Here is a 229,386-nt window from a genome sequence, read left to right as displayed (position 1 = left end):
AGCCCCGGCATCTCGATCCGCCCGTTGCGGCAGATATCGGGTGAGTGCGAATTCAACGAGACCTTCTTCGACGATGTCGAGGTGCCGGTGGACAATATCGTCGGCGACATCAATGACGGCTGGCGGATCGCGATGACGACGCTGGCCTATGAGCGGGGGCCGGAAGATGCGCTCGGTCGCCAGATCCGCTTTAGCCAGGAACTGGACAAGCTGATCGACACGGTCGCTTCGACGTCGCGGGGCGCCGCCATGCTGATCGACGATCCGATCGTGCGGCAAAAGCTCGCGCGCTCCGTCACGGAAGTCGAGATCATGCGGCTGAATGCGGTGCGCACCTTCAGCAAATATCTAAACGGCGACGATCGGGGGCCGGATGCTTCCGTCATCAAGCTGTACTGGAGCCATGCGGCACAAAATATGTACGAGGCGGCGATGGACATATTGGGGCCGACGGCGCCGATCGCCGCGCCCGATCCGCTGAGCGCGGGTGGCGGGCGGTTCCAGTTGAGCTACCTCCAGTCCAAGGCCTTCACCATCTATTCCGGCTCTTCGGAAATCCAGCGTAACATCATCGGCGAGCGTATGCTCGGCCTGCCGCGTTAGGGGGACGGTGCCATGAATTTCGGCTTTAACGAAGAACAGAAGAGCCTGGGGGAAACGGTCGCCGCCTTGTTGGCCGACTTCCCCGCGCTGACCGGCCCTGACCCCGCCGAGGCGCGCGATTCGGCGGTCTGGCAGGCGCTGGCGGACCTTGGCCTGTTCGCCCTGCTGGTGCCGGAGGGGCATGGTGGCGTGGGGCTGGCGCTGGTCGATGTGGCACTGGCAATCGAGGCGCTAGGTGCAGGGCTTGCGCCGCCGATCGCCGCATCCACGCTGATCGCGACCGACATCATCGTTCGCGAAGGCACGGCAGTGCAGCAGGCATCTTTGCTGCCACGTATCGCGACGGGGGAATTGCGCATCGCACTCGCGGTGTTGGAGAATGGGCAAAGCTATGACCCCGACGCGGTACAAACCGTGATGGGTGGCAATGGCGTTACCGGATCGAAGATATTGGTGCCCGATGCGGATATCGCTGACCTGTTGATGGTGCTGGCGCGCGTCGATGGCGGTGTTGGGCTCGTTTTGGTCGCACGCGATGCGCGGGGCGTGTCTATCCGGCACCACGCCGATATTGATCCGTCGAGCGGCCTATGCGAAGTGACACTGGATGGCGCGGCGCTGATGGAAGGGGCGTTGGTCGGCCATGCGGGATCGGGCGACGTCGTGCCCCGCCTTATGGATGCGGCGGCGATTGTCTATGCCGGGATGGCGATGGGCATGGCCGCCAGGATGCTCGATGCGTCGGTCAACTATGCCAAGACGCGGGTCCAGTTCGGCCAGCCGATCGGCGCGTTCCAGTCGATCAAGCATCGCTGCGCCGACATGGCTGTGGCTGTAGAGGCGGGGCGCTCGGCCGCCTATTACGCCTTTTGGACCGCGGCGGAAAATGACCCCGATCGCAGCCGCGCCGCATCCATGGCCAAGGCTTATTGCGGTGAAGTCGCGCGCGATGTCTGCAACGAAACGGTGCAGATCCATGGCGGGATGGGATTCACCTGGGAACTGGGACTGCACCGCTTTTTACGCCGGGCCAAGGTACTGGAGCATGGCTTTGGTAATCATGTCTGGCATTATGAACGGATCATGGCGGAAACGCTGGCGGCGCAGGCGGCCGGCGGCAAAGCCCAGGTGGCTTGAAGAACAGGCCCTTCATCATATGGTATGGACAGGATGAGCGAACAATTGCTGCGTGACATCGAGATATTGGCTGACCTGTTCATGTCCGGCGGCTGGACCGAGTTGCGGGTCGAAAGCGATGCGATCAGCCTGCTGCTGTCGAAGGACAAGGCGACGCTGTCGCTGGACGGGGTGCAGCAGCCAGCCGCGCCGATTGCAGCGGTGCCACCGGCTGTCGCTGCGTCAAAGGTCGCCCCGGAGCCCGTCGCTACGGGCGCAAGCGCTGGCCCGATTGATGCGGCGTGGACTGCGGTGAACGCACCCAATCTGGGCACCTTTTACCGTTCGCCCAAGCCCGGCTCCCCGCCCTTTGTGGAGGTCGGGCAGCGGGTTGAGGCGCACACCGAACTTTGTCTGATCGAGGTGATGAAGCTCTTTACATCGGTCAAGGCGGGAATTGCCGGAACCCTCCGACACGTCGCCGTGGCCGACGCCGATCTGGTCGAGGGCGGACAACCGCTCTTCTACATCGCGTGCGACTAGGTCTGCACCCAAACATCCTGAAAGACGCGCCGGACGGCTGCGGGAGAGTATAAGCAAATGGCTCATATCGAATTTCTCGACGAAACGATGCGCGATGGGCAGCAGAGCCTGTGGGGTCTACGGATGCGTGCGGGCATGGCGCTGCCGGTATCACCGCTGATCGACAAGACCGGGTTCAAGACGATCGACCTGACCGGCGGCGGCATGCTTGACGTGCTAACGCGCTATTGTCAGGAAAATTACTGGGAAGGTCTGGACCTGCTGGTCGCCTCCATGCCCAATACGCCGCTGCGGGCAGGACTGCGTGCCAATGCCAACGTCACCTTCAGCGTTAGCCCGCGCGCGCTGATGGACCTGTGGGTCCGTCGCCTGTGCGCGCATGGCGTACGGTCCTTCTGGATCTACGACGTCTTATTCGGCTTCGACAATATGCTGCGCCTGGCCAAGGTTGCCAAGGAAAGCGATGCCTGGGTGGCGGCCGCCGTCATGTTCGCGCTTTCGCCTGTCCACACCGACGCATATTATGCGGAAAAGGTGCGCGTGCTGGCCGCCAGCCCGGACGTCGACAGCATTCTGCTCTATGATACGGCCGGGGTGCTGGAAAAGGAGCGGCTGCAAACGCTGATGCCCGGCATCGTCGCGGCGGCCAATGGCAAACCGATCGAATTCCACGCCAACAATCTGCTGGGCCAAACCGCCAAGGCCTATCTTGACGCGGTGGACCTGGGCGTGTCCGTCCTCCACACGGCGAGCAAGCCGATGGCGAACGGCCCATCCGTGCCCGCGACCGAGACGATGGTGCGCAATATCGAGTTGAAGGGGCATACCCATAATCTGAATACCAGCCTGTTACAGCCGGTTGCCGATCATTTCCGCGCGGTCGGCAAGGCGGCGGGCTTCCTGGTCGATCAATATGCTGAATATGACATTTTCTCGATCGAGCATCAGATTCCCGGCGGGATGATGGGCACGTTCAAGGCGCAACTGGCCATGCACAATATGACCGACCGGATCAGCGACGTGCTGGCGGAGGTAGCGACGGTGCGCCGGGAATTGGGCTATCCCGGCATGGCGACACCGTTCAGCCAACTGGTCGGCATCCAGGCGGTCCTCAACATCGTCACCGGCCAGCGCTATGGCACGGTGCCGGACGAGGTCGTGCAATATGCTGCGGGCTTCTATGGCGATACCGTCGCGCCGATCGACGCCAATGTGCTGGACCGCATCATGGGCAGCGCACGGGCAAAGGAAGTGTTGGACAATCCCCCGCCTGACCCGGACCTGGCCGAACTGATGAAGCAATATGGCACGCAGGATGAGGATGAACTGATCCTGCGCGCCACAGTGCCGCAGGCGGACATTGACAAGATGCGCGCGGCGGGACCAGTGCGCCGCGACTATCCATTACTGTCGTCGCCCGAACTGGAACAGATGCGTAAGCTGATGCAAGTCGCCACCATGCCGGTGGTGGAACTCAAGTCCGCCGGCCTCAACCTGAGCCTGCGCCGCGACGGCTGATGCGGCGCTATGTCGTGACGCCCGGCGGCGGGGCAGATGGATTGCGGATCGAGACCGTCGCACCATTGCAGCCGGGGCGAGGCCAGGTGCTGGTGGCGATGCAGGCGGCATCGCTCAACCACGCCCAAATAGGGAGCGGAGGTCGGGCGGCTGACTGGTGGGCGCGGCATCGACACCGTGGTCGAGGTCAGCGGCCCCGGCACGCTCGCCTGATCGACCGCGTCTTTGGCTTCGACGAGGCGGCCGCCGCCTTTGCCTATCTCCAGTCGGCCGCGCATTTCGGCAAGGTTGTCATCCGCATCGCAAACTGACGCTTTTCACCGCGCCAGATACCCGCCATCGACGGGATAATAGGTGCCGGTCATGAAACTGGCCAGCGGCGAAACCAGGAAGCAGACGGCGGCGGCTATCTCCTCTGGCTGCGCGATGCGACCGAGCGCATGTAGGGCCGCAATCTCCCCCATCTTCCCGCGCGTCGCCTGCTGGAGCAGCGGCGTTTCGACATAACCTGGTCCTACCGCATTCACACGGATGCCCATCGGCGCACCCTCTAGCGCGGCCGCCTTGGTCAAGCCGACGATGGCATGCTTACAGCTGGTATAAGCAGCCGCGCCAGCGGCCGCGACGGCGGACATGACCGATCCGATATTGACGATCGCGCCGCCGCCGGCATCGCACATTGCTGGAATCTGCGCTTTGAGGCTCAGAAACACGCCGTCCATATTGACCGACGCGACCCGCCGCCATTCCGCGAAGTCGAGTTCGCTGATCGGGGTGTGGGTGCTGGTTACGCCGGCATTGTTGACCGCAATGTGGAGCGCGCCGAACTGCTGTTTCGCAAAGTCCACCATGGCGAAACAGGACATTTCGTCCGCCGTGTCTGCCTTCGTGCCAACTGCGTTCGGGCCGAGCGTGGCGGCCAGCGCCAGCGCAGCGTCGCCGTTAAGATCGGCGATCACGACCTTGGCTCCGGCAGCGAGCAGGGCCTCCACGCAGGCCTTGCCGATACCCGATGCGCCGCCGGTCACCAAGGCGACCTTGTCGGTCAGATCAATGCCGATCATGCTCTCTGCCTTATCGTTGGATCTTCGTTTACCAGTTCGAGGATGAAGTCCTCTATCGCCCGGTTCACCCGTCGCGGGTTGCTGAGGTTCACCGCATGTGGCCCGCCCGGCACCAGCGTCACCACCCGCGGATCGGGCACGCCCTGCGCCGTCAGCAATCCTAGTTCGTGCGAGGTGGCCAGGTCGGCAAGGCCGTGGATCACCGCGACAGGCACGGTGACGTCTGCCAGACGGTGGAAGAGAGGATCTATCGTCGCGAGCGCACCTGTGGCGTCGCGCACCTGCTCTTTAGTCATGCGTGACCAGGCTTCATGCCAATAGCTGTGATCGACGCCCGGCCCCAGGATAAAGCTGCCGAGGAAGGCCAGCTTTTCCGGGTCGGGTCCGTTGGCGATCCAGTCGGCGATCTGGCGGGGAAATGTGTCGTCATCGCTCTTGGGTGCTTCGCCCGCCTGGGTCGAAAGCTGTACCAGGCCATGGAACCGCTCAGGCGCGAGCAGGGCGGCACGCATGCCGACAAGGCCCCCTTGGCTCATACCGACGTGGATCACTTTGGTCAGGCCCAGCGCGTCCATCATCGCTAGCATGTCGCGCGCCGAATCCCAATAATCGAACGGGCCTTCCCATATGGTGTCGCCATGCGCCCGCGCGTCCCAGGCTATACAGCGCCAGCGGCTGGCGAAATGATCGAACTGCGGCGCGAACATCGACCTGTTCATCATATAGCCGTGGCTGAACAGGATCGCGGTTCCGCCGCCGCCGGTATCGTCCAACGCGATGATCGCGCCTGTGGGCAGGGATAGTTTCTGCATGTCGCTTTCTCCCGATCGCATCATATCGCCGATATGCCGCCATCCACCATATGGCAGGCACCGTTGACATAGGTGGAAGCGTCCGACAGCAGATAGGCGGCGGCCCTTGCGACCTCCGCCATCTGGCCAAAGCGGCGGCTGGGGATTGCCGCCATGCGTGCTTTGGCGCGGTCGGACGGCGCACCGGGTTTGCTGCCCATGATCGCGTCGATCATCCGTCCGTCAAGCGGACCGGGGCAGAGTGCATTGACGCGCAGGCCCGCCGGTCCATAGTCGATTGCGGCGCAGCGGGTGAGGCCGATCACGGCATGTTTGCTCGCGACATAGGCGCCCATACCGGCCGCGCCCTTGACGCCCGCCGTGCTGGCGATGTTGACGATCGCTCCGCCGGGCGTGCGCATGTGAGGCACGCCATGTTTCATGCCAAGGAACAGGCCGGTCACGTTGACGTCCATCACCTTGCGGAACAGCGCGGTGTCGAGCGCGGCGATCGGCGTCGCCGCATTCTCAATCGCCGCGCCATTGACCAGGCCGTCGAGCGGCGCCTCCAGCGTATCGAAGGCACGGATCATCGCGGCCTCGTCCACGACGTCGGCGACGATGGTGCGCAGGCGCGACGGGCCGGCCATGGCATCGAGCGCGGCGGCATCCCGGTCGATCGCCAGCACATGCGCGCCAAGATCGAGCAGCAGGCTTGTCATGGCCGCACCCAGTTCGCCAGCCGCCCCGACAAGAGCGATATGGCGACCGTCGAGGTCGATAAGGGGGCGGCCCGTCATGATGCGAAGGTCGCAAGATAGCGTTGGGTCAGCGCCGCATCATAAGCGCTATGCTGATCCAGTTGCGCTTGCCAGTCGATGTCCGTCTCGATTGGATCGCCGGTCGCCAGATGGCGAATTTGGTTGAAATAATAAGCGATGGTCGCCTGCGCCTCCGTCCCCGGCTGATCGTCCGGGGAGGGCAGGCGATCAATACGACCGTCCAGCAGCGCTTCGATAAGGCCAGCGTCGAGGCAGAGCGGGCGGGCAATGCCGACAGCATCGAGCGCGCCCGTTTCCAGCGCCTGCGCCATGGCGGAGCGGCTGCGAAAACCGCCGGTGACCGCGAGCGGGACGGAGACATGCGGCCGAAGCCGTGCGGCGAAATCGAGGAAATAGGCTTCGCGCACGATGGTCGATTCTTTTTTGAGCAGCGTGCCGTCCTGTTCGCGCCCCACCATGACTTGCGATTCATAGCTGCCGCCCGAAATCTCCAGCAGGTCGATGCCTGCCGCGCAAAGCCAGTGGACGATCTGGATCGATTCCTCTTCGGTCAGACCGCCTTTCTGGAAATCGGCGCTGTTGAGCTTGACCGAGACGGGGAAGTCGGGGCCGGTTGCCGCGCGAATGGCGCTGACGATGTCGAGCAGCAGCCGCGCCCGGTTATCTAGACTGCCGCCCCAATCGTCGTCGCGCTTGTTGGTCAGGGGGCTGAGGAACTGGGACAGGAGATAGCCATGCGCGGCATGAACCTGCACGCCCGTGAAGCCCGTGTCGCGGGCCGTGACGGCGACATGGACGAAGCGACGCTGGATGTCTCCGATTTCCGCGACGCTCAGTGCGCGGCACATGCCTGCGCCGCCCACCAAGGGTATGGCGGATGGCGCGACGAAAGTGTCAGGTGACGCACCCGCCTGGCGTCCGGGATGGTTGATCTGCATCCAGATATGGGTGCCATTCTCACGCCCTGCGGCGGCATAGGCGGCAAGTTGTTCCCGCCCGCCATTGCCGTCGATCGCAACATTGCCGGGTCGCTCGACGAAGCGCCGGTCGATCTGGACGTTGCCGGTCAACAGCAGGCCTGCGCCGCCCCGCGCCCAGCGGCCGTAGAGCGCGGCATGATCGTCGGTCGCGCGATTGTCCGGCGTGCCGATGCCTTCCGTCATAGCGCCTTTGACGATACGGTTTTTGAGCACGGTGCCGCAGGGCAGGGTCAACGGATATGTAAGGGCGGGGGGCATGATCTTTTCTTCCCTAGCGGATGTAACGGCGGACATAATCGCGGCCCAGGCCGACTTTCTCGAAATGGGCGGCGCTCTGTTCGATGCGGGTGAAGACATTGGACTGGCCGACGGGCCGGTCGTCATCGTCCAGTTCGATCAACGACCCAGCGATCCAGAACAGCGTTTCCGATCCACCGGGCAGCCCGATCAGCGTATGGGTGTCGCCGGCCGGCTCCAGCAGATAGTGGCCGGCGGTGGCGATCCAGTCGCGCTCCCGATAACGCCATTGGCCCGACAGGACATAAGCCTGGACCGGGCAGGCATGGGCGTGGCGGCTGATCTTGCCCTCCGCCCGGATGCGAGTGACATTGGCCCATGCGCCCGACACAGTGTCAAACATCAACGGGCGCATCCATACGCCATCCATGGCGGCGGGCACCCATTCGCGCTCGTCTTGGCTGCTGGTTTTCAGCAGCAATTCGCTGTGCCGAAAAGCTCCGGCGGGATGGTCAGGTGTCATTTCGCCTCCTGTGGCAGCGCATAGGCGTGGAAGGTGCGGCCGAGCGGAAAGGATTGCGACGTGACATGGCCGGTGGCGGCGATGACCACGAACTGCCGTCCGGTGCGGGGTCCGACATAGGTCATGGGATTGGCGTTGCCGCTGGCGGGCATTCGCACCGACCACAGTTCCTTGCCCGTATCCGTCGCGAACGCGCGGAAAGCACGTTCCTTCACGCCCCCAAAGAAGATTAGGCCGCTGCGCGTGACCAGCGTGCCGCCGAAACCGGGCATCCCCATGCGGACCGGCAGGCCGACTTCCAGCCCTAGCGGGCCGCTGTCGCGCACCGTGCCGACGGGTCGCTGCCAAGCGATCTTGCGCGTCGTCATGTCGATCGCGGTCATGCGGCCGTAGGGCGGCGCGAGACAGAGCGTGCCGAGCGGGCTGGTGAAGCCGCGCAGCCGCGCGGCATAGGGGGTGCCCGCCATGGGCAGCGGCGCGGCGAAATCGGTGGCGTTATGGCTCGCCCTCGGTCCCTTACCGCCGCGCGCTGCAGCGCGCGGGACCAATTGCATCAGGGTGGGATAATAGATGCTGTTGACCATCAGCAGCCGTCGTTCGGGATCATAGGATACCCCGCCCCAATTCATGCCCCCGCCCAGGCTGGGGTAGAGCAGGGATTCGGTCAGCCCTGGCGGCGTGTTGGGGCCGTCATAGCGCAGCTTGCGGAAATGAATGCGGCACCACAATTGGTCGATAGGGGTGATGCCCCACATGTCGCGCTCGCTGATTCGACGACCCGCGAGAGAGGGCATGCCGACCGAGAAAGGCTGGGTGGGGGAGAGGCGTTCTTCCGGTACCTTGCCTGCCTGCGGCGCCGGCAGTTCGCGGACCTCGGCCAGGGGCTTACCGCTGCGGCGGTCGAGCAGGAATAGTTCGCCGCGCTTGGTTGGCTGGACCAGCGCAGGGATCGTGCCGCCGGATGCAGGCAGGTCGATCAGGGTCGGTTGCGAGGCGACGTCATAGTCCCACAGGTCGTGATGCGCGGTCTGGAAGGACCAGCGCACCGCACCGGTAGCGACATCCAGCGCGACGACGGAGCTGCTGTATTTCTCGCTCTGCGCGGAGCGATAGGTGCCGAAATGATCCGGCGTCGCATTGCCGGTGGGGACGAATACCAGGCCCAGCTTTGCGTCGGCGCTCATCGGCGCCCAACTGTTGGGCGTGGAGCGGGTATAGGTGTCGCCTGGCGGCGGTCCATGCATATTGTTAGGGTTACCCATGTCCCAGGCCCAACGCAGCGCGCCGGTGATTACGTCATAGCCGCGCACCACGCCCGACGGCTCGTCCGTGCTGACATTGTCCGCGACCCAGCCGCCCAGCACGATCACGTCGCCGATGATCACCGGCGCCGAGCTGACGTAATAGAGGCCGGGCGCGGTGCGTCCCATGCCCTGATTGAGATCGACAAAGCCGCGTTGGCCAAAGCCGGGGCAGGGTCTCCCGGTGGCACTGTCGAGTGCGATCAACTGCGCGCAGTAGGTTGCGGTGATAACGCGGCGCGGGCATGGGGCGGGCGCTGCTGCGCCGCCATCATGATAGGCGACGCCGCGACAGGTCCGCACCGCCGACCCGCCCTTCGGATCGACCCTTGGGTCGAAGCGCCAGAGCTGCTTGCCAGTTTCCGGGTCGAGCGCGAAGACGATGTTAGTCTGGGTGCAAAGCAGCAGTTTGCCGTCCACCATCAGCGGCGTGGATTGCAGCGGGCTGGGGACGGGCGCGCTCATCGGGTCGTGGCCGGTGTCGAAGGTCCAGGCGAGTTGCAGCTTTCTGACATTGGCTGGCGTGATCTGCGTAAGTGGCGAAAAGCGCGTGCCTGCGGTATCGCGCCCCCAGGCTGGCCATTGGCCGGGATCGCCGGGAATGGCGATCGGGGTGTTGGTCCGGCCGGAGAGGGCCGCTATCTCCATGGGCGATTGGAGTGCGCAGCCGAGGATCAGCAGGAAGCTGGCAAAGCCGACCAGCCCCGCCGCAATCGCACCTTTGCCCACCCGGCGGCGGATGAAGGACAGCAGAAAAGCAAGGGCGAACAGCGCCGGGCCGACGATCCGGGCGGTCAACTGCCAGCCATCCAACCCGACTTCGCACAGTGCCCAGACGATCGTGACGGCCAGGAACAGCGCATAGAGCCATCCGGACCGGCGGTCGCCGCGCCACAGCCAGTAACCGCTCAGCGCCACTGCGCTCCCGCCCGGCAGGTAATAAGGCGATCCGCCCAGCCAGATCAGATGTGCCCCGCCCGCAGCCACGATCAGTCCGATGATCAGCAGCAGCGCGGCGACAAGGCGGACCGGCCAGATCATGACCGGGGCGATCGCCCTGAAACGGCCATCACCGCCGTCATGCGTTGAAGCCCTTCTGCAATATCTCCATGAAAGGCGCGAGATCGGGGAAGCCGGATGTGGCGGTGATCCCGCCGTCGACCGGGATTACCGTGCCGGTCATATAGGATGCCTTGTCCGACGCCAGGAAGGCGACAACTTCGGCGATTTCCTCAGCCTGGCCGATCCGGGCCATGGGCACCGCACGGATGAAATTGTCGAACACGCTTTCGGCGGCCTTTAGCCCCGCAAACAGGGGGGTGTCGACGCAGCCAGGGCAGACGGCGTTCACGCGGATGCCCGACTTGGCCATATCCATCGCCAGCGCGCGGGTATAGTTGACCACGCCCCCCTTGGCCGTGTTGTAGGCGGTCATGCCGAAATCGCCCAGCATCCCGGCAATGGAGGCATTGTTGACGATCGCCCCCGATCCGTTGCGCAACATGTGTGGCAACGCCGCCTTGCAGCCATAGAAAACCGAAAAGAGATCGACCTCTATCACCCGCCGGAAAGCTGCAGCGTCCAGGTCCAGCGTGGTGCCCATGCCGCCGATGCCAGCATTGTTGAACAATATGTCGATCCGTCCGAAATGCGCCGCGGCACCATCGACAAAGGCGATGACATCGTCTTGCTGTGAGACGTCGGTGCGGGTGAAGCTGGCCTTGTCCGTACCCAATTCGGCGACCAGCGCCCGCCCCATATCCTCATTGAGATCGGCGATCGCGATCCGGCCGCCATCGCGCACGACGGTACGGGCGAAGGCCGCGCCGATGCCCGAAGCGCCGCCTGTCACGAGCGCGACTTTACCCTCAAATTGCTGGGTCAATATCCTCTCCATTCCGAAATATGTGCGGCTTTCGCCATTATCCGAATCATTGTCGGAAAATAGCTATAAAAAGACAAGTGCTTTCTGACGTGGCGTGCGGGGAGTGATGGCGGCGATTGTCGCAGGAAACTCAGGTACGGCGGCTAGAAGCAATTCCGATCATGTGATCGGGCAACTCTTGGCCGGTTGTTTCATGAAAGGTAAGGCCTGTTGTCTAATCGTTCATAATCCGAATCAAGGTCGATTTTATCTCGCATGAAATCTACGATCCGGCTATGCCCGCCGCGTAGTTGGGGAGGATTTTGCCATGACCAGCGCGAAGCGCATATCCGTTCGATCGGGCGATGCCACGCTGTCCATGACCGTCGCGGGGAGCGGGCCGCTCGTCATCCTGATCCACGGCTGGCCCGACCTGGGGCTGGGCTATCGTCACCAGATCGGTCCGCTAGCGGGCGCGGGATATCGTGTCGCGGTTCCCGACATGCGGGGTTATGGCGCATCATCCGCCCCGGAAGACCCGCACGTTTATAGCATTGATCATGCCGCCGACGACATCGCCGCCATCGCCGATGCGCTAGGGGAACGGACGTGGGTCTCCGTGGGCCATGACTGGGGATCGCCGGTGGCGTGGCGCACGGCGCAGCGCTTTCCCGATCGGGTTCGCGCCGTCTTCTCCCTGGGCGTGCCGCATCGCCTGCCCAGCCCGGTGAGCGCGCATGAATGGTTCGACTCCGCCTATCCCGACCGCTTTTATTATATGCGCTATTTCGAGCAGGTCGGACCAGCCGAGCAGGAATTGGGGCGCGATGCCAGGGATAGCCTTAAGCGGATATTCCATGCCCTGTCTGGCGACGCACCCTTCGGTGAATGGTTGAAGCCCCGTCCTCTGGACGCGCCCCTATTGCCCGGTCTGATGTCGCCACCGGAGGGGCCTTTGTCCTTCATGAGCGACGCGGAACTGGACGCCCATGCCGAACCCTTTGCGCGCAACGGCTTTTATGGATCGCTTTGCTGGTACAGGAACTGGGACGCGAACGAAGCGCAGGCCCGTGCCTATGGCGACCAGACCATTCGGCAACCGGCCGGCTTCCTATGCGGTGACCGGGAGATCGTGCTACTGATGTTCGACCGTGGGCTGGAAACGCAGCGCACGCTTTGTCCCGACCTGCGGATGGAGCGTATGCTGCCGGGTTGCGGGCACTGGACGCCGGCCGAACGCCCGTCCGAAGTAACGGCAGCGTTGCTGGAATTCCTGTCCGACGTCGCGGACCGCCCGGGCGATGGCCCTAATATCTGAAAGAAACGCCCATGCAAAAGATCGCGCCGCCCAACCAGGCGAGCTTGGTGAGGGAGGGGCTGTCGCCATAGACGCTGATACCGACAATCACCGATCCGACGATGATGGCCAAGGTAATGATTGGGATCAGCAGGCTGAGGTTTACCCCTGACACGACCAGCCGCGCCATGCAGATCAGGCCGACGGCATAACAGACAAAGACGGCGGCGCTGGGCCAGATCATGGTCATGCCGCGCGTTATCGGCAACAATGACGCGCCTAACAGCTGGAACAGCGTGGCGGCCAGGAACAGCCCCAGGGTCGCGCCGGTCAATTCCCCCATGAAATACCCTCCCGCTTGTGATGAAATGCTGCCCTCAGGCGTTTTCAACTGGTCTTATGGTGATGCCTAGACCGTCTTCTGCCGTCCGCAGGTCCAGATGGTCGCGCCAGGCGACGATCTTGCCCTCGCGCACCTCCATCACGCCGGTCACAGGTAGCGGCACGACCACGGACGGGTCGGAATTGGACTGCAGATAATCCACGCGCTCGGTGAAAATGATGGTGTCACGCGAGGCGATGTTGAGCGTTTCGATCCGCACCGCAAAGGCGGAAAAGATCTTTTCCAGATAAAGGCGGATCTGGTCCAGCCCGTGGCGCGGTGGAAGGGGCATGTCGATATAGCTGGCGCCTTCGGCGAAATAGTCGAGCAGGACATCGACATTGCCGCTGTCCCAATGATCCAGAAACTCCAGGACCATGGCTTCGTCGTCATTATAGGCTATCGGCATGTCACTCATCCTCTCCTGCGTGCCGTGCCGCTCATGCGGCCGACATCCTGTTATCGGCCGCATCGGTCGCGGGAACGCACGTCTTCAAACCGATCCGCGCTGATATTTTTCGAGCATCGACGCCTGCGCCGCCGCGGTCAGTTGCGCGCCGGCATAGCCCGTCGCCATCACCTCCTCGAAGCTCTTGCGCAGGGGATCGCCCAAGCCGTTGAAATAGGGCATGACTTCCTCCGCGAAGAGCTGGTGACTGCGCACCGTCGCGGGATAGCGCGCCCAATCCACGCCCATCAGCAGATAGGTGCCGAAGCCACCGGACTTTTCGATCAGGCGATTGATCTGCGCGCGCGCCATCTCCGGCGTGCCGATCACGGCCGCGCCGCTCTCGTTCAGCATGTCCACGATTTTGTCGATGTCCCACCAGTCGATGTCGGGTGCCGGATTGATATGCGCGCGATAATCCTCCAGCATCGACAGGCCGTAGCGGACATCCTCCTTGGCCTGCTCCATGGTTTCAGCCAGGTGCATCGGCCCCATCAGGCGCCAATCCTTGCGCAACGGCTTGGGCTGGCCGTGACTGGCGGCTTCCTGTTCCATAATCTCCCAATGGCCCAGCAGCTTTTCGATCCCGTCCGGGTCGGTCGCTGCGACCGACAGCATCCCCATGCCATGCCGCCCAGCGAGCAGCGGGCCGGACGGGGACAGGACGCTGACCGTGGCCATGTCGAAATTGGAATAAGGCAGCATCTGGAGCCGCGCGTCCTGCAAGTCGAACCAGTCGGTTTTGCGCGTCACCCGCTCGCCCTTGAACAGCGGGATGATGACCTCCAGTGCTTCCTGCAACCGCTGGCGGTTTTGCGAGGGGTGAAGGCCCATCATCTGCGCGTCCTGCACGAGCTGACCCGGTGCGACCCCGAACATCATGCGGCCGCGCGTCTGATAGTCGAGCTGCACGATGCGGTCCGCGACCCATAGAGGGTTGTGATAGGGCAGGGTGATTGCCCCGGTGCCCAGCTTGATGCGCTTGGTCCGCTCGGCCGCGGCGGCGATGAACAGTTCGGGGCTGCCGATCGTCTCGATACCGCCGGAATGATGTTCGCCGATCCACGCCTCGTCAAAGCCCAGTTCGTCGAGGTTGATGACCGTCTGCATGTCCTGCTGGAACGACACGAGCGGGTTCAGGTTGGGTTTGTGATAAGGCCCCATGAAAATCCCGAACCGCATTCTGTCTTCGAAAAATCGCATGTTTCTCTCCAGCTCTTTTGGGGGCGGGCACGCGCTTAAGGCGGCGGCGCCTCTTCTGGGTGCGATCTTGTGCCGGGTCATCACGACGCTGTCAATCCGACATATATTCGGAAAATATTGACGTGATCCGTGAAATAGCGATAAATATCCCCGACAACTATATATGCGCCCCGGCAGATTCCGACAAGATTCGATAATTTACCCGCAATTCCGCAGTCAGGACGGTGGCGGAAGGTAAGGAGAGGACCGACATGCTGAAAGACAAGGTTATCATTATAACCGGCGGCGCTTCCGGGATTGGCCGTTCCGCGGCGGATCTGTTCGCGCGCGACGGTGCCCGCGTGATGATTGCGGATCGGAGCGCGGACGCAGGCGCAGCAGCGGCCGAAGCCATCTGTGCTGCGGGCGGCGAAGCCGCCTTCGTCGCCTGCGACGTCGCCGACGATGATTCGGTCGCCGCCATGGTCGCGGCGACGGTGGCGCGCTTCGGTCGGCTGGACGGCGCGTTCAATAATGCCGGGATCGAATTCGCCAGCAAGATCGTGCCGGACCTCAGCTTCGCGGAATGGCGCCGGGTGATCGACATCAACCTGAACGGCGTGTTTCTTTGCATGAAGCATGAGATCGCGCAGATGCGCCAGTCGGGCGGCGGTGCCATCGTCAACACCGCGTCCGGCGCGGCGGTGGCGGCATCGCCCAACATGGCGGAATATGCCACGTCCAAGGCGGGCGTGACCGGCCTGACCCGCGCGGCATCATGCGAATATGGCGAAACGCAGGTGCGGGTCAACGCAGTGCTGCCGGGCCTGATCCTGACGCCGATGACGGAGGAGCGGCTGTTCAACGATGCGGGGTTCGCCGCGGCGCTGGAACCGCTGCTGGTGCGCCATTCCGTCGGCCGGTTCGGTCAGCCCGACGATGTGGCGGAGGCGGCACGCTGGCTGCTCTCGGACCTCTGCCCGTTCGTGAACGGGATCAGCCTGCCCGTGGATGGCGGCCTGCTCGCCCGTTAAATGCCCTGCCGCAGGTCAGCGTGGGCTGACCTGCGGCAGGGCATAGGCGACAAGAACATTGCGTTCGTTGCTCGCCAATGCGGCGCTGCCGCCTGCCGCGATCACCAGATATTGCCGTCCGTCATTCCCGACATAGGTCATCGGCGTCGCATTGGCGCTGGCGGGCAGCCTGGTCTGCCACAATAGCCGTCCCGTCGCCGTCTCGATCGCGCGGAAACGTCGGTCCGGTGTCGAGGCGATGAAGGTCAGGCCGCTGGCGGTCGTGATAGACCCGCCGAGCGTCGGCAGCCCGATGGTGAAGGGCAAGTGGGACGGGATGCCCAGCGATCCCATGCTGTCGGCCATGCCGATCGGCTGGCTCCACAACAGCGTGCGACGATCCAGATCGACAGCACTCAGCGTGCCAAAGGGCGGCTGGATGCATGGCACGCCCAGCGGGGATAGAAACATATGGTTCTGCGCACCATAGGGCGCGCCGGTCTGCGGCACGCCCAGACGGAAGCGTTCCAGCGACGGCGTCTGCCCCGGCGTGCCCATCGGAGCAAGGCCGAGCGCCCTCACTTCCTCCGCGCTAATCAGATGGTTGAGCGTGGGCATATTGGTGCTGTTGACGATCATGATTCGCCGTTGCCGGTCGATCGATACGCTGCCCCAGTTCACGCCGCCGGCCGACCCCGGATATTGGATCGACCAGTCCTGCCGCGGCGGGGTGAAAGCGCCGTCATAGCGGAGTTTGCGGAAGGCAATGCGGCACCAGAGTTGGTCGAGCGGGGTCAGCCCCCACATCGTCGCCTCTGTGAGCGGCGGCGCGCCAAAAGCGGGCATGTCTACTGAAAAGGGCTGGGTTGGTGCGGTCCAGTCTCCCGGCACAGCGCCCTGTGGCACCGGCTTCTCCACGACTGGCGACAATGGGCGGCCGGTCGCTCGGTCCAGTAAGAAGCTCTGGCCGGTCTTGCTGATGCTGACGAGCGCGGGAACCATCCTGTTGCCGACGCGAACGTCGGTCAGCACCGGCTGCGACGCGACGTCATAGTCCCACAGGTCATGATGCACCGTCTGAAATGTCCAGCGCGGCCGCCCGGTGCGGTTGTCGACGGCGACGATCGCGTTGGAAAAACGCTCTGCACCGGATGAACGGTGCCCGCCGAAGAAATCCGGCGTGGCAACGCCGAAGGGCAAGTAGATGAGGCCCAATTTCTCATCGCTGCTCGCCACACTCCACATATTGGGGGTGCCCGGCGCATAGCGCGCCTGCGGCGTCCCGCGTTCGGGGGCGGCGGGGTCGAATGCCCACACCGGCTTGCCGCTGGCCAGATCATAGGCACGCACGACGCCGGACGGCTGGTCCATCTTCTGCCCGTCCAGCCCATAGGAGCCGGTGACCACGACATTGCCGGACACGACCGGGGTCGATGTCACATAATAGAGTACAGAAGAGTAGTTGCTGATCCCGTCGATCAGCGACACTTCGCCATCGCGCCCGAAATCGCGGCATCGCGCGCCGGTGCGCGCGTCGATCGCGATGAGGCGCGCGTCGATCGTCGCACTGTATATCCGCTCGCCGCAGGGCGCGGTGGGGTCGGCAAAGGCATGATAGGCGACGCCGCGGCAGTTGGCGAAGGCATGGCCCATATCCTTGGTCTGCGGGTCGAACCGCCAGAGTTGGCGGCCGGTAGTCGCGTCGAGCGCGAAAATGACATTGTGCGGCGAGCACAGGAACAGCCGGTTGCCGATCTTGATCGGCGTCGCCTCGAACGCCAGCGCGCCGGCGCCGCCGGGGCGCGGCTTCGCGCCCGTCTCGAAAGACCAGGCGGGTTGCAGCCGGGCGACATTGGCGGGCGTGATCTGCGCTGCGGTGGCGAAGCGATCGCCACCCGCGCCATTGCCCCATTGTCGCCATTCGCTGGGCGGAGCTGCGGCGGGCCAGGCGGCGGCATTGTCGGTCGCGACCGGTTGTGACAGCCACGCGCCGCTGGCGAACAGCAGGAGCATCAGCACGCCGCCACCGGCGAACCAGCCGCCGTGGATTGGCGGCGCGCCATAACCTCGACGGACGGGCGGCAATAGCAGCAACAGCCCGACGACCGCCGGGCCGATGAGACGCGGTGCCAGCGCCCAGAGGTCACCACCGGTTTCCCAAAGCGCCCAGACCAGCGTCGCCGTCAGCATCGTGCCATAGATCCAGGCACCCCGCCGGTCGCCGCGCCATAACAGGATGGCGGTGGCACCGATCGAGAGGCCGGCAAGGAGATAATAAGGCGAGCCGCCCAGCAAAACGAGCTGGCCTCCGCCGATGATCAGGACAAAAGCGATCGACACCAGCAAGCATGCGACGATGCGGACGGCGAGGCGGGACCGGCGAACGCCATCGTTTCGATCGCTGTTCGCCACAGCCAGGCTGGGCAAATCCTGGGGCATGTTCGTCCTCTCCCTATCGTGCCACTTCTTCGTACACATCCTCTACGACTCGATAGTAACCGAAATTAATTCGGATTAAAGCCGATTCTTGAATTGCGATCGCGGTGGGTTCCGGCGACGTGGGAGTCCCACATATCGACCCGCCCTACGTCACGCGCGTTGGAAGAAAAACCGTTCAGGTTGAATGGTTTGGGAGCGTCAGATCGGAGGCCTCTTATCATGGCTGTTGGCGTAAAACGGGCGGCTCTCGCCGAATGGCAACGGCCGATACCCTTATCCTCCGTCGCTGGCACAGGCGAAATAGCCAACCAATGCTCCCTTTGCGTGGTGCGTAGACCGCCGCAACGACATTGCATTCTTGAGCAACGGTGCAAGCGGCGGCGGTTCTGGTTGAAGCTCAATGTATAATATATTGAATAAAAAAGAGAAATTATATTGGTAGGACCATACATCATTTCGGTTGACAGGATGTTGCCAAAAATCCGATACTAATTCGGCTTCGTAAAAAAGCGAAGAAAATGGGAGGATGCCGAAATGAACGCTGCAAAGGCGCTTTTATTGTCGGGCGTTGCGGGGCTGGTCATGGGAACCGCCGCGCAGGCTCAGGAAGCACAGGATTCAACCGCACAACCCTCGCAATATGCGGATATCATCGTGACCGCAAACAAGCGGCAGGAGAATATCAATAAGGTCGGCCTGACCATAACTGCCCTGAGCGCGGAACAATTGCAGGATCGCAAGATCGTTTCCCTTTCCGACGTTGCGTCCGCTGTTCCAGGCCTGACCTTCACGCCGTCGGTCACCAACACGCCCATCTTCACGCTGCGGGGGGTCGGTTTCAACGAAAGCTCGCTGGGCGTCTATCCGGCCGTATCCGTCTATATCGACCAGGCGCCGCTACCTTTCCCGGTAATGGCTTCGCATGCAGCCTTCGATCTGGAGCGGATCGAAGTGCTTAAGGGGCCGCAAGGCACCTTGTTCGGTCAGAACGCGACCGGCGGTGCGATCAACTATATTGCCGCGAAACCGACCGATACATTCGAAGCCGGCGGCGACATTACCTATGGTCGGTTCAACCAGATCGACGGCAATGCCTATATCAGCGGGCCGCTGACAGGAAATCTGAACGGGCGCATCGCCATGACGGCGCATCACCTCAACGATTGGCAATATAGCCTGACGCGCCCGACCGACACCAACGGATCGCAGGACTATATCGCGGGCCGTATCCTGCTGGACTGGCAGGCTTCGGAGCGGCTGAAGCTGGCGTTCAACCTGAACGGGTCGCGCGACACGTCCGACCCGCAGGCCATCCAATATGTGGCGATGAGCCCGACCGACTTCACCAATGTCAAACCGATCTATGCCAACCAGCCCTTTGCTTTCGGCAATGCCCGCGTCGCGGACTGGACACATTTTTCGGTCGATCCCTTTGGTGGCCCGGCTGGCACGCCGACGGATGAACTCGCCGATTTCTCGCCCAAGTCGAAGCGAACCTTCATTCAGGCTTCCGTCCGGGCAGACTATGACCTGACCGATGACATGACCTTGACGTCGATCACCACCTATGACCATTTCAAGCAAAACCAGCGTACCGATGGTGAGGGTGTGGTCGCCGTCGGTTTCGATCTTCAAAAGTCGGACGGCAAGTTGACGTCCTTCAGCCAGGAATTGCGGATCGCCAACGCCAGCACGTCAGCGCTGCGCTATATCATTGGTGGCAATTTTGAGCGCAGCACGACGAGCGAGCTTCAGCATCTGCGCTATTATGACAATGACACCAACAATGCCGGCCTGATGTTCATCAACTTCAGCGGCGACTTGATGGAGCAGAAGATCACCAACTATGCCGCGTTCGGCAATCTTGAATTTGATATCAGCTCGCAACTGACCCTCAAGGGCGGCGTGCGCTATACTCAGTCGAAGAACAAGGCCTATAATTGCGGCTTCACCGATGCGAACGGCTATGTGAACGACCTGTTTAATTTTCTCGGCGGTTTGCTCGGCACCGTGCCTTTCACGCCGATCGGCCCGGAGGGTTGCTACACCCTCAATGACAATAATGTGCCGGGCGAACCCTTCCGCAAGACGTTGAAGGAAGACAATGTCTCCTGGCGGGTGGGTGTCGACTATAAAGTGACCGATACGACGCTGCTCTATGCGAACGTCTCGCGCGGCTACAAGGCTGGCAGCTTCCCGGCGCTCGCGGCGTCAGGCTATGTCGGCCTGCAACCTGTCGTGCAGGAATCCGTGACGGCCTATGAAGCGGGCGTGAAGGCCCAGTTGTTCGACCGTGCGGTGCAGTTCAACGCGGCGGGCTTCTATTATGACTACCGGAATAAGCAAATCCGCGGCAAGCTGCTTGATCCGCTCTTTGGCGTACTCGATATCCTGATCAATATCCCCAAGTCGCGCATCTACGGCGGCGAAGCGGATGTCACGATCCGTCCGGCTGCAGGGCTGACTTTATCGGGCGGCGTCACCTATCTGAACTCAAAGCTGCAGAAGGGGCCGGTGTCGCCGCGTGATTACAACATCATTGGCGAAGTCAATGATTTCGGCGCTTTCGGCGACGCGCTGCCATACACGCCCGAATGGTCGGGTACGGCATCGATCGATTATCGCACGCCGGGCGATGGCGGTCCCTTCGTTGGCGTATCGACTAATTTCCGCAGCTCTCAGGACGCCGCGCTGGGCGGCAGCCGGATTGTGTGGCCGGACAATCCTGCTGAATTCCGCAAGCAGGCGCCGATCGGACTTGTCTACAAGATTCCCGGTTATGCAACAGTGGATGCACGGCTTGGCTATGAGGCACCCGGCGGCGCGTGGAAGGCCATGTTGTGGGGCAAGAATGTCTTCAACAAATATTATATCGCTGCGGTGGTTCCGGCGAGCGCCTCGGCAGGCCGCCTGGCCGGTATGCCGGCGACCTATGGCGTCACCATGTCGTTCAAGATCAAATAAAAGGGGCGACTGGCGCCGTTTCCATGTTGGGAGCGGCGCCGTTTTTGGGCCCAGTCGCACCAGGCGTGCGCGTAAACAGCATCAACGAAGACTATAAATCCGATAATATATCGGATATTAGAATGGATGACATTGGCGGCTCATGCAGCGGCCCGGCGAAAGCAAGGAGAGGTTAATGGACATTATCTACACGCCGGTTTGGCAGAACCCCGGCAACATCCGCAGCCCGCTCCAGTTCGTTCAGGACGAATTGTCGCTGATGGAAAAGGTGGAGGGGCTGGGTTTCGATATTTGTTGCTCTCCCGAACATCATTTCGATATCGACTATTCGGCCTGTCCCGACAATTTCCTGCCGCTCAGCTATCTCGCGGCGAAGACGACGACGCTCAAGCTCTGCCTGGGCGCGGTTATCCTGCCATGGAACGATCCGCTGCGCGTGGTCGAAAAGCTGGCGTTCCTCGACCATCTGAGCGACGGCCGCTGCATCGCCGGGTTCGGTCGCGGCCTCGCCAAGATGGAATATAGTCATATGGGCATCCCCATGGATGAGTCGCGCGAGCGGTTCGACGAGGCGCTCGAAATGGTGCTGAGCGCGCTGCGCAGCGGCGTGATCGAGGGCACGGGAAAATATTATCCGCAAACCCCGACCCCGGTGCACCCTGCCCCGCGCGCGTCGATGGCGGACAGTTTCTGCGCCGTCGGCATGTCCCCCGAATCCTCCCGCACCGCCGGCGAGATCGGCGGGCGTCTGCTGACCTTCGTGACCAAGCCACTGGACGGGATGCTGCCGCTGCTAAACGAATATCGCGATGCCTTCCGCGCCCATCATCCCGATCGCCGCCCGCATATCATCATGGATGACTTCTATCTGATCCGTGAAGACGCAGACGAAGCACGCGAACTGGCTTATATCTATGCCGGCAATTATTATCAGACTGTGGTCCGCCATTATGAGATGACTGGCGACCATTTCGCCAAATCATCTGCCTATCAATCCTACGCCGAAGGGGCCGCCGCGCTGCGCGAAATGGGTGTCGAGGCGGCGGCCAAGGCCTATGTCGACGCACAGGTGGGCGTTGGTACGCCAGCGCAGGTGTTGGCCCGCGTCGAGGAGCGCCTCCGAGTCCTGGGGCCTGAAATCAGCCTGGCGGGCTGCTTCTTCTATGGCGGCATGAGCCGTGACGAAGCGATGATGTCGTTGCAACTCTTCGGCGATAAGGTCATCCCGGACGCCAAGGCGATGGCGCGGGATTACGCGACGGCCGCGGCTTGACGCGCGCGATGGTCGGGGTGTCCACCAGCGCGGACCACCAGCGCGCGATCGATCTGTTTCGCGCGGCGACGCCCGAACCGACCGCGCCGATCAGTGCGTGGCGCGACGGGTTCGAAGCGCTTTGCGCGACCTTCCCCGTTCCCAACGACGCCCGGATCGAGGCAATCGACCTGAACAGCGTTGCCGCGCTCAAGGTGACGGCGGCCGGCGTTGGCGATGCCGATGGCCGCGCCGTACTGCATTTCCACAGCGGCGGCTATGTGATGGGCAGCGCCCAGGCCTATCGCAACTTCGCGGAGCGGCTATCGCGCGTTTGCGGCGCGCCGGTGGTCGTGCCCGATTACCGGCTCGCACCCGACCATGTTTATCCGGCGGCCGTGGACGATGCGATGACAGCGTATAGCGCGATGCTTGACCTTCATGGCGCTGATCGGCTGATCGTGAGCGGCGACTCTGCTGGCGGAGGATTGGCGATCGCGGTCCTCATGGCAGCGCGGGACGCGGGCCTGCCACTGCCGCAGGCAGGAGTCGCGATATCGCCGCTGCTCGACCTGGCGGGGGAAGGGGAGTCTGCCATCACGCTGGATGGCATTGATCCTTTGATCAACCGCACCATGATCGTGGAAATGGGCAAGGTCTACATCGAGGATCGCGATCCGCGCGCTCATCCTCTGGCTTCCCCGGTATGGGGCCAGCATCATGGATTGCCGCCGCTCTTCCTGACCGCCAGCGATGCAGAGGCGCTACGTGATGACGCGGTACGGCTGGCTGCGGGCGTACGGGAAGAGGGCGGCGAAGTCGAACTCGTGCTGGCTGAAGGCATGGTGCATATCTGGACACTCTTCCCTTTCCTGGCGGAAGCGGATCGATCGCTGGACCAGATCGGCCAGTTCGTGCGTGGACATTTCGCCAAGGACTAACGGACAGAGCCAGGCTTTGCCGGGGCGACGCCGCCGCGGTCGGACTGCCTCATTGCTTCGCGTGCGCCTCTATCTCCAGCACGGCGATCAGCCGTTCGGCCATCTCGTTGCCCGCCTTGGTCAAATTCCTGGGCTTGCGATAGAGTAGCCAGGTAATGATGATCTGGTTGATCCCGCCAGTCAGCATCGCGACGGTTTCATAAATGTTGCGATCCCGGGCAATCCATCCTTCCGCAATCGCTTCATTGACCAGAAACAGCAGGACGCGGGTAAAGTCGTTGATGCTGTGGCGCAGGTCCGTGTCGGTCACGAACACGCTGGGCCAGATTTCCAGATAGAAGAGGCGCGCCCATTCGGCATGTTCGCGCGCATAGTCAGCCGACATGACGAGATAGAGCAGCAGCCGTTCGCGCGTCGTCTTGTTCGCGGCCGCCACATGATAGCCTTCGAAAAATTCGGCGAGGTGGGACAGCGGCAGATCATAGGCCAGATCCTCCTTGCTCTTGTAATATTCGTAGAGAGTGGAGGCGGAAATGCCGGCCTCCGCCGCGATGTCGGCGATGCGGGATCGCGAGATGCCGTCGCGCGCAAAGACGCGCAGCGCGCCGGTCAATATCTGCTGTTCTGTCCGTTTGCTGCGGTCCTGCTTCCGCTCGGTCGCGCGCTTGGGCCGATGCGATATTTCCTGCAACAAACTGTCCCAGCCATTATCGGATTCCGGTACCATCGGCGGCTGGGCCGTCATCACGTCTTTTGCTGGCACTATGATCTCCTAGGTGATGCCGTATGGGGCGGGAAGGCAAAAGAGGCCGCGTCTCCCTTAAGTTCCATGGAGCATATGGGTGCTCATGGGAATGTTCACGAAGAAATTTCGGTTGGGACCACGTGGGGCACCGCGGTCAGGCCGCGTTCGCCTTGATAGGATCGACCGGATAGCGGCCGAGCGCGAGCAGCCCTGCCGCGCCACCCGCCAGCAGCAGTGCCGACAGGGTGAAGGCGATGTCGTAGCTGCGCAAATGGTCGTACAGCGCGCCATAGGCCAAGGGCGCCGTACCCGCCGCTGCCGCGACGAACATGTAAAGCCTGCCATAGATGCGCACGAAATCGGCGAGGCCAAAATAGCGCGCCACCAGAAAGCCCAGCATGTCGAACTCCATGCCGGTCGCTGCGCCCAGCAGCGCGGCGGCGACTGCATAGGCGGCAAAGCCCGCATCACTCGCCATCAGCAGGCAGGCGCCGGCAGCCGGCAGCAGGATGCTCGTCGCTATCAGCGGTGCCCAGACATGGTCGATCAACAGGCCGACGATGATCCTGCCCGCAATGATGGCGCCGCCCAATATGCCCATGATCGTCACCGCCTCGGCAAGCGGCAGGCCCCGGTCGCCGAGCGCGGGTACGAGATTGGGAATGAGGCCGCCAACCGCCAGATAGATGGCCGCTGTGCTGGTTCCGATCAGCCAAAAACGACGGTCCCGCAATACGGCAGTGAGCGGTAGGCCGGATCGGGCCGGGACGGGGACAGTGGTGCCACCCGACGCACGCTGGCCCTCTCGCGGCAACATCAACGCGCAAAGCGGCAGGATGATCAGCAGCGCAAAGGCTGCCAGCAACAGATAGCCGATCCGCCATCCGCCCCATTCCATGCCCAACATCACCAGGCGCGGCATCAGCACCGCTGACAGGCCGCTGCCCGACAACGCGATGCCGAGAGCCAGCCCGCGGCTCGCCGCGAATCGCTCTGCGATCAGGCAACTCCATGTCACCGCGCTTGTCCCGGCACCGATCAGGGCGATCAGCGCATAGGCGAGGTAGAGATGCCACAGCGACCCGCTGATCGTCGCCGCCAGTGCGAGCGCGCACGCCATGCCGATCAGGCCGGACAGGATCGCCCGCCTGAGGCCGATCCGTTGCACCAGCCAGCCCGCGATCGGGCCGCCGGCCAGGCCGAGGCCGGTGCTGCACAATATCGCGCCCTGGATTGTGCCCCGGCTCCACCCGAAATCGGCCTGCAGCGGTGCCACGAACAGGCCGATCATATAGACCGGCAGGGTCGTCGGCACGCAGGTAATGCCAATGACGGTCAGCAGCACCAGATGCCAGTTGTGCCGCCATTCGGTTAGGGACGCGCCACCCGTCAAAGGGCGGTCAGCCCGCCATCAATGATATATTCGGTGCCTGTGATGAAGTTGGCCTCGTCCGACGCCAGGAAGACGACCAGGTTCGACACATCCTCCACTTCGCCTACGCGCTTGATCGGTACAGATTCGCTAGCGATCCTGATTTGATCGTCATCCAAGGCCTGCGTCATCATCGGCGTGCGAATATAACCGGGGTGGACGGAATTCACGCGGATCGCATGTTCGCCATATTCGATCGCCGCCTGTTTTGTGAGGCCGCGCACCGCGAATTTGCTGGCGGCATAGGCGACATTGGGCGTGCCGTAGATCGCAACGATGCCTGAAATGGAGGAAATGTTGACGATGGCGCCGCCGCCCGCGCGGATCATCGACGGGACCGCATGTTTGATGCCCAGGAAGACAGACGTCTGGTTGATCGCGCAGACCTTCAGGAAATCGGCTTCGGACAGGTCGGCTGCCTTGGCGACGGGGCCGATGATGCCAGCATTGTTGACGAGGGCGCTAATTGGGCCAAAATGCCGCTCGGCCGTTTCTACGACCACCTGCCAGTCCGCTTCGCTCGTCACGTCCTGCTGTACGAAGAGGGCATTGTCGCCCAGTTCTTCGGCCAGCGCCGCGCCTGCGGTTTCATTGATGTCGGTGAATAGCGTCCTAGCACCTTCGGCCACGAAGCGGCGGGCATGCGCCGCGCCCATGCCTTGTGCGGCACCGGTGATAATCGCCACCTTACCTTTCAATCGCTTCATTACGCTCTCCAAAACCGACGAATTATCGCAAAATATATAAATTACATTCATGATACCAGTTATTTCGGCAATATAATATATAAAAACCGACGAAAAATCTTTTAATTTTCCGATGCGGTGGATAAGGTGTCAGCCGATGCTGGGTGCCACAGCGCCAGCCCAAGGGAGAGAGATATGGTTTCGGATATGACCGCCACGGCGACGATGCTGGCGCAACGGCCCGACAATGTACCCGACGATCGCGTCTTCGACTTCGACATATATCGCGACGTTCCAGAAGGCAGCGATTTTCACGCCAGTTGGCACGCGCTGATGGGCGAAGTGCCCTATCCGCTGATGTGGACCCCGCATAATGGAGGACATTGGGTCGCGCTGCGAGCGGATATTTCCGATGTGGTGATGTCAGATTCCGATCGCTTCTCCAACCGCACGGTGCTGGTGCCCAAGGATACGGCGGGGGAGGCCTATCGCCTCATCCCGCTGTCGCTTGATCCGCCCGAACATCGACCCTTCCGCAATCTGCTCAACGAAAATCTGGGGCCAAAGCCGCTCAAGCCAATCGAGGACAGCATCGTCGACCTGACGGTCAGTCTGATCGAGGGCTTCCGGGCCAAGGGTCAATGCCATTTCGTGGAGGAATTTGCCGAGCAACTGCCCGTCCGCATCTTCATGCAGATCGTGGACCTGCCACTGGCGGACCTGCCCAAGCTCAAGCATCTGGCCGACCAGTTCACGCGGCCTGACGGGTCGCTGACCTATCCTGAAGTCTCGCAACTGTTTCGCGATTATCTGACCCCGGTCATCGCGGCGCGGCGCGGCGCAGACGGGCAGGACATGATCAGCCGTATGGTGAACGGCCAGGTCGGCGGGCGGCCGCTGACTGATCTTGAGGCACAGAATATCTGCATCCAGGTGCTGGTCGGTGGTCTTGACACCGTCGTCAATATGCTGGGTTTCACCTTCTCCTATCTCGCCCGCGACCATGATCTGCGCCGGGCGATCGCCGCCTATCCGTCACGGATCGACGACGCGCTACTCGAATTTTTCCGCCGTTTCCCGGTCGTCTCATCCTCGCGGGAAGTGAAGCAGGATGTCATTTTCGAGGGCGTGGAACTGAAGGCGGGCGAGATGGTGATGGCCCCGACCGTGGTCGTGGCGCTAGATGACGCCATGAACGATGATCCACTGGAATTTCGCCTCGGTCGGACCGCGCGCAAACATTCCACCTTCGGGAAGGGGTCGCATACCTGCCCCGGCGCGCATCTGGCGCGAATGGAGATGAAGACGGTCCTGCGTGAATGGTTCGCGCGCATCCCCGAATTTCGGTTGGCACGGGACGAGCCGCTGCGCTTTTCCAACGGCATCGTGGGCAGCGTGAAGCCGTTCACCCTGGTATGGGATGTCTGATACCGCCCTCCGGCCTTTCGCTACGGGAAATGCGATATGATGACCGCCCATGTCCTGCGCCGCAAGACGTTCGGCGCCTTCACCATGGACGTGATGGACGATGGCGTCGCGCTCATCCTGTTCGATCGGCCGCCGGTCAATGCGGTGTCGATCGACGTCTATGAAGCCATCGGCACCATCACCGACCATGTCGCGGCCAGCGAGGATATCCGGGCGATGGTGCTTGCCGCGCCACCGGGCGCGCGCGCCTGGTGCGGCGGCGCCGACCTGGATGATTTCGATGGCATCGACGTCGCGGGGCGAAAGGCGCGCTATGCCTTCATCAATGCCCAGTTGCCGCGTTTCTATCGGCTCGACCGGCCGGTGATCGCCGCGATATCGGGCGCGGCGATCGGCATCGGCATGATCTTGGCGGCTCTGTGCGACATGCGCATCGCGGCCGAAGACGCTGCCTTCGCCTGCCCGGAGATTGATTATGGCCTGGTTGCGGGCGGGGCGGGCCTGTTCGCCCATGTCAACATGCCGGAGGCGAAGATTCGCGAAATGCTGTTCAGCGGCGCACGCTTTACGGCGCGCGAACTCGAACCGACGGGCTTTTTCAACTATGTCTTGCCCACCGCTGAAGTTCTGCCTCGCGCCATGGCGCTCGCGCGCACTATTGCAGGGAAGAGCCTGCCTGCGATCCGCGCTCGCAAGATCGCGTCCGCCCGTATGGAAGGCATGAGCTGGACCGAAGCCTATCTGGATGCGCAAGCCTTCACTGCGCAACTGACCGTCGGCAGCGACGGCGCGGAGGGCGTGCGCGCCTTTCTGGACCATCGCACGCCGCACTATGACGATCGCTAGGCTGTTCTTCCGCCCAGCATTACCGGCGGACTTCATTCTCCAGCATCGCGATCAGCCGCTCGGCCATTTCGGTGCCCGCGCGCGTTAGATTCTTGGGCTTGCGATAGAGTAGCCAGGTGATGATGAGTTGGTTGACGCCGCCGATCAGCACCGCCACCGTTTCATAAGGATTGCGGTCCGGGGCGACCCAGCCTTCGGCCACGCCTTCCTTCACCAGGAACAGGATCACGCGGGTAAAGTCGTCGATGCTATGGCGCAGTTCGGTATCGCTGACGAAGACGCTGGGCCAGATTTCCAGATAGAGCAACCGCGCCCATTCGGCATGTTCGCGCGCGTAATCGGCGGACATCACCAGATAGAGTAGCAGCCGCTCGCGCGCAGACGTGCGGCTGGCGGCGTTCGCATGATAGCTTTCAAAAAATTCGGCGAGGTGGGACAATGGCACGTCATAGGCCAGATCCTCCTTGCTCTTATAATATTCATAGAGAGTGGAGGTGGAAATGCCGGCCTCCGCCGCGATGTCGGCAATCCGCGATCGGGAAATGCCGTCGCGCGCGAACACCCGAAGCGCCGCGTTCAATATCTGTTGCTCGGTGCGTTTGGCGCGGTCCTGCTTGCGCTCCGTCGCCCGTTTGGGCCGGTGGGCGATTTCCTCCAGCAGGCTGTCCCATGCGCTCGCGGTGTCCGATGCGACCTGCTCCGACTCTCCAACGGCCTCTTTTGTCGCCACGAAGGCCTCCAAGTCCACACCGCGCGCGGACCGCGAACGCCGCCCAATACACGCTTCTGTCTCACTCTTACTGCCTTGGGTTGGCATCCTCCGCAACCCTAAAGCCTGACAGATGCAGGAAAATCAACACAAGGGTTAATGGCTGCGTGTGGCAGAAATGGCGGAAAGCCGACACTTGTGAAGGCTAGGGCTCAAACTGGCGAAATTTTTCCGATAAAACGTCGATTTTATAATTGACGTCGAGCAAGCCTGGATGTAGCTAGATCGGTATAAGAGAACAGATTGCTGGGCCGAACGGCGCGAAATGAAGGAGAGGAAGATGGGCCGTTGTCCCACTATTTCCCTATGCCTTTCCAGAATTACAGGCCGGTTGCCATGTGTTTCCACATGCCGGGAGAATCGAAATGGTTGACGTGGCCGCAGCGGCAGAGGCGTTGATTCACGCATATAATGCCAAGGATTTCGATGTGATGGAGCGCTTGATGGCGCCCGATCTCGATTTCGCGCATTTCAACCGGGCGTTTGAGATGACCAGTCGCGATGCGTTGCTGGGTGTATTGCGCGATTTTGCCGACAGCTATGTGCCGGACCGCCATTTCGAAGCGCCCGAACGGGTGACGGTGGCGGGCGACATTGTGGTGCGTGAAGCTTGGTATGTGGGGACGGCCAGCGTGGACCTTCCCGGCTTCGGCGCGGAAGGGGAAGCTTTCCGCCTGAAATTTTGCAGCGTGATGCGGTTTGATGCGGCCGGCATATTGGTCGAATGGAAGGATCATGGCTGAGGCGCTGCCTCATCCATAGGATAATATTTCGCAGAAGAGGTGAGTGATGCAGGTTGGGATGTTCCAGACGCCGTTCGTGCGCCCAGAGCGCACGCCGCGGCAGGTGTTCGAATGGGCGCTGCGTCAGGCGGTGCACGCGGACAAGATCGGCTTCAGCGAATATTGGGTCGGTGAGCATGGTACGCTCAATTGGGAAGGCATTCCCAGCCCCGAACTGGTGATTGCGGCCGCCGCGCTCCAGACCAGCCAGATCAAGTTCGGGCCGCTGGCCCATCTTCTACCCTACCATCATCCGGCCACGCTCGCGATCCAGACCGCCTGGCTCAGCCAGATACTGGAAGGGCGCTATATGCTGGGCGTCGCCACCGGCGCCTATCCGACCGACGCCGCCGTGCGCGGGATCAAGGACATGTCGGGCAATCACGCCATGATGCTCGAAGCGATCGACATCATGGAGCGTGTCTGGAAGGGCGAACCCTTCGAGTTTGAAGGGCAGTTTTGGAACGCGGGTTTCCCGCAAGCCAGTCCCAACAAGCCGCTGCGCGACGTGCGCCCCTGGGGCGGGACGATGCAGATGGCGATGACGGGCCTCAGCGCGCCGTCGCCGTCGATTGGCTTTGCCGGGACGCATGGCTTCCTGCCAGCGTCGGTCTATGCCGGCAATCCGTTCCTGCGCAGTCATTTCGAAACCTATCGCGACACGATGAAGGCCGCAGGGCGCGAGTCCGACCGGTCGGCCCACCGCGTCGTGCGCGACGTGATCGTCGCCGACACCGACGAGGAAGCGCGCAAGCTGGCCACCGAGGGCGGGATCGGCCTTGCCTGGAAAGAATATATCAAGCCGACCTATGAGCGTTTCGGTGTCCTCAAGGGTCTGCTGCATGATCCGTCCGTCGATCCGGCGGACGTGGATGCGGACTATTTGGCCGAACATGTCTGGATCGTGGGATCAGTCGAAACCGTGCGGCAGAAGATGGAAGCCTGGTTCAGCGACCTGGGTGGACCGTTCGGCACGCTGTTGGTCTACAGCCACGACTATATCGACAATCCCGAACCCTGGGAGCGGTCGATGGAACTGCTTGTGAAGGAGGTCGCGCCTAAATTGTCGGACGCCAAGCAGACGGTCACGGCCTGAACCATGGGCAGGCTCGCTGGCAAGGTCGCCATTATCACGGGCGCGGCGCAGGGCATGGGCGAAGCCCATGCCCGGCTGTTCGTGCGGGAAGGCGCACAGGTCGTGCTGACCGACGTGAACGAGGCGGGCGGAACGGCGCTGGCCGCGGAACTGGGCGATGCGGCGCTCTTCCTGCGCCACGACGTAGCCCTTGCGCAGGACTGGACCGACGTTGTCGCTACGGCCGAAAACCGTTTCGGCCCGGTGACGGTGTTGATCAATAATGCGGGCGTCATCGGCCCAGTGAAGGGCCTGCTGGATTTTGAGGAGGCCGAGTTCCTTCAGGTCTGCGCGATCAACCAGTTGGGCGTCTTCCTGGGCATGAAGGCGGTGGTCCCCGGCATGATCGGGGCAGGTGGCGGTTCAATCGTCAACATCTCCTCGATCGCGGGGATGCTGGGCACCAAAGAATCCTCAAACGCAGCCTATTGCGCCAGCAAATTCGCCGTGCGCGGCATGAGCAAGCTAATCGCAACGCAGTTTGGCTATGCCGGCATCCGGGTCAATTCGGTGCATCCGGGCTATATTTTGACGCCGATGATGATCGCCGCGACCGACGAGCATGGCGGGGGCGCGGCTGCCGCCATTCCCCTCGGTCGGCTGGCCCAGCCTTCGGAAGTGTCCAACGTCGTCTTATTCCTGGCGTCGGACGAAGCCAGTTTCGTGTCGGGGGCCGAACATGTGGTCGACGGCGCAATGATCGCCGGTTGACGGCGCAACAAGAGGAAGGCCCGGCAAGCGGCCTGCATAACGGATCTCGCATAAGCGTAGACGGGAGGTGAGGATAACATGAACAGGACGATTTTTGCGACACGGGTTTCCGTGTTGGCCCTAGTGGCGACCCCAGTGTCAGCTCTGGCCCAAACGGCCCCGGCCGCATCACAGGCACCTGCGGCCCCGGCCGCCAGCAGCGTCGATATCATCGTCACCGCCAACAAGCGCGAGCAGTCGGTGAACAGCGTGGGCCTCACCATCACTGCGGCGTCCTCGGAGGAATTGTCGAACCGCGGCATTTCCGGGCCGGCGGACTTGGCGAAGCTGGTACCGGGCTTCACCTTTACCCAGTCGATCTACTCGACCCCGGTCTTCACCTTGCGGGGCATCGGCCTCTATGATGCGACCTTTGGCGCGGCACCTTCGGTGTCGGTCTATACTGACCAGATTCCACGCAATGTGCCGGTCATGTCGGATGCCCTCGACCTCGATATTGAGCGTGTCGAAGTGCTCAAAGGACCGCAGGGCACCTTGTTCGGGCAAAGCTCCACTGGCGGCGCCATCAACTATATCGTGGGCAAACCGACCGACGCTTTCGCTGCCGGGTTCGACGCCTCCTATGAACGGTTCAACCGCGCCGAACTGTCCGGTTTCGTCAGCGGACCACTGGCTGACGGCTTGCGCGCTCGCCTGGCGGTAAAGGGCGTATCAGGCGGTGCCTGGCAGCGTAGCCTATCGCGGCCGAACGACGAAAATGGCGACCAGCGCAAATTCATGGGGCGGTTCACCCTGGATATCCAGCCGACCGAGAAGTTGAAGATCGAACTGATGGCGACCGGATCACGCGACCGCTCCGACCCTCTCGCCCCGCAATATGCCGGCACCACGCTGAACCTCTATCCCGACCAGGCGGCCGCCGCCGCATCGGGCAATCCCTTTGCGCAGGTCGATGCCCAGCGATATGCGGATCTCACTACCCCGACATCGGCAGGTTACGATGCCTCTTTTCTCGGACGCCAGTCTGTCGTCGTCGGTCGGATGAATGGCGCAGATGCCGCCAAAGCCGCCGGCGCGCGCGCCCTTCTGGGCACACCGGTCAGCAGCCGAGCGCGGGACGCGGAGTGGACGCAAGGCCTTCTTGGACAGTCGGACAACAGCTATTATCAGTTCGCGGGTCGCGCCGATCTCGACCTCAGTGACACGCTCAAACTGACCTATATTGCGGCGCTGGCAAAGCAGAAGCTGGACTATAACCAGGATCTGGACGGCACCGCCGCCCAAGTGGTCGATGTGCCTTTGTTCGGCGACGTGCGATCCTTCAACCAGGAACTGCGCCTGTCGCTGGACACGGACAGCTTCAACGGCATCGTCGGAGCCAGCTATGACAATCTACGCACGTCGCAGAACAACTTTTTCTATCTGGGCGATTATTCCGCGAACGCCGACCTCATATCGGTCACGTTCAACGAGTTCGACTCCCGGATGCGCAGCTACGGTCTGTTCGCGAACGGCGAATATCAGGTGACGCCGCAACTGACCGTACAGGGTGGCATCCGCTATACGAAGAACAAGCAGGAGGCGAGCTACTGCTATAGCGACCCAACGGGCACCGGCGCGGCCGTCCTGTTCGGTGCCGCCCTTAACAGTGTGCCAATCACGATTGCGGCGGGCCAGTGTTTCCCGACGACGGGCGACCTGCTGCTTGGTACCGCGGCATCGACGTTGACGCCGGTCAACCAGTCGCTGTCGGAGGATAATATCTCCTTCCGTGTCGGCGCCAACTACAAGTTCGACGGCGGCGCTCTGATCTATGCGACCGTCAGCCAAGGGTATAAGGCGGGCATCTTCTCGGCGATCGGTGCGTCGCGTGCGAACCAATATAGCCCCGCGACGCAGGAAAAGGTGATCGCCTATGAAGGTGGCTTCAAAGCGCCGTTCGCCAATGGTGCGCTGCAATTCAATGGGGCGGCCTTCTACTACGACTATTCCAACAAGCAGGTGCGCGGCCGCGTGCAGGATGTCATCTTCGGCTTGCTGGAGAAGATGTTGAACGTCCCCAAATCCTATGTCTTCGGTCTGGAAGGCGAACTGGTCGCTCGGCCGACCCAGGGCCTGCGCCTCAGCGCGGGCGCCACATATCTCAAGAGCAAGGTGACTTCGGATTATTCCGCCACGGCCGACGGGTTCGCCGTTTACAATGCGGCCGGCTATACCGGTAATTTCAAGGGATCGGAACTGCCCTATACCCCCAAGTTCAGTGCCAATGTCGACGCGCAATATAGCGTGCCGGTGTCGGACAGCCTGGAGGCATTCCTGGGCGGCGGACTCACCTATCAGAGCAGGCAGAACACCACTTTCCACAATGACGGACTGCCAGCCGACGACTTTACGATCGACGGCTATGCCCTGCTCGATGTGCGGGCGGGCGTGAACAGCAGCGACGGACGGTGGCGCGCGAGCATCTATGGGCGCAACATCACGAACAAATCCTATGTGACCGCCGTTTCGACCTATCTCGACACGCTTATTCGCTATCGGGGCAAACCGACCGTCTATGGCCTGTCGCTTTCCTACAAATATTGAACTCTCCCGCGGGGCGCGGCGGCCGATCCGGTCGGCGCGCCCCTCTTTTTCGGAAGGTGCCGATGACCGGACATGATTTTCCTGATGCGCTGAAACAATTGCTCGACGAGTTTTCGCGGTCGGGAATTAGAGAATTGCATATCCGCAAGTCGGATTTCGAACTCTATCTATCGTCCGATGCGTCGGCCGCGCGTCCGCGGGCCGCCATGACTGTCGTCGCGCCGGTGTCCGCGTCGCCCACCCAACCCGCCGCGACACCGAAGCCGATCGCAGCGCCCATCGCACCTATATCGTCGCTGCCGGATGACGCCGTCATCATCAATGCGCCGAACCTGGGCACTTTTTATCGTGCACCCAAGCCGGGTGCCGCCAACTATGTCGAGGTAGGATCGAAAGTGCAGGCCGGTGACGAACTCTGCCTGATCGAGGTGATGAAGCTCTTCACCGCCGTTCGCGCTGGCACGTCGGGCACGGTCCATGCCGTCCTCGTCGAGGATGGCGCCATGGTCGAAGGCGGCCAACCCCTGTTTGCGCTGGTGAGGGACTGATGCCGATCAAACGACTTTTCGTGGCGAACCGGGGCGAAATCGCGCTCCGCATCGTCGGCGCCGCGCAGGCGCTCAACATTGAAACGGTGGTGGCCGTGTCGGACGCCGACCGCGATAGTGCGGCGGCCCGGCTGGCCGATCGGTCGATCGTGCTGGGTCCGGCGGCGGCCGCCAAATCCTATCTAGACCCGCGCCTGATCGTCCATGCTGCCAAGGAAAGCGGCTGCGACGGCCTGCATCCGGGCTATGGTTTCCTGTCCGAACGCGCGATCCTGCCGCGCCTGTGCGCGCAGCATGGTATCGCCTTTGTCGGGCCGGAACCCGATGTCATCGACGCACTGGGCGACAAGCTGCGTGCGCGCGCGATGGCCGGCGCGGCGGGCGTGCCGCTGGTGCCGGGCAGCGAGTGCGTCGCCTCGGCCGCTGATGCGCGGCGGGAAGGTGACCGGATCGGTTATCCGGTATTGCTCAAAGCGTCTGCCGGCGGTGGCGGGCGTGGCATGGTGATCGCGAACAATGGCGACGAGGCGGAAGCCGGCTTTCACAAGGCCAGCGCGGAGGCGGTCGCCGCATTTGGCGACGGCACCCTGTTCATGGAACGCTTCGTGCCGGAAGCGCGCCATGTCGAGGTGCAGTTGATGGGCGATGGCAAGGGCCAGGTGCTGCATTTCGGCGAGCGCGACTGTTCGGTCCAGCGCCGCTACCAGAAGCTGATCGAGGAAGCGCCCTGCGCCGCGATGCCCGATCATCTGCGCCGCCAACTGCACGAGTCCGCCGTCGCGCTGGCCGCCAGCGTCAATTATCGTAACGCCGGAACCGCAGAATTCCTGTTCGATGTCCAGCGGCAGGAATTCTATTTTATCGAGGTCAATGCCCGTATTCAGGTGGAGCATCCGGTGTCCGAAGCGATCACTGGCTTTGATCTGGTGCAGGAACAGATCCGCATTGCCGGCGGCGCGGACCTGTCCGTCAGCCAGCAGGACGTCAAGATTAGCGGCCATGCCATCGAATGCCGCATCAATGCGGAGGATGCCGCGCGCGACTTCCTGCCCAGTCCTGGCCGCATCACTCGCTGGGAACCGCCGCAGGGACCGGGCATCAGATTGGATAGCCATATGTCTGCCGGAGCCATGATCCCGCCTTTCTACGACAGCATGGTGGGCAAGCTGATCGTCCATGGCAGCGACCGGGCTGATGCTATCGCCCGGCTGGCCGACGCGATCGACAATTTCGTGGTGGAAGGCGTACCGACCACGCTGCCGCTGCACCGCGCGATCATCGCCCATCCTGATTTTATCGAGAACCGCATCCACACCCGCTGGCTGGAACAGGTTCTTCTCCCCGACTATGGAAAGAAGGCGGCATGATAGCCGAAAAAGACCCGGTGATCGCGGCGATCGATGATGCCCGCGCTCTGCTCGACACGCTGCTGACCAGCGGCTGGCTGCAATTGCATGTCGCGTCCGGCGAAACGGAGATTTTTCTGGCGCGCGATGGCGGCGGGACCAATCCGATGCGGATGATTGCGGCCGCACCCCTCATTGCGGCTCCCGCGGCGCAGGCTGGCCCCGAAACCGCAGTGCCGGTGCCTCATGTCGCTACGCTGGAGCAGGCCTTGGCGGCGGGTACGCAGGTGGTTGCTGGCCAGACGGTCGCAACCGTTCGAGTGCTGGACGAGCAGGAGGATATAGCTGCGCCGGTTTCCGGCACGATCGTCCGGGTGGACGCGGTGCCCGGCGTGCTGCTGGAATATGGCGCGACCCTGCTGTCGATCGCGGCGGTGGCGTGATGAGTGCTACCATCGCAAAAGTCGCCATTTGCGGCGCGGGCGCCATGGGATCGGGCATCGCCCAGGTCGCGGCGCAGGCGGGGGCTTCCGTTCTGATCTTCGACGTTAATGTACAGGCGCTGGAGACAAGCCGGACGCGAACGCTGGCCGATCTCGACAAGCTTGCCGCGCGCGGCAAGCTGTCGGTGGACGACGCGCGTGCGATCGTCGAGCGAATGCAGTGGGTATCGACGCTGGATGCGCTGACCGACCGTGAGCTGGTGATTGAAGCGATCGTTGAGGATGCGGACATCAAGGGCCAATTGTTCGAACGGATAGAGGCGATCATTGCATCGGACGCGATTATCGCTACCAACACCTCATCCCTGCCTATTTCCCGGCTTGCGCGTAGCCTCAAGCAGCCCGACCGGTTCATCGGCATGCATTTCTTCAACCCGGCGACCGCGATGAAGCTGGTCGAGGTGATTTCCGGCGCGGCGACCGACTTGGTGGTGGCGGCGCGGGTCAAGGCAACGGCGGAAAGCTGGGGCAAGGTCGCGATCCCCGTTACCGACGTGCCCGGCTTCATCGTCAATCGCGTGGCGCGACCCTTCTATGGCGAGGCCTTCACTGCGCTGAACGAGGGCGCGGCAAACGCCGCGGCCATCGACGCCCTGTTCCGCGCGGCGGGCTTCCGCATGGGGCCGCTGGAATTGACCGACCTAATCGGCCAGGATGTCAACTTTGCCGTCGCCCGTTCGGTCTTCGATTCTTATTTCGGTCGCACCCGCTTCGTGCCGCAACTGCGCCAGGCGGCGCTGGTCGATGCCGGCTGGCTTGGGCGCAAGACGGGCAGGGGGGTCTATGACTATCGCGATGGCGCGCCTAAGGCGGTTGACCCTCAGGTGCCGGATGCGACTGTCACCGATGCGCATCGGCTAGCGGCTGCCGCAATCAAGGATGCCACGCCCGGCACTTTCCTGCGCTGCGGCGCGCTGTTCGTCGGCACGACCCAAGGACTGACCGCGCGGCAAGAAAGCAAGGCCTTGGGCGCGCCGGTCATCCTGTTCGACTGGTCCCCGGACGATGCCGCCGGGCCGATCGGCTTCACATTGTCCGACGAGAGGGCACGGCCTGAGGCGCACGGCCTGCTCGCGGCGCAATCGCGTGCCGGCGTGGAAGTCGCCGACCGGCCGGGCATGATTGTCGCACGGACGCTGGCGCAACTCGCCAACGCCGCCGCCGACGCGGTGCTGGAGCAGGTGGCCGACGAGGCGGGTATCGACGCGGCGCTGCGTTACGGTGCTAACTATCCCTATGGCCCCTTCGCCTGGGCCGACCGCTACGGCCGCGCGGCGCTCGTCCGCTTGCTCGACGGCATTGCAGACGGCACTGGCGAGGCCATGTATCGGCCATCCCAGTATCTGAGGAACGGCGCATGAACATATTGCTGATTGAACCGATCGGCGCCCATGGGCTGCTGCTGCGCCTGAACCGGCCCGAAAAGCGCAACGCGCTGGCGACCGACCTGCTCGGCGGAGTCGCCGATGCGCTGGACGCCGCCGCTGCCGATCCCGCTATTCGCGCAGTCGTCATTACCGGCGCGGACCGTTTCTTCGCGGCCGGCGCGGACATCAACGAACTGGCGGCGCGCGATACCGGCGGCGCGCTCGCCGATCCCCGCCCGGCGATCTGGACGCGCATTCGCGGCTTTTCCAAGCCGCTGATCGCGGCAGTCGAGGGATGGTCGCTGGGTGCCGGGAACGAACTGGTCATGTGCTGCGACTTGGTCGTGGCCGGCAAAGGGGCGAAATTCGGCCAGCCCGAAACCAATCTCGGCATCATTCCCGGCGCCGGAGGCACCGCGGTTCTGCCACGGCTGGTCGGGCGCAGCCGCGCGATGCGGATGGTGTTGCTGGGCGATCCGCTGTCCGCCGCCGAAGCGTTGCAAGCGGGCCTCATTGCACAAGTAGTCGAGGATGGACAGGCGCTGGCGGTCGCGACGGACCTTGCCACCCGCATCGCCGCCCGCGCGCCACTGGCGATGCAGCAGGGCAAGGCCATGGTCCGCGCGACTTTCGAAATGCACCAGTCCGCGCATCTGCTGATGGAACGCCAGGCCTTTTCCGCGCTGTTCGGCACCGCCGACAAGCGTGAAGGCACCACTGCCTTCTTCGAGAAGCGCGACCCGCAATGGAGCGGCACATGAACCATCCATCCCGGCTGGCCGCAGCATCCGCCCAATCTGTAACGGAGACATCGCTGCCCGACATATCGCGCGAGACCGTCGCCGCCCTGTTCGATTTGCCCTTCCTGGATCTGGTGGCGCAGGCCCATGCCGTGCATCTGCGCCACCATCCGCGCAACGCCGTGCAACTGTCCACCTTGTTGTCCATCAAGACCGGTGGCTGCGCCGAAGATTGCGGCTATTGCAGCCAGTCCGCCTTTGCCAAGAGCGGAGTGAAGGCGCAAAAGCTGATCGACGCCGACACGGTGATCGCCGCCGCACAAGAGGCGAAGGCCGGCGGTTCCACCCGCTTCTGCATGGGCGCGGCGTGGCGCGAACCCAAGGCGCGCGACATGCCCGCGCTGCTCGACATGGTGCGGCGGGTGAAGGCGCTGGGCCTGGAAACCTGCATGACGCTCGGCATGTTGAGCGGCGATCAGGCCGATGCACTGGCAGAAGCCGGGCTCGACTATTATAACCATAATATCGACACCAGCCCGGACTATTATGACCGGGTTATCACCACCCGCAGCTTTCAGGACCGGCTCGACACCCTGGACCATGTGCGCCAGGCGGGCATGGCGGTATGCTGCGGCGGCATCTTGGGGATGGGCGAAACGCGCGAAGACCGAATCAGCTTCATCCATGCGCTTGCGTGTCTTCCTGAACCGCCCGACAGCGTTCCACTCAACGCGCTGGTCCCAATCCCTGGCACTGTGTTGGGCGACATGCTGGCCGACACGCCGCTGGCGCGCATTGATGAGATCGAATTTGTGCGCACGGTTGCGGTGGCGCGGATCACCATGGCACATAGTGTCGTGCGCCTATCGGCCGGACGGGAAAGCATGAGCGAGGCGGGACAGGCGCTCTGCTTCATGGCCGGTGCCAACTCCATTTTCACCGGCGATCGCCTGCTGACGACCAGCAACAATGGCGGCGATGCCGATGCTGCGCTGTTCGCGAAGCTCGGTCTTGCGCCTTCGAGCTGATGGAGGATGCGTTTGCGCACGCGCGTCACCGATCTTCTGGGCATCCGTTATCCCATCGTGCAGGGCGGAATGCAAAATGTCGGCTATGCGCCACTGGCAGCGGCGGTCTCCAACGCCGGCGGCCTGGGCATGATAACCGCGCTGACCTTTGCCGATACAGGCGCGCTGGCGCAGGAGATCGCGGCCTGCCGGGCACTGACGGCGGAGCCCTTCGGCGTCAACATCTCCGTCTTCCCGACCATGCGGCCGCCAGATTATGGCAGGATCGTAGACGCGATCGCCGATGGCGGTGTGACGGTGGTCGAGACTGCCGGCACACCAGCAGTCCGGGACGTTTGGGATATGCTCTTGGCGCGCGGCATCCGCGTTATCCATAAATGCACCTCGGTTCGCCACGCCTTGTCGTCGGAACGCCATGGCGTGCACGCCGTGTCGATCGACGGTTTCGAATGTGCAGGACATCCGGGCGAGGATGATGTGCCGGGCCTGGTGCTTATCCCTGCCGCCGCCAATCGCCTGTCCGTGCCCGTGCTGGCGAGCGGTGGTATCGCCGACGGCCGCGGGCTGGCCGCGGCGCTGGCGCTCGGCGCGGACGGTGTGACGATGGGTACCCGATTTTGCGCGACGCGCGAAGCGCCGATCCACGATAATGTCAAGCAGGCCTATGTCGATAAGGATGAGCGGGACACCGACCTCCTCTTCCGCCCGTTCCGCAATTCCGCCCGCGTCGGCCGCAATGCCGTTTCCACAGAAGTCCTCCGAAGGACGGCGGTGCCCGATGCCGTCTTCGCTGATGTCGCGGAACTGGTCAGCGGACTGCGCGGTAAGGCGCTGCTGCAATCGGGTGAGATCGACAGTGGCATCTATTGGGCCAGCATGGCGCAGGGGTTGATCCACGACATACCCAGTTGCGCCGATCTGATAGACCGCATGATCGCTGATGCGCGTGCGATCATCACGGACCGGCTGGTGGGGATGGTTCGCGGCTAGCCCGACTTATGTTTTTCACCCTTTTGCGTCTTTCGGTCAATCACGAACGCGATTGCTTCTTCTGCCGTTCCAGCGCGGCCAACACGCCAGCTTCGCTTTCGGGATGCTCCACCAAGGCAGACGACAGCTCCTGCGCCTCCAGATAGGCATCCATCCATTCCGACCCTTCCCAGGTCAGCGACGCCAGCTTGCGGGCGCGCAGCGTCGGCATGCTCTTGCGCGCCATCTGGTTGGCAAGGTCCAGCGCGATCGGCAGCACGGCCGGGGAAGGAACGACATAGTTGAAAAAGCCTGTGGATTCGAGTTCCCGCGCCGTAAAGGTGCGGCCGGTGTAGATCATCTCGCGGACCTTGGCTTCGGGCATACGCAGGCTCGCGAACAGGCCTGCGCTGCCGCCGACCAGCCCATAATCGACTTCGGGGCAGGCGAAGCGCGCATCCTCAGCCGCGATGCGCAGGTCGCACATGCCAGCCAGCATCACGCCAACGCCCACCGTCGCGCCGCGGATTGCAGCGATCATGGGTCGGTCGATATGATGGAAACGGGGCAATTGTGCGTTGATGAACTGATAGCGTTCCTTGCGCTTTTCCGCTGTCATTCCTTTAAATTCGTGCAAGTCCGCGCCGCCGCACCAGGCGCGCGCATCGTCCGGCGCGGTGATGACGATGACCCGGACCGTCTCGTCCGCCGCGACATGGTCGGCAAAGCGGCCAATCTCCTCATAGACGGAGAGAGACACGGCGTTGACCGGCGGGCGCGAGAAGGTGAGCAGTCCCACCCCATTGTCCCGCACATCGAGCGTGAAAGCGCCGAAGCTGTGGCTGACGGTCATGCCGCGTTCCTTCTCACGCGATTTCCAACGCCAGTTGCAATTCCACGCCTGTCATGTCGCGCAGTTGGTCGATCGTCAGTCCTGGCACCATTTCGATGACGTGCGCGCCCGCCGGCCCCACGTCGAAGATTGCGACATCACTATAGATACGCGACACGCAGGACAGGCCTGTCAGCGGATAGCTGCATTGGGCGACCAGCTTGCTCTCGCCGGCTTTGGTTAGCAGGTCCATCATCACGAACACCTGCTTGGCGCCCACGGCCAGGTCCATCGCGCCTCCCACGGCCGGAATGGCTTCCGGCGCACCTGTATGCCAATTGGCCAAGTCGCCGTTGACCGACACCTGGAACGCTCCAAGGACGCAGATATCAATATGCCCGCCGCGCATCATCGAAAAGGAATCGCCATGGTGGAAGAAGCAGCCACCCGCCAGCAGCGTCACCGGCTGCTTGCCAGCGTTGATGAGTTCCCAGTCGGTATCCTCTTCGGCCGGTGCCGGTCCCATGCCCAGCAGGCCGTTTTCGCTCTGCAAAAAGATGTCGCGTTCCTTCGGCAGGAAATTCGCCACCCTGGTCGGCAGGCCGATGCCCAGATTGACATAGGCGCCCTCTGGAATATCTCGCGCCACGCGTGCGGCCATTTCTTCACGGTTCATCCGCTGCATGATGCTTGTCTCCTTCAGGCCGCAGCCGCGACGGTTAGCGGTGCGACCTGCACGACCCGATTGACGAAGATGCCCGGCGTCACGACCGCTTCGGGATCGAGCGCACCCAATTCCACGATTTCTGCCACCTGTGCGATCGTCGTCTTGGCAGCCATCGCCATGATTGGACCGAAATTGCGCGCTACCTTGCAATATATGAGATTGCCCCAACGATCGCCAGCGCGCGCCTTAATTAGCGCGAAGTCGGCATGGATGGGATATTCCAGCACATAGTTGCGCCCGTCTATTTCGCGGGTTTCCTTGCCCTCCGCCAGCAGTGTGCCATAGCCGGTCGGTGTGAAGATGGCGCCCAGACCCGATCCCGCGGCCTGGATACGCGCGGCCAGATTGCCCTGCGGCACCAGTTCCAACTCGATCTGTCCGGCACGATAGCGGGCATCGAAATGATGCGAAGCCGCCTGCCGCGGGAAGGAACAGATGACCTTGCGTACCCGATTAGCCTTAATGAGCGCCGCGATGCCTGTTTCGCCCGCGCCCGCATTATTGCTGATGATCGTCAGGTCGCTTGCGCCATGTTCGATGACCGCCTCCATCAGTTCGTGAGGCGCGCCGGCATCGCCGAAGCCGCTGATCATGATGGATGCGCCATCACGCAGACCGGCGATCGCGTGCTGCAGCGAAGGACTGATCTTGTCAATCATGCGAAACTCCTCTCACTCTCATCTTTCTGTTCTGCACATACCCGATAATATTTCAGTTTATGGCAAGGGTGCGGTCTTTATTTTCGGGGCAGCATCTGCGTCGCCCCATATCCAACATCGACATATAACAGAGCATCGGGCTGCTCGCCCTGCAGGACAGTATCGATCCGGCAGATGAAGAGGCGGCGCTTGCCGTATACATTCTTGGCTTGCAGTACGCATTCGAACGCTGCGCCGCCGCTTTTTTTTTAATTGGTTGCCCCAATCTGCCGACGTCCAGTCGCCTGCGATAAAATGGTCCTTGCCCGGCAAGCCATGTTGAGCGGAAAATATCGCAACGACCGCTGAATCCCTGGCAGGTACGACATCCACACTGAAGGCGGTGGCCTGAACAAAGTTCGCGCAGTGGGTGGAAGGCTGCATAAAAATCTTAATCCGATTAAACGTCGGATATTAATAGAAGTGATATACGATGGAGGCAAGCTTCAATTGAAGGGACTGGGCAAGGCGGCGGGCTCAGGCGTCGGCATTTATGCAAATTATGCAAATATCGTGGCAGGGGCGAAATATAGAGACAGAGCCTGGCCCCGCTTTGCGGGGACCGGTCGCGCCTTTGCGGTCACCGCATCGCTGAACTGCGCAGCGGTGAAATAGCTGGTGTAGCGTGGCACTGGACAGCCAGCAGGTTGGAATGACAGCGGAACATGTCAAGAGGCCTGCCACGCCGGTCTAATTGTGCATGTGCGCCGGGCGAACAGGACCGCCAATGATCGCAATTTTCAGGGACGGACGCAGGCAGTGCGTTCCGCGATCGTCTCGGTCTGTTCAAAGATGCCTCCCCCTGTTCCAGCGTGACAAGAAGCCATCTGTGAGGAACTGTCTGCCCTTTAGGGGCAACAACACGGCGTCGCATGAACGATTTAATGCAGGAGGGTGACCCCTACGGCCACCAGCCAAGTTACGTCGGATCAGATCGCAATTTCCAGCGAGTTACAACATTGTTGGTGCCGCGAAAGCTGGCGTCTCAGGCAGCGGCACATAACATCTGCGCCATGCGCGGCGGCTGGACCTACATAATGACCAACAAGCCGCGTGGCGTGCTGTATGTCGGTGTGACCAGTTCACTCCATGCGCGCGTTGACCAGCATCGGCGCGGGGGTGGATCGGATTTTTGCCGTCTATTTAATCTACATCGTCTCGTTCTGGCCGAGCGCCATGATCATATCACGGACGCCATAGCGCGCGAAAAGGCGACCAAGCATGGAAGCGTGAATGGAAAATCCGGTTGATCGAAGAACACAACCCAGAATGGGGCGATCTATTCGGCCTCCTCGTCTAGCGGCCTCAGATGCCAGCCTTCGCTGGCACGACGGGCGTTTTGCATGGTAGAGTTGCGCGATCAGTACTGGCCATCGCTCGTCATCTCCCCTAATCACACGCACCGCTTGACGCCCGCCGTCATCGCCTTCCAGACTCGCGCGTACGTGTGAGGCATCAAAGTTCGGGGCCGTAAATGCAGCTTGTCATCGTTGAATCGCCGGCCAAGGCGAAGACTATCGAAAAATATCTGGGCGGGGATTTCCATGTGCTCGCCAGCTATGGCCATATTCGCGACCTGCCTGCCAAGGACGGATCGGTGGACCCGGACGACGGCTTTGCGATGTCGTGGGAAAATTATGGCGACAAGGGCAAGCAGCTCAAGGCCATCAGCGATGCCGCCAAGAAGGCGACGCGCCTCATCCTCGCGACTGACCCTGATCGCGAAGGGGAAGCGATCAGCTGGCATGTGCAGGAGGTGCTGCGCGCCAAGAAGGCGCTGCCCGCGGTCGTGGACCGGGTGACGTTCAACGCGATCACCAAGGCGGCAGTCCTGGACGCGATGGCCAAGCCGCGCGCGTTGGACGAAGATCTGATCGACGCATACCGCGCGCGCCGGGCGCTGGACTATCTGGTCGGCTTTACGCTGTCGCCTGTGCTGTGGCGCAAGCTGCCCGGTGCGAAGTCGGCGGGCCGCGTGCAATCCGTTGCGCTGCGGCTGGTGGTCGAGCGCGAGCGCGAGATCGAATCCTTTAACCCGCAAGAATATTGGTCGGTCGCCGCCGAAATGGAGCAGGACGGCACCGCCTTCACCGCGCGTCTCGTCCGCTGGAAGGGCGAGAAGATCGAGCGGCTGACGATCGGCAAGGAAGGCGACGCGATGGCCGCCAAGGCCGATGTCGAGGCCGGGCGCTTCACCGTCGAACGGGTCGAGACCAAGCCGCTCACGCGCAACCCCCCGCCGCCTTTCACGACGTCTACGATCCAGCAGGAAGCCGCGCGCAAGCTTGGCTTCTCGGCCAGCCATACGATGCGGATCGCGCAGCAGCTCTACGAAGATGGCGCGATCACCTATATGCGAACCGATGGCGTGCAGATGGACGGCAGCGCCATTTCCGCCGCGCGCGCCGCGATCGCGCAGCGCTATGATGGCGGTTATGTGCCGGACAAGCCGCGCATCTACCAGACCAAGGCGAAGAATGCGCAGGAAGCGCATGAAGCCATCCGTCCGACCGATTTTTCGCGCGACAAGGTGGGCAGCGGTGACCATGCGCGGCTCTATGACCTGGTGTTCAAGCGGGCGCTCGCCAGTCAGATGGCGTCGGCGCGGCTGGAACGCACTACCATCGACATGAACGACGCCACCGGCACGCATACGCTGCGCGCCACGGGGCAGGTGGTGATCTTCCCCGGCTTCCTCGCTTTATATGAGGAAGGGCGCGACGATAGCGATGATGAGGACGGCAAGCTGTTGCCCCGCATGGCGGAAGGCGATGCGCCAGCAAAGAAGAAGGTCATGGCGGACCAGCATTTCACGCAGCCGCCGCCACGCTATTCCGAAGCCAGTCTCGTCAAGCGGCTGGAGGAGCTGGGGATCGGGCGTCCGTCCACCTATGCCTCGACGTTGCAGGTGCTCAAGGACCGCGACTATGTGCGGATCGAAAAGAACCGCTTTTTCGCCGAGGAGAGTGGGCGGCTGGTAACGGCCTTTCTGGAGCGTTTCTTCGAACGCTATGTGTCCTACGACTTCACCGCAGGCCTTGAGGACGAGCTGGACGATATTTCCGGCGGCCGGGCCCAGTGGCAGGAAGTACTCGAAGCTTTCTGGCGCGATTTCAAGCCCAAGACGGCGGAAATCATGGAGCAGAAGCCGTCGGACATTACTGCCGAGCTGGACAAGTTCCTGGAGCCGATGCTGTTCCCGCCCAAGGCCGATGGCAGCAATCCGCGCGCCTGCCCGCTGTGCGCGGACGGGCAATTGTCGCTGCGGGGCGGGCGGTTCGGCGCGTTCATTGCCTGCTCCAACTATCCCGAATGTAAATTCACGCGGAAGTTCGGCCAGCCGGGCGGCAAGGATGGCGAAGATAGCGGGCCAGAGGTGCTAGGCCAGCATCCCGAAACCGGGCAGGACATCGTCAAGAAGGTCGGCCGCTTCGGCCCCTATATCGAGATGGGTGAGGGCAAGGAAGCCAAGCGCGGGTCGATCCCCAAGGATCTGCCCGATGGCGAACTGACGCTGGACTGGGGCATCAAACTGCTCAGCCTGCCGCGCGAAGTCGGTTTGCACCCTGAAACCGGCCTGCCCATCGTGGCCAATATCGGCCGCTTTGGTCCCTATCTGCTGCATGACGGCAAATATGGTCGCCTGGCCAATACTGCCGAGATATTCGAAGTCGGCATGAACAGTGCGGTCGTGAAGCTGGCCGAGGCGGCGACGCGCGGGCCGCGCAGCGCCGGGCGCGAGCCGTTGAAGGTGCTGGGTGCCCATCCGCGCACCGAGCTGGAAATCAAGCTGATGGAAGGGCGCTACGGCGTCTATGTCACCGACGGCACGACCAATGCGACCCTGCCCAAGACGATGGACAAGGATGCACTGACGCTGGAGGAAGCCGCGCAACTGATCGACGCCCGCGCGGCGGCGGCCCCGGCCAAGAAGGGCGCGAAGAAGAAAGCCGCGCCCAAAAAAGCTGCACCGAAAAAGGACGCTGCCAAGAAGGATAGCGTGGCAAAGAAGCCTGCCGCCAAAAAAGCACCGGCAAAGAAAAAAGTAGCAGCGGCGGAATAGGCACGCGGTCAGGCCGCGAGGCGCACCTGATTGCGACCGCCGGTCTTGGCCGCATACATGGCCAGATCGGCGCGATGGAGGCTGACTTCGATCGGTACGGCGGGATCGCCTGCGCTGAGCCCAATGCTGGCAGTGGCGCGCACGATCCGCCCTGATGGCGCGCGGACGCGAAGAGCCTGGATCGCGGCACGCACATGCTCCGCGCGGCGTTTGGCCTGCGCACCATCGCAGCCGGACAGGCATATGGCGAATTCCTCGCCGCCCATCCGGCCGCAGATGGCATCTGGACCAAGCGCCTCGCGAATTGCCTGGCCGACGGCCTGCAACACCGCGTCACCCGCCTGATGACCATGATCGTCATTGAATTTCTTGAAATGATCAATGTCGATCAGCAAGAACCAGATATCCGATTTGTCATGCAGCGTGGCGGCGCGATCAAAAAAAGCGTTGCGGGTCAGCAGGCCGGTCAATCCGTCAATCTGGGCCAAAAGCGCCAATTCGGCGACACGCTGCTCCAGTTGCTCGCGCAGGCGCTGATTTTCTGCGGCCTGCCGGGTCAGCAGCAGGCAGACGGGTGTTGACAAACTGGCCGCGCAGAAAATGCCCACGACGAAAAAACGCGGCGGAATGAACATGCCGGGGATGGCCGACACGATGGCCATGATGACCATTGTTCCGATGACGGAAATGCCGATGCACGCGACGATCTTCTGTTTCGGGCCCATGAACCGGGAGCGTAACGACAGAAGGTAAACAAGCCATTTCCGTTAAGGGAAGGAATATTACTCCACCCAATCCAACCCGATGTCGCGATAGATGCCGCGATCATTCTCCCAGTCTTCCTTAACCTTTACATGAAGATAGAGATGAACCTTCACGCCAAGCAGCGCTGACAGTTCTTCGCGCGCCTTCGATCCGATTTCCTTGAGGCGCTGGCCGCCCTTGCCCAGCACGATCGCGCGCTGGGTCGGACGACCGACCAGGATCTGCTGGTGGATTTCGACCGATCCGTCCGGCCGTTCCTTATATTGCTCCGTATCGACGGCGGTGGCGTAGGGCAGTTCGGCGTGCAACTGGTGATAGAGTTGTTCGCGCGTGATTTCAGCCGCGAGCATCCGGTCTGTGGCATCGGACACCTGATCCTCCGGGAAATGCCATGGACCTTCGGGCATGGCAGCGGCGAAGGCGGCCTTGAGTTCGGGCAGGCCATCGCCGGTTGCGGCCGATACGAAGAAGATTTCATCGAAGCCCAGCGTCTCGTTCAGCTTCTCGGTATGGACGAGCAGCTTTTCCTTGATGGCGATATCCACCTTGTTGAGGATCAGCCACTTGCGTTCGCTGCGATGCTTGAGCGATTCAATGATCGGCTCCAGCTTGGGGCCGCGCCCGGCCTTGCCATCCACCACCATCGCGATCAGGTCAGCGCCCTGCGCGCCGCCCCAGGCCGCTTGCACCATCGCGCGGTCCAGCCGCCGCTTGGGCGCAAAGATGCCGGGCGTATCGACCAGCACGATCTGCGCATTGCCCTCGATCGCGACACCCATGACGCGGGTGCGCGTGGTCTGCGCCTTGGGACTCGTGATCGCCACCTTCTGCCCCACCAGCGCATTGACCAGCGTGGACTTGCCCGCATTGGGCGCACCGACAACGGCGATGACGCCACAGCGCTGATTTTCAGTAATGCTTGTCAAAACTACTCCGTTCGCCCTGAGCCTGTCGAAGGGCCTTACTCGTCTATCTTTGATCGCGCCAATATGGAGATCAAAGACCAATCTTCACGGATCAGCGCCAGCTTCTTTGCCCGGCTCCAACCCTTGATCTGCCGCTCGGCTTCCAGCGCCTCTATACGTGTGCCGAACGATTGCGACCAGACCAGTTTCACCGGCAGGCGCGTTTGCGTGTATCCGGTGATTTGGCCCGCTTCATGCCGGCCGATGCGTGATGCCAGATTATCCGTATGACCCACATAAAAGCTGCGGTCGGCGCAATGGAGCATGTAGGTCCAGAAGGGCTTCGGAACATCAAGCCTTCAAAAGAAACCGTTCGGGCTGAGCTTGTCGAAGCCCTGCTCTGTTATTCAGAAGATAAGGACGGCCCTTCGACAGGCTCAGGGCGAACGGATTTTTCAGCTTCCTCTACCCCGCCAGCTTCTCCAGCAGCGCCGCCGCTGCCGCTGTTTCCGCTTCCTGCTTGGACCCGCCGGTCGCGCTGGCTTCGCCCGCGCCCTTGATGCTGACCGTCACGGTGAAGCGCAGCGCATGGTGTGGGCCGGAGCGGTTCATCATCACATATTCGGGCGGCTTGCGCTTGTTGGCGGCGGCCCATTCCTGCAGCGCGGACTTGGGATGGCGCGGCGCCGCGGTCTGGGTGTCGACCCGGTCGGCCCACAGGCGGCGGACCAGCGTGCGCGCTTCCTCCAGCCCGCCCTCCAGATAGAGCGCACCGATCAGCGCTTCCATTACGTCGCCCAGAACATTGTCGCTATTGGCGGCGCCATCGTCGCGCGCCTGTTTGCCCAGCACCAGATGCGTCGGCACGCCCGCCGCCCGTGCGACCTCGGCGCAGGTTTCGCCCGACACCAGTGCGTTGAACCGGCGCGACAGCTTGCCTTCGGGTTCGCCGACAAAGCGTTCGAAGACCCATTCGGACACCAGCAGGCCCAGCACCCGGTCGCCCAGAAATTCCAGCCGCTCATAATTATCCGGCTTGGCGCTGCCATGGGTCAGTGCCTGGTGGAAGGGCGCAGGGTCGCGCGGTGCGCGGCCGATCAGCGCCTTCAACCAGCCTGTCGTATCAGGCCCATGGACGCTCAATTTCAAAAGCCTTCCCCGATTCGGCTCCAGCGCGCGGCAGTGAACCAGGTCCAGGGCATCAGCCAGTTGGCGCTGCCGTCGGTGGAGAAGACCGAGATCATCGCCTTGCCGACCAGATTTTCCTCCGGCACCAGCCCAATGCCGCCGCCTTCGACCGCCGGGAAGCGGCTGTCAGCGCTGCGATCCCGATTGTCGCCCATCATGAAGAGATGGCCTTCGGGCACCAGCACCGTGTCGCGATCGTCCGCTGCGCCGTCGGGCACAAGGTCGAGGACATTATAGCTGCGCGCCGGATAATCCTTGCCCGCTGGCAAGGTCTCGCGGAACTGCGGATAACGGCATTGCTTGCCCCCGCCCGCTGCCGGTTCCTCGAAATCGGGCCGATAGCAGGGCGAGACGGCCCCTTCCTTGGCTGCGGCGTCGATCATGTTCGGCGTCACCGGAATGACGAGGTCGGCGACCTTCTGCTTGGGCACCGCGGCGCCGTTCAGATAGACCGTGCCGCCGCGCACTGCGATCATGTCACCGGGCAGGCCGATGACGCGCTTGATATAGTCGTTCTTCTGGGTCGGCGGTGCCTTGAACACCACCACATCGCCGCGTTCGGGCGTGGAGGCGAAGATGCGGCCGGGGATCAGCGGGACGCTGAACGGCAGCGAATAGCGCGAATAGCCATAGGGCCATTTCGCCACCAGCAGATAGTCGCCGATCAGCAGCCGTGGCTGCATCGATTCCGATGGAATGTTGAACGGCGAAATGATGAAGCTGCGCAGGATGAAGACGAACAGGCCCAGCCTGGCGAGGAACCATAGGAAGTCCCGCGTTTCCGATTTTGCAGTCATGGGTGGTCGTCTTGTCCCTTGGATGCGCCGACAACGCGGCCGTGGCGGCTTGTGAAGCCTGGCGTCGGGCACGTCAAGCATGTCCTTGACCATGCAAAGCGCGCAAAAATTGGGTAAGGACAGGAAGAATCGACCGGTGCAGCGTCGATCTCGACCAACGTCATAGGGGACCATCGCATGCCCAGCACTGCACTGGCGGCCATCGCCGCACTGCCTATCGCTGATCTGAAGTCCATTTTCACGACCGATCCCGACCGTTTATCCAAGCTGGTATTGTCGCAGGGGCCGATCCGGTTCGACTGGTCCAAGACCCATCTGACCGACGAACTGATGGTGCACTATCTCGATCTGGCCCAGGATCAGGGCTTCGCCACGCGCCGCGATGCGCTGTTTGCCGGTGAGGCGGTCAACAACACCGAAGGCCGCGCCGCCGAACATACCGCCGAACGGGGCGAGGGTAATGCCGACAGCGTGGCGCAGGCCAAGGCGCTGCACAACCGCATGCGCGCGCTGATCGACGCGATCGAGGCGGGCGCGCTGGGCGAGATTCGCCACATATTGCATATCGGCATCGGCGGGTCCGCGCTCGGCCCCAAGCTGATCGTCGATGCGCTTGACGGCGATGGCGTGCGTTATGATGTGGGGATCGTCTCCAACGTCGATGGCACCGCGCTGGAGCGGGCGATCGAGGGCTTCGATCCGCACACCACACTGATCGCGATCGCCTCCAAGACCTTCACCACCAGCGAAACACTGCTGAACGCCGCCAGTGCGATCAACTGGATGGTCGAGGGCGGCGTGGAAGACCCCTATGGCCGGGTGATCGCACTGACCGCCGCGCCCGACAAGGCGATCGAATGGGGCGTCGATGAAACCCGTATCCTGCCCTTCGCGGAAAGCGTGGGCGGGCGTTATTCGCTCTGGTCCTCGATCGGCTTTCCCGCCGCGCTGGCGCTGGGCTGGGATGCCTTTGAAAGCCTGCTGGAAGGCGCGGCTGAAATGGACCGGCATTTCCGCCTGTCCGCTCCAAATGAGAATATCCCGCTGATCGCCGCCTTCGTCGATCAATATTATAGTCGCGTCATGCACTGTCAGACCCGCGCCTTATTCGCCTATGACGAGCGGCTGGCGCTCTTGCCCTCCTACCTCCAGCAGTTGGAGATGGAGAGCAATGGCAAGGCGGTGCAGCTTGATGGATCGCCGGTGGATGGCCCCACCGCCGCCATCACCTGGGGCGGGGTCGGCACCGATGCGCAGCATGCGGTGTTCCAGCTGCTGCACCAGGGGACGATCCTCTCGCCGGTCGAATTCATCGCCTCGATCGAGCCGGGCCATGCGCTCGACCCGGCGCATCATCGCGCGCTGCTGGTCAACTGTTTCGCGCAAGGCGCGGCGTTGATGCGCGGCAAGGACAATGACGCGGACCCGGCCCGTGCCTATCCCGGCAACCGGCCATCGACCACGATCCTGCTCGAAGACGTCACGCCCCATGCACTGGGCGCGCTGATCGCTTTCTACGAGCATCGCACCTTCGCCAATGCGGTGCTGATGGGCATCAACCCCTTCGACCAGTTCGGCGTCGAACTGGGCAAGGAGATCGCCAAGTCGATCGAGGCGGACGGGGCCAAGGGGTTTGATCCTTCGACCATGGCGCTGATCGAACTGGCGCTGGGGGAATAGTTCCTCCCCGGAACGGGGAGGGGGACCAGCCGCAGGCTGGTGGAGGGGGCGGGCGGCTAATGCTGTGCTTGGGGCAATCCCCCTCCACCACCGCCTGCGGCGGCGGTCCCCCTCCCCGCAAGCGGGGAGGAAGTGATTGTAACCCGCCACCGCACCCGCCATATCCCCCGCAACCAAGCGGAGGCCAGGCATGAGCGACTATGATTTCGACCTTTTCGTCATCGGTGCAGGATCGGGCGGCGTGCGCGCCTCGCGCGTCGCAGCGGGGCATGGCGCGAAGGTTGCGGTGGCGGAGGAGTTTCGCGTCGGCGGCACCTGCGTCATTCGCGGCTGCGTGCCCAAGAAACTGCTCATCTATGGTGCCCATTTCGCCGAAGATCTGAAGGACGCCCGCCGCTTCGGCTGGAACGTGCCCGATTGCGGGTTCGAATGGGCAACGCTGCGCGACAATGTGCTGGGCGAGGTCGATCGGCTCGAAGGTCTCTATAAAAATACGCTCGATAGCCATAAGGTGGAGATGATCCCTGAACGCGCGACCGTGACCGGCCCGCATAGCGTCAAGCTCGCCAGCGGGCGGGAAGTTACGGCGAAATATATCCTGGTCGCGACTGGCGCCTGGCCGATCCTGCCGGATATCGAAGGCGCGGAACATGGCATCACCTCCAACGAGGTGTTCCATTTGGACGAATGCCCCAAGCGCATCGTCATCGTCGGCGGCGGCTATATCGCCAATGAATTTGCCGGCATCTTCCATCAGTTCGGCAGCCATGTGACCATCGTCAATCGCTCCGGCACGCTGCTGCGCGGCTATGATGAACAGATTCGCGACCGATTGCTCCAGATTTCCATGACCAAGGGGATTAATTTCCGCTTCAATGCGAAGATGGAGAAGATCGAGAAGAATGACGACGGCACGCTCTGCGTCCGCTTCAAGGACGGTGATCCGGTCGCCGCCGATGTCGTGCTATTCGCCACCGGGCGCAAGCCGCATACCGACGGTCTTGGGCTGCACAGTGCGGGCGTCGATCTGGCCGACAATGGCGCGATCAAGGTCGATGAGTATAGCCGGTCGAGTTGCGAGAGCATCTATGCAGTCGGCGATGTCACCGATCGGCTGCAATTAACGCCTGTGGCGATCCGCGAGGGCCATGCCTTTGCCGACACGGTGTTCGGCGACAATCCGCGCACGGTCGATTATGACTGCGTGCCGTCCGCCGTGTTCAGCCATCCGCCGCTGGCAGGCGTCGGCCTCACCGAAGCGCAGGCCAAGAACAAGCTGGGCACGGTGCGGGTCTACACCTCCGACTTCCGGCCGATGAAATATGTGCTGGCAGGCCGCGAGGAGCGGGCGCTCTACAAGATGATCGTGGACGCGACGACCAACAAGGTGGTCGGCCTGCACATGATCGGCCCCGACGCGCCGGAAATATTGCAGGCGGCAGCCGTCGCGGTGAAAGCGGGGCTTACCAAGCAGGATTTCGACGACACCGTCGCTCTGCACCCCAGCATGGCCGAAGAATTGGTGCTGCTGAAATAATGCGTTCGTGTTGAGCGTAGCGAAGCCGCTGCACCTCAATCAACGGAGGGCTTCGACAAGCTCAGCCCGAACGAATTTTTCAGGTCGCGGCAAACGTCACCACCAGCGCGTCGCGCCAGGCGGGGCGGGCGGGGTCGTGCGGGTGGATTTCGGTTACGCCGTGCAGGATGCGGCGATCGTCGATCAGCATGGCGTCACCCGGTTGCGCCAGCATGAATTCGCCGAGCGACGTGCCGTCGGGTGCGCCGATGCGGGTGATGCCTTCGCGCACATTATTGCGCTCGACGAGCATGACGAAGACGTGATCGACGCCATCTCTATGCAGCCCTTCGGGTGTCGGGCGGCCGACTTCATCGGGCTTCGCTTCGATGCGGAACTGGTGCACTTCGACATGCCAGCGACCCTGGGCCGCCGGGTCGAACTGGGCGGCGCACAGGGCGAAGATCGCTTGGCAGACCGGATTGTCGACGACCGCCTGTTCGACCGGATCGAACCAGCGCTGCACGTCGCCGTTGAGCGGGTTGTAGTCGCGGCTTTGATAATGGGGCTGGTGCGGCATCCGCGCGAACGCGCCATGGTCGCACAGGAAGACGGCATGGCGGCGGCGGCGATAGCGGCCGCCGTCGGCCATGTAGAGATCGGGGCCGAGATCGTTCCAGCTGGCGGCGAAGGCGCGCCAATCGGTCGCATCGGCATGCAGTCGCGCGATCGTGTCGTGCCCCTCCAGCCGGGCATAGCCGATGGCGGTCATGCTGTCGCTAAGGGTGCTATCGGGCAGGGGCGGGTGGTTGGTCATGCAAGGGGCCATAGTGCCCCCCGTCAACGAACGACAGGGCCATTTGCCCCCAGCCGGATCGTGCGCTTCAATGTCGGAAGAAGAGCGTTAGCGAGGCGACATGATTGACGGCGGTGCGTCCGCCGCGCTGATCGACCACTTGCGCGAGATAGCCGACCTCCGCCGTGGAGGCGCCCGGCAGGCCCAGTTCCACCCCGACGAAGCCGCGCGCCTGATCAAAGCTGCCTTTCACGCCCCAGTCGGTGTCGTTGAGCGCCACGAACCCTTCGGCATAGACCAGCGCGTTGACCGCATCACTGCCCGGCCGCAGCGGCTTTTCGTAGCGGAGCATTTCGCGCACGCGCCAGCCCATATCGTCGCCGTCCGATCGCCAGCGCTGTTCCAGCCGGGTGCGCGACATGAGTTCGCCGCCCCAGGGTTTGCCCAGTGTCCAGTTAAGTTGCTGGAAACTGCGATCCTCGTTCAGATCGGTGCCGTTTTCGACTGGCGACACGATATGGGCATAGCCCTGATAGACGGTGATAGTCGGGGACAATTTCCAGCCCAGCGCGCCGCGAAAGATCGCCTGATTGACCCGCGACACGCCATCGCCGACGCGCGGCTGGATTTCGGCAAGATAGACGAGGTCACCCTTTACCGAACCCATCGCGGTCAGGTTGAGCCAGACCTGTTCGTCCTGGCTGGTCTGCGCCTGGGCAGGCATGGCAAGACCTACGAGACAGGCGGATAATGATAGGCAGAGGCGGCGCATGGGCGCTCCTTCAAACGGACGGGAGAAGGATGGCCCGTAGGTTCGCTTCGTTTCCCTATTGTTGCAAATGGCGATTTCGTGAGGGGCGTCAGGTGATGACGCTGGGCTCATCCATGCCGGTATAGCCCGCAATGTCCGCCACATCCTGCGCAGCGGCGATCAGCGGGGCGAGGGCGTCGCCCGTTGCCATGCCAAGGTCGCCGTCGGTATCGACATAGCGTTCGAGATAGACGCGCAGGGTCGCGCCTTCTGTGCCGGTGCCCGACAGGCGGAATACGACGCGCGATCCGTCGGTGAACAGGATGCGGACGCCCTGGTTGCGGCTGACCGATTGATCGGTGGGATCGGTATAGGCGAAATCATCGGCGCTCTTGATCGTGCCGCCGCTGTTGGTCGTGCCGGGCAGGCTGTCGAGCGACGCACGCAGCGCCGCCATTAGGGCGTCGGCCTTGTCCTTGGCGATGGCTTCATAATCGTGGCGGGCATAGTAATTGCGGCCATAGGTTGCCCAATGATCGGCCATGATCGCAGCGACGCTTTCGCCGCGCACGGCCAGGATGTTGAGCCACAGGAGAACCGCCCAGATGCCGTCCTTTTCGCGCACATGGTCAGAGCCAGTGCCCGCGCTTTCCTCGCCACAGATGGTCGCCATGCCCGCGTCGAGCAGGTTGCCGAAGAATTTCCAGCCGGTGGGCGTCTCATAGAGCGGCACGCCCAGCTTTTCGGCCACGCGGTCGGCCGCGCCGCTGGTGGGCATGGAGCGGGCGATGCCCTTGAGACCCGCCGCATAGCCGGGCGCGAGATGAGCGTTGGCCGCCAGCACCGCGAGCGAATCCGATGGCGTCACATAGCAATGCCGCCCGATGATGAGGTTGCGGTCGCCATCGCCATCCGACGCTGCGCCGAAATCGGGCGCGTCCGGGGCCATCATCCGGTCGTACAATTGCTTGGCATGGACCAGGTTCGGGTCGGGATGATGATGGCCGAAGTCGGGCAGGGGCGTGCCGTTCATCACCGTGCCCTGCGGCGCGCCGAGCCGCTTTTCGAAAATCTCGACAGCGTAAGGCCCGGTCACGGCGCTCATCGAATCGAAGGCGAGGGTGAAGCCGCCTGCAATCTTCGCGCGGATCGCGGCGAAATCGAACAGACTTTCCATCAGGTCGGCATAGGCGGCGACGGGATCGACCACGTCTACGGTCATGCCGCCCAGCGTCGCGGTGCCGATCGTGTCGAGATCCATGTCGGGGGCGTCGAGGATCTTGTAGCTTTCTATCGACAGGGTGCGCTCGATGATCGCGTCGGTCACCTTTTCAGGCGCCGGGCCGCCATTGCCGATATTATATTTGATGCCGAAATCTTCGTCCGGGCCGCCCGGATTATGGCTGGCCGACAGGACGAGACCACCAAAGGCGCCCGATGCGCGGATGAGGTGCGAGGCGGCGGGGGTGGACAATATGCCGCCCTGGCCCACCAGCACCCGGCCAAAGCCATTGGCCGCCGCCATTTTCAGCACGATCTGGATGACTTCGCGGTTGAGATAGCGTCCGTCGCCACCGACGACCAAGGTTTGCCCCGCAAATCCGTCGAGGCTGTCGAACACCGACTGGACGAAATTTTCGGCATAATGGGGCTGCGCGAAGATACGCACTTTCTTGCGCAGGCCCGATGTGCCGGGCTTCTGGTCGGTGAAAGGCTGGGTCGAAACGGTCTGGATCACGCAGGCATCCCTTTAGTGTCGGCATTGTCTTTATGGCCCGGCTGGACGGACCTTTTCAATCCAGCATGTTCAACGCTTTTGTGCAAACCAGATGACATGGCGTGGCCCCTTGCCATTGTCGCGCGCGCGCACGGCGACTTCATCGACGGCAAAGCCGGCGCTGGCCAGGCGGCGGGAGAAGGCATCGTCGGACCCCGCCGACCAGACCGCCAGGATGCCGCCCGGCGTCAACGCCGCCCGCGCCGCCGCCAGCCCCGTCGCGCTGTAGAGCCGGTCGTTGGCGGCAGCGGTCAGACCGTCCGGGCCATTATCGACATCGAGCAGGATGGCGTCATAACAGGCGCGGCCCGCCGCGATGACGGGGACGACATCGCCCATCCGCAGATCGACGCGCGGGTCGTCGAGGCAGCCATCGGCCAATTCCGCCATCGGCCCGCGTGCCCAGTCGATGATTTCGGGCACCAGTTCGGCGAGCGTGATGCGCGCATCCTGCCCCAGCACGCCGAGCGCCGCGCGCAGGGTGAAGCCCATGCCATAGCCGCCGATCAGCAGATGGGGTGCCTTGCGCCCCGCCAGCCGCTCGATCGTCATCAGCGCCAGCGCCTTTTCCGATCCGCTCATCCGGCTGCTCATCAACTCATTGCGGTCGAGCACGATCATGAAATCGCCGCCACGCCGGTAGAGCATCAGTTCCTGCCCCCCTGGCACGGCGGCGGACCCCAGAAATTCGCGCGGCGTCATGATCAATCCTTTGGTGATGGCGTTGTGGCGCGCATGGCAGCTTGGCGTGCGTCGCGCAAATGCTACGGCGCGTCGCACGGCATGGCATGTGGGCGGCGGCGATGCTATCGGCCCTGTCCTATCCGACACCGACAAGGCAGTTCTTCTTTTCATGCGCTATTTTCTCGACACCGAATTTAACGGCTTTGGCGGCGTGCTGATCAGCGTGGCGCTGGTGCCCGAACATGCGGATGATGAGGAATTTTATGTCTCGTTGCCGCTGCCCGACGATGTCGAACCCTGGGTGGCGCAGCATGTCGTCCCCTATCTGCGCCATGTGCCGCCCGGCATCGACCTGGAACTGAACCGGGTGGAGGCGGCGGACCATGTCGCGGCCTATCTGGAGGGGGACAGTGATCCCGTCATCATCGCCGACTGGCCGGAGGATCTGGCGCATTTCTGCGCATTGCTGGTGACCGGGCCGGGGCAGATGGCGGGGGTCGATTTCGGGTTGCGGCTCGAACTGATCAACGCGGCCGGGTTCAGCGCGGCGGCCAACAGCCGGGTGCCGCACAATGCCCTGCATGATGCGCGGGCGTTGCGCGATTTCTATATGGCCGACTGACGGCCGCGGCGCGCGCGTTCCAGCAGCCAGAGCAAAGCGCTTGCGATCAGCCAGGCGAGGGCGAAGGGCCAGGACGGGCCGGGTGCGCTGTCGCCAGCCCGGTCGGTCGCGGTTGGCGGGCGCAGCGCCAGCATCGCGGCCCGATCCCGCGCCGCGCGCATCGCGGGCAGGGCTTGGGCGGGATAGATATAGAAGGATTGGCCGGTGCCGGTCCGGTGCCAGCCTGCGCTATCGGGCCAGAAGGCCGCACATCCTTGTACCGGTAATAGGGTGGACTGCCGCCCGTCGGGACGCTCGACCGGCGTCGGGGCGGACAGGCCGCAGAGGGTCAGGCGCTCGTTCGCCCAACCGATCAGGCCAGACTGTTGCCCGCCGGAGGCCGGGCGGATGACGGTCCGCAGCAGGGCGTTCCACCAATCATTATGCAGGGCGCGATGGCCTGTCAGGGTCAGCGCATAGCTGTCCACGCTCGCGAACAGGGCGATACGCCCGGTGCCGATCGCGCGCCACTGGGCGAGGGGGGCACCGCTGGCGTCCTGCAACAATGTGGGTGCCTGCGTAGCGGGGGCGAGGGGCAGGCGGCTGATATCGGGCAGCAGATCGTCAGGCGTGGCAATATCGACCGGCGCATCCGTGCTGCCGATGCCAAGACGGGTGCTGCTCAGCGCGGGTGCGGCGACTTTGGGCAGGGCAATGGGGGCGAGATCGCCGCCGCCGATGCCGAAGCCCAAGGCGCGCCATTGCGCGCGTGTCGCGCCGTCGATCGGCCCGCTGGGGCGCAGCACCAGGCCCAGTCCTTCGCGCGCGGCGCCGGTCAGGACGCCGCGCTGCGCCGCCCAGATGCGATCATCGACGATGGCGAGGTCGAACCGCCGCAGCGTAGCGCTATTGATGGCGATGGTGGGATCGCCGAGCGCGATGCCGCCGCCCGCGCTCATCTGCGTCTTGACGGCAAAGCCTGCGTCGGTGGCCCAGCGGCGCAGATATTTGACCTCCGGCCCCGGTGCGGCGGCCAGGATCAACAGGCGCGGAGATGCGCTGTCGGTTACCAGCAGCGGGACGGCGGCTTGCTCGACCACGCGCTGCCCATCCCGCACGCGCAGGGTGAAGGCGGTGGTTCCGGCGGCGCGGGCGGTGCCGGTCAGGGTGAAATGACCGTTCGCGTCGGGCGTCGCGCTATCGGTCACGCGCCCGGCGGGGTCGAGCAGGTCGATGGTCGCGCGGGGCAGGGCTGTTAGCTGGCCACCGACGCTGAAAGCCTCGCCCGGCGCGATGCTGCGGGGTGGGGCGATATGGCTGATGCCGGGACGGGGCGGGGGCGGGGTGAAGCGAACCGCGACGGTACGCGCTGCCTCCAGATCGCGGGCGGGCAAGCCTTCGCCCAGTACGGTGATGGTGCCGACAGCGGGATGACGGCGCAGTGCGGTGGCGAGGTCGGGGGCGCTTTCGTCGCCGCTGATGTCGCCGGCTTCGGGGAGGATGACGAGCGGCGCGCCGGGTGTCGCAGCGGCCAATCGCGGCGTTCCGGCGGTCGCGATGCGCAGCGTGTCGCCCGTTGTCGGCGTCGGCGGTGGGAAGAGTGTCAGGAATAGGAGGCCTGCGCAGAGCGGCTGGAGCGCTACCAGTGCCGCCAATCGCCAAGGTGCGGACGGGCTGGACCGCTGCCACAGGACCAGGCGCAGCGAGGCGATCAGCACGGCGATGATCAGCAGGGCGGCGACGATCCGTTCGATGGTCATGGCGCGGCTCCCTCGATCGCGCGGAGATAGCGCGTGCCATTGGCGTCGGGTGCGGCGCGGCGGGCCGGGCGAGCGGGCGGCCGTTCCATCGCCGTCCATAGCAATCCGCGCAGCTTCGCTCGGCAGGGGCCACAGTCCGGGTCGCGCCGCACCGCGTCGAGCGCGCCCGACAGGGCCAGCGGGTCGGGTAGGCGGGCGGCTTCGCTGCGTACCCAGCGGTCGAGCGCATCAAGCGCGATCGGTCCTCGGATCGCGCCCGGTCCATCGCCCAGCGCGCGCCACGCGGCGGCAGCCGGGCCATCGCCGCGCTCGATCGGTGCGACCGCTAGCGTGCGGCTGGCCGCGCCCTCGCGCTTGCCGGTCATCCGGCGGCTGGGGTCGATCGGCGGCAGTTCCGGCCCGACGCGCGACAGGAAGATGCGGGTCGCCTGCTGCACCTCCTTGATGAAGCGGAGCGCGCGATAGGCGAAGGGGAGGGCGAGATCGGGATGCCCCTGCCGCAAATGCACTTCGGATTGCCACATTTCATCGACGGCGTTTTTGAGGATGGCGCGGGTTTCGGGGTCGAGGCTGGACGATGCGCTATCGTCATGGGGATGGCCGTAGTCGGCCAGCACGTCTTCGGCGACGCCGAAGCCCGGCGCGGGCTGGCGCGGCGGGCCATGGTCATGGCCGTCGCCGTCATGATGGGTTTCCGCGTCGGCGGTGGGGAGTTGGGGCTGGGCCGATTCTTCGCCGCCCAGAAACTGGCTGTAGCGGCCGCGCAAAATCTGTTGATCGGTGCCGATGCTGGCGGAACGGGCGAGATAGCGATCGGCGCTGAGGCGGGACTTTTGTTTGAGCAGCGCTTCGGCGTCGATGATGATCTGCCGCTGGCTGCGGAAATAGGCGGGCAGGACGGTGTTGACCATGCCCTCCAGCCCGCTGCCTTCGGGCTGCTGGGCCGATGGCCAGCGCAGGATCAGGCTGGGGCTGCGCGCTTCCTGCGGGGCGGGGCTGCGATTGTCGCGCACGATGAGTTGCACGACCATGTCGCTGCCGGGGCCAAAGCCCAGCGCGCCGAAATCGAGGCGGGGGGCGAAACGGCGGTCGCGCGCCGGGCCGCTGCCGCTCACCGCAATCTCGCGCTCGGTGAAGGTCACATTTTCGCCTTCGCCGATCGCCAGCGTGATGCGCAGCCGGGCGCTGGCGGCCACGCCATAATCGTCGGTCGCGGCAAAGGCGGGGGACCAACTGCGCTGTCCGCGCGTCACCATGCTCAGGCTGGCCTTCGGGCTGAGGGCTTTGACCTGGGGCACGGCGTCGGCGATGGCGTCGATACGGTGCAGCGGCGGGGTCGGGCCGCGCCCGGTGGCGGGGTCGACGCGGTAGAGGAAGGCGGCGTCGGCCGTGCGGCTGGCGATCCAGTCCGGGCCGTCGCGGCGTAGCGCGCGCGGCTGGCCGCCCAGCATCAGCAGGCGCGGGAGGCTGGCTTGCGGATCGAAGCGTAAGGTCCATTCGAGCCGCGATCCGTGCGGCACGCGGGCGTCGAGCGATTGGGAATCGCGGACGGGCAGGCCGGTGTAAGCGGGCGGAAGGATGCGGAGATTTTGCGCGACGAGGCGCGGGATGCCGGGCGTTGCCGCGACGCCTTCGCTGGCGGGGGCGAGCGTGGGCGGGCCTTGGCCGGGACGCGGCCAGAGCAAGGCGAGCGCGACGATGATCAGCGCGGCGATGGCGGTCAGGGCGATGCTGCGTCGATGCCAGTCGGGGGCCAGCTGGTCGGGCGTTTCGGCGTCGATGCGGGCAGTCAGGCGCGCGCGCTGGAGTCGCTGGAGCGGGCCGAGACTGGCCTCGTCGGCGAACAGCAGCGCAGCGCTGTCCTCCATGTCGGGGCGACGGGCGTCGAGCGTGCGGATCAGCCAGTTCAGGTCGAACCGCGCCGCCAGCCGCAGCGCGACGAGCAGCGATAGGGTCAGGCCGATCGCGATGGCGGCGATCGCCGCGCCGATCCCTGCCAGCCGCCACGCCACGACACCCGCGCTGATCGCCAGCGGCACGCCGATCGCGGCGGCGTTGAGGAACGCGCGCTGCCGGGCGGGGGCCGTCCATGGACGGATGAGGGCGGTGGCGCTCATGGCGATACGCCCCGGCTGCGGCGGGTAGCGAGCCAGCGTTCGGCGATCAGCAGTAGCGCGATGAGCAGCGCCAGCCAGGGGCGGAGCGGTTCGGGTTGCTGGTCATAGGCGCGTCCGCCCGTCAGCGGCGCATAGTCGGCTGCGGCGACGCGCGTGGGCGGCGAGAGGGACGGGGCGAGCAGGTGACGGAGTTGCGCGGGGAAATCGCCGTCCAGAAGGACCGGCATGTCGGCGGGGCGTAGCGGCCGGGTGAAGCGGAGCCACTGGCCCGCGCCCAGCGGTGCGCCCTCGACCAGCGGTATGCCCAGGGCATCGCGCCAGTGCGGCGTCGGGGTGCCGTTCGGCGCGGTGGTGTCGCTGGCGATCAGGGCAGTGCCACCTTGGGTGATCCAGTCCGTGACGCTGTCGGGCAGGGTGCCGCCTGCGAACCAGATCAACACATGCTGCCGGTCGGGCAAGGGGCTGTCGAGTGGGGCGCTGTCGATGGGGCGTTCGGTGGGCTGCCAGCTCATCGCGGCGGCGCGCAGATAGCGCAAGGCGGGGCGATGCGCGGCATCGAAGCGGATCGCGACGGTTGGGGCGGGGGCGGCGACCGTCTTGGGCGAGGGCATGGTGCCGGGTCCGATGCGCCAGTCGACCTTGCGCGACAGGTGCAGGCGGGCGGCATCCACGCGGTCGATGACTTGCGGCGTGAGGATGGTGAGCGGCGTTGCGGCAGGCAGATCGGCGTCGAGCTGGCGGATCAGGCTGGCGACCGGCAGGGGGCCGGTGGGTGCGGCCTCATCGATCGACGGAAAGCCGGGGGCGAGCCAATGGACCCGCGCATCCGTAAACTGCGCGCGATCCATCTGCGCGCCGGGCACGACCGCGACATAGGGCGTGTCGTCGCCTGCACCCGACAGGACCGGCTGCGCCAACCATAGCGCGACCAGCGCCAGCAGCAGGAGGCGGAGCAGCAGCAGCGGCCATTCGTCGAAGCGCAGGCGCGACCGGGGCCGGGGTTTCGACCGCAGCCAGCGCAATGCGGCGAAGTCGGTCGGCAACTGTTCGCTCTTGCGCGCGATATGGATGGCAAGCGGCACCAGCAGAGCCAGCAACGCCGCCAGCGCGGCGGGAAAGAGCAGGCTCAACCCCATGGTCAGACCGCCGCGAACAGGCGGCGCAGCGGCAGGTCGACTGGCTCGTCCAGCATATGCGCGACATGGACCACGCCCGCCGCGTCCAGCCGGGCATGGAGCGCGGCGCGCGCTTCGCCGAAGCGGGCCAGAAACTCAGCGCGCAGGGCGACGCCATCGGCGAGCAGTTCCTCGCCGGTTTCGGGATCGCGAAAGCGATAGCCGCCGTTGAAGGGGAAATCGCGCTCGGCGAGCGTCAGCATCTCCACCACCAGCGTTTCGCGCCCGGCGGCGGCCAACTTCTCGACCAGCGCGACCGCGCCTTCATCGAAACAGTCGCTCAACAGGATGACCAGATCATGCGCGCCGATCCGCTCCCACACGGGAGCAAGCTGCTCGTCGGGCGGGAAGCCGGTGGCGGTGCGCAGCGCCAGTAGGTCGAGCAATAGCCGGTCACGCTGGCGCAGGCCGGTGGCGGGTGGCAGCAAAGTGAGGCCCTTGTCGCCCAGCGCCATCAGGCCGAACCGGTCGCCCTGCTGCATCGCCAGTTCGCCGATTGATGCGGCCATCGCCTTGGCCGCGTCGAAGCGGCTATAGTCGGGGCGGCCCGCATCGGCCTGGCCCATCGAGGCGCTGGCGTCGATCACTATCCAGACCGCGACCGGGCTTTCGCGCTCGGCTTCGCGCACGAAGAATTTGTCCGACCGGGCGTAGAGTTTCCAGTCGATCTGGCGCAGTTCGTCGCCCGGTTCATAGGCACGATATTGGGCGAATTCCAAACCCGCGCCGCGGCTATGGCTCTGGTGCAGGCCGATGCCATGCTGCCCGACCGCGCGCCGCGTGACGAGGCGCAGGCCTTTCAGCCTGCGGCGGACATCGGCGGGGATCAGGTCGGCCATGGTGCGCGATCAGGCGAGCGGCACGGCGCGCAGCAGCGAGGCGATGACATCGTCGGCGCTGCGCCCCTCGGCCTCGGCCGCGAAGGACAGCAGCAGGCGGTGGCGCATTACCGGCGCGGCCAGCGCGACGATATCGTCGCGCGTGGCGGCGAGGCGGCCTTGCAGCAGCGCGCGCGCCTTGGCGGCGAGGATCAGCGATTGTCCCGCGCGGGGACCAGCCCCCCATTTGACATAGCGGGCGATGTCGTCGGGCGCGCCTTCGCCGGGGCGGCTGGCGCGGATGATCCGCGTCACCCAGTCGAGCAGCTCGTCGCCGAAATGCACGTCGCGCACCAGCTTTTGCAGCGCCAGCACTTCCTCGCCCGCCATGACGGCGGGGACGGTGCCGGGCTTGGACCCGGTGGTCTGCGCCAGGATTGCGCGCTCCTCCGCTTCGCTGGGATAATCGACGCGGATGTGCAGCAGGAAGCGGTCGAGCTGGGCTTCGGGCAGCGGATAGGTGCCCGCCTGTTCCAGCGGATTCTGCGTCGCCAGCACGAAGAAGGGCGCGGGCAGGCGGTGGGTGACGCCGGCATAGCTGACCGTCTTTTCCTGCATCGCCTCCAGCAGCGCCGCCTGCGTCTTGGGCGGGGTGCGGTTGAGTTCGTCGGCCAGCAGCAGGTTGGTGAAGACCGGGCCGGGCTGGAAACGGAAGCTGCGATGGCCGGTGCCATGGTCTTCCTCCAGCAATTCGGTGCCCAATATGTCGCTGGGCATCAGATCGGGGGTGAACTGGACGCGGCGGAAGTCGAGCTTCAATGCTTCGCCGAGCGAGCGGACGAGCAGGGTCTTGCCGAGGCCCGGCACGCCTTCGAGCAGGCAATGGCCACCGGCGAGCAGGCCGATCAGCAATTGTTCGACCACATCGGCCTGGCCAACGATCGCCTGTCCGATCGCGGCGCGCAACTGGGTAAGCGCGGCCAGGCGCGTCTGGATTTCGGCTTCGGTGAGGTCGGTCATATGGCTTCCTTGTCGAAGGCTGATGCTCTGCAAAATTCTTCCCTGGAAGGGGAGGGGGACCGGCGCAGCCGGTGGAGGGGTGTCGCCCTATCGAGAGGGTAACACCCCTCCGTCTGGCCTGCGGCCAGCCACCTCCCCTACCAGGGGAGGATGTTCGGTCGCGCCTTCAAACCGACAGCGCATACATCACGATATTGACCGCGAATTTGGTGTTGTCTTCGGCCAGGAAGCGTTTGTTGCGCCAGTCATAGTCCCATTCGCAGCCATAATCCTTGTTGCTGTAGAGAACGCCCAGTCGGCCATTTACCTCTATCCCCTTGAGATAATCATGGACCAGATCGTCGCCCCAGCCATTGAGTTCGAGGCCGGTATTGGGTGGCCCGTCGAAGGTGAAGAAGCTGCGATAGAGGCCATGGTTCTTGGGCAGGGTCTGCATCGCCTTGGCCCCGAATATCTTGGCCATCTGCGCTTCGAACGAGCGGGCGAACAGGCCGTCAATGTCGTGGTTGCAATCGTCCACCAGAACGAAGCCGCCATTGCGGACATAGCGTTCGAAATTGCGCCGCTCGGCGGGTGAGAACTCCACCAGCTTGTGCCCGGCGAGGTAACAGAAGGGCGCGGTCAGCATCTTGGGGTCCGACAGAGCGAGGACATGCTCCTTCGGATCGACCCGTAAGGTGGTATAATCGATCAGCGAGGTGATGACGTTGGACGGCATCCGCTGATCGACATCCCAGTCGCCCGAATCATAGCGCAGCCGCGTGAACCAGAAATCATAGCCCCCGGCGGCAGCGAGTGGCCGGGCCAGCAAGGCGCTGGCCAGACCGCCTGCCATCAGCCGGAGGAAATCATTGCGGGTCATGAAATTCAATCAAGCGCCTGTTCTTGCATGATCCTCCCCTGCAAGGGGAGGGGGACCGCCAGCGAAGCTGGTGGTGGAGGGGTGTCACGCTATCGTGAGGGTGACACCCCTCCGTCAGGGCTACGCCCTGCCACCTCCCCTTTCAGGGGAGGATCATGAGGATATTACACCGCGTCCGAGAGCGAGGTGAAGGTGAAGTCGCGCAGCTTCATCGGCGGGACCATGATGTTCATCGACACTTCGTCGGGCGGCACGCGGACGGGTTTGCCCAGTTCCTCAACATTGTTGAGCATGATCACCGGGCTTTCGTTGAACCGGAAATTCTTGATCGGATATTTGATCTGCCCGTTTTCGATATAGAAGGTGCCGTCGCGGGTCAGGCCGGTCAGCAACACCGTCTGCGGATCGACCATGCGGATATACCAGGTGCGGGTGACCAGCACGCCGCGCTGGGTCGAGCGTACCAGTTCGGCGGTCGACTTGGTGCCGCCCGTCATCAGGATATTACCCATCTGGCCGACAGGTGCCTTGCCCTGTTTCTGCGCCCAATAGCGGCTATAATCCAGCGCGACGACCTTGCCGTCCTTGACCAGGTCCATGCGCTTGCGCGGTACGCCGTCTTCGTCCCAGGGCAGGCTTGGTGCGATCGGATCCCAGGGGTCGGTGTAGAAATTGACTTGCGGCCCGAACACCTGCTGGCCGATCTTGTTGCCGCCGCCTGCCTTCGACAGGAAGCTGCGCCCTTCGTCCGCTTCGCGGGCGCCAAAGAAGTTGAACATGAAGCCGATCAGCCCGGCGGCGGCCATCGGTTCCAGAATGACGGTATATTTGCCCGGTTCCAGCGCCCTGGCTTCGGACGAGGCCGATGCCTTGCGCATCGCGATCTGGATATCATCCTCGACCTTGAAGCGGGTGGCATCCTGCGTATCGGTGCCGACCCAGCCCGATCCCCGGCCATCCTGCGTGCGGACGGTGCAGGTATAGTCCAGCACGGTCGAGCGCTGATAGCCGAAATTACCCTTGCTGTTGGCGAAGGCGACGAAGCTCTGGCCATCCTCCAGAAAACCGGCCGCGATCAGATTCTGCGCCTTGCAGGCCGTGATCGAGGCGGCCGCAACCTTGGCCCGATAGACGGGGGTGATCGCGGCGGTCGCTTCGCTGAAGGTCGGGCTGGTCTTATAGACCTGCTTGTCCACGGCCGGCATGAATTCCGGGTTTTCCGGGGCGAGCTTGGCCAGTTCTTCGGCGCGGCGCACGACTCGTTCGAGCGAGGCGTCGTCAAACTGGTTGATCGTGGCGATGCCGACCCGCTTGCCATAGGCGACCTGGACCTGCAGGTCGGTGTCATCGGTCAGGCCGGCGGTCGAGACATTGTTGAGCGCAAAGCGCACATTGCCCTGGATCTGGCCGGTCAGTTGCGCGGTGCATTCGTCGGCTTTCGACATGGTGACCACTTTGGTCAGAATGTCTTTCGCCTGTGCTTCGGTAAAGATGCCCATTATACTAACTCCCCTGAGCGATCAGCCGAGCGAACGCGCGGTGTTGATGACGTTGATGCCGTCGAAGCGGGTGGTCGACGACCCGTGCGACACGGCGGAAACCTGCGAAGGCTGTCCCTTGCCGTCGAAGAAGGAGCCGAACATGCGATAGTCGCTGGAATCGCAGATCGCCGAGCAGGCGGCCCAGAATTCGGGCGTCCTGATCTGATAGGCGACATCCTCCAGCGGCTGCGTGATCTTGCCGTTCTTGATCTCGTAGAAGAGCGTGCCGCCGAACTGTGCGTTGTAGCGCTGCTGATCAATCGAGAAGGAGCCGCGGCCGAGGATGTAGATGCCATCTTCGACATTGCTGATCATGTCGGCGACGCTCATCTTGTCCTTGCCGGGTTCCAGCGAGATGTTGGCCATGCGCTGGAACTGCACATTGGACCAGCTATCGGCGTAGGAGCAGCCGTCGCTTTCGCTCTTGCCCTCGATATGCGCCTGATCGCGGGTGGCCTGATAGCCGACCAGCTTGCCGTTGCGGATCAGATCCCACTTCTTGGTCTTTACGCCTTCATCGTCATAGGCGACCGCACCCAGGCTGCCCGGCTGGGTCTTGTCGGCGACGATGTTGACCTTGTCGCTCCCATATTGGAAATTGGCCTTGAGCTTGTCCATCGTCGCGAAGCTGGTGCCGGCATAATTGGCTTCATAGCCGAGCACACGATCCAGTTCGAGCGGATGGCCGACCGTTTCATGGATGGTGAGGCCGAGATGATTGGGGTCGAGAACCAGATCATATTTGCCAGGCTTAACCGATTTGGCGGTCAGCTTTTCGCGCGCCTGCCTGGTCGCGGCGATGGCGTCTTCCTTCATGTCGTAGGACATGCCGTAGCTGATGATGCCATTGGGACCGACGGTCTTGTCCGCTGCGCGCCCGTCGAGATATTCAAAGCCCAGGCCCATGGGCGCGGACAGGCCGTCGCGGACGCGGAACTTGCCGGTCTTCTTATCGACGGCGGTGACTTCCATCGGTGCCCAGATGCGATGGACATCCTGGTCGATATAGCTGCCATCGGTGCTGGCGAAATATTTCTGCTCGTTCACCAGGAACAGGATCGAGCGGATGAAGTCTGCGCCCGCATCCATGGCGGCGGCGTTGACGCCCATCAACAGGTCGACCTTGTCCTTGATCGGCACGGTCATGCTGTTCTTGGCGATCGGCGTGCGCCAGGATACTTCGCCAACGCCCTTGACCGGGGCCAACTGGACCGGCGCGGTCTGGGTCGGTGCGTTCGCCTTGGCAATGGCGACGGCCTGCTGCGCGGCTTTCGCCACTGCGTCGGTGGTCATCGCATTGGTGGCGGCAAAGCCCCAGGCACCGTCGGCCAGCACGCGGATGCCGACGCCGCTCGATTCGGTGTTGACGACATTTTCGACATTGCGTTCGCGGGTGATGACGAACTGGCGCAGGTAGCGGCCGACGCGCACGTCGCAATAGGATGCGCCCGCGCTCTTGGCTGCGTTCATCGCGGCGTCGGCCAGCGCCTTCTTGACCGCGACGTCGATCGCGCTGTTCAATTCCTCGGCGGCAATGACCTTGCCGAACATTGATGGGAGGACAAGCCCCCCGACACCCATGGCCCCAAAAGCCAGAAAATCACGTCTATGCAAGGTTCGTCTCCCACCTGCGGAACGCCCGCATGATGCGGGTCGGATAGTGATTGGGAAGCGGCCGGTCGGCCGTCCGATGCGGGGGATCATCGCCGGGTGAACGCGGCGGGTCAAATATCTTTTACATTCGAACAACATGGGGGTCGCCGCTTTCGACATATGACATCTGTCGAAAGCGGCTGGCCAGAGGGATGCAAGCGCCCCACTCGCGCGGGTGCGCGACGTGAACGAAGCACGCGGAAAAGCGTCCCCCGCAAGGGGATGATCTGTTCAAAGCTGTGAAGAAATGTGGTCGGGGAAAGAGGATTCGAACCTCCGGCCCCTGCCTCCCGAAGACAGTGCTCTACCAGGCTGAGCTATTCCCCGACCGATGCCGACGCCGCCGTGAAGCGACCCCGTAAGGCAGGCCGCAGCCTATAGAGACGGGTTTTCGGGCTGGCAAGCGGCGAGCGACGCTTTTTTTACGGGGCGGAGCGATGCCCCGATGCGCTAAAGCCTGCGGATCATAGATTCGATTCCGACAGGACCAGCGCCTTGCCCGACACGCCCCATTATGAGCAGCAATATCTCGACCTGATGCGGCATATCTGGCGGCATGGCGATGAGCGGATCGACCGTACCGGGGTCGGCACCCGGTCGATCCTGGGCGCGACGATGCGCTTCTCTCTGGCCGACGATGCGGTGCCGCTGCTCACCACCAAGCGGGTCTACTGGAAGGCCGCGGCGCGCGAGATGCTGTGGTTCCTGACCGGCGACACCAATATCCGCGAACTGGTGCGGCAGGGGGTGCATATCTGGACCGATTGGCCGCTCGACGCCTATCGCAAGGCGACGGGAGAGACGATCGACCGGGATGCGTTCGAGGCGCGGATCATCGCGGATGAAGGGTTCGCGCTGGAGTGGGGTGATTTGGGGCCGGTCTATGGCGCGCAATGGGTGAACTGGCCGCGCTACGAACCGGCAGGCGAGGGGCTGTATCGCCGGGCCGAGAAGGGGCACAACCAGATCGCCGCGCTGGTGGAGGCTATCCGGGTGACGCCGGGCTCGCGCCGCTTGTTGTTCACCGGCTGGAACGTCGCCGAAGTGGCGCAGATGGCGCTGCCGCCCTGCCACATGACCTATCAGTTCCAGGTGTCGAACGGGAAGCTCAATGGCCTGTTGTTCCAGCGTAGTTGCGACCTGGGCCTGGGCTTTGCCTTCAACATTTTCGGCCTGTCGATGATCACCCGGATGCTGGCGCAGCAATGCGATCTGGAGCCGGGCGAGGTGGTCTGGCAGGGGGGCGATGTGCATCTCTATCTGAACCATGCTGCGCTGGTGGAGGAGCAGATGAGTCGCGTGCCTTCGGGCGCGCCGAAATTGCGGATCAAAAACCGGCCCTCATCCATTTTCGACTATGCCATCGAGGATTTCGAGGTGGTCGATTATGCGCCGCAATCCCACATTTCCGCGCCCGTCGCCGTGTGAAGCGGACAGCGAGGCGGACATAGGTTTGAGAAAAATTGGGTAAGGGAGGCTTGCCTTTCTTGGTGTTGTAATTTAATATCCAAGCCAAGCAATATTATTGCAACGCAGCATAGGAGGCAGGATGACCGATCCTCATGATATAGGCGAACCGGGGCGCAACCTGCCCCCGCTGCGCCTGCATGTGCCAGAGCCGCCAGCCCGGCCGGGCGAGAGCGCCGACTTCACCCATTTCGACATTCCCGCCGCCGACGCCGCGCCCCGCCCGGACGAAGCGGCGCAGCCCGCGACCATGCGCGACATGGCCTATGGGCTGGTGCGCGTGCTGGACGAAGAGGGTGCGGCCGTGGGGGCGTGGAACCCCAAGCTGCCGCCCGAAACGCTGCTGCGGATGCTGCGCGCGATGGCGCTGACCCGCGCGTTCGATGCGCGGATGTTCCGCGCCCAGCGGCAGGGCAAGACCAGCTTCTATATGAAGTCGACCGGCGAGGAGGCGGTGTCGATCGGCGCGGCGCTGGCGCTGTCACGCGACGACATGTGTTTTCCAAGCTATCGCCAGCAGGGCATATTGATCGCGCGCGACTGGCCCATCATCGACATGATGAACCAGATTTATTCCAACAAGGGCGACAGGCTGAAGGGCCGCCAGTTGCCGATCATGTATTCGGCGCGCGAGGCGGGCTTCTTTTCCATTTCCGGCAATTTGACCACCCAATATCCGCAGGCGGTCGGCTGGGCGATGGCGAGCGCGGCGCGGGGCGACACGCGCATTGCGGCGACCTGGTGCGGGGAGGGATCGACGGCGGAGGGCGATTTCCATTCGGCCTGCACCTTCGCCAGCGTCTATCGCGCGCCGGTGATCCTGAATGTCGTTAATAATCAATGGGCTATAAGCAGTTTTTCAGGTTTTGCGGGAGCGGAGTCGACGACCTTCGCGGCGCGCGCGATCGGCTATGGCATTGCCGGCCTGCGGGTGGATGGCAATGATGTGCTGGCGGTCTATGCCGCGACGCGCTGGGCCGCCGACCGGGCGCGCGCCAATGCCGGGCCGACGCTGATCGAACATTTCACCTATCGCGTCGAAGGGCATAGCACGTCGGACGATCCGACCGCTTATCGTTCGGCCGAGGAAAGCAGCCTGTGGCCGCTGGGCGACCCAATCGCGCGGTTGAAGCAGCATTGCATTGGCTTGGGCATCTGGGACGAGGAACGGCACGCCGCGATGGACAAGGAACTGGCCGAATATGTCCGCGACGCCGCGCGCGAAGCGGAGAAGAACGGCATTCTTGGCCACGGTCTGCACCATCATCCGATGGAGTCGATGTTCGAGGATGTGTTCGAGGAAATGCCCCGGCATTTGAAGGAACAGCAGCAACAGATGCTGGACGAATGGAAGGCGGCGGGGTTGTGATGGCGCACCATCTTCCCCTCTCCCCGGCGGGGAGAGGATATCGTAGCTTGGCGGCTTGCCGCCTAGCGAAGGTTGGAGAGGGGGCTATGCTTTCGCCTTTCATCGCCGCCGTTCACCCTCTCCCAGCTTCGACTAGGCGGCAGAGCCGCCAAGTCTGCGCAACCCTCTCCCTCAAGGGAGAGGGAAGGAAGTCCCATGACTGACACATCAGATATACAACAAATGACCATGATCCAGGCGATCAACAGCGCCATGGACGTGATGATGGAGCGCGACCCGACCGTTGTGGTGATGGGCGAGGATGTCGGCTTTTTCGGTGGGGTGTTTCGCGCCACGGCGGGTTTGCAGGATAAATATGGCAAGAACCGCGTGTTCGACACGCCGATCACCGAATGCGGGATCATCGGCGTGGCGGTGGGGATGGGCGCCTATGGCCTGCGTCCGGTGCCGGAAATCCAGTTTGCCGACTATATCTATCCCGCGCTCGACCAGCTGGTGTCGGAAGCGGCGCGGTTGCGTTATCGGTCGGCGGGGGAGTTCATTGCGCCGATGACGGTGCGGTCGCCGTTCGGCGGCGGCATTTTCGGCGGCCAGACGCATAGCCAAAGCCCCGAAGGCATCTTCACCCATTGTTCGGGAATCAAGACGGTGATCCCGTCCACCCCCTATGATGCCAAGGGGCTGTTGATCGCGGCGATCGAGGATAATGATCCGACGCTCTTTTTCGAGCCCAAGCGCATCTATAACGGCCCGTTCGATGGCCATTATGATACGCCGGCGAAAAGCTGGGCCGGGCATCCCGATGCACAGGTGCCGACCGGCTATTATCGCATTCCGCTCGGCACCGCGCGCATCGTGCGGCCGGGCGAGGCGCTGACCATCCTCTGCTATGGCACGATGGTCCATGTCGTCGAAGATACGGTCAAGGCGATGGGTATCGACGCGGATATCGTCGACCTGCGCAGCCTGATCCCGCTCGACATCGACACGATCGAGGCGTCGGTGAAGAAGACGGGTCGCTGCCTGATCGTTCATGAGGCGACGCGCACCAGCGGCTTTGGCGCGGAATTGCTGGCCCAGGTGCAGGAGCGTTGCTTCTATCATCTCGAAGCGCCGATCGAGCGCGTCACCGGCTTCGACACGCCCTATCCGCACAGTCTGGAATGGGCCTATTTCCCCGGCCCGGTGCGTATCCGCGAAGCCATTACCAAGATCATGAAGGACTAAGCCTTCACCCAGCTTCCGTTCGTTTCGAGCGAAGTCGAGGAACGGAAGCGCAGTTTCAAGTCAAGTGTCTCGACTTTGCTCGACACGAACGGAGCTTTTTATGGCCCTTTTTACATTCAAGCTGCCGGATATCGGCGAAGGCATTTCGGAAGCCGAGATTGTCGGCTGGCATGTCGCGGTCGGTGATCGGGTCGAGGAAGACCAGCCGATCGCCGACATGATGACCGACAAGGCGACGGTCGAGATGGAAAGCCCGGTGGCGGGCATCGTCGTCCGCCTGGCGGGCGAGCCGGGCGACCAGATCCCGATCGGCGCGATGCTGGTGGAGATCGAGGTCGAGGGCGACGAGGTGGCTGCGCCGCCGCCGCCTTCGGTGGAAGTGATCGAGGCGGAGACGGTGGGGGCCGACGATATCCTCCCCGATACGGGGAGGGGGACCGCCGACGCAGTCGGTGGTGGAGGGGGTGCGCCCCTTGCGGTGCCCGCCGAAACGACCTCCCAGCCATCGAAGGCAGAGCAAGAGGCCAGCCCCCTCCACCAGCCTGCGGCTGGTCCCCCTCCCCGTGCCGGGGAGGAAATGGTGCTCGCCTCCCCCGCCGTGCGCGCCCGCGCGAAGGATCTGGGGATCGACCTGGCGCAGGTGAAGGCGAGTGGCGAGCATGTTCGTCATGCCGATCTCGATGCGTTCCTGCTGTACGGCGAAGGGCAAGGCTATCGCCCGGCGGGGCGGTCCGCCACGCGGCCGGACGAGCAGATCAAGGTCATTGGCATGCGCCGCCGCATCGCCGAGAATATGGCGGCGTCCAAGCGCCATATTCCCCACTTCACCTATGTCGAGGAAATTGACGTCACCGCGCTGGAAGAGTTGCGCGCGCAGTTGAATGACGGGCGGGGGGATCGGCCCAAGCTCACCATGTTGCCGCTGTTGATCGTCGCTTTGTGCAAGGCGCTGCCTGATTTTCCGATGCTCAATGCTCGTTATGATGACGAAGCGGGCGTGGTGACGCGCCATGGGGCGGTGCATCTGGGCCTCGCGACGCAGACCGATGCCGGGCTGATGGTGCCGGTGATCCGCGATGCGCAGAATCGCAATGTGTGGCAGCTTGCGACGGAAATCCGCCGCCTTGCGGACGCTGCGCGCACCGGCAAGGCGAAGTCGGAGGAATTGTCCGGCTCCACGCTGACGCTGACATCGTTGGGGCCGTTGGGCGGCATCGCCACGACGCCGGTCATCAACCGGCCCGAAGTCGCGATCATCGGTCCCAACCGGGTGATCGAACGGCCCATGTTTAGGGGCAAGGAGATCGTCGCGGCGAAGCTGATGAACCTGTCGATCAGTTGCGATCATCGCGTGGTCGATGGCTTCGACGCGGCAAGCTTCGTCCAGGCGGTGCGCAAGCTGCTGGAAGCGCCCGCTTTCCTGTTCGTGGATTGATAAAAAGGCAGGGTGCCTATTTCGTCATGACGACGATGGCACCCTGTTTCAGGTCAGGCTCGAACAGAAGCTTCAGCACCCGCTTGGTCATGCGCCAGCGCCGTGCGCTCAGTCGCCGGTTCGGGTAACTTCGCGGCGTGTAGAAAATATCCTGCAGGACATGGGGCATCGGCAGTACGCGAAAGCCGGTGAAGCCTGCTTCCCGGCCGCGCGCCATGATGAGATGCGGCGGCATGTCGCGCTCATTGACCCCATATCGTTCCATGGCCTCGATCGACCCTGGCGCTATGCTATGCCCTTCGCCCGGTTCATGGGTGATGAGCATCCCGCCTGGCTTCAAGGCGCGATAGGCGCTGCGGATCGCCAGCGCTTCGTCGTCGGCATGATGGAGTGCATCGAAAAAGATCGCCGCATCAAACTGACCATCCAGATCGAGATTTTCAAAGTCGCTGCAAATAAAGGTCGTGCGGTCCGTGACGCCGTTGACCCGCGCATTCTCCTGCGCCAGCGTAATCATGTCAGGGGCGATATCCTGCCCGGTGACGGTGTATCCGGCGCGCGCGAAGAACTGGCTTGTCCATCCTCCACCGCAGCCCATGTCCAAGATATGGGCGGGCGGCGAAGGCAGCAGGCCCATGATGAAACCGATGGATGCCAGTTCCAGTCCGCAATAGGGATCGGAAAAGGGCTTATGCAGCGAGTGATGAGCGCCATCCTCCCCGATATTGGCAAGATAGGCGCGCTCTGCATCTTTGGGCATCAGAGGGGTCTCCGGTTAGGCCGTCGGCCCTAACCCGTCGCCTTGCCTGGCTCAAGCGCTGTTATTGCGTTGCACAATCCGCTCAGCGTATCGTCGCGCGGTAGCTGAGCCGTCCTGTCTGGCCCGGCGGAACGCTGTCGGGGAGGGACCAGCGGACATGGGTGATGTCGGCGGGGACGGCGCGGCGCACACCGCCGAGCGGCGTCGGTAGCCAGAGTTGCGCCATGCGCCCCCATCGCACGCCGCCATCGACGGACACTTGCAGCGTGGGATCGGAGGGATCGAGTTCCACCCCCTTGGGCAGCGGGCGGACGAGCGCATAGTCGCGCAGCGGTTCGCCGCCCTGGTTGCGCCAATGGACCATGACGATCAATTGGTCACCCGGTGCGACGCGATCGGCGCTGGCGAGGATACGCCGGGTGCGGCCGTTGACGTCGGTGCTGACGCGCTCGACGAACATCTGCGTGTCGACCCGCACGGCGGGTTGCGCCTGCGCCGCCTGCGCGCCGATGATGATCGCCAGCGCGCCCAGCGCTGATCCTGTGGCCGTCTTCATGCCAAAGCCCCGTTGTCGCCGTCCCCGATGGCGGACATAGACAGGGCGGCCGAATATTTGGTTAAGGGCCTGATTTTCCTGCACGCACTTTCGCATCGCTTTGCAAATTGACGGCCCGCGACGGGCAGCGCACATCTTGGCGAAACTATTGGCGAATCGGACAAAAGTGACAGTCGGCGAACAACAGGAAATCAACCGCAGGCGCGACCGACTGCTGGCGTCGATCGCGCTGACGGCGGGCATCGGCCTCATCATCGCGCTGCCCTTTGCGTTGCGGGCGGGGGCGGAGTTCTTTCTGCCGCTGACCGCCGCGCTGGTGATCGCGATCGCGCTGGTGCCGTTGCTGGAGTGGATGGAGCGACGCCGATTGCCGTCGGGGCTGGCGGCGTTGCTGGCGCTGATCGGCTTCCTGCTGGTCGCCAATACGGCGCTGGTGCTGATCGTGGTGCCGGCGACCGACTGGTTCCGCATCCTGCCCGAACGATTGCCGCAGATTCAGGCCAATCTCGCGCCGCTGATCGACTTCTATGCGAACCTCCAGCGGTTCGTGGATGAAACCGTGCGGATGCTGGCCACCGGGCCGGTGGCGGCGGCGCAGACGGCGGCGGTCGACACGCCGCGCTCGCTGCTGCAGTTCGCCGCCGCCTCTGCGCCGTCCGCCATCGTCCAGATGGTGTTCGCGCTGCTCATCATCTATTTCTTCCTCGCCGGATGGACGCGCCTGCGTCGCCGCACGATCAACAGCCGCGACAGTTTCGACGGCGCGCTGGCGGTCGCGCGGGTGATCCAGAATGTGGTCGATGCGACGTCGGCCTATGTCATCACCATCGCGACGATCAATCTGGGGCTGGGGCTGGCGATCGCCGTCTCGCTGTGGCTGATCGGGATGCCGTCGCCCTGGATGTGGGGTGGCATCGTCGCGTTGCTGAACTTCATTCCCTATTTCGGGCCGATGCTGGCCGCGGTGCTGCTGGGGCTGGGTGGCCTGATGGTGTTTGACGATATCTGGGTGGCGCTGTTGCCTGCCGCCTTGCAGGTGGGCTTTCACATGGTCGAGGCCAATGTGGTGACGCCGACCGTGCTGGGGCGGCGGTTGACGATGAATCCGTTGCTGATCCTGGTGTCGCTGGCCTTTTGGGGCTGGGTCTGGGGGACGCCCGGCGCGTTGCTCGGCGTGCCGTTGCTCATCATCATCCAGACCGTGGTGCAGGCAGCGGGAACGCCCGATATCGCCGGTTTCCTGTTCGAGCAGGGGACGTTGACGGTCGCGCCGCGCAAAGAAAATGACGAGAATGCGAAAACAGCCGAAACGGACGGTTGACAGTTTTGGCGCGCGCCCATAGACGGCGCTTCCACACCGAACGCGGGTGTAGCTCAGTTGGTTAGAGTGCCGGCCTGTCACGCCGGAGGTCGCGGGTTCGAGCCCCGTCACTCGCGCCACTTTCCTTGACCGGAAGGTGGAAAGGTTCCCGGATCAGCATCGTCTGGCGAACTTGGTGTGGAAATAGATGTCACCCTGCGCGGGTGTAGCTCAGTTGGTTAGAGTGCCGGCCTGTCACGCCGGAGGTCGCGGGTTCGAGCCCCGTCACTCGCGCCACTTGCCTGTCGATACAGGAAGTGACGCAGACCGCGCAGAGGAACGGGCCGACGCCATTGACACCGGCCCCGATTCCTTAGCTTTACAGATTGTCGCCGACGATGGCGGGGGCCAGCGGTTCCTTGGCCAGCCAGCGATAGGTGCCGCCTGCGACCAGAGCGCCGATCATCGGTGCCAGCCAGAACAGCCATAATTGCTGCATCGCCAGCCCGCCGACCAGCAGGGCCGGACCCGTGCTGCGCGCCGGATTGACCGATGTGTTGGTTACCGGAATGCTGATCAGGTGGATGAGGGTCAATGACAGCCCGATCGCGATTGGCGCAAATCCTGCGGGCGCACGGCTGTCGGTCGATCCCAGGATCACCATCAGGAAGCCGAAGGTCAGCACGACTTCGATCAGCAGCCCGGCCGACGGCGCATAGCCACCAGGCGATTGGCTGCCATAGCCATTCACCGCCAGCCCGGTGTCGGTCAGTGCATAGCCCGGCTGACCGCTGGCGATATAGAGCAGCACTGCCGCCGCGATCACTGCACCCACCAGTTGCGCGACGATATAGGGCGCGATGTCGCGCACTGGAAAGCGCCCGCCCGCCCACAGCCCCACCGTGACGGCCGGATTGAGATGGCACCCCGAAATATGGCCGACCGAATAGGCCATGGTCAGCACGGTGAGGCCAAAGGCCAGGCTGACGCCCAGCAGGCCGATCCCGACGTCGGGAAAGCCCGCCGCCAGCACGGCGCTGCCGCATCCGCCGAAGACCAGCCAAAATGTACCAAATGTTTCGGCGAAGAGCCGTTTGCTCAAGGGAACCATCGCTTCCTCCTGTCAGCCTGTGCAATCGCCACCGGATTGCAGACTTGCCGTGGCGGGGTGGCACCACCCGGCAAAGTCGAGAACGGAGTCCGTAGGTGAGGGCGCGAGTCGCATCGGGCGAGCATCTGCAATGCTGATGGCCGGTTCATGGACATGGCTTGCCTCCCGTCATCGGTAAGCGCTCACGGCCCCATAGTCGGGGTTTTCCGTTACGGTTACTCAACGGTTAGCGATAAGGATAAACAAAGGCTATGTCACGGGCTATCCGCGACGCCAGCGCCCCGTTTCCATCCAGGCCAGCAGGCGCTTGAGGGGCAAAATCCAGATCCATATCAGGCCAAGGAAGATATAGACCGGCACCTGTGCCCACATGGGCAAAGTGCCTATCTGGCCCGACAGGCTGCCCACCAGCACCGCCCACAGCGCGATCAGCCCGACGATCGCCAGCATCCCCACAGGCTTGCGCCAGCTGGGCTGATGATAATGGCGCGGGTCGATGCTCATGCGTCCGGTCCTTCGATCAGTTCGGCTTCGGTCAGGATGATGTCGAGCGGCAAGTCCCACGGGTCGGCGGGGACATCGTCCAGTTCCTGCGCCGACCAGGCCAGGCCGATGCGCAGCGCGTCGGGAAAACGGGCGAAGGCGCGATCATAATAGCCGCCGCCCTGGCCCAGCCGGTTGAGCGCGCGGTCGAACCCCACCAGCGGCGCGATGATTGCGTCGGGCGTCACGGGACCATCGCCGGGTTCGGGATGGCTGGTGCGGAACGGGCCGGGGATGAGCGGGGCGTCGGGCGTCCACGCTAGGAAATCCATCGACCCCAGCCGGTCCAGCACGCGCGGCAGCGCCACCCGCTTGCCCATCGCGATCAAGGGCGCGGCCAGCCGCTGCGCCGGGGCTTCGTCGTCCAGCCCCATATAGAGGGCGACGGTGCGGGCATCGGCGAGACGCCGGGCGAGCGGGGAGGGCAGCACCTTGAACGCCAGCCGGTGGGCCAACGGATCGAGCGTAGCGACGAAGGCGCGCCGCTGATCGCGCGCGAGGACGCGCAGGTCGGCTTTGTCGGCGCTGTCGCTATTCACTCAATTGTCTGCCTGGTCATTGCGGTGTTCCCGTGCGTCAAACGATCCTCCCCCTGTGGGGGAGGTGGATGGCCGTAGGGGTGTCACCCTCTCGATAGGGTGACACCCCTCCGTCAGGGCTTCGCCCTGCCACCTCCCCTGCGAGGGGAGGATGGGCATGTATCGGATAGGTTAGGGGCATCATCACCCAATCATTGAGCGCGTTTGGCAGGGGTGACGGGACCACCTTGGCCGTGTGCTGGAAGATCCTCTGACGCCTCAACGTCAGGTGGGGACCATGTAGATCGGGCCGGAACCCGCCCAGGGACAGCCCCCTAGGATGTGCTTATCGCCTCAGGGATGTTCGCTAAAGCTCGTACCAGGCAGTACCCGTCATCCCCAATCTAGGCGTCCGCGTGCGGCGCGGCAAGTCTCTCGCGCAGCTTTTCTATCCGGGCCGCCAGTGCCTCGACCGCTTGCGCCGCATCGTCATCCTGCGTTTCCAGCGCCAGTTTCTCCTGCCGTCCCGTGACCTCGCGGCGCAGGTCGGTCACCTCGTCGGCCAGGAAGAGGGCGGCGAAGAGCAGGTTGCGCACTTCGGTCATGCCCGACATGCCCTGCTGTGCGGCGCGGGCCTTGCCATCGATCATCGCGGCAAGCTGCGCCAGATGCGCTTCCTCGCCATCGCGGCAGCGTATGTCATACTGACGCCCGGCAATGTGCAGCGTGGTTTCAGCCATGGGCCTTGGCCTTCAGATCATCAATCAACTGATCGAGCGAGCGCAAGGCTTCGCGGGCGGCGGGCAGGTCGATTTGCGGGGTGTCCGGCGGCGCAGGGGGCGGGATGGCCGCGACGAAATGGGTCACATCCTGTTCCAGCCGACCGATCGCCCGCTCCAGCGTGCCGATCGCCAGCATCATGCGCTCGCTTGCCATGGCCCAAGCATAGCTCGATTCGCGCGCCTACAAAAGCGGTCTTTGGGCCTAAGCGACGGGCATTGCGCCCCGCTATGGTTGACGCATGGGGCTTGACGCGACAAAGGAAGCGCGATCTCGACTCGTTCGCCCGCCCGCAAACGATCCGCCCTATTCGTTCAGGAAAGACGCCCGCCCATAATGACCGTCACCGAAAAGTCGCTCGCCAACGCCATTCGCGCGCTTTCCATGGACGCGGTGCAGGCCGCCAATAGCGGCCATCCAGGGATGCCGATGGGGATGGCCGATGTCGCGACGGTGTTGTTCAGCGACTATCTGAAGTTCGATCCGACCCAGCCGAAATGGGCCGACCGCGACAGGTTCGTCCTGTCGGCCGGCCATGGCTCGATGCTGATCTACAGCCTGCTGCACCTGACCGGCTATGCGCGGCCGACGATCGAGGACATCGCCAATTTTCGCCAGTTGCACAGCCCCTGCGCTGGCCATCCTGAGAATTTCGAGCTGGCGGGCGTGGAAGCGACCACTGGCCCGCTGGGTTCCGGCCTTGCCACCGCCGTTGGCATGGCAATCGCCGAGCGGCATTTGAACGCGCAGTTCGGTGACGATCTGGTCGATCACCGGACCTGGGTGATTGCGGGCGACGGTTGCCTGATGGAAGGCATCAACCATGAGGCGATCGGCCTGGCCGGGCACCTGAACCTTGGCCGCCTGATCGTGTTGTGGGACGACAATAAGATCACCATCGACGGCGCGGTCGATCTGTCGAGCAGCGAAGATGTGCGCGCGCGCTATGTCGCCACTGGCTGGCATGTCGTGTCGTGCGATGGCCATGATGTCGCCGATGTGCGCCGGGCGCTGGCCGAAGCGATCGCCGATCCGCGGCCTTCGCTCGTCGCCTGCGCGACCAAGATCGGCTATGGTTCGCCCAACAAGGCGGGCACGTCGGGCGTCCATGGTTCGGCGCTGGGCACGGACGAAGTCGCGGCCGCCCGCGAATTTCTGGGCTGGACTGCCGAACCTTTCGTCATCCCCGAAGACATTGCCGCTGCCTGGGAGGCGATCGGCGCCAAGGGCGGCGACGCGCGCACCGCATGGGAAGCCCGCCTCGCAAGTGACGAGAAGGGCGGCGAATTTGTGCGTCGCATGGGCGGCGAGCTGCCCGCCGACTTCTCGCTCGACGCCTATATCGATAGCCTGATCGCCGCGCCGCAGAAGGTCGCGACGCGCAAGGCGAGCGAATTGGCGCTGGGCGCGATCAACGACCTGCTGCCCGAAACGCTGGGTGGTTCGGCGGACCTGACCGGCTCCAACAATACCAAGACCAAGTCGACCGGCCCGCTGACCAAGGATGATTATTCGGGCCGCTATGTCTATTATGGCATCCGCGAATTCGGCATGGCCTGCGCGATGAACGGCATGGCGCTGCATGGCGGCGTGATCCCCTATGGCGGCACCTTCCTCGTCTTTTCCGACTATATGCGTGGCGGCATTCGCCTCGCCGCGCTGCAGCAGCAGCGGGTGATCCATGTGCTGACCCATGACAGCATCGGCCTGGGTGAAGATGGCCCGACCCATCAGCCGATCGAGCATGTCATGTCGCTGCGCATGATCCCGAACCTGGACGTTTATCGCCCGGCCGACATCGTCGAGACGGCGGAATGCTGGGAACTGGCGCTCAAGGACGCGACCGGCCCGTCGGTGCTGGCGCTGACCCGCCAGAATCTGCCGCAGTTGCGCACCGAAAAGAGCGAGAATCTCTGCGCCAAGGGTGCCTATCGCCTGCGCGCCGCGACCGGCGATCGCCGCGTGGTGATCATGGCCACGGGGTCGGAAGTCGAGATCGCGGTCGATACCGCCAAGCTGCTGGAAGAGCAGGGCATCGGCGCCGACGTCGTGTCGATGCCGAGCTGGGCGCATTTCGAGGCGCAGCCGCAATCCTATAAGGATGAGGTGCTGCCCTATGACGTGCTGCGCGTGTCGATCGAGGCGGGGACGACCTTTGGCTGGGAACGGCATACCGGCATTGGCGGCCTGCGCTTTGGCATCGACAGTTTCGGGGCGTCCGCGCCGGCCGAGGCACTCTATGACCATTTCGGCCTGACCGCCGTGAAGATCGCGCCGCAGATCGTGGCCGCGCTCGACAACTGATCGACAATCAACACCTTAAGGGAGGCTAGTGCAGTGGCAACGAAGGTAGCAATTAACGGTTTTGGACGTATCGGCCGCCTGGTGGCGCGCGCCATCCTCTCGCGCACCGACCATGACCTGGAACTGGTCAGCATCAACGATCTGGGCGATGCCAAGGCGAACGCCCTGCTGTTCAAGCGCGATTCGGTGCATGGCAATTGGCAGGGTGATGTTAGCGTTGATGGCGACTTCCTGGTCATCGACGGCAAGCGCATCGCCGTCACCGCCGAACGCGACCCCGCCAACCTGCCCCACGCCGCGCAGGGTGTGGAAATCGCGCTGGAATGCACTGGCATTTTCGCCGACAAGGGCAAGGCCAGCGCCCACCTGACCGCCGGTGCCAAGCGCGTCATCATTTCGGCGCCCGCGACCGGCGTGGACAAGACGATCGTATTTGGCGTCAACCATGACGCGCTGACCGCCGACGATATCGTGATTTCGAACGCCAGCTGCACCACCAACTGCCTGGCCCCGCTCGCCAAGGTGCTGCACGATGCGATCGGCATCGAGCGTGGTTTCATGACGACGATCCACAGCTATACCAACGACCAGAACACGCTGGACCAGATCCACAAGGATATGCGCCGCGCCCGCGCCGCTGCCCTGTCGATGATCCCGACGACCACTGGCGCCGCGCGCGCCGTGGGTGAGGTTATGCCTGAGCTGAAAGGCAAGCTGGATGGCTCGTCGGTTCGCGTGCCGACCCCGAACGTGTCGGTGGTGGATTTGAAGTTCGACGCCAAGCGCGCGACCAGCGTCGAGGAAGTCAATGCTCTGCTCAAGGCCGCTTCGGAAGCCGGACCGCTCAAGGGCGTGCTGGGCTATTCCGACGAACCATTGGTCTCGATCGACTATAATGGCGACCCGCGCAGCTCGACCGTCGATAGCCTGGAAACCGCCGTCATCGACGGCACGCTGGTCCGTGTGCTGAGCTGGTACGACAATGAATGGGGCTTCTCCAACCGCATGATCGACACCAGCGGCGTGGTGGCGAAGTTCCTGTAAGATACAGAACGGACTAACCTCCGTTCGCCCTGAGCCTGTCGAAGGGGCCTTCCTTCTCAGAAGAAAGAGGCTTCGACAGGCTCAGCCCGAACGGATTGGGAATATAGGAAAACCTGAATGACCAAGCCGTTCAAGACACTCGACGATATGGGCGACATCAGCGGCAAGGCCGTGCTGGTGCGCGAAGACCTCAACGTGCCGATGCACGAAGGGTCGGTCAGCGACGATACCCGCCTGCGCTCGGCGATGCCGACCGTGCTGGAACTGGCCGATCGCGGCGCGAAGGTGCTGATCCTCGCCCATTTCGGCCGTCCCAAGGGCCAGAAGAACCCCGAATTTTCGCTGTCGAAGATCACCCGCCCCTTGAGCCAGGTGCTGGGCCGCGAAGTGCAGTTCATCCCTGATTGCGCCGGTCAGGCGGCGATCGATGGCATTGCGGTGATGCGCCCCGGCGACATTGCGATCCTGGAAAATACCCGCTTCCATGCGGGCGAGGAAAAGAACGACCCGGCGTTGGTCGATGCGATGGCGGCAATTGCTGACCTGTATGTCAACGACGCCTTCTCCGCCGCGCATCGCGCCCATGCCTCGACCGAGGGCATCGCCCACAAACTGCCCGCCTTTGCCGGCCGCGCGATGGAGCGTGAACTCGATGCGTTGCAGGCGGCGCTCGGCGCCCCGGCCAAGCCGGTCGCAGCGGTCGTGGGCGGGGCCAAGGTCTCGACCAAGCTCGATGTGCTGAACCATCTCGTCACCAAGGTCGATCATCTGATCATCGGCGGCGGCATGGCCAATACTTTCCTGCACGCGCGCGGGGTCGATGTCGGCAAGTCGCTGTGCGAGAAGGATCTGGCCGACACGGCGGAGGCCATTTTCGACAAGGCGGAAGCGGCCGGTTGCACCATCCATCTGCCCTATGATGTGGTGGTGGCGAAGGAATTTGCCGCCAATCCGCCATCGGTGCGGACGTGCAACGTGCATGAAGTCGCTGAGGACGAGATGATCCTCGACGTCGGCCCGGCCGCTGTAGAGGCGCTGGCCGATGTGCTGAAGAATTGCCGGACCTTGGTGTGGAACGGCCCGCTCGGCGCGTTCGAGATCGCGCCGTTCGACACCGCCACGGTCGCGCTGGCGCGGACGGCGGCGGCACTGACCAAGGAAGGTCAGTTGACCTCGGTCGCGGGCGGCGGCGATACCGTTGCCGCGCTCAACCATGCGGGCGTCGCGGCCGACTTCACCTTCGTGTCGACGGCGGGCGGCGCTTTCCTGGAATGGATGGAAGGTAAGGACTTGCCCGGCGTCAAGGCGCTGATGGCCTGAAGGTTCGCCAATGGTTCGCGCCGCCAGGGAGAGGGCGGGCGCTGACCGAAAAATGACCAGGTGTCGCCGAGGGGGCGGGGCCTCTATCATGAAGAAGGTATGTGCAGATGCTGGATCAGACCATGAAACAGAAAATCGCTGATGGCGAAGGCTTCATCGCCGCGCTCGACCAGAGCGGCGGATCGACGCCCAAGGCGCTCAAGGGCTATGGCATCGAAGAAGGGGCGTGGGGCTCCGAAGAAGAGATGTTCGGCCTGATCCACGCGATGCGCAGCCGCATCATCACCTCGCCCGTTTTTACCGGCGACAAGGTGCTGGGCGCGATCCTGTTCGAGCGCACGATGGACGGCACCGTCGATGGCAAGCCGACCCCGCAGGCGTTGATCGACAAGGGCGTCGTGCCCTTCATCAAGATCGACAAGGGCCTTGAGGACGAGGCCAATGGCGTCCAGTTGATGAAGCCGAACCCCGATCTCGACGTCCTGCTGCACCGCGCCAAAGCGCTGGGCGTGTTCGGCACCAAGGAGCGTTCGGTCGTCAACCTCGCCAACCGCGAAGGCATTGCCGCCGTGGTCAAGCAGCAGTTCGAAACCGGCCAGCAGGTCTTGGCCGCCGGGCTGATGCCGATCATCGAGCCGGAAGTGAACATCAAATCGCCCGAACGCGCGGAAGCCGACGCGATCTTGCTCGACGAACTGGTCAAGGCGCTCGACGCGCTGCCGGACGACCAGCAGGTGATGCTCAAGCTCTCGCTGCCGACCAAGGCCGGTCTGTTCGATCCGCTGGTCGATCATCCCCGCGTGCTGCGCGTCGTCGCCCTGTCGGGTGGCTTTGCCCGTCCCGAAGCCTGTATCGAGCTGGCCAAAAATCGCGGCATCATCGCCAGCTTCAGCCGTGCGCTGCTCAACGACCTGCGCCACCAGATGAGCGATGACGAATTCAACGCGGCGCTGGGCGAAGCGATCGACGAGATCCACGGCGCATCGGTCGCCAAGACGCCCGTTACGGCCTGAACCCGATTGGCCGGGCGGGCCTTGCGCCTGCCCGGCACCCCTTTCCCGGATCGGCGGGATCGGTTAGGGCGCATGCCATGACCGATTTTACCGATGAAGAACTGGCGCTCGATCCGCATTTTGCCGATCAGTTCCAGACGGGCTTTCGCCCAGCCTGCCAGCTTTACCTGATCTCGCCGCCCGCGATCGACGCGGATTTTGCGCCGCGCCTCACACAAGCGTTGGAAGGCGGCAAGGTTGCGGCGTTTCAGTTGCGGCTCAAGGGGGTGGACGATCATGCGATCGCCGCGCTCGCGCCGCCGCTGCAGGCGATCTGCGCCGAGCATGAGGTCGCCTTCATCGTCAACGACAGCATTGGCCTGGCCAAGCGGTTGGGCGCGGACGGCGTGCATCTGGGGCAGGAGGATGGCGACCCGCGCGATGCGCGCAAGCAGCTTGGTCCCAATGTCCAGATCGGCGTGACGTGCCATGACAGCCGTCATCTGGCGATGGAAGCGGGCGAGGCGGGGGCCGACTATGTAGCCTTCGGCGCGTTCTTCCCGACCACGACCAAGGAAACGTTGCATCGCGCTGAACCGTCGATCCTGGGCTGGTGGACGACTTTGTTCGAACTGCCCTGCGTCGCGATCGGCGGTGTTACGGCTGAAAATGCTGGGCCGCTGGTGATGGCGGGCGCGGATTTCCTGGCGGTAAGCAGCGCGGTCTGGGACCATCCCGAAGGCCCTAAGGCGGGCGTCGCCGCCTTTGCCGACGTCCTCGCCAGCAAGCCGCCGCCGCCACGCTAAGCCACGTCGGCCCAAATTCCCGCCCGACGCAGCTTTCCGCGCCATCAAGCGTTGCTCGCCCATAGTCCGGGAGAGAATCGCCTTGAACCACCACCGCTTGCTGCCCCGCCATATGTTGTTGCTGACCGCGCTGTTGTGCAGCGCCTGCAACGTGTCCGTCACTGACGCCAATGACAGCGCGCCGACGGCCAACGCTGCTGCGCCTGGCAATGCCGCGACCGCCGCGAACGAGGCCTATGATTTTCAGGTCGTGCCGGAGCAGAATGCCTGGCAAGCCGACCGCATATTCCAGGCGCAGGTTCAACTCGATCGCTGGGGCCTTTCGCCCGGTGTGCTTGATGGCAAGGACGGCATGTCGTTCAAGGCGGCCGTTCGCGGCTTTCAGGAGGCGAACAAGTTGCCGGTGACGGGCGACTATGACCAGAAGACGGCGCTCGCGCTGCTGGAAGGCGAGGCACGGCCGACCACCTGGCTGGTGCGTATCCCGGCCGACTTCGCGCGCGGTCCATTTTTCGACATGCCCAAGGGGATGAAGGAAAAGGCGGAGCTTCCGGCGCTAACCTACCGCAATCTGCTCGAAAAGCTCGCCGAGCGTTTCCACACCACGCCCGAATTCCTCGTGTCGATCAATGCGCCGGGCACCAAGGTCGGGGCGGGGACGACCATCCGCGTGCCTGCGATCGAGAATCAGCCGGTGGCGCAGATCGAGGGCGACGAACGCGGCTGGGGCGCGACGCTCGCCAGCCTGGGCGTCGCGAAGGATCAGCCGCAGGCCGACCATGTCGTGGTCGACAAGTCCGAAGGCCTGCTCAAGGTCTATGCTGCCGACAACCGCCTGATCGCGCAGTTCCCCGCCACCATGGGGTCGCAATATGATCCACTGCCGCTCGGCGAATGGACGATCAAGGGCGTCAGTCGCAATCCTGATTATCATTATAATCCTGCGCTCTTCTGGGACGCTGGTGCGAAAGATGAGAAGGCGGTGCTGAAACCTGGCCCCAACGGCCCTGTCGGTGTCGTGTGGATCGACCTGTCCAAGGATCATTACGGCATCCATGGCACGCCCGAACCCCAGACGATCGGCCGCAGCGAAAGCCATGGCTGCGTCCGCTTGACCAATTGGGATGCGGCGCGGCTGGCGCAGATGGTTAAGCCGGGGACCAAGGCGAAGTTCCAGGCGTAGGGCCATGCCGACGACCTTTAAATGGCGTCGGTGGCTGTGGGGCGCGGGGGCGGTCGCGCTGTGCGTGGCTTTCGCGCATTTTTGCGTGCAGATCGTCCCAGCCGATGCGCCCCTATTTCCTGCCAAGGCACCTGTCGCCAAGTCGTCATCGGGCGCGTTGCTGATGCCGGTCGAAGGCGTGCCCGCCTCGGCATTGACCGATACCTTTACCCAAGCCCGCGCCTTGGGCGAAAGATCGCATGACGCCATCGACATCTTGGCGGCGCGCGGCAGGGCCGTGCTGGCCGTCGCCGATGGCCGGATCGACAAAATCCATTGGAGCAAGGAGGGCGGGCGCACCGTCTATCAGCGCGCGCCCGATGGCCGCACGCTCTATTATTATGCGCATCTTGATCGTTATGCGCCGGGCCTGCGCGAAGGGCAGATGGTGCGAAGGGGGCAGCGCATTGCGACCGTGGGCAGCACCGGCAATGCCGATCCCGGCGCGCCGCACCTCCATTTCGCCATCCACCGCGCGATGCCCGCCACGCCCTGGCATGGCGGCGACCCGATCAATCCCTATCCATTGCTAGCGACGCCCTGACCTGTCCCGCGCCCCCTTGCCCTTCGCACCATCCCGCTGTAAACGGCCGCCCAGCCTCCCGCGAGGCCGGCTCTTTCACTCTTGGACATATAGGCAGGCTCTTCCCATGAAGATCAGCGGCGTGGACATTCGTCCCGGCAACAATATCGAATATGAGGGCGGCCTGTGGCGCGCTGTCAAGATTCAACACACCCAGCCCGGCAAGGGCGGTGCCTATATGCAGGTGGAGTTGAAGAACCTCATCGACGGCCGCAAGAATAACGTCCGCTTCCGCTCCGCCGAAAGCGTCGAGCGTATCCGCCTCGATACCAAGGATTTCCAATATCTCTATGCCGAAGGCGACATGCTCGTCTTCATGGACAATGAGACCTATGAGCAGATCAATCTGCCCAAGGAACTGCTCGGCGACGCTGCCGATTTCCTGCAGGATGGCATGGAAGTGACGCTGGAAATGTATGAGGAACGCCCGATTTCGGTGCAGTTGCCCGACACCATCGAAGCGACGGTCGTGGAGGCCGACGCCGTGGTCAAGGGGCAGACCGCCTCGGCCAGCTACAAGCCCGCGATCCTCGACAATGGCGTCCGCGTCATGGTCCCCCCGCATATCGTCAGCGGCACCCGCATCGTCGTGGATGTCTACGCCCGCGAATATGTGAAGCGCGCGGACTAAGCCGACCAAAAAAACGCCCCTCCCTTTCAAGGGAGGGGGAAGGGGTGGGTCGCGACCGGAGGGAGCGTCTGACCTGGCCCCTGATGTTGCAGGCGATTGCCGTGCAATCGCACCCACCCCCGGCCCCTCCCTGAACAGGGAGGGGGGAGAATTAAAATGGCATCTCATTCAGGCCTTCTCACCGTCATGGAACGCGCCGCGCGCAAGGCGGGCGGCAAGCTGCGTCGCGACTTCGGCGAGGTCGAGCATTTGCAGGTGTCCCGCAAGGGGCCGGCCGACTTCGTGTCGAAGGCGGACGAGCAGGCCGAAAAGACGCTGGTCGAGGAATTGCAGCGCGCCCGGCCGGACTGGGGCTTCCTGCTCGAAGAAGGCGGCGTGATCGAGGGCGACCCGACCAAGCCGCGCTGGATCATTGATCCGCTCGATGGCACCACCAATTTCCTGCACGGCATCCCGCATTTCGCCATTTCGATCGCGGTCGAAGAACCGCTTTATGGCGGCAAGCGTGAGATCACGACCGGCCTCATCTATCAGCCCTTCACCGACGAAAGCTATTGGGCGGAAAAGAATCGCGGTGCTTGGCGCCATGATCAGCGGCTGCGCGTCTCCGCGCGCCGCGATCTGGCCGATTGCGTCATCTCCACCGGCATCCCCTTCATGGGCCATGGCGACATGGGGCAGTGGGTGCGTATTTTCGGCGCGGTCGCGCCGTCGATCGCGGGTATCCGCCGTTTTGGCGCGGCCTCGCTCGATCTCGCGCATGTGGCGTCGGGGCGCTATGATGGTTTCTGGGAAAGCGGCCTGCAACCCTGGGACGTCGCGGCCGGCATGCTGCTGGTGCGCGAAGCGGGCGGTTTCGTCAGCGATTTTCGCGGTGGCGAGCAGATGATCGAGCGCCGCGAAGTGATTGCGGGCAATGACGCCATCCACAGCAAATTGCACAAGTTGGTGGCAAACGCCCTGCGCTAAGGTGCAGCTAGGCCAAGCGCTTCAAGCACTTGGCCTTTTTGCGATTCATTCTCACGGCCTTGGCCCCTTGCTTCGCATATGCAGCAGGCCTAAAGCGCCCCCACAACCTTTTCGCCCAGGGGATACCATTGGTCGATCTTGCCCAATATCTGCCGATCCTGCTCTTTTTGGGGATCGCTTTGCTGCTGTCCGGCACGTTCGTTTTCCTGCCGATGCTGGTCGGTCGTCTGACTGGCGCGCATAAGCCCGATCCGGCCAAGCTCAGCGAATATGAATGCGGCTTTCCCGCTTTCGAAGAGCCGCGCAGTCAATATGACGTGCGCTTCTATCTGGTGGCGATCCTCTTCATCATCTTCGATCTTGAAGCGGCATTCCTGTTTCCCTGGGCGGTGAGCCTCGACCAGATTGGCTGGGCCGGCTGGGCGACGATGATGATTTTCATAGCGGAACTGGTGCTCGGTCTCGTCTATGCGTGGAAGAAGGGAGCGCTCGATTGGGAGTAGAACTCTATAACCCGGCGCCCGGCACCTTGCCGCCCGTCGGGACTCAGCCCGATCAGGATTTCTTCAATTCGCTCAACAGCGAAGTGAATGACAAGGGTTTCCTCGTGACCTCGACGGAGGATCTGTTCACCTGGGCGCGCACCGGCTCGCTGTGGTGGATGACCTTCGGCCTTGCCTGCTGCGCGGTCGAGATGATCCACGTCAACATGCCGCGCTATGACATGGAGCGTTTCGGCGCCGCCCCGCGCGCCTCTCCGCGCCAGAGTGACGTGATGATCGTCGCGGGAACGCTGTGCAACAAGATGGCTCCTGCGTTGCGCAAAGTTTACGATCAGATGTCTGAACCGAAATATGTCATTTCCATGGGGTCCTGCGCCAATGGCGGGGGCTATTATCATTACAGCTATTCTGTAGTGCGCGGGTGCGACCGGATCGTGCCGGTCGACATATATGTACCGGGTTGCCCGCCGACTGCCGAAGCGTTGCTTTATGGCGTGATGCAGTTGCAGCGGAAGATCCGCCGGATCGGGACGATTGAACGGTAATGACAGGCATGACGTCTCTTTTTCACCGTTCGTTTCGAGCGAAGTCGAGAAACCTGTTCCTGGCACAGTGCGAGCGTATCTCGACTGCGCTCGATACGAACGGAGGTCTGTAATGGGCCATTCCGCACCCCGGATCGCGACCATTGATGGGATCGCGCAGGAAATCGAGACCCTGTTGGGTTCGATGCTGATCGAAACCGTCGATCATGCCGATGAACTGACCTTCACCGTGCAGCGCGACGCGCTGGCGCAGGCGATGACGCTGCTGCGCGATCAGGCGCAGTATCAGCAGCTTATGGAAGTCGCCGGGATAGACTATCCCGAACGGGCCGAACGGTTTGAGGTGGCCTATCATCTTCTGTCGGTCACCCGGAATCATCGCATCCGGATCAAGGTGTCGACCGACGAAGATATGCCGGTGCCGACCGTCACGCATCTCTGGCCGGTCGCCGGCTGGCTGGAGCGCGAAGTGTTCGACATGTATGGCGTCGTATTCGACGGCAACACCGACCTGCGCCGCATCTTGACCGATTACGGGTTCAAGGGCTATCCGCAGCGCAAGGATTTCCCGCTGACTGGCTATGTCGAACTGCGCTATTCCGAGGAGGACAAGCGCGTCGTCTATGAGCCGGTGAAGCTGGCGCAGGATTTCCGCAGCTTCGACTTCATGTCGCCGTGGGAAGGCGCGGAATATATCCTGCCCGGCGACGAAAAGGCACCGCAGGCACCCGGTGCACCGACCCCGGCTGCTGCGCCGCCGCCGCCACCTGCTGCGCCCAAGGGCGATGCCGTGGCCTCGACGCCCAAGACCACCGAGAAAAAGTCCGACACCGGCGCTGGTGAAGCGGCGAACAAGGCGGCGGAAAGAAAATCCGCCGACGCGCCGACCAAGGCGGCTTCGGCGACCGATGAAGGCGAAGGCGTGGCCAAGCCGGAGGACAAGGCGTAATGGCTGATTATCTCGAAAAGCTGGACCACCACACGGACGCTGCCGATCCGACCTATGGCGACACGGAAATCCAGAATTACACGATCAACTTCGGCCCACAGCATCCTGCGGCGCACGGCGTGTTGCGTCTCGTCATGGAGCTGGAGGGTGAGATCGTCGAACGCTGCGATCCGCATGTCGGGCTGCTGCATCGCGGCACCGAAAAGCTGATCGAATATAAGACCTATCTCCAGGCGCTGCCCTATTTCGATCGGCTCGATTATTGCTCGCCGCTCGGCATGGAGCATAGCTATGTGCTGGCGATCGAGAAGCTGCTGAACCTGGAAGTGCCGCTGCGCGCGCAATATCTGCGCGTGTTCTTCGCGGAACTGACCCGCATCTGCAATCATATGCTCAACCTGGGTTCGCACGTCATGGACGTCGGCGCGATGACGCCGAACCTGTGGATGTTCGAAATCCGCGAGGATTGCCTCAACTTCTTCGAGCGCGCTTCGGGCGCCCGCATGCACAGCGCCTATTTCCGGCCCGGCGGCGTGCATCAGGATGTGCCGCTCAAGCTGCTGACCGACATTGGCGATTGGCTCGACAACCGTATGCCGCGCCTGTTCGAAGATGCGGTCAGCCTAGTCGCGGACAACCGCATCTTCAAGCAGCGCAATGTCGATATCGCCGTCGTGTCCAAGGAAGATGCGTTGAAATGGGGCTTTTCCGGCCCGATGCTGCGCGGCTCCGGCATTGCGTGGGATATCCGCAAGGCGCAGCCCTATGATGTCTATGATCGCGTCGATTTCGACGTGCCGGTCGGCACCAATTATGACTGTTATGACCGTTTCATGGTCCGGGTCGAGGAAGTACGCCAGTCCGCGCGCATCATGAAGCAATGCCTGCAGGACATGCCCGAAGGCCCGATCGCCAGCTTCGACCGCAAGGTGTCGCCGCCCAAGCGCGGCGAGATGAAGCGGTCGATGGAAGCGCTGATCCATCACTTCAAACTCTATACCGAAGGCTTCCATGTTCCTGCGGGCGAAGTCTATGTCGCGACCGAAAGCCCCAAGGGCGAATTCGGCGTGTATCTGATCGCGGACGGCTCCAACAAACCCTATCGCTGCAAGATCCGCCCGACCGCGTTCAGCCATTTGCAGGCGATGGACTTCATGGCAAAGGGTCATATGCTCGCCGACATCACCGCTATCCTTGGCTCGATGGACATCGTGTTCGGGGAGTGTGATCGGTGAAGAAGGCGTTCTGGAAATACGCCTATTGGCGATACCAAAATCGTCCCATTAACCCGTTGGTTGAGTGGGCGCTAATCGTCTGGGGCGTTTTCTGGATTCTGCCCAATGCCTTGGCATTCATGCTGAGGTTTGATGCTGTTGTTACGGATGTCCGGGCGTATGCTTGTTTGGCAGTAGGTGTTGTATTGTTGGCGGCGGGTTTGGCTCGTCGCACTATTCGTAAGGCTCAGGTGATCGGTGGCCAGTCGGCGCTGTATCGCAAGCGGTTGGAAGTTCTGAATGGCTGACGCACCCCATATCCCCGACGAAACCGAAACCCGCGCGCGCTGGGGCAATTTCGCGTGGACGGCGGAAAATGCCGAACAGGTGAAGACCATCATCGCGCGCTACCCCGCCGGTCGCCAGCAGTCTGCGGTCATGCCGCTGCTCGATCTCGCCCAGCGGCAGGTCGGTGTGGAGACGCAGACGCAAGGGTGGCTGCCCGTCCCGGTGATGGAGTTTATCGGCGACCAGCTCGATATGCCCTATATGCGCGTCTATGAGGTCGCGACCTTCTACACCATGTATAATCTCGCGCCGGTCGGTCGCTATCATGTGCAGGTGTGCGGGACGACGCCCTGCATGTTGCGCGGTTCCGACGATGTGTTCGCGGCGTGCAAGAATAAGGGTCTGGTGAAGGGCGCGACCACGCCCGACGGCTTGTTCACGCTAACCGAAGTCGAATGCCTGGGTGCCTGCGCCAATGCGCCGATGGTCCAGATCAACGACGATAATTTCGAAGATCTGACCTATGACAGCATGAGCGCGGTGCTGGAAACGCTCGCCGCTGGCGGGCAACCGAAGATCGGTCCGCAGATCGAGCGCCAGACGAGCTGCCCGGAAGGTGGCCCGACCGCGTTGAAGGACATGGTCGCTGAAAATCATGATTATCGGGGGGAGTGGGCGTGAAAACAATCCACCCAACCCCGTTCGGGCTGAGCTTGTCGAAGCCCTCCACTGAGCTTGTCGAAGTGGCTTCGCTTCGCTCAGCCGAACCCTTCGACTTCGCTCAGGGCGAACGGAACTGCGGGGTATTCGCATGAGCGCTCTCGTCGCCATCATCCTGGGCCTCATTGTCTTCGTGATCGCGCTCAAGATCATCGGCGCGGTGTTGGGGCTGGTCATCGGGCTGGGCCTCGCCGTTGTCGCATATTTCGTGGCTGAAAAACTGATCGGAAAGGGCCGCTGATGGCCGACGACACCGCCCCTGTTGCGCCGCCTCCTCCGCCGCCGTTCGTCGGCCCGCTGGAGGACAGGGACCGCATCTTCACCAACGTCCATGGTTTCCAGGATTGGGCCATCGACGCGGCGATGAAACGCGGCGATTGGGACAATACCAAGGATCTGCTGAGCCTGGGCCAGGACGCGATCATTGACATCATCAAGGCGTCGAACCTGCGCGGCCGTGGCGGCGCGGGCTTCCCGACCGGCATGAAGTGGAGCTTCATGCCCAAGGAAAGCAAGGATGGTCGTCCCAGTTTCCTGGTCATCAACGCCGACGAGTCCGAGCCGGGCAGCTGCAAGGACCGCGAAATCGTCCGCCACGATCCGCACAAGCTGATCGAAGGTGCGCTGATCGCCGGGTTCGCGATGCGCGCGCGCGCCGCCTATATCTACATCCGTGGCGAGTTCATCTACGAAGCCAAGGTGTTGTTCGCGGCGGTCGAGCAGGCCTATGCCAAGGGTTTCCTGGGCAAGAACGCCTGCGGTTCCGGCTATGATTTCGATGTGTTCGTCCATCGCGGCGCGGGCGCTTATATCTGCGGTGAGGAAACCGCGCAGATCGAAAGCCTGGAAGGCAAGAAGGGCCAGCCCCGTCTCAAGCCGCCTTTCCCGGCGGGCGCGGGCCTCTATGGCTGCCCCACCACGGTCAACAATGTCGAAAGCATCGCGGTCACGCCGACGATCCTGCGGCGCGGCGCGGCCTGGTTCAACCGCTTCGGGCGCGAGGGCAATCGCGGCACCAAGCTCTTCCAGATCAGCGGCCATGTGAACAAGCCCTGCGTGGTCGAGGAATCGATGTCGATCCCGTTCCGCGAACTGATCGACCGCCATTGCGGCGGCATTCGCGGTGGATGGGACAATCTGCTGGCGGTCATCCCCGGCGGCTCTTCGGTCCCGCTGGTCCCGGCGCGCGAAATCATGGACGCGCCGATGGACTTCGACGGGTTGAAGGCGCTCGGCTCCGGCCTGGGCACCGCCGCCGTCATCGTCATGGACAAGTCCACCGACATCGTCCGCGCCATTTCGCGGCTGTCCTATTTCTACAAGCATGAGTCTTGCGGCCAATGCACCCCCTGCCGCGAAGGCACGGGCTGGATGTGGCGCGTGATGGAACGGCTGCGCACCGGCGAGGCCGAACTGTCCGAAATCGACATGCTGCATCAGGTCACCAAGCAGGTCGAAGGCCACACCATCTGCGCACTCGGCGACGCGGCGGCCTGGCCGATTCAGGGGCTGATCAAGCATTTCCGGCCGGAAATCGAGCGGCGGATTAACGACAATAAGGGTAGCGCCCCGATCATGGAGGCGGCGGAGTGAGAGCGACGCTGTTCGTTACGTTGGTTATGTTTGCAGCCTCTTCTCCAGCATTTGCAGGAAATGCCAAAGAAGACGTGCGCGCGCGCAAGATCATGTATGATTATGCCCGGTGCGTGGTAAAGCTTAAGCCACAACGAGCGGCGAATGCCATTCTCGCTAACTCTGATAATTCTGAAATTCTGAAGGAATATCCTGATCTCATTAGCAGCAATTGCATGGCTCAGGTTGCTGGCAATGTTAAAATGACGTTCGGCGGCGATCTTTATCGCTATGCGCTTGCTGACGCTTTGGTGAACGCCAAATTCTCCGAGAAATTCGAAACGAATTTTTCAAACCGTCTGCCATTGGCGCACCTTCGTCCTTCGACGCCGGAGGAATTGGAGGCAAAGCTAGGCAAAGAAAAAAGCAAGCGCGCTCGTACTAAAATCCAAGAGGATGAGGACAAAAGAGCTGGGATTACCTGGCTGTCCCACTATGGGGAGTGTATAGTTCGTAAAGACCCCGTCCGAGCGCGGCTTTGGTTGCTTACTCCGCCCGACGGACCGGAGGAGGTTAGTAGAATAGGCGATCTGCGCCCTACCTTCTCCGATTGCCTCGATGGAGGAACTGTGAAGTTTACGCGAGTAACGCTGCGAGGCGCTGTTGCCATTAACTACTTCCGGCTCGCTAGTGCGACGCCGCAGTTGATTGCTGAGAAGGCTCAATAATGCCTAAAGTCAAAGTAGACGGCGTAGAACTGGAAGTCCCGGCGGGCGCGACTGTCCTCCAGGCGTGCGAGCTGGCGGGGAAGGAAATTCCGCGCTTCTGCTATCATGAGCGGCTGTCCATCGCGGGCAATTGCCGCATGTGCTTGGTTGAAGTGAAGCCCGGACCGCCCAAGCCGCAGGCGTCGTGCGCGTTGCCCGCTGCCGAAGGGCAGGACATCCGCACCGACAGCGAAATGGTCAAGAAGGCGCGCGAAGGGGTGATGGAGTTCCTCCTCATCAACCATCCGCTCGATTGCCCGATCTGCGATCAGGGTGGCGAATGCGACCTGCAGGACCAGTCGGTCGCTTATGGGCGCGGCGCGTCGCGCTATGACGAAAATAAGCGGGCGGTGACCGAGAAGAATATGGGGCCGATCGTGAAAACGGTCATGACCCGCTGCATCCAGTGCACGCGCTGCGTGCGCTTTGCCGAGGAAGTTGCGGGTGTGCCGGAAATCGGTGCCATCTATCGCGGTGAAAACATGCAGATCACCACCTATCTGGAACATGCCGCCAAGAGCGAGCTGTCCGGCAATGTGGTCGATCTCTGCCCGGTCGGCGCGCTAACGAGCAAGCCCTATGCGTTCGAAGCGCGGCCCTGGGAATTGAAGAAGACCCACGCCATCGACGTGATGGATGCGGTCGGCACCAACATCCGGCTCGACAGTCGGGGCCGTCAGGTGCTGCGCGCGGTGCCGCGCATCAATGACGACGTGAACGAGGAATGGGCGTCGGACAAGACGCGCCACAATGTCGACGGCCTGGTGCGCAAGCGGCTCGACAAGCCCTATGTCCGCAAGGACGGCAAGCTGGTGCCCGCGACCTGGGCCGAAGCATTCGCGGCGATCGCGGCCGTGCCGCATGGCGGCAGCGTGGCGGCGATTGCGGGCGATCTGCTCGATTGCGAGACGATGTTCGCGGGCAAGCTGCTGGTCGAAAAGCTGGGCGGCACGATGCTCGAAGGGCGTCAGACGGGCCTCGCCTATGACGTCTCTTCGCTGAGCGCGGTGAATTTCAATACGACGTTGAACGGCATCGAGACGGCGGACATGATCCTGCTGGTCGGCACCAATCTGCGCTGGGAAGCGCCGCTGGTGAACACCCGCATCCGCAAGGCGATTAGAAAGGGCGCGAAGGTTTTTGCCATCGGCCCCGAAGTCGACCTGACCTACAAGGTCGAATGGCTGGGCAATGATGCGTCGTTGCTCGCCAAGCTGCCGGAAGCGGTGGTCGAGGCATTTGGCAAGGCGGCGCGGCCCGCGATGATCGTGGGCGGTGGCGTGCTGGCCAAGGACGGCGCGCATGGCGACACGCTGGCGCTGGTTGAGACGCTGGGCCTCGTGAAGGAGGGCTGGAACGGTTATAACGTCCTGCATTTCGCGGCATCGCGCATGGGCGGACTGATGCTCGGCTTCGCCACCGCTGGCGGGATCAAGGCGATGGCGGCGGCCAAGCCGAAGCTGCTCTTCGCGCTCGGCGCGGACGAGGTCGATTATGCCGCTTTCCCTGATTGCTTCAAAGTCTATGTCGGCCATCATGGCGACAAGGGCGCGCATGCGGCGGACGTGATCCTGCCGGGGGCGAGCTATGCCGAAAAGGCAGGCACCTATGTCAATCTGGAAGGCCGGGTGCAGCGTGGCGAAAAGGCCGTGTTCGCGCCGGGCGACGCCCGCGAGGACTGGTCCATCCTGCGCGCCCTGTCCGACGTGATGGGCGTCAAGCTGCCGTTCGACAGCTTCGATGCGCTGCGGGCGGAAATGGCCAAGGCCGTGCCGGCTCTGGGTGTCGAAGGTCTGGCTGATTATGGCTGGTCCATGCCATCGCTGCCCACCGGCGCGACCGGCGAATTCGGATCGCCGATCAAGGACTTCTACCTCACCAACGCCATCTGCCGCGCCAGCCCGACGATGCAGCAATGCTCGGCCGAACTGGTCCACGGCGTCGAATTTGCGGAGGCGGCGGAATGATGAGGAACGCTATCAAAGCTCCCTCTCCCCATGGGGGAGAGGGCTGGGGAGAGGGGGCTCGACGCCAGTGTCGCCACATGCCTTCAACCTCAGCACACCCTCACCCAACCCTCTCCCTCCAGGGAGAGGGCTTTAAGGGGCCGCATCAGTGACCGCTTTCTTCCAAAATCTGGGCATGCCGTTCGAGGGTGCCTGGCTGCTGTCGACCATCATCGGCATCCTGCTGATCGCCCTGCCGTTGATGCTCGCCGTGGCGATGATCATCTATGCCGATCGCAAGATCTGGGCGGCGATGGCGTTGCGCCGTGGTCCCAACGTCGTGGGGCCGTTCGGCCTGCTGCAATCCTTCGCGGACGGCCTCAAGGTCTTCCTGCAGGAAACCATCATCCCGTCGGCGTCGAACAAGGCCTTGTTCCTGATCGCGCCGATCATCACCTTCACCGTCGCGCTGATGGCCTGGGCCGTGGTGCCGTTCGATGTCGGCGTCGTGCTGGCGGACATCAATGTCGGCCTGCTCTACATTTTGGCGATCAGTTCGCTTGGCGTGTACGGGATCATCCTGGCTGGTTGGGCCTCCAACTCCAAATATCCCTTCTATTCCGCGATCCGCGCCAGCGCGCAGATGATCAGCTATGAAGTCTCGATCGGCTTTACCATCGTCACGGTGGTATTGTGGGCGGGCAGCTTCAACCTGAGCGCCATCGTCGAAAGCCAGAAGGGCTATTATGGCTTCCTGAACGGCAACGGCTTCAATCCGCTGCTTTTCCCGATGGCGGTCATGTTCCTGATCTCGGCGCTGGCTGAAACCGCGCGCGCGCCCTTCGATCTGACCGAAGCGGAAAGCGAGCTGGTCGCGGGTTATCAGACCGAATATTCGTCCATGTCGTTCGCGCTCTACTGGCTTGGCGAATATGCCAACGTCATCCTCATGTGCGCGCTCAACGCCATTCTCTTCTGGGGTGGCTATCTGCCGCCGTTCGATTGGGCACCGCTTTATTATGTGCCCGGCATCCTTTGGCTGTTCGCCAAGATCCTCTTCTTCTTCTTCGTCTTCTCCTGGGTGAAGGCGACGGTGCCCCGCTTCCGGTATGACCAGTTGATGCGATTGGGTTGGAAAATCTTCCTGCCCGTGTCGCTCTTCTTCATCTTCCTGGTGTCGGGCTTCCTCATGCTGACGAGGTATGGGGGATGATGGCGCTAGTAGTTACCGCACTTCAGGCCAGCGTGCCCACGTCTGCTCCGCCGCCAACACTGGCGCAACTGACAATGCCTATAGTGGACGCGACCTGTAGAATTTCCGATTCGCAGGGCCGCCAGCATGATCTGATTGTCCGCCAAACCGGCGGGCGTGCTTACAAAAAGGTCAATGGCGACGGATCCACATGGACACCGCGGACCATGGTGAGACACCAAGTAGCCCGCGACACCGCTGGCATTTTTGACGGGTTCGAGTTTCAGACCGGGCCGCGCGAAACTTGGCCAGGCAGGGTCGAGGCGTCGAGGAGATCCGGTCCGATCATGGGCCGGATTGTTCAGGTTGAGACCATTAGAACTGACCGCGATAACGGATATGCCATCTTGATCCGCCGAAATTGGCCTCGGCCGGATGTGCAGATGCTCGGTTTCTGCGATGTGAAGAAAGCGCCCCAAGCCCCGCTGAACGCGGCGGAGACGGAAGAGGCTATCAGGCAATGAGTATCGGTTACTACGTCAAGAGCTTCACCCTCTGGGAGTTTGTGAAGGCGCACGCCCTGACCTTGAAATATTTTTTCAAGCCCAAGGCGACCATCAACTACCCTTACGAGAAGAACCCGATTTCGCCGCGCTTCCGGGGCGAACATGCGCTGCGTCGCTATCCCAATGGGGAAGAGCGCTGCATCGCGTGCAAGCTGTGCGAGGCAGTATGCCCGGCGCAGGCGATCACCATCGAAGCGCAGCCGCGCGAGGATGGCAGCCGCCGCACGACGCGCTACGACATCGACATGACCAAGTGCATCTATTGCGGTTTCTGTCAGGAAGCCTGTCCGGTGGACGCGGTCGTCGAAGGCCCGAATTTCGAGTTTGCGACCGAAACCCGCGAGGAGCTGATCTACGACAAGGCGAAGCTTCTCGAAAATGGCGACAAGTGGGAACGGGCGATTGCCGCGAACCTTGCCGCCGACGCGCCTTATCGCTAATGGGCGCCGTGTCTAACTCAAACCCGTTCGCCCTGAGCCTGTCGAAGGGTTCGACTGAGCGTCGCGAAGTCACTTCACTTCGTTCAGTGGAAGACTGCGACTTCGCTCAGCCCGAACGGTTTCCGGGGGCCATCCATTGATCCACGTCCTAGCCTTTTACCTGTTCGCCCTCATGGTGGTCGGCAGCGCCGCGATGACCATCCTGTCGCGCAACCCGGTCCATTCAGTGCTGTGGCTGATCCTGGCCTTTTTCAATGCGGCAGGGCTGCTGATCCTGATCGGTGCCGAATTCATCGCGATGCTGCTCGTCATCGTCTATGTCGGTGCGGTCGCGGTTCTGTTCCTGTTCGTGGTCATGATGCTCGACATCGACTTTGCCGAATTGCGCGCCGGGTTCGTCAGCTATCTGCCCTTCGGCCTGCTGGTCGCGCTCGTGTTACTGGCCGAAATCATCCTGGGCATCGGCCTGTGGAGCGCCGGTCCGGTTGAGCTGGCCCAGCGCGCGGCGCCGACTGACCCCGATATTTCGAATATCAAGGCGGTCGGGATCTTGCTGTATACGCGCTACATCTTCCTGTTCGAAGCGGCCGGCGTCGTGCTGCTGGTCGCCATGATCGGCGCGATCGTCCTGACCCACCGTGCCCGTGGCGGCGTGAAGGGCCAGAATATCAGCAAGCAGAACCGTCGTCGTCCGCAGGATGCGGTCCGCAATATCAATCAGCCCATTGGGCAGGGGGTGGAGCTGTGATCGGCCTTCAACATTATCTGGTGGTCAGTGCCATTGTGTTCGTGATCGGGGTGCTGGGCATCTTCATCAACCGCAAGAACATCATCATCATCCTGATGGCGATCGAGTTGATCCTCCTGAGCGTGAACATCAACCTCGTCGCCTTCAGCGTCTTCCTGAACGACATGGTGGGGCAGGTGTTCAGCATGTTCGTGCTGACCGTCGCGGCGGGTGAGGGGGCCATCGGCCTTGCCATCCTCGTCATTTACTTCCGTGGTCGCGGCTCCATCGCCGTCGACGATGTCAACCGGATGAAGGGCTGAGCCTTACAACATGATCCAGCTTATCGTCCTTCTTCCGCTGCTCGCAGCCATCATTGCCGGTCTTGGTAACAAGGCTCTTGGCAAGCTGCCTGCCAAGATCATCACCACCGGCGCGCTGTTCGTCTCTTGCGCGTTGAGCTGGCCCATCTTCCTGTCCTTCGTGGCGGGCGACGGTCAGGCTTATGTCGCGCCGCTCTTCACCTGGATTCAGTCGGGCAGCTTCGATGCCCAATGGGCGCTGCGGGTCGACACGATGACGGCGGTCATGTTGGTGGTCATCACCAGCGTGTCGAGCCTCGTCCACCTCTATAGCTGGGGCTATATGGATGAGGAGCCGGATCAGCCGCGCTTCTTCGCCTATCTCTCGCTCTTCACCTTCGCGATGCTGATGCTCGTGACCGCGAACAATCTGCTGCAGATGTTCTTCGGTTGGGAAGGGGTGGGCCTTGCTTCCTACCTCCTCATCGGTTTCTGGTTCCGCAAGCCCAGCGCCAATGCCGCCGCGATCAAGGCATTCGTCGTCAACCGCGTCGGCGATCTTGGCTTCATGATGGGCATCTTCGGCACCTATCTGGTGTTCAATACCATCTCGATCCCCGAAATCCTGGAAATGGCCCCGTCGATGGCCGGTTCCACCATCGGCTTCCTGGGCGCGCGGTTCGACACGATGACAGTGCTGTGCCTGCTGCTGTTCATCGGTGCGATGGGCAAGTCGGCGCAGCTGGGCCTTCACACCTGGTTGCCGGACGCGATGGAAGGCCCGACGCCTGTGTCGGCGCTGATCCATGCCGCAACCATGGTGACCGCAGGCGTGTTCATGGTGTGCCGCCTGTCGCCGATGTTCGAAACCTCGGAAACCGCGCTGACTGTCGTTACCTATGTCGGCGCGGCGACCTGCCTGTTCGCGGCGACCGTCGGCACGGTGCAGAACGACATAAAGCGCGTCATCGCCTATTCGACCTGTTCGCAATTGGGCTATATGTTCTTTGCGGCGGGCGTCGGCGCCTATGGCGCGGCGATGTTCCACCTCTTCACCCACGCCTTCTTCAAGGCGCTGCTGTTCCTGGGCGCTGGCTCGGTCATCCATGCGATGCACCATGAGCAGGACATGCGCTATTATGGCGGCCTGCGCAAAAGCATCCCCATCACCTTCTGGACGATGACGCTGGGCACGCTCGCCATCACCGGCGTCGGCCTGCCGCTCGTCGGCATCGGTTTTGCGGGCTTCTATTCGAAGGACGGCATTCTCGAAGCGGCCTATGCCGCTGGCGGGGCTGGCACGGGCGCGTTCCTGGTTGGCGTGTTCGCCGCCTTGCTCACCAGCTTCTACAGCTGGCGTCTGGTATTCCTGACTTTCTTCGGCAAGCCGCGCTGGGCCGCATCGGAGCATATCCAGCATGCGCTGCATGATGCGCATGGCCACGGCCATGACGATCATGCCACGCACGGTCATGGCTCCGAAGAGGCCAATGCGCCTGCGCAGGAACATGCCGGTCACGACCCGCATGGCCATGAAACCGCGCCCGCTCATATGGCGACAGGTACGGGCGGCTATCATCCGCATGAAAGCCCTTGGGTCATGCTGGTGCCGTTGATCGTGCTCAGCATTGGCGCGGTGTTCGCGGGCCTCGTCTTCCATGATCAGTTCATCGGATCGGAAGGCGGCATTGCTTTCTGGCAGGGGTCGCTGGCGTTCGACAGCCATCTGATGCACGCCGCGCATGAAGTGCCGACCTGGGTCAAATTCTCGCCCTTCACGGTGATGCTGACGGGTCTTGCGATCGCATGGCTCGCCTATATGAAATATACCGACTGGCCGCAGCGCTTCGTGGCTCAGTTCGGCGTCCTCTACACCTTCCTGCTCAACAAATGGTATTTCGACGAGCTTTACAATCTGCTCTTCGTCAAGCCTGCCTTCGCCATCGGCCGCTTCTTCTGGAAGTTCGGTGACGTTGGTTTCATCGACCGCTTCGGACCCAATGGTCTGGCTGCCTTGGTCGTGCAGGGCAATAAAGTGACCCGTCGGCTCCAGTCCGGCTATCTTTACACCTACGCGCTGGTGATGCTGATTGGCCTCGCCGCTGCCGCAACCTGGGCGATGACACGATAATGGACGGCTTCCCCATCCTTTCCCTGATGATGGCAGTGCCGATGGCGGGGGCCATCGCCTGTCTGTTCGTGGGCGCGAACAACGCGCGCTGGATCGCGCTGATCGCGACCCTCATTGATTTCGTACTGGGCATGGCCCTGTGGGCGAATTTCGACCAGTCAGGCAGCGGCGCGCAGTGGCAGTTCCAGGAATATGCGCCGATCTTCGGCAAATTCGCCTGGGCGCTGGGTATTGACGGCATCGCGCTTATGCTTATTGCGCTGACCGTATTCCTTATGCCGATCTGCATCGGCGCAAGCTGGCGCGCGATCGAAAAGCGCGTCGGCGAATATATGGCGGCCTTCCTGTTCATGGAGGTGCTGATGATCGGCGTCTTCGCGGCGCAGGATCTTTACCTCTTCTACATCATGTTCGAAGCCGGCCTCATCCCGATGTATCTGATCATCGGCATTTGGGGCGGTGCGGATCGCATCTACGCCAGCTATAAATTCTTCCTCTACACGCTGCTCGGCTCGGTCTTGATGCTGATCGCGATGATGTGGATGGTGCATGAGGCAGGGACGACCGAAATCCCGGCGCTGATGGCCTATAATTTCGATCCTGCGGTCCAGACCTGGCTGTTCCTTGCCTTCTTCGCCAGCTTTGCGGTCAAGATGCCGATGTGGCCGGTCCACACCTGGCTGCCCGACGCGCACGTTCAGGCACCGACCGCAGGCTCCGTCATCCTTGCGGGCGTTCTGCTGAAGATGGGCGGCTATGGCTTCATCCGCTTCTCGCTGCCGATGTTCCCCGAAGCCTCGGCGCAGCTTGCGCCGCTGGTCTGGGGCCTGTCGATGGTGGCGGTGGTTTACACCAGCCTCGTCGCGCTGGTGCAGTCGGACATGAAGAAGCTGATCGCCTATTCTTCGGTCGCGCATATGGCGATCGTGACCGTCGGCCTGTTCGCCTTCAACCAGGCGGGCATCGAAGGCGCGATGATGGTGATGCTGGGCCATGGTCTGGTCGCAGGCGCGCTGTTCCTGTGTGTCGGCGTCATCTATGATCGCCTGCATACCCGCGAGATTGCACGCTATGGTGGCTTGTCGATCAACATGCCGCGCTATGCGCTGTTGTTCCTCTTCTTCACCATGGCGTCGGTCGGCCTGCCCGGCACATCCAACTTCGTCGGCGAATTTCTGGCGCTGATGGGCATTTATCAGGCATCGACCTGGGTCGCGCTAGTTTGCACGACCGGCATCATCCTCGGCGCGGCGTACATGCTCTATCTCTACCGCCGCATCTGCTACGGCGAGCAAGTCAATGCCGATGCTGCCGCCATGCCCGACCTGTCGGCGCGGGAATTGTGGCTGCTAGCCCCCATTGCCGCCGTCGTCTTGTGGATGGGCATTTATCCCGAAAGCTTCCTCGCCCCGATGCGTCCTGACATCGTTGCGCTGGAAGCCCGCCTCGCGCCCGCCGCACCGGCAGGCGATGCCCAGATCAAGCTGGGCGCGCCCAAGCCCGCGAGCGAGGCCCATCATGGAGACGCCTCTGCGCCCTCACATTCAGCGTCGGGGGAGGCGCACTAATGTTTGAATATACTTCCCTTCTGGCGGTCATGCCGGAACTCGTGCTCACCATTGGCGGCCTCATCCTGTTGATGGTGGCGGCCTTTGGTGGCGACGGCACGGCCCGCCTTGTCGGCAGCCTGTCGGTCGTGACCCTGATCGGCGGTGGCATTGCGCTCTTCTGCTCGCTGGCGCACGGGCCTGACGCCTTTGACGGGCTATATCGGGCGGATGCTTTCTCGGTCTATGCCAAGGCGTTGATCTATGGCGCGGCCGCCGCCGCGATCCTGCTTGCACCCCGCTTCTTTTCGACCGATGGCGCGCTGCGCCCGGAATATCCGATCCTCATCGTTTTTGCGTCGATCGGCATGGGCATGATGGTGTCGGCGGGTGATATGCTGACGCTCTATATCGGCCTCGAAATGAACAGCCTTGCTTCCTATGTCCTCGCCAGCTTCATGCGGCAGGATGGGCGGTCGTCCGAAGCGGGCCTCAAATATTTCGTGCTGGGTTCGCTCGCCAGCGGCATCCTCCTCTACGGCATCTCGCTGCTCTACGGTTTTACCGGCAGCACCACCTTCGACGGCATCGCCGTCGCGCTGGGTGGCGGCGTCAGCAAGGGCGCGCTGTTCGGCCTGGTGTTCGTGCTGGCGGGCCTCGCTTTCAAGATCAGCGCCGTGCCGTTCCACATGTGGACGCCCGACGTGTATGAAGGCGCGCCCACCCCGGTCACCACCTTCTTTGCCAGCGCGCCCAAGGTTGCGGCCATCGCCCTGACCGTGCGCGTCGCGATTGAAGCCCTGGGCCCGGCGGGCATGGACTGGCAGCAGATCGTGATCTTTGTGGCACTGGCGTCGATCATCTTCGGTGCGGTGGCCGCCATCGGTCAGAGTAATATCAAGCGGCTGATGGCCTATTCTTCGATCAACAATGTCGGCTTTGCGCTCATTGGCCTTGCCGCCGGAACGCCGGCCGGTGTCGCTGCGACGATGAGCTATATGGCGATCTATGTCGTCATGACCATCGGTGCCTTCGCTTGCATCCTCCAGATGCGCGATGCCGACGGCAAGCCGGTCGAGACGATCGCCAGCCTCGCGGGCCTGTCGCAATCGCGCAAAGGCCTCGCGGCCGCCTTCGCCATCTTCATGTTCTCGATGGCCGGTATTCCGCCGCTCTTCGGTTTCTGGGCGAAGTTCCTGGTGTTCGATGCCGCCGTCGCGGCTGGCCTGACGGCGCTGGCCGCTGTGGGCATCGCGGCATCGGTGATCGGCGCTTTCTATTATCTCAAGATCATCAAGACGATCTATTTCGACGAGCCTGCTGCTGCCTATGAGGCAAAGGGTGGCGCGGTCGAAAATATCATCCTGACCGCCTGCGCCGCTGTCATTGTGCTGGGCTATCTGCTCAACCCCATGCTGGATCAGGCGAGCGCTGCCGCGGCGGCGTCCTTGTTCTGACCGACATACGCCTCGTTGAAGATACCATATCGACCAATGCCGACATGCTGGCATTGGTCGATACCGGTTTAAGCGAAGGCAGTTGGCTGCGCGCCCGGCGTCAGAGCGGGGGCAGGGGACGGATGGGCCGAACATGGGACAGCCCGGCCGGCAATCTCTATTGCTCCACCCTGGTCCGCTTGCAGCCCAGCGACCCGCTACCCCATACGCTGGCATTGGTCGCGGCGAACGCCGTCCATGCCCTCGTCGCGCCATTATGCGCCGGGCAGGCGCGGATCAAATGGCCCAATGACATATTGGTCGACGGCGCAAAGATTGCAGGCATCTTGTTGGAGCGCACCGGCGACACCATCGTCATCGGCATCGGCCTCAACGTCACTGATCATCCCCGCGATCTTGATCGCCCCGTAACTAGCCTCGCAGCGCAAGGGGCTACTGATGCGGAAGCCGGTGCGTTGCTCGACCGACTGGCCCAGATTTTCGCCCATTGGCTCGCCATCTGGCGCGCGCAAGGCCTCGACCCTGTGCGCACCCATTGGCTGCTCAACGCCCCCCCCACCGGCACACCGATGCGGGTCCAGCAACCGGACGGCAGCACGGTGGAAGGCGCTTTCGATACGCTCGATCGCCAGGGCATGCTCATCCTGCGCTTGGCGAACGGGCAGAGCCGTGCCATTCACGCCGGTGACATCTTTCTCATCTGACCCAAGGAACGGCCATGCTCCTCGCGATCGACGCGGGCAATACCAATGTGGTTTTCGCGCTGCTCGACGGGCGGGACATCCGCGCGCGCTGGCGCATCGCGACCGACGCGCGCCGCACGGCGGACGAATATGCCGTCTGGCTCAACCAGTTGCTGATGCTCGAAGGCTATAAGATCGCCGACGTCAACACCGTCATCATCGCGACGGTCGTGCCCCGTGCGCTGCATAATCTGCAGGTATTGGCCGAAAAATATTTCCGGACCACCGCCCTGATCGCGGGGCAAGCGCCGCTCGACTGGGGTATCGAACTCGACGTGGCGGAGCCGGGATCGGTCGGGGCCGACCGGGTTGTAAACGCCATCGCCGCGCACCATCTCTACAGCGGCGACCTGATCGTCATTGATTTCGGCACCGCGACAACGTTCGACGTGATCGACTATAGCGGTGCCTATAAGGGCGGTATCATCGCGCCGGGTATCAATCTCTCGCTTGATGCGCTAGTAGCGGCGGCCGCGAAGCTGCCCCGCATCGCGATCGCCCCACCGGAAAATCGTTCGGTGATCGGGCGGACGACCGAGGCGCAGATGCATATTGGCGTATTTTGGGGCTATGTAGCCATGATGGAGGGGTTGGTCGCCCGCATGAGGGCCGAAATCGGCCGCCCGACCAGGGTTATTTCAACGGGGGGCCTTGCGGTCCTCTTCAACGACAACAGCGATATTTTCGATGCGATCGCGCCGGATCTGACGATTCAGGGCCTCGCGCTGATGCACGAACGGAGTTTACAAGCATAATGACACCCAAGGATGAGCTGCTCTTCCTGGCCCTCGGTGGGTCGGGCGAGATCGGCATGAACGTCAATCTTTACGGCTGCCAGGGCAAATGGGTCATGGTCGACCTCGGCATGACCTTCGGCGACCCCACCTATCCCGGCATCGAACTGATCCTGCCCGACCTCACTTTCATCGAGGAACGGCGCAAGGATCTGCTCGGCATCGTGCTGACGCACGGGCATGAAGATCATATCGGCGCGATCCCCTATCTCGCCGCTGACTTGGGCGTGCCGCTCTACGCGACGCCTTTCACCGCAGGCCTCATCCGCCTGAAGCTGGAGGAAGAAGGGCTTACAAAGGAGGTCAAACTCCATGTGATCGAGAATGAGGGCAGCTTCAATCTCGGCCCATTCGGCTTCCGCTATGTGCCGCTCGCCCACTCGATCCCGGAGGGCAATGCCCTGCTGATCGACACGCCGCACGGCAAGATTTTCCACACGGGCGACTGGAAGCTCGACGAGCGACCGTTGCTCGGCGAACCGGCGACCCCCAAGGAACTGACTGTCATCGGCGACGAGGGCATCCTCGCCATGGTCTGCGACAGTACCAACGTCTTCAATGACAAGGCCAGCGGTTCCGAAGGCGATGTGCGCGAAGGGCTGATGGAAACGATCGCCGGGGCCAAGGGCCGCGTTCTGGTCACCACCTTCGCCTCCAACGCCGCCCGCGTGCAGACGTTGGGCGAAGTCGCCACGGCGACGGGCCGCAAGGTGTGCGTCGCCGGGCGCTCGCTCGACCGCATCATCGGCATGGCCAAGGCCAGCGGCTATCTCAAGGATTTCCCGCCGACCGTCGATTGGGACGATGCGATGGCGCTGCCCCGCAACGAAGTGATGATCATCGCGACCGGCGGCCAGGGCGAAGCCCGCGCTGCGCTCGCCCGCGTGGCGTTCGACAGCCATCCCATCAAGCTGGCCGAAGGCGACCTGGTCGTCTTCTCCTCCAAGCAGATTCCCGGCAACGAAATCGCCATCGGCCGCATCCAGAATGCGCTGGCCATGTCCGGCGTGCTGATGGTCACCGACCGTCAGGCCGAAGTCCATGTGTCGGGCCATCCCGGTCGCCCCGAACTCGAAGCCATGTATCGCTGGATACGGCCCGAAATCCTGCTTCCGGTCCATGGCGAACGCCGCCATATGGCCGAACAAGCCCGTTTGGCGCTGGCCAGCGGCATCCGCCACGCGCCGGTCCAGTCCAATGGCGACTTGCTGCGCCTCGCCCCCGGTGCGCCGGAGATTATCGGCAAGCAGGACACTGGACGTTTGGTGCTGGATGGCGATGTCATCCTGCCGGCCGATGGCGCGACCATCAACGAACGGCGCAAACTCGGCCTGCATGGCCAGATCAGCGTCGCCGTGGCGATCGACCGCAAAGGCAAGATGATCGGCAAGCCGACGCTGCGCACGCAGGGCGTACCGGTCGAGGAAGACAAGGCCGCCTTCCTTGCCGAAGCGTCGAATGATGCCGCGGCGGTGATCCCCAAGGGGTCGCTGGAGGATGACGCCGTGCGCGAGCGGGTTCGCCTCGCGGTGCGCCGGACGGCGACACGCTGGACTGGTAAGAAGCCGATAGTGGACGTGCTGCTCATTCGCGCCTAATCAGGCGCGCATGAATCTCTACGCCATCTTCGCCATCTATTTTCTGATGTGGGTCGTCTGCGCCTTCGTCATGCTTCCCTTCGGCATCCGCACGCCCGATGAAACGGGTGAGGTGATGCTGAAGGGGCAGGCTGACAGTGCCCCCAGCAACTTCCGCCCCGGCCGCGTCGCCCTGCGCGCGACGATCCTGGCGTCGATCCTGTTCGGCCTTTATTATGCCAATTATGTGCAGGGCTGGGTGACGGCGGACATGCTGCCCAAATATAGCGGCACGCGCTGAGCCGGAGCCATTCCCCGGCGCAGACCGGGGAATGGCATCCCGCTCTATTGCCGCAGCCGCTCGATCGCCTGCGCCAGCGCGACATAGAGCTTGCCCATGTCCGACGACAGCACGGCAACGCCCAGCGCATTGCCGTCGCGCGCCGACAGGATGATCCGCAGCATCGCTTCGAAATCATGGATGTAGCGGTTCACATGATCCCGGAACTCGGCATCCTCATCATAATGAAGCGCGATCTCCCGCGATTCGCCCGCATCCAGCAGCTTCACGGCGCGGCGCGTAAACACCCCCCGGTCGCCCTTCAGATAGGCGGACCAGGCCGTGTCCGTCACGTCGTTGGACAATATCTTGGCAACGTCGATCGCCGTGCTGTTGAGCGATTCGATCAAGGCGGCCGAGCGGCGCGCGAAATGGTCGCGATCGCGATCTTCCGACGCCTGTTCGGCCTGCACAATGCGCTGCTCCACATTGGCGCTGGTATCCGCGATCGTCAGCAACTGCCGGGTCAGCCGCTCCGACGCCTGATGCGCGGCCTTGATCGCTTCCTCGGCCACCTTGGCGACCTGTTCGATCTGCGCCGTGACCTTGTCGCCCAGCGCTCGCTGCATTGCCGCTTCGCTGGCGTCGCCCAGTTGCTGCGCCGCGTCGGGAATGGCGCGGGCCAACGCCTGCCGCGCCCGCTCGGCGGCCTGATCGGCCGTGTCCTTGACCCGCAGCAGGGCGGTGACGAGGAGGGGGCCTGCCCCCTCGGTGATCCGCGTCGCGTCCTGATGTGCGCCATCCAGCGCAGCGCGCAGGCGATCGACCAATTGCCGATTGGCCTCCAGCCCGCTCTGCGTACTTTCCAGCCATTCGGTCAGGCGGCTGCCCTGTCCCCGCAACAGCGATTCGGCCTCTTCGGCGCGGCCGACGAGCGCCTGCGAGATAGCCTCCAGCCGCTCCATTTCCGGCGTGGCGCTGCCCAGCAGCGCGCGGCTCTGTTCCATCCGGGCGTCGAACCGTTCGAGCGCGGCTGGATAGGTTTCATCCAGTTCGCGCACGCTCGAATCCAGCGCTACCAGCAAGGTTTCGGCGCTGCCGATCAGTTTGTCGGCGGTCAGGCCACCAGCCGCCAGCGCGCCGTCGATCCGCTGAGTCTCGACGGTCAGGCGGGCCAAGGCCTCGGCCATCCGCTCGCTGCGCTTAAGGGTGGTTTCCTCCAGCGTCGCAAAGCGGCCCTCGGTCCCGGCAATCGTGTCATTCAGCCCATCATGCAGGCTGGTCATCAGCGCCTTCTGCCCCTCCACCAGATCGTTGATCTGATGCAGGCGGCTTTCGACATCGCCGATCGAGTCGGTCAGGCCAGCAACCGTATCATTGCCGATCGCATCCAGGCTCTCACGCGACCGCGCGATCAGCGCGTCCAGCGCCGACGCCTGCGCCGATAGCCGCGAATCGGTAAAGGTCAGGGCTTCTTCGGCCCGATCGAGCGCGCCACCCATGCGTTGTCGCATTTCCTGCTCGATCAGATCCAGGTCGCGGGCGAGAACGCCCATGACATTTTCGCTGGCGCTGCCGATCCCGGCCTGGGCTGCGGCGACCAGCGCGGTCAGCGTGTCCGCACGGCGCGTCAAACCATCATCGGTCGCGGCCATCGTCTCGCGCACCTGCGCCATCGCCTCGTCGAGCCGTTTGCGCAAATCGGCCTGCGCGCGATCAAGATCCGTGACCAGCGCCACCCGGACGCTTTCGCTCGTGGTGGTGACGCCTGCCTGAGCCGCCTCGACCAGGGCGGTGAGCGCGGCGGATTGCGCCTCCACATCCTGCCGGGTGCGATCCATCGCCTGCCGCGCGGTTTGCGCCGTGGCATCAATGCGCCCAGCGGCAATCTCCGCCATGCCGGTGACTTCCTCGGTCGCTGACCGGGTCGCTTCCTGCAACTGAGTCAACTGGCTCGACAGGCTCTTGGTCGCCGACAGGGTGCGCGCCCGCGCATCGTCGGACAATTCGCCCAACGCATGCAGCCGCGCTTCCAACGTATCAATCCGGTCGCCCAGCGCATGGCCGTTGTCCATGATCTGCGCCGCCATCCGGCCGGTGCGATCCTCCAGTTCGGGGATCGTGCCGATCAGCGCGTCCATTTGCGCCATCAACGCGGCACCGGCGCGTTCGGCGGCTTCGGCTCGCTCCGCGCTGGCCTGGGTGCGGCTTGCGATCAGTTCAGCCGATGCCTCCATATTGCTGCTGGCGGCTGCGCCATAGCTGTCGAGCAATTCGGCCTGATCCTGCATCGTCTGGCGCGCCGCTTCCAACTGGGTGGCGATCCGCCCCAGCCGCAATTCCAGCAGGTCCGCTTCGGTGCGCAGTGCGCGCGCCGTGTCGAGATAGCGTCGCGATTCGGTGCGGCTGTTGCGGACCAACAGCAGATAGAGGAGCGCCAACAAGGTGAGCGGGATCAGCAGCGTCGCGATGGCATTGGCCCAGGCCGATGGACCGGCCCGCAGGTCACCCGACGCGATCATCGCCCAACCGGCAAAGCCGATCCACGCCATTGCCACGAGCGTCAGGGCGATGCGCACCCGCTTGACCCAGGCCTGGCCGGAACCGGCCGCCGGATCATCTTCTTCGATGTCCAGAACCGCTTGTTTCAAAAGCAGGATGTCGTCCGCTTGCGCGGGCGTCTCCGATGGTTCGTCGCGCCAGAACTCGACGATTGTGCTGCCCCCTGTCATGCGCGCATCCTAGCATCTTTTCCGCGCGCGGGAATGCCCCGTTACCAAAACTTAACCCGTCTTCGATAGCGTTGGTCGCCATGTCCTATGATCCAGGTGCCCTTGACGCGGCTTTGGCCGCCGCTGTCGGCGATGATCGCGCGTTGATCGCGGATCTGCGCGTCGCTTTCCTGGAAAGCGCCGCGCGCCAAGTCGATTTGCTGGGCCGCGCCCGCTGCGACGCCAACTGGACGCTGGCGGCGTGGCGGTTGAAGGGCTTGGCCGCCAGTTTCGGGCTGACGACATTGATGGCATTGGCTGACGAAGCGGCACAGGCGGCACCGGGTGATCCGCGCGCGCTGCGGCGATTGCGCACGGCGCTGGCGGGCCTGGAGCAAGCTATTCCGCACGATTGATACGGCTTTGCTTGCGTCTGCCCTCCGGCCTTGCAAAAAGGTCGGCCTAACCACCAATGGGTCGACAAGCACAAAAATATGAGTTTTTCCGCGATTCTCAGCGCCAGCCGCACGACGGCCGATACGCCCGCGGGCTTGCGCGCGAGCCTGCATTTCGCGGGTCAGACGCTGGTGGAATATCAAGCGCGGCAGGCGGCGCGCGCGGGTGCCAACCGAATCATGATCTTGGTCAGTGTCATTACGCCCGCCGTGTCGCAGGCGGTCGATCGGCTGAGCGCCGACGGCATTGCCGTGGCGCTGGTGCGCGACATGATATCCATGGTGCGCGATGTGCCCCGCGACGCCGACGTCCTGCTGATCGCCGACGGCGCGATTGTGGCGCAGGCGCATATCGACGCGCTGGGAGCGAATGAGGGCAACGCATTGCTCGTGGCAGACGACACCCGCGCCAGTGCCCCGTTCGAACGAATCGATGCGGGTCAGCGCTGGGCGGGCGTCGCGCGGATCAGTCCCGCTTTGATGTTCGACACGCTCGACATGATCGGCGACTGGGACTTGTCGCTGACGCTGGTGCGTGCCGCGGTGCAAAAGGGTGCGCGCCGCATCACCGCGCCGCAGGACGATCTGCTCGAAGGCCGCGTCGCCATCGTCGACAGCCAGCAACAGGCCGATCTGGTGGCGCAGGCGGTCACGGCCGCCGGGGTGTCGCGCACGCCGACGCGCGGCGGCATCGAACATTATGTCCTCGCGCCGCTCGCCCGCATGGCCAGCGCCCCGCTGATGCGGATGCAGGTGCCGGCCTTTCAGGTACGGGTCAGCGCTATCGCGCTCGCCGCCGTCGCGCTCGTGCCGATCGAACTGCTCTGGCCATTGACCGGCTTTTGCCTGTTGCTGATCGCTTTGCTGCTTGCCGAACTGGCCGACCGGCTCGACGCCATGGCGTTGCGGCCGCCGCCTTCCGGGGCGCTCGCCTTTGCCACGCCAGTCATGGCGCTGGTCGGCATCGTCCTTGCGGGCCGCAGTCCGCTCGCGGTCGATCTCGCTTTGCTGCTAGCGATCATTTCCGTTGCCGACCGTCAGGGGCGCATTGGCGAGGCTCGACCCTGGATGATCTTCACGCCCGGCAGCGCGCTGCTGCTGATGTTCGCAACCGGCCTGTTCGGCGTGCTGGCGCAGGGATTGCGCGTTGCCATGCTGCTCGCTGTGGCCTCGATCGGCGCGATCATATTGCGGCGTCGATCGTAAAGATTTCCTGCGGACGGTTTAGTGCATTTTAAGGACGTGCGGTTATGTTGCACCGCATGAGCGTCTTTTCGTCCCTTGCCGGTTCGACAATGACGGATAGCTGGCCGATGACGCGAGTCTTGGCGGGCATGTCCGCCGTGCCGGTCGGTCATGCCATCGACCTGGCCTTTTTCTTTCCGAAGGACGATCGCCAGCGCCATGACGCGCTGATCGCGGAGACGCGGCGGCATCTGGGTGGCTGCCTGACGGCGATCGAAATGGCGCTGCGCGTCTCGCTCGATCATGCCCCGGCCATCGCCACCGCGCTCGCGCCCTGGCCCGATCCCGTCTGCTGGCGCATGCTCTGCGATCAGCCCGCCATGCTCAGCCCGGCCTTGCTTGCGCATATGCAGATGCGCGCGGGCGTCACGCTGATGCTGCGCCAGTTCGGCCAGCCCGGTGCCGACCACATTACCGAGGAAGAGGGCGAACCGCTGCTGCGCGCCGACGATCCCCTGATCGGCAACGCCGTCGCCGCGCTCACTCTGGCCGAGGGTCGCTGGATCGCGCGCGGGGGAGAAGATCAGCCGATGCGGCCCGATCTGCCCGCCGAACATCATGCCGAACTGGTCTGGACCGCAGCAGCCTGCCTCGCGTCGATCGCGCGGCGCGGCGCTGGGGAGGGGGGCGACGCCATGCTGGTCGCGTTCGAGCGGTCGGGCTGGGCCTTGCTCGCCGACCATGACGAAAGCGTCAGCCCGATCGCCGAAGCCGAACGGCTCGTGCGCGGCATGGGCGCGGCGGCCGATGCACCCGACCTGCTCGGCGCAGCGCTCGACCAGCGACGCTTCCTGCTGTTCGCTGCGCTCGCCGCCCGGCGGCTGCGGATGCGCGCGATGCAGGTCATCGACATTTTGGTGATGGGGCCGGTGGCGCAGATTGCGACTTTGTGCCGGGCGCTGGGCGGAGCGGATGCCGATTATCGCCATCTGCTCCTGTCGCTGCGCCCGATTCGTCCCGCTCTGTCCGACCTCGCCATCGTCGAGGCGTCGGCCCATTATCGCGACCTGCCCGAAATGGCAGCCGATGCGGCGGTCAGCGCCCTGCGCACGCCCGCGCCCTTCCGCGCCAAGCTCGACCATCTGCTGCAAGTCACTGCCCGTTGAACATGCCCCTCCATCCGGCCATCGTGCGCGCAACCGTCGCTAGTGACGGGCGGCTGCTCAGCGCCGACGCGCCGCTGCTCGCGCTGCAGGAAGAGGCCGGAGGCAGCCTCGGTACCCTGCTCGTTATCCCCCAGCTTGCCGCCATTGCGCGCCTCACCCAGCGCCTCGGCGTCCCCGTCTCGCGGCCGGTCGCTGCCGCCGCCGAACGTGGCGACATTGATATGTGGGTGCGCGCCAAGCCCGATAGCGCGGGCGTATCGCTCTCGATCATCGACTGGCAGGAGCGGCCGATTCCGCTCGCGCCGGTCGAACCGATCGACCGCGAAGCCGACATCGCCACCCTGGCCGAAGGTTGGACCTGGCAGGTCGACACGCAGTTGCGTTTTCAAATGGCGATGGACAATGGCGGGCCGCAAGGCGCGCTGCCGCGTGATCCACCGCAGCCGGGCAGTCGCTTTTCCGCCTATTTCGACCTGCGCCCCGATGCCGATGGCGATATGGCGATGCTGCGCGGCTTTGCTCAGCGGCGCGCCTTCCGCGATCAGGACGCCGCGCTGGTCAGCGATCCTGCGCGCCTGTTTCGGCTATCTGCCGTTCCGCTGTTCGATCTTGCGGGGCATCTTATGGGCTATCGTGGCACCGCCATGCCGCTGGAACGCGCCGTCATCGCACCGCTTCCGCAGGAAAGCGCGACCCTCGCCCTCTATCCGGGCGAATTTGGCAAGCGGCTCGACCGCTCGTTGCGCCAGCCATTGGGGCGGATCATCGCCAATGCCGATACCATCAGCGCGCAACGCGATGGACCGCTTCGCCCCGATTATGCGGGCTATGCCAAGGATATCGCTTCAGCCGGGCGGCACCTGATGGCGCTGGTCGATGATCTCGCTGATCTTCAGGCGATCGACCGGCCCGATTTTGCGGTCATTGCCGAAGAGGTCGATCTCGCCGATCTCGGACGACGCGCGGCCGGATTGCTGACCGTCAAGGCGCTCGATCGCCGCATCACCCTCCTGCCGCCGCAGGAGGAACAGAGCCTGCTCGCCACCGGCGAATTTCGCCGCGTGCTGCAAATCCTTGTCAACCTCATCGGCAACGCCGTGCGCTATGCGCCCGAAGACACGCAGGTCCGCATCGTCACCGAATCTGCGCCCGGCGAAGCGCGGATCATGGTCATCGATCAGGGGCAGGGCGTGGCGCTCGCCGACCGCGAACGCATTTTCGAGAAGTTCGAACGGCTCGGCCGCGACGATGCGGGCGGATCAGGGCTTGGCCTCTATATCTCGCGCCGCCTTGCCCGCGCTATGCGGGGCGACATCCGCATCGGCGGCGCACCGGGCGAAGGCGCCCGCTTCATCCTGTCGCTCCCCCGCGCCGACTGACCGTTACGCGCCGCAGCATATCTGTTCCCCGACGAAGGTCGGGGTCCAGTTCCACGCTCTGATCTGGACCCCGACCTTCGTCGGGGAACAGAACCAACGGCACGCGACAGCTTTCGGTATCACGCTCAGGGCCGCGAGACGAAACTGTCCATCACTCGCTTGCGGCCCGCCGTCTCGAAATCAATCTCCAGCTTGTTGCCCTCAATCTCCGCGACGATTCCGTATCCGAATTTCTGGTGAAAGACGCGCAGCCCAACCGCCATGTCGCTGCGCCCCTTATTGCCGATCGACACCGCCGACGCGCGTGCCTCGACTATTCGCACGGGTTCGCGGCTGAACTGGCCCGATGATTGCGCCCGCTGCCAGCCCGGCCCGCGCCCTTCGCCGCGCCCGACATGGGCAAAGGGATCGTCGCGTTCGGACCAGTTTGCCCGCCAAAGCGACGCGCCGCCGGTCATGCTGCTTTCTTCCTCGACATGCTCCGGCGGCAATTCGCCCACGAAGCGCGACGGGATCGAACTGGTCCACTGCCCATAGATGCGCCGGTTGGCGGCATGCAGGATAGTGCAACGCTTGCGCGCCCGCGTGATGGCGACATAGGCCAACCGCCGTTCTTCCTCTAGGCTGTTGAGCCCGCCTTCGTCGAGCGCCCGCTGCGAGGGGAAAATGCCTTCCTCCCACCCGACCAGGAAGGTCGAATCAAATTCCAGCCCCTTGGCGGCATGGATGGTCATGATGGTGATCTTGGCGGACTCGGCCTGCGCCTCATTATCCATAACCAGCGAGACATGTTCCAGAAACGCGCCCAGCGTCTCATATTCTTCCATCGCGCGCGCCAACTCGGACAGATTCTCCAGCCGCCCCGCGCTCTCGGTGCTGCGTTCGGCCTGCAACATCGCGGTATAGCCGCTCTCGTCCAATATCTGCCGCGCGAGTTCGGCATGCGGCAATTGCGCCGCCCGGTCGCGCCAGCGCGCCAGATCGCCGACGAAACTGCCCAGCGACCGCCGCGCCTGCGGCGTCAGTTCGTCCGTATCCAATATCCGCGCGGCAGCATGGAGTAGCGGAATCCCCTCGGCCCGCGCCAGCCGGTGCAACTTCTCCACCGCCTTGTCGCCCAACCCGCGCTTGGGCACATTGACGATCCGCTCGAACGCCAAATCATCGGCGGGTTGGTTCACCAGCCGCAAATAGGCGAGCGCATCGCGGATTTCGGCGCGCTCATAGAAGCGGAAGCCGCCGACAATGCGATAGGGCAGGCCAATCTGGATGAAGCGATCCTCGAACTCGCGGGTCTGGTGCTGCGCGCGCACCAAAATAGCGACCTCGTCCAGCGAACCGCCATCGCGCTGGATCGTCTCGATCTCCTCGCCGACCCGCCGCGCTTCCTCCGGCCCGTCCCATATGCCGACGACGCGCACCTTCTCGCCCACGTCGATGTCGGTCCACAATGTCTTGCCAAGCCGTGTGCCATTTTCGGCAATCACCCCGGACGCGGCCCCTAATATATGCGGGGTCGATCGATAATTCTGTTCCAGCTTGATGATCGTCGCGCCGGGAAAATCCTTTTCAAACCGTAGGATATTGGCGACTTCTGCGCCGCGCCATGAATAGATGGACTGGTCGTCATCGCCGACGCAGCAGATATTCTTGCGCGTCTGGGCGAGCAGCCGCAGCCACAGATATTGGCTGGAGTTGGTGTCCTGATATTCGTCCACCAATATATAGCGAAACCGCTCCTGATAGCTTTGCAGCACATCCCGATGCTTCTTCAAAATCGTCAGAACATGCAGTAGCAAGTCCCCGAAATCACAGGCATTTACTGCGCGTAATCGCGCCTGATAGGCGGCATAGAGTTTCTGCCCCTGGCCATTGGCATAGCCTTCGCTCTCGCCCGCGCCGACATCGTCCGGGGTCCAGCCCTTATTCTTCCACTGGTCGATCAGCCCGCCCAATTGCCGGGCTGGCCAGCGCTTCTCGTCAATCCCTTCCGCCTGGATCAACTGCTTCATCAGCCGCAACTGATCATCGGTATCCAATATCGTGAAATTGGATTGCAGCCCCACCAGTTCGGCATGACGGCGCAGCATCTTGGCCGCGATGGAATGGAAGGTGCCGAGCCACGGCATCCCCTCCACCGCCGGGCCGATCATCTTGCCGACCCGCTCCCGCATTTCGCGCGCGGCCTTGTTGGTGAAGGTGACCGACAGGATTTGCGAAGGGTAGGCGCGGCCCGTGGCCACCAGATGCGCCAAGCGCGCGGTCAGCGCCGCCGTCTTACCCGTGCCCGCGCCCGCCAGCACCAGCACTGGCCCTTCGGTCGTCAGCACGGCTTCGCGCTGCGGCGGGTTCAAACCCCGCAAATAGGGCGGATCATTGGGCGAGGGCAATGGAAGAGTCATGGAGGACAACTAGGGACAGGGGGCGGCAGGGGCAAGGCATGACCCTTGCGGCGAAGCGCCTTCTATGAGAACAAAAGGCGAATCATGCAAGGGAGCAGAGTGATGTTGTCAGGGGGATGCCATTGCGGCGCAATCCGCTACGAAGCCCAGGGCGAACCGGCGCATAGCGCGCTGTGCCATTGCAAGGATTGCCGCACCAGTGCGGGCGCACCCATGGTCGGATGGGCGCTATACCCTCAGGATGCAGTAACGATCAGCGGGACGCCGGTCGAATATCGCTCCTCCGAACATGCCATCCGCCATTTCTGCGGGACGTGCGGGTCGGGGTTGTTCTATACCAATGCGACAATCTTTCCCGGCAAGATCGACATCCAGACCGGCACGCTGGACGATATCAGCGCTCTGCCGCCGCAAGCCCATATCCAGATAGCCGAAGCCGCCGACTGGATGGCCAACGCCCATCTGCTGCCCAAATTCGATCGCTTCCCCGGCGAATAGGGCCGATTCGCCTTTCCTTTCATGGCACCAGCGCCTCGGTTCGTCGCCAGCGGCGGAACGGGGATGGGCTGGTGCCGGTTCTTTCGACGCCCACGCAGCAGAACGGGGCAGCGACAAGAATAAGGAAAGGATCACCCCCGATGAAATCCCTCATGTTCGCAGGCGCAGCTTTGATAGGTATCGCCTCACTTGGCACTGCGGCGATTGCGCAGGATATGCCCGCCAACCAGATGCCCGGTGACGCCATGACGCCGCAAGGCGATCCGTCCATGGGGCCACCGCCGCCCGCCGAAGATCCCAATGCGGGCATGCCGACCGGCGCAGTCCCCGCTGATCCCGGCATGGTGCCAGCTCCGCCCGGCGCGCCGCGCGACCCGGCCGCACCCATGGGCTCGTCGAACAATCCCGTCACGGTCGGCGGCAATATGACGCCCCCGCCCGCCGAGGCGAAGGACTATCCGGTCTGCTCGAAAACGGTAACCGACGGGTGCGTGAACCCAAGCGAAGCGCGGAAGATGCGTAAGCGCTGAGCCGATCCATATAGTGTGGAGGACGCGAATGACAGGTCTGTCGCTCGCGTCCTTAATGTGTTTAAGATATATCCAAGATAGATCGTAATGGCTCGTGAAAAAGCGATTCCATTGTCCGCATCGTTGTCCGCTTTTCGATCGTGGGAACGAAGAAAGCCGCCTTGCTTGCGCTAGGCGTCGCTTTGCCCCTCTGCCCTAAGCAGGGTGATCCGCGCCTTGCCAGCGTCCCGCACCGTGTCGATGGCAAAGCCCTTCACCGCCACATCCTCGCGCTTGTCGGTCTCGATGCTGATCCAGGTGGCCGGACTGGTCCAGCCCAGCCGCGACAGTTTGTCGAGTGCGACTTGGCCCGCGCCGGTGCCATAGGGCGGGTCCATGAAGATCAGGTCGAGCGGCTTGGCGGTCTGGCCCAGCGTCAGCACGCTGGCCGCGCGAATGTCGGGACGAATGCCAAGCCGCTCGGCATTGGCGCGGATCGCGTCGAGCGCTGGTTTGTCCTGTTCCACGAACAGGCAGGTGGCCGCGCCGCGTGACAGCGCCTCGAACCCCAGCGCGCCCGAACCTGCAAAGAAGTCCGCCACGGCCAGCCCCTCGAACGATCCGATCCGGCTGGTCAGCATCGAAAACAGCGCCTCGCGGGTCCGGTCGCCGGTGGGGCGGGTGGCATCGCCCTTGGGCGCGGTCAGCGGGCGGCCGCGCCATTGGCCGGAAATGATCCTCATTTCGCGTCCTTCAATGTCTTGCGGAATATCGCCAGATCTTGTTCGCTCACCTCGGCCACCATGCCGATCGGCAGATCAGCGAGGACGAACGGACCATAGCTGGTGCGGATCAGGCGGTTGACCTGCAACCCCAGATGTTCGAGCACCCGCCGCACTTCGCGGTTCTTGCCTTCGGTCAGGGTCATTTCAATCCACTGGTTGCGCCCGGTGCGCCGTTCCAGATTCGCCTCGATCGGGCCATAGCGGACGCCATCGACCTCCAGCCCGTCGAACAAATCTTCCAACTGCGCCTGGCTGATCTCGCCAAAGGCCCGCGCGCGATAGGTGCGCGGCACGCCGGTCGAGGGCAGTTCCATCTGCCGCTTGAATCCGCCATCGGTGGTGAGCAGCAACAGACCCTCGGTATTCATGTCGAGCCGCCCGATCGGGATGACGCGGGGCAGGTCGTCGGGCAGCCGGTCATAGATGGTCGGTCGCCCGACCGGATCGCGCTCGGCCGTCAGGCAGCCGCTCGGCTTGTGGAACAGGAACAGCCGGGTCGGGGCAGGGGCCGCGACCGCCACGCCATCCACCGCGACCCCCGCAAGCGATGCAAGCAAAGTGGCGGGCGTCTCGACGGTCGCGCCGTCCAGCGTGACGCGGCCTTCCTCGATCATCCGTTCCACTTCCCGGCGCGAAGCGATGCCCGCGCGCGCCAGCAACTTGGCGATACGCTGCGGCTCGCCTTTGCCATCGCTGGCGGCAGCATGGGCAGGGTGCGGGTTGGCGGTGGTCTTGGGGCCAGTGCCCGACCTGCGTGGCGGCTTATTGGCCCAAGGCTTTGCAGCAGCGCCAAAAGCCGCGCCGCGCGGCTTGTCGCCGTCGTTGCGCCGGGGCGGGCGCGCAGGCGCGTCGGCCCGGCTACGGTCGGGGCGAGGCGCGTCTGCCTTGGCAGTCACAGGCCGGGTGCGGTCGCGTCCGGTACGGTCCCCACTGGGAGCGGCATCGGGCCGTGGGCCACGACCCGGCAGGGCACGTTCGCCCGGCTTGGCAAAGCGCGGCTTGCCGCCCGCTCCCTCGTCGCGACCCGGCGCAAAGCCCGGCCGCTTGCCGGGGCCACCGGGGCGTTTAGGGCCGCCGGGGCCGGACCGGCGCGGCGGTCCTGATTTTTTCGGCGGTTCCACGGATAAGTTCCTTTGCGTAGGCTCTGGCTCCCCCCATATGGGTGGGTAGCCAGCAACAGGCTGAAATGTGCCGTCCCGGCGCTTGAGCGAGGGGGTAAAACCCATCGCTTCGGCAACCCGGCGCGGGGGCGCGGCGTTTGTTCGGTTGCATGGCGGAAACAGGGCGGACTTGGCAAATGTTTTTCGGGCTTTTGAATAGCGGGAGCGTGCGCCTCCCGCGCCGCAAGGCGATCCGCACCGTGCTGGTGGTGGAGGATGAGCCACTGGTCGCCTTCGACAATGAACATGCGCTGGAACAGGCCGGATACAGCATTGCCGCGACGGTCGATGATTATGACCATGCCGTCGCGGTGATCGACGGCGGGGCGCTGGATCTCGTCATCGCCGACGTCGCGCTTCATGGTCCCAAGAGCGGCATCGACGTCGCCCGCCACGCCCATGCCAAGGGACTGCCGGTGCTGTTCGTCACCGGCCATTGCCCGATCGACGCCCGCGAACTGGCGGTCGGATGCCTCGCCAAACCCTATGCCCCCCGTGACCTGGTCGCCGCGATCCGGGTGATCGACGCCCGGCTGCGCGGCGCTCGCCAGCCACGCCTGCCGGTGGGCCTCAGCCTGTTCGAGCCGAACTGACCCCACGCAGCGCTTGCCAGCCCGGCGCGAGGCCATATGGTGGCGCGCAACAGAAAGAGACCGGGGGAATGAAGTGACTGACGCCATTGCGGGCCGAAAAAGCTGGCTCGACGCCGTGAAACCCTATGTGGAAAAAGCGCCGCTGGCTGCCTTCTTCCTGGGGGTGTCGTCGGGCTTCCCCTTTGCCATGATCGGCGCGACGTTGACGACCCGGCTGGCGCAGGACGGCATCGACAAGAAGGCAGTCACCGCCTTCACGCTCGCTTTCCTCGTCTATAATCTCAAATGGCTCTGGGCCTGGCTGGTTGATGGCGTCCGCTTGCCGCTGCTCGGCCGATTGGGCCAGCGCGTCTCCTGGCTGGTCTTTGCCGGACTGCTGGTGATGGCGGCGGTCGTCAATCTGGCGCTGGTCGATCCCTCCGCCAGCCTGATCCAAACAGCTTATGCCGCCATTCTGGTCGGGATCGCAGGGGCCACGTTCGATATCGTGATCGATGCCTATCGGATCGAAACGTTGAAGCCCGAACAATTGGGCGTCGGGTCGGGCATGTCGCAATATGGCTGGCGCATCGGCTCGGTCGCTGCGGGCGCGTTGGCGCTGGTGCTGGCGGCACGGATCGGCTGGCAAGGTGCCTATATGGCCTGCGCCATGTTCGCGCTACCCGCCATGTTGACCGGCCTGCTGCTGGGCGAACCGGAACGGCACCGCGATCCGCTGGCCCGACGCGGGGCAGGCGAACTGTGGCAATCCATTTCAGGACCGCTGCTCGAATTTTTCCGCCGACGCGGGGCGATGCTCGTGCTGCTGTTCATTCTGCTCCACAAGATCGGCGACACGCTGGCGAACCTGACGTTCCGCCTGCTGTTCGACGACATGGGCTATAGCAATGACGAAATCGCCATCTATGACATTGGTATTGGTTTCTGGGCCTATCTGATCGGCATCTTCATCGGCGGCATCCTTTATGCCCGGATCGGCATGAAGCGGTCGGTGTTGCTGAGCCTGATCCTGATGGGCGTGTCCAATGTCAGCTTCGCCGCGCTGGCGGCGCTGGGCAAAAGCAATTGGGGCATGGCCGGCGCGATCGGGTTCGAGAATTTCGCGAGCGGGATCGGCGGTGTCACTGTGGTCGCCTATTTCTCGGCTCTGTGCGACCTGCGCTTTACGGCGGCGCAATATGCGCTGATCTCGGCGGCGGCGAGCATCGTCGGGCGGTTTTTGACGGGCACGACGGCGGGCGGTCTGATCGAACAGTTCGGCTATGTCGATTTCTACCTGTTCACCACCCTGGCGGCCATGCCGGGGATCGCTTTGTTCTGGCTGATGATGCGCGCCGGTCTGATCGACGCCAGCGTCGGCACGGCCGCGACCGATCGCACAGCTCAGCCGCCCGAATAGAGTTCGAGCGGCCGCCCCAGATCGGCATGCGCCTGCGCGACCGCCTGCATGCAGGTGAGCGCCCCCAATGCATGGTCATTGCCGAGCAGGTCGCTTAATTGCTCATAAGCGGCGTTGGGATCGCGCAGCGCTTCGCCCGTCGCTTGCATCAACATCCCCTCATCCGCGGTCATGCGCGCGCAGCAGCAGGGCGCGACCAATATCTTGCGGCTGGAGGCGCGGGCGAGTTCCAGCATCATGGCCCGCATCAGCACGAGTGGGCGACGATAGCTGCGCCCGAACGCGCCGAGCATGGCGTTGGCGGCATGGGCATCATTGACGCCCGCGCTGGCCATGCGGCGCATGACGAAGAGGAATAGCCGGTTGCCATAGCCCGTCGGCATGGGCCGGGGCAGATCGATGGGGGAGGTCTCTCCATGAGCCATGATGATACGCCTTCTGCGGTGATTGCTCTCCCCAGACTACGCTATTGCGAGTTAGTCGCAAGTATAATCAGTCAGGCAATTGCGCGTTTAGTCGCAAAATTTCGCCCGCCAGATAGAGCGAGCCGCCGATCAGCAGCTTAGGCGCAGGATCGCCCAGCGCGGCTATGGCCCCGATAGCGCCTTGCGCATCATCATGCGCCGTGCAGCCAATGCCCCATTGTGCCGCGATCGCGGCGAAACGTTCCGCCGGATGATGATCATGACCGGGGACAGGCAGTGCATGAATATGGGCGATCCGTCCGGCAAAGGGCGCAAGGAAGGCATCGACATCCTTGTTGGCCAGCATGCCGATGACGAGCTGCAACTTGTGGCCTTCCAGCCGCTCCGGCGTGAAGAAGGCACTGATCGCCTCGCCCGCGCCCGCATTATGCCCGCCATCGAGCCAGGCGGTGGCACCGGCGGGCAATAGCGCCAGCAGCGGGCCATAGTCGAGCCGCTGGAGTCGCGCGGGCCAATGCGCCCAGAGCGGCGCTGCCTTGAGTGCGGCATCGGAGAGTGGGACAGCGCTTTGATGGCGCAGCATGGCAAAGGCCAGTGCGGCATTCTGCACCTGATGCGCGCCCGCCAAGCGGGGGAGTGGCGCGTCGATCCGGCCCTGATCATCGCGATAATGGAGCCGGTCGCGATAGACGGCGGCGTCCCAGCCATCGCCTTGGGCGATCCAGGTGGTGCGCGCCTTGGCCACGGCGTCGATCATCACGGGGAAGAGCGATTCGGCGTAGCGCTGCGTCACCAAAGGCGCGCCGGGCTTGGCGATTCCCGTCTTTTCCGCCGCGATCTCAGCCAGCGTGTCACCCAGAAAAGCCTGATGATCGATACCAAGCTGGGCAATGCCGCAGACGACCGGATCAACGATGATGTTGGTTGCGTCGAGACGTCCCCCCAAGCCCACTTCGATGATGCAGGCGTCGGCGGGATGTTCGGCGAAGGCCAGGAACGCGGCCGCCGTGGTGACTTCGAAGAAGCTGGCCCCGATGCCCTCGGCAATGTCCAATACGCGGGCGAGATAGCGGGCGAGCGCTTCGTCGCTGATCAACTGCCCCGACACGCGGATGCGTTCGTTGAAGCGCACCAGATGCGGCGAGGTGAAGACATGGACGGTCTTGCCATCCGCTTCCATCGCCGCGCGCAGGAAGGCGCAGGTCGACCCCTTGCCATTGGTGCCCGCCACATGGAAAACTGGGGGCAGGGCGCGGTGCGGATTGCCGAGCCGCGTCATCAACTGGGTGATGCGCTCCAGCCCCAATATGTCGGCCCCCGGCGACAGCGACCACAGCCGGTCAAGCTGCGCCTGCACCTGCGGGTCGTCCGAAACGGCATGATCGGCCATAGTCGCGTCCCCCCGGCGCGTTGGTTCAGGCGGCGATGCGCGGCGTAAGATAGCCGATCACGCGCGCCAGCGTATCGCGCAATGCGTGGCGATGGACCACCATGTCGATCATGCCATGGTCGAGCAGATATTCAGCGCGCTGGAACCCTTCGGGCAGTTTCTCGCGGATTGTGCTTTCAATGACGCGCTGGCCCGCAAAGCCGATCAGAGCGTTGGGTTCGGCGATCTGCACGTCGCCTAGCATCGCATAGCTGGCCGTCACGCCGCCGGTGGTCGGATCAGTCAGCACGACGATATAGGGCAGGCCCGCTGCGTGTAGCTTCTGGATCGCCACGGTGGAGCGGGGCATCTGCATCAGCGACAAAATGCCCTCCTGCATCCGCGCGCCGCCCGCGGCGGTGAAGATGACATAGGGACAATGATGGGCGATCGCGTCATTGACGCCCTGGATGAAGGCCGCGCCCACGCCCATGCCCATGGAGCCGCCCATGAAGGCGAAATTCTGCACGCCAAGAACCAACGGCACATCGTCGATCGCGCCGCGCGCGTTGATCAGCGCGTCTTGATCGCCGGTCGCGGCGCGCGCCGCGCGGATGCGATCGGGATAGCGTTTGGTGTCGCGGAATTTGAGCGGATCTTCCTGCACCTGCGGCGTTGGCAGGAGGATGAAACCCGCGTCGAGAATCTGCTCGAACCGTTCCGCAGGACCGATGCGGCCATGATGGTCGCAGCGCGGGCATACGGAGAGATTATCTTCCCATTCCTTGATGAACAGCATTTCCGAACAGGATGGGCATTTATGCCATAATGTCTCGGCACTCTGTTCCTTCCGGGCGATGAAGGGGATGGCCTTGCGGACGCGGTTGATCCAGCTCATGCAGCGGTCTCTTGGATTTTGGGGGTGAGCGCGCCGGACAGGGCCGCGACGAATTGCTGAACGAAGGGTGCAGCGGCATCGCCATGGCTGCCGACGATATCGACGATGGCCGAGCCGACAACGACGCCATCGGCGATCCGGCCGATGGCGGCGGCCTGTTCAGGCGTGCGGACGCCGAAACCGACCGCAACCGGCAGGTCAGTGGCGGCCTTCAGGCGGCTGACGGCCATGTCGATATTGGCCTGGGCCGCCTGCTGTTTGCCGGTGATCCCGGCGACCGAAACATAATAAAGGAAGCCGCTCGCGCCTTGAAGCACCGCAGGCAGGCGTGCGGTGTCGGTCGTTGGGGTGGCGAGGCGGATGAGGTGAACACCCGCGCCGCGCAGCGCCGGGCCGATCTCGGCATCTTCCTCCGGCGGCGCATCGACGCAGATGACGCCATCGACACCAGCGGCCTTGCACTGGTCGGCGAACCAGTCGGATCCGCGCACCAGCATCGGATTGGCATAGCCCATCAGCACCAGCGGCGTGTCGGGGTGCCGCGCACGAAACTCGGCGGCGAGCGCGAAGATATGCTTCGTCTTGGTGCCCGACCCCAGGCTGCGCAGATTGGCCAGTTCGATCGCGGGACCATCGGCCATCGGATCGGTAAAGGGCATGCCCAATTCGATGATGTCCGCGCCACCCGCGACCAGCGCGTCGAGGATGGCAGGGGTCGCCGTGACATCGGGATCACCGGCCGTTACGAAAGTGATCAGCGCGGCGCGGCCTTGCGCCTTGCAGGTGGCGAAGCGGGTAGAGAGGCGGTCAGTCATGCTCACATTTCCACTCCCAACGCTTCGGCGACGGTGAAGATATCCTTGTCGCCCCGGCCGGAGAGGTTGATGACGATGATCTTGTCCGCATCCATGGTCGGCGCGACCTGCTCGGCGGCGGCGATGGCATGGGCGGATTCGAGCGCGGGGATGATGCCTTCCAGCGCCGAGAGCTTCTGGAAGCTGGCGAGGGCTTCATCGTCGGTCACGGGCATATATTTTACCCGGCCAATCTCATGCAACCAGCTATGTTCCGGCCCAATGCCGGGATAGTCGAGCCCCGCCGAAATGCTGTGCGCTTCGGTGATCTGGCCGTCCTCGTCCTGCAGCAAATAGGTGCGGTTGCCGTGCAGGATGCCAGACGCGCCGCCCGCAAGCGAGGCCGCATGCTTTTTGTCAAGACCTTCGCCCGCCGCTTCCACGCCGATCATCGCGACGTCCGGGTCGTCCAGGAACGGGTGGAACATGCCGATGGCGTTGGAGCCACCGCCGACCGGCGCGATCAGCATGTCGGGCAAGCGGCCTTCGGCTTCCATGATCTGGGTACGGGTTTCCTTGCCGATGATCGACTGAAAATCGCGCACCATTTCAGGATAGGGATGCGGACCCGCCGCCGTGCCGATGATGTAGAATGTGTCATGCACATTCGACACCCAATGGCGCAGCGCGTCGTTCATCGAATCCTTGAGCGTCGCCGACCCGGAGGTGACCGGAATGACCTCGGCCCCCAGCAGCTTCATGCGGAAGACGTTGGGGCGCTGGCGCTCCACATCCTTGGCCCCCATGAAGATCTTGCATTCCATGCCGAACAGCGCGGCGACGGTCGCGGTGGCGACGCCATGCTGGCCAGCGCCGGTTTCCGCGATGACCTTCTTCTTGCCCATGCGCCGGGCGAGCAGCGCCTGGCCGATGCAATTGTTGATCTTGTGCGCGCCGGTGTGGTTCAATTCCTCGCGCTTCAGATAGATTTTTGCTCCCTTGCCTGTGGGCGCATTGGCGCGCAGCGCTTCGGTCAGGCGGCTGGCATAATAAAGCGGGTTGGGGCGGCCGACATAATGTTTGAGAAGGTGGTCATATTCCTCCTCGAATGACGGGTCGTCCTTGGCCGCTCGATACACTTTTTCCAGGTCCAGGATCAGCGGCATCAACGTTTCGGCGACATAGCGGCCACCAAAGGCGCCGAAATGGCCATTGGCGTCGGGCTGCGATCGCAGGCTGTTGGGCAAGGTTATCGTGTCGGTCATGATTTCAATCTTTCAGGCATGAAGGGCGGTTCGCTTCGATCAGGGGAGAAGCGATCAGCGCCATCGTATCCCGATGCGCTCGACAGGAGCGATGAGCGTCAACATGCGGATACCGCTTTGCAGAAGGCCATGATCTTGTCCACACTCTTGATGCCGGGCGCGCTTTCCACGCCGGAAGATACGTCGATCAGCGGGGCGTCGGTGATGCGGACGGCCTCGGCCGCATTGTCAGCCGACAAGCCGCCCGACAGACCCCAGGGCATTGGGATCGAAAGGCCACGCAGCAAAGTCCAGTCGAAGCGCAGGCCCATGCCACCGGGCAATGCGGAACCATCGGGCGTCTTGGCATCGAACAGCAAAAGATCGACTGCACCGACATAGGCAGTGGCGGCGTCAATGTCTGCGCGGGTCTTAACCGATATCGCCTTCCAGACGGGCAGGCCGAAGCGCTGGCGGATGGCAGCAGCGCGTTGCGGGCTTTCCTTGCCATGGAGTTGCAGCGCCGTGAGCGCGCCGCCTGCGGTCAGTTCGGCCAGCAGATCGTCGGCGGGATCGACCACGACGCCGACCTTTTCCATGTGACCGGGCGCGATTGCGGCCAGCGCGGCGATCTGGGCCGCATCGACATGGCGCGGGCTTTTGGCGAAGTGGACAAAGCCGATATGGCTCGCCCCCGCACGCACGGCTGCGCCCACGGTGTCGGGCGTGGAAAGGCCGCAGATTTTGATCGCGAGTCGGGACATGCAGGGGCTTTAGCGGGCAAGTGCGCCCAAGTCACATGACCGGTGGGGCAGTGGGCGCATGGCCCGGCTGCGTCAGGTCCATATCATGCAGCGCCAGCCATTCGTCGGCATGGGTACTGCAGGCCTGTCCCAGAAAAGCGTCGACCGCCGCGACAATCTCTTCGTCGCTCATCGTCTGCGGGTCCAGCGGCGAGTGCCAATGCAGCCGGAAATGCGGGCCGTTCGTCCGTTCCAGATAAAAGGGCAGGAAGCGGGCATTGACCTTGCGCCCCAGCCGCAGCGCGACGGACAGATTGCCCGACGGCGGGAGTTTGCGACCCAATTTGGGAAACCAGACCTGAAAATCGCGCCGTTCATCGAGCAGGATATAGAGGCTGGCGCGTGGATGGCTGGTCAGATGCTTCAATATGCGCCGCGCCGCGCCATCGCCGGTGATGGTTTCGCCCATATAGCTTTGCCGCGCCTTTTTTAGCTGCGCGGCCGTCCGTTCGTCGCGGGGTGGCGCATAGACGCCGAGGCCCGGTCGGTCCGTCAACGCCTTGCCATGCGCGCCCAGCAAATCCCAATTGCCCAGATGCAGCGACAAGGCGAGCAAGGGGCGCGGCCCGTCCAGCACCGCCTGATAGCCTGCGCGATCGACGACTTCGACATGCGCGTCGTTTACCAGCCGATCGACATTGGCGAGTTCGGCCAGCGTCCGCCCGATGTTGCGCCAGCGGCGGGTGAGGACCGCCTCCCGCGTCGCCTCGTCCAGATCAGGGCGGAGCAGCGCAAGATTGGCGCGGGCACGGGCGTCGCGCAGCTTCATGCGCGGGCGGGCGACATGAACGGACAGCCATCCGCCAAGCCAGGAGGCCGAGCGGGCGGGCAGCACCCGCATCAGGGAAAAAAGAAAGGGGCTGGAGAGCATAAGCCTGCCGTCATACAGCAGGCGGCGAGACGGTAAAGAGGTGTGCAGCGGTCATGATCTGGGTCTGGATTGTCCTTCAGGGACTGACGCTGCTGGGAGTCGTCAATTATTGGCGGCATCTGCCGGCCGAGCGCCAGGAGGAAGCGCCCGATGGGGTGGTCGTGATCCTGAGCGTGCGCGATGATTGGGATGGCGGCGCGGCGTTGATGGCGCGGCTGACGGCGCAAAGCGCGCCGTTTCGATTGCTGATCGCGACATCGGGGGCTTGCCCTGCTGCGGAGGCGCTGGTCGGGGACAATGTGCAGGTCGTGCATGCCGGTGTGGCAACGGACGAGGGGCAGAAGGTCCATAAACTCCGCGCTGCCTTGCGAACTTTGCGACCCGATGACCAGTGGCTGGTCTTCATCGACGCGGACATCGAACCGCCAGCGCGGCTGGTCGGTCGGCTGCTCTTTCCGCTGGTGCGCGACAAGGCGGATATTGTGACGGGTTATCGGCTGTTGCTGCCGGGGCGAGGATTGATGGCCGCAATGGTCGGCGCGGTCGAGATGCAATTGGCGACCCTGCCGCGTGCCGCGAGTGCGACCATGCCCTGGGGTGGGGCAATGGCGCTGTCCCGCACGGTGGCGGAGCGGCTGGAGCTGGATGCGGTGCTGGCCGGGCGCCTGTCCGACGATATGGCGATCGGCTTGGCAGGCTGGCGTTCGAAACTGCGGCTGCGGCCGGTGCGCGATCTGCTGGTCGCGAGTCCGCTTGATGGACGTGCGGGCGACCTGCTCGGTTTTGGGGTACGGCAATATCGGCATATCGCCACCAACCATCTGGGCATGTGGGCGCTGGCGACGGCGGTGGTAGCGGTGCAGGCGGGCGCATGGGTGTGGGCGCTGGGCTGGGGCGGCTCAGGAGCGATCGCGATCGGCTATGCCGCGGCCTGGGGCAGGGCAGTGGTACGGCGGCGGATCATCGGCGCTGTGCTGGAGCCGGACCAGGCGAGACGCGCCGCGCGCTCGCTCTGGTGGGATTCTATCGCGCCCTTTGCTGTGAACTGGGCGCATCTGATCGTCCAAATATCGGCCGTGACCTCCAACCATATCCGTTGGGGTGGTTGGGACTATTGGATGCAACGCGGGAAGGTGGCGCTGATGGCGCGGGTTGCGCGCTAAAAGCCTGCGGGAAAGGAATGGGTGCCATCGTCGCCGATGCGCAGCACCACTTTGCCCGCAACGGCACTGATCGGCAGGTCGGCATAGAGATGCGGGAAGAGTGCACCGCCGCGCGATTCTTCCCAGCGGATCGCCTCGCCAAAGGGGGCGAGATCGACCATCACCATGACCAGGCGATCCTGTCCGACGAAATGTTTGGCGACCGTTTCGGCCGCCTGATCGCGGGTCGACAGGTGGATATAGCCATCGGCCAGGTCGACCGGCGCGCCCTTGAACACGCCATCGGCCTTGAACTGGTCATATTGCTCGCCGGTCAATATCTTATAGGCGAAGAGGTCGCTCACGCTTCTTCGGCCTCAGGTGCCTCGTCGCTTTCCTCAATCTTGGCGGCGCTGACGACATGCTCGTCCTTGGCGACATCGAACAGGCGAACGCCCGCCGAATTGCGGCCGATGACGCGCAGGCTGTCCAGCCCCATGCGGATGAGCTTGGCCTGATCGGTGACCAGCATCAACTGGTCGCCCTGGGTTGCAGCGAAGCTGGCGACCACGGGTCCGTTGCGGCCGATATTGTCGATATTGGTGATGCCCTGACCCCCGCGTCCGGTGCGGCGATAGTCATAAGCGGACGACAATTTGCCATAGCCATTGGCGCACACCGTCAGGATGAACTGCTCCCGCTCGCGCATTAGCGCGAACATCGCCTGATCGGCCATCTCGCCTTCCTTCTCCGGCTTCCAGGGAGCGAAGCGCAGATATTCCTCACGCTGTTCCTGATCGGCACCGGAGCGGTGGAGGATGGAGAGGGAGATGACTTCGTCATCGCCCTTGAGCGTCATGCCGCGCACACCGGTCGAGGTGCGGCTCTGGAATTCGCGCACATCGGTTGAGGCGAAACGGATCGCCTTGCCCTGACGGGTGGCCAGCAGCACGTCGTCGTCTTCCGACAGAAGCGCAACGCCAATCAGCCGATCATCGCTGCCTTCATCGAAGCGCATGGCGAGCTTGCCGTTGCTCGGCACGTTGGCGAAGGCATCCATGCTGTTGCGGCGCACCGTGCCGTTCGCCGTCGCGAACATGACGTGCAGATCCTTCCAGCTTTCCTCATCCTCCGGCAAAGGTAAGACGGTCTGGATCGTTTCCCCGGCGGCCAGTGGCAGCAGGTTGACCATCGGCCGCCCGCGTGTCGCCGGGCCACCTTCGGGCAGGCGCCACACTTTCATGCGATAGACCTTGCCCGCGGTCGAGAAGAAGAGGACCGGCGTGTGGGTCGAGGTCACGAACAGTTCCGTGATCGCATCCTCATCCTTGGTCGCCATGCCCGACCGGCCCTTGCCGCCGCGCGCCTGGGCCCGGAAACTTTCGAGCGGGGTGCGCTTGATATAGCCTTGCACGGTGACGGTGACGACCATCTCCTCGCGCTCGATCAGGTCTTCGTCATCGATGCCGTCAGCGGCCGCCGTGATTTCGGACAGGCGCGGGGTCGCGAATTCGCGTTCGATCGCTTCCAGTTCTTCGCGCATGACGGCGTAGAGCTTCACCCGGTCACCCAGGATGGCGAGATATTCGGCAATTGCTTCGGCCAAGCCAGCCAGTTCCTTGCCAATTTCATCGCGACCCAGCGCCGTGAGGCGATGGAGGCGCAGGTCGAGAATGGCGCGGACCTGCACTTCGGACAGCTTGTAGACTTCGCCCGAAATCTCGGTGTCGATGGCTTCGACCAGCCGGATATAATGGGCGATCTCGCTGATCGGCCATTCGCGCGCCAGCAGCTTTTCGCGGGCTTCGGCCGGGCTGGACGAACCGCGGATGATCTTGACCATCTCATCAAGATTGGTGACCGCAACGACCAGGCCGAGCAAGATATGCGCCCGCTCACGCGCCTTGTTCAATTCGAACTTGGTGCGGCGGGTGATGACCTCTTCGCGGAACTTGATGAAGGCGTCGATGATCTCGCGCAGGCCCAGCAATTCGGGGCGACCGCCGCGAATGGCGAGCATGTTGGCGGGGAAGCTCGACTGGGCAGGCGTGTTGCGCCACAACTGGTTGAGGACGACTTCGGGCGTCGCGTCGCGCTTCAAGTCCATGACGATCCGCACGCCTTCGCGGCTGGATTCGTCACGAATATCGCTGATGCCTTCGATCCGCTTTTCCTTGGCGGCCTCGGCGATCTTCTCAACGAGGCCGTTCTTGCCGACCTGATAAGGGATGGCGGTCAGGACGATCGACTGGCGATCGCCGCGTCCTTCCTCGATCACATAGCGCGAGCGCATCATGATCGAGCCGCGGCCGGTATGGTAGGCCGACTTTGCGCCCGACTGACCCAGGATCAGCGGTGCGGTGGGGAAATCGGGGCCGGGAACAATGGCGATCAGTTCATCGGTGGTGATGCCGGGATTGTCGATATAGGCAAGGCAGGCGCGCAGCACTTCGCCGAGATTATGGGGCGGGATGTTGGTCGCCATGCCGACGGCAATGCCGCCCGCGCCATTGACGAGCAGGTTGGGGAAGCGCGCGGGCAAAACCTGCGGCTCATGTTCCGACGCATCATAGTTGGGCGTGAAATCGACGGTATCCTTGTCGAGATCCTCCAGCAGTGCGCCCGCAACCTTGGCCAACCGTGCTTCGGTGTAGCGCATGGCGGCTGGCGGATCGGGGTCCATCGATCCGAAATTGCCCTGACCGTCGATCAGCGGCACGCGCATCGACCAGTCCTGCGTCATCCGCGCCAAGGCGTCGTAGATCGAACTGTCGCCATGCGGGTGATATTTACCCATCACCTCGCCGACGAGGCGCGCGGACTTGCGATAGGGGCGGTTGTAGAGGAAGCCCGATTCCTGGGCGGAAAAGAGAATGCGGCGATGAACCGGCTTCAACCCGTCGCGCACGTCCGGTAGGGCGCGCGAAACGATGACGGACATCGCATAGTCGAGATAGCTGGTCTTCATCTCCTCGACGATGGAGACGGGGCTGATGTCCGAAGGGTCGGCGAGGACAGTCTCGTCGGTCAATGCGATTCTCTTTTTTCGATGATGTTGGCTGTGTTGCGCGATCTCTAGCCGAGCGAAACAAATCTGTCACCCCTCGCGCGCAAACGCGCGCTCGCGCGGGGGATCAACAAGTCGGGCCGCTATCGCATTGACCTTGCTGGAACGAAGCTGCGGGCATGACAGTTGCAAAATCAGCCGATATAGGCTTGTTCAATGCCCATTCACCCGCCGACCCCTAATCGGCGTTCAACCCCAAAACGCGCCTCCAGCCATCGGCCCAGGCGTGCATAGGAGATGAGGATTATGCGTTTTGTTACCCCGTTCGCGCTCGTATTGGCTCTGGCCGTAACCGGTGGTGCCGTTTCGGCCCCTGCTTTCGCTGCCAAGAAGGACAAGAAAGAGGAAAAGGCAGCCGGTCCCAAGCTGAACGTCACGCCCGACGTGATCAAGTCGTTGCAGACAGCACAGAAAGCCGCCGAAGCGCAGGATTTCGCGGGTGCAAAGGCAGCGCTGGCGGAAGCCGACAGCAAGGCCGTGTCGAACGATGACAAATATCAGATCGGTGCGATCAAGCTGAACACCTCGATCGCGGCGAAGGATACCGCTTTGCAGAGCGAAGCCCTGACCCAGATGCTCGACAGCGGCCTGACACCGCCGGAGCAGGCCGCTCAGTTCAACTCCGTCGCTGCTGGCCAGGCGCTCGATGCGAAAAATTACGATCTCGCCATTCAGCGCTCTCAGGCGGCGTTGGCGGCTGGTGCGAAGTCGGAGACCATCAACCCGACCTTGGCCCAAGCCTATTTCGGTAAGGCTGGCACGACGAACGCCGCTGCCGAGCCTGCGCGAGGCTTTAATGTGCAGGGGCTCGCCGCGCTCAAGGCCGCAGCAGACGCGATGAAGGCTTCGGGGCAGCAAGTGCCCGCGCAATGGTATCAGATCGGTGTCGGCCGCGCCGAAGCCGCGAAGCTGCCCGAAGTCACCGAATGGGCCAAGATGGCCTATGAGGCTGAACCGAGCGGTACCAATTTGCGGACGCTGGTGCGCCTGTTCCAGCGCGCAAACCCCAACATCACCAACCGTGAAAATCTCGATGTGCTGCGCCTGCTCTCTGCGTCCGATGGGTTGGTCGTCGCTGGCGATTATCTCGAATTTGCCGAAATGGCATCGAAGACGGGCATCTATGGCGAAGTGAAGTCGTCGATTGACCTGGGCCGGTCCAAGAATGTGCTGAACGCCAATCAGGGCGCTGATCTGTATCAGACCGCCACAGCGCGCATTGCAGGCGATAAGAGCACCTTGGGCGCGGCCGAAGCGGATGCGCGCAAGGCAGCGAACGGCAAGATCGCAGCGGCCACTGCTGACGCTTATCTTGGCTATGGCGATTTTGCCAAGGCAGCAGCGATGTTCGAACTCGCCAAGGAAAAGGGCGGTGTGGATGCGGATGAAGTCAATACCCGCATGGGCATCGCCAAGCTGAAGGCCGGGGACAATGCCGCCGCCAAAGCCGCTTTCGAGGCGGTGCAGGGCGGAGCACGCAAGCAGATTGCGGGCCTGTGGCTGGCGTATCTCGGCAGCAAGGGCGCTTGAAGACAAGGCGCGCCATCCCGTGGGTGGCGCGCCTTTTAACTTTGTGGTTTAGGGTTAGGTGAGGCCGGGCATTATCCCGGCAATTGAACTGGGGAGGCCCGCAAGGCCATGCGGCGATTGATTAAGGTTACATATGGTTTGCCAATGACATTGGCAGCCGCGTTTTTGATGACCGCGCCTGTGATGGCCAAGAAGAAAATGGTGGTGGCGGGACCACCTATCGTCATGTCGGACACGTTTAGGGCAGCACTGCAATCCGCTGACGCTGCGGTGCGCGCTCGCGATGTTGCCACGGCTGCGGCACGGATTGGTGCCTTGACCCCATCCAACGACTTTGAAACCTATGCGACGGCCAGCCTGCGTTACCAATTGGCGGTTTTGCGTGGCGACGTGCAGGCACAACGTATTGCTTTGACCGACCTGTTCAAGACCAGCGCATTACCTAGCAACGCTGCGCCGCGTATGCGTTTTGTCGCTGCCTATCTGTCCTATCAGGTCGGCAATTATGACGATGCGACGGCGCAGCTCGATTATGCCAAAACATTGGGCTATGCCGGGGTCGATGCGACCATGTTGCGCGCTGACATTGCCCTTCGACGCAACAAACCCAAGGATGCGCGGCGTTTCGTGCAGGAGGCGATCGCCCAGCAGCGGGCGTCGGGTCAGCCGGTTCCGATCGCCTGGACCGACCGCGCTTTGTCAATGGCGTATCAGGCGCGCGACTGGACGGAAGTTGGTCAATTATATCGCGATCGTCTGGGGCAGGCGGGCGACAAGGAAGATTGGCGTTCAGCGCTGACCAATTATCTCGCGGCCGGCGACGTCGAGCCTCAGTTGCAACTCGACCTTTATCGCCTGCAAGCGGCCAATGGTGCGATGGCAAGCGAACGGGACTATCAATCCTATGCGCTGCTCGCTGAAAAGGCCGGCTATTATGCGGAGGCCAAGGCGATCATCGAGGCAGGCCGTAAGGTCGGCAAGTTGACTCCGACCCAAGCGACAACGAGCAAGCTGCTGACCAGCGTGGCGCCCAAGGCTACCAAGGAAATTGCCGGACTGCCCGCATTGGCAAAGAAGGCTGCAAGCGCATCGAACGGCAAGGATGCCGCATCCTTGGCCGACAGCTATTTTGCGTTGGGCCAATTCCCGCAGGCCGTCGAGCAATATCGGCTCGCCCTGACCAAGGGTGGGGTCGATGCAGGGCGGATCAATGCGCGGCTGGGCGTCGCGCTGGCGCGGTCTGGCGACCTGTCAGGCGCACAGGCTGCTCTCAGCCAGGCAACTGGCGATTGGGCCAGCGTTGCCGGTTTCTGGTCCGTGTGGGTGGAACAGCAGAGCCGCAAGTCGGCCTGATGCGCCGCTGCCGGGTCAAACCGGCAGCGGTACGCCCGGCAGGTTTTTCGATGTGCGAATGGTAAGCGAGGTTTTGACGCTCACGACATTAGGTGCGGGCGTCAGCTTCGATGTCAGAAATTGCTGGAAGCTCTGAAGATCTTTGGCCACGACCTTCAGGATGAAGTCGATCTCTCCATTCAGCATATGACATTCGCGGACTTCGGGCAGCTTGGCGATGTGATCCTGAAAGGCCATCAGATCAGCCTCCGCCTGGCTCTTGAGGCTGACCATGGCAAAGACCGTGATGGTGTAGCCCAGCATTCCCGGATCGACCACCGCATGGTAGGATGTGATCGCTCCGGCTTCCTCCAAAGCACGGACGCGACGCAGGCATGGCGGTGCGGTCAGGCCCACTTTACGCGCCAGCTCCACATTGGTCATCCTGCCGTCCTCTTGCAGTTCTCCGAGGATCTGCAGGTCGATGTCGTCGATATTCGGGCCGGCCATTATTGTGCTTATTTCCTGTCTTGTTCGAAGCACCCATCATAATAATGTTTCAGGGCAATGCAATTGTCCCACTATGCGACGGTCCTTTTTGATCGCGCTCCGCCCGCCCTTTCCCTTGCCGCGATGAACGCCTAACGATAGGGCGAATGTGCCGCATTGCGCGGCCTATGAGGATTTTCGGTGCGTTTTAACGATCTCATGCAAACAGTGCTGGCGGCCGATAACCGTGCGGGACTGGGTGCGGTGACATCCTGGCGCCAATGTGTCGATCTGTTGGCTCAGCATGATCGCGCCGATCGGAAGGCGATGGCCGCAACCGACCGCGACATGCTGCTTGATCGGTTGGAAGGTCTGCGGGCTTCAATTTCCGAAACACAGCGAATCGCGACCGTGGTTGAACTGGGGCGACGGCTGCGATCTGCCAGTCTTGTGCTGTTTTTCGCCAAGGATCGCCCGGCAATAGCAGCAGCCGCAATGGCGCGCGCGCGGCTTCCTGACGAGACCTGGGCTGACCTGCTGCCCGATCTGACCCCAACGGCGCGCGGTGTATTGCGCGGTCGCCGCGACATCGGGCCGCTGACGCGGAAGGCGCTTGAGACATTTGGCTCGGTTGATCTGGTGCTGACCACTGAACGGCAGGACATGGTCGGTGATGCCGACATGCTGTTGACGCCGGACATGGTGGCAGAACCGACAGATTCAGCCGCATCGTCGGTCGTAACGCCCTTGCGTGCTGCGCCAACGCCGGATCAGGATCAGGACCAGATCCGAAATCTGGTCGATCGGATCGCCCATTTTACAAGCACACGACGTCCCATCGGCATCGCATCCGAACCGGGCGATCCACCTGTAGTTGACGCTCCGCGTCAATTTGCGTTCGAAACCGACGCTGCGGGTGTCCTGCTTTGGGTCGATCAAGGGCCGCGCGCGGCATTGATCGGCCTGTCATTGGGTGACGTGGCATTGGATGGGGGCAGCGGCCCCGATGGCCATGTCGCTGGGGCTTTTGCTCGCCGCAGCGGGTTCCAGAATGGGCGTTTTACCATCGTCGGCGGGCGAATGGCTGGCGAATGGCGCTTGTCGGCGACACCGTTTTTTGACCCGCGCTCCGGTCGTTTTCAAGGGTATCGCGGGCAGGCGCGGCGCCCCTATCTGCATGAAGTCGCGATCCGGCCCGAACATTCGGCGATCAGCGGCCTTTCGTCGGATTCCCTGCGCCAATTGGTTCACGAGCTACGCACGCCCCTGAACGCGATTCTGGGTTTTGCCGAGATCATTGAGCAGGAATTATTCGGCGCGGCCGGTGCAGAGTATCGGGACATGGCGGGCAAGATAGCGGTGGATGCGCGACATTTGCTGGCGGCCTTCGACGATCTTGATCTCGCCGCGCGCGTATCGCGCGGGGATGGCGCGGTGGAACCGGAATTGATGGCCCCCGATCTGTTGATCAACCAGATTGCGGCCCGGTTCGAAGATCAGGCTTCGGCGGGCGCAACGGTCATAGATATAGCCGTTGCGCCCGCCCTGCCTCCGATACGCATTGATCCGGTGCAGGGCGAGCGAATGGTGCAGCATCTGCTGCGGACCGTGATTTCGGTTGCGCCGATGGGAGAGACGGTAACGGGCGCCTGCTGGTTCCAGCCTGATGGCGGAGCAGGGCGGGTCGTGCTGGCTATCGACCGTCCCTCCAGCCTCACCAGCCTGGACGAAGCGCAGTTGCTCGATCCGGGCTACAGCGCTGATGGCGACTGGGCCGATGGACCGTTGCTTGGCCTTGGCTTTTCCCTGCGCTTGATACGCAGTCTGGCGGCGAGTTGTAACGGCAGCCTGGAAATCGAGCCAGGGCGTCTGCTGTTGGCTATCCCGGCGGCGACCATCACCACCGATGCTGTCGATCGCGCGTGACCGGCGGCCGGCGAAACCCTATGGCAACCATTGGGGAGTAAAGCGAAAAGCATGATCGCTCATCCCTTCGACGGAAATCTCCTGACCCCGCCGCCGCCGCAGGATCGAATCACGCTCGCGCCCGAATTTGGCGTCCGTTTCATGCTCTTTGTTGATACCGAGGAAGAGTTTGACTGGAATGCGCCGTTTAGTCGTACCGGCCACGGGGTTACGGCATTAGCCGGTATGACGCGCGGACAGGGCTATTTTGCCGCTGCGGGCGTCAAGCCCGTCTATGTCACCGACTATCCAGTCGTGGATTGCGATGCGGCTGCGGCGATGATGGGGCAATGGGTTAGTGATGGTGCGGCTGACATCGGCGCGCATCTTCACCCTTGGGTCAATCCGCCGCATGTCGAAGAGGTGACGGCCGCCAACAGCTATGTCGGGTCGCTGCCCGAAGCGGTCGAGCAGGCTAAGCTGGAGGCGCTATGTCGCCGAATCGAACAGCGATTCGGACAACGACCGATAGCTTACCGCGCCGGGCGCTATGGCGTTGGTCCCAACAGCGCGCGGCTGTTGGAAGCGGCCGGATTTCGGCTTGATAGTTCGGTACGCAGCCGGTTCGATTATAGCGGTCAATATGGACCTGATTTTCGCGGCATGCCTTTGTTCCCCTATTGGACGGGGCCAAACCGGACATTGGTGGAATTGCCGCTTTCAACGGCTTTTGTCGGCTTGCTGCGCGGGGCGGGGGAACGTCTGTATCGTGCCGCGCAGACGATGGGCCCGTTGGCGGGCGCTATGGCGCGGGCACGGCTGCTGAGCCGGGTTCCGCTGACGCCAGAGGGGGTTTCGGCGCAGGAAGCGATGGCAGCCATCGACGCCCTGATGGAAGAGGGCGTTCCGGTGCTGAATTTCAGTTTCCATTCGCCGACTCTGGAGCCGGGACATACACCCTATGTCCGGGATGAGACCGATCGCAGCGCCTTTTATGCGTGGTGGGACGTCGTGTTAGACCATTTGGCCCGGCGTGGCGTGCAATCTGCCAGCCTTGATCAGTTGCTAGCCGCAGTTCCGATGCGCGCAGAGGCTTGCCAAGCCGCCTGATGCTGCCTAATCCCCCCTCTATCAACAGGTGGGGCCTGTAGCTCAACGGTTAGAGCTGGCCGCTCATAACGGCTAGGTTGCGGGTTCGATTCCTGCCGGGCCCACCAAATATACTTTCAAGACAGTTCAGATGCTTTAACAACCCTCTGTGATACAAGGGGTTTTTGAGCTTTTTGCTGGGCAGGACAGGTCGTAACAGACCAGGACAGTTCAGCGAATTTGCGGGTATAATTGCGGGTATGGCGAGCCGATTTGTGGGTATAATCCCATGTCGCTTATCGACTGGGACAACCCCGATGCAGTTCCGAATGCACCTATTTGGCGCATCCCTGCAAGCCGTGTGAAGCTCCACGTCGAGGACAAAGGCAATCCAGCCTTCGGTCATGACGTGCCGCTGTCACATCAGGCGGTGGAAGTGCTTCGAGCACTTCGGCCATTGACGGGCGGTCTCGGACTGCTTTTTCCAAGCTCCAAAACATGGCGTGAGCCCATGTCCGATGCTGCTTTGAGTATAATGTACAAACGCATGGCAGGCGGACGGTACAAGCATGTGATGGTGCCCCATGGCTGGCGATCATCATTTTCAACCATCATGAACGAACGAGCGGCCGAGCTTGAAGGGGATGGAGATCGAATGGTGATCGATATGGTCCTCGCCCATGTTCCTGCGGGGTGTCGGCATCAGAATGGTCTTATAACCGATCCCGCTATCGCAAACCGCGGGCCACGCTTATTCAGATTTGGGCTGACCTCATCACCTGCGGGCTCGATCCGGCACATGAAGTGGTCAGCCGGTATCTGAACGGTAGCCTGAAGGATCAGCAATGAATTCCTAGATATCGCTTTCGTACCAGGCGACAGAGCGCAATCCGATACGGCGGCGGCGAGGGAAGCGGCCGACTGTTTCCAACCTATAGATAGAGGAGAAGGACAGCCCGGTTCTCGCGGTGACATCATCTGCTCCCCGGCGTGATGGATCAGCGCGGCCTTACGGGCATCTGCGGCGCGGTGCTTGCCATTGGTTGACAGGAGTGGAGCGGGATCATCGGCGGCCATAGCCCGACCTTTGCGGCGAACCCTGTGCGTTGCAAGTATGCGCATGGCCAGCGCACTTCCATGAATAGGTCGATTTGATCCTTTCGGTTTGACCGGATCGCGCTGCGGCATGATCCTGTGATCCAGAAAAACAGCGGAGGGGAAAGACGATGCGCGCCAATACCATATTGCGGCCGGGCGATTAGCGGCATGGCAGGCCAAACCGCGTCTGACCCTGTGCCCGGCACGCTGACCGGAATCGCGCTGCTGTTGCCGATCACCCTATCGACCATGGCGATCGTGCTGCTTGCGCCGATCCTGCCGCAACTGCTGCACGAATATCGCGCCATTCCAGGTTTTGAATTTTGGGTGCCGATGATCCTGACGGTCCCGGCGCTCTGCGTTGCTTTTCTCTCGCCGATAGCCGGATTGCTGGGGGACCGCTTCGGCCGACGCCGCCTGCTGCTGGCCGCTTTCCTGCTCTATGCGATGACCGGCGTTGCGCCGGTCTTTCTCACCAGCCTTCCCGCCATCCTGGTGTCGCGCGTTGGCGTAGGTATTTCCGAAGCGCTGATCATGGTATTGTCGACAACATTGATCGGCGATTATTTTACGGGTGCGGCGCGCGATAAATGGCTGGCGGGGCAGACCGCCTTCGCGTCCATGTCGGCGCTGCTCTTCTTCAACATCGGTGGCCAACTCGGCACCTTCGGCTGGCGTATGCCCTTCTGGGTCTATACGTCCGCGCTGCTCATGTTTGCTCTGGTGTTGCGCTTTACCTGGGAGCCCAAGGGGGACCGCAGCGGCTCAACGGCGGTGGCGCAGGCGCCTGTTGCGCCGCTGGAGTTCCCCTGGCGGCGCATGATGACGATCCTCGCAATCACCGTCTATGGTTCGATCTTCTTCTATGCGGTGCAGATACAGGCATCGTCGGGGCTGGTGCATCTCGGCCTGACCGACCCCGCCCGCATTGGCCTGTTGACCTCGATCGCCAGCATCGGCGTACCGCTGGGCACATTCGTCTATTCCCGCATCGGACGCTGGCCCATTCGCCGCCTGCTGCTGATCGAATTCGGCCTGCTGGCGGCGGGCTTTGCGACCATGGGGCTGGCGACGGGGGCGACGTCCTTCCTTGTCGGCTGCTTCCTCAATCAAGTCGGTGCCGGCCTGCTGCTGCCCACGCTGCTCGTGTGGTCGATGAGCCTCTTGTCTTTCGAGATACGGGGGCGGGGCGCTGGCATGTGGCAGAGCGCCTTTGCCTTCGGCCAGTTTCTCAGCCCCGTCATTGTCACCCTGCTGGCACGGCCTGCTGGCGGTTTGATGGGGGCGTTCCTGCTATTGTCGGTTGGCGCGCTGTTGGGCGCGGGCATCGCGCTCGTCGCGCCGTTCCGCCGCGGCGCGCAGCCGGTGGAAGGCATGGTCGTACATGGCTGAGCGGCTGACGGGCAAGGTGGCGGTGGTCACAGGCGCGGCCAGCGGCATTGGCCAGGGCTGCGCGCGGCTCTTTGCAGCGGAAGGTGCCAAGGTCATTGGCGTCGACCGGGCAGGGGCCGACGAGCAATGCGACCTGCTTGACGAAGCGGCGACCGATGCGCTGTTCAACAGGATCGGCAGCGACCATGGTCGCATCGACATCCTCGTCAACGCCGCTGCTTTCGCCATCTTCGACTGGATCGAGCATCTTTCCTACAGCGATTGGAGGACGACGCTCAGCGGCGAACTCGACATCGTCTTCCTTGCGACCCGCGCCGCCTGGCCCTGGCTCAAGGCAAGCGGTCGTGCCTCCATCATCAATTTCGCGTCGGCCAACGCCCGCCACGCGCTCGAAGGCTCGCCTGCGCTCGCCCATTGCGCGGGCAAGGGCGGGGTGCTGGCGATGACCCGCCAACTCGCGATGGAAGGCGCGCCGCATAATATCCGCGCCAACAGCATCGCGCCCGGCTTCATCCGGACGGCCGCGACTGCGCGTCATCTGGATGACGATCCGGCATTCGAAGCGAAGGTGCTGGCGAAAAACATGCTCAAACAACTGGGCGAACCCGACGACATTGGATGGTGCGCGCTGTGGCTGGCCTCCGATGAGGCCCGCTATGTGACCGGGGCGGACATCGCGGTCGATGCGGGCGCGACCGCCTGGTGATCCGACGAAGAAAGGAATGGACATGATCAAGGAGATAGCCCGGATCGACATTGATCCGGCCAAGGCCGCTGCCTTTGAAGCAGCCGTCGCGCAGGCACAGCCGCATTTCCGTGCGGCACCTGGTTGCCGCAGCTTCGCGCTGGAGCGCGCCGTCGATCGGTCAGGCCATTATCTGCTGGTGGTGGGCTGGGACAGCATCGACGCGCACATGGTCGATTTCCGCGCGTCCGACGGCTTTCAGGCGTGGCGCGCTCTTGTCGGCCCGTTTTTCACAGCAACGCCCGACGTCTTCCACATCGAAACCGCGATCGACGGATTTTGACGCATTTTCGGGCCGGGACGGCCCCCTCAGAAGGAACGAACATATGGCACATTATCTCAAGCACGGTGCCACCGCACAGGCGAAGGCGATGCCGACCGGAAGGTCCGCGACATCGTCGAAGCGACGCTGGCCGACATCGAACAGCGTGGCGACGCAGCGGTGCGCGACCTGTCGATCAGGTTCGATGGCTGGGATCGGGACGATTATCGCCTGAGCCAGGCAGAAATCGACGCCTGTATCGACAGCCTGACGCCACAGGAGCGCAAGGATATAGAATTTGCCCAGACCCAGGTTCGCAACTTCGCGCAGATTCAGCGCGACAGCCTGCATGATGTCGAAGTCGAGACGATGCCGGGCGTGATTCTGGGCCACAAGAACCTGCCGCTCAATTCCGCCGGCTGCTATGTGCCGGGGGGCAAATATCCTCTGCTCGCATCTGCCCACATGTCGGTCATCACCGCCAAGGTTGCGGGCGTGGCCCGCGTCATAACCTGCGCGCCGCCGATTATGCGCGCCAGGCGTGGGAGACGTTCGGTGAGGTGATTGTAGCGGAAGATGAGGCCGAAATGGTGCGGATCGCCGATGAACTGGCATCCGAACATGTCCAGGTAATGACTGCCAATCCCGATTATTTCCTGCAAAACATGACCAATTATGGCGCGCTGTTTCTCGGCGCGCGCACCAATGTCAGCTTTGGCGACAAGGTGATCGGCACCAACCATACCCTGCCGACGAAGAAGGCCGCGCGCTACACCGGCGGGTTGTGGGTCGGCAAATTCATCAAGACCTGCACCTATCAGAAGGTGCTGACGGACGAAGCCTCCGCGCTGGTAGGCGAATATTGCAGTCGGCTCTGTGCGCTGGAAGGCTTTGCCGGCCATGGCGAGCAGGCCAATATCCGGGTGCGCCGCTATGGTGGCCGCAATGTTCCCTATGCCGGGACGGCTGAACCCACGTCGGCGACGGCCGCCTGACGATGGAGGCCTTGCCGACGACACCCAGCTTCCGGCTGGATGGCAGGCGCGCGCTGGTGACGGGGGCGGGGCGGGGCATCGGCCTCGCCTGCGCCGCCGCACTGGCGCAGGCCGGTGCGCATGTGACGCTGGCCGCCCGCAGCGGCGAGGAGATCGCGGCCGGTGCCGAGGCCATCCGGGCCGCGTGCGGGCAGGCGGATTGGGTCCGTCTGGACGTCAGCGACGTGGCGGGCACGACCCGATCGCTCGCTGCGCTGGCACCCTTTGACATCCTGCTCAACAATGCAGGGACCAATCGCCCCAAGCCTTTCACCGAGGTATCGGAGGAGGATTATGACGCGGTGCTGGGCCTTAACCTGCGCGCCGCTTTCTTCGCCGCGCAGATCGTGGCGGGGGGCATGATCGCGGCGGGCCTGCGCGGCTCCATCATCCATATGGGCTCGCAGATGGGCCATGTCGGCGGTGCGCGACGGTCGCTTTACTGCGCATCCAAATGGGGGCTGGAGGGGTTGAGCAAGGCGATGGCGCTGGACCTCGCGCCGCACGGCATCCGCTCCAACACTATCGCCCCGACCTTCATCGAAACCCCGATGACCCGGCCCTTTTTCGAGGACAAGACGTTCCTTGCCAGTGTGCTGGACAAGATCAAACTGGGTCGGCTCGGCTCGGTCGAGGATTTGATGGGCGCGGTGGTCTTCCTCGCGTCCGACGCCAGCGCGCTGATGACCGGCACCAGCCTGATCGTCGATGGTGGCTGGACCGCCGAATAGGGGAAGGCCCGGCGGCTGCGTCCGCCGGGCCTTCAGCCGCGTTCAATAATGGTTCGCCAGCCGGTGTAGTCCCGCGCTCAGCGCCGCGCCGACCGCTTCGGGCGGATCGCCCGCCAGCTGCATCTTGCCGACCGCGATGCTGGTTTCCACCACATGACGGCACCGATCGTAACGCCGCGCTTCATAGGCCTCCAGGCCCGCCTCGATACTCCCCGCCCGGTCCAGTTCCTCGGCCAACACCAGCGCGCTTTCCACTGCCATGCCTGCGCCCGACGCCATGTGCGGGGTGGTCGCGTGAACCGCGTCGCCCAGCAGCACGATATGCCCCATATGCCAGGGACCAGGCTGCAAGGCGGCGGCCAGGGGGCGATAGTTGATCCAGTCGTTGCGGGTCATATTTTCCCGCACCCACGCGATATTGCCGCCGAAATCGGCCAGATTGTCGTGCAGCCGCGTGAACAGCTCCTCGTCGGTGAAGTGAACCTCGCGATGTTCATGCGGCGTCAGCATCCACAGATAGACCATGTCCTGCGCGCACCGATTGATGCCGACAGGGAAGCGATGACCAAGATAGATCTCGCCGTTCTCCAGCTTGGGCGGCCGCTTCATCGACACGCGCCAGCATCCCTGGCCGGTGGGTTGCGCTTCGGCCATGTGCGGGAAAGCCATGCGCCGCACCGCCGAATAGATGCTGTCAGCGCCGACGACCAGGTCGAAGCGCCCTTGCGTTCCGTCGGTGAAGGCCACGTCCACGCCGCCATCGCGGTTGTCGAGCGCGCTGACCGACAGGCCCAGCCGAACATCGACCCCCAGCGCATTGACCCGCGCCTGCATGATCCGATGCAATTTCGGCCGCATGATGCCACCGGTGGCGGGCAATCCTTCCTCCAGCGCGGGTTCATCCAACTGCTGCAAGCGCAGCCCGTCATAGCGGAAGATGGTCGCCCCCTCGGCAATTGCGCCCTGCTCCTTGATCGCTTCGAGCAGACCCAGATGGCGATAGGCACGCAGTGTCGGGCCGGTAATGGTGATGCCCGCGCCATAGACTCGCCATTCCGGGTCGATGTCGATCAGCGTAACCTTCGCGCCCAGTTCGGCGAAGCGGATCGCCGATGCCATGCCGCCAATGCCGCCGCCGACGATCAATATCTGTTTACCCGCAATCATGATGTCGTGCCTCTCCCGAAAAACCTTCTCACCCTTGCTGCTATCGGGAGCTGGACGGCGGCGAAAATGCTTTGCCTCAATATCTGCTATTGGAAAGCTGGATAGGCAGGCCGATCGTTTCGCCGTCGTTCGTGCGTGCAGATAGGTCGCATCCAGAAAATCAATGCGACAGCAGCCCACCTCAGCGATCAATATTGCGCCAAATCAAAACCATTCAGGGAGAGGGCAATGCTTAAGATTCTGTTCGCCACGACGGCCTCCGTCGCTACGATGGCTATTATTCCGCCCGCTTGGGCGCAGGTCGCCGAACCGGCTGCCGACCAGTCGTCGGCCGGTATCGACGAAATCGTCGTGACGGCCCAGCGCAAGGCGGAAAGCGCGCAAAAGGCCGCGATCGCGATCGACGCGGTCACCGGTGACACACTGATCCAGCAGGGCATCAGCAAAGCCGAGGACATCACCAAGAGCGTTCCCGCGATTACCGTTACCAATGGCGGCGGCTCCAACACCTCCATCTTCATCCGCGGTGTCGGCAATATCACGTCGAGCAGCTATAACGACCCCGCGGTCACCCCCAGCTATGACGGGGTCGTGCTGGGCCGTGCAGCGGGCGCCTTCGGCTCCGCCTTCTATGACCTTGCCCGTGTCGAGGTGCTCAAAGGGCCGCAGGGCATTCTCTATGGCCGCAATGCGACCGGCGGCGCGGTCAACATCATTCCTGCGCGCCCCGAACTAGGCAAGAATGGCGCGGGCTTCAACGTTTCCCTCGGCAATTACGACGCGGTCAGTGCTGACGGCTATCTTAACCTCGCCACCAGCGACAACAGCGCTCTGCGCGTTGCCGCCACGCGCCAGGTGAGCGACGGCTACAACCGGGACGGCAGCGACGACTTGAAGCGCACCGGCCTGCGTGGGCAGTTCCTGATTGAGCCTTCCGACGCGATCAGCCTGCGCATCGGCGCGGACTGGACGAAGATTGGCGGCGTCGGACCGGGCGGCAGCTATATCGGTTCCTACACGCCTGGCCCGTCGGGCTACACATTCACGCCCAGCGGATTCGACACGTCGGAAGGGTTCAATACCGACGCCGCCAACGCCTATCGCCAGACCTTGGTCGGTGCGCCAGGCTTTGGCTTCCTCGATGCGATGAACCAGCAGCAATCGGTCGACTACACCTATTGGGGCGTGAACGCCGAACTGAACTGGAAGACCGATATCGGCACCTTCACGCTCGTCCCCGCCTTCCGCAAATCGATGGGCGACAGCTTCTTCTACGGTCCTGCCTTCAATACCGCCTATAGTGCTGAAACTGACAAGCAATATAGCCTGGAAGCGCGGCTGGCCGGGTCCGTCGGCATGGTCGATTATGTGCTGGGCGGCTTCTATTTCAATGAAAGGATCGACGCGCAGACGGAATATAATCAGGAATTCGTCCTGCCGATGCAGTCCTACACGCACAAGACCAAGAGCTGGGCCGCCTTCGGCCAACTGACCGCCAATATCAGCGACCGCTTCCGCTTGGTCGGCGGCGCGCGCTATACCCGCGACAAAAAGTCGATGGACGGCATTATCAACAATTTCATCACCTTCTGCGGCGGCCTGCCGCCCGCCAACATCACCCCGCCTGCCTCCTTCGCCGCGGGTTGCGCCGCACCGGGCGCGCTGCCGCGCTATCCTAATCTCCTGACCACCGGCGATACCGTCAACTGGCTCGTCAGCAATGGCTGGATCGCGGCAGGCAGCACCGATCAGGCCAACCCGCAGGTGTTTCCGCTGCTGAACGGCGTCGGCACCATCCTCAAAACCTATAATCCGGTGGTCGACAGCGGCACCTATTCGCGCATCACCTGGAAGGCGTCGGCGGAATTTGATCTGGGTCCGCAGAACCTGCTCTATGCGACCGTCGAAACCGGCTATCGCGCGGGCGGCTTCCAGTTGGCCGAAGGCAAATCCAGCTATGATCCTGAATTCATCACCGCCTATACGGTGGGATCGAAGAACCGCTTTTTCGACAACCGCGTCCAATTAAATGTCGAGGGCTTCTACTGGAAATATAAGGACCAGCAGATCACCTATTTCACTGTCGATACCAGCGGCACGCTCATCAACTCCAACGAGAATGCGGGCAAGTCCACGATCAAGGGTTTCGACGTCGATGCCATCGTGAAGGCAACGCCCACGACAACCCTGAACGCCAAGGTGCAATATTTGAAAGCCACCTATGATGACCTGCATCTCTACACTGCCTCGCCCCGCGACAATATCGCCTGCCCCTTCACTCTGACGGGGGCCAGCGCAGGGGGTGCGCCGGTCAAGGACTTCAACTGCTCCGGCAAACCACTGCTCTATTCGCCCAAATGGACCGTGAACCTGAGCGCGGAACAGGTTGTGCCGCTCGGCCGCTCGCTGGAACTGGTGGGCAATGTCGCCACCGCCTGGCGCGACGATCAGTGGGGCGCGTTCGAATATCTCGATTTCGAACATATCCGCGCCTATTGGCAGACCGACCTCAACCTGACCCTGCGCGCGGCCGACGGCGGCTGGTCGCTCGGCGCCTTCCTCTACAATCTGGAAAATAAGCGCCGCATCGCCACGCCGCAACGCTCACCGATCGGCATGGCGATCGCCCGCTACACCGCGCCGCAAACCTATGGCGTGCGCTTCTCGGCGAATTTCTGATCGAACGGTGGATGACGAAAAGGTGCGGGATCATTATGCGAATCGGTATTAGATCATGACAATCATCGTCACGGGCGCAGGCGGCTTCGTCGGCCGCCAACTGGTGCAGCGGCTGTTGGCGGCGGGTCAGGACATCGTCGGCATGGACAGCGCAGCGGGCGGCATCCCCGCCGGTGCGCGCGCGGTCGCGGGTGACATCGCGTCCCCCGCCGTCCGTGCCGACGCCTTGCGCGACGGGTGCAGTGCGATCGTCCACCTTGCGACCGTACCGGGCGGCGCGGCGGAGGCCGATCCCGCCGCATCGCGCCGCATCAATATCGACGCGATGTACGACCTGCTGGACGCGGCGAAGGCAGCGGGCCATCGCCCCCGCATCGTCTATGCCAGTTCGATCGCCGTGTTCGGCGATCCGCTCCCGGCTGCCGGCGTGGATGACGCCACCCTACTTGCTCCGCGCATGGTCTATGGCGGGCATAAGGCGATGATGGAAGTCGCGGTCGCCATGATGCACCATCGCGGCGAAATCGACGGGATCAGCGTCCGCCTGCCCGGCATCCTCGCCCGGCCCAAGGGACCGTCGGGGATGAAATCCGCCTTCATGAGCGACCTGTTCCACGCCCTGCGCGCCAATGAGCCGTTCGTCTGCCCGGTGTCGCAGGGCGCGACCATCTGGGCGCAATCGGTCGCGTGCTGTGCCGACAATCTGGTCCACGCGCTGACCATGGACGCATCGCTGATGCCTGCCACCCGCGTCGTGACCCTGCCTGCGCAGCGCATCACCATGGGCGATCTTGCCGCCGAAATCGCCAGCCAGTGCGGCGTATCGGCGGATCTTGTCAGCTATTGTCCCGACGCCGGGCTGGAGGCGGCATTTGGCGCCCATCCCCCGCTCGCCACGCCCGCCGCCGACCGCGCGGGCTTTGCCCATGATGGCGACCCTGCTACATTGGTGACCAACGCATTGTCGGTGATAGCGGCAGGCTGAACGGGAGACGGACATGCGCTTCGACAGGCTGGACCTCAACCTTCTGGTGGCGCTTGACGCGCTGCTGGCTGAACGCAGCGTCAGCCTCGCGGCGGATCGCATCTGCCTGTCCCAGTCCGCTACCTCATCGGCATTGGGCCGCCTGCGCGATTATTTCGCCGACGACCTGCTGGTGCAAAAGGGGCGCCAGATGGTGCTGACCGCGCGCGCGGAAGGGCTGGTGGAGCCGGTCCGCGCGGTGTTGGAACAGATCCGCTCGACCATCGCCGTACCGCCGCCGTTCGATCCCGCCACGTCCGACCGGACGATCCGCATCATGGCGTCGGACTATATTACCGAAGTGCTGCTGGCCGTCTCCATGATCGACCTGCAACAGCAAGCGCCCGGCATGCGGTTCGAAATCCAGTCGCTGAGCGAGTCTCTGCTGGAATCGCTTGAGCGCGGCGCCGTCGATCTTCTCATCACGATCGACTATGCGATTTCCGCCGACCATCCCAGCCAGATTTTGTTCGAGGATGACTATGTCGTCGTCGGCTGGAACGGTAATCCGGCCATGGCCGGGCCGATGACCAAGGAGCTTTATTTCGCGCTTGGCCATGTGACCGCCCGTTTCGGCCGCGCCCGCGTTTCCGCGTTCGAGGACTGGTTCGTGCGGCGGCAGAAGCGCCAGCGGCGGGTGGAGATCGTCACCCATAGCTTTCTGTCGCTTCCCGGCCTGGTCATCGGCTCCCAGCGGATCGCGACGATGCACCGGCGATTGGCGACCCGTATGGCGGCCTATCTGCCGCTGACCCTGCGCGAAGTGCCGATGGATATCCCGCCCATTCGCGAGGCGATCCAGTGGCATATCTCCAGCAACAATGATCCGGCCATCCGCTGGGTCGTGGAACGGATCATGTCCGATGCGCAGATGCCCGTTGTGCCGAAACGCGATCAGTCCGTCATATCGCTGGACGAAGCGCGTGTGTCGCGCGAGGAATTGACGGCGCAATTTCAGAGCGACACGACACCCAAGTCGCGCGGCTAAAGCCTTTTTCAGGCAGGTGGAATCACCGGCCGACCCGGAAAATGGGGCAAACCAAAAACGTAGAGCAGCTACGCCGATGCAATCGGATCGGAAGCGGCTCTAATCCTCGTCCATCCTGTCGAAGGCCGCACGCGCCTCATGGATGCGCGCGCCGCTGGCCTGCACCCAGCCCAGCAGTCGGCGCGCTTCCCCGACCAGCTCGATACCTAAAGGCGTTAGTGCATAGCCAACCTTCGGAGGCACGTCTTCGCTCACTGATCGCGCCACCAGGCCATTGCGCTCCAGCAGCCGCAATTTGAGCGTCAGCATCCGCTGAGAAATCCCGCCTTCCGCGCTCAACCGGTCGAGCAGCCTACGCAACTCCGCATGGCGAAATGGCGCAACCGCCAGCAGCAGCAGTAGCAGCATCGACCAGCGATCCCCCAGCAGCCCAAAGATGCTACGGATCGGCCCATCGCGTTCCGAGCCATGATCCGCCATGTCCTGCGCCAGCGCCGCCAGCCCTGCGCGCGCGGGCGGATCGAAATCGTCAAAATCCATGGTCCGTCCACATTATGGAGGGCACAAAAAAGTGCCGTCTTCCCGCCTTTGCTGCGCAGCATATGATGCCCGCCGACAAGAGCAAGAGAGGAGAGGGCGATGCAGGCTGATGCGATCCGGCTGGACGGGAAAGTGGCGATCATCACTGGCGGCGCGGGCGGGATCGGCGCAGCGACGGCACAACTGATGGCAGCGCGGGGCGCGCGCGTGGCGATTGCCGACATTGCCTTTGACGCCGCGCAGGCGCTGGCGGCGACCTTGCCCGATGCGCTGGCCATCGCGCTCGATCTGGAGAGCGAAACCTCCACGCAGGACATGATCGCTGCCACCGTCACCCATTTCGGTCGGCTCGACATTCTCCACAATAATGCGGCCCTGCTCGGCCCCGACATCGCGCAGCAGGATGGCGATATCGAGCATATGGCGACCGCGCTGTGGGATCGGACCTATGCCGTCAATGTGCGCGGCACCATGGTCGCCTGCCGCGCCGCGCTGCCCCATTTGCGCACGACGCGCGGCAATATCGTCAATACCGTCAGCAACCTGGCGCTGCAGGGCCATATGATCCAGGCGGCCTATAGTTCGTCCAAGGCAGCGATCATCCAGATGACCCGCTCGATCGCCGCCAGCCACGGCCCTGATGGCATACGCTGCAACGCGGTCGCGCCCGGCATGACCATGACGCCCGCACTCCGCGCCGCCTTCCCGCCACGCTTGCGCGAAGCGGTTGAGGCCGAAACCCTGCGTGACCAGCTCGGCGACCCGGACGACATAGCGCAGGTCGCCGCCTTCCTCGCGTCCGACGCCGCCCGCAACATCACCGGCCAGTTGATCGTCGCCGATGGCGGCTGCGCGTCGCACGTCCCCGGCATCGCCCAATTCCGCACCTTCTTTGGAGAGCATCAATGAGCAGTTACGACATCGTCGTCATGGGTGCGGGCCATAATGGCCTGACTGCGGCGGCCTATATGGCGAAGGCCGGCAAGAAAGTGCTGGTTCTCGAACGCAAGCCCCATTTCGGCGGCGGCGTGTCGACCCGCGAACTCATCTCGCCGGGCTACTGGCATGACGAACATAGCAACGTCCACATCATGATTCAGGGCAATCCCATGATCCGCGAGGATGAACTGGGACTGATCGGCAAATTCGGCCTCGATTATATCTATCCCGAACTGCCCCATGTCAGCATCTGGGACGATGGCACGGTCATGCGATCGTGGAAGGATCTCGACCGCACCTGCCAGGAAATCGCGCAATATAGCCCGCGCGATGCGGAGGCCTATCGCACATTTGTCGGCATCAGCCAGGGCGTGCTGCCGATGTTCATGGGCGGCCTTTATGCCCCACCTTTCCCAATGGGCGCGTTCGTCGCGATGATGGACCAGTCCGACGAGGGCCGCTTCCTGCTCGATGTGATGCAGCGCTCGGCCCTCGACGTAGTGAACCAATATTTTGAGAGCGACCGGCTGAAAATCCATATCGTCCGCCTCGTCACCGAAAATCTCCAGATGCCCGACGAACTGGGCACCGGCATGGGCGCGCTGCTGATGCCCGGCATCATCCACACCTATGGCGTGTCGATGCCAAAGGGCGGGTCGGGCGAACTCAGCAAGGCGCTGGTCCGCGCGATCGAGCATATGGGCGGCGAAGTGCGCTGCAATGCGGAGGTGAAGCGCGTCATCGTCTCGTCCGGCAAGGCGACGGGGCTGGAGCTTATCGACGGCGAAACCATCATGGCGAAGGATGGCGTCATCGGCGCGATCCATCCCCATGTCCTGCGCCGCTTCGTGTCCGAAACGCCAGAGCCGGTGCTGGCGCGGGCCGAGCGGGTTACGCCATCGACCTTCTCGATCAACCTGCTGCACATGGCCTTGAAGGAAAAGGCGAAACTGCGCTGGAGCGAAGGAGAGGGCGGTGTCATGACCGAATTGCTCCAGACCCACACGATGCGCGACATGCTGCTCGATTATGATCATCTGCGCCGGGGCGTGGTGCCGCCGCGCCGCCTGATCGCGGGCGGCGACAATAGCTCCAACGACCCCAGCCGTGCGCCAGCGGGGGGCGGCATATTCTATGGCGTAACCTTTGCGCCCTACGACCTGCACCAAGGCGGTCCCGCGGCCTGGGACAGGATGAAGGAGGAGATCGCGGTAGAAAGCCTGCGCCAATATCGCCTCTTTTACAGCAATCTGGACGAGGATAATATCATCGGATCGCTGGTTCGATCCCCGCTCGACCATGAACGCGACAGCCCGGCCAGCTTCGTCAAGGGCGACATCCATGGCTGCGCGCCCTTCATGTACCAAACGGTCGGTCACCGCCCGACGCCGGATCTCGGCCATTTTCGCGTGCCGGGGATTGAGAGTCTCTATCTCGTCGGTCCCTTCATGCATCCGGGCGGCGGCGTGTTCGGGGCAGGGCGCGCCACCGCGATCCAGATGATGGACGATATGGGCATGGATTATGACAAGGTCTGCGCAGGAGCGATGCAATGAAAAATAGCAAACCCCCGATCATGAAAATCCTCGACGGGCAGGACAAGGAACTGATGACCGTCCGCAAGATCGAGCGGGACGGCAACGCGCTCATCATCCGGGGCAAGATTTTCGGCGCGATGCCGATGGTGGCCAAACTCACCCCCGGCGAAGCGCGCGCCGCGCTCAAACTGCTGGACGCGCGCACGATCCTGTTCCTGCTGACGATGCTGTTCCGGCGGGGGTAGGAGCCATAATAACCCCTCCCCTTCAGGGGAGGGGTTGGGGTGGGGGCCATCGACAAAAAGCAGCGCGCGAGACACGCCCCACCTATCCGCCCCACCGATAGCAGCCCCCCATGAAATGCGTTTCCGCGCTGCCAGCCTCACCGCCATGATGACGCTCAGGATGAGGAGTCATGCATGAGTATATTGGGCGTTGAGAGCGCAATTTTCGGGGTCGCGGACTTGGGCGAACATACCCGGTTCTGGACTGATTTCGGCCTGCCGCTGGAGCAGGCGAGCGATGAGGAGGCGACATTTCGCCTCGCCTCCGGTTCGCGCATCATTCTTTATCGGCATCGCGATCCGCGCTTGCCCTCGCCCGATCCCTTCCCCGGCGATGGCTTGAAAGAAACCGTCTGGGGCGTGGACGGTACCGACGCGCTGGACCGGATCGCCGCCAGCCTGGCGAACGAAGTCGCCGTGCGCCGCGACGATGATGGCACGGTCCATTGCACCTGCCCCGACGGCCAGCCGATCGCGCTGCGAGTCTGGGCCAAGCGCCCGGTGGTCAGCGAAGCCAGTCCGGTCAACACGCCGGGCAACTATCCCCGCTTCAACCAGCACCGCATCTGGCGTCAGCGTGCCATTCCCAAGACGATCAACCATGTCGTCTTCTTTTCGCCCGACTATGTCAGCAGCTTTGAATTTTACGAACGGCATATGGGCTTTCGCTATGTCGACCATAGCAAGGGCACCGGCATCTTCGCCCGCGCTGATGGCACGTTTGAACATCATGCGATCTTCTGGGTCAATTGCGACCTGCCGATCGCGCCGGACCATTTCAAATTCATGCATATCGCCTTTGGGATGGACGATATTGATGAGGTGATGCTGGGCGCCAACATCATGGAAGCAAAGGGCTGGAAGAACCGGTCGATGAACAGCAGCGGCGGCATATCGCGTCACCGCATTTCGTCCGCCATCTATTATTATTGCGACATGCCGGGCAAAGCGGGCGAGGCGGAATATCACGCCGATACCGATTATCTCGACGATAATTGGGTGCCGCGAGCCTGGGATTTCCGCTTCGGCTCTCTGCTCTGGTCGAACAATGCGCCGCCCATCTTCCGGGGTGACGATATCCCCTGGGACATGGCCTTCGACGCTGACCGCGCCAGCTTTGAAGCCTATCGCAAGACCAGCCCCGGCAAGCGGCCGGTAGAGGGCAAGCTGGCCGACATCACCGAGGCGGACGAACACGCCCTCTGAGGAAAGACCTTCTCCCCTGAGGGGCGAAGTCGGATGAGGGGGATCGACGCTTGTGGCTGTAGCAAGCTCATCCTCCTCAACCTGTCCTACACGTCCCGATTCTGTTAGGCTTGGCCATGGTTCTTTCCCACCGTCCGACCACGCCCGAATGCACCATAGATGATAGGGGCGCAGCCTGTGCGCCATTGCGATACAAAATGTCGCAATGGCGCACTATAATGTCGAAATTGGCGGGAAATATGCGAAGTTAAGCGCCGGAAATCCTATTTCTCAAGCCGCCGCTTCCTCGACAAATTCGATCAGATTGCCCGCAACATCGCGCAGGAAACATCCCTTGCCGAACGCCTCGCGCACGACAAAGGCGATGTCTGCGCCCCTGCCTTCCATCTCGACCAGAAACGCCTCCAGATCATCGACCTGAAAGGCGACATGCTTGTTGCCATGGGTCTTGAGGTCGGACGGCGGGTGGCGGCGTTCTTCGGGCAGCGGGGCCGCGCCCTCCACCTCGAACAGCTCGAAGCGCAACGCGCCCTTGCGCATCATCGCCGCCTGCGCCCGCGCCGCTTCGATATGGAAGCGTTTTTCGACCGCAAAGCCCAGCACCCGACCATACCAGTCGATCGCGGCGTCCAGGTCTGGCACGCTGACCCCGCCATGATGAAAGCTGAAATCGGCCATCAGTCCATCTCGGCGAAGGTCTGCGCACACCAGTCGGCGATATAGTCACGCATCCCCGTGCCATTGTCCGCGCCGCAATGCTCCACCTCGAAATCGGCCTTGGTGAACATGCGCAATGTTCGCTTGGGGCTGTTGACCGCCTGGTCGTAACTCAGCTGCGCGTTGAACGCGGGAATCTGCCGGTCATTCTCGCCATGGGTGATAAGGAAGGGCACCCGGATCTTTTCGACCTGCCCGTCCAGCGTGATCTGGTCGGCATAGGCCAGGAAATCCGCCTGATTGTCGAAGCCGAACACCCACATGACATGGTCCCAATAATGGGGAACGGGGTTTTCGCCTTCATTGGCGACCCGCTCGCGCTGCCGCTGGCCCCAGACATGGTTCGCGCCCATGACCGCACATAGCGCGTAGCGCGGATCGTTGGCGGCAATCCGCGGCGCATGATAGCCGCCAAAGGACAGGCCGAAGATGCCGATCTTGTCATGGATGACATCCGGCCGTGTCAGCAGATAGTCGAAGGCGGGCGATCCCCAGCGCTCGGCATCGAACACCGCCGTCAGCCCGCGCTTGCGCAGTGCCTCGCCCGTGCCTGGCTGATCCACGAACAGGGTGTTGATCCCCCGCTCCAGATTGGACGCGCCATGGCCCGCCATATTGACCTGCTCCTTCATGGAATCGAGGCCGTTGACCGACACCAGGGTCGGTCGTGGCGTCCCCGACCCATCATGGACGAAGATGGCGGTGTAGGCGCTCCCTTCATAGGGTATCTCGACGAAGTCGACATGCAGGCCGCGCAATGCGGACCCTTTGCGATACAGTTCCAGCCCGCGGTCATAGGCTGCCCAGCGTGGTGCATAATCGCGGCTCTGCATCCGTTCGGCCGCCAGATAATAGCCTGACGCACGCAGATATTTGGAGCCGGCCGACAGGCCGAAGCCCGCCGCTTCGTCCGCCGCCGCATTGGCGGCGACCTGGTCCGCCACGCGCAGCCAACTGTCGAACATCAGCGCGCTGCCCGCGTCCGCCCCCGCCTTGGCGGCCTCCATGATCGGGCGGTTCGCTTCGTCGATCTCGCCATGATTGCCACCGCATACCAGCGCCAGGTTGGTGGCAAGGTTCCAGACGTAATTTCCGGGGAAGGGCTCGAACATGCAGATCCTCTCGACTGTCGCGCCGCTGACATGCGGCAGCTTCATCCATCGCATCACAAACGCGCATGCATCGCGCGGATCAAATTGAAACCGTGGAAGCCCACTATCCACCATTTGGCTTTGACCATGCTGCCGCCCTGTCCCATCGGTTTGACGACAAGAGCGAGAGGAGAAGCGATGCGGCTGGCGACGATCAGGAATGGCGGCAGGGACGGGCGACTGATCCTCCTGTCACCCGACGGCAGCAGCTATGCGGAACCCGCCGTCGCCACGCTTCAGTCGGCGCTCGAACAATGGACGGACATTGCGCCAGCGCTCGCGGCAATCACTGATTTTCCGCATCCTGTCGATCCCGCCCAACTGGCCGCGCCCCTTCCGCGCGCCTGGCAGTGGCTCGATGGCTCGGCATTCGAAAGCCACGGCGCGCTGATGGACAAGGTGCTGGACATTGCGCCTGAAAAGACCGGACGTCCGCTCATGTATCAGGGCGTCTCGGATCATTTCTACGGTCCGCAGGACGATGTCCCCATGCCTGACGAGACCCTCGGCATCGATTTCGAGGGCGAGTTCGGCGTCATCGTCGATGCCGTGCCAATGGGTGTCACGTCTCAAGATGCCATGGCGCATATCCGCCTGATCGTTCAGATCAATGACTGGTCGCTGCGCGCGCTCGCCGGTCCTGAAATGAAGACCGGCTTTGGCTGGGTCCAAGCCAAGCCTGCCTGTTCCATGGCACCCTTTGCCGTGACACCGGACGAACTGGGCGACCAGTGGCGCGATGGCCGGGTTGCTATGGACCTGCTGGTCGATTGGAACGGCCAGCGCTTTGGCGCGGCCAATGGCGAAGCGATGGGCTTCGGCTTCCATGACCTGGTCGCCCACGCCGCGCGGACCCGCCATCTTGTGGCGGGCACGGTGATTGGCTCCGGCACTGTTTCCAATGCCAATTTCCGCGAGGTCGGCTCATCCTGTATTGCCGAGCGGCGCGGGATCGAGATTGTCGATGAGGGTACTGCCCGCACCGCCTTCATGCGCTTTGGCGACCATATCCGCATGGAAGGACGCCTCGCAGACGGCCGCGCGCCCTTTGGCATCATCGACCAGCAGGTCATCGCCTATCGTGGAGAACAATAATGACCGAGCTTAGCGATTCCGGCCTACCCCCGGTCCAGCGCGTTGTCACGGGTCACGATGCGGACGGCCGAGCGATCTTCAAGTCGGAAGATGTCACGCCCACCCGGATGATCCCATCGGGGGATGCCGCTTTCCTGCTTCTTTGGACGACGGCGACGGTGCCAGCCGACAATAATGACGAGACGGACGGCCGCCTGCGCGACGCCGGCCTCACCCTCAACCAGGGATCGGTGATCCGCATCGTCGACATGCTGCCGGGCAAGGAATCGCCGATGCACCGTACCAACAGCATCGATTATGGCATCGTCATGTCTGGCGAGGTTGAGCTGGAACTGGATGACGGCCGCAAGACGACGGTGCGGGAGGGCGGCGTCATCATCCAGCGCGGCACAAATCATCTCTGGCGCAACATAACCGACAGGCCCTGCCGTATCGCCTTCATCCTGATCGAGGCACCCGCTTATCGGCATGATGGCCAGCCGCTCCCGGAGGATAAGCCAGAGGACAAGCATTGATAGCCCATTTCGGTCGTCTCGACATTCTGGTCTGCAATGCCGGGATCACGGGGCGCGCCGGTTCCTTCGCGACTATCGACATGGACGATTATGACCGGGTTATGGCGGTCAATTTGCGCAGTCAGGTTCGGCTGTGCAACCTCGCCTTGCCCCATATCGCCGCAACGGGTGGCGGCGCGGCAATCCTCGTCTCCAGCCTGTCGGGCCTGCGGGGCAATGGCGTGATCAACGCCTATGCGCTAGCCAAGGCGGGGGTGGCTCAACTCGCCCGCAACCTCGCGGTCGAGTGGGGCCCGCACAATGTGCGCGTCAACGCCCTGTCGCCGGGCCTCATCCGCACCGAACTGTCCGCACCGCTGCTGGCCAACGATGTATTCATGGCGCGACGAATGCAGATGACGCCGTTGCGCCGACCGTCGGAGCGAAGCGGGCGCTGAAACTCAAGCAAATTTGGTAGATCCGATTTTTCCTTAACCAGCACCGCCGCTTGCGGGATCGAGCGCTATTTGACCTTGCGATCGACAGTAAGCTCCGTGGTTGCGACCTTGTACAGATGAAGATTGGTGACATCGTCAGCGGCGGGCACGTCCGTACGCGGGCAATCGTGATGCAGCAAAAACTGGTCGGCTCGTTCAGTTTGAACTGCTGCCGGACGCTCGGGCCAGCCTGTTGGCCTGGCTTGAACGCCGGGGCGGCACAGTGGACGATTATGTTTTTCCGAGCCGGGTCGATCATAACGGCCAACTCAGCACCCGGCACCTTAGTTATGCCGACCATGCTTGGCGGCTCGATGCTCGTGCGTTAACGTTTGCGGGCTCCCGAAGCGGCTTTTCCATCGGAAAAGCGATCGCGAACGGGGTGAATGATCCACCAAACTCGCGTGTTACGCGCATTTTTTCCAATTTCGCGAAAACATCTTGTTCCGTTTCGTAGCGATAAAGGTTCGTATAGCGGAAGCGCCTATCCTCAAAGATGGCGACAAGTTTGGAACGAGGTCGGCCAAAGGCATGACGATGAATGCGATCGAGTGAGATGCAATATTGGAAACCGTCCAAATACTTGCGTGTCCCCGATCTTTGTCATGGAGCAGTATCGACGGCACGGCGCGCGGAGAGATGACCGCAGTCGTTGTCTGGGCTGCAAACCGAAACGATAATGGGCCATAGGGCTGAGCAGTTTGATCAGCCGCAGTCGGAATGGTGCTAATTCTGACATCGGGTCATCGTAGCGTATTGACGGCGATCATTTGTCCTTCGTCCAGCCGACGGCTGCCATCATGATATCGAACAATTTGGTGTTGGCGAAGAATCCGCGAACTTTTTCTGAGCCAGGGCCTGACGCCGTGGTGATGACTTCTTCGCCGGTATGGCCGTCTTCCACGCTGATGATAGGGTTGTTTGCGAGGGTTGCTCCGGGCTTTGCGGCTTCGGTTGCATATTGTTCGGCCAATGGTGTCGACCGTTTGCCCCCACCCATGCGCAGACCAAAGCTGTGGTCGGCGGTAAAGAGAATGAGCGTATCCTTGCCGGCCACGGCGCTGACGCGGCGGATCATATCGTCCATTTCGACGACATGCTTCAGCCCGTTCGCCAGATTATCGGTGTGCATGTCCCATTCGACCATCAGGAAATAGCCTTTGGGATTGCGCGCGAGCTGGGCGATGGTGGCTTCCACGGCCGGGATTGGTGCGAAGTCGCTATCGCGCAGGACGGCCGCTCGCTTTGCGCCACGCACGATGGCGGGATCATCGCCGAACATATAGCTAGCCTGTGCGAAGGCCTGTTCCGCTGTCGTCTGTCGTTTGGCAAAAGAGGCGATGGCGTCTGACCGTCCCTTGCCGATCAATATATCAACGCCATCGCCAAAGCGGGGCGCAAGCATTTGCTTGAAAATCTCGTCCTGATTCTTGCGCGACGCAACATGGGCATAGCAGGCGGCCGGGGTTGCATCCCAAATCTTCATATTGGTGACGATGCCGGTCGAAAGTCCCTTTTCCTCGGCATATTCCAGAAAAGTTTTGACCGGGGTAACGGCTCCGTCCGCGCCCGAAGGCAATACCGATATCATTGAGCCGTTGGTCTTTTGCCCCGTCATGATCGCCGTCATGCCTGCGCCGGAATCAGTAACCCAATTGTTCAGCGCCGAAGTGTCGGACAGGCCCATATTCGGCATGGAATGGATGAAAAGCGATTGGGGGCGGTCATGCGCCATGATGCCCCCAGCGCTCAGGGTCGGCACGCCGCCCGCATCCCCCAGGAACAATATGACATTGCGCGCTTCCTGCGCCTGAACGGCGATAGCCGAACAGGCAAGCATCATACCTGCTACAACCGATGCGAGACGGCATTTTGTGGAAGGACTACGCATCATATTACTCCTTGGGACATGAGGGACAGGGCAGCGTCACGGCGTTAGAAACGCGCCCGAACACCCGCCATCAGGGTCGTGCCATAGTCGGTATAGCCCGCGAACCGATTGTCGCGGACATATTGCCACTGGACGCCACCGGCGACGTTGATCCCCTGGACGACGAATGTGACATTTGGCGTCACCTTGTAGGAAATATCGAAGTCGAGGCTGCCAAAGGCCGCGTCATTATTGGCCGCCAGACCGGCACCGCCAACGTCGCGCAACACCTTGCCGCGCCAGCTATAGCTCGCGCGCGCACCGACCGGCCCCTTTTCATAGAAGGCGGTGAGGTTGAAGCTGTCCGACGCCACATCGGTCAGGTCGTCGCGGAAGGTCGTTCCGTCCGACATGGCATAGGTGCCCTTGCTGGCCGTGTGCGTATAATTGGCCTGAAAGCCCAAGCCGTCGAAGGGTTCGGGCAGCATTTTGAACAATTGCTGATAGGCGATTTCGACGCCCGCCACATAAGCATTGCCGCCATTTTCCGGAGCGGTCAGACGATAAACCTGACCATCCAGATTGAAGCTGCGCGTCTGTTGAAAGACGAAGGTGGTAATGTCCTTGTAGAAAGCCCCACCGATCAGCGCGCTGCCGGGAGCGAAATACCATTCCAGCGTGGCGTCATATTGCCAGGCTTCAAAGGGGCGCAATTCCGGATTGCCACCAACGGCGGTCAATATCGTCGGGTTGGAATTGATCGTCAGCCGCGGGGCAAGGTCAGCCAGCGAGGGGCGGGTAATGACCTTTGACGCGGCGAGATGCATTTGCAATTTCGGCGTGAACTGCGCCACCAGGTTCAACGCGGGAAGAATATTGTCATAATTGCGTTCGAACCGCACCGGCACGGCGACCGTGCCATTGTCGGCATGGCCTGACGATGTTTGGCGGGTATGGGCGTAGCGGACGCCTGCATCGCCGCGGATCGTCATGCCGCCCAAGGGAAATTCAAATTCGCCCATGCCATAGCCTGCGATGATGCGTTCATCGATGGCATAGCTGTTGCGAAGGTCGCCGCGGGTCAGCGGCGCATTGAGCAAGGCTTCCTTGCCCGTTGCGACCTCAAGGAAACGGTCGGGATTAGGCATCAGCCAACTGTTGGGCAGGGTGCCGCCGACCCCGTCCAGAAAATCGCTGACGGGGAAGGCCTCAAAAAAGCTGGCGTCGAAGCGCCGACCCGCGATGCCGCTGGTGAAATTGATATCGCGGCGATTATAGGTGCGGTCGCGCTTTTCGATCTTCGCGCCGACGCGCAGCGCGCGGACCGCACCATCGAGATCGCGTGCGATATCGAACGTTGCGGCGCGTTGCCGGTCGAGCGAGTCGTTCACCCGATATTCGATCCGCCGTCCAGGCAAGGTTGTCGGCTCGTTGAGGTCAGCCGTCTGGAAACTGATATTGGGCAGGCGTTCCCCAACTTTGCCATAATCGAACGAGACATTGCCGACAGCGCCAAGCAAGCGCGAGCGATAAATGGGGGTGGGCGTGTTCGAATAGGCACGGCCCATGCTGGCATCAGCCATCAGGGTCCAGCCATTGGCGGTCCATTTGGCGTTGGCACCGATCAGCCAGTTTTCATATTCCAGACGGGAGGTTTCGCGCCCGATCTGCGTCGAGGTGGCGACCGTGGCGGCGGTCAGTACGCCATTTTCGACGATTGCCGTGCCCGGCACTATGGCGCGCAGGGCAGTGGCCGAGAAGTCCGTGGAATAGGTCAGTTCGTCATAGTCAATCTTGAGCTTGCTCCACAAGCCATCGACATTGAGTTCGAACCGATCATCGGGCCGCCACTGGATCGCGCCATTGAGACCGATGCGATTGCGATTTTCCCGCTCCAGCGTTGGACGGGTGCTGTTGGGTACGAGGATGGTATCACCGTCCAGTGCGCCATCGCCGTCGCTGTCGATACGGCCTTCGACCCAACCTACGCCCGTAACGCGATCTTGCCGTGTTGTGCGCTCGTCATAGACAGCCGCGACCAGCGCGCCGAAGGTGCCGGCATCATTGACCCAACTGGCCATGCCGGAAATACGCGGATCGACAGCATCGGCGAGGCGCGGCGAACTGGCGGTGGCGGACAGGGCGAAAACCGGCTTTTTCAGGTCGATCGGCCGAAAGGTCTGGAGGTTGACGGTGCCGCCAATGCCGCCTTCGGCCAAGTCGGCGCGGGGGCTTTTGATGACCTCCACCGCCGACATCAGTTCGGAGGGCAGCGTGTCGAAGCGAAACTGGCGACCGCTCTGGCCGCTATCGCGGACATTTTCGTTCACAGCGGCCGCGCGGTCGTTGAGCGTTACGACCTGAAAATTCGCGCCGAGGCCACGAATACGAACAAACACGCCTTCGCCGCGATCACGCACGATCGACACGCCAGGCACCCGCTGGAGCGCTTCTGCGATATTCTGCGCCGGGAATTTGCCGATATCCTCGGCCTTTACCACATCGACGACATTGGTGGCGGCGCGCTTTTGCGCAAGCGCGCTCGACAGGCTGGCGGCGTAGCCGGTAACGATGATCTCCGGGGTTTCCACGGGCGTCGTCAGGCCCATGTCCTGCGCGGTCGCCGCTGCGGCGACGATGAGCAGCGCGCCATTGGGTTGTTGCCGTACGACCAGTCCCTTTCCGGCGATCATGCGTTCGACGGCGGCGCGTGCGCCCATGCGACCCTGCACAGGCGTTGCCGTCAGGCCGGACACGATGGCGGGCGTGAACAATATGTCAGTGCCGGTCTGGCGGGCAAGAGTTTGGAAAGCCTGGCCGAGTGGCTGGGCCGCAATCTGCACGGATGCGGACTTTTCCTGCGCATGGGCAGGCGCGGCGCATAGTGCAGCCAGTGCGACGCCCATGGCAAGTGAAAGGCGCAGGTTGCGCGAGCGATAGATGGTCACGAAAAACATCCCCCTAGGATAGCGGCCATATCGTGCCGCATCCCCCCGACGCATCACCGGCCATCTACCTCACCCCAGGTGACGTAATTTTTTATCCGCCCAAAAGGACGGTTTCATTCACGCGCCGAACCCGGATCGAAAGCAACTGGCCTAGAGCCTGTGCCAGTGCCAGATTGTCCCCCATCCGGTACATGCCGCTGACCCGAAGATCGGCGGCACCGGGGTCGGCGATCACCAGTTTGGTTGGGCTGTAACGGTTGGCTTCGGCCACAACGAGGGTCAGGGGATCATCCTGGAAGGCGGCACGGCCACTTTGCCAGGCTTGCGTCGCTTCGAGGTCGGGACGATCAACGGGCAGCACGGCATCATCGTTGCGCGCCCGCATGCGCTCCCCTGCGTCAAGCCGGCGCGTTTTGCCGTTAAGCGCCACTTCCGCCTGTCCCGACAAAGCGGTCAGGGCAAGCCGGTTCTCTGAATCCCTGCGAAGGTCAAATTGGCCAGGTCCGGCTGCGGCAGCCCCATCATCCAGCGCAATCGTGAATGGCACAGGGGCTGGCGTGACGACCAGAGAGACGCGCCCCTGGTCGAGCCAGAGCCGCCTTCGCGATGTAGTGGCCAATACGCGAACCCGTGTCGCCGCATCGAGGAAAAGCGATGATCCTTCCGCCAGTGCGACGCGACGCTGTTCGCCGATGCCGGTTTCGTAGCGGGTTCCCGCCAGCGCAGATTGCATCGCCACGGTTCCCGCCCCGCCTACTACCAGGGTTCCGGCGCAGGCGGCCAAAATACGCCGCCGGGATAGAAGGAGGGGGCGAGCGTTCGCCTTGACCGTGGAACCGGGGACCATCGCCCATAGATCGGTGGCCTGTTCGAAGGCGGCGGCATTGCGGGGGCTGGCGGCGAGCCAGACACGAAAGGCCTCCTCGTCCGCGGCGCTACGGTCATCCGCGTTCAGCCTGGCAATCCACTCGGCGGCGGTCCGGTCAAGAGGGCGCTCGCCGTGCATGTCCAGAGTCACCAATCCTTCGTCCAGTCACCAAGGAAGGTCATCGCCTTGGCCATATGTTTCTCGACCGCGCTTTGACTGATATTCAACCGTTCCGCAATCTCTCTATATTTCAGATTGTCGATACGTTGTAGCATAAAGACTTCGCGCGTTCGGGGTGGCAAGCGCTCTATGCCTTCACTCACGCGCTTGAGTCGCGCCCTGGCGATGATGGCTTCGTCCTGCATGGGGGCGTTGTCCCACAGCCTTTCCAGAGCATCATCCCCGTCAGGGCCACCGCGCACCTTCTCCCGACGATAGGCATCCCGACCCCGATTGACCGCCGCGCGGACCAGAAATGCCTCTTCATTGTCGGGCTTGGCGGAACGGGCCGCCATGCGCACATAGGCATCATGCAGTAAATCTTCGCTATCGCTGCGACGGGTCAGGCGTTCAACCTGCGCGAGCAGGCTTGCCCAGCCGGCCCATAACCGGCTTTCTGCCATGCGTCCGATGTCACTGATGCCCTGATCGTCCATGGGCCGAGTCGGTTATCGACACCGTCATTCATTTTGATGACTGGTCCGCGTAGATTTGGTGACAATCGACGCGGATTCTCCGCTGGCTAAAGCGTGGCGCCGATCGAGCGGAGCGCCCTTACCAACGCATCCATATCATCCGCGCTGTTGAACAAAGCCGGGGTTATGCGGACGCAGGCACCACGTGCCGGTCCATCGCGCTGAACCGAAAAAATGCGATGTTCGTCGAGCAGTCGCCGGGCGATAGCGGCATTCTGGCTGGCGCTGCTGTGGCCCGTGTAACGGAAGGCGGTTATCCCACAATGCAGGCGCGGATCGGCGGGCGTCAAGATCTCCAGTCCGGCTGTGCCGCGAAGCGTTTCAGCCCACCGATCGCGCAGATAGGAGAGCCGAGCGGCGCGCGCGGGGCCGCCGATTGCATCCTGAAAATCGAGCGCGGCGGGAACCGTCAATTGCGCCGCGAAATCGACCGTGCCGGTATGGACGCGCGCATAGGCATTGGCACCGAAGGGCGGTTCATTGCCGATGTCGGGATCGATCAGGTCGATCTTCGTTTTGCGGATGTAGATGAGGCCAACACCAAGCGGCGCGCCCCACCATTTGTGCAGGTTGAAGCCGATGAAATCGGCATCCAGATCGGCTAGAGAAAAGTCGATCTGGCCCCAGCTATGCGCGGCATCGACGATGGCATCGACGCCCCGCGCGCGGGCCATGGCCACAATCTCCCGGACGGGGATGACCAATCCGGTACGATGGCTAAGATGCGTCAACAGGATCAGGCGAACGCGCGGATTGGCCTTGAGCGCCTGCTCATAGGTGTCGATCAGCCCCTGGTGCGTCGCCGGTTCGGGAAGGTCGATGCGGACGACATCCACATTCCTGCTCTGTTTGAGCGAACCGAAACAAGCCTGCATGCTGTCATAGTCCAGATCGGCATAGAGCACGGCGTCGCCCGGCCGCAGCCGGTTATAGCCGCTGATCAGGCTCTTAAGCGCTTCGGTCGCATTGCGGGTGAAGGCAATTTCCTGCGGATCGGCACCCAATTTGGTTGCGACGCGGTTGCGTATGGCGATCAGATCGGGGGTCAGGCCACGCCGGGCATAATAGCTGGTGGCGCGATTGACCTGCCGGACTTTGGCCTCATAGGATTCCAGCACCGGGCGGGCCATCATGCCCCAATTGCCGTTTTCGAGCTGGATGATGTCAGGCACCACATCATACTGGGCAGCGACCTTGGCCCAATGGCTTTCGTCATCAGGCCGGACGGTCGCCACCACCGGCAGGGCGGCATCGATCCGTCCTGCCAGCGGGGCTGCCGCCGTTGCCATCATCATCTGTCTGCGACTGATATCCATCGGGCCATGCTATCCGATCAGAAGGTCACACCCAAGCGAACATAATATTGGCCGCCATCGGTGTCGAACGGGGCGTTGCGCGAGTAGATGAGGCCGCGCACTGCCTGGTTGGTGGCTTCGTCTGGATAGGTGTCGAAGATATTTTCCGCGCCCGCCCGGATCGAGATGTTATCGGTCAGTTGCGCGCTGGCCGACAGGTCGAACAGCACCATGGAACCAAAGCGCTGGAAGATGTCGCCGGTCGCGTTGCCGCTGACATCGGTCCATTTGCCATAATAGCGGGCACGGCCCTGCAGACCGAACCGGCCGATCGTGTAGCCGAGCGACGCCGTGCCATTATGCTTGGGCAGCCGTTCTTCGAAGATGATCCGCTGGGTTTCGTTGGCAATCGCGGCGGAGGTGCCGCTCGTCACCTTGGTCTGGTTGTAGTTATAGGCGAGGCTGAGGTCGGCCTTGCCCGGTCCGACCTGCTGCGCATAGGCCAGCACGACGTCAATGCCGCGGGTGCGCGTGTCGAAATCGTTGGTGAAATAGGTAACGGCGGTGAAACGCTGGGGATTGGGTAGGGTCGCGGGCACGGCGAAGGAGCGCGACTGGCCAAAGCGATCGCGCAGCTTGATCTGATAAAGGTCAATGCTACCGCTCAGGCCGAACTCGGACTGGAATGTCAGACCAGCGGTGATGGTGCGCGACTTTTCCGGGGTCAGCGGCTGGGCGCCCAGCGCGATGGCAATCGGGTCGCTTGGCGACAGGCGGCCCGTGTTGAAAATCTGGAGCGTCTGCGTATCCAGGCCCTGGGTCGTGTTGACGGCGTTGAGCTGCGCCGGCGTGGGGGCGCGGAAGCCCGTGGAATAGGTGCTGCGGACAGCTACCCCCTTGACCGGCTCCAGCCGCGCCGAAAGCTTGTAGTTGAACGTATCGCCAAAGGCGGAGAAATCCTCATAGCGACCCGCCGCGCCGAGGGTCAGCGCTTCGATCGGACGGACTTCAATGTCCAGATAGCCGGCATAGCTGGTCTGCGACCATTCGCCCGCGGTAAGTGGGTTGAAGCCGGGGAAGCCGTTGCTGTTGGGCGCAAGGCCAGTCGCCGCGCCTGGCCCGATTGCGTAGGAGGCAGGGTCGCCCGGACGAATGCCGTAGATTTCCTTACGCCGTTCCGCGCCAAAAGCGATGTTGGCAGGCTCGACCAGTCCCAGTGGCAGGCGATAGACGAAATCAGCATTCAGGTTGAACTCGCTCTGCCGCAAACGGCCAAGGTAGAAGCTGGTCGGGCTGAGCGGGCCCAACGAAGCGTTCAGCGATTCGGACATGCTATAATTGATTCTGCTGCGACCGGACGAAACGCTCAGATCGTAGGTGAACTGATCGCTGATCGCGCCACGAAGGCCGCCATCGGCTTGATAATCATCATATTGGGTGGCGAAGCGGGGCGTGAAGCCAGTGGGATAAACGCTGTTGAAGCTGAAGCCGGGGAAGGCCGCGCTGGGATTATATACGTTGCCGGTGCCGACTGGATTACGCCAGTTAAAATCGGTCACGCCCTCGCCATTGCCGACCGTGCCGAAGGCATAAGCCGTGACGGCGTCGGAAAAATCATAATGGGCGTTGATCGCCCCGCGGACGGAGCGCAGGTCGGGCTGGCCCCAGCGCTGGACCGGGTCGGGTACGGTGAGGGTTGGATTGGCGGCCTGGAACGCAATGGCGTCGGGGCGCTGGCGGGTGCGGGAGGTGGCATCCGATTTGGAAAATTCGCCGGTGAAGACGATGCTGCCGCGATCGCCCAGAGCCAGGCCGCCTTGCGCGCCGGTTTGATAATTGGTGCCATCGCCCTCATAATATTGCGAATATTGGCCGAAGGCCTCCATGCCCGGTTGATCGTCGAGGATGATGTTGATGACGCCGGCGATGGCGTCGGAGCCATATTGCGCCGATGCGCCGTCGCGCAGCACTTCAATGCGTTTGATTGCCAGATTGGGGATGGTCGCCAGATCAGCGGCCTGGGCACCCCGGCTGCCGAGCAGGGCGGAGCGGTGATAGCGTTTGCCATTTATCAGGACCAGCGTCTGGTCGGCGGAAAGGCCGCGGAGCGTTGCGGGGCGGACAAAGGCCTGGCCATCCGCTGCAGGTAAACGCTGGACATTGAACGACGGCAAAAGTTGCGCTAAGTTGCTGGAAAGATCATTTGAAATACTGTTGTCGATAGACTTTGACGATAGAACGTCAATGGGTGCCAGCGTATCGAACTTGGTGCGCTTTGCGTCGCGTGTTCCAGTAACAATGATGGAATCGCCATCATTGATAGTGGAGTCGAGCGGCTGGCTATCCTGCGCAAAAGCAAAAGCGCACGCCGAAAACTGCAGCGCGATTACCGCACCGCTGGTTAAGAATTTCATGATGATCCCCAAAGGCTTGATCGATATTATGGTATGACCGCGCCTCTAGTTCGCATACATGACAATTCCGCGTAGTGAACGGGGAATTTTATCGCGGAGGAAAAGGGGTGGTACGGGCGGGGGGACTTGAACCCCCATGGGCAAAGCCCGACGGATTTTCTTACCCGCTACGGCTTTCGCCGCCGCCCGGAGGGGCGTTTGTGGTCTGGACTATCCCTTCACCATGCCCCGGCAGGCCGGGGCGCAGGTGCTGCCCGTCTAGTCTCTACACCTTCCTGAAAGCGGACTTTCAGGCTTGGCTCGGGATTGCCATGTTAAAGGTTTCCCCGAATTTGAGCAGTTCTACGTCACAGATTTCCCTGTGCGCACTCAATGATCTAAGTCCGTTGCGTCTACCGATTTCGCCACGCCCGCATTACCAAGGCTGGCTATAGTCGGGAGGATCGGCAGAGCCAAGCGCGATTTGATGGTCAGCGCCGGGCGACGTAATCGTCAATCCTCATGATCGGCATTCAACCGTTCACGCATTTCCTTGCCGGGTTTGAAATAGGGGACGCGCTTGGCGCTGACCGGCACCTGTTCACCGGTGCGCGGGTTGCGTCCGGTTCGTGCGTCGCGGGCGCGGGTAGTGAAGGCGCCAAAGCCGCGCAGTTCAACACGACCGCCCGATGCCAGTCGATCGACAATCTCCTTGAAGAAGAGATCGACGATTCGCTCGACTTCCGGGAGCGTCAGGCCCGGATTTTCGTCAGCCAGTTTCTGGATCAATTCCGAACGGATCATCGAATTCCAGAGCCCCCTGATTTTTCCCTGCCTAATCATAGGGCTTTTACAGGGCGTTGACAATCGCGCAGGTCGGGGATTGTTTCGATACGGAAAGGATATGAAAAGCCCGCCGGGATGATGATCCCGGCGGGCTTTTCCAATTATTCGACTTTGACGAAAGGGCTTAGCCTTCTGTCTTGGCCTTGAGCGCTTCGCCCAGAATGTCGCCCAGCGACGCGCCGCTGTCGGACGAACCGTATTGCGCGACAGCCTGCTTCTCTTCGGCGATCTGCATCGCCTTGATCGAGAAGGTGGGCTTCTTGGCACGGTCGAAGCCGGTGATCATGGCGTCGAACTTCTGGCCGATCTGGAAGCGTTCCGAACGCTGCTCGTCACGGTCACGACCAAGGTCGCTGCGCTTGATGAAGCCGGTGGCACCATCGTCGCCAGCCTGGACTTCCAGGCCGCCGTCGCGGACTTCAAGAACGGTCACGGTGACGATCGCATTCTTGTTGAGGCCAGCAGCAGCAGCGGTCGTGCCGCCAGCGGCCGGACCACCACGCTCAAGCTGCTTCATGCCGAGGCTGATGCGCTCCTTCTCGACGTCGATGTCGAGAACGACAGCCTGAACAGCCTCGCCCTTGCGGTGCAGCGCCAGTGCGTCTTCGCCCGAAATGCCCCACGCGATGTCGGACATGTGAACCATGCCGTCGACGTCGCCGTCCAAGCCGATGAACAGGCCGAACTCGGTCGCATTCTTGACTTCGCCTTCGACGGTCGAGCCGATCGGGTGACGTTCGGCAAAGCTGTCCCAGGGATTGCTCTGGGCCTGCTTGAGACCGAGCGAGATGCGGCGCTTTTCGGGATCGACTTCGAGGACCAGAACTTCGACTTCCTGGCTGGTCGAAACGATCTTGCCGGGGTGGACGTTCTTCTTGGTCCAGGACATTTCGGACACATGGACCAGGCCTTCGATGCCGGCTTCCAGCTCGACGAACGCACCATATTCAGTGATGTTCGTGACGCGGCCCGACAGCTTGGCGCCGACGGGGTATTTGGCCGATGCGCCTTCCCATGGATCGCTCTCAAGCTGCTTCATGCCGAGCGAGATGCGCTGCGTGTCGCGGTTGATGCGGATGATCTGCACCTTCACGGTGTCGCCGATGTTGATCATCTCGTTGGGGTGGTTGATGCGCTTGTAGCTGAGGTCAGTGACGTGCAGCAGGCCATCGATGCCGCCCAGGTCAACGAACGCACCATAGTCGGTGATGTTCTTGACGACGCCTTCGATGATCTGGCCTTCGGCCAGCGTCTGGATGAGGCCGCTGCGCTGTTCGGCGCGGGTTTCTTCCAGAATGGCGCGGCGCGACACGACGATATTGCCGCGACGACGATCCATCTTGAGGATCTGGAAAGGCTGCGGAATGTCCATCAGCGGGGTGACATCGCGCACGGGGCGGATGTCGACCTGCGAACCGGGCAGGAAGGCTACGGCGCCGTCGAGATCGACGGTGAAGCCACCCTTGACGCGGCCGAAAATGACGCCTTCGACGCGAGCGCTCTCGGTGAACTCGGCTTCCAGCTTGTCCCAGGCGGCTTCGCGGCGAGCGCGGTCACGCGACAGCATGGCTTCGCCATGGGCGTTTTCGACGCGATCGACATAGACTTCGACTTCGTCGCCGACCTTGATGTCAGCCTTCTGACCGGGCATTGCGAATTCGCGCAGCGGCACACGGCCTTCGGACTTCAGACCTACGTCGATGACGGCCAGGTCGTTTTCGATGGCGGTAACGGTGCCCTTGACGACGCGGCCTTCGAAGCCGCCGTCCTCGCCACCGAGGGAATCATTGAGAAGCGCGGCGAAATCGTCGCGCGTGGGGAATGCCGTAGAGGCCATGGTTAGTCCTTCACTCATCATTGCTGGCCAACCGGTTGTATCCGATGGTCTTTGGCCAAACTGTCCCGAACGCCTCATGCGGCCGGGACATCCGTTACCGCAAAGGCATTTGCAGACGCGCAGACGAGAAAAGCGAAAAGGGCGTGCGGAATACCGCACACCTTGACGGGTCAGCCTCTGGAGCGACCTTCAAGCTGGGCGTCCACAAGCGCAATCGCCTGGCGGACGGCCGCGTCTATAGACAAATCGCTGGTGTCTAGCAAGTCCGCACCATCGGCGACTTTGAGGGGAGCATGGTCGCGGCTCATGTCGCGGGTATCGCGCGCCTGGATGTCGGCGATCAGGCTGTCCATGTCAGGATGGCCGCCATGCGACAGCGCATCCTGATAGCGGCGTTGCGCGCGGACATGGACGCTGGCGGTGACGAACAGCTTGGCATGGGCATCGGGCGCGATGACGGTGCCGATGTCGCGCCCGTCGAGGATAGCGCCGCCTGGTTGCGTCGCGAAATCGCGCTGTCGCTTGACGAGGGCGTCACGCACCGCCTGATGCACGGAAACGCGCGACGCGAGGCTGCCGACCGCCTCGCTGCGCAGGGCGGGGTCGTTTAGCGTTTCATCGTCAAAGGCGCAGGCGGCCAGCGTGTCGGATTCGATGTCGGGATCGCCGCCTGCTTTCAGCACGGCGAGGCCGACCGCGCGGTAGAGCAGGCCGGTGTCGAGCACGGGCAGGGCGTAATGGCGACCAAGTGCCTTGGCGATGGTGCCCTTGCCCGATGCGGCGGGGCCGTCGACGGCGATGATCATGCGGATTTTCTTTTCATGGCTTTGACGAGGCCCAGCAGGGCGATGAGGGTCCAGACGATTTCCAGCGCCATCGACGCCAGGTTGAAATGTACGGTTAGCGACCAGATGAGCAGCAGCGAACCGACAAGGTTCAACAGATTGAAAAAGACAAAGTTCATCTGCTTGGCGATGTTGCTGTAGGCATAAGCGACGACCATCATGGCGCTGCCCGCGAGGCCGATGATGTTGGCCCAATCGAAGGTCATGCCATCGCGCCCAGCGTCTGGAGCAAAGCCGTGAAGGTCGGGAAGCTGGTGGCGACCGGGCGCATGTCATCGATCGTCACGCCATCGCGCGACACCAGGCCCGCGACGGCGAAGCTCATGGCGATGCGATGGTCGAGTTTGGTGGCGGTCGGCCCGCCGCCTTTGAGCGGTGCGCCGCCGCTGCCCTCGATGATGAGGCCGTCCTCCAGTTCCTCGACAGCAACGCCGATCGCGCGGAGGCCCGCCGCCATGGTGGCGATGCGGTCGGATTCCTTGACGCGCAATTCGTCCAGTCCGCGGAAGATGCTGCGGCCCTGCGCCAAGGCAGCGGCGATGAAAGCGACGGGATATTCATCAATCATGCTGGGTGCGCGGGCCGGGTCTGGCTCGACACCCTGAAGGGCGGAAGCGGTGACGATCAGGTCGCCCACAGGTTCCCCGCCGACTTCGCGGGCGTTGATGACCTCGATGGAGCCGCCCATTTCGCGCAGCAGGTCGATGAGGCCTGCGCGCGTGGTGTTGAGGCCGACATTGGCGATCGTCACTTGCGACCCCGGCACCAGCAGCGCGGCGACCATCGGGAAGGCGGCGGAGGAGGGGTCGCCGGGTACGATAATCTGCTGCGGTTGCAATTCCGCTTCGCCGACCAGCGTGATGATGCGGGTGCCGTCGGCTTCCACTTCGACCGTCAGGTCAGCGCCGAAGCCGCGCAGCATCCGTTCGCTATGATCGCGGGTCGGGATCGGTTCGACGACGCGGGTGATGCCCGGCGTGTTGAGGCCCGCGAGCAGGATCGCCGACTTCACCTGCGCAGAGGCGACGGGCAGGCGATAGTCGAGCGGCACGGCGGGGCAGGCACCGCGCATCGTGAGCGGCAACCGGCCGCCGGGGCTGGTGGTGAAGCTGGCACCCATCTGCGCCAGTGGATCAGTGACGCGCGCCATGGGCCGCTTGCTGAGCGACGCATCGCCGATGAAAGTGGCGGTCAGATCATGGCTGGCGAGCAGGCCCATGAGCAGGCGCGTGGACGTGCCGCTATTGCCCATGTCGAGCGCGCCCTCCGGCTGGAGCAGGCCGCCGACGCCGACACCGTGGATATGCCAGATGCCATCGGCGTCGCGCTGAATGTCCGCGCCCATCGCGCGCATGGCGGCGGCGGTCGCCAGCACATCCTCGCCCTCCAGCAGACCTTCGACGCGGCTTTCGCCCACGGCAAGCGCCGACAGCATCAGCGATCGGTGCGAAATGCTCTTGTCCCCCGGCACGGTCACGCTGCCCGAAAGCGCGGGTGCGGCGGTGAATGTCATCGGGCGGGGCAGTTCGGCGGCAGCGGTCACGGTTCGTCCAGTCTGGTCTGGCGGGAAAAAATGCGCCCGGCTTTTGACAGCGCGCTTGGGCTATGGCAAGGCGCGCGACGTTTCGTGGGCAACAGCCGTTGCGCCGCGTAAAGTCTATTTGAGCATCTAAAAAGGAACAGGCCGGACATGGTGAAGGCTGAATGGGGCACGAAACGGACCTGCCCGAAATGCGCAACCCGCTTCTATGATCTGGGCAAGGACGATCCGGTCGTCTGCATCAACTGCAACGCGGCCTGGGAACCGGAGCCGGTTCTCAAGTCGAAGCAGCCGCTTCCTTATGAAGAAGCGCCCAAGAAGGTCATCGAGACCGCTGACGGCAAGCTGGAAACGGCCGACGATGATCTGGACCTGGATCTGGACGTCGATGATGATGGTGATTCGCCGGACAATGACGTCGATCTGGGCGGTGACGACGACCTGGGTGTCGAAGCCGCGGGCGACGACGATAGCGATGACAATTAACTGATTTTTGTTCTTGCCAACGAGGTTGCTGCGACTTAATGGCAGCGACCTCGCAAGCGCCAACCCAAGGGCGCTTGATGATGGTGACGGGGCCTTAGCTCAGCTGGGAGAGCGCCTGCATGGCATGCAGGAGGTCAGCGGTTCGATCCCGCTAGGCTCCACCATCCTTATATTCGACCGGCGGCCTGGTTCCTCATGGAGCCAGCCGGACAGGGTTCGATCCATGCGGCGGGCCATTGGTGCCATGCCCAAATGGGGCCTTAGCTCAGCTGGGAGAGCGCCTGCATGGCATGCAGGAGGTCAGCGGTTCGATCCCGCTAGGCTCCACCATTTTCCGACATCGATGATGTTCTGGCTGGCGCGGCATAGCTGCGTCTTGCCGATGCGACGCGCACGCTTTCTATATTGCCCGCACGACGAAAAACGGCGCCCCTTTCGGAGCGCCGTTTCGTGTTTCAGCCTCAGCGCAGATCAGCGCTTGTCGACGGGCACATAGTCGCGCTGCGTCGGGCCGGTGTAGAGCTGGCGCGGGCGGCCGATCTTCTGCGCTGGGTCGGAGATCATTTCGTTCCACTGCGCCACCCAGCCGACGGTGCGGGCGAGAGCGAACAGCACCGTGAACATCTCGGTCGGGAAGCCGATCGCCGACAGGATCACGCCCGAATAGAAGTCCACATTGGGGTAGAGCTTCTTTTCGATGAAATAGGGATCGTTGAGGGCGATCTGCTCCAATTCCTTGGCGACGTCGAAGACGGGATCGTTAACGCCCAGCTTCTCCAGCACGTCCTTGGCGGTCTTCTGCATGACCGTCGCGCGGGGATCGTAATTTTTGTAGACGCGGTGGCCAAAGCCCATCAGGCGGAACGGATCGTCCTTGTTCTTGGCGCGGGCGATATATTCCGGGATCTTATCGACGGTCCCGATTTCGCGCAGCATGTTGAGCGCCGCTTCGTTCGCGCCGCCATGCGCCGGACCCCAGAGGCAGGCGATGCCGGCTGCGATGCAGGCGAAGGGATTGGCACCCGACGAACCGGCCAAGCGCACGGTCGAGGTCGAGGCATTCTGCTCATGGTCGGCATGGAGGATGAAGATCTTGTCCATGGCGTCCACGATCACTGGATCGGGGATATATTCTTCCGCCGGAACCGAGAAGGTCATGCGCAGGAAATTTGCGGTGTAGGACAGGTCGTTGCGCGGATAGACGAAGGGCTGGCCCACCGAATATTTATAGGCCATCGCCGCGATCGTCGGCATCTTGGCGATCAGACGGTGGCTGGCGATCTTGCGCTGCACCGGATCGTTGATGTCGGTCGAGTCATGATAGAAGGCCGACAGGGCACCGACCACACCGCACATGATCGCCATGGGGTGCGCGTCGCGACGGAAGCCGCGATAGAAAGTGGTGAGCTGTTCATGCACCATCGTGTGGCGCGTGATGGTGGTGATGAAGTCTTCCAGCTCGGTCTTGGACGGCAGTTCGCCGTTCAGCAGCAGGTAGCAGACTTCCATGAAGCTGGATTCTTCGGCCAGCTGGCCGATCGGGTAGCCGCGATGCAGCAAAACGCCTTCGTCGCCATCGATATAGGTCAGGCCGGATTCGCAGCTCGCCGTCGAGGTGAAGCCCGGATCATAGGTGAACATGCCGGTGTTGGCGTACAGCTTGCGAACGTCGATGACCTGGGGGCCGACCGAACCGTCCATGACGGCATAGTCTTTCGTCGCTCCTCCGACGGTCAAAGTGGCATTATTATCCGACATATTGTTCTCCTTGAGTGCCATCAACTTAACCGTGCGTGCCCACAGCGGTCAGCCGTTCCAAGCTTTCCTCTTTCCCCAACAGGAAGAGGACATCGAAAATCCCCGGCGAGACGGTGCGCCCGGTAAGCGCGGCCCGCAAGGGCTGCGCGACCTTGCCCAGTCCCAGACCGGCATCCTCTGCCACACGGCGTATCGCGTCTTCGATCGCTTCGACCGTCCATGAAAGCGTGGTCGAGAGAGCGTCGGCTGTCTTTGCCAGCAGCGCGCGTGCCGAGTCGTCTAGCAGAGCCGACGCCTTTTCGTCAAAATCCAGCGGGCAATTTTTGAACAGAAATTCAGCGCCCTCCGCAATTTCGTTAAGCGTTTTAGCGCGCGGCTTGAGCGAAGGCATCGCCTCGCCCAAAAGTGCTAGACCGGTGTCCGGCAGCGCCTTGCCCAGCCGGGCTTCGACACGGGGCGCCACCAGCGCGGCGAGGCGGGCATCATCGGCTTCGCGCAGATAATGGCCGTTAAGATTCTCCAGCTTCTTGATGTCGAAGCGCGAGGGCGAGCGGCCGACGCCCGCAATATCGAACAGTTCGATGGCGCGGGCGATGGGGATGAACTCCTCGTCGCCATGGCCCCAGCCCAAGCGCAACAGATAGTTCAGCACCGCTTCGGGCAGCATCCCCATCTCGTCGCGATAGGCATCCACGCCCAGCGCACCGTGGCGCTTGGACAGTTTTGCGCCGTCCGATCCGTGGATGAGGGGAATATGCGCGTAGGTCGGCTCTTCCCACTCCATCGCGCGGAGGATGCACAACTGGCGGAAGGCATTGTTGAGATGGTCGTCGCCGCGAATGACATGGGTGACGCCCATGTCATGATCGTCCACGACCACGGCCAGCATATAAGTGGGGGTGCCGTCCGACCGCAGCAGGATCATGTCGTCCAGCTCGGCATTCTGTACGACGACGCGGCCCTGGACAGCATCCTCGATCACTGTCTCGCCTTCGCGCGGGGCTTTGAGGCGGATGACGAAGGGTGCGCCTTCGGGTGCCTCTTCGGGCGCGCGATTGCGCCAGCGGCCATCATAGCGCATCGGTTTCTTGGCGGCGCGCTGTTCTTCGCGCAGAGCGGCCAGTTCTTCCGGCGTGGCATAGCATTTATAGGCATGGCCGCCCGCCAGCATGGCGTTGGCGACTTCGGCGTGGCGCGGGGTCCGCTCGAACTGGAATACGGCCGGTTCATCGCCGCCAAGGCCGAGCCAGTCCAGCCCGTCGAAAATCGCGGCGACCGCTTCCTCGGTCGAGCGGGCGCGGTCGGTATCCTCGATCCGCAGCAGGAACTTGCCGCCATGATGGCGGGCGAACAGCCAGTTGAACAAGGCAGTGCGGGCACCGCCGATATGGAGGAAGCCTGTTGGCGAGGGGGCGAAACGGGTCACCACCGGCTTGTTCATTCCCGTTGCGTTCACCGCCATATTGCCTGACATTCGCCCTTCTGATCCATGGATGCGATGCCCCCTAGCATGGCTTTCGAGCCACGACAAACCTCCCTTATGGTCGAGGTCGCTAGGCGCCTGCGCGTCGGGTTTGCGGCGGTGGAGCGCTGGCTGGAGAATGAGCGGGAGCAGGTGCCGCTTTGGGCACCCATCGCCTTGGGGGTCGGCATTGCGGCCTGGTTCGCCTTGCCACACCGGATGGCTTGGCTGGCCTTTTGTTGTTGCGCGCTGGCGCTGGGCTGTGTGGGGGTGTTGCTGCCCGAAGGTTCACGGTTGCGGCGGATGATGGTGGCGGGCGGGGTGTTGGCCTGCATGGGGTGCGTTCTCATCTGGGGGAAGGCGCTGATGCTGGGGAAGCCGCCGCTGACGCGGGCGACGTTCGTGCAGGTGACGGGCGATGTCCTGTCGGTGCGCGCCGTTCCGGCCCAGCAGATGGTGCGCGCGATGCTGCGCCCGGTCGGCGCGCCGACCCTGCCGAAGGTCATCCGGATCAATATCGCCGAGAGCGATGTGCCCGAAGGCCTGGGCAAGGGGGCGACGATCCGCTTTCGCGTCCGGCTGATGCCACCCGCGCCGCCCAGCGTGCCGGGTGGGTATGATTTCGCCGCGCGGGCCTATTTTCAGGGCATAGGGGCGACCGGCAAGGCATTGAAACCTATCGAAATGGTGAAACCCGCGACCGGGCCAGCGCCGCTTCGGGCGCGGCTTTTTGCGCATATCGCGGATCAGATTGACGACCCGGCCAGGGGCATTGCGATCACATTGGCGACCGGTGATCAGGGCGCGATCGCCGAGGCCGATGCCGAAGCGATGCGCAACAGCGGGTTGGCACATCTGCTGTCGATCAGTGGGCTGCATGTGACGGCGCTGATCGGGGCTGTGATCTTTTTGTTGATGCGGGTCATGGCGCTGAGCCGCCGGGCGGCGCTCGACTGGCCGTTGATGCTGATCGCGGCGGCGGGCGGTGCGCTGGCCGGGGTGGGCTATACGCTTCTGACGGGGGCCGAGGTGCCGACGGTGCGGTCGTGTATCGCGGCGCTGCTGGTGCTGGGTGGCCTTGCGATGGGGCGGGATGCGATCACGCTGCGGCTGGTGGCGACGGGCGCGCTGATCGTGCTGCTCTTCTGGCCCGAAGCGCTGGTCGGGCCGAGCTTTCAGATGAGCTTTGCCGCGGTCACGGCGCTGGTAGCCTTGGCCGAACATAAGCGGTTCCGCGCCTTTGCCGCTGCGCGGGACGAGGCCCGCTGGCGCAAGACCGGCCGGATGTTGCTGGTGACATTGGCGACGGGCTTCGTCATCGAGATGGTGCTGATGCCGATTGCGCTGTTCCATTTTCACAAGGCGGGCATGTTGGGTGCCTTTGCCAACATCGTCGCGATCCCGCTCACCACCTTTGTCGTCATGCCGCTGGAGGCGCTGGCATTGCTGTTCGACCTGATCGACCTTGGCGCACCCCTCTGGTGGCTAACGCAGCAGGCGCTGACGCTGTTGCTGATGATCGCCCATGGGGTGTCGGCCAGTCCTTGGGCGACGATGTTGACGCCGTCGGTGCCTGCGGTCGTTTTTGCAGGGATGATGGCGGGGCTGCTCTGGTGCCTGTTGTGGCGCAGCCGGTGGCGTTGGCTGGGCCTGGGGCCTGTGGGGGCAGGCGTCATCACGATATTGCTGCTGTCGCCGCCCGACATATTGGTGACCGGTGATGGCCGCCACGTCGCGGTGCGCACGCCCGATGGCCGTATGGCGATATTGCGCGCGGGCGCGGGCGACTATGTGCGCGATGTTCTGTCGGAAAGCGCGGGCTATGATGGCACGCTGGAGCCGATCGCGCGACTGCCGCAGGCGCGTTGTTCAAGCGATCTGTGCGCGGTCGGGTTGATGGCGGGCGGTCGGCCCTGGCGGCTGCTCGTCACCCGCAGCGATACATTGGTGGAGCGCGCAAGCTTTGCGCGCGATTGCGCGGCAGCTGATATCGTCATTGCCGATCGCGGTCTGCCGCGCTGGTGCCGCCCGCGCTGGCTCAAGATCGACCGCCGCCTGTTGGCCCGGACTGGCGGCATGGCCATCAATCTGGACCACGCCACTGTCCGCACGGTCCGTCAGCCGGGCGATGCCCATCCCTGGATCGCGCCGATTCCCAAGCGATCGCCCCGATATGATCCGTCGAAACCGCGCCCGTTCGATGCGCGGCCCCAACCTCAATTATAGCGGCGCAGCAGCCCGGCGAGCTTGCCCTGTATCTGGACCTGGCGCGGGTCGTAGATTTGCGGTTCATAGGCGCTGTTGGCCGGGTCGAGCCGCACCCTTTGCCCTTCGCGGCGGAAATATTTGAGGGTGGCTTCATTATCGTCGATCAGGGCGACGACGATCTGGCCCTCGCGCGCGACTTCGGTCCGCTGGATCAGCGCGAAGTCACCGTCGAGAATACCGGCCTCCATCATCGAATCGCCGGACACTTCCAGCGCATAATGATCACCCGCGCCGAGCAGCGCAGCGGGAACGGACAACGTCGTCTGTCCTTCCATCGCCTCGATCGGGACGCCCGCTGCGATCCGGCCATGCATCGGGATTTCAATGACGTCATTTGCGGCGATGAGCTGCGGCTGCGAAATCTGGGGTTTGGGCGCGATGATCGGGGCCGGGATGCGGTGCATGGCATCGGGCAGCTTCAAGACTTCGAGCGCGCGGGCACGATTGGGCAGACGGCGGATGAAGCCGCGTTCTTCGAGCGCGTTGATCAGGCGGTGAATGCCCGACTTGGAGCGCAGATCCAGCGCATCCTTCATCTCCTCGAAAGAGGGCGACACGCCGCCTTCTTCCAAGCGGGTCTGAATGAAGCTCAGCAATTCCTGCTGTTTGGGCGTCAACATGGCTGCGGTCCTCCGTGGAACGTATAAGGAACGCATAGGAAACAGATGAAGGTTAGTCAAGCGCCGGGTGATTATCCCCTTCCCATACGTAATTCTTCCTGCTATATAATGGGCATGAGCAAGAAGCCCCAAACGATCGCGCAGTTTTTCAAGCAGTTTCCCGATGATGAAACCTGCCTGAACCACCTGTTTGAAATCCGCTTTGGGCAGGGCTTTGAATGCCCCTCTTGCGAACGCCCGTCCAAGTGGTTTCGGATCAAGGCAGAGCGTGCCTATTCGTGCCAGTGGTGCGGTCATCACCTGCACCCCACGGTCGGCACCCCGTTCCAGCAGACGCGCACGCCGCTGCAAATGTGGTTCTATGCCATCTTCCTGTTTACCACGACGCGCAATGGCGTGGCGGCGAAGGAATTGGAGCGCCAGCTTGGCGTCACCTACAAGACAGCCTGGCGCATGGCGCACCTGATCCGCGAGCATATGGCGGACGTTGATGGCGAAGATCCAATCGGTGGAGCATTCAAGACGGTCGAGATTGACGAAACCTACGTCGGCGGCGTCGCGAAAGGCAAAGGGACGGGCTACAAGGCCAACAAGACGGCAATCATGGGCATGATGGAGCGCAATGGCGACATCGTGACCAAGGTTATCCCCAACCGTAAGCGCTCGACCTTAGAGGGACATATCTTCGCCAACGTGAAGCCGCACACCGAAATCCATACCGACGAATTTATCAGCTACAGCGATCTGGGCGACTTCAAAGGCTATTGGCACAAGACGGTCAATCACAGCGCCGGGGAATATGTGCGCGGTCATGTATCGACCAATGGCGTGGAAGGCTTCTGGTCGCAGCTAAAGCGGTCAATCAACGGCACCCATATCCACGTTTCGGGCAAGCACCTGTGGAAATACGCGAAGGAAGCGGAATATCGCTTCAATCGTCGGGATTGCGCGGAGACGATGCTTTCGGAACTGCTGGGGACTTTTGGACCATTGCCTGAACGGCGCGGTTGAAGGCGTCCGGGTCAGCGCTTTGGCCTTCCCGTTCCGCGATGAACTGTTTGATTTTGCCCTCGTCGCGGGCTTGCTTAAGGGTTGTCATCGTGCGATTCTAGCATATGGAGAGCGCCATGTCCCGACCCAGATCATCACGTCGAGATAGCACCCGTGCTTGGATTTCTGGATTGGCGGTCACTCTGACCACGATCGTTAGCTATCTCGCATTTTGGCACATTGCGCCCATCCTGACATTCGCTATCGGATGCGTATCCCTAGTGGCCCTGATCATAGCAGGGTGGGTTCTAGGCCGTGAGCCAGAATCTATTCCACCAGCGGAGAAACCACCTCAACGACGCTCCGGCCCTGACGCATAACCTTCCATTCCCCGTCAGTCTTGCGCTGCTTAATTTCCATCCTAATTCGCATTGGGATATTCAGCCGCAGTGACTCTCTGACCGCGCTCCGTTCTAGCGCGGCCAAAAATTTCTTATCCTTCATAACGGCATTGAAATTGCCCGGTATCCCTTCCTGGCGAAATGTCCAAGCGCGCGGCGCGTTCTCCAGTCGGGGAGTCACAAGCACTACGTCTAGCGTTTGAGGGATCGTTCTCTCATCTTCTGCCTCTTCTTGTAATTCAAAAAGGCCGTCAGCTTCCGCAAACTGATCCGCCGGGACTAAAGCCTTTGGTTTCCAATTCTCGCCATGGGGCATGCCGGTTCCCACGCCTGTTATTTTCTCGTCCCGCTGGACGATTTTGAACATAGCTTTGTGGTGGCCTTTGACCGGCTCGCTGCTTTTGGCCTTCTCGTAAATCTCCAGCATTTCCCTTTTTTGGGTTTCACTGAAACCGTCATCTCCTAGCCAATAGTCGAGCGTCGGCTTTACAGTCGTTGGCACCACAACAGCCAAGCCGATGCCAAGGCGCATAATCACCGGTATTTTCTTCCAGCCCCGCGCCACCCGTTTCGCGGCCTGATTAGGCTTCGATTGCTCGATTTTGGCAATCCAGTTGGATGAGCCTGGTTTGGCAGCCACCAAGGAGACGCGATAATCGCAATTTGGGTCAATGGCAGATGCTGCAGCTTTGATACCTTGCGCCCACTCGATCGCGGCGGCGGCGGCAACCTCCAAATCAGCCAATTCACCGGGGCGCGTATCAAAATAGAGGCTCAATTCGCCCCTATCAGTTTCGTCTAAAGACAAATCCATAACCAACGCCTCCCCTTATTGGAGAAGCTACGCCGATTCAGGCCCTTGCGTCAATCACGTATGCCAAGGGGATAATCACGAAGCGCCGGGTGAGTTACGGCAGGGGCAGAATTTGCACCGTGTCGCCGATGGCGGCCGGGGGTGAACCGGCGGGGCGGAGGATCAGGCAATCGGCCAGGGCCATGGCGGCGGTGGCGGCGCTGTCCTGCGAGGTGACCGAGACGATGCCGCCTTCGCTGCGGAAGGCGCGGAGATAATCGTCGCGGTCGCCGGTGGCTGGGAGGGGGGACGCGAGACGGGCTTCGTGCAAGGGGGGGAGCGGGGCGCTTGCGCCTGCCATATGGCGCACCATCGGTAACAGGAACAGGGTGCTGGTGACGAAGGCCGAGACGGGGTTGCCGGGCAGGCCCAGGAACAACGCTTTGCCGAGCCGTCCGGCCATCAGTGGCTTGCCGGGGCGCATGGCGATCTTCCAGAAATCGAGCGTACCGCCCGCTTGCGCGAAGGCGGGGCGGACCATGTCATGATCGCCGACCGATGCGCCGCCGGTCGAGACGATGATGTCGGCCTGGCGGGCGCGATCGAGCGCTGTGACCATGGCGTCGAGATCGTCGGCGACGATGCCGAGGTCGATGACGTCGCAGGGCAAGGCGGCCAGCATCGCGGCGAGCATGGGGGCGTTGGACGAGGGGAGCGCGCCCGGCGGGGTTGGTGCGCCGGGCGGTACGAGTTCGTCGCCGGTCGAGAGCAGCGCGACCCTGAGCCGCTGTCCGACGGACAAGCGGCCATGGCCACCCAGCACGGCCAGCGCGATCTGGGTCGGGCCGAGCCGCGAGCCTGCCTTGAGCAGGGGCGCCCCCTGCGCGAAGTCCGATGCGGCGGGGCGGACGTGGCGACCGGGGGGAAGCGGGTCGGCGCTGGCGGTCAGGTGGTCGCCGTTGCGGGCCGCATTTTCCTGAATCAGGATTGCGTCGGCCCCTTCCGGCAAGGGCGCGCCAGTGAAGATGCGGCAGGCTTCTCCCGGTGAGAGGGGCGGGGGCGGCGTGCCACCTGCGCGGCTGGTCGCGGTGACGTGCCACGGGCCGGGCGCCTCGGCGGCGCGCACAGCATAGCCGTCCATGGCGCTAAGGTCGGTCCAGGGCTGGGTGCGTTGCGCGATGACATCGCGCGCCAGCCAGCGTCCGGCACAGGCCGTAACGGGCACATCCTCGGCAGGTAGCCGGTCGGCCAGAGCGAACAGGCGGGCCTGCGCCTGTGCGACAGGCAGCAGGCTCATGGCCTGTGCCAGTCGCCCGACTTGCCGCCGGTCTTGCTGAGCAGGCGGACGCCGTCGATGACCATCGCCTTGTCGATGGCCTTGGCCATGTCGTAGATGGTCAGCAGGGCGACGGAGGCCGCGGTCAGCGCTTCCATCTCGACGCCGGTCTGGCCTGCGGTGCGGGCTGTCGCGGTGACGCGGACGCCGGTGTCGTCCAGGTCAAAGTCGATCGTCACGGCGCTGAGCGCGATCGGGTGGCAGAGCGGGATGAGGTCGGCGGTGCGCTTGGCGGCCATGATGCCAGCGACCCGCGCGACGGCGAGGACGTCGCCTTTCTTGACCAGGCCCGCGAGGATCGCGGCGGCGGCTTCCCGGCTCATCTCGATCCGGCCGTCCGCCACGGCTTCGCGCGCGGTCACGGCTTTGGCCGACACATCGACCATGCGCGCGGCGCCGTCTGGGTCGAGGTGGGTGAGATGGCTCATGCGCCGGTCAGCAGGTGGCGGGTGGCGGCTTCGACATCGGCCTGCCGCATCAGCGTCTCCCCGACGAGGAAGCAGCGCACGCCATGGTCGGCCATGGCGGTGAGGTCGGCATGGCCGGTCAGGCCGCTTTCGGCGACGAAGGTGCAGCCGTCGGGGGCTTTCCCCACCAGTTCATAGGTGCGGGCGAAATCGACGGTGAAGTCGCGCAGGTCGCGGTTGTTGACGCCGATCAGGCGCGAGCGGAGTTTCAGCGCACGGTCGAGTTCGGCTTCGTCATGCACTTCGATGAGCGCGTCCATGCCGAGGCCCAGCGCGGCATCCTCGATTTCCGCCATCTGCGCGTCGTCCAGGGCAGCGACGATGATAAGGATGGCGTCGGCGCCGAGCGCACGGCTTTCGAGTATCTGCCAGGGATCGACGATGAAATCCTTGCGCAGCACGGGCAGCGCGCAGGCCGAACGGGCGGCCATCAGATAATCGTCATGGCCCTGAAAATAGGGTTCGTCGGTCAGCACCGACAGACAGGCGGCTCCACCCGCGGCATAGGCCTGGGCATGGGCGGGGGGATCGAAATCTGCGCGGATCAGGCCCTTGGAGGGGCTGGCCTTCTTGACCTCCGCGATCAGGCCGAAGCCGGAGCGCGCCGCATCGTCGAGTGCCTTGCGGAAGCCGCGCGGGGGCGTCTGTTCGCTGGCGCGGGCGTGCAGCGCGGCGATGCTGGTTGCGGCTTTGCGTCGGGCGACATCTTCGCGTTTGAAGTCGCAAATCTCGATCAGCTTGTTGGTCATGTGTAGGCAATCCAGCAATTGAGCAGGGCGTTGGCGAGGCCGCGGTCGATCGTCTCGGCGGCTTCGTCGACGCCTTCGCGAAGGTCGGTAACGGCGTCCGCGACGACAAGGGCGGCGGCGGCGTTGAGCAGCACGGCGTCGCGATAAGGGCCGGTTTCGCCCTGAAGCAGCGCGCGCAGGGCGGCGGCGTTATGGGCCGCGTCACCGCCGCGTATGGCTTCGACCGGATGGGTGGACAGGCCAAGTTCTGCGGCAGTGATACGGTGCATCGCGATCAAGCGATGGCCGGTAACTTCGGCCATGTCGTTGCCGCCCGCGAGCGAGAGTTCGTCTAGGCCTTCGTCGCCCGACACGATCATCGCCCGGTCGACGCCGAGTTCGGCAAGCGCCTCGGCATAGATGGGGACATAGGCCGGACGGGCGATGCCGACGAGCTGGCGGCGGACCCCGGCCGGGTTGGCCAATGGTCCCATCAGGTTGAAGATGGTGCGTTCACCGATCGCCTTGCGAATGGGGCCGAGGCGTTTGAGCGCGGGGTGGTAGTTTTGGGCAAAGAGGAAGCCGATGCCCAAGTCCGCGAGCGTCGCTTCGGCGGTGGTGGCGGCATGGTCGAGGTTCAGGCCCAGGGCTTCGAGCGTGTCGGCGGCCCCGGCCTTGGAGGAGGCAGCGCGGTTGCCATGTTTGGCGACTGGCACGCCAGTAGCGGCCACGACCAGCGACACGGCGGTCGAGACGTTGAGCGTATGATGGCCATCGCCGCCAGTGCCGCAGACGTCGATGGCTCCGGCGGGCGCGGTGACCGGGATCATGCGGGCGCGCATGGCGCGGGCGGCGGCGGCGATTTCGATGGCGCTTTCGCCGCGTCGGGCCATGGTGACGAGGAAGGTCGCGATCTCCGCTTCCGGCAGGTCCGCGTCGAACAGCAGGTCGAAGGCGATGGCGGCGGCCTGCGCGTCGAGCGGCGAGGAGGGGTCGGGCAGGCGGGTCATGACGCTTCGCCTTAGTCGGGACAGGGCCGGTAAGTCGAGAGGCCGTTAGAGCTTAACTTCGCACTTTTCCCGCACAATTTGAAATATGATTTCCTATTGCCGACAGATTTGGAAAGTGACCGACGCAGCATAGCAAAGCCCATCCCGATAGGACAGGCGTCAGGCGGCTTCGCGCGTCTTCACCTTTATGCCGGCGATCCGCATGAAATTGGCCAGCATGTCGTGACCATGTTCGGTCGCGATGCTTTCAGGGTGGAACTGGACCGAGTGGATCGGCAACGTCGCGTGGCGGAAGCCCATGACCGAGCCATCTTCGCTGGTTGCATTGACCAGCAATTCGGCGGGAATATCCTCGACGATCAGCGAGTGATAGCGGGTGGCGGTGAAGGGTGAGGGGATGCCAGCAAAAAGCCCGGTGCCGTCGTGGGTGACGGGGGAGGTCTTGCCGTGCATCAGGCCGCCACGCACGACCTTGCCGCCGAAATGCTGGCCGATCGCCTGATGGCCAAGGCACACGCCAAGCAGGGGCGCGCCCGCATCGGCGCAAGCGGCGACGAGGTCGAGGCTGACGCCCGCTTCGTTCGGCGTACAGGGGCCGGGCGAGAGGAGGAAGGCCTTGGCGCCGCTGGAGAGGGCCTGGCCCGCCGAAATGGCGTCGTTGCGGACGACTTCGACCCGCGCGCCCAGTTCCATCAGATAATGGACCAGGTTCCAGGTGAAGCTGTCATAATTGTCGATGACGAGGATCATGGGGACAAGGCTATAGGGCGGTCGGCGGGCGAGGGGAAGCGGGCGCGTGTGAAGAAATATCGCAACCGAAACAGCGCGACAGAGGGGCGCTGCGCCTGCTATGGGCAGCCATCGACGCGAACCCTGCCTGCAAGCATTCGCGTGACCGAGAGACGATCGCGCTCCCGCTTGCCAGCAAGGAGCGACCCTCTTGGGCGATCTCAACCATCTTTTGCACCATGAGCAGCTATCGCTGTTGCATGCCCAGCATAGCGGCTGTGCCGACATGCGCGCCGAGCATCGCGGCGAGGCCCATAGCTATGGTGCCCGCATTCGCGATCATCGGCTACCCTATCGGTCGCCCGCAGCATCGACCGGGCGGACTGCTTTTGTCCCGTTCGTCTTTGGATCGGAGGGCCGGGGCATATGAGCCGCGCGATCAATATCAAGGCGGAACTGGCCGACGTCAAAGCCATGTGCGAACGCCACACCCTGGCGATTTCGACCATCGAGGCGCTGCCGGCCGGGGGCACGCGGGTCGTGATGCTGAACCCTGACGGGGCCGAGCGGTTGCGGACGCTGATGAAGGGCAAGTTGATTGATACGCCTGTCGTGCGATCCTCGCTGTTCCTGGCGCGACAGCCGCGGTCGGCGAGCTGATGAAATCCGTCGGTGCGCAACACTGACGGAACATCTTGAAAAACCGTGCGGGCGCGCGCATATAGAGTGTGCCGGGTTCGCCCGGCTATGGTGATAAATTGTGTCGTATAATAGACGCAGCGGACCCGGGGGCAGTACCCGGCGGTTCCACCACATATCCCGATGGGCTTCACGCCCGGCGGGATGTCTGACGGGGCCGAACTAGGATCGACGTGTGTTCAAAGGCGATATTTTTACCCGGCCCGTGTAAGCCGTTAAACTGTGCAAAACTCACAAGTGCCAACGATAACGAAGCACTCGCCATTGCAGCGTAACTGAGGGCCTCACGGCCTGACGTTACCCTAAAATAGCGCGGTTGAACCCACCGGGCAACAGAAGGGAATTCAGCGGCCTCCGGGAGGGCCGGGCAACAGAACCTCCCGGACCTTATTCCCCGACATCCTTGTTCCAGCTTCGCGTGCGATCTCCGCCGGAGCTTTGTCGCGACTCGCGTCGCGAATCGATGGACATCGACCTGTCCTTTCGATTACGCTTTTATGACAGTGTGATGAAATATTCATAAGCTGCTGTTTTTACGTGAAACAAATTTGTTTCATCAAAATTGCACACTCTTGCGCCGATGTCATCTAAATGAAATACTCCTGACTATATTAAGAAGTTTTTTTCAGGAGAATTGCGATGAAGACGGTAGCGGTAATGATGGGTTTTGCGCTGGCCTGTGTCGCGCCGGGCATGGCCCAGGCCGCACCGGATGAGGTGGTCGTTGTCGGTGTGCCTGATGGGCGGCTGGCGGCAGGCTCCTTGATGCGCGGTGATTTTGAGAAGGCCGCCAAGCGCCTGAACGCCGTACGCCCGGACGCTGCGAGCGATCCCGCGCGGCTTATCAATCTTGGCCACGCCTATCTTGGCTTGGGGCGGATCGCCGACGCGCATGGTGCCTATAAAAGTGCGCGATTTGCGCCCGAATCCGTGCTGGTACTGGCCAATGGCGAAGAAGCATCTTCGCGCGACATTGCGCGCCGCGCGATGAGCCGTATCCAGACCAGCTACGCCATGCGCTGATTATTCAGCGCTTGCATTCAGCTTTGAAGAGTTAACTAAGGGTGTCGCTCATAAGGGCGGCACCCTTAACCTTGTCGCGGTGAAGGTTGTCATCATAATGACATGAAAGTCATAAAAGCGTCATGCAAATGACGCTCCGCTGTCACGGAATACCAACAAGCCTGTCACGTCCCGCGCCTAGTTGCCCTGCTTGAGGGTGACAGGGGGCGTTATCCGATTCGAAATTCCCCTGCGCTCCGCATCCTGAACATATCCCGGCAGCAGCCGGAGCGGAGACGACATGGCCAAGATTAACCGTATTCACACGATCCTGATGGCGAGCTGCGCTTGCATCGGTCTGAGCGCTTGCGGCGCCGACGACATTTCCTCGCCGGGCGAAGGCACCATCGTCATCCCCGCGCCGACGCCAACGCCGACGCCGACCCCCACGCCAACGCCGACCCCCACGCCGACCGGCGTGACCCCGGCCGCCAATTGCCCGAACATTTCCGGCTCGGCACAGCTCACTGACCTCGGCACCATCACCAACGGCGGCAACACCTGGCGCAATTGCGGCTTCCCTGCCCGCTTCACCAGCTCGGCCGCGATTACCAAGGTCGCGGGCGTCATCTATTCGCTGCCAGGCCGCGTTGATGTCGGCACCGACCAGGGTGCCGCCAGCACCAACACCGACGTTACGCTGACGATCGATCCCGGCGTCGTTGTCTTTGCCGGCACCGGCAATGCCTTCCTCGCCGTCAATCGCGGCAATCGTCTGAATGCGATCGGCACGGCTACGCAGCCGATCATCTTCACCAGCCGCGAAAACGTGCTTGGCACCGCGACCGACCAGTCGTCGGGCCAGTGGGGCGGCATCGTGTTGCTTGGCCGCGCGAAGATCACCGACTGTCTCGCCCCGGCCGCTGCGCCCGGCACCAACGCCTGTGAGCGTGATACGGAAGGCACCAGCAACGCCCTGTACGGCGGCACCAACGATGCCGACGATTCGGGCCGCCTGTCCTACGTGCAGATCCGCTATTCGGGCTTCGTGCTGTCCGACGGCAAGGAGCTTCAGGGCCTGACGCCATCGGGCGTCGGCACAAACACCGAGATGGATCATATTCAGATCCACAACAGCTCGGACGATGGCATCGAATTTTTCGGTGGTGCGGCGCATCCGCGTTACCTGGTGCTGACCGGCAACGAAGATGACAATCTGGATACCGACATGGGCTTCCGCGGAACGGCGCAGTTCGTTCTTTCGATCCAGCGTGAAGGCAACAATATCGGCGACACCTTCCTCGAAACCGACTCCAACGGTGGTAGTGCAGCCAACAACAGCGAAGACGCTCTGCCGCGCCAGTATCTGAAGGTTGCCAACTTCACCCATATCCAGCGCTCGAACACCGGCGACAACGGCGCGTCGATGCTGCTGCGCGGCGGTGCCGACCTCGCTTTGGTCAACGGCATCATCGTCAGCCCGACCCAGAGCTGCCTGCGCATCAACAGCGCAACGACGGTGCGCGATGCCGACACCGCGCTGCAGGATGCTGGCAAGCCGCGCTACATTTCGGTGGTGATGCAGTGCAACAGCACGCCGTATAAGGGCACCGGCGGCGTCGATGTCGCGCTGGTTCAGTCGATCTTCGAAGCTGGCCCGAACAGCACGATCAGCTACACACCGTCGCTGACCAGCGTGTTTATCAATGGCCCGACCGAAACGGCCCGTCCGGCGGTCGATCCCAAGACCATCGACAGCGCCTTCACCACCACCACCTATATCGGTGCGGTCAAGGACAGCAACGACACCTGGTATGCCGGTTGGACCTGCAACTCGGTGACCGCCAACTTCGGCACCACCAGCGGTAGCTGCACGGCGATCCCGACGACCTGATCGGACCCACGACCTCAACAGGGGCGGGGGAGCGTGCATTTGCGCTTCCCCGCCTTCTTTTGCACTGCATATCCCAAAGGGGGACATTTAGCATGTCGAAGCCGCTCAGCCTGGCGCGCCTGCTCCTGATTTCATCCGCCCTGGTCGCGCCTGCCGCCATGGCGCAGACCGACGCCGGCGGCCCCGTTTCGCCAGCCGCCGCCCAAGAAGAAATACAGCAAGACGGGTTCGACGTCTCGATTCCCGGCGCGAACATCGTCGTCACCGGACGTCGCACCAGCAATGTGTCGCAAGCCGCGCCGCAAGTGGTGAACGTGCTGTCGGCTGCCGACATCCGGCGCACGGGCGAGGGCGATATCGCCGGTTCGCTCCAGCGCGTTACGGGCCTGTCGGTTGTGTCGGGCGGTTATGTCTATGTTCGTGGCCTTGGCGATCGCTATTCGCTCGCGCTGCTCAACGGTTCGCCGCTGCCAAGCCCAGAGCCTTTGAAGCGCGTCGTTCCGCTCGACATTTTCCCGACAAGCGTGATCGCCTCTACGCTGGTGCAGAAGACCTATTCGGTCAACTTCCCTGGTGAATTCGGTGGTGGCGTCATCAACCTGACGACCAAGGCCATTCCGAGTGAGAGCTATCTGGAAATCGGCGTTGGCAGTTCAGCCAATACCGAAACGTCCGGGCAGATGGGCTATACCCATTATGGCTCGAAGTCGGACTGGACGGGCTTTGACGACAGTTCGCGCAACGTCCCGCCGCTGCTTCAGCAGGCCTTTAACAGTGGAAAGCCGTTCGCCGATTTCACGCGCGCCGAACAGCAGGCCATTTCCATGCAGTTCCTCAATTCCGCAACGTCGGTCGTGCAGCGGACCAACAGCCTGCCGTTCAATTTCTCGGCGTCGCTCAACGGCGGCACCGCTGTTGATGTCGGCAGTGATGGTCGCCTGGGCGTGATTGCCACAGCGTCCTACAGCAATAAGTGGCGTACGCGCGACAACCTGCAGCAGGCGTCGCTCGACGTCGCACAGGGTGCGGGCCGAAGCTATCAGCAGGTTGCCACCGATAATGAAATGACGGTCAACGGCCTGTTGGGCTTTGGCCTGGAGCTGGGCGAGCAGAAGCTGCGCTGGACGAACCTCTACATCCGCGACACGCTCAAGCGTAGCGCGCTGGCCGTCGGTCAGAATGACGGGTTGATCCAAACGGCCGACTATATGAATCAAAGCACCGCGTGGTATGAGCGGCAATTGATCGACACGCAGTTGGTCGGCGAGTTCAAGCTGACCGATGCGCTCAGCCTCGACATGCGGGGCGGCTTTGCCAACTCGCAGCGTGAAGCACCTTATGAGCGTGAGTTCGTCTATGTGCGGTCGAATGTCAGCCTGGATATTGATCCGGTGGGTGACCGCTTCATCAACCTGCTCAATCGTCAGCGCGGTGATGCTTCCATCACGTTCAGCGACCTGAACGAGGATCTGTGGTTCGCCGGTGCGGATTTGAGCTACAAGATTGCGCCAGGCTATTCGTTGACGGCGGGCTATGCCTTCAACGATACCAAGCGTCGTTCGTCGCGCTATGAACTCCATTTCGACGCCGTTAACTTGCCGATCCCCGTGACGCAGTTGCGCCCCGACTTCCTGTTGTCGGATGCGTCGATCCAGCTCTATAATATCGGCCTGCTCGATTTTTCGGGCAACTATCCGGTCTATGACGCCGCGCTGCGGACCCATGCGGGCTATGCCCAGGTTCAGGCCGAACTCTTCTCCGGTCTCTCGGTAAATGCGGGTGTCCGTTACGAAAAGGGCAACATGTCGGTTACCGGCGTGGACGTTTACAGCACTGGCCTGACCCCCTTCAACGAAATCCGCAAGGACTATTGGTTGCCGGCGGTGACGGTTACACTCGAAGCCGCCAAGGGCCTGCAACTGCGCGCCAGCGGTTCCAAGACGATCGCTCGGCCGCAATTCCGCGAATTGATCGCCCAGCCTTATCTGGACACCGAATCGAACCGTTTCTTCCGCGGCAACCCCTTCTTGCAGGATAGCCAGTTGTGGAATGCGGACGTTCGTGCGGAATGGTATATGGGCCGCGACGAACGGATCACGGCGGCGGCCTTCTACAAGAAGATCGAGAACCCGATCGAAACCTACACGACCATCACGGATACCTACAGCGTCGCGACCAGCTTCGCCAATGCGCCCGAAGCGACGCTTTATGGTGCCGAGTTGGAAGTGCAGAAATATATTCCGCTCGATAATTGGTCGAATTCGTCCTTCTTCCTGAGCCGTCGTATCGTGCTGATCGGTAACTATACCTACACCCAATCGAAGTTGAGGGTGAAGGACGGTGACACCACCATTCCTTATACCTACACCGTAGGCGATCTGCCGGCGGCATCCGACTTCTTCCTGAACGGTGTGCCGTTGACTGGCCAGTCCGACCATCTGGTCAACCTCCAGATCGGCCTGGAGGATACGGACAAGCTGTCGCAGCAGACCTTGTTGCTGACCTATGCCAGCGACCGCGTCACCAGTCGTGGTCCGAACCTGCAACCGGACATCAAGGAACGCCCAGGCGTACAATTGGACTTCGTGGCGCGTCAGGGGGTCAAGCTGCCCGGCGGCATCAACAGCGAGTTCAAGTTCGAAGCCCGCAACATATTGGGACGGAAGTTCCAGGAGTTCCAGGAAGAGGGCGACAATCGCGTCTATTATAACCGCTACAAGATCGGCACCACCATCGCCGCGTCGATGACGGTGGCGTTCTAAAGATACGGTCACGGGCCGCCCCCTGCGCGGCCCGTTGATGGCAAAAAAGCGACCGGCCCGTTTCCATGCGGGCCGGTCGCTTTGTTTTCGACCATATAAGATATGCGGTCCGCCGCTCACGCGATGCGAAGGAAAGCCCCCGTCTTCAGCCCCAGGGCTTTTCCCGATACCATTTGGTGATGACATGCTTGACGCCACTGCGCACCTTCATGCCGTGATGGATGCTGGCGGGGTTGGGCTGCCCCGGAGCAAGGCGGTTGTTCCAGGCGAGAAGTTTGCCGGTCTGCGGTTGCACGGTCTTGCCGATCTTGGTGAAGCGCGTCGCGCCACCCGCCGCCGGTTCGTTGAGATAGACCATCAAGGTCCAGGTGCGGTTGCCGGCGACCGAGCAATAGGTTGCATAGTCCGCGCCCTTTGGATCGAAATAGTCGGTGTGGGCTTTGAATTCCTGGCCCACATCGTAGCGTTGCCCCTGTATCGGTTCGCCATAGTGGGTGGCAATGCCGGCAAAAGCGTCGAGCCGGGCATTGATCCCGGCAACGAACGGGTCGGCATGGTCAAGGTCGCAGGTTTCGCTGGTGCGGAAATAGCCGTCACCATTGGCATCGGCGATGGTCGAGGGACGGCGCTGCGCATCAATGCGCTCGATCAGGGCGGTGCAATCGGGCGCTGAAAGAAAGTCGCGCAGGATGAACAGCGTAATTTCCCTGGTCGGGACACGCTGGACCCGCGGGTGGGAGCCAATCCAGGCGGGGTCGCCATCAGCGGCGGTAGGGGTGATCTGGTCGGTCATAATCGGTCCTGCAATGGCATTATAGAGCCGTGAAGACGGTGCCGTTGCTATCGCGCAACCAGCAAAATGCAAGCGATGGGCGCGCGCGCGATTATGTCATATTACAGTCATATAAACGTCATCGTCCCGTAAGGAGAAATGCCTAGCAGGCTTCCATATCAGTGGGGGCTTCATCAGATTATGCGAGTGCCGTTTGGCCAGACAGTGCGCGGGTGGAGCGAGCGCAGGCCGCGTGGTTTGCCGCCATTTGACGGATGGCGTCTGCTGGAGCGCGGCTTGCTGATCCTGCTTGCCCTGCAACTGGTGCGGCTTGTGTGGGCGACGATGGTGCCGGTGGGCAGTTTCGGGCCGTGGGAGGGGCGGCAGGCACAACTTTTGTCGCCGAGCGCGCGTCAGGCCCTTTTTGCCTCCTTCGATCCCTTCTTCCGTAGCGACGCCCCGACCCCATCGGGCACTGGCGTTGTCACTTCACTGGCGCTCACCCTCTATGGCGTGCGCGTCAATGAAGGGTCGGGGCTTGGTTCCGCCATCATCGCATCGCCAGACGGGGTGCAGAACAGCTTTGCCGTGGGTGACGAAATCATGCCCGGCGTAGTGCTGAAGGCGGTGGCGTTCGATCATGTAACGATTGATCGGGGCGGAGCGGAAGAGCAGATTTTCATTGATCAATCGACCCCCGCGCCCGCCGCAGCGCCAGAAGGCGACGCGCCTTCGGTTGGTGCCGTATCGTCGGGGGAAGAATCGACTGGCGCACCCGCTTCCGCGCCTAGCGCAGACAGTTTGAGGCGCGATATCGGCTTTGCCCCGCGCATGGAAAATGGTCGCGTCACTGGACTGGTTGTCAGCGCCAAGGGGCCAGCTTTTGCCAGTGCCGGTTTTCGACCCGGCGACATCGTGACCCAGATCAACGGTCAGCCGATCGGCGACCTCCAGTCCATTCAGAACCAGATTGCGCCCGGTGCGCGCCTGTCCCTGACCGTGGAGCGCGGCGCTGCCGTCGCCTCCGTCAACCTGATCGTGCAAGGCCAATGACCCGCAAACTCCTCCATACCGCCGCCCTTGCCCTCGCGCTGGCGACTCCGATCGCCGCGCCGCTGATGGCGCAGCAGACGCTCAATGTCCGCGATGCGGACATCCGGGCGTTCATTCAGGACGCGGCGCGGGTGACGGGACGCACCTTCATCATCGACAATCGGGTGCAGGGAAAAGTGTCGGTCGTGACCGACCGGCCCTTGTCCCGATCCGAATATTTCGAGATCGTATTGTCGACCCTGCGCGCCAACGGGCTGGTCGCGGTTCCGGCGCCGGGCGGTGCCTATCGCATCCAGCCCGCCGATGGCGCATCGGGCCAACCCAGTAGCGTTGGCAGCGGTGCCAGTCGCAACAGCTTTGTAACCGAGGTGTTCCGCCTGCGCTCCATCGACGCGGCGAGTGCGCTGGAAACATTACGCCCCCTGGTGAGCAAGGAGGGGTCGGTTACGGCTAACCGCGCCGGTAACAGCGTGGTGGTTGCGGATTATGCCGACAATATCGCCCGTATCCGGCAAGTCATTGCGCGCGTTGACCGGGACACGTCGGCAACGCAGATGATCATGCTCAAAAATGCAGGCGCGCGCGAAATCGCGACGTCGTTGCAGGCGCTGGTAGCCGGCGGGGGATCGGGCGAAAATGCCGCGCCGTCGGCTGCGACCGTGGTGCCGATCGACAGCAGCAATGCCATCGCCATCCGGGGCGACGCCAATAGCGTCGCGCGCCTCGCGGCCATGGCACGGCAGCTTGACCAGCAGGCGGCGAGCGGCACCGAGATACGTGTCTATTGGCTGGAACATGCCGACGCCGAGAAGTTGTTGCCTGTATTGCAGCAGTTGGTCGGGCAATCCACCAGCCAGCCAGTGACGGCATCGACGCCAGCGGACGCCAGCGCTGCACCGGCAGCGCAGGCCGCAGCGCCGGTTGCTGCCGCTTCATCATCGGGCAGCGGCATATCCATGCGCGGGCCTGCAATCGTTACACGCTATGACGGGGCAAATGCGATCATCGTTGCGGCCAATAGCGATGTGCAGCGCATGCTTGGCGAAACGATCCGCCAGATCGACACGCGCCGCGAACAAGTGCTGGTGGAAGCGATCATCGTTGAGATCAGCGATGCGGCAGCCAAGAAACTGGGCGTGCAGTTTTTGCTGGGCAGTACGTCGACTGGCTTTGCCGCGACAAATTATTCCAATGCGTCGCCCAATTTGCTGACGCTGGCCGGGGCCTATGGCGCGACTCAGTTGGGTACGACGACAACGACTGTGGTTGCGCCCGATGGCACACGCACCACGACCGAGGTACAAAATAGCGGCGACCTCGCCAGCACGTTGCAGGAGGCTGCGATCAGCAGCCTGCAGAGCGCCACGGGCATCATCGGTGGGCTGGGCACGCAGATCGGCAAGAATGGAATTTTCGGGGCGATTATCAACGCGGTGAAGTCGGACACCGAGAGCAACCTACTGTCCACGCCATCGGTCATGACGCTCGACAATCAAAAGGCATCTATCCTGGTCGGGCAGCAGGTGCCGATCACCACCGGTGAGGCGCTGAGCCAGAATTTCGACAATCAGTTCCGTACCGTCCAACGGCAGGATGTCGGCATCAAGCTGGAGGTGAAGCCGCAGATCAATACCGGCGGCGCGATCAAACTGTTTCTGAAACAGGAAGTGTCGAGCGTGGCCGGACCGGTGAGCAACTCCAGCAGCGACCTCATCATCAACAAGCGCGAGATCGAAACGACGGTCACGGTCGATGATGGCGAGATATTGGCGCTGGGCGGCTTGCTCGACGATAATGAGCGCAAGACGATCGAGCGGATTCCGTTGTTGTCCGACATTCCGGGGCTGGGCGAATTGTTCAAGTCGCGCAGTCGCAGCCGGACCAAGACCAATTTGATGGTGTTCATCCGCCCGACAATCCTGCGATCGAAAGAGGATGCGCAGAGGCTGACACAGCAGCGCTATGGCTATGTCCGCGGTATGCAATTGCAGCGCAACCCGGACATGGAGCCGACCATCGACGAACTGGTCCGCGACTATATGGGCGCAACGCCGCCGTTGCCGCCGCAGCCGACCGATGCGGTGGTGGCCCCTGCGCAACCCGAAGTGATCGAGCCTATTGTGCGACAGTCGAGCGGCGTGGTGCGGCCGGTGGACCTGCCGCCGAGTGGAGGTCAGCAGTGAGCGACACCGGACCAGCCTTGCCAGCGGACGCCGATGCGCCCGGCGTCGGGACATTTCCTCCGTTGCCGCCGCGGCCCATCGACATTCCCTATACTTTCGCGCGCAAGAATGGCGTCGTCATGCTGCCGATCGAGGGTGACCGGCTGACCATAGGCGTGCGGGAGGGGAGCGATCCGCGCGTGCTGCTGGAGGTGCGGCGTCATCTCGCGCGCAGCTTCGATGTCGTTTTCACGACGCCGGCCGAGTTCGACCGGCATCTGTCCAATCATTATGCGATGGAGGGCAGCGCGGCCGCCATGGCGGGATCGCTGGATGTCGGCGGGGATGAACTGGATATTTTGGCCGCTGACATTCCGACGGCGGATGATCTGCTCGACAGTGCGGACGATGCGCCCGCGATTCGCCTGATCAACGGGATCATCGCTGAAGCCGCGCGACGGGGCGTGTCGGATATTCATATCGAACCCTATGAGACGGGTCTGATCGTCCGTATGCGCGTGGATGGCGTGTTGCGCGAAACGCTGCGCATGCCGCCGCATGTCGCGCCGGTGGTGGTCAGCCGCATCAAGGTGATGGCGCGGCTCGACATTGCCGAGCGGCGTGTACCGCAGGACGGGCGCATCGGCCTGACGCTGGGCGGCAAGCTGCTCGACGTGCGCGTGTCGACCCTGCCGAGCCGGGCGGGTGAGCGGGTGGTGCTGCGTATTCTCGACAAGGAGAATGCCGGAATCACGCTCGACCTGCTGGGGATGAATGGCACGCCGGACCGGATTTTCCGCGAGGGGTTGAGCGAGCCTAATGGTATCATCCTGGTCACAGGGCCTACCGGGTCGGGCAAGACGACGACGCTCTATGCCGGTTTGCGCCAGCTGAACGATGGCTCGCGCAATATTCTGACCGTCGAAGATCCGGTCGAATATGCGATGGAGGGTGTGGGCCAGACCCAGGTGAATGCCAAGGTCGGGCTGACATTTGCGGCGGGGTTGCGCGCGATATTGCGGCAAGATCCCGATGTGGTGATGGTCGGCGAAATCCGTGATCGCGAGACGGCAGAGATTGCCGTGCAAGCGTCGCTGACCGGGCATCTCGTGCTTTCCACCGTCCATACCAATGATGCGGTCGGCGCGATTACGCGGATGCGCGACATGCGGGTGGAGCCGTTTTTGCTGGCGTCGACGTTGCGCGCGGTGATCGCGCAGCGGCTGGTGCGGCGTTTGTGCCAGAGCTGCCGCGAGCCGGTGCAGGCGGACAAGTCGGCCAGTGCGCTGCTGGGTTTTGATCCCGGCACGATCATCTATCGCGCGCGCGGCTGCGATGAGTGTAACGGCACGGGCTATAAGGGCCGGATCGGCGTGTTCGAGGCGATCCGGGTAGACGATACGATCCGCCGCCTGATCAACGATGGAGGCGACGAATCGCTGATTGCGCGCCATGCCTTTCTCAATGCGCCCAATCTGGGATCGGCGGCGCGCGCTTTGGTGCGTGACGGGCAGACCACGGCGGAGGAGGCGATCCGCGTGTCGCGGCGCGATTCGGTCGAGGCGGAAACGATCGTCGATGGCTGAGTATGACTATGTCGCGATCGACCCGGCCGGCAAGGACCGCAAGGGATCAATCAAGGCCGATACTATCGAGGAGGCGCGCGCCAAGCTGGATGCGCGCAAGCTGTTCATCGTTGCGCTGGAGCCGGGCGCGGTGGGGAGCGCGCGCAAGCGGGCAAACCTGTCGCTGCGCAGCCCGCGCCTGAGCGCCAAGGAACTGACTTTGTTCACGCGGCAATTGGCGACGCTGACCCAGGTCAGCCCGCTGGAGGAGTCGCTGCGCACGATCGGACGGCAGAGCGAGCAGGATCATGTCCGCGCCGTCGTGGGCAAGGTCCATTCGGGCGTGATGGAGGGGCGGCGGCTGGCCGATGCACTCGGCGCGGAGCCGAAAAGTTTTCCGCCGCTCTATCGCGCCATGATTTCGGCGGGCGAAAGCTCCGGCAGCTTGCCTACGATCATGGAGCGATTGTCTGGCCTGATGGAGCGGCAGGCGGTGATGCGGTCGAAAGTGTTGACCGCCATCGCCTATCCGTCAGTGCTGGCGATCTTTGCAGTGTTCGTGGTGGCAGCGTTGATGATCTTCGTGGTCCCCAAGGTGGTCGAGCAGTTCGATACGGTCGGGCAGGAATTGCCGTTGCTGACGCGCATGGTGATGGCTTTGTCGGCCTTTCTGGCGGCCTATTGGTGGCTGTTGCTGATCCTTATGATATTGGGCGGCGTGGCTTTCTGGCGGGCGATGAAGAATGAGCGGTTCCGCTATCGTTTCGACGCGACGCTGCTGGGGCTGCCGGTGCTGGGCAAGCTGATCCGCGATTTACATGCGGCACAGATGGCGCGCACGCTTTCGACCATGATCGCAAGTCGCCTGCCGTTGATGGAGGGGCTGACGCTGACGGCCAACACCGTGCATAACCGGGTGCTGCGCCGCGCGTCGGATGAGATTGTCGAGGCGATCCGGGGCGGGGGCAGCCTGTCCGCCGCCCTGCGCCGCGCCGGGGTGTTTCCGCCGCTGCTGGTCTATCTCGCCGCGAGTGGCGAAAGCGCCGGGCGGCTCGACACCATGTTGGAGCGGGCGGCCGACTATCTGGAGCGCGAGTTCGACTCGTTTACCTCGACCGCGCTCGCCATGCTGGAGCCGATCATCATCATATTGATGGGTGGCATCGTCGCCGTCATCATCCTGTCCATCCTGCTGCCGATCTTGCAGTTGCAAAGCCTGACCGGGGCTTAGGAGTTGAATATGTTTACGCTAAAATCCGTTCGGGCTGAGCGTGTCGAAGCCCCTTCTTTCCTTTCAGCAAAAGGAGTGCCCTTCGACAGGCTAAGGGCGAATGGAAATAGGAGGTTGGGGGAAGAAGGCTTCACGCTGGTCGAGCTGATGGTGGTCATCGTCATCATTGGCCTGCTGGCGACGATCGTGGCGATCAACGTCATTCCCGCGACCGACACGGCGCGGGTCGAGAAGGCCAAGGCCGATATTTCCACGATCGAACAAGCGCTGGAGCAATATCGGCTGGATAATCTAACCTATCCTTCAGGCTCTGACGGGTTGCAGGCGCTGCTCAATCCTCCCGCATCCCTGGCCCAGCCGCAGCGCTACCGTCGTGGCGGCTATATCAAGAAGCTGCCTGATGATCCCTGGGGCCGCGCCTATATCTATACGGTCCCAGGACGCAAGGGCGCGTTCGACATCAGTTCGCTGGGTGCTGACGGCCAGCCGGGTGGCGAGAGTGAAAATGCGGATATTTATTCCAGCGAGATGTAACTCATCTGCCGTTCGCTTCGAGCGTGTCGAGAAGCGTTTAGCTTCGCTGAATTCGGCTCTGCCTCGTTTCTCGACTGCGCTCGAAACGAACGGATGGAATGAGCAGGGCTTCACGCCTTTTATGCGTTCCGCCCAACAGGGCTTTACGCCTTTGATGCGCTCCGCCCAACAGGGCTTCACGCTGGTCGAACTGATGGTCGTGCTGACGATCATCGGCTTCATTTCTGCCGCCGTGGTGCTTGCTATTCCTGATCCGCGCGGGCGCGTGATCGAGGATGCCGACCGCTTTGCCGCGCGCGTTGCCGCCGCGCGCGACGAAGCGGTCGTCACGGCTGCGCCCATGGGATTATGGGTCTCGGCGTCGGGCTATGGCTTTCAACGTCGCGAGGATGGGCGATGGGTGCCGCTGGAGGACAAGCCCTTCGTCACCGCCAACTGGAAAGGCGGCACGCGCGCGCTGGTGGGCAAGGACGGGCGGCAGCAGATCAGCTTTGATGGCACGGGCCTGCCGACCGATCCGCTGACGGTGACGCTCGCACGCGAAGGCGAGCGGGTGTCGGTGACGGTCGATATGGCCGGGAAGGTCATGGTCGGTGGGTAATCTGCCATCCCCTCCACCGTCATGCCGGGCTAGACCCGGCATCCAGGGCGACAGAGGGCCGCGCTTTGCGCCCTGGGCCCCGGATCAAGTCCGGGGTGACGGAAAATGTGAGGGCGGCTTTACGCTTTTAGAGATGCTCGTCGCGCTGGCGGTGTTCAGTCTGGCGGCGCTGGCTTTGGTGCGGTTGCAGGGGGTGACCCTGCGCACGACCGCTGATCTGGACAGCAAGGCGTTGGGCCAGATCGTCGCGCGCAACCTGATGGTGGAGGTGCAGAGCGATCCTTTGCCGCCATCGGTGGGCGAAGATGATGGCGAAGTGGCAAATGGAGGGCGGACCTGGCGTTGGCACCGGATTGTCAAGCCAACTGATGACCAGCGGCTGTTGCAGGTGGACCTGACGGTCGATGGACAGCCGGGCGCTTCGCCGGTGGTGTTGAGCTTTGTGCGGGTGGTGGAGTGATGCCCGGTCGCGTAAACTACCATCCGTTCGTTTCGAGCCTGTCGAGAAACGTCCGGCATAGCGCTGGGCGTTTCTCGACTTCGCTCGAAACGAACGGAGGAAGTCAGGGCAAGGTCCAAGCTAATGAACGCGGCTTCACCCTCATCGAATTGCTGGTCGCGCTGATGATCTTTGCAATGCTGGCGAGCGCGGGCGTCCTGCTGCTCGGCAATAGCGTGTCGGCGCAGGCGCAGATCAAGGCGCGGCTGGATGATATGGCCGCCGTCCAGCGGGCAGGCGGGGCGCTGGCGGGCGATCTGGGGCAGGCGGTGCCGCGCATTACCCGCACGGAGAGCGGCACGCTTGCGCCGGCTTTCTGGGCAAATGGGGAAGGCGAAGGCCAGCCGGTGATGCAGTTCGTGCGCGGCGGATGGGATAATCTGGGTGATCTGCCGCGGCCTTCTTTGCAAAAGATTGAATATTGGGTCCGGCAGGGACGGCTGGAACGTCGCGGCTATACGCAACTGGACGGTGCGGCCGGGGATGAACCCGCCGCGCTGCTGGACAATGTCGAGGCGGTAGCGCTGAAATTTCGCGATGCGCAGGGCAAATGGCGGGACGACTGGACGCCGACGCAGCCTGACGTGCTGCCGCGCGCAGTGGAGATGGTGCTTACCCGTACCGGCGAACCGCCCCTCACCTTGCGCTTTCTGGTTGCGCCCGGCCCGGTCGAGAAGCCGATTGTCGAAGGCACACCCGATGCCTGATCCCCACAAGCCCAGCGAACGCGGCGCGGCATTGCTGACTGTATTGCTGCTGGTCGCCGTCATGTCGGTCGTTGCCGCAACGGCGCTTGAACGGGTGGCGCTGGCCACGCGGATGACGGGTAATGGCGGAGCGATGGATCAGGCGCGGGCCTATGCCGACGCCGGGACGCAGATTGCCCGGATGCGCATCGGCGATCTGGTCGCGGCCAATCCGGCCAAGATCACGCTGGCGGGCGGATGGATGGGGACGCCGCAAAGTATTCCCGTTCCCGGCGGCATTGCGACCGCACGAGTCACCGATGGCGGCAATTGTTTCAATGTGAATAGCGTCGTCACGGGCGAGAGTGAGGCCAGTCTGAAGGTCCGCCCGATCGGCGTGGCACAATTTCAGGCCCTGCTACAGGCGCTTGGCGTCGAGACACGACAAGCGCAAGCGGCTGCGGCTGGCCTGGCCGACTGGATTGATAGCGACAGCGCGCCACAGCCGGGCGGTGCGGAGGACGAAACCTATGCGCAGGCGTCGCGCCCTTATCGCGCGGCGAACCGCCTGATGGTCGATGCGAGCGAATTGCGCGCGGTCAACGGTGTAACACCTGCCATCTATGACCTGGTTCGCCCATGGATATGCGCATTGCCGGTCACGGATTTGTCGCCAATCAACATCAATACGCTGCTGCCAACGCAGGCACCCTTGTTCGCCATGCTGTTGCCGGGCGAATTGTCGGTCGCGCAGGCACGGCAATTGCTGGCGCAGCGGCCGACGGACGGCTACGGCAGCACGGTGCAATTCTGGAAACTGCCCTCCCTCGCCGGTTTGTCGCCGGGACAAGGCGTGAGTGAACAGGTCAAATTGACGACGAGGTTTTTCGAAGTGGACGTGGCAGTGAATGTCGGGGGAACGCAGATGGTGGAGCGCGCGCTGATTGATGCGCGGGAAAGCCCGGCGACAATCGTGCGGCGCAACTGGGGCGCGGGCGTATGAGCATGAGCGATGCGCTCATCCTGTTTCTGCCAGAAGCGGCGGGAGCCGAGCCACGCTGGATGCGGGTCATCGACGCTGCGTTGGTGCAGTCGGGCACAGGCACAAACTGGCTCGCGGCATGTGGCATAACCGCCTTGCCCGATCAGACCCGGATCATGCTGGTGCCGCCTGCCGCTTTGGTGGCGCTGCATTGGATTGCCCATCCTGAGTTGCCGGTGCGTCAAGGTCGAGCGGCGGCGCGGATCGCCACGCTGGCCAGCGGCATTGCGCCGCCAGACCAGCTATTCGCTGCGTCGTGCGGCAATGACGATCCAGCCCGGCCGCATATTATCGCGCTCGCCAGCCGCGCCGATATGCAGCATTGGCTGCTCTGGGCGCAGCATCATGGGCTGGACCCGGATGTGATGGTGCCCGCCGCGCTGCTGCTGCCCGAACCGGACAGCGGATTTGTTCGCGGCGAGGTTAGCGATACGGTGATATTGCGCGGCATGGACATGGCGTTGACGGACGACATGGCCCTGCCTGCGATGATCGGTGATGCGCCGATTGTGGATATATCGCCCGGCCTGATCGAGGGGCGCGCCATCGCCGCGCTCGACAATCCGCCGCTCGATCTGCGCCAAGGCGATTTCGCAAAGCGGGTGCGGCGGTCGATTGATCGAAGGTTGGTCGGACGGATCGTCCTATGGAGTGGGCTGATCCTGCTTATGAGCCTGCTCATAGCAGTCATTGGCATTGTGAAAAATTATGCTGAGGCCAGCCGCCTGGATTCGGACAGTCTGGCGCAGGCGCAGCAAGTGCTGCCCGGTGCGAGTGATCCAGTGCAGGCATTGGCCGAGATGGAAGGGCAACTTGCGGCACGGGGGGCGGGCGGGCGCGCCTTTACCGCGCCTGTAGGGGCGTTGCTTAGCGCGATGCAGGATGCGCCGGGCGTTGCGCTGACCAGCCTGTCGCGTGACCCGGACGGCATGGTCCGTGCGACGCTGGCTTCGGCGAAGGCGGATGACATCAACATCGTGTTGCTCGCGCTTCAGGCCGCGGGTTTCACCATCACCGCCACGCCCTCACAGGATGCCGGCGGGCGGACGCTGGCGGATATTACGGTGCGGTCATGATAGAACGGATGAAAAGCCTTTGGGCCGAACGCTCGCCGCGCGAACAGGTGATGCTGGGCGTGATGTTCGCTTTGCTGGCGGCCGTGGTCCTGTGGTTCGGGGTGGCGGTGCCGCTCGACAGGGCGCAGACCACAGCGCGCGATGAATTGCGCGCCGCGACTGATCGCAATGCGGCGGTGCGCGCTGCGGTCAAGCAATTGAAGGCGCTGCCGCGCACGGCGCAGGGGGCGGAGCCTATCGCGCCGATTGATCAGCTCGTTGGCCAAAGCGCGGGCGAGGCGGGATTGACGCTGGAACGGGCACAGGCGCAAGGCGGCGACCGGATGGATATCGCGATCGCCTCGGTTCGCCCGGTGGCCTTGTTCAGTTGGCTTGCCACGCTGGAAGCGCAAGGTGTGCGCGTCGATACGATGAGCGCGCGGCCCGCACCCACGGCGGGCAGCGTGTCGGTGCAGGCCGTGCTTGCGCGAGGGAACGGGCAATGATGGGGCTGACCCTGTCGCGTCGGATGCGGATCATCCTGCTCGTCACGCTGGCGCTGGGTTTGCTTATTTTCCTGCCGATGCGGGTTGCGCTTGGCCTTGCCGGGCTGGAGCGACTTGGTGTCGCTGCACGGGAAGTGCGGGGCACGGTGTGGAGCGGACGGATTGACCAACTGATGCTGGGCGAGATGCCGATGGGCAGCGTGCGCGCGGGTCTTTCGCCCATTGCCCTGCTGACCGGCCGGGCGCGGTTCGACATAGAGCGGCGTAACGGCCTGGCCGACGACATTGGCGGCGCTTTGACGGTCGGCGTCGGCCGGATCGGCATCGACGATGTGACGGGTGCGGTGCCGTTCGGCCGCACCTTTGCGCCGCTGCCGGTGGGCAGCCTGATGCTGGAGGATGTCAGCGCCTATTTCACCGGGGATCGGTGCGGCCATGCCGAGGGGCGGGTGCGGGCACGGATGGCAGGGCAATTTCCGGGCCTCAACCTGACGCAGGGGCTTTCAGGCGTCGTAAGCTGCGATGGAGACGCCATGCTTCTGCCGCTGGTCAGTCAGTCTGGCATGGAGAAGCTGACGCTGCGCATCTGGCGGTCGGGTCGTTACACGGCGGAAATGCGGGTCGAGACGGTCGATCCGACGCTGGCCGGGACATTGGGACAGGTGGGCTTTACAACCGTCGGCAATGCGCAGTTGCTCAAGGTCGAAGGCACGCTGTGATCGAGCCGGTTGCGGCGCTGATCGGCGGGCTGGCGGGTGCGATCGTCGGGAGTTTTCTTGCCACGCTCATTCTGCGTTGGCCGCAGGGACGCAGCGTGATGCGCGGGCGATCCGCCTGCGACGGGTGCGGGAGAACCCTTGGCGCACGGGATCTAATACCGTTGTTCAGCGCGATGTTTCAGCGCGGGCGATGCCGCAGTTGTGGCGCAGCGATCGACCCGTTGCATGGCCGGGTCGAGGCGAGGTGCGCCGTGATTGGCGCGCTCTCGCTGGGCTTTATGCCCGATTGGGGGGGCATTGGCTGGGCTATATTCGGCTGGTTGCTGTTGACGCTCGCGGTGCTGGACTGGCGGCATTTCTGGCTACCCGATGCGCTGACGTTGCCGCTCGCTTTTCTGGGCTTTACCATCGGCCTGTGGGCGACGGACGTCACCCTGGTCGATCGCGCCATTGGCGCGGGGGCGGGCTATGGCGCGCTATTGGCCATTGCGCTGGGCTATCGTGCGGTGCGGGGGAGGGACGGGCTGGGCCTGGGGGATGCCAAGCTGTTGGGTGCGCTCGGTGCATGGCTGGGCTGGCAGGCCTTGCCCTTCATCTTGCTGATCGCGTCGGTGACGGGCCTGTTGGTGATGTTGGTGATGGGCCGGGCCAAGGCGGCCGGTGCGCGCGTCCCGTTGGGGATGTTCCTGGCGCTGGCGGCTTTGCCCGCCTGGATCATCGTGCAGCGCGTCATGTAAGGTAAGTGGTCGGGGAGACAGGATTCGAACCTGCGACATCCTGCTCCCAAAGCAGGCGCGCTACCAGACTGCGCTACTCCCCGACACCGATGCGCCTTAGCGGCCCAATGTGCGTGCCGTCAATCGACTTACAAACAAAAAGGGCGGGCCTGACGGCCCGCCCTTCGGAAATCTCGCTGACGCGAAGATTACATCGCGTTCGCGGCGTTGTTTGCCATCATCGCAGCGTTGTCGGCAGCGTTGGCGGCATTCATGGCATTGTCCGAGGCGTTCATCGCGTCGTCAACGACGTTTTCCACCACGGCGTTCGAAGCGTTCGCGGTTTCGTTGGCCGGGGTCTCACCGCAAGCGGCGAGAGCCATCAGGCTGGCCGAAGCGAAAACTACAGCGATCTTCTTCATTGTGTACGGCTCCCATAGCATTTTGCCGCGTCAGCCACTTTATAATGTGACCCTACGCGAGCGACCCGCATTAACGTGTGCGCTGCACAAATCAATGCTTTTCTGCGTCGGTGAAGCGACAGAATCACGCGACGGGGTGTTGTCTACAATAAAAGTTCAGTAAACGCCCATGGATTCTGATGCATTGGCGATAAGGTTCAGTGTGACGGCCCATGCCGCGACATTTTGGCGCAATTGCGCAGGGTCAATCTTGTCGAGCGTATCGTCGGGCGTGTGGTGCAGGTCGAAATAGCGCGTGCCATCCTGTTTCAGGTCGATCACCGGCACGCCCGCCCGCACCAGCGGCGCAATATCCGCGCCGCCGCCGGCCTCTTGCTTGCTGGCACCAATGCCCAGAGGAGCCAGCGCCGTCGCTACGCTTGCAGCCAGCGCCTCATGCCCTTGCGGCAGCTTGAAATCGACGCGCCATACGCGATCTGCCCCGAAGTCGGACTCGATCGCCAGCGCATGTTTTTCTGCACCGTGCGCTTTGAAATAAGCGCGCGCACCGTCACCGCCGACTTCCTCTGCGCCCGCCATCAGCACGCGGATGGTGCGACGGGGCTGTCCTGCTTTTGCGACATGCAGGGCGGATGCCGCCGCAATGGCGCAGCCGCTGGCGTCATCGATAGCGCCGGTGCCCTGATCCCAGCTGTCGAGATGGCAGGCCGCGACGACGACGCCTGCCGCCGGATCGCTGCCGGGAATTTCGGCGATGACATTGCCCGATGGCTGATCCTTGAGCATCTTCGATGTCAGGGTAAGGTGCAGCTTCACGGGCTGTCCGCGCGCAATGACGCGGGCGAGCTGTTCGGCATCGGGTACGGAGAGCGCTGCGGCCGGGATCGGCGTGACGCCATCGGCCCACATCTGAACGCCGGTATGGGGCATGCGGTGATGGTCGGTGCCGATCGAGCGGATGAGGATGCCGATCGCGCCCTTCTTTGCCGCGATGCTCGGCCCCTGCCGACGCGCTGCGCCGAAATAGCCGTAGGAGGAGCCGTCCTGCGTTGCTTCCATGCCATGGCTGACGAAGGCGATCTTGCCCTTCAGGCTCGCATCGGGGGCCGCTTCCAGATCGGCGAGGGTCGGGAAATAGACGACTTCGCCGGTAATCCCCTTGTCCGTGGTCGAACCGCTATTGCCAAGCGCCGCCAGCACCAGATTTTGCGGGAAGGGCGAGAGGATCTTTGCTTCGTCATGCCCGCGCACCCACACCGGCATGGTATAGGGTTCGGCCCGCACATTGCTGAACCCCAGCGCCTTGAGCTTGGCAACCGCCCAGTCACGCGCGCGCGCCTCCTGCGGCGTGCCAGCCGGGCGTGGCCCGACTTCGGTGGTCAGGCCTTCGGTAAAGTCCCAGGCGATGTCGTCCTTGAGCGCCGCTTCGCGAATCGCGGTGCTGTCTGCCGGGGCAGCGAGGGAGAGGGTGGGGGTGAAAGCGCTGCCAAGGAGGAGGGCGGCCAGCGTGCCCGATCGGATTTTCTGCATGGATGAGAGCGTAGCGAGCCATCACCCATTTGCCAATGCGTCCCGCCTCCGCTAACTCCGCGCCAAATCCTTTCTCTGTCTTTATTCGGAGCTGCAGAACCCATGTCCGCCTCCTCGCAATATGCCTATGTCATGAAGAGCATGACCAAGACCTTCCCCGGCGCGCCCAAGCCGGTGTTGAGCAACATCAACCTGCAATTTTACCGCGGGTCCAAGATCGGCATCGTCGGGCCGAACGGCGCGGGTAAATCGACCCTGATCAAGATCATGGCGGGAATCGACACCGATTTTTCGGGTGAAGCCTGGCCGGGCGAGAATATCACGGTCGGCTATCTGGCGCAGGAGCCGCAGCTCGACCCCAACAAGAATGTGCTGGAAAACGTCAAGGACGGCGCCCGCGAGATTGCGGACAAGATGGACCGGTTCAACGAGATCAGCAACATCATGGCCGATCCGCCAGAAGACGTCGATTTCGACGCGCTGATGGAAGAAATGGGCACGTTGCAGGAGCAGATCGACGCGGTCGATGGCTGGACGCTCGACAATCAGCTCGAAATCGCGATGGAAGCGCTGCGCTGTCCGCCATCCGACCTGTCGGTCGAAAATCTGTCGGGCGGTGAAAAGCGGCGGATCGCGCTCACCCGGCTGCTGATCCAGAAGCCCGACATCCTGCTGCTGGACGAACCGACCAACCATCTGGATGCCGAAAGCGTCACCTGGCTGGAAAATCACCTGAAGGAATATGCGGGCGCGGTGCTGATGATCACCCATGACCGCTACTTCCTCGACAATGTCGTGGGCTGGATCCTCGAACTCGATCGCGGCAAATATTTCCCCTATGAAGGTAATTACTCCACCTATCTGGAGAAGAAGGCCAAGCGTTTGGAGCAGGAGGACCGGGAGGCCACCGGCCGCCAGAAGGCGATCAACGACGAGCTGGAATGGATCCGGGCCGGGACCAAGGGGCGTCAGACCAAGTCCAAGGCGCGTATCAAGAAGTTCGAGGAACTGGTCGCAGGGCAGAACAACCGCTCGCCTGGCAAAGCGCAGATCGTCATCCAGGTGCCAGAGCGGCTGGGCGGCAAGGTGATCGAGTTCAAGGGCATCAGCAAGGCCTATGGCGACAAGCTGCTGTTCGAGGATCTGTCCTTCCTGCTGCCGCCAGGTGGCATCGTCGGCGTGATCGGTCCGAACGGCGCGGGTAAATCCACGCTGTTCAAGATCATCACAGGCCAGGAGACGCCCGATAGCGGCGAGGTTGATATCGGCACGACGGTTCGGCTGGGCTATGTCGATCAGAGCCGCGATCATCTCGACCCCAGCAAGAATGTCTGGGAGGAAATTTCCGACGGTCTCGATTATGTGAAGGTCAATGGCCATGACATGTCGACGCGCGCCTATGTGGGGGCCTTCAACTTCAAGGGGCAGGACCAGCAGAAGAATGTCGGCAAGCTGTCGGGTGGTGAGCGCAACCGCGTCCACATCGCCAAGATGCTGAAAAAGGGCGGCAACGTGCTGCTGCTCGACGAACCGACCAACGATCTCGATGTGGAAACGCTGGGTGCGCTGGAAGAGGCGATCGAGAATTTCGCGGGTTGCGCCGTGGTCATCAGCCATGACCGCTTCTTCCTCGATCGGCTTGCCACCCACATATTGGCGTTCGAAGGCGACAGCCATGTCGAATGGTTCGAAGGCAATTTCGAAGCCTATGAAGAGGATAAGCGCCGCCGTCTGGGCGATGCGGCCGACCGGCCCACGCGCCTCGCCTATAAGAAGCTGACCCGATAATCGCGCATCACGGATTTTTGACGATGACCAACTCCACCCCTCCGTTCTGCGCCGACCATGTCGGATCGTTGCTGCGGCCTGCTGCCGTTACCGCTGCCCGAAAGGCGTTTTTCGAAGAGGGCAGCATATCCCGCGCGGAATTGACCGCCATCGAAGATGCCGGGATCGTTGAAGCGGTAAAGATGCAGGAATCCGTGGGCCTCAAGGTCGTGACCGACGGCGAAATTCGCCGGTCCTTCTGGCATTATGATTTCATGGGCGGGCTGACCGGCTTCGATCTGGAACAGCGTGACCCGGAAGAGGGCGCGCAATTTCATGGCGTCAAATTGCGGCCGACCTTTCCGGTCATCACGGGCAAGCTGGACTTCCCCGCGGACCATCCGATGCTCGACCATTTCCGGTTTCTAGCGAAAACGACCAGCGTGACGCCGAAAATTTCGATCCCTGGCCCAAGCTGCTGCCATTTTCGGACCGCAAAGGAGGATATTCGCGTCCCCGAATATGCCGATCTCGGTGCGCTATTTGCGGACTTGTCCGCGACATATGCCAAGGCGGTTCAGGCTTTTTACGACGCGGGTTGCCGCTATCTGCAGATGGACGATATCTTCTTTGCTTATCTCTGCGATCCCAAGCATCGGGCGCAGAAGGTGGCCGAAGGCATTGATCCTGACTGGCTGATCACGGCCTATGCCCGCATGATGCAGGACGCGATCAAGGATCGCCCCGCCGACATGTTGATCGGGATGCACATGTGCCGCGGCAATTTCCGCTCCACCTGGGCAGCCGAAGGGGCTTATGATCTGGCGGCCGATGCTATCTTCAATCAGACCGGCGTCGATCTGTTCTTCATGGAATATGATAGCGAGCGCGCCGGTGGTCTGGAGCCGCTGCGGTTCCTGGCCAAGGGCAAGCAGCGCGTCTATCCCGGCTTCATCACGACCAAGGTGCCCGATCTGGAGCCGATTGATGGCTTGAAGCGCCAGATCGAGGAAGCGGCGAAATATGCCGACATCGATCAGCTCGGTATCGCGCCACAGTGCGGCTTTGCCTCCACCGAAGAGGGCAATGCGATCACGCCAGACGAACAGCGGGCGAAGCTCGAACTCGTCGTGCAGACGGCACAAGCCATCTGGGGCGAAGCCTAATTTTATTGCGGTTGCAACATTTGCAACCGCAAACCATCGCTTTGCACTTGTTATGATACCGCTATCAATGCAGGAAGAGGGTGCCTTTCAGGCATCCTCTCCTAAAACTTTACGGGCCGGTCTTTGCGAAGACCGGCCTTTTTTTTGGGATTGTGAGTAGCGTAGCGGCTTTCCGTCGGACGGATCAATTGACCCGCTTGATCCAGACCTGCCCGCCTTCGCGCGTTTCGGAGATGAAATTGGGGATGTCCTGCACCAGATCGGACAGGCGTTTATAGCCATAATTGCGCACGTCGAAGCTGGAGCGGTTGCCGGCCAATTGGCCGACCGATCCCAGCCGCACGAAGCCCCGCTCGTCGCGGGTGACCGATCCATAGGCGTCGATCAGCAATTTGATGACTTCCTCGTCCACGGCTTTCTTCGCCACCGGGGCGGGTGGCGCGGCTTTGGCTGTGTCGGCCTTTGCAGGCGCGCTTTTCTCGACGGCTGGCGGCGATTTGCTGGCGGGCGATGGCGATTTCTTGGCGACCGGCTTGGCCAACGGCACTTCGGCCGCTGCCAACGCAGCGACGTCGATGAAGCGGGTGCAGGCGCGACGGAAGCCTTCGGGCGTCTGAACGGAGCCGAAGCCATAGACCGGGATGCCCTGCTGCCGGATGCGGGTGACGAGCGGGGTGAAGTCGCTGTCGCTCGACATGAGGCCAAAGCCATCGACGCGGCCCGACGCCATCAGGTCCATGGCGTCGATCGTCATCTTCATGTCGGTGGCGTTCTTGCCTTTGGTCAGATCGAACTGCTGCTGCGGCTCGATCGCCTGTGCGACGGAGAGCGCAGCCCAGGTCTTGAGCGTGGTCTTGCTCCAATTGCCATAGGCGCGGCGGATATTGACCGTGCCGAGTTCGGCCAGGACGGTCATCACCGGATCGAAATGCGCAGCGGACGCATTGTCGGCATCTATCAGCAGGGCGATATTGCCGCTGCCATCGCGTGTCGATGCCATGCTATCAGTCCTTTCAGGCGGGCGCGAAAATGCCGCTTTGCTCGTCCATGACGTGCAACTGGCCATCGGAAATGGCGAAGAAGGCACCGACGAGTTTCAATTCGCCCTTGCGCTCCTTGGAGCGGACGCAGGGGAAGGTGCGCAGGTTGGCGAGGCTGACCTTGACCGCTTCCAATTCCATGGCACGTTCGGCATCCTGGCTACTATCTTCGCCGTGCGTGGCGATTACCGTTTCGCGGGCACCGTCGAGCAGTTCGATCCAATTATGGATGAAACCGCCTTCGCCGGGCTCGGCATCTTTCAGATCATGGCTGAGCGCGACCTTGCAGCCGCCGCATTTGCCATGGCCCATGACGACGATCTCGCCGACTTTGAGCACCTGCACCGCAAATTCGAGCGCTGCCGATACGCCATGATGGCCGGGCGTGGTTTCGAACGGGGGCACAAGGGCGGCGACGTTGCGGACGACGAAGATTTCGCCGGGGCTGCTGTCGAAAATCTGGGTCGGGTCGACGCGGCTGTCGGAACAGGCGATGACCATGACGCGGGGGCTTTGCCCTTCGTTCAATTCATCCCATCGGCCGCGCTGTTGCGCCCATCCGGTTTCACGGAAGCGGCGATAGCCTGCGAGCATGTCGGTAAAGTCGGTCATGCGACGGGGTGTGCCCGACAATATCAGCACTGGCAAGACCGGCCCTGCATCGCTATCTGGGGCCAATGAACGACATTGCCCCCATCCCCGTGCCCGGCCAGCCGGAGCGTATGCGCAAGCCTGACTGGATCCGCGTCAAGGCGCCGACCAGCCCCGCCTATCACGAGACGCGCAAGCTGATGCGGGACAAGGGGCTGGCGACGGTATGTGAGGAAGCGGCCTGTCCCAATATCGGCGAATGCTGGTCGAAGAAACATGCGACCGTCATGATCCTGGGCGATGTCTGCACCCGCGCCTGCGCCTTTTGCAACGTCAAGACGGGCATGCCGCGCAAGGTCGATGTTAACGAGCCGCAGAATCTGGCCGATGCGTCGGCGGAAATGGGGCTGGAACATATCGTCATTACCTCGGTCGATCGCGATGACCTGCCCGATGGCGGCGCGTCGCAATTCGTCAAGGTGATCGAGGCGCTGCGCCGGACGACGCCCAACACGACGATCGAGATACTGACCCCCGACTTCCGCAACAAGCATGAGCGGGCGGTCGAGATGATCGTCGCGGCGCGGCCGGACGTTTATAACCATAATCTGGAGACAGTGCCGCGCCTCTACCCGACGATCCGGCCCGGTGCGCGCTATTATGCGTCGCTGCGATTGCTGGAGTCGGTCAAGCGGCTCGATCCGTCAATCTTCACCAAGTCGGGCATCATGCTGGGCCTGGGCGAAGAGCGGCTGGAAGTGCATCAGGTGATGGACGATATGCGGTCGGCCGATATCGATTTCCTGACGATGGGCCAATATCTGCAGCCCACGCCCAAACATACCAAGGTGATGGAGTTCGTCACCCCGGCGGCGTTCAACAGCTATGCGGCGATCGCGCGGGCCAAGGGCTTCCTGCAGGTTGCATCTAGTCCGCTGACCCGGTCGAGCTATCATGCCGGTGAGGATTTCGCGCAGATGCGGGCGGCGCGCGAAGCGAAGCTGGCCAAAGCGGCCGTGAAGGCCTGAACCCTCGATGCCCAAGCATAGCGAAACCCGCCATCTGCCCTACACGCCGACCCAGATGTTCGACCTGGTGTCCAATGTCGCGGCCTATCCTGAATTTCTGCCCTGGGTCAGTGCGATCCGTGTGCGATCGGACAGCGAAGCGGACATGGTTGCCGACATGATCGTGGGCTTCAAGGGGATCAAGGAAAGCTTCACGTCGCGCGTTCACAAGCATCGCCCGGACCATGTCCGGGTCGATTATATGGACGGGCCGCTCAAGCATCTGCACAACGAATGGCGCTTTCGCGATGACGGGCAGGGCGGGGTATTGGTGGATTTCGAGGTCGAGTTCGAGTTCAAGAACCGCTTGTTCGAAATGCTGGCGGGCCAGGTGTTCGACCGGGCGTTGCGCAAGATGATCGGTGCATTCGAAACGCGCGCCGCCGCGCTTTATGGTGCCGAGGGTTCGGGCAGCAGCAGTTCGAGCGCGCATAGCGCCGCCTGAAGCCGGACGCCGCCGCGGCCGGTATCACCGAAATGCCGCATGTCGGCGACGACCTTGTCCGCCGACGCGCCGCGTTCGGCGCGGGCAAAGACGACCGTGCCGACGGGTTTCTGTTCTGTCCCGCCGCCTGGTCCTGCGATCCCGGTGATGGCGACGGCGACATGGGCGTGGCTTTGTTTGAGCGCGCCTTGGGCCATGGCCCAGGCGGTGGCGATCGAGACGGCGCCGAAGGTTTCCAGCACATCCTGAGACACTTTGAGAAGTTCGACCTTCATGTCATTGGAATAGGTGATGAAACCTGCTTCGAACACGTCGGATGATCCGGCGATCTCGGTGAGCGCCGCCGACACGAGGCCGCCGGTGCAGCTTTCTGCCACGGCGACGGTGCGACCTGCGCGCCGGTTGGCGATGATGACGCGCTCGGCGAGGTCGACGAGTTCGGCGGGAAGGATGTTGTCGGGCATGGTGTCAGGATAGCGCGGGAAGGGAGAGGGTGGCAACCGCCTGCGCCGCAATACCTTCGCGCCGCCCGGCAAAGCCCAGCCGCTCGGTGGTGGTCGCCTTGACGCTTACCCGGTCGATCGGCACCGCGAGGATGGTGGCGATGCGGGTTCGCATGGCGTCGCGATGCGGGCCGATCTTGGGCGCTTCGCAGATGATGGTGAGATCGACATGATCGATCCGCCCGCCGCGCGCCGTCACCCGATCGCCCGCATAGGCGAGGAAGCGATCGGACGAGGCACCGCGCCATTGCGCGTCGGAGGGCGGAAAATGGCTGCCGATATCGCCTTCCGCCAGCGCGCCGAGCAGGGCATCGACGATGGCGTGGAGCGCGACATCGGCGTCGCTATGGCCGGCGAGGCCACGATCATGCGGGACCAGCACGCCGCCCAGCCATAATAATTCGTCCGCCGCCAGACGGTGGACGTCATAGCCCATGCCGACGCGCGCCGTCATGGTGGGCGCAAGCCGCGCTTCGGCGCGGGCAAAATCCTGGGGATAGGTCAATTTTTCCAGTCCTTCATCGCCATCCACCAGGATGACGTCATAGCCCGTTGCGCGTAAAATCTGAGCGTCGTCCGTGGCTTCGCGGGCGATGTCCCAACTCCGGTGCGCCGCGATGATCGTGTCGAAGCGGAAGGCCTGGGGGGTCTGCACCCGGAACAGTGCGTCGCGGGGCACGCCGTCGGCCATGCACCCATCCATGCCGCGCACGAGCGTATCGGCGACCGGCAACACCGGGATCGCTCCCTGCGCATCGTCCAGCACGCCGAGCAAACGGTCGATCACTGCGGCGGGCAGGAACGGCCGAGCCGCGTCATGGATCAACACCCGTGCTGCGCCGTCCGTCGCTGCGATCGACTCCAACCCGGCGCGCACGGAGCCGCGGCGGCTGTCAGCGCCTTCGATGAAGGAGGCCACGCGATCGCCCAGCAGCTTGCGGGCCGTGTTTTCCTGCCCTGCGCCCAGCACGATATGGATCGCATCAATCCCGCCATGCGCCGCGAGCGCGTCGTAGGCATGGGCCAGCACGGCCTTGCCCGCCACCAGACGAAATTGCTTGGGCGTGTCGCCACCGGCCCGGTTGCCCTGGCCCGCCGCGACGATCAGGGCGACGGTCTTGCTGTTGTCTATCATGGGGCCAGCGCATAGCCGAGTGCCGGGAGGGCCGCCAGACCCCATCCCTTGCCGACCCTTCCCATTTCGGCTATGGCCTGCCTGTTTTTTAGGCAGTAGCATCAGAGTTTATGTCCAGGCTTTCCCCCATCTCCATCGGTCCGGTCACCATCGCCACGCCGGTCGTTCTTGCGCCGATGACGGGCGTGACCGACATGCCGTTCCGCACACTGGTCCGCCGCTATGGCTGCGGCCTTAATGTGACCGAGATGATCGCGACCGCCGCGATGATCCGTGAGACGCGCCAGTCGCTGCAAAAGGCGGCCTGGCACCCGCTGGAAGAACCGGTGTCGATGCAATTGGCCGGCTGTTCGCCGACCGAAATGGCGGAGGCCGCCAAGCTGAACGCGGATCGCGGCGCGGCGATCATCGACATCAATATGGGTTGTCCGGTCAAGAAGGTCGTCAATGGCGATGCAGGCAGCGCGTTGATGCGCGACCTGCCGCTAGCCGCTGCGCTGATCAAGGCGACGGTCGAGGCGGTGGACGTGCCGGTGACGGTGAAGATGCGGATGGGCTGGGACCATAGCAGCCTCAACGCGCCCGAACTGGCGCATATTGCCGAGGATCTGGGCGCGAAGCTGATCACCGTCCATGGCCGGACCCGGTGCCAGATGTATAAGGGCAGCGCCGATTGGGGCTTCATTCGCTCGGTCAAGGAGGCGGTGAAGCTGCCCGTGATCGCCAATGGCGACATCTGCTCGATCGAGGATGCCGACATGGCGTTGGAGCAGAGCGGCGCGGATGGCGTGATGATCGGGCGCGGTGCCTATGGTCGCCCCTGGCTGATCGGGCAGGTGATGGCCTGGCTGGAACGGGGCGAGCGTATCCCCGATCCCACGCTGGAAGAACAATATCATGCGATCATAGGCCATTATAAGGCGATGCTCGATCATTATGATAATCATACCGGCGTCAATATGGCGCGCAAGCATATCGGTTGGTACACCAAGGGACTGACCGGATCGGCTGAGTTCCGCCATGCGGTGAACCAGGAACCCGACGCGGCGAAGGTGCTCGACATGCTTGCCGGTTTCTACGAGCCGCTGATCGCCAGCGGCGCGGATGCCACCGCCATGCGTCAGGCAGCATGACCGTTGCCATGACGGTCGTCCCGCCGCTTCGCATGCAGCAGGACGGACCATCGCTCAGCGACCAGATGACGGCGTTGCCGGTCGCGACCCTGTTGGTGCGGCCGGACAACAGCATTGCCGAAGCCAATGTCAGTGCCGAGACGTTACTCAACATGGCGCGGTCGGCGATCATCGGCAGCGATGTCGCGCGGACCATCCGTATTGCGGAGGCGGGCGCGCGCTTCGATATCTGGCACAGCAACAAGCCGATCGCCGCCTATGACATCAAGGTTCATGCCGGGCGCACCGCCGAGATGGAGGTCGATCTTATGATCTCCCCCATCATCGACCATGAAGGCTGGCGGGTCGTGTCGCTCCATGCGCAGAGCCAGGCACGCAAGATCGGCCATCGTGGCACGTCGGGCGGCGCGCGGTCGGCCATGGGCGCGGCGGCAATCCTGGCGCATGAGATCAAGAACCCGCTATCGGGGATACGCGGCGCGGCCCAGTTGCTGGAATCGGGGCAGGACGGCCGGGACAGCAGTTTGACCCAGTTGATCTGCAACGAGGTCGACCGCATCGCCGCGCTGATCGACCGGATGCAGGATTTCACGACCGACCGGACGCTGGAATGTCGCCCCGGCAATATCTATCCGTTGATCGACCGGGCGGCGGGGATTGCATCGGCGGGATTTGCAAAAAATGTAAAGATCATAAAACATTATGATCCATCCTTGCCATTTGCTAACATCAATGAAGATGCGTTGGTGCAGGTGATGATCAACCTGCTCAAAAATTCGGCCGAGGCGCTGGAGCAGGTCGAAAATCCCTCCATTCGCGTCGAGACGGCCTTTCGCCATGGCGTGTCCGTGGTGATGGGTGGAGGCAAGGGGAGTGCGGTCCTGCCGATCGAGATCGTCGTGGTGGACAATGGACCGGGCGTTCCCGAACATATTTTGGACCATCTGTTCAACCCCTTCATCACCGGCAAGCGGGATGGGCAGGGGCTGGGGCTGGCGCTGGTCGACAAGCTGGTCCGCGACATGAGCGGCTTCGTCCAATATTCGCGCGATGCGCAGGCGGGCGAATCGACGTTCCGCATCCTCCTGCCGATGGGCATGGGCTGATGGCGGCGACGGGGTCCGTTCTGGTCGTCGATGACGATCCCGCCATCTGTGTGGTGGTGGGCGAAGCGCTGCGACGGCAGGGGCATAAGGTCAAGACCGCTGCGTCGATCCGCGAGCGGGCGACGCTGATGGAGAGTTTCCGGCCCGACATCCTGATCACGGACGTCATGCTCCCCGATGGTGATGGGCTGGAGGGGGTGGCGGACATTATTGCCGGTCGGCCGGACCTGAATGTCATCATCCTGTCGGCGCAGAACACGCTCAACACGGCGATCCGCGCGACCGAAAAGGGCGCGTTCGAATATCTGCCCAAGCCGTTTGACTTGAACGAACTCACCCGTGCCGTCGCCGATGCGCTGGGCACGCGGGAGAGCGCGACAGAAGAAGAGGGCGATGGTGGCCTGCCGCATGACGGTCTGCCCCTGGTCGGCCGGTCGCCCGCGATGCAGGAAGTCTATCGGACCATCGCGCGGGTGCTTTCCAACGACCTGTCGATCCTGGTGCTGGGCGAGTCGGGCACGGGCAAGGAGTTGGTGGCTGAGGCGATCCACAGCCTGGGCCAGCGACGCACGCGGCCGTTCATCGCGATCAACATGGCGGCGATTCCGCGTGAGCTGATCGAGGCGGAATTGTTCGGTTATGAGAAGGGCGCTTTTACCGGCGCCCATGCGCGCACTGCCGGCAAGTTCGAACAGGCACAGGGCGGCACGCTGTTCCTCGACGAGATTGGCGACATGCCGATGGAGGCGCAGACCCGGCTGCTGCGCGTCCTGCAATCGGGTGAGGTGACGACGGTGGGCGGGTCCAAGCCAGTGCGGGTCAATGTCCGCATCATCGCCGCGACCAACAAGGATCTGCCGCCGCTGATCGAGGAAAATCGTTTTCGGCAGGATCTCTATTACCGGCTGAACGTCGTGCCGATCGCCTTGCCCGCACTGCGTGAACGCAGCGATGATGTGATCCTGCTCGCGCGTCATTTTCTGGAGCGGGCGGCGCAGGAGGGCTTGCCGCGCAAGACGCTGGCGGATGACGCGGCCCAATTGCTGATGGCCTATCACTGGCCGGGCAATGTGCGTGAATTGCAGAATATGATGCAGCGCCTGTCGGTGCTGAGCCGCGAAAATGTCATCACCGCCGACATATTGCGCAACATGCTGCCGATGGACGCCGTGCCCGCCGACTATGCCGCTTCTGGCGACCATCTGGCCCATGCCGTGCGCGATTGGGCCAAGCGGCAGTTAGGTGTCGGGCTGGGGCAGGGCAATCGCAGCCTGCACGATGATCTGCTGGCGGTGATCGAGCCGATTCTGCTGGAGGAAGTGCTGTCCAATGTCGACGGCAATCAGATTCGCGCGGCTGGGCTGCTCGGCATCAACCGCAATACGTTGCGCAAGAAATTGACTGAATATGGCCTGGACCCGCTCCAGCTTCGCCTTGCCGACTAACCTGTATCTCCGCATTTTTCGGGACGAACCGACGGGTCATATCGACCAGCGACGGTTTTTGGACCAAATACTGTGTTTGATCGGGCACGGCCTTGTTGTAACAAAGCCACTATGAGCGGCGCACCCACAGTTTCCCGGCGGGCATTGATATGGCGCCGACGATTGCCGCCTTTTCTGCGCAATGGGCGGCTGGCTGCGCTGGTCGAGATTGTCACGCTGGCGCTGTTTCTAGGCGTGGCGGGGCTGACCTATCAATTGCTGTCGGGCGGCAGCGCGTCGTCCGGCGACCTGCTTACCCCGCCTATCGTCGCCTTGCTGCTGGTTGCCAATCTGGTGCCGGCCATTGCCTTGCTGATGCTGCTGGGGCGGCGCGTGGCCAAGCGGCGCGCGGCGCAATCTGCGATCGGCAGCGACGGGCAGTTGCATGTCCGCCTGGTCGCCATCTTCTCGATCGCGGCCAGCGTGCCGATGCTGCTGGTGGTGATCTTCGCATCGCTGCTGTTTCAATATGGCGTGCAATTCTGGGCGTCGGACAGCGCGCGCGGGATGCTGCAAAATGCGAGCGACCTGGCGCGCGGCTATTATGAGCAGAATTTGCGCGAGGTCAGCGATGAAACCGTCACCATGGCGGACGATCTGCGCGACTATCTGACCCAGTCCGATGTCTCCAGCCCGCGCTTTGCCGAAGGGTTCATCTTTCAGGTGGTAACGCGCAAACTCAACCGCGCGTCCATCATCGAGGTGGGCAAGGATGGCGTCGCGCGGACGGCCGCGACGGTCGAACCGGACAATCGCCCGGCATCCGAGATATTGACGCCCGAAGTCACCAAGCGGTTGGCGGCGGGTGAAAATGTCGTGGTGCAGGCCAAGCAGAACCAGATTGAGGCGGTGACGCTGCTCTATCCTGGCTCTAAAATCTATCTCTACGTGACGCGCAACGCGGGCAGTTCGTCCTTTTCCAATGCCGAACGGGCGAAGATGGTGATTGCCGACTATGACCTGTTTGCCGCGCAGTCGCGTGCGTTGCAGTTGCGGTTCAACGTTGCGCTGTTCGTGGGATCGCTGCTGCTGGTTGGCATTGCGGTCTATATTGCGCTGGCTGTGGCGGACTGGATGGTGCGGCCAGTGAATGAACTGGTGACGGCGGCCCGGCGTATCACCGCGGGCGATCTGTCAGCGCGCGTCACCAACCTGCAAAGCCGCGACGAGATCGGCACGCTGGCCGCCGCCTTCAACCGTATGACGCAGCGGCTGGAGGCGCAGACCGGCGCGCTGGTTGGGGCCAACAGCCAACTCGACGAACGCCGCGCCTTTATCGAGGCCATCCTGTCAGGCGTGAGCGCAGGTGTCCTGTCTGTAGACCGGGGCGGCGACATTCAGTTGCTCAATCGTTCGGCGGCGGCGATCCTGGTAGAGGAGGGCGATGATCCGGTCGGGCGCACGCTGGCTGACGTATCGCCTGAACTGGCGGACTTTATTGCGTCCGGCGACGGTGCCGGGATCGTGCAGGTGCGCGCGCATGGCGACCTGCGGACGTTGGCGGTCAAGCGATCGGAAGATGCGTCGCGCCATATTCTGACCTTCGATGATATCACCCAGCAATTGTCCGATCAGCGCCGGGCCGCCTGGTCCGATGTCGCGCGCCGGATCGCGCATGAGATCAAGAACCCGCTGACGCCGATCCAACTGGCGGCCGAGCGGCTCCAGCGCCGCTATGCTGAGGAAATCACCAGCGACCGGCCGACCTTCACCCGGCTGACCAGCACGATCGTCCGGCAGGTTGGCGATTTGCGCCGCATCGTGGACGAATTTTCTTCCTTCGCGCGGATGCCCAAGCCCGTGTTCCGGCGCGAGGCGGTGGCCGACATTGCGCGCCACTCCCTGTTCCTGCACGAAGTCGCGCATCCGGCGATCCGCTTCGAATTTCATACAGATCAACCCGATCTGGAACTGGTCTGCGACCGGCGGCAGTTGGCGCAGGCACTGACAAATATCGTCAAGAATGCGGTGGAAGCCATTGAACCCAAGCCGATTCCTGACGATGGCAGTCCGCGCGGTCATGTCCGCATGACGCTGGCGGGCGAGGGCGACGGGCTGATCATCACGGTCAGCGATGACGGTATTGGGCTGCCGCCTGAACGGGACCGCATATTGGAACCCTATATGACGACGCGGACCAAGGGGACGGGTCTGGGCCTGGCCATCGTCAAGAAGATTGTGGAGGAGCATCTGGGGGAAATCCGCTTTGACGATGCGCAGGGTGGCGGTGCGCGCGTGACATTGCGGTTTGCCGCAGGTGCGTTGGAACGACTGGAAGAGGGGCAGGTAATCGCCATGCCCCAGGGTAATTTGACGGGAAAAGTGACGGCCAATGGCGCTTGATATTCTGATAGTCGACGATGAAGAGGATATTCGCGATCTGGTCGCGGGTGTTCTGGAGGATGAGGGCTTTACCGCCCGCACCGCCGGCAATGCCGACGCCGCGATCGAGGCGCTGGACGCCCGCCGCCCTTCGCTCGTCCTGCTCGACGTCTGGTTGCAGGGGTCGCGGATGGACGGCCTAGAACTGCTGGACGAGATCAAGCGGCGCGATCCGACCATCCCGGTGCTGATGATTTCAGGTCATGGCAATATCGACACGGCGGTCGCCGCGATCCGTAAAGGCGCGGCAGACTTCATCGAAAAGCCGTTCGAGGCCGACCGGCTGCTGCACCTTGTATCGCGTGCGACCGAGACCGAGCGGTTGCGGCGCGAGAATCAGGTGCTGCGCGCGCGGTTCGGGCAGGATGACGAGCTGACCGGCAGTTCCGCGTCGATCAACGGCGTGCGCGCCACGATCAAGAAGGTGGCGGGCACTGGCAGCCGCGTGCTGATTTCGGGGCCAGCGGGCGTCGGCAAGGAAATTGCCGCACGGATGCTGCATAGCTGGAGCGGGCGAGCCGACTCGCCCTTCATCATCGTTGCGGCCGCGCGCATGGACCCCGACCGGGTCGAGGAGGAATTGTTCGGGCTGGAGGACCAGAGCGGCCTCGTCCGCCCCGGCTTCCTGGAGCAGGCGCATGGCGGCACGCTCTATATCGATGAAGTCGCCGACATGCCGATCACCACGCAGGGCAAGATCTTGCGCGTGCTGACCGACCAGAGTTTCACGCGCGTTGGCGGCCAGCGCCATGTGAAGGTTGATGTGCGGGTTATTTCGTCCACGGCGCGCGACCTGGCGGGCGAGATCGAGGAACGGCGGTTTCGCGAAGATCTTTTCTATCGACTCAACGTCGTGCCGCTCGCCATTCCGCCATTGTCCGAACGGCGTGATGACATTCCGCCGCTGGTCGAACATTATCTCGCCCGCTTCGCCGCAGAGCGGCGCGTGCCGCCGCCGGAAATGGCGAGCGATGCGATGGCCGCGCTGCAGGCCAATGAATGGCCGGGCAATGTCCGCCAGTTGCGCAACGTCATCGAACGCACGATGATCCTGGCACCGGGCGACCGGATCGGCCGGATCGAACTCGACATGCTGCCGCCTGAATTGACCAGCGGTGGTGGCGGGGAGGGGATGGGCCAGTCCGCGATCATGGGCGCGCCGCTGCGGGAGGCACGCGAGAGCTTCGAGCGGGAATATCTGCGCATCCAGATCCGCCGTTTTTCGGGCAATATCTCGCGCACCGCGACCTTCATCGGCATGGAACGCTCGGCATTGCACCGGAAATTGAAGCTGTTGGGGATCACCGACGACAAGGAATAGGCGCGCGCCATTCCCCATGGACGACTGTTCGCAATTGCGATACGATCGTTGCGCCTCCGACAAGCGGGGGCAAGCAAGACACCCTGCTTAAGGGCGCACGAGCGGGTAACGTCCCGCCAAGAATAAAGGACTGGCGACGACCATGGCCGACAAAATGAACAATTTGCAGGATATTTTCCTCAACAGCCTGCGCAAGAGCAAGACCCCGGTGACCATGTTCCTGGTCAAGGGCGTCAAGCTGCAAGGCATCATCACCTGGTTCGACAATTTTTCCGTGCTGCTGCGCCGCGATGGCCAGTCGCAGCTTGTCTACAAGCATGCCATTTCGACCGTCATGCCAGCGCAGCCGATGGACCTTTCCGACCTGCGCAAGGCGAGCGAAGGCAATGGCAAGGCCAAGCTGCTCCAGGAAATCTTCCTGTCGGCCGTCCGTAAATCGGGCAGCCCGGTGACGATGTTCCTGGTCAACGGCGTCATGCTGCAGGGTGAAATCGCTGCGTTCGACCTGTTCTGCATGTTGCTGGAACGCGATGGCATGGTGCAACTCGTCTACAAGCACGCCATTTCGACGGTCCAGCCGCTCCATGCGCTCGACCTGACCGGCGAGAATGAACAGGACGATTGACCTACCCTGCGCGGAACGCACGCGCCGTCCGCATTTCATTGAATAATAATCTATGCGCTCCCGCGCAGGCCGTTGCCCCATTCCTTCGCTGGACCGGGCATATGTCTGTTCGGGAGCGTCCTGTGTTTTGAGGCGTTAAACTTCCATGGCCATATTCAATCGCGATTCCGAAGATGAAGTGGCGCGCGGCGCGCGCGCTGTCGTCGTTCATGCCGAAACCCATGGCGGCGATCGGCGCGATAGCGACGCCCGGCTGGAGGAAGCGCGCGGCTTGGCCTTGGCGATCGGCATTGATGTGCGCGCGGCGCAGGCGTTCCGGGTGCGGGATCGCAAGCCCGCCACGCTGTTCGGTAGTGGCCAGGTCGATCAGATCGCCACACTAGCCCGGCAGGAAGAGGCCGACCTCATCATCGTCGATAATAGCCTGTCGCCGGTCCAGCAGAGCAATTTGGAAAAGGCGTGCGAGGCCAAGGTGATCGACCGAACCGGGCTGATCCTGGAAATCTTTGGCGAACGGGCGGCGACCAATGAAGGGCGGCTGCAGGTCGAACTGGCGCATCTTGATTATCAGGCCGGGCGGCTGGTGCGCAGTTGGACCCATTTGGAGCGGCAGCGCGGCGGCTTCGGCTTTCTGGGTGGTCCGGGCGAAACCCAGATCGAAGCGGATCGCCGCATGATCCGTGATCGCATGGCGAAGATCCGCAAGGAACTGGATCAGGTGACGCGCACGCGCGGGCTGCATCGCGCCCGGCGGCAGCGCGCGCCCTGGCCGGTGATCGCGCTGGTGGGCTATACCAATGCGGGGAAATCGACGCTGTTCAACCGGATGACCGGGGCTGACGTCATGGCGCAGGATTTGCTGTTCGCCACGCTCGACCCGACGATGCGCCAGATTGCTTTGCCGGGGTTAGACAAAGCTATCCTGTCGGACACGGTCGGCTTTGTGTCCGATCTGCCGACCCAGTTGATCGCGGCCTTTCGCGCCACACTGGAAGAAGTGCTGTCGGCTGACTTGATCGTCCATGTTCGCGACATCGCCCATCCCGATAGCGATGCGCAGCGCGATGATGTGCTGGATGTGCTTGGCGAACTGGGCGTTGCAGGCGAAGCCGCGCTGGAACGGGCTGAGGGCGAACCGCCAGCGCCGCTGATCATCGAGGCGTGGAACAAGCTGGATTTGCTGGATGCCGACGCCGCAGTGTTGGCGCGCGAAACGGCGGCGCGGCGCGATGATGTGGCGATCCTGTCGGCGCTGACCGGGGAGGGGATGGAGCAGCTTCAACGCATGATCAGCGATCATATGACCACGGGCGCGAAGGTCTATGGCCTGCGCATTCCCGTGTCTGACGGCGCGGCGATGGCCTGGCTCCACGAACATGGCGAAGTGCTGTCTACGGATGTGGAAGAGGAGGAGAGTCGCGTCGAGGTGCGGCTATCCGATGCGGCCTTTGCGCGGTTTGGGAAGCGCGGCGAGGCGTAGTCGCTTAGGGCGTTTTCTCCTGCCGCTTGGCTTGCTGCCATAGGTCTTCCTTCGCTTCCAGCGAGAGGGCGGCGAAGTCGGCTCCAGCCTGCTGCTCCATCGCGCGGAAGCGGCGATCGAACTTGGCATTGCCAGCGCGCAGGGCGGCTTCCGGGTCGACCTTCAGATGACGTGCGAGGTTGACGACGGCGAACAACAGGTCGCCGATTTCCTCGGTACGGTCGGCCTGCGTGGTCGCGGCGCGAACCTCGTCCAGTTCCTCGACGATCTTGTCGATAACGCCGACCGTATCGGGCCAGTCGAAGCCAGTTCGCGCCGCGCGTTTCTGCAGCTTTTCGGCGCGAAGCAGTGCGGGCAGGGCGTTCGCCACACCGGCAAGCGCGCTGGGGTCCGATTCCTTTTCGGCTCGTTCGGCGGCCTTGATCGCCTCCCATTGGGCATGGCCGTCTTCGCGCCGTGCGTTTTGCCCGAAGACATGCGGATGCCGCCGGGTCATCTTTTGGGTGATCCCGTCGATCACATCCTGCAGCGTGAAGTGACCGGCCTGTTCGGCCATGCGGCTGTGAAATGCCACCTGCAGCAGCAGGTCGCCCAGTTCATCGCAGAGTGCTGCCATGTCGTTGCGCTCGATGGCGTCGGCGACTTCATAGGCTTCCTCGATCGTATAAGGCGCGATCGAGGCGAAATCCTGCGCGATGTCCCATGGGCAGCCCGTGTCGGGATCGCGTAGCCGCGCCATGACGGTGGCAAGCGGCATGATGTCGGCGGGACTGGCTTTGGACATGGGCGGTTCCGGCTGTTGGAGAGGCTGATCCAGCCGATAGGATGTGTGCCGGACTATGGCCAGCTGTGGTTTCGATTTGAAGCGCGACATCCATGGGATGCGTAGCATTTCATCGAGGGTGGGGCGAGCCCCACCCTCGATGGCAAAATCTATCGGG

The 229,386-nt window shown here is 62.9% G+C and carries 211 protein-coding genes, 7 tRNA genes, 1 other RNA gene and 4 pseudogenes (1 of these 223 only partly in view); 132 read left to right on the top strand and 91 right to left on the bottom strand.

From position 1 onward, the window contains the following. The 5 genes in view from J2W40_RS04265 to J2W40_RS04245 are tightly spaced (at most 57 nt apart) and all read left to right on the top strand, a layout consistent with a single transcriptional unit that may run on beyond the window. A protein-coding gene (locus J2W40_RS04265; RefSeq protein WP_310222146.1) for an acyl-CoA dehydrogenase crosses the window boundary here: on the top strand, positions 1-603 show its 3' portion. The gene continues 588 nt to the left of window position 1, outside the view; the window shows 603 of its 1,191 coding nt (coding positions 589-1,191); its start codon lies beyond the left edge, outside the window; it ends in the stop codon at positions 601-603. Between the two features lie 12 nt (positions 604-615). Beyond that, a complete protein-coding gene (locus tag J2W40_RS04260) occupies positions 616-1,740 on the top strand; it encodes an acyl-CoA dehydrogenase family protein (protein WP_310222145.1) in 1,125 nt (374 codons plus the stop codon). A 33-nt stretch (positions 1,741-1,773) separates the two neighbouring features. Next, entirely contained in the window at positions 1,774-2,262 is a 489-nt protein-coding gene (locus tag J2W40_RS04255) for an acetyl-CoA carboxylase biotin carboxyl carrier protein (RefSeq protein ID WP_310222144.1), read from the top strand. A gap of 57 nt (positions 2,263-2,319) precedes the next feature. Then, positions 2,320-3,780 carry a pyruvate carboxylase gene (locus tag J2W40_RS04250; RefSeq protein ID WP_310222143.1) on the top strand — a complete coding sequence of 487 codons (1,461 nt, stop codon included), beginning with the start codon at positions 2,320-2,322 and terminating at the stop codon, positions 3,778-3,780. Continuing rightward, complete coding sequence (locus J2W40_RS04245) at positions 3,780-4,091, top strand: zinc-binding dehydrogenase (protein ID WP_310222142.1); 312 nt, start codon at positions 3,780-3,782, stop codon at positions 4,089-4,091. Before J2W40_RS04250 ends, J2W40_RS04245 begins: the two co-directional genes overlap by 1 nt. A gap of 6 nt (positions 4,092-4,097) precedes the next feature. On the opposite strand, the gene J2W40_RS04240 is transcribed toward J2W40_RS04245, so the two are convergent. From J2W40_RS04240 to budC, 7 genes are read right to left on the bottom strand one after another with little or no spacing between them, the layout of a single operon-like run. After that, positions 4,098-4,844, bottom strand: coding sequence for an SDR family NAD(P)-dependent oxidoreductase (locus J2W40_RS04240; RefSeq protein WP_310222141.1), 747 nt, complete (start codon positions 4,842-4,844; stop codon positions 4,098-4,100). Then, the gene (locus tag J2W40_RS04235; RefSeq protein ID WP_310222140.1) at positions 4,841-5,656 is read right to left on the bottom strand and encodes an alpha/beta fold hydrolase; all 816 of its coding nucleotides are present in this window, start codon (positions 5,654-5,656) and stop codon (positions 4,841-4,843) included. Before J2W40_RS04235 ends, J2W40_RS04240 begins: the two co-directional genes overlap by 4 nt. 20 nt (positions 5,657-5,676) lie before the next feature. Beyond that, positions 5,677-6,435, bottom strand: coding sequence for an SDR family NAD(P)-dependent oxidoreductase (locus J2W40_RS04230; protein ID WP_310222139.1), 759 nt, complete (start codon positions 6,433-6,435; stop codon positions 5,677-5,679). Next, positions 6,432-7,655, bottom strand: coding sequence for an NADH:flavin oxidoreductase/NADH oxidase family protein (locus tag J2W40_RS04225; RefSeq protein WP_310222138.1), 1,224 nt, complete (start codon positions 7,653-7,655; stop codon positions 6,432-6,434). The genes J2W40_RS04230 and J2W40_RS04225 overlap by 4 nt, the downstream gene beginning before the upstream one ends. A gap of 13 nt (positions 7,656-7,668) precedes the next feature. Continuing rightward, positions 7,669-8,157, bottom strand: coding sequence for a 2,4'-dihydroxyacetophenone dioxygenase family protein (locus tag J2W40_RS04220; RefSeq protein ID WP_310222137.1), 489 nt, complete (start codon positions 8,155-8,157; stop codon positions 7,669-7,671). Then, complete coding sequence (locus J2W40_RS04215; RefSeq protein ID WP_310222136.1) at positions 8,154-10,499, bottom strand: membrane-bound PQQ-dependent dehydrogenase, glucose/quinate/shikimate family; 2,346 nt, start codon at positions 10,497-10,499, stop codon at positions 8,154-8,156. The genes J2W40_RS04220 and J2W40_RS04215 overlap by 4 nt, the downstream gene beginning before the upstream one ends. A gap of 37 nt (positions 10,500-10,536) precedes the next feature. Then, entirely contained in the window at positions 10,537-11,343 is an 807-nt protein-coding gene (budC, locus tag J2W40_RS04210; RefSeq protein ID WP_310222135.1) for a meso-2,3-butanediol dehydrogenase, read from the bottom strand. Between the two features lie 307 nt (positions 11,344-11,650). Between budC and J2W40_RS04205 the strand changes: the two genes are divergently transcribed. Beyond that, positions 11,651-12,640: an alpha/beta fold hydrolase gene (locus J2W40_RS04205; RefSeq protein ID WP_310222134.1), complete on the top strand. Its 990-nt coding sequence runs from the start codon at positions 11,651-11,653 to the stop codon at positions 12,638-12,640. On the opposite strand, the gene J2W40_RS04200 is transcribed toward J2W40_RS04205, so the two are convergent. From J2W40_RS04200 to J2W40_RS04190, 3 genes are all read right to left on the bottom strand, one after another. After that, positions 12,630-12,962, bottom strand: coding sequence for a DMT family transporter (locus J2W40_RS04200; RefSeq protein WP_310222133.1), 333 nt, complete (start codon positions 12,960-12,962; stop codon positions 12,630-12,632). The genes J2W40_RS04205 and J2W40_RS04200 overlap by 11 nt on opposite strands. Positions 12,963-12,996: 34 nt before the next feature. After that, positions 12,997-13,419 carry a nuclear transport factor 2 family protein gene (locus J2W40_RS04195; protein ID WP_310222132.1) on the bottom strand — a complete coding sequence of 141 codons (423 nt, stop codon included), beginning with the start codon at positions 13,417-13,419 and terminating at the stop codon, positions 12,997-12,999. Positions 13,420-13,494: 75 nt separating this feature from the next. Beyond that, the gene (locus tag J2W40_RS04190) at positions 13,495-14,652 is read right to left on the bottom strand and encodes an LLM class flavin-dependent oxidoreductase (RefSeq protein ID WP_310222131.1); all 1,158 of its coding nucleotides are present in this window, start codon (positions 14,650-14,652) and stop codon (positions 13,495-13,497) included. A gap of 251 nt (positions 14,653-14,903) precedes the next feature. On the opposite strand from J2W40_RS04190, the gene J2W40_RS04185 reads away from it, so the two are divergent. Further along, positions 14,904-15,665, top strand: coding sequence for an SDR family NAD(P)-dependent oxidoreductase (locus tag J2W40_RS04185; RefSeq protein ID WP_310222130.1), 762 nt, complete (start codon positions 14,904-14,906; stop codon positions 15,663-15,665). Positions 15,666-15,680: 15 nt separating this feature from the next. Here the strand turns inward: J2W40_RS04185 and J2W40_RS04180 are convergent, their stop codons facing one another. Then, a complete protein-coding gene (locus tag J2W40_RS04180) occupies positions 15,681-18,083 on the bottom strand; it encodes a membrane-bound PQQ-dependent dehydrogenase, glucose/quinate/shikimate family (RefSeq protein ID WP_310222129.1) in 2,403 nt (800 codons plus the stop codon). Between the two features lie 534 nt (positions 18,084-18,617). Between J2W40_RS04180 and J2W40_RS04175 the strand changes: the two genes are divergently transcribed. The 3 genes from J2W40_RS04175 to J2W40_RS04165 all read left to right on the top strand — a co-directional run bounded on the left by J2W40_RS04175 (position 18,618) and on the right by J2W40_RS04165 (position 23,240). After that, positions 18,618-21,047, top strand: a complete 2,430-nt coding sequence (locus J2W40_RS04175) for a TonB-dependent receptor (RefSeq protein WP_310222128.1) — start codon at positions 18,618-18,620, stop codon at positions 21,045-21,047. A 175-nt stretch (positions 21,048-21,222) separates the two neighbouring features. After that, the gene (locus tag J2W40_RS04170) at positions 21,223-22,320 is read left to right on the top strand and encodes an LLM class flavin-dependent oxidoreductase (protein WP_310222127.1); all 1,098 of its coding nucleotides are present in this window, start codon (positions 21,223-21,225) and stop codon (positions 22,318-22,320) included. Next, positions 22,317-23,240: an alpha/beta hydrolase gene (locus tag J2W40_RS04165; RefSeq protein ID WP_310222126.1), complete on the top strand. Its 924-nt coding sequence runs from the start codon at positions 22,317-22,319 to the stop codon at positions 23,238-23,240. The genes J2W40_RS04170 and J2W40_RS04165 overlap by 4 nt, the downstream gene beginning before the upstream one ends. Before the next feature lie 49 nt (positions 23,241-23,289). Here the strand turns inward: J2W40_RS04165 and J2W40_RS04160 are convergent, their stop codons facing one another. From J2W40_RS04160 to J2W40_RS04150, 3 genes are all read right to left on the bottom strand, one after another. Continuing rightward, complete coding sequence (locus tag J2W40_RS04160) at positions 23,290-24,003, bottom strand: TetR/AcrR family transcriptional regulator (protein WP_310222125.1); 714 nt, start codon at positions 24,001-24,003, stop codon at positions 23,290-23,292. 136 nt (positions 24,004-24,139) lie between these two features. After that, a complete protein-coding gene (locus J2W40_RS04155; protein ID WP_310222124.1) occupies positions 24,140-25,330 on the bottom strand; it encodes an MFS transporter in 1,191 nt (396 codons plus the stop codon). Positions 25,331-25,374: 44 nt separating this feature from the next. After that, positions 25,375-26,124: a glucose 1-dehydrogenase gene (locus J2W40_RS04150; RefSeq protein ID WP_310222123.1), complete on the bottom strand. Its 750-nt coding sequence runs from the start codon at positions 26,122-26,124 to the stop codon at positions 25,375-25,377. 174 nt (positions 26,125-26,298) lie between these two features. Here J2W40_RS04150 and J2W40_RS04145 point away from each other — a divergent pair, with 174 nt between their 5' ends. Further along, complete coding sequence (locus tag J2W40_RS04145) at positions 26,299-27,531, top strand: cytochrome P450 (protein WP_310222122.1); 1,233 nt, start codon at positions 26,299-26,301, stop codon at positions 27,529-27,531. A 36-nt stretch (positions 27,532-27,567) separates the two neighbouring features. Then, the gene (locus J2W40_RS04140) at positions 27,568-28,377 is read left to right on the top strand and encodes an enoyl-CoA hydratase/isomerase family protein (protein ID WP_310222121.1); all 810 of its coding nucleotides are present in this window, start codon (positions 27,568-27,570) and stop codon (positions 28,375-28,377) included. Between the two features lie 19 nt (positions 28,378-28,396). Here the strand turns inward: J2W40_RS04140 and J2W40_RS04135 are convergent, their stop codons facing one another. Further along, positions 28,397-29,107 (bottom strand): TetR/AcrR family transcriptional regulator, encoded by a 711-nt coding sequence (locus J2W40_RS04135; RefSeq protein WP_310222120.1) that lies wholly within the window; start codon positions 29,105-29,107, stop codon positions 28,397-28,399. Positions 29,108-29,511: 404 nt separating this feature from the next. Between J2W40_RS04135 and J2W40_RS04130 the strand changes: the two genes are divergently transcribed. The 11 genes from J2W40_RS04130 (at position 29,512) to J2W40_RS04080 (ending at position 40,882) form a co-directional block, all read left to right on the top strand. Next, complete coding sequence (locus tag J2W40_RS04130) at positions 29,512-29,889, top strand: nuclear transport factor 2 family protein (protein WP_310222119.1); 378 nt, start codon at positions 29,512-29,514, stop codon at positions 29,887-29,889. A 46-nt stretch (positions 29,890-29,935) separates the two neighbouring features. Then, positions 29,936-31,024 carry an LLM class flavin-dependent oxidoreductase gene (locus tag J2W40_RS04125; protein WP_310222118.1) on the top strand — a complete coding sequence of 363 codons (1,089 nt, stop codon included), beginning with the start codon at positions 29,936-29,938 and terminating at the stop codon, positions 31,022-31,024. Positions 31,025-31,027: 3 nt separating this feature from the next. Continuing rightward, entirely contained in the window at positions 31,028-31,774 is a 747-nt protein-coding gene (locus tag J2W40_RS04120) for a glucose 1-dehydrogenase (RefSeq protein WP_310222117.1), read from the top strand. A gap of 78 nt (positions 31,775-31,852) precedes the next feature. Continuing rightward, a complete protein-coding gene (locus J2W40_RS04115) occupies positions 31,853-34,360 on the top strand; it encodes a TonB-dependent receptor (RefSeq protein WP_310222116.1) in 2,508 nt (835 codons plus the stop codon). Between the two features lie 62 nt (positions 34,361-34,422). Then, positions 34,423-34,908 carry an acetyl-CoA carboxylase biotin carboxyl carrier protein gene (gene accB / locus J2W40_RS04110; protein ID WP_310222115.1) on the top strand — a complete coding sequence of 162 codons (486 nt, stop codon included), beginning with the start codon at positions 34,423-34,425 and terminating at the stop codon, positions 34,906-34,908. Further along, on the top strand, positions 34,908-36,275 hold the full coding sequence (locus J2W40_RS04105) for an acetyl-CoA carboxylase biotin carboxylase subunit (RefSeq protein ID WP_310222114.1): 1,368 nt from the start codon (positions 34,908-34,910) through the stop codon (positions 36,273-36,275). The genes accB and J2W40_RS04105 overlap by 1 nt, the downstream gene beginning before the upstream one ends. Continuing rightward, on the top strand, positions 36,272-36,697 hold the full coding sequence (locus J2W40_RS04100) for a hypothetical protein (protein ID WP_310222113.1): 426 nt from the start codon (positions 36,272-36,274) through the stop codon (positions 36,695-36,697). The genes J2W40_RS04105 and J2W40_RS04100 overlap by 4 nt, the downstream gene beginning before the upstream one ends. Beyond that, positions 36,697-38,118 (top strand): 3-hydroxyacyl-CoA dehydrogenase NAD-binding domain-containing protein, encoded by a 1,422-nt coding sequence (locus tag J2W40_RS04095; protein WP_310222112.1) that lies wholly within the window; start codon positions 36,697-36,699, stop codon positions 38,116-38,118. The genes J2W40_RS04100 and J2W40_RS04095 overlap by 1 nt, the downstream gene beginning before the upstream one ends. Beyond that, positions 38,115-38,885, top strand: a complete 771-nt coding sequence (locus J2W40_RS04090) for an enoyl-CoA hydratase-related protein (RefSeq protein WP_310222111.1) — start codon at positions 38,115-38,117, stop codon at positions 38,883-38,885. Before J2W40_RS04095 ends, J2W40_RS04090 begins: the two co-directional genes overlap by 4 nt. Further along, complete coding sequence (gene bioB, locus J2W40_RS04085) at positions 38,882-39,892, top strand: biotin synthase BioB (RefSeq protein ID WP_310222110.1); 1,011 nt, start codon at positions 38,882-38,884, stop codon at positions 39,890-39,892. Before J2W40_RS04090 ends, bioB begins: the two co-directional genes overlap by 4 nt. A gap of 6 nt (positions 39,893-39,898) precedes the next feature. After that, positions 39,899-40,882 (top strand): NAD(P)H-dependent flavin oxidoreductase, encoded by a 984-nt coding sequence (locus J2W40_RS04080; protein ID WP_310222109.1) that lies wholly within the window; start codon positions 39,899-39,901, stop codon positions 40,880-40,882. Between the two features lie 40 nt (positions 40,883-40,922). Here the strand turns inward: J2W40_RS04080 and J2W40_RS04075 are convergent, their stop codons facing one another. Genes J2W40_RS04075 through J2W40_RS04065 form a run of 3 tightly spaced genes read right to left on the bottom strand, consistent with a single transcriptional unit; the run spans position 40,923 to position 43,079 of the window. Continuing rightward, positions 40,923-41,714 carry an enoyl-CoA hydratase/isomerase family protein gene (locus J2W40_RS04075; protein WP_310222108.1) on the bottom strand — a complete coding sequence of 264 codons (792 nt, stop codon included), beginning with the start codon at positions 41,712-41,714 and terminating at the stop codon, positions 40,923-40,925. Positions 41,715-41,727: 13 nt separating this feature from the next. Beyond that, the gene (locus J2W40_RS04070) at positions 41,728-42,378 is read right to left on the bottom strand and encodes a 3-oxoacid CoA-transferase subunit B (protein WP_310222107.1); all 651 of its coding nucleotides are present in this window, start codon (positions 42,376-42,378) and stop codon (positions 41,728-41,730) included. Positions 42,379-42,392: 14 nt separating this feature from the next. After that, positions 42,393-43,079, bottom strand: coding sequence for a 3-oxoacid CoA-transferase subunit A (locus tag J2W40_RS04065; RefSeq protein ID WP_310222106.1), 687 nt, complete (start codon positions 43,077-43,079; stop codon positions 42,393-42,395). 1,052 nt (positions 43,080-44,131) lie between these two features. On the opposite strand from J2W40_RS04065, the pseudogene J2W40_RS04060 reads away from it, so the two are divergent. Together J2W40_RS04060 and topA are read left to right on the top strand one after the other, a co-directional pair. After that, positions 44,132-44,418, top strand: a pseudogene (locus J2W40_RS04060) (GIY-YIG nuclease family protein). A gap of 174 nt (positions 44,419-44,592) precedes the next feature. After that, positions 44,593-47,181 carry a type I DNA topoisomerase gene (topA, locus tag J2W40_RS04055; RefSeq protein ID WP_310222105.1) on the top strand — a complete coding sequence of 863 codons (2,589 nt, stop codon included), beginning with the start codon at positions 44,593-44,595 and terminating at the stop codon, positions 47,179-47,181. An 8-nt stretch (positions 47,182-47,189) separates the two neighbouring features. Here the strand turns inward: topA and J2W40_RS04050 are convergent, their stop codons facing one another. From J2W40_RS04050 to lepB, 5 genes are all read right to left on the bottom strand, one after another. Beyond that, entirely contained in the window at positions 47,190-47,906 is a 717-nt protein-coding gene (locus J2W40_RS04050) for a GGDEF domain-containing protein (protein ID WP_310222104.1), read from the bottom strand. 57 nt (positions 47,907-47,963) lie between these two features. Continuing rightward, positions 47,964-48,872 (bottom strand): GTPase Era, encoded by a 909-nt coding sequence (gene era, locus J2W40_RS04045; RefSeq protein ID WP_310222103.1) that lies wholly within the window; start codon positions 48,870-48,872, stop codon positions 47,964-47,966. Between the two features lie 35 nt (positions 48,873-48,907). Continuing rightward, positions 48,908-49,177, bottom strand: coding sequence for a GIY-YIG nuclease family protein (locus tag J2W40_RS04040; protein ID WP_310222102.1), 270 nt, complete (start codon positions 49,175-49,177; stop codon positions 48,908-48,910). Positions 49,178-49,316: 139 nt separating this feature from the next. Beyond that, positions 49,317-50,000: a ribonuclease III gene (gene rnc / locus J2W40_RS04035; RefSeq protein ID WP_310222101.1), complete on the bottom strand. Its 684-nt coding sequence runs from the start codon at positions 49,998-50,000 to the stop codon at positions 49,317-49,319. Then, positions 49,997-50,836, bottom strand: coding sequence for a signal peptidase I (gene lepB, locus J2W40_RS04030; RefSeq protein WP_310222100.1), 840 nt, complete (start codon positions 50,834-50,836; stop codon positions 49,997-49,999). Before lepB ends, rnc begins: the two co-directional genes overlap by 4 nt. Before the next feature lie 177 nt (positions 50,837-51,013). Between lepB and pgi the strand changes: the two genes are divergently transcribed. Continuing rightward, the gene (gene pgi / locus J2W40_RS04025; protein ID WP_310222099.1) at positions 51,014-52,516 is read left to right on the top strand and encodes a glucose-6-phosphate isomerase; all 1,503 of its coding nucleotides are present in this window, start codon (positions 51,014-51,016) and stop codon (positions 52,514-52,516) included. A 190-nt stretch (positions 52,517-52,706) separates the two neighbouring features. Continuing rightward, positions 52,707-54,053 carry a glutathione-disulfide reductase gene (gor, locus tag J2W40_RS04020; protein WP_310222098.1) on the top strand — a complete coding sequence of 449 codons (1,347 nt, stop codon included), beginning with the start codon at positions 52,707-52,709 and terminating at the stop codon, positions 54,051-54,053. A gap of 79 nt (positions 54,054-54,132) precedes the next feature. On the opposite strand, the gene J2W40_RS04015 is transcribed toward gor, so the two are convergent. From J2W40_RS04015 to J2W40_RS04000, 4 genes are all read right to left on the bottom strand, one after another. Beyond that, a complete protein-coding gene (locus tag J2W40_RS04015) occupies positions 54,133-54,849 on the bottom strand; it encodes a 2OG-Fe dioxygenase family protein (RefSeq protein WP_310222097.1) in 717 nt (238 codons plus the stop codon). A 67-nt stretch (positions 54,850-54,916) separates the two neighbouring features. Beyond that, on the bottom strand, positions 54,917-55,600 hold the full coding sequence (locus tag J2W40_RS04010) for a DUF2490 domain-containing protein (protein WP_310222096.1): 684 nt from the start codon (positions 55,598-55,600) through the stop codon (positions 54,917-54,919). A gap of 88 nt (positions 55,601-55,688) precedes the next feature. Next, positions 55,689-57,317, bottom strand: a complete 1,629-nt coding sequence (locus J2W40_RS04005; RefSeq protein ID WP_310222095.1) for an alpha-D-glucose phosphate-specific phosphoglucomutase — start codon at positions 57,315-57,317, stop codon at positions 55,689-55,691. Positions 57,318-57,386: 69 nt separating this feature from the next. Beyond that, positions 57,387-58,058 carry a spermine/spermidine synthase domain-containing protein gene (locus J2W40_RS04000; protein ID WP_310222094.1) on the bottom strand — a complete coding sequence of 224 codons (672 nt, stop codon included), beginning with the start codon at positions 58,056-58,058 and terminating at the stop codon, positions 57,387-57,389. A 151-nt stretch (positions 58,059-58,209) separates the two neighbouring features. Here J2W40_RS04000 and J2W40_RS03995 point away from each other — a divergent pair, with 151 nt between their 5' ends. Continuing rightward, entirely contained in the window at positions 58,210-58,662 is a 453-nt protein-coding gene (locus tag J2W40_RS03995; protein WP_037478656.1) for a hypothetical protein, read from the top strand. On the opposite strand, the gene J2W40_RS03990 is transcribed toward J2W40_RS03995, so the two are convergent. From J2W40_RS03990 to J2W40_RS03950, 9 genes are all read right to left on the bottom strand, one after another. After that, a complete protein-coding gene (locus tag J2W40_RS03990) occupies positions 58,647-60,401 on the bottom strand; it encodes a carboxypeptidase regulatory-like domain-containing protein (RefSeq protein WP_310222093.1) in 1,755 nt (584 codons plus the stop codon). The two genes, J2W40_RS03995 and J2W40_RS03990, sit on opposite strands and share 16 nt — an antisense overlap. Beyond that, on the bottom strand, positions 60,398-62,518 hold the full coding sequence (locus J2W40_RS03985) for a DUF4175 domain-containing protein (protein ID WP_310222092.1): 2,121 nt from the start codon (positions 62,516-62,518) through the stop codon (positions 60,398-60,400). Before J2W40_RS03985 ends, J2W40_RS03990 begins: the two co-directional genes overlap by 4 nt. Next, complete coding sequence (locus J2W40_RS03980) at positions 62,515-63,654, bottom strand: BatA domain-containing protein (protein WP_310222091.1); 1,140 nt, start codon at positions 63,652-63,654, stop codon at positions 62,515-62,517. Before J2W40_RS03980 ends, J2W40_RS03985 begins: the two co-directional genes overlap by 4 nt. A 2-nt stretch (positions 63,655-63,656) precedes the next feature. Beyond that, positions 63,657-64,532, bottom strand: coding sequence for a DUF58 domain-containing protein (locus J2W40_RS03975; RefSeq protein ID WP_310222090.1), 876 nt, complete (start codon positions 64,530-64,532; stop codon positions 63,657-63,659). Between the two features lie 9 nt (positions 64,533-64,541). Then, positions 64,542-65,531 carry an AAA family ATPase gene (locus J2W40_RS03970; RefSeq protein ID WP_069064751.1) on the bottom strand — a complete coding sequence of 330 codons (990 nt, stop codon included), beginning with the start codon at positions 65,529-65,531 and terminating at the stop codon, positions 64,542-64,544. A 166-nt stretch (positions 65,532-65,697) separates the two neighbouring features. Beyond that, positions 65,698-66,393: a DUF4159 domain-containing protein gene (locus J2W40_RS03965; RefSeq protein WP_310222089.1), complete on the bottom strand. Its 696-nt coding sequence runs from the start codon at positions 66,391-66,393 to the stop codon at positions 65,698-65,700. 164 nt (positions 66,394-66,557) lie between these two features. Then, on the bottom strand, positions 66,558-67,892 hold the full coding sequence (locus J2W40_RS03960; protein WP_310222088.1) for a TldD/PmbA family protein: 1,335 nt from the start codon (positions 67,890-67,892) through the stop codon (positions 66,558-66,560). Positions 67,893-67,913: 21 nt separating this feature from the next. After that, positions 67,914-69,485 (bottom strand): TldD/PmbA family protein, encoded by a 1,572-nt coding sequence (locus J2W40_RS03955; RefSeq protein WP_310222087.1) that lies wholly within the window; start codon positions 69,483-69,485, stop codon positions 67,914-67,916. Between the two features lie 352 nt (positions 69,486-69,837). Then, positions 69,838-69,914, bottom strand: a tRNA-Pro gene (locus J2W40_RS03950). A 168-nt stretch (positions 69,915-70,082) separates the two neighbouring features. Here J2W40_RS03950 and thyA point away from each other — a divergent pair. From thyA to J2W40_RS03930, 4 genes are all read left to right on the top strand, one after another. Continuing rightward, a complete protein-coding gene (gene thyA, locus J2W40_RS03945; protein ID WP_310222086.1) occupies positions 70,083-71,015 on the top strand; it encodes a thymidylate synthase in 933 nt (310 codons plus the stop codon). Positions 71,016-71,136: 121 nt separating this feature from the next. Continuing rightward, a complete protein-coding gene (locus J2W40_RS03940; protein WP_310222085.1) occupies positions 71,137-72,423 on the top strand; it encodes a 3-methyl-2-oxobutanoate dehydrogenase (2-methylpropanoyl-transferring) subunit alpha in 1,287 nt (428 codons plus the stop codon). Between the two features lie 222 nt (positions 72,424-72,645). Continuing rightward, positions 72,646-73,650, top strand: coding sequence for an alpha-ketoacid dehydrogenase subunit beta (locus tag J2W40_RS03935; RefSeq protein WP_310222224.1), 1,005 nt, complete (start codon positions 72,646-72,648; stop codon positions 73,648-73,650). Between the two features lie 100 nt (positions 73,651-73,750). After that, a complete protein-coding gene (locus J2W40_RS03930) occupies positions 73,751-75,085 on the top strand; it encodes a dihydrolipoamide acetyltransferase family protein (RefSeq protein ID WP_310222084.1) in 1,335 nt (444 codons plus the stop codon). A 16-nt stretch (positions 75,086-75,101) separates the two neighbouring features. Here the strand turns inward: J2W40_RS03930 and J2W40_RS03925 are convergent, their stop codons facing one another. Next, positions 75,102-75,845: a class I SAM-dependent methyltransferase gene (locus J2W40_RS03925; protein ID WP_310222083.1), complete on the bottom strand. Its 744-nt coding sequence runs from the start codon at positions 75,843-75,845 to the stop codon at positions 75,102-75,104. An 82-nt stretch (positions 75,846-75,927) separates the two neighbouring features. Then, positions 75,928-76,401 (bottom strand): hypothetical protein, encoded by a 474-nt coding sequence (locus J2W40_RS03920; protein WP_310222082.1) that lies wholly within the window; start codon positions 76,399-76,401, stop codon positions 75,928-75,930. A 166-nt stretch (positions 76,402-76,567) separates the two neighbouring features. On the opposite strand from J2W40_RS03920, the gene J2W40_RS03915 reads away from it, so the two are divergent. The 3 genes from J2W40_RS03915 to J2W40_RS03905 all read left to right on the top strand — a co-directional run bounded on the left by J2W40_RS03915 (position 76,568) and on the right by J2W40_RS03905 (position 77,998). Further along, on the top strand, positions 76,568-77,722 hold the full coding sequence (locus J2W40_RS03915) for an AI-2E family transporter (protein ID WP_310222081.1): 1,155 nt from the start codon (positions 76,568-76,570) through the stop codon (positions 77,720-77,722). Between the two features lie 42 nt (positions 77,723-77,764). Then, positions 77,765-77,841, top strand: a tRNA-Asp gene (locus J2W40_RS03910). A gap of 80 nt (positions 77,842-77,921) precedes the next feature. After that, positions 77,922-77,998: transfer RNA gene (locus J2W40_RS03905), tRNA-Asp, on the top strand. Positions 77,999-78,080: 82 nt separating this feature from the next. Here the strand turns inward: J2W40_RS03905 and aqpZ are convergent. The 5 genes from aqpZ to J2W40_RS03880 all read right to left on the bottom strand — a co-directional run bounded on the left by aqpZ (position 78,081) and on the right by J2W40_RS03880 (position 80,809). After that, positions 78,081-78,812: an aquaporin Z gene (gene aqpZ / locus J2W40_RS03900; RefSeq protein ID WP_310222080.1), complete on the bottom strand. Its 732-nt coding sequence runs from the start codon at positions 78,810-78,812 to the stop codon at positions 78,081-78,083. Positions 78,813-79,073: 261 nt separating this feature from the next. After that, a complete protein-coding gene (locus tag J2W40_RS03895) occupies positions 79,074-79,316 on the bottom strand; it encodes a DUF2842 domain-containing protein (RefSeq protein WP_310222079.1) in 243 nt (80 codons plus the stop codon). After that, on the bottom strand, positions 79,313-79,894 hold the full coding sequence (locus J2W40_RS03890; RefSeq protein WP_310222078.1) for a 5-formyltetrahydrofolate cyclo-ligase: 582 nt from the start codon (positions 79,892-79,894) through the stop codon (positions 79,313-79,315). The genes J2W40_RS03895 and J2W40_RS03890 overlap by 4 nt, the downstream gene beginning before the upstream one ends. A 383-nt stretch (positions 79,895-80,277) precedes the next feature. Then, positions 80,278-80,613 carry a cell division protein ZapA gene (locus J2W40_RS03885; RefSeq protein WP_310222077.1) on the bottom strand — a complete coding sequence of 112 codons (336 nt, stop codon included), beginning with the start codon at positions 80,611-80,613 and terminating at the stop codon, positions 80,278-80,280. Continuing rightward, on the bottom strand, positions 80,606-80,809 hold the full coding sequence (locus J2W40_RS03880; protein WP_310222076.1) for a hypothetical protein: 204 nt from the start codon (positions 80,807-80,809) through the stop codon (positions 80,606-80,608). The genes J2W40_RS03885 and J2W40_RS03880 overlap by 8 nt, the downstream gene beginning before the upstream one ends. A 180-nt stretch (positions 80,810-80,989) precedes the next feature. Here J2W40_RS03880 and tkt point away from each other — a divergent pair, with 180 nt between their 5' ends. The 30 genes from tkt to J2W40_RS03730 all read left to right on the top strand — a co-directional run bounded on the left by tkt (position 80,990) and on the right by J2W40_RS03730 (position 110,805). Next, entirely contained in the window at positions 80,990-82,957 is a 1,968-nt protein-coding gene (gene tkt, locus J2W40_RS03875) for a transketolase (RefSeq protein WP_310222075.1), read from the top strand. Positions 82,958-82,990: 33 nt separating this feature from the next. Then, a complete protein-coding gene (gene gap, locus J2W40_RS03870) occupies positions 82,991-84,001 on the top strand; it encodes a type I glyceraldehyde-3-phosphate dehydrogenase (protein ID WP_310222074.1) in 1,011 nt (336 codons plus the stop codon). Between the two features lie 117 nt (positions 84,002-84,118). Next, the gene (locus J2W40_RS03865; protein ID WP_310222073.1) at positions 84,119-85,321 is read left to right on the top strand and encodes a phosphoglycerate kinase; all 1,203 of its coding nucleotides are present in this window, start codon (positions 84,119-84,121) and stop codon (positions 85,319-85,321) included. 107 nt (positions 85,322-85,428) lie between these two features. Then, complete coding sequence (locus J2W40_RS03860) at positions 85,429-86,334, top strand: fructose bisphosphate aldolase (protein ID WP_310222223.1); 906 nt, start codon at positions 85,429-85,431, stop codon at positions 86,332-86,334. A gap of 77 nt (positions 86,335-86,411) precedes the next feature. Then, positions 86,412-87,119: a thiamine phosphate synthase gene (gene thiE / locus J2W40_RS03855; RefSeq protein WP_310222072.1), complete on the top strand. Its 708-nt coding sequence runs from the start codon at positions 86,412-86,414 to the stop codon at positions 87,117-87,119. A gap of 112 nt (positions 87,120-87,231) precedes the next feature. Continuing rightward, positions 87,232-88,302, top strand: a complete 1,071-nt coding sequence (locus J2W40_RS03850) for a L,D-transpeptidase family protein (protein ID WP_310222222.1) — start codon at positions 87,232-87,234, stop codon at positions 88,300-88,302. A 4-nt stretch (positions 88,303-88,306) separates the two neighbouring features. Beyond that, the gene (locus J2W40_RS03845; RefSeq protein WP_310222071.1) at positions 88,307-88,885 is read left to right on the top strand and encodes a M23 family metallopeptidase; all 579 of its coding nucleotides are present in this window, start codon (positions 88,307-88,309) and stop codon (positions 88,883-88,885) included. A gap of 106 nt (positions 88,886-88,991) precedes the next feature. Then, a complete protein-coding gene (efp, locus tag J2W40_RS03840) occupies positions 88,992-89,555 on the top strand; it encodes an elongation factor P (RefSeq protein ID WP_037473941.1) in 564 nt (187 codons plus the stop codon). Between the two features lie 156 nt (positions 89,556-89,711). Beyond that, positions 89,712-90,524 (top strand): inositol monophosphatase family protein, encoded by an 813-nt coding sequence (locus J2W40_RS03835; protein ID WP_069064737.1) that lies wholly within the window; start codon positions 89,712-89,714, stop codon positions 90,522-90,524. Between the two features lie 128 nt (positions 90,525-90,652). Further along, positions 90,653-91,027 carry an NADH-quinone oxidoreductase subunit A gene (ndhC, locus tag J2W40_RS03830; protein ID WP_037473947.1) on the top strand — a complete coding sequence of 125 codons (375 nt, stop codon included), beginning with the start codon at positions 90,653-90,655 and terminating at the stop codon, positions 91,025-91,027. After that, entirely contained in the window at positions 91,018-91,572 is a 555-nt protein-coding gene (locus tag J2W40_RS03825) for a NuoB/complex I 20 kDa subunit family protein (RefSeq protein ID WP_037473949.1), read from the top strand. Before ndhC ends, J2W40_RS03825 begins: the two co-directional genes overlap by 10 nt. Before the next feature lie 112 nt (positions 91,573-91,684). Next, positions 91,685-92,521: an NADH-quinone oxidoreductase subunit C gene (locus J2W40_RS03820; RefSeq protein ID WP_310222070.1), complete on the top strand. Its 837-nt coding sequence runs from the start codon at positions 91,685-91,687 to the stop codon at positions 92,519-92,521. Next, entirely contained in the window at positions 92,521-93,756 is a 1,236-nt protein-coding gene (locus J2W40_RS03815) for an NADH-quinone oxidoreductase subunit D (protein ID WP_310222069.1), read from the top strand. Before J2W40_RS03820 ends, J2W40_RS03815 begins: the two co-directional genes overlap by 1 nt. Beyond that, entirely contained in the window at positions 93,753-94,043 is a 291-nt protein-coding gene (locus J2W40_RS03810; protein ID WP_310222068.1) for a hypothetical protein, read from the top strand. The genes J2W40_RS03815 and J2W40_RS03810 overlap by 4 nt, the downstream gene beginning before the upstream one ends. Continuing rightward, a complete protein-coding gene (locus tag J2W40_RS03805; RefSeq protein ID WP_310222067.1) occupies positions 94,036-94,704 on the top strand; it encodes a complex I 24 kDa subunit family protein in 669 nt (222 codons plus the stop codon). The genes J2W40_RS03810 and J2W40_RS03805 overlap by 8 nt, the downstream gene beginning before the upstream one ends. 130 nt (positions 94,705-94,834) lie before the next feature. Next, a complete protein-coding gene (locus tag J2W40_RS03800; protein WP_171899191.1) occupies positions 94,835-94,984 on the top strand; it encodes a hypothetical protein in 150 nt (49 codons plus the stop codon). Next, on the top strand, positions 94,984-96,336 hold the full coding sequence (gene nuoF, locus J2W40_RS03795) for an NADH-quinone oxidoreductase subunit NuoF (protein ID WP_310222066.1): 1,353 nt from the start codon (positions 94,984-94,986) through the stop codon (positions 96,334-96,336). Before J2W40_RS03800 ends, nuoF begins: the two co-directional genes overlap by 1 nt. Then, positions 96,333-97,043 (top strand): hypothetical protein, encoded by a 711-nt coding sequence (locus tag J2W40_RS03790; RefSeq protein WP_310222065.1) that lies wholly within the window; start codon positions 96,333-96,335, stop codon positions 97,041-97,043. The genes nuoF and J2W40_RS03790 overlap by 4 nt, the downstream gene beginning before the upstream one ends. Continuing rightward, complete coding sequence (nuoG, locus tag J2W40_RS03785) at positions 97,043-99,049, top strand: NADH-quinone oxidoreductase subunit NuoG (protein WP_310222064.1); 2,007 nt, start codon at positions 97,043-97,045, stop codon at positions 99,047-99,049. The genes J2W40_RS03790 and nuoG overlap by 1 nt, the downstream gene beginning before the upstream one ends. A gap of 148 nt (positions 99,050-99,197) precedes the next feature. Next, on the top strand, positions 99,198-100,241 hold the full coding sequence (gene nuoH, locus J2W40_RS03780) for an NADH-quinone oxidoreductase subunit NuoH (protein ID WP_310222063.1): 1,044 nt from the start codon (positions 99,198-99,200) through the stop codon (positions 100,239-100,241). A 499-nt stretch (positions 100,242-100,740) separates the two neighbouring features. After that, on the top strand, positions 100,741-101,226 hold the full coding sequence (nuoI, locus tag J2W40_RS03775; RefSeq protein ID WP_310222062.1) for an NADH-quinone oxidoreductase subunit NuoI: 486 nt from the start codon (positions 100,741-100,743) through the stop codon (positions 101,224-101,226). A 136-nt stretch (positions 101,227-101,362) separates the two neighbouring features. Further along, on the top strand, positions 101,363-101,974 hold the full coding sequence (locus J2W40_RS03770) for an NADH-quinone oxidoreductase subunit J (RefSeq protein WP_310222061.1): 612 nt from the start codon (positions 101,363-101,365) through the stop codon (positions 101,972-101,974). Next, positions 101,971-102,276 (top strand): NADH-quinone oxidoreductase subunit NuoK, encoded by a 306-nt coding sequence (nuoK, locus tag J2W40_RS03765; protein ID WP_310222060.1) that lies wholly within the window; start codon positions 101,971-101,973, stop codon positions 102,274-102,276. Before J2W40_RS03770 ends, nuoK begins: the two co-directional genes overlap by 4 nt. 10 nt (positions 102,277-102,286) lie before the next feature. Next, positions 102,287-104,386 (top strand): NADH-quinone oxidoreductase subunit L, encoded by a 2,100-nt coding sequence (nuoL, locus tag J2W40_RS03760; protein WP_310222059.1) that lies wholly within the window; start codon positions 102,287-102,289, stop codon positions 104,384-104,386. Next, positions 104,386-105,954 (top strand): NADH-quinone oxidoreductase subunit M, encoded by a 1,569-nt coding sequence (locus tag J2W40_RS03755; RefSeq protein ID WP_310222058.1) that lies wholly within the window; start codon positions 104,386-104,388, stop codon positions 105,952-105,954. Before nuoL ends, J2W40_RS03755 begins: the two co-directional genes overlap by 1 nt. Next, positions 105,954-107,390, top strand: coding sequence for an NADH-quinone oxidoreductase subunit NuoN (gene nuoN / locus J2W40_RS03750; RefSeq protein WP_310222057.1), 1,437 nt, complete (start codon positions 105,954-105,956; stop codon positions 107,388-107,390). The genes J2W40_RS03755 and nuoN overlap by 1 nt, the downstream gene beginning before the upstream one ends. A gap of 5 nt (positions 107,391-107,395) precedes the next feature. Next, on the top strand, positions 107,396-108,094 hold the full coding sequence (locus tag J2W40_RS03745; protein ID WP_310222221.1) for a biotin--[acetyl-CoA-carboxylase] ligase: 699 nt from the start codon (positions 107,396-107,398) through the stop codon (positions 108,092-108,094). A gap of 14 nt (positions 108,095-108,108) precedes the next feature. Further along, positions 108,109-108,888, top strand: a complete 780-nt coding sequence (locus J2W40_RS03740; RefSeq protein WP_069064724.1) for a type III pantothenate kinase — start codon at positions 108,109-108,111, stop codon at positions 108,886-108,888. Then, entirely contained in the window at positions 108,888-110,525 is a 1,638-nt protein-coding gene (locus J2W40_RS03735; protein ID WP_310222056.1) for a ribonuclease J, read from the top strand. Before J2W40_RS03740 ends, J2W40_RS03735 begins: the two co-directional genes overlap by 1 nt. Before the next feature lie 10 nt (positions 110,526-110,535). After that, on the top strand, positions 110,536-110,805 hold the full coding sequence (locus tag J2W40_RS03730; RefSeq protein WP_037474004.1) for a DUF1467 family protein: 270 nt from the start codon (positions 110,536-110,538) through the stop codon (positions 110,803-110,805). Between the two features lie 44 nt (positions 110,806-110,849). Here J2W40_RS03730 and J2W40_RS03725 read toward each other — a convergent pair whose 3' ends face one another. After that, positions 110,850-113,516 (bottom strand): hypothetical protein, encoded by a 2,667-nt coding sequence (locus J2W40_RS03725; RefSeq protein WP_310222055.1) that lies wholly within the window; start codon positions 113,514-113,516, stop codon positions 110,850-110,852. 80 nt (positions 113,517-113,596) lie between these two features. Between J2W40_RS03725 and J2W40_RS03720 the strand changes: the two genes are divergently transcribed. The 4 genes from J2W40_RS03720 to J2W40_RS03705 all read left to right on the top strand — a co-directional run bounded on the left by J2W40_RS03720 (position 113,597) and on the right by J2W40_RS03705 (position 117,680). Continuing rightward, positions 113,597-113,911: an Hpt domain-containing protein gene (locus tag J2W40_RS03720; RefSeq protein WP_310222054.1), complete on the top strand. Its 315-nt coding sequence runs from the start codon at positions 113,597-113,599 to the stop codon at positions 113,909-113,911. 78 nt (positions 113,912-113,989) lie between these two features. Then, a complete protein-coding gene (locus tag J2W40_RS03715) occupies positions 113,990-115,156 on the top strand; it encodes a hypothetical protein (RefSeq protein ID WP_310222053.1) in 1,167 nt (388 codons plus the stop codon). Positions 115,157-115,200: 44 nt separating this feature from the next. Next, positions 115,201-116,301, top strand: a complete 1,101-nt coding sequence (locus J2W40_RS03710; protein ID WP_310222052.1) for a hypothetical protein — start codon at positions 115,201-115,203, stop codon at positions 116,299-116,301. Further along, positions 116,298-117,680, top strand: a complete 1,383-nt coding sequence (locus tag J2W40_RS03705) for a sensor histidine kinase (protein WP_310222051.1) — start codon at positions 116,298-116,300, stop codon at positions 117,678-117,680. The genes J2W40_RS03710 and J2W40_RS03705 overlap by 4 nt, the downstream gene beginning before the upstream one ends. A 125-nt stretch (positions 117,681-117,805) precedes the next feature. Here J2W40_RS03705 and J2W40_RS03700 read toward each other — a convergent pair whose 3' ends face one another. After that, on the bottom strand, positions 117,806-120,082 hold the full coding sequence (locus J2W40_RS03700) for an ATP-dependent helicase (protein ID WP_310222050.1): 2,277 nt from the start codon (positions 120,080-120,082) through the stop codon (positions 117,806-117,808). Positions 120,083-120,184: 102 nt separating this feature from the next. Between J2W40_RS03700 and J2W40_RS03695 the strand changes: the two genes are divergently transcribed. Next, on the top strand, positions 120,185-120,580 hold the full coding sequence (locus tag J2W40_RS03695) for a GFA family protein (RefSeq protein ID WP_310222049.1): 396 nt from the start codon (positions 120,185-120,187) through the stop codon (positions 120,578-120,580). A 140-nt stretch (positions 120,581-120,720) separates the two neighbouring features. After that, the gene (locus J2W40_RS03690; protein ID WP_310222048.1) at positions 120,721-121,110 is read left to right on the top strand and encodes a Fe-S oxidoreductase; all 390 of its coding nucleotides are present in this window, start codon (positions 120,721-120,723) and stop codon (positions 121,108-121,110) included. Positions 121,111-121,280: 170 nt separating this feature from the next. Here the strand turns inward: J2W40_RS03690 and rsmD are convergent, their stop codons facing one another. Beyond that, positions 121,281-121,832, bottom strand: a complete 552-nt coding sequence (rsmD, locus tag J2W40_RS03685; RefSeq protein ID WP_310222047.1) for a 16S rRNA (guanine(966)-N(2))-methyltransferase RsmD — start codon at positions 121,830-121,832, stop codon at positions 121,281-121,283. Next, complete coding sequence (locus tag J2W40_RS03680; protein WP_310222046.1) at positions 121,829-122,995, bottom strand: pseudouridine synthase; 1,167 nt, start codon at positions 122,993-122,995, stop codon at positions 121,829-121,831. Before J2W40_RS03680 ends, rsmD begins: the two co-directional genes overlap by 4 nt. 176 nt (positions 122,996-123,171) lie before the next feature. Between J2W40_RS03680 and J2W40_RS03675 the strand changes: the two genes are divergently transcribed. Next, positions 123,172-123,627 carry a response regulator gene (locus J2W40_RS03675; protein ID WP_310222045.1) on the top strand — a complete coding sequence of 152 codons (456 nt, stop codon included), beginning with the start codon at positions 123,172-123,174 and terminating at the stop codon, positions 123,625-123,627. A 73-nt stretch (positions 123,628-123,700) separates the two neighbouring features. Continuing rightward, a complete protein-coding gene (locus J2W40_RS03670) occupies positions 123,701-125,026 on the top strand; it encodes an AmpG family muropeptide MFS transporter (RefSeq protein WP_310222044.1) in 1,326 nt (441 codons plus the stop codon). Here J2W40_RS03670 and J2W40_RS03665 read toward each other — a convergent pair. The 7 genes from J2W40_RS03665 to J2W40_RS03635 all read right to left on the bottom strand — a co-directional run bounded on the left by J2W40_RS03665 (position 125,011) and on the right by J2W40_RS03635 (position 131,430). Continuing rightward, a complete protein-coding gene (locus J2W40_RS03665; protein WP_069064712.1) occupies positions 125,011-125,451 on the bottom strand; it encodes a DUF6628 family protein in 441 nt (146 codons plus the stop codon). The two genes, J2W40_RS03670 and J2W40_RS03665, sit on opposite strands and share 16 nt — an antisense overlap. A 67-nt stretch (positions 125,452-125,518) precedes the next feature. Then, entirely contained in the window at positions 125,519-126,841 is a 1,323-nt protein-coding gene (locus J2W40_RS03660; RefSeq protein WP_310222043.1) for a bifunctional folylpolyglutamate synthase/dihydrofolate synthase, read from the bottom strand. A 25-nt stretch (positions 126,842-126,866) separates the two neighbouring features. After that, a complete protein-coding gene (gene accD, locus J2W40_RS03655; protein ID WP_310222042.1) occupies positions 126,867-127,718 on the bottom strand; it encodes an acetyl-CoA carboxylase, carboxyltransferase subunit beta in 852 nt (283 codons plus the stop codon). Continuing rightward, a complete protein-coding gene (trpA, locus tag J2W40_RS03650) occupies positions 127,715-128,533 on the bottom strand; it encodes a tryptophan synthase subunit alpha (RefSeq protein ID WP_310222041.1) in 819 nt (272 codons plus the stop codon). Before trpA ends, accD begins: the two co-directional genes overlap by 4 nt. Before the next feature lie 2 nt (positions 128,534-128,535). Then, entirely contained in the window at positions 128,536-129,777 is a 1,242-nt protein-coding gene (gene trpB / locus J2W40_RS03645) for a tryptophan synthase subunit beta (RefSeq protein ID WP_310222040.1), read from the bottom strand. Between the two features lie 98 nt (positions 129,778-129,875). After that, the gene (locus tag J2W40_RS03640; protein WP_310222039.1) at positions 129,876-130,520 is read right to left on the bottom strand and encodes a phosphoribosylanthranilate isomerase; all 645 of its coding nucleotides are present in this window, start codon (positions 130,518-130,520) and stop codon (positions 129,876-129,878) included. Positions 130,521-130,551: 31 nt separating this feature from the next. After that, positions 130,552-131,430 carry a lysophospholipid acyltransferase family protein gene (locus J2W40_RS03635; protein WP_310222038.1) on the bottom strand — a complete coding sequence of 293 codons (879 nt, stop codon included), beginning with the start codon at positions 131,428-131,430 and terminating at the stop codon, positions 130,552-130,554. Positions 131,431-131,483: 53 nt separating this feature from the next. On the opposite strand from J2W40_RS03635, the gene J2W40_RS03630 reads away from it, so the two are divergent. After that, positions 131,484-132,593, top strand: coding sequence for a glycosyltransferase (locus tag J2W40_RS03630; RefSeq protein ID WP_310222037.1), 1,110 nt, complete (start codon positions 131,484-131,486; stop codon positions 132,591-132,593). On the opposite strand, the gene J2W40_RS03625 is transcribed toward J2W40_RS03630, so the two are convergent. Together J2W40_RS03625 and gyrA are read right to left on the bottom strand one after the other, a co-directional pair. Beyond that, entirely contained in the window at positions 132,590-132,937 is a 348-nt protein-coding gene (locus J2W40_RS03625; RefSeq protein ID WP_310222036.1) for a DUF952 domain-containing protein, read from the bottom strand. The genes J2W40_RS03630 and J2W40_RS03625 overlap by 4 nt on opposite strands. Continuing rightward, positions 132,934-135,603 (bottom strand): DNA gyrase subunit A, encoded by a 2,670-nt coding sequence (gyrA, locus tag J2W40_RS03620; protein WP_310222035.1) that lies wholly within the window; start codon positions 135,601-135,603, stop codon positions 132,934-132,936. The genes J2W40_RS03625 and gyrA overlap by 4 nt, the downstream gene beginning before the upstream one ends. Before the next feature lie 282 nt (positions 135,604-135,885). Between gyrA and J2W40_RS03615 the strand changes: the two genes are divergently transcribed. Both J2W40_RS03615 and J2W40_RS03610 read left to right on the top strand, forming a co-directional pair. After that, positions 135,886-137,169, top strand: coding sequence for a hypothetical protein (locus J2W40_RS03615; protein WP_310222034.1), 1,284 nt, complete (start codon positions 135,886-135,888; stop codon positions 137,167-137,169). Positions 137,170-137,277: 108 nt separating this feature from the next. Then, on the top strand, positions 137,278-138,522 hold the full coding sequence (locus J2W40_RS03610; RefSeq protein ID WP_310222033.1) for a YfgM family protein: 1,245 nt from the start codon (positions 137,278-137,280) through the stop codon (positions 138,520-138,522). Positions 138,523-138,537: 15 nt separating this feature from the next. Here J2W40_RS03610 and J2W40_RS03605 read toward each other — a convergent pair whose 3' ends face one another. Then, complete coding sequence (locus J2W40_RS03605) at positions 138,538-139,011, bottom strand: Lrp/AsnC family transcriptional regulator (RefSeq protein WP_310222032.1); 474 nt, start codon at positions 139,009-139,011, stop codon at positions 138,538-138,540. Between the two features lie 180 nt (positions 139,012-139,191). On the opposite strand from J2W40_RS03605, the gene J2W40_RS03600 reads away from it, so the two are divergent. From J2W40_RS03600 to J2W40_RS03585, 4 genes are all read left to right on the top strand, one after another. Further along, on the top strand, positions 139,192-140,916 hold the full coding sequence (locus J2W40_RS03600) for a sensor histidine kinase (protein ID WP_310222031.1): 1,725 nt from the start codon (positions 139,192-139,194) through the stop codon (positions 140,914-140,916). 51 nt (positions 140,917-140,967) lie between these two features. Then, positions 140,968-142,005 carry a polysaccharide deacetylase family protein gene (locus J2W40_RS03595; RefSeq protein WP_310222030.1) on the top strand — a complete coding sequence of 346 codons (1,038 nt, stop codon included), beginning with the start codon at positions 140,968-140,970 and terminating at the stop codon, positions 142,003-142,005. A gap of 31 nt (positions 142,006-142,036) precedes the next feature. Further along, positions 142,037-142,112 (top strand) — tRNA-Ile (locus tag J2W40_RS03590). Between the two features lie 161 nt (positions 142,113-142,273). Continuing rightward, on the top strand, positions 142,274-142,807 hold the full coding sequence (locus J2W40_RS03585; RefSeq protein WP_310222029.1) for a tyrosine-type recombinase/integrase: 534 nt from the start codon (positions 142,274-142,276) through the stop codon (positions 142,805-142,807). A gap of 30 nt (positions 142,808-142,837) precedes the next feature. On the opposite strand, the pseudogene J2W40_RS03580 reads toward J2W40_RS03585, so the two are convergent. Further along, a pseudogene (locus tag J2W40_RS03580) lies at positions 142,838-142,948 on the bottom strand (AlpA family phage regulatory protein); the annotation flags it as partial. A 302-nt stretch (positions 142,949-143,250) separates the two neighbouring features. Here J2W40_RS03580 and J2W40_RS03575 point away from each other — a divergent pair. Genes J2W40_RS03575 through J2W40_RS03550 form a run of 6 tightly spaced genes read left to right on the top strand, consistent with a single transcriptional unit; the run spans position 143,251 to position 147,246 of the window. Next, the gene (locus J2W40_RS03575) at positions 143,251-144,474 is read left to right on the top strand and encodes an MFS transporter (protein ID WP_310222028.1); all 1,224 of its coding nucleotides are present in this window, start codon (positions 143,251-143,253) and stop codon (positions 144,472-144,474) included. Beyond that, positions 144,467-145,180, top strand: a complete 714-nt coding sequence (locus J2W40_RS03570; RefSeq protein ID WP_310222027.1) for an SDR family NAD(P)-dependent oxidoreductase — start codon at positions 144,467-144,469, stop codon at positions 145,178-145,180. Before J2W40_RS03575 ends, J2W40_RS03570 begins: the two co-directional genes overlap by 8 nt. Positions 145,181-145,202: 22 nt before the next feature. Further along, positions 145,203-145,502 carry a putative quinol monooxygenase gene (locus J2W40_RS03565; RefSeq protein WP_310222026.1) on the top strand — a complete coding sequence of 100 codons (300 nt, stop codon included), beginning with the start codon at positions 145,203-145,205 and terminating at the stop codon, positions 145,500-145,502. 3 nt (positions 145,503-145,505) lie between these two features. Beyond that, complete coding sequence (locus tag J2W40_RS03560) at positions 145,506-146,045, top strand: histidinol dehydrogenase (RefSeq protein ID WP_310222220.1); 540 nt, start codon at positions 145,506-145,508, stop codon at positions 146,043-146,045. Then, complete coding sequence (locus J2W40_RS03555; RefSeq protein WP_310222025.1) at positions 146,042-146,476, top strand: histidinol dehydrogenase; 435 nt, start codon at positions 146,042-146,044, stop codon at positions 146,474-146,476. Before J2W40_RS03560 ends, J2W40_RS03555 begins: the two co-directional genes overlap by 4 nt. 2 nt (positions 146,477-146,478) lie before the next feature. After that, positions 146,479-147,246 carry an SDR family NAD(P)-dependent oxidoreductase gene (locus J2W40_RS03550; RefSeq protein ID WP_310222024.1) on the top strand — a complete coding sequence of 256 codons (768 nt, stop codon included), beginning with the start codon at positions 146,479-146,481 and terminating at the stop codon, positions 147,244-147,246. A gap of 42 nt (positions 147,247-147,288) precedes the next feature. Here J2W40_RS03550 and J2W40_RS03545 read toward each other — a convergent pair whose 3' ends face one another. Next, on the bottom strand, positions 147,289-148,413 hold the full coding sequence (locus J2W40_RS03545) for an FAD-dependent monooxygenase (RefSeq protein ID WP_310222023.1): 1,125 nt from the start codon (positions 148,411-148,413) through the stop codon (positions 147,289-147,291). A 228-nt stretch (positions 148,414-148,641) separates the two neighbouring features. Here J2W40_RS03545 and J2W40_RS03540 point away from each other — a divergent pair, with 228 nt between their 5' ends. The 3 genes from J2W40_RS03540 to J2W40_RS03530 are packed head-to-tail and all read left to right on the top strand — an operon-like array spanning position 148,642 to position 153,104. Further along, positions 148,642-151,092, top strand: coding sequence for a TonB-dependent receptor (locus J2W40_RS03540; protein ID WP_310222022.1), 2,451 nt, complete (start codon positions 148,642-148,644; stop codon positions 151,090-151,092). A 55-nt stretch (positions 151,093-151,147) separates the two neighbouring features. Beyond that, a complete protein-coding gene (locus tag J2W40_RS03535; RefSeq protein ID WP_310222021.1) occupies positions 151,148-152,077 on the top strand; it encodes an NAD-dependent epimerase/dehydratase family protein in 930 nt (309 codons plus the stop codon). Positions 152,078-152,090: 13 nt separating this feature from the next. Next, complete coding sequence (locus J2W40_RS03530) at positions 152,091-153,104, top strand: LysR family transcriptional regulator (protein WP_310222020.1); 1,014 nt, start codon at positions 152,091-152,093, stop codon at positions 153,102-153,104. A 99-nt stretch (positions 153,105-153,203) separates the two neighbouring features. Here the strand turns inward: J2W40_RS03530 and J2W40_RS03525 are convergent, their stop codons facing one another. Beyond that, entirely contained in the window at positions 153,204-153,644 is a 441-nt protein-coding gene (locus tag J2W40_RS03525; protein ID WP_310222019.1) for a winged helix-turn-helix transcriptional regulator, read from the bottom strand. A 99-nt stretch (positions 153,645-153,743) separates the two neighbouring features. On the opposite strand from J2W40_RS03525, the gene J2W40_RS03520 reads away from it, so the two are divergent. The 4 genes from J2W40_RS03520 (at position 153,744) to J2W40_RS03505 (ending at position 157,611) form a co-directional block, all read left to right on the top strand. After that, a complete protein-coding gene (locus tag J2W40_RS03520) occupies positions 153,744-154,553 on the top strand; it encodes an SDR family NAD(P)-dependent oxidoreductase (protein WP_310222018.1) in 810 nt (269 codons plus the stop codon). Continuing rightward, positions 154,550-156,139, top strand: coding sequence for a phytoene desaturase family protein (locus J2W40_RS03515; RefSeq protein WP_310222017.1), 1,590 nt, complete (start codon positions 154,550-154,552; stop codon positions 156,137-156,139). Before J2W40_RS03520 ends, J2W40_RS03515 begins: the two co-directional genes overlap by 4 nt. Continuing rightward, on the top strand, positions 156,136-156,366 hold the full coding sequence (locus tag J2W40_RS03510; protein ID WP_310222016.1) for a hypothetical protein: 231 nt from the start codon (positions 156,136-156,138) through the stop codon (positions 156,364-156,366). The genes J2W40_RS03515 and J2W40_RS03510 overlap by 4 nt, the downstream gene beginning before the upstream one ends. 174 nt (positions 156,367-156,540) lie before the next feature. Beyond that, entirely contained in the window at positions 156,541-157,611 is a 1,071-nt protein-coding gene (locus J2W40_RS03505; RefSeq protein ID WP_310222015.1) for a VOC family protein, read from the top strand. A gap of 270 nt (positions 157,612-157,881) precedes the next feature. Here J2W40_RS03505 and J2W40_RS03500 read toward each other — a convergent pair whose 3' ends face one another. Both J2W40_RS03500 and J2W40_RS03495 read right to left on the bottom strand, forming a co-directional pair. After that, positions 157,882-158,289: a VOC family protein gene (locus J2W40_RS03500; protein ID WP_310222014.1), complete on the bottom strand. Its 408-nt coding sequence runs from the start codon at positions 158,287-158,289 to the stop codon at positions 157,882-157,884. Beyond that, the gene (locus J2W40_RS03495) at positions 158,289-159,485 is read right to left on the bottom strand and encodes an alpha/beta hydrolase (RefSeq protein WP_310222013.1); all 1,197 of its coding nucleotides are present in this window, start codon (positions 159,483-159,485) and stop codon (positions 158,289-158,291) included. The genes J2W40_RS03500 and J2W40_RS03495 overlap by 1 nt, the downstream gene beginning before the upstream one ends. A 132-nt stretch (positions 159,486-159,617) precedes the next feature. Between J2W40_RS03495 and J2W40_RS03490 the strand changes: the two genes are divergently transcribed. The 4 genes and pseudogenes from J2W40_RS03490 to J2W40_RS03475 form a co-directional block, all read left to right on the top strand. Next, positions 159,618-160,574 (top strand): fumarylacetoacetate hydrolase family protein, encoded by a 957-nt coding sequence (locus J2W40_RS03490; RefSeq protein ID WP_310222012.1) that lies wholly within the window; start codon positions 159,618-159,620, stop codon positions 160,572-160,574. Continuing rightward, on the top strand, positions 160,574-161,089 hold the full coding sequence (locus tag J2W40_RS03485) for a cupin domain-containing protein (RefSeq protein ID WP_310222011.1): 516 nt from the start codon (positions 160,574-160,576) through the stop codon (positions 161,087-161,089). Before J2W40_RS03490 ends, J2W40_RS03485 begins: the two co-directional genes overlap by 1 nt. Then, entirely contained in the window at positions 161,086-161,526 is a 441-nt protein-coding gene (locus tag J2W40_RS03480; RefSeq protein ID WP_310222010.1) for an SDR family NAD(P)-dependent oxidoreductase, read from the top strand. The genes J2W40_RS03485 and J2W40_RS03480 overlap by 4 nt, the downstream gene beginning before the upstream one ends. Continuing rightward, positions 161,463-161,872 (top strand): annotated as a pseudogene (locus tag J2W40_RS03475) (tyrosine-type recombinase/integrase); the annotation flags it as partial. The gene J2W40_RS03480 and the pseudogene J2W40_RS03475, both read left to right, overlap by 64 nt. A gap of 459 nt (positions 161,873-162,331) precedes the next feature. Here J2W40_RS03475 and J2W40_RS03470 read toward each other — a convergent pair. From J2W40_RS03470 to aroA, 11 genes are all read right to left on the bottom strand, one after another. Further along, entirely contained in the window at positions 162,332-163,408 is a 1,077-nt protein-coding gene (locus J2W40_RS03470) for an alkaline phosphatase (RefSeq protein ID WP_310222009.1), read from the bottom strand. 92 nt (positions 163,409-163,500) lie between these two features. After that, positions 163,501-166,392: a TonB-dependent receptor gene (locus J2W40_RS03465; protein WP_310222008.1), complete on the bottom strand. Its 2,892-nt coding sequence runs from the start codon at positions 166,390-166,392 to the stop codon at positions 163,501-163,503. 82 nt (positions 166,393-166,474) lie between these two features. Further along, positions 166,475-167,389 (bottom strand): FecR family protein, encoded by a 915-nt coding sequence (locus J2W40_RS03460; protein ID WP_310222007.1) that lies wholly within the window; start codon positions 167,387-167,389, stop codon positions 166,475-166,477. Positions 167,390-167,397: 8 nt separating this feature from the next. Continuing rightward, on the bottom strand, positions 167,398-167,907 hold the full coding sequence (locus J2W40_RS03455) for an RNA polymerase sigma factor (RefSeq protein ID WP_310222006.1): 510 nt from the start codon (positions 167,905-167,907) through the stop codon (positions 167,398-167,400). Between the two features lie 86 nt (positions 167,908-167,993). Beyond that, the gene (locus J2W40_RS03450) at positions 167,994-169,241 is read right to left on the bottom strand and encodes an aminotransferase class V-fold PLP-dependent enzyme (RefSeq protein WP_310222005.1); all 1,248 of its coding nucleotides are present in this window, start codon (positions 169,239-169,241) and stop codon (positions 167,994-167,996) included. A gap of 38 nt (positions 169,242-169,279) precedes the next feature. Then, the gene (locus tag J2W40_RS03445; RefSeq protein WP_310222004.1) at positions 169,280-171,655 is read right to left on the bottom strand and encodes a TonB-dependent receptor plug domain-containing protein; all 2,376 of its coding nucleotides are present in this window, start codon (positions 171,653-171,655) and stop codon (positions 169,280-169,282) included. 492 nt (positions 171,656-172,147) lie between these two features. After that, positions 172,148-172,438 (bottom strand): integration host factor subunit beta, encoded by a 291-nt coding sequence (locus J2W40_RS03440; protein WP_037480067.1) that lies wholly within the window; start codon positions 172,436-172,438, stop codon positions 172,148-172,150. Positions 172,439-172,604: 166 nt separating this feature from the next. Further along, positions 172,605-174,317, bottom strand: a complete 1,713-nt coding sequence (gene rpsA, locus J2W40_RS03435) for a 30S ribosomal protein S1 (RefSeq protein ID WP_037480069.1) — start codon at positions 174,315-174,317, stop codon at positions 172,605-172,607. Between the two features lie 170 nt (positions 174,318-174,487). Beyond that, a complete protein-coding gene (gene cmk, locus J2W40_RS03430; RefSeq protein WP_310222003.1) occupies positions 174,488-175,123 on the bottom strand; it encodes a (d)CMP kinase in 636 nt (211 codons plus the stop codon). Beyond that, positions 175,120-175,368, bottom strand: coding sequence for a CBU_0592 family membrane protein (locus tag J2W40_RS03425; RefSeq protein WP_037480075.1), 249 nt, complete (start codon positions 175,366-175,368; stop codon positions 175,120-175,122). The genes cmk and J2W40_RS03425 overlap by 4 nt, the downstream gene beginning before the upstream one ends. Next, positions 175,365-176,675, bottom strand: a complete 1,311-nt coding sequence (gene aroA, locus J2W40_RS03420; RefSeq protein WP_409050337.1) for a 3-phosphoshikimate 1-carboxyvinyltransferase — start codon at positions 176,673-176,675, stop codon at positions 175,365-175,367. The genes J2W40_RS03425 and aroA overlap by 4 nt, the downstream gene beginning before the upstream one ends. Before the next feature lie 177 nt (positions 176,676-176,852). Here aroA and J2W40_RS03415 point away from each other — a divergent pair, with 177 nt between their 5' ends. From J2W40_RS03415 to J2W40_RS03405, 3 genes are all read left to right on the top strand, one after another. Continuing rightward, the gene (locus tag J2W40_RS03415) at positions 176,853-177,188 is read left to right on the top strand and encodes an FYDLN acid domain-containing protein (RefSeq protein ID WP_037480080.1); all 336 of its coding nucleotides are present in this window, start codon (positions 176,853-176,855) and stop codon (positions 177,186-177,188) included. Between the two features lie 88 nt (positions 177,189-177,276). Beyond that, positions 177,277-177,352 (top strand) — tRNA-Ala (locus J2W40_RS03410). Positions 177,353-177,442: 90 nt separating this feature from the next. Continuing rightward, a tRNA-Ala gene (locus tag J2W40_RS03405) sits at positions 177,443-177,518 on the top strand. Between the two features lie 141 nt (positions 177,519-177,659). On the opposite strand, the gene J2W40_RS03400 is transcribed toward J2W40_RS03405, so the two are convergent. After that, positions 177,660-178,946, bottom strand: coding sequence for a citrate synthase (locus tag J2W40_RS03400; RefSeq protein WP_310222001.1), 1,287 nt, complete (start codon positions 178,944-178,946; stop codon positions 177,660-177,662). A gap of 25 nt (positions 178,947-178,971) precedes the next feature. Next, on the bottom strand, positions 178,972-180,387 hold the full coding sequence (gene gltX, locus J2W40_RS03395) for a glutamate--tRNA ligase (RefSeq protein ID WP_310222219.1): 1,416 nt from the start codon (positions 180,385-180,387) through the stop codon (positions 178,972-178,974). A gap of 99 nt (positions 180,388-180,486) precedes the next feature. On the opposite strand from gltX, the gene J2W40_RS03390 reads away from it, so the two are divergent. Beyond that, a complete protein-coding gene (locus tag J2W40_RS03390; protein WP_310222000.1) occupies positions 180,487-182,634 on the top strand; it encodes a ComEC/Rec2 family competence protein in 2,148 nt (715 codons plus the stop codon). On the opposite strand, the gene lexA is transcribed toward J2W40_RS03390, so the two are convergent. Further along, a complete protein-coding gene (gene lexA / locus J2W40_RS03385) occupies positions 182,625-183,296 on the bottom strand; it encodes a transcriptional repressor LexA (RefSeq protein ID WP_310221999.1) in 672 nt (223 codons plus the stop codon). The two genes, J2W40_RS03390 and lexA, sit on opposite strands and share 10 nt — an antisense overlap. A gap of 114 nt (positions 183,297-183,410) precedes the next feature. Here lexA and J2W40_RS03380 point away from each other — a divergent pair, with 114 nt between their 5' ends. Continuing rightward, positions 183,411-184,307: an IS1595 family transposase gene (locus J2W40_RS03380; RefSeq protein ID WP_409050335.1), complete on the top strand. Its 897-nt coding sequence runs from the start codon at positions 183,411-183,413 to the stop codon at positions 184,305-184,307. A gap of 306 nt (positions 184,308-184,613) precedes the next feature. On the opposite strand, the gene J2W40_RS03375 is transcribed toward J2W40_RS03380, so the two are convergent. The 6 genes from J2W40_RS03375 to J2W40_RS03350 all read right to left on the bottom strand — a co-directional run bounded on the left by J2W40_RS03375 (position 184,614) and on the right by J2W40_RS03350 (position 189,771). Beyond that, positions 184,614-185,501, bottom strand: a complete 888-nt coding sequence (locus J2W40_RS03375; protein WP_310221998.1) for a hypothetical protein — start codon at positions 185,499-185,501, stop codon at positions 184,614-184,616. Between the two features lie 94 nt (positions 185,502-185,595). Beyond that, a complete protein-coding gene (locus tag J2W40_RS03370) occupies positions 185,596-186,777 on the bottom strand; it encodes a molybdopterin molybdotransferase MoeA (protein ID WP_310221997.1) in 1,182 nt (393 codons plus the stop codon). Then, positions 186,774-187,244 carry a cyclic pyranopterin monophosphate synthase MoaC gene (gene moaC / locus J2W40_RS03365; protein ID WP_310221996.1) on the bottom strand — a complete coding sequence of 157 codons (471 nt, stop codon included), beginning with the start codon at positions 187,242-187,244 and terminating at the stop codon, positions 186,774-186,776. Before moaC ends, J2W40_RS03370 begins: the two co-directional genes overlap by 4 nt. Next, positions 187,241-188,032 carry an indole-3-glycerol phosphate synthase TrpC gene (gene trpC / locus J2W40_RS03360; protein ID WP_310221995.1) on the bottom strand — a complete coding sequence of 264 codons (792 nt, stop codon included), beginning with the start codon at positions 188,030-188,032 and terminating at the stop codon, positions 187,241-187,243. The genes moaC and trpC overlap by 4 nt, the downstream gene beginning before the upstream one ends. Beyond that, positions 188,029-189,021 (bottom strand): anthranilate phosphoribosyltransferase, encoded by a 993-nt coding sequence (trpD, locus tag J2W40_RS03355; protein ID WP_310221994.1) that lies wholly within the window; start codon positions 189,019-189,021, stop codon positions 188,029-188,031. Before trpD ends, trpC begins: the two co-directional genes overlap by 4 nt. Positions 189,022-189,180: 159 nt before the next feature. Beyond that, positions 189,181-189,771, bottom strand: a complete 591-nt coding sequence (locus tag J2W40_RS03350) for an anthranilate synthase component II (RefSeq protein ID WP_310221993.1) — start codon at positions 189,769-189,771, stop codon at positions 189,181-189,183. A 190-nt stretch (positions 189,772-189,961) separates the two neighbouring features. On the opposite strand from J2W40_RS03350, the gene J2W40_RS03345 reads away from it, so the two are divergent. The 6 genes from J2W40_RS03345 to J2W40_RS03320 all read left to right on the top strand — a co-directional run bounded on the left by J2W40_RS03345 (position 189,962) and on the right by J2W40_RS03320 (position 196,107). Then, positions 189,962-190,180 carry a hypothetical protein gene (locus tag J2W40_RS03345; RefSeq protein WP_310221992.1) on the top strand — a complete coding sequence of 73 codons (219 nt, stop codon included), beginning with the start codon at positions 189,962-189,964 and terminating at the stop codon, positions 190,178-190,180. Then, positions 190,177-190,410: a hypothetical protein gene (locus J2W40_RS03340; RefSeq protein ID WP_310221991.1), complete on the top strand. Its 234-nt coding sequence runs from the start codon at positions 190,177-190,179 to the stop codon at positions 190,408-190,410. Before J2W40_RS03345 ends, J2W40_RS03340 begins: the two co-directional genes overlap by 4 nt. 31 nt (positions 190,411-190,441) lie before the next feature. Next, positions 190,442-190,796, top strand: a transfer-messenger RNA (tmRNA) gene (ssrA, locus tag J2W40_RS03335). Positions 190,797-191,088: 292 nt separating this feature from the next. Beyond that, the gene (locus tag J2W40_RS03330; protein WP_310221990.1) at positions 191,089-191,472 is read left to right on the top strand and encodes a tetratricopeptide repeat protein; all 384 of its coding nucleotides are present in this window, start codon (positions 191,089-191,091) and stop codon (positions 191,470-191,472) included. 280 nt (positions 191,473-191,752) lie between these two features. Then, positions 191,753-193,345 carry a hypothetical protein gene (locus J2W40_RS03325; RefSeq protein WP_310221989.1) on the top strand — a complete coding sequence of 531 codons (1,593 nt, stop codon included), beginning with the start codon at positions 191,753-191,755 and terminating at the stop codon, positions 193,343-193,345. A gap of 92 nt (positions 193,346-193,437) precedes the next feature. After that, positions 193,438-196,107 (top strand): TonB-dependent receptor domain-containing protein, encoded by a 2,670-nt coding sequence (locus J2W40_RS03320; RefSeq protein ID WP_310221988.1) that lies wholly within the window; start codon positions 193,438-193,440, stop codon positions 196,105-196,107. Positions 196,108-196,252: 145 nt separating this feature from the next. On the opposite strand, the gene J2W40_RS03315 is transcribed toward J2W40_RS03320, so the two are convergent. After that, positions 196,253-196,900, bottom strand: coding sequence for a prolyl hydroxylase family protein (locus J2W40_RS03315; RefSeq protein ID WP_310221987.1), 648 nt, complete (start codon positions 196,898-196,900; stop codon positions 196,253-196,255). A 180-nt stretch (positions 196,901-197,080) separates the two neighbouring features. On the opposite strand from J2W40_RS03315, the gene J2W40_RS03310 reads away from it, so the two are divergent. The 13 genes and pseudogenes from J2W40_RS03310 to J2W40_RS03250 all read left to right on the top strand — a co-directional run bounded on the left by J2W40_RS03310 (position 197,081) and on the right by J2W40_RS03250 (position 209,269). Next, on the top strand, positions 197,081-197,932 hold the full coding sequence (locus J2W40_RS03310; RefSeq protein ID WP_310221986.1) for a type II secretion system protein N: 852 nt from the start codon (positions 197,081-197,083) through the stop codon (positions 197,930-197,932). Next, a complete protein-coding gene (gspD, locus tag J2W40_RS03305) occupies positions 197,929-200,115 on the top strand; it encodes a type II secretion system secretin GspD (protein ID WP_310221985.1) in 2,187 nt (728 codons plus the stop codon). Before J2W40_RS03310 ends, gspD begins: the two co-directional genes overlap by 4 nt. A gap of 17 nt (positions 200,116-200,132) precedes the next feature. Further along, positions 200,133-201,680, top strand: coding sequence for a type II secretion system ATPase GspE (gene gspE / locus J2W40_RS03300; protein WP_310222218.1), 1,548 nt, complete (start codon positions 200,133-200,135; stop codon positions 201,678-201,680). Continuing rightward, a complete protein-coding gene (gene gspF, locus J2W40_RS03295) occupies positions 201,673-202,890 on the top strand; it encodes a type II secretion system inner membrane protein GspF (RefSeq protein ID WP_310221984.1) in 1,218 nt (405 codons plus the stop codon). Before gspE ends, gspF begins: the two co-directional genes overlap by 8 nt. A 9-nt stretch (positions 202,891-202,899) precedes the next feature. Further along, on the top strand, positions 202,900-203,424 hold the full coding sequence (gene gspG, locus J2W40_RS03290; protein WP_310221983.1) for a type II secretion system major pseudopilin GspG: 525 nt from the start codon (positions 202,900-202,902) through the stop codon (positions 203,422-203,424). A gap of 193 nt (positions 203,425-203,617) precedes the next feature. Then, positions 203,618-204,025, top strand: a complete 408-nt coding sequence (locus J2W40_RS03285; protein ID WP_409050336.1) for a GspH/FimT family pseudopilin — start codon at positions 203,618-203,620, stop codon at positions 204,023-204,025. A 109-nt stretch (positions 204,026-204,134) separates the two neighbouring features. Next, a pseudogene (gene gspI, locus J2W40_RS03280) lies at positions 204,135-204,485 on the top strand (type II secretion system minor pseudopilin GspI); the annotation flags it as partial. Further along, positions 204,485-205,231 (top strand): type II secretion system minor pseudopilin GspJ, encoded by a 747-nt coding sequence (gspJ, locus tag J2W40_RS03275; protein ID WP_310221981.1) that lies wholly within the window; start codon positions 204,485-204,487, stop codon positions 205,229-205,231. The pseudogene gspI and the gene gspJ, both read left to right, overlap by 1 nt. Then, entirely contained in the window at positions 205,224-206,213 is a 990-nt protein-coding gene (gene gspK, locus J2W40_RS03270; RefSeq protein WP_310221980.1) for a type II secretion system minor pseudopilin GspK, read from the top strand. Before gspJ ends, gspK begins: the two co-directional genes overlap by 8 nt. Beyond that, positions 206,210-207,328, top strand: coding sequence for a type II secretion system protein GspL (gene gspL / locus J2W40_RS03265; protein WP_310221979.1), 1,119 nt, complete (start codon positions 206,210-206,212; stop codon positions 207,326-207,328). The genes gspK and gspL overlap by 4 nt, the downstream gene beginning before the upstream one ends. Then, the gene (gspM, locus tag J2W40_RS03260; protein WP_310221978.1) at positions 207,325-207,813 is read left to right on the top strand and encodes a type II secretion system protein GspM; all 489 of its coding nucleotides are present in this window, start codon (positions 207,325-207,327) and stop codon (positions 207,811-207,813) included. Before gspL ends, gspM begins: the two co-directional genes overlap by 4 nt. Beyond that, complete coding sequence (gspN, locus tag J2W40_RS03255) at positions 207,810-208,532, top strand: type II secretion system protein N (protein WP_310221977.1); 723 nt, start codon at positions 207,810-207,812, stop codon at positions 208,530-208,532. Before gspM ends, gspN begins: the two co-directional genes overlap by 4 nt. Next, a complete protein-coding gene (locus tag J2W40_RS03250; RefSeq protein ID WP_310221976.1) occupies positions 208,529-209,269 on the top strand; it encodes a prepilin peptidase in 741 nt (246 codons plus the stop codon). Before gspN ends, J2W40_RS03250 begins: the two co-directional genes overlap by 4 nt. A 6-nt stretch (positions 209,270-209,275) precedes the next feature. Here the strand turns inward: J2W40_RS03250 and J2W40_RS03245 are convergent. The 3 genes from J2W40_RS03245 to J2W40_RS03235 form a co-directional block, all read right to left on the bottom strand. Beyond that, positions 209,276-209,352: transfer RNA gene (locus J2W40_RS03245), tRNA-Pro, on the bottom strand. Between the two features lie 105 nt (positions 209,353-209,457). Then, a complete protein-coding gene (locus tag J2W40_RS03240; RefSeq protein ID WP_310221975.1) occupies positions 209,458-209,670 on the bottom strand; it encodes a hypothetical protein in 213 nt (70 codons plus the stop codon). Positions 209,671-209,826: 156 nt separating this feature from the next. After that, positions 209,827-211,200, bottom strand: coding sequence for a M20/M25/M40 family metallo-hydrolase (locus tag J2W40_RS03235; RefSeq protein ID WP_310221974.1), 1,374 nt, complete (start codon positions 211,198-211,200; stop codon positions 209,827-209,829). Between the two features lie 102 nt (positions 211,201-211,302). Between J2W40_RS03235 and ettA the strand changes: the two genes are divergently transcribed. After that, complete coding sequence (gene ettA / locus J2W40_RS03230; RefSeq protein WP_037472204.1) at positions 211,303-212,988, top strand: energy-dependent translational throttle protein EttA; 1,686 nt, start codon at positions 211,303-211,305, stop codon at positions 212,986-212,988. A 23-nt stretch (positions 212,989-213,011) separates the two neighbouring features. Continuing rightward, a complete protein-coding gene (locus tag J2W40_RS03225) occupies positions 213,012-214,133 on the top strand; it encodes a 5-methyltetrahydropteroyltriglutamate--homocysteine S-methyltransferase (RefSeq protein WP_310221973.1) in 1,122 nt (373 codons plus the stop codon). Between the two features lie 184 nt (positions 214,134-214,317). On the opposite strand, the gene J2W40_RS03220 is transcribed toward J2W40_RS03225, so the two are convergent. Both J2W40_RS03220 and J2W40_RS03215 read right to left on the bottom strand, forming a co-directional pair. Continuing rightward, positions 214,318-215,133: an NYN domain-containing protein gene (locus J2W40_RS03220; RefSeq protein WP_310221972.1), complete on the bottom strand. Its 816-nt coding sequence runs from the start codon at positions 215,131-215,133 to the stop codon at positions 214,318-214,320. Between the two features lie 13 nt (positions 215,134-215,146). Next, positions 215,147-215,785 carry a carbonic anhydrase gene (locus J2W40_RS03215; protein ID WP_310222216.1) on the bottom strand — a complete coding sequence of 213 codons (639 nt, stop codon included), beginning with the start codon at positions 215,783-215,785 and terminating at the stop codon, positions 215,147-215,149. A gap of 65 nt (positions 215,786-215,850) precedes the next feature. On the opposite strand from J2W40_RS03215, the gene lipA reads away from it, so the two are divergent. Next, on the top strand, positions 215,851-216,792 hold the full coding sequence (gene lipA / locus J2W40_RS03210) for a lipoyl synthase (RefSeq protein ID WP_037472212.1): 942 nt from the start codon (positions 215,851-215,853) through the stop codon (positions 216,790-216,792). Positions 216,793-216,799: 7 nt separating this feature from the next. After that, entirely contained in the window at positions 216,800-217,276 is a 477-nt protein-coding gene (locus tag J2W40_RS03205; protein WP_037472214.1) for a type II toxin-antitoxin system RatA family toxin, read from the top strand. Here J2W40_RS03205 and J2W40_RS03200 read toward each other — a convergent pair. Next, entirely contained in the window at positions 217,222-217,740 is a 519-nt protein-coding gene (locus tag J2W40_RS03200) for a CinA family protein (RefSeq protein WP_069066707.1), read from the bottom strand. The two genes, J2W40_RS03205 and J2W40_RS03200, sit on opposite strands and share 55 nt — an antisense overlap. Before the next feature lie 4 nt (positions 217,741-217,744). Beyond that, a complete protein-coding gene (locus J2W40_RS03195; protein ID WP_310221971.1) occupies positions 217,745-218,914 on the bottom strand; it encodes a bifunctional 2-C-methyl-D-erythritol 4-phosphate cytidylyltransferase/2-C-methyl-D-erythritol 2,4-cyclodiphosphate synthase in 1,170 nt (389 codons plus the stop codon). A 110-nt stretch (positions 218,915-219,024) separates the two neighbouring features. Here J2W40_RS03195 and dusB point away from each other — a divergent pair, with 110 nt between their 5' ends. From dusB to hflX, 7 genes are all read left to right on the top strand, one after another. Then, positions 219,025-220,047: a tRNA dihydrouridine synthase DusB gene (gene dusB / locus J2W40_RS03190; RefSeq protein ID WP_069066705.1), complete on the top strand. Its 1,023-nt coding sequence runs from the start codon at positions 219,025-219,027 to the stop codon at positions 220,045-220,047. After that, on the top strand, positions 220,044-221,153 hold the full coding sequence (locus tag J2W40_RS03185) for a two-component system sensor histidine kinase NtrB (RefSeq protein ID WP_310221970.1): 1,110 nt from the start codon (positions 220,044-220,046) through the stop codon (positions 221,151-221,153). The genes dusB and J2W40_RS03185 overlap by 4 nt, the downstream gene beginning before the upstream one ends. After that, positions 221,153-222,598, top strand: a complete 1,446-nt coding sequence (gene ntrC / locus J2W40_RS03180; protein WP_310221969.1) for a nitrogen regulation protein NR(I) — start codon at positions 221,153-221,155, stop codon at positions 222,596-222,598. The genes J2W40_RS03185 and ntrC overlap by 1 nt, the downstream gene beginning before the upstream one ends. 111 nt (positions 222,599-222,709) lie before the next feature. After that, positions 222,710-224,980 (top strand): sensor histidine kinase, encoded by a 2,271-nt coding sequence (locus J2W40_RS03175; protein WP_310221968.1) that lies wholly within the window; start codon positions 222,710-222,712, stop codon positions 224,978-224,980. Continuing rightward, entirely contained in the window at positions 224,970-226,340 is a 1,371-nt protein-coding gene (ntrX, locus tag J2W40_RS03170; RefSeq protein ID WP_037474542.1) for a nitrogen assimilation response regulator NtrX, read from the top strand. The genes J2W40_RS03175 and ntrX overlap by 11 nt, the downstream gene beginning before the upstream one ends. A gap of 130 nt (positions 226,341-226,470) precedes the next feature. After that, on the top strand, positions 226,471-226,965 hold the full coding sequence (hfq, locus tag J2W40_RS03165; protein ID WP_310222215.1) for an RNA chaperone Hfq: 495 nt from the start codon (positions 226,471-226,473) through the stop codon (positions 226,963-226,965). A 145-nt stretch (positions 226,966-227,110) separates the two neighbouring features. Further along, complete coding sequence (hflX, locus tag J2W40_RS03160; RefSeq protein ID WP_310221967.1) at positions 227,111-228,445, top strand: GTPase HflX; 1,335 nt, start codon at positions 227,111-227,113, stop codon at positions 228,443-228,445. Between the two features lie 4 nt (positions 228,446-228,449). On the opposite strand, the gene mazG is transcribed toward hflX, so the two are convergent. Next, a complete protein-coding gene (mazG, locus tag J2W40_RS03155) occupies positions 228,450-229,229 on the bottom strand; it encodes a nucleoside triphosphate pyrophosphohydrolase (RefSeq protein ID WP_310221966.1) in 780 nt (259 codons plus the stop codon). Positions 229,230-229,386: the final 157 nt, after the last annotated feature.

The sequence above is a fragment of the Sphingobium xenophagum genome (genome assembly GCF_031457465.1).
Classification (GTDB): Bacteria; Pseudomonadota; Alphaproteobacteria; order Sphingomonadales; family Sphingomonadaceae; genus Sphingobium; species Sphingobium xenophagum_A.
Note: the sequence above shows the minus strand (reverse complement) of the source record. Positions and strands in the feature narration are given on the sequence as shown.

Coding starts and splice junctions, on each gene's coding strand:
- nuoI (WP_310222062.1), top strand. CDS start 100,741: ATGAGTATCGGTTACTACGTCAAGAGCTTCACCCTCTGGGAGTTTGTG.
- J2W40_RS03570 (WP_310222027.1), top strand. CDS start 144,467: ATGGCTGAGCGGCTGACGGGCAAGGTGGCGGTGGTCACAGGCGCGGCC.
- trpC (WP_310221995.1), bottom strand. CDS start 188,032: ATGACCAACAAGCTGATCGAGATTTGCGACTTCAAACGCGAAGATGTC.
- accB (WP_310222115.1), top strand. CDS start 34,423: ATGACCGGACATGATTTTCCTGATGCGCTGAAACAATTGCTCGACGAG.
- J2W40_RS03445 (WP_310222004.1), bottom strand. CDS start 171,655: ATGAAATTCTTAACCAGCGGTGCGGTAATCGCGCTGCAGTTTTCGGCG.
- gor (WP_310222098.1), top strand. CDS start 52,707: ATGAGCGACTATGATTTCGACCTTTTCGTCATCGGTGCAGGATCGGGC.
- aroA (WP_409050337.1), bottom strand. CDS start 176,675: ATGACATTCACCGCCGCACCCGCGCTTTCGGGCAGCGTGACCGTGCCG.
- J2W40_RS03880 (WP_310222076.1), bottom strand. CDS start 80,809: ATGGCAAGCGAGCGCATGATGCTGGCGATCGGCACGCTGGAGCGGGCG.
- cmk (WP_310222003.1), bottom strand. CDS start 175,123: ATGATCATCGCCGTCGACGGCCCCGCCGCATCGGGCAAGGGCACCATC.
- J2W40_RS03965 (WP_310222089.1), bottom strand. CDS start 66,393: ATGACCCGCAATGATTTCCTCCGGCTGATGGCAGGCGGTCTGGCCAGC.
- J2W40_RS04235 (WP_310222140.1), bottom strand. CDS start 5,656: ATGCAGAAACTATCCCTGCCCACAGGCGCGATCATCGCGTTGGACGAT.
- J2W40_RS03585 (WP_310222029.1), top strand. CDS start 142,274: ATGTCGCTTATCGACTGGGACAACCCCGATGCAGTTCCGAATGCACCT.
- J2W40_RS03330 (WP_310221990.1), top strand. CDS start 191,089: ATGAAGACGGTAGCGGTAATGATGGGTTTTGCGCTGGCCTGTGTCGCG.
- pgi (WP_310222099.1), top strand. CDS start 51,014: ATGCCCAGCACTGCACTGGCGGCCATCGCCGCACTGCCTATCGCTGAT.
- J2W40_RS04040 (WP_310222102.1), bottom strand. CDS start 49,177: ATGCTCCATTGCGCCGACCGCAGCTTTTATGTGGGTCATACGGATAAT.
- gspJ (WP_310221981.1), top strand. CDS start 204,485: ATGCCCGGTCGCGTAAACTACCATCCGTTCGTTTCGAGCCTGTCGAGA.
- J2W40_RS03225 (WP_310221973.1), top strand. CDS start 213,012: ATGACCAACTCCACCCCTCCGTTCTGCGCCGACCATGTCGGATCGTTG.
- J2W40_RS03455 (WP_310222006.1), bottom strand. CDS start 167,907: ATGGACGATCAGGGCATCAGTGACATCGGACGCATGGCAGAAAGCCGG.
- J2W40_RS03575 (WP_310222028.1), top strand. CDS start 143,251: ATGGCAGGCCAAACCGCGTCTGACCCTGTGCCCGGCACGCTGACCGGA.
- J2W40_RS04255 (WP_310222144.1), top strand. CDS start 1,774: ATGAGCGAACAATTGCTGCGTGACATCGAGATATTGGCTGACCTGTTC.
- J2W40_RS04240 (WP_310222141.1), bottom strand. CDS start 4,844: ATGATCGGCATTGATCTGACCGACAAGGTCGCCTTGGTGACCGGCGGC.
- topA (WP_310222105.1), top strand. CDS start 44,593: ATGCAGCTTGTCATCGTTGAATCGCCGGCCAAGGCGAAGACTATCGAA.
- J2W40_RS03530 (WP_310222020.1), top strand. CDS start 152,091: ATGCGCTTCGACAGGCTGGACCTCAACCTTCTGGTGGCGCTTGACGCG.
- ettA (WP_037472204.1), top strand. CDS start 211,303: ATGTCCGCCTCCTCGCAATATGCCTATGTCATGAAGAGCATGACCAAG.
- nuoF (WP_310222066.1), top strand. CDS start 94,984: ATGGCCGACGACACCGCCCCTGTTGCGCCGCCTCCTCCGCCGCCGTTC.
- J2W40_RS04080 (WP_310222109.1), top strand. CDS start 39,899: ATGCGTTTGCGCACGCGCGTCACCGATCTTCTGGGCATCCGTTATCCC.
- bioB (WP_310222110.1), top strand. CDS start 38,882: ATGAACCATCCATCCCGGCTGGCCGCAGCATCCGCCCAATCTGTAACG.
- J2W40_RS04010 (WP_310222096.1), bottom strand. CDS start 55,600: ATGCGCCGCCTCTGCCTATCATTATCCGCCTGTCTCGTAGGTCTTGCC.
- J2W40_RS03975 (WP_310222090.1), bottom strand. CDS start 64,532: ATGGCCGACCTGATCCCCGCCGATGTCCGCCGCAGGCTGAAAGGCCTG.
- gspG (WP_310221983.1), top strand. CDS start 202,900: ATGTTTACGCTAAAATCCGTTCGGGCTGAGCGTGTCGAAGCCCCTTCT.
- J2W40_RS03380 (WP_409050335.1), top strand. CDS start 183,411: ATGAGCAAGAAGCCCCAAACGATCGCGCAGTTTTTCAAGCAGTTTCCC.
- trpB (WP_310222040.1), bottom strand. CDS start 129,777: ATGACCGACACGATAACCTTGCCCAACAGCCTGCGATCGCAGCCCGAC.
- J2W40_RS04015 (WP_310222097.1), bottom strand. CDS start 54,849: ATGACCAACCACCCGCCCCTGCCCGATAGCACCCTTAGCGACAGCATG.
- J2W40_RS03970 (WP_069064751.1), bottom strand. CDS start 65,531: ATGACCGACCTCACCGAAGCCGAAATCCAGACGCGCCTGGCCGCGCTT.
- J2W40_RS03525 (WP_310222019.1), bottom strand. CDS start 153,644: ATGGATTTTGACGATTTCGATCCGCCCGCGCGCGCAGGGCTGGCGGCG.
- efp (WP_037473941.1), top strand. CDS start 88,992: ATGAAGATCAGCGGCGTGGACATTCGTCCCGGCAACAATATCGAATAT.
- J2W40_RS03505 (WP_310222015.1), top strand. CDS start 156,541: ATGAGTATATTGGGCGTTGAGAGCGCAATTTTCGGGGTCGCGGACTTG.
- J2W40_RS03310 (WP_310221986.1), top strand. CDS start 197,081: ATGCGAGTGCCGTTTGGCCAGACAGTGCGCGGGTGGAGCGAGCGCAGG.
- gspK (WP_310221980.1), top strand. CDS start 205,224: ATGCCTGATCCCCACAAGCCCAGCGAACGCGGCGCGGCATTGCTGACT.
- J2W40_RS03930 (WP_310222084.1), top strand. CDS start 73,751: ATGGCCCTTTTTACATTCAAGCTGCCGGATATCGGCGAAGGCATTTCG.
- J2W40_RS03710 (WP_310222052.1), top strand. CDS start 115,201: ATGTTGCACCGCATGAGCGTCTTTTCGTCCCTTGCCGGTTCGACAATG.
- J2W40_RS03690 (WP_310222048.1), top strand. CDS start 120,721: ATGAAATCCCTCATGTTCGCAGGCGCAGCTTTGATAGGTATCGCCTCA.
- J2W40_RS03425 (WP_037480075.1), bottom strand. CDS start 175,368: ATGACCTTCGATTGGGCCAACATCATCGGCCTCGCGGGCAGCGCCATG.
- J2W40_RS04205 (WP_310222134.1), top strand. CDS start 11,651: ATGACCAGCGCGAAGCGCATATCCGTTCGATCGGGCGATGCCACGCTG.
- J2W40_RS03175 (WP_310221968.1), top strand. CDS start 222,710: ATGAGCGGCGCACCCACAGTTTCCCGGCGGGCATTGATATGGCGCCGA.
- J2W40_RS03240 (WP_310221975.1), bottom strand. CDS start 209,670: ATGAAGAAGATCGCTGTAGTTTTCGCTTCGGCCAGCCTGATGGCTCTC.
- J2W40_RS03805 (WP_310222067.1), top strand. CDS start 94,036: ATGGCTGACGCACCCCATATCCCCGACGAAACCGAAACCCGCGCGCGC.
- gspM (WP_310221978.1), top strand. CDS start 207,325: ATGATAGAACGGATGAAAAGCCTTTGGGCCGAACGCTCGCCGCGCGAA.
- J2W40_RS03540 (WP_310222022.1), top strand. CDS start 148,642: ATGCTTAAGATTCTGTTCGCCACGACGGCCTCCGTCGCTACGATGGCT.
- J2W40_RS03755 (WP_310222058.1), top strand. CDS start 104,386: ATGGACGGCTTCCCCATCCTTTCCCTGATGATGGCAGTGCCGATGGCG.
- J2W40_RS03865 (WP_310222073.1), top strand. CDS start 84,119: ATGACCAAGCCGTTCAAGACACTCGACGATATGGGCGACATCAGCGGC.
- trpA (WP_310222041.1), bottom strand. CDS start 128,533: ATGACTGACCGCCTCTCTACCCGCTTCGCCACCTGCAAGGCGCAAGGC.
- J2W40_RS03740 (WP_069064724.1), top strand. CDS start 108,109: ATGCTCCTCGCGATCGACGCGGGCAATACCAATGTGGTTTTCGCGCTG.
- J2W40_RS03985 (WP_310222092.1), bottom strand. CDS start 62,518: ATGAGCGCCACCGCCCTCATCCGTCCATGGACGGCCCCCGCCCGGCAG.
- J2W40_RS03595 (WP_310222030.1), top strand. CDS start 140,968: ATGATCGCTCATCCCTTCGACGGAAATCTCCTGACCCCGCCGCCGCCG.
- gspF (WP_310221984.1), top strand. CDS start 201,673: ATGGCTGAGTATGACTATGTCGCGATCGACCCGGCCGGCAAGGACCGC.
- J2W40_RS03545 (WP_310222023.1), bottom strand. CDS start 148,413: ATGATTGCGGGTAAACAGATATTGATCGTCGGCGGCGGCATTGGCGGC.
- J2W40_RS03635 (WP_310222038.1), bottom strand. CDS start 131,430: ATGCTCTCCAGCCCCTTTCTTTTTTCCCTGATGCGGGTGCTGCCCGCC.
- J2W40_RS03835 (WP_069064737.1), top strand. CDS start 89,712: ATGGCATCTCATTCAGGCCTTCTCACCGTCATGGAACGCGCCGCGCGC.
- J2W40_RS03460 (WP_310222007.1), bottom strand. CDS start 167,389: ATGCACGGCGAGCGCCCTCTTGACCGGACCGCCGCCGAGTGGATTGCC.
- gspD (WP_310221985.1), top strand. CDS start 197,929: ATGACCCGCAAACTCCTCCATACCGCCGCCCTTGCCCTCGCGCTGGCG.
- J2W40_RS04250 (WP_310222143.1), top strand. CDS start 2,320: ATGGCTCATATCGAATTTCTCGACGAAACGATGCGCGATGGGCAGCAG.
- J2W40_RS03995 (WP_037478656.1), top strand. CDS start 58,210: ATGCGCTATTTTCTCGACACCGAATTTAACGGCTTTGGCGGCGTGCTG.
- J2W40_RS03735 (WP_310222056.1), top strand. CDS start 108,888: ATGACACCCAAGGATGAGCTGCTCTTCCTGGCCCTCGGTGGGTCGGGC.
- lexA (WP_310221999.1), bottom strand. CDS start 183,296: ATGTTGACGCCCAAACAGCAGGAATTGCTGAGCTTCATTCAGACCCGC.
- J2W40_RS04100 (WP_310222113.1), top strand. CDS start 36,272: ATGATAGCCGAAAAAGACCCGGTGATCGCGGCGATCGATGATGCCCGC.
- J2W40_RS04115 (WP_310222116.1), top strand. CDS start 31,853: ATGAACAGGACGATTTTTGCGACACGGGTTTCCGTGTTGGCCCTAGTG.
- J2W40_RS03700 (WP_310222050.1), bottom strand. CDS start 120,082: ATGACTCTTCCATTGCCCTCGCCCAATGATCCGCCCTATTTGCGGGGT.
- lipA (WP_037472212.1), top strand. CDS start 215,851: ATGAACGACATTGCCCCCATCCCCGTGCCCGGCCAGCCGGAGCGTATG.
- J2W40_RS04195 (WP_310222132.1), bottom strand. CDS start 13,419: ATGAGTGACATGCCGATAGCCTATAATGACGACGAAGCCATGGTCCTG.
- J2W40_RS04175 (WP_310222128.1), top strand. CDS start 18,618: ATGAACGCTGCAAAGGCGCTTTTATTGTCGGGCGTTGCGGGGCTGGTC.
- J2W40_RS03640 (WP_310222039.1), bottom strand. CDS start 130,520: ATGTCCCGACTCGCGATCAAAATCTGCGGCCTTTCCACGCCCGACACC.
- gspN (WP_310221977.1), top strand. CDS start 207,810: ATGATGGGGCTGACCCTGTCGCGTCGGATGCGGATCATCCTGCTCGTC.
- J2W40_RS04200 (WP_310222133.1), bottom strand. CDS start 12,962: ATGGGGGAATTGACCGGCGCGACCCTGGGGCTGTTCCTGGCCGCCACG.
- thiE (WP_310222072.1), top strand. CDS start 86,412: ATGACCGATTTTACCGATGAAGAACTGGCGCTCGATCCGCATTTTGCC.
- J2W40_RS03815 (WP_310222069.1), top strand. CDS start 92,521: ATGGCTGATTATCTCGAAAAGCTGGACCACCACACGGACGCTGCCGAT.
- J2W40_RS03665 (WP_069064712.1), bottom strand. CDS start 125,451: ATGGCTCATGGAGAGACCTCCCCCATCGATCTGCCCCGGCCCATGCCG.
- J2W40_RS03720 (WP_310222054.1), top strand. CDS start 113,597: ATGTCCTATGATCCAGGTGCCCTTGACGCGGCTTTGGCCGCCGCTGTC.
- J2W40_RS03375 (WP_310221998.1), bottom strand. CDS start 185,501: ATGGATTTGTCTTTAGACGAAACTGATAGGGGCGAATTGAGCCTCTAT.
- J2W40_RS03440 (WP_037480067.1), bottom strand. CDS start 172,438: ATGATCCGTTCGGAATTGATCCAGAAACTGGCTGACGAAAATCCGGGC.
- J2W40_RS03885 (WP_310222077.1), bottom strand. CDS start 80,613: ATGGCTGAAACCACGCTGCACATTGCCGGGCGTCAGTATGACATACGC.
- J2W40_RS03515 (WP_310222017.1), top strand. CDS start 154,550: ATGAGCAGTTACGACATCGTCGTCATGGGTGCGGGCCATAATGGCCTG.
- J2W40_RS04125 (WP_310222118.1), top strand. CDS start 29,936: ATGCAGGTTGGGATGTTCCAGACGCCGTTCGTGCGCCCAGAGCGCACG.
- nuoN (WP_310222057.1), top strand. CDS start 105,954: ATGTTTGAATATACTTCCCTTCTGGCGGTCATGCCGGAACTCGTGCTC.
- J2W40_RS04065 (WP_310222106.1), bottom strand. CDS start 43,079: ATGATTGACAAGATCAGTCCTTCGCTGCAGCACGCGATCGCCGGTCTG.
- J2W40_RS04215 (WP_310222136.1), bottom strand. CDS start 10,499: ATGATCTGGCCGGTCCGCCTTGTCGCCGCGCTGCTGCTGATCATCGGA.
- J2W40_RS04140 (WP_310222121.1), top strand. CDS start 27,568: ATGATGACCGCCCATGTCCTGCGCCGCAAGACGTTCGGCGCCTTCACC.
- rsmD (WP_310222047.1), bottom strand. CDS start 121,832: ATGAGGATCATTTCCGGCCAATGGCGCGGCCGCCCGCTGACCGCGCCC.
- J2W40_RS03605 (WP_310222032.1), bottom strand. CDS start 139,011: ATGGCCGGCCCGAATATCGACGACATCGACCTGCAGATCCTCGGAGAA.
- J2W40_RS03465 (WP_310222008.1), bottom strand. CDS start 166,392: ATGTTTTTCGTGACCATCTATCGCTCGCGCAACCTGCGCCTTTCACTT.
- nuoG (WP_310222064.1), top strand. CDS start 97,043: ATGCCTAAAGTCAAAGTAGACGGCGTAGAACTGGAAGTCCCGGCGGGC.
- J2W40_RS03415 (WP_037480080.1), top strand. CDS start 176,853: ATGGTGAAGGCTGAATGGGGCACGAAACGGACCTGCCCGAAATGCGCA.
- accD (WP_310222042.1), bottom strand. CDS start 127,718: ATGAGCTGGATCAACCGCGTCCGCAAGGCCATCCCCTTCATCGCCCGG.
- J2W40_RS03715 (WP_310222053.1), top strand. CDS start 113,990: ATGAGTTTTTCCGCGATTCTCAGCGCCAGCCGCACGACGGCCGATACG.
- hflX (WP_310221967.1), top strand. CDS start 227,111: ATGGCCATATTCAATCGCGATTCCGAAGATGAAGTGGCGCGCGGCGCG.
- aqpZ (WP_310222080.1), bottom strand. CDS start 78,812: ATGGTTCCCTTGAGCAAACGGCTCTTCGCCGAAACATTTGGTACATTT.
- J2W40_RS04095 (WP_310222112.1), top strand. CDS start 36,697: ATGAGTGCTACCATCGCAAAAGTCGCCATTTGCGGCGCGGGCGCCATG.
- J2W40_RS03490 (WP_310222012.1), top strand. CDS start 159,618: ATGCGGCTGGCGACGATCAGGAATGGCGGCAGGGACGGGCGACTGATC.
- J2W40_RS03340 (WP_310221991.1), top strand. CDS start 190,177: ATGAGCCGCGCGATCAATATCAAGGCGGAACTGGCCGACGTCAAAGCC.
- gspL (WP_310221979.1), top strand. CDS start 206,210: ATGAGCATGAGCGATGCGCTCATCCTGTTTCTGCCAGAAGCGGCGGGA.
- J2W40_RS03935 (WP_310222224.1), top strand. CDS start 72,646: ATGACCATGATCCAGGCGATCAACAGCGCCATGGACGTGATGATGGAG.
- J2W40_RS03535 (WP_310222021.1), top strand. CDS start 151,148: ATGACAATCATCGTCACGGGCGCAGGCGGCTTCGTCGGCCGCCAACTG.
- J2W40_RS03925 (WP_310222083.1), bottom strand. CDS start 75,845: ATGCCCAAAGATGCAGAGCGCGCCTATCTTGCCAATATCGGGGAGGAT.
- J2W40_RS03980 (WP_310222091.1), bottom strand. CDS start 63,654: ATGGGGTTGAGCCTGCTCTTTCCCGCCGCGCTGGCGGCGTTGCTGGCT.
- J2W40_RS03500 (WP_310222014.1), bottom strand. CDS start 158,289: ATGGCCGATTTCAGCTTTCATCATGGCGGGGTCAGCGTGCCAGACCTG.
- J2W40_RS03510 (WP_310222016.1), top strand. CDS start 156,136: ATGAAAAATAGCAAACCCCCGATCATGAAAATCCTCGACGGGCAGGAC.
- J2W40_RS04245 (WP_310222142.1), top strand. CDS start 3,780: ATGCGGCGCTATGTCGTGACGCCCGGCGGCGGGGCAGATGGATTGCGG.
- J2W40_RS03400 (WP_310222001.1), bottom strand. CDS start 178,946: ATGTCGGATAATAATGCCACTTTGACCGTCGGAGGAGCGACGAAAGAC.
- mazG (WP_310221966.1), bottom strand. CDS start 229,229: ATGTCCAAAGCCAGTCCCGCCGACATCATGCCGCTTGCCACCGTCATG.
- J2W40_RS03215 (WP_310222216.1), bottom strand. CDS start 215,785: ATGACCGACTTTACCGACATGCTCGCAGGCTATCGCCGCTTCCGTGAA.
- J2W40_RS04150 (WP_310222123.1), bottom strand. CDS start 26,124: ATGAAGCGATTGAAAGGTAAGGTGGCGATTATCACCGGTGCCGCACAA.
- J2W40_RS03195 (WP_310221971.1), bottom strand. CDS start 218,914: ATGATAGACAACAGCAAGACCGTCGCCCTGATCGTCGCGGCGGGCCAG.
- J2W40_RS03695 (WP_310222049.1), top strand. CDS start 120,185: ATGTTGTCAGGGGGATGCCATTGCGGCGCAATCCGCTACGAAGCCCAG.
- J2W40_RS03390 (WP_310222000.1), top strand. CDS start 180,487: ATGGTCGAGGTCGCTAGGCGCCTGCGCGTCGGGTTTGCGGCGGTGGAG.
- J2W40_RS04075 (WP_310222108.1), bottom strand. CDS start 41,714: ATGACCGTCAGCCACAGCTTCGGCGCTTTCACGCTCGATGTGCGGGAC.
- J2W40_RS03940 (WP_310222085.1), top strand. CDS start 71,137: ATGACCGATCCTCATGATATAGGCGAACCGGGGCGCAACCTGCCCCCG.
- lepB (WP_310222100.1), bottom strand. CDS start 50,836: ATGACTGCAAAATCGGAAACGCGGGACTTCCTATGGTTCCTCGCCAGG.
- J2W40_RS03730 (WP_037474004.1), top strand. CDS start 110,536: ATGAATCTCTACGCCATCTTCGCCATCTATTTTCTGATGTGGGTCGTC.
- J2W40_RS03185 (WP_310221970.1), top strand. CDS start 220,044: ATGACCGTTGCCATGACGGTCGTCCCGCCGCTTCGCATGCAGCAGGAC.
- J2W40_RS04170 (WP_310222127.1), top strand. CDS start 21,223: ATGGACATTATCTACACGCCGGTTTGGCAGAACCCCGGCAACATCCGC.
- J2W40_RS04120 (WP_310222117.1), top strand. CDS start 31,028: ATGGGCAGGCTCGCTGGCAAGGTCGCCATTATCACGGGCGCGGCGCAG.
- J2W40_RS03850 (WP_310222222.1), top strand. CDS start 87,232: ATGTTGTTGCTGACCGCGCTGTTGTGCAGCGCCTGCAACGTGTCCGTC.
- J2W40_RS03520 (WP_310222018.1), top strand. CDS start 153,744: ATGCAGGCTGATGCGATCCGGCTGGACGGGAAAGTGGCGATCATCACT.
- J2W40_RS03675 (WP_310222045.1), top strand. CDS start 123,172: ATGTTTTTCGGGCTTTTGAATAGCGGGAGCGTGCGCCTCCCGCGCCGC.
- dusB (WP_069066705.1), top strand. CDS start 219,025: ATGTCCAGGCTTTCCCCCATCTCCATCGGTCCGGTCACCATCGCCACG.
- J2W40_RS03615 (WP_310222034.1), top strand. CDS start 135,886: ATGCGTTTTGTTACCCCGTTCGCGCTCGTATTGGCTCTGGCCGTAACC.
- J2W40_RS03450 (WP_310222005.1), bottom strand. CDS start 169,241: ATGATGATGGCAACGGCGGCAGCCCCGCTGGCAGGACGGATCGATGCC.
- J2W40_RS04000 (WP_310222094.1), bottom strand. CDS start 58,058: ATGACGCCGCGCGAATTTCTGGGGTCCGCCGCCGTGCCAGGGGGGCAG.
- nuoL (WP_310222059.1), top strand. CDS start 102,287: ATGATCCAGCTTATCGTCCTTCTTCCGCTGCTCGCAGCCATCATTGCC.
- J2W40_RS03325 (WP_310221989.1), top strand. CDS start 191,753: ATGGCCAAGATTAACCGTATTCACACGATCCTGATGGCGAGCTGCGCT.
- J2W40_RS03550 (WP_310222024.1), top strand. CDS start 146,479: ATGGAGGCCTTGCCGACGACACCCAGCTTCCGGCTGGATGGCAGGCGC.
- J2W40_RS04070 (WP_310222107.1), bottom strand. CDS start 42,378: ATGCAGCGGATGAACCGTGAAGAAATGGCCGCACGCGTGGCGCGAGAT.
- tkt (WP_310222075.1), top strand. CDS start 80,990: ATGACCGTCACCGAAAAGTCGCTCGCCAACGCCATTCGCGCGCTTTCC.
- J2W40_RS03285 (WP_409050336.1), top strand. CDS start 203,618: ATGGTCGTGCTGACGATCATCGGCTTCATTTCTGCCGCCGTGGTGCTT.
- J2W40_RS03220 (WP_310221972.1), bottom strand. CDS start 215,133: ATGGCATCGACACGCGATGGCAGCGGCAATATCGCCCTGCTGATAGAT.
- ntrC (WP_310221969.1), top strand. CDS start 221,153: ATGGCGGCGACGGGGTCCGTTCTGGTCGTCGATGACGATCCCGCCATC.
- J2W40_RS03955 (WP_310222087.1), bottom strand. CDS start 69,485: ATGTTCGGCAAGGTCATTGCCGCCGAGGAATTGAACAGCGCGATCGAC.
- J2W40_RS04190 (WP_310222131.1), bottom strand. CDS start 14,652: ATGCGATTTTTCGAAGACAGAATGCGGTTCGGGATTTTCATGGGGCCT.
- J2W40_RS03370 (WP_310221997.1), bottom strand. CDS start 186,777: ATGAGCCTGCTGCCTGTCGCACAGGCGCAGGCCCGCCTGTTCGCTCTG.
- J2W40_RS04090 (WP_310222111.1), top strand. CDS start 38,115: ATGAACATATTGCTGATTGAACCGATCGGCGCCCATGGGCTGCTGCTG.
- gltX (WP_310222219.1), bottom strand. CDS start 180,387: ATGAACAAGCCGGTGGTGACCCGTTTCGCCCCCTCGCCAACAGGCTTC.
- J2W40_RS03495 (WP_310222013.1), bottom strand. CDS start 159,485: ATGAAGCTGCCGCATGTCAGCGGCGCGACAGTCGAGAGGATCTGCATG.
- J2W40_RS03485 (WP_310222011.1), top strand. CDS start 160,574: ATGACCGAGCTTAGCGATTCCGGCCTACCCCCGGTCCAGCGCGTTGTC.
- ntrX (WP_037474542.1), top strand. CDS start 224,970: ATGGCGCTTGATATTCTGATAGTCGACGATGAAGAGGATATTCGCGAT.
- J2W40_RS04130 (WP_310222119.1), top strand. CDS start 29,512: ATGGTTGACGTGGCCGCAGCGGCAGAGGCGTTGATTCACGCATATAAT.
- J2W40_RS03895 (WP_310222079.1), bottom strand. CDS start 79,316: ATGAGCATCGACCCGCGCCATTATCATCAGCCCAGCTGGCGCAAGCCT.
- J2W40_RS03820 (WP_310222070.1), top strand. CDS start 91,685: ATGGGCCATTCCGCACCCCGGATCGCGACCATTGATGGGATCGCGCAG.
- J2W40_RS03800 (WP_171899191.1), top strand. CDS start 94,835: ATGAGCGCTCTCGTCGCCATCATCCTGGGCCTCATTGTCTTCGTGATC.
- J2W40_RS03235 (WP_310221974.1), bottom strand. CDS start 211,200: ATGCAGAAAATCCGATCGGGCACGCTGGCCGCCCTCCTCCTTGGCAGC.
- J2W40_RS04050 (WP_310222104.1), bottom strand. CDS start 47,906: ATGGGCCCGAAACAGAAGATCGTCGCGTGCATCGGCATTTCCGTCATC.
- rpsA (WP_037480069.1), bottom strand. CDS start 174,317: ATGGCCTCTACGGCATTCCCCACGCGCGACGATTTCGCCGCGCTTCTC.
- J2W40_RS03725 (WP_310222055.1), bottom strand. CDS start 113,516: ATGACAGGGGGCAGCACAATCGTCGAGTTCTGGCGCGACGAACCATCG.
- moaC (WP_310221996.1), bottom strand. CDS start 187,244: ATGAGCCATCTCACCCACCTCGACCCAGACGGCGCCGCGCGCATGGTC.
- J2W40_RS03610 (WP_310222033.1), top strand. CDS start 137,278: ATGCGGCGATTGATTAAGGTTACATATGGTTTGCCAATGACATTGGCA.
- J2W40_RS03205 (WP_037472214.1), top strand. CDS start 216,800: ATGCCCAAGCATAGCGAAACCCGCCATCTGCCCTACACGCCGACCCAG.
- J2W40_RS04230 (WP_310222139.1), bottom strand. CDS start 6,435: ATGACGGGCCGCCCCCTTATCGACCTCGACGGTCGCCATATCGCTCTT.
- J2W40_RS03470 (WP_310222009.1), bottom strand. CDS start 163,408: ATGATGCTTGCCTGTTCGGCTATCGCCGTTCAGGCGCAGGAAGCGCGC.
- J2W40_RS04145 (WP_310222122.1), top strand. CDS start 26,299: ATGGTTTCGGATATGACCGCCACGGCGACGATGCTGGCGCAACGGCCC.
- J2W40_RS03565 (WP_310222026.1), top strand. CDS start 145,203: ATGATCAAGGAGATAGCCCGGATCGACATTGATCCGGCCAAGGCCGCT.
- J2W40_RS03350 (WP_310221993.1), bottom strand. CDS start 189,771: ATGATCCTCGTCATCGACAATTATGACAGCTTCACCTGGAACCTGGTC.
- J2W40_RS04185 (WP_310222130.1), top strand. CDS start 14,904: ATGCTGAAAGACAAGGTTATCATTATAACCGGCGGCGCTTCCGGGATT.
- J2W40_RS03630 (WP_310222037.1), top strand. CDS start 131,484: ATGATCTGGGTCTGGATTGTCCTTCAGGGACTGACGCTGCTGGGAGTC.
- J2W40_RS03920 (WP_310222082.1), bottom strand. CDS start 76,401: ATGAAGACGGCCACAGGATCAGCGCTGGGCGCGCTGGCGATCATCATC.
- J2W40_RS03200 (WP_069066707.1), bottom strand. CDS start 217,740: ATGCCCGACAACATCCTTCCCGCCGAACTCGTCGACCTCGCCGAGCGC.
- J2W40_RS03860 (WP_310222223.1), top strand. CDS start 85,429: ATGCTGGATCAGACCATGAAACAGAAAATCGCTGATGGCGAAGGCTTC.
- J2W40_RS03960 (WP_310222088.1), bottom strand. CDS start 67,892: ATGGGCATCTTTACCGAAGCACAGGCGAAAGACATTCTGACCAAAGTG.
- J2W40_RS03845 (WP_310222071.1), top strand. CDS start 88,307: ATGCCGACGACCTTTAAATGGCGTCGGTGGCTGTGGGGCGCGGGGGCG.
- J2W40_RS03315 (WP_310221987.1), bottom strand. CDS start 196,900: ATGACCGACCAGATCACCCCTACCGCCGCTGATGGCGACCCCGCCTGG.
- J2W40_RS04225 (WP_310222138.1), bottom strand. CDS start 7,655: ATGCCCCCCGCCCTTACATATCCGTTGACCCTGCCCTGCGGCACCGTG.
- J2W40_RS03990 (WP_310222093.1), bottom strand. CDS start 60,401: ATGACCATCGAACGGATCGTCGCCGCCCTGCTGATCATCGCCGTGCTG.
- J2W40_RS04220 (WP_310222137.1), bottom strand. CDS start 8,157: ATGACACCTGACCATCCCGCCGGAGCTTTTCGGCACAGCGAATTGCTG.
- J2W40_RS04180 (WP_310222129.1), bottom strand. CDS start 18,083: ATGCCCCAGGATTTGCCCAGCCTGGCTGTGGCGAACAGCGATCGAAAC.
- trpD (WP_310221994.1), bottom strand. CDS start 189,021: ATGACCCGCCTGCCCGACCCCTCCTCGCCGCTCGACGCGCAGGCCGCC.
- J2W40_RS04260 (WP_310222145.1), top strand. CDS start 616: ATGAATTTCGGCTTTAACGAAGAACAGAAGAGCCTGGGGGAAACGGTC.
- J2W40_RS03320 (WP_310221988.1), top strand. CDS start 193,438: ATGTCGAAGCCGCTCAGCCTGGCGCGCCTGCTCCTGATTTCATCCGCC.
- J2W40_RS04105 (WP_310222114.1), top strand. CDS start 34,908: ATGCCGATCAAACGACTTTTCGTGGCGAACCGGGGCGAAATCGCGCTC.
- J2W40_RS03660 (WP_310222043.1), bottom strand. CDS start 126,841: ATGGCCGATCATGCCGTTTCGGACGACCCGCAGGTGCAGGCGCAGCTT.